Source organism: Tardiphaga robiniae, assembly GCF_001618955.1.
In the GTDB taxonomy this organism is placed as follows: domain Bacteria; phylum Pseudomonadota; class Alphaproteobacteria; order Rhizobiales; family Xanthobacteraceae; genus Tardiphaga; species Tardiphaga robiniae_A.
On sequence record NZ_LVYV01000012.1, the window covers coordinates 285,821 to 511,047 of the forward strand.

At 62.0% G+C, this 225,227-nt stretch carries 217 protein-coding genes, 1 tRNA gene, 2 pseudogenes and 1 riboswitch (2 of these 221 running past the window's edge); of the genes and pseudogenes, 120 read left to right on the plus strand and 100 right to left on the minus strand.

The window, feature by feature from the left end:
* The 3 genes from smc to A4A58_RS14565 form a co-directional block, all read right to left on the minus strand.
* Window positions 1-1,366: the 5' end (the start) of a chromosome segregation protein SMC gene (gene smc, locus A4A58_RS14555; protein WP_068733196.1), read on the minus strand. It extends 2,099 nt beyond the left edge of the window; only the first 1,366 of its 3,465 coding nucleotides appear in the window; its start codon is at window positions 1,364-1,366; the stop codon falls past the left edge of the window.
* 486 nt (window positions 1,367-1,852) lie between these two features.
* Window positions 1,853-2,668, minus strand: a complete 816-nt coding sequence (locus tag A4A58_RS14560) for a hypothetical protein (RefSeq protein WP_139069859.1) — start codon at window positions 2,666-2,668, stop codon at window positions 1,853-1,855.
* Between the two features lie 11 nt (window positions 2,669-2,679).
* Entirely contained in the window at window positions 2,680-3,477 is a 798-nt protein-coding gene (locus tag A4A58_RS14565; RefSeq protein WP_081421869.1) for a class I SAM-dependent methyltransferase, read from the minus strand.
* A 376-nt stretch (window positions 3,478-3,853) separates the two neighbouring features.
* On the opposite strand from A4A58_RS14565, the gene A4A58_RS29670 reads away from it, so the two are divergent.
* The 3 genes from A4A58_RS29670 (at window position 3,854) to A4A58_RS14585 (ending at window position 6,398) form a co-directional block, all read left to right on the plus strand.
* Window positions 3,854-4,615 (plus strand): IS5 family transposase, encoded by a 762-nt coding sequence (locus A4A58_RS29670; protein ID WP_081421890.1) that lies wholly within the window; start codon window positions 3,854-3,856, stop codon window positions 4,613-4,615.
* Between the two features lie 637 nt (window positions 4,616-5,252).
* On the plus strand, window positions 5,253-6,077 hold the full coding sequence (locus A4A58_RS14580; protein ID WP_244499768.1) for a sulfate adenylyltransferase: 825 nt from the start codon (window positions 5,253-5,255) through the stop codon (window positions 6,075-6,077).
* A gap of 126 nt (window positions 6,078-6,203) precedes the next feature.
* Entirely contained in the window at window positions 6,204-6,398 is a 195-nt protein-coding gene (locus tag A4A58_RS14585; protein ID WP_068733200.1) for a hypothetical protein, read from the plus strand.
* Window positions 6,399-6,755: 357 nt separating this feature from the next.
* Here the strand turns inward: A4A58_RS14585 and A4A58_RS14590 are convergent, their stop codons facing one another.
* From A4A58_RS14590 to A4A58_RS14605, 4 genes are all read right to left on the minus strand, one after another.
* Window positions 6,756-7,007: a hypothetical protein gene (locus A4A58_RS14590; RefSeq protein WP_068733202.1), complete on the minus strand. Its 252-nt coding sequence runs from the start codon at window positions 7,005-7,007 to the stop codon at window positions 6,756-6,758.
* Between the two features lie 616 nt (window positions 7,008-7,623).
* Complete coding sequence (locus tag A4A58_RS14595) at window positions 7,624-7,968, minus strand: DMT family transporter (RefSeq protein ID WP_068733204.1); 345 nt, start codon at window positions 7,966-7,968, stop codon at window positions 7,624-7,626.
* Window positions 7,969-8,030: 62 nt separating this feature from the next.
* Window positions 8,031-8,687 carry a DsbA family protein gene (locus A4A58_RS14600; protein ID WP_068733206.1) on the minus strand — a complete coding sequence of 219 codons (657 nt, stop codon included), beginning with the start codon at window positions 8,685-8,687 and terminating at the stop codon, window positions 8,031-8,033.
* A 105-nt stretch (window positions 8,688-8,792) separates the two neighbouring features.
* Window positions 8,793-9,272: a DUF721 domain-containing protein gene (locus A4A58_RS14605; RefSeq protein ID WP_068733742.1), complete on the minus strand. Its 480-nt coding sequence runs from the start codon at window positions 9,270-9,272 to the stop codon at window positions 8,793-8,795.
* A gap of 28 nt (window positions 9,273-9,300) precedes the next feature.
* Here A4A58_RS14605 and mutY point away from each other — a divergent pair, with 28 nt between their 5' ends.
* A complete protein-coding gene (gene mutY / locus A4A58_RS14610; protein ID WP_068733208.1) occupies window positions 9,301-10,413 on the plus strand; it encodes an A/G-specific adenine glycosylase in 1,113 nt (370 codons plus the stop codon).
* A 45-nt stretch (window positions 10,414-10,458) separates the two neighbouring features.
* Here mutY and A4A58_RS14615 read toward each other — a convergent pair whose 3' ends face one another.
* Complete coding sequence (locus A4A58_RS14615) at window positions 10,459-11,748, minus strand: flavin-dependent oxidoreductase (protein ID WP_068733210.1); 1,290 nt, start codon at window positions 11,746-11,748, stop codon at window positions 10,459-10,461.
* A 205-nt stretch (window positions 11,749-11,953) separates the two neighbouring features.
* On the opposite strand from A4A58_RS14615, the gene A4A58_RS14620 reads away from it, so the two are divergent.
* Window positions 11,954-12,490 carry a PAS domain-containing protein gene (locus A4A58_RS14620; protein ID WP_068733744.1) on the plus strand — a complete coding sequence of 179 codons (537 nt, stop codon included), beginning with the start codon at window positions 11,954-11,956 and terminating at the stop codon, window positions 12,488-12,490.
* On the plus strand, window positions 12,453-13,778 hold the full coding sequence (locus tag A4A58_RS14625; RefSeq protein ID WP_068733212.1) for a methyl-accepting chemotaxis protein: 1,326 nt from the start codon (window positions 12,453-12,455) through the stop codon (window positions 13,776-13,778). The genes A4A58_RS14620 and A4A58_RS14625 overlap by 38 nt, the downstream gene beginning before the upstream one ends.
* 78 nt (window positions 13,779-13,856) lie before the next feature.
* Here the strand turns inward: A4A58_RS14625 and A4A58_RS14630 are convergent, their stop codons facing one another.
* Window positions 13,857-14,192: a hypothetical protein gene (locus A4A58_RS14630; RefSeq protein WP_068733214.1), complete on the minus strand. Its 336-nt coding sequence runs from the start codon at window positions 14,190-14,192 to the stop codon at window positions 13,857-13,859.
* A gap of 156 nt (window positions 14,193-14,348) precedes the next feature.
* On the minus strand, window positions 14,349-15,272 hold the full coding sequence (locus A4A58_RS14635; protein ID WP_068733216.1) for a LysR family transcriptional regulator: 924 nt from the start codon (window positions 15,270-15,272) through the stop codon (window positions 14,349-14,351).
* A 91-nt stretch (window positions 15,273-15,363) separates the two neighbouring features.
* On the opposite strand from A4A58_RS14635, the gene A4A58_RS14640 reads away from it, so the two are divergent.
* The gene (locus A4A58_RS14640; RefSeq protein WP_068733218.1) at window positions 15,364-15,792 is read left to right on the plus strand and encodes a nuclear transport factor 2 family protein; all 429 of its coding nucleotides are present in this window, start codon (window positions 15,364-15,366) and stop codon (window positions 15,790-15,792) included.
* Window positions 15,793-15,845: 53 nt separating this feature from the next.
* Here A4A58_RS14640 and A4A58_RS14645 read toward each other — a convergent pair whose 3' ends face one another.
* The gene (locus tag A4A58_RS14645) at window positions 15,846-16,526 is read right to left on the minus strand and encodes a glutathione S-transferase family protein (RefSeq protein ID WP_068733220.1); all 681 of its coding nucleotides are present in this window, start codon (window positions 16,524-16,526) and stop codon (window positions 15,846-15,848) included.
* Window positions 16,527-16,676: 150 nt separating this feature from the next.
* Window positions 16,677-17,810, minus strand: coding sequence for a site-specific DNA-methyltransferase (locus A4A58_RS14650; protein WP_068733222.1), 1,134 nt, complete (start codon window positions 17,808-17,810; stop codon window positions 16,677-16,679).
* Between the two features lie 240 nt (window positions 17,811-18,050).
* Between A4A58_RS14650 and ypfJ the strand changes: the two genes are divergently transcribed.
* Window positions 18,051-18,977, plus strand: a complete 927-nt coding sequence (gene ypfJ / locus A4A58_RS14655) for a KPN_02809 family neutral zinc metallopeptidase (RefSeq protein ID WP_068733224.1) — start codon at window positions 18,051-18,053, stop codon at window positions 18,975-18,977.
* Entirely contained in the window at window positions 18,977-19,540 is a 564-nt protein-coding gene (moaB, locus tag A4A58_RS14660; RefSeq protein WP_068733226.1) for a molybdenum cofactor biosynthesis protein B, read from the plus strand. The genes ypfJ and moaB overlap by 1 nt, the downstream gene beginning before the upstream one ends.
* On the opposite strand, the pseudogene A4A58_RS14665 reads toward moaB, so the two are convergent.
* Window positions 19,537-20,013, minus strand: a pseudogene (locus A4A58_RS14665) (GNAT family N-acetyltransferase); the annotation flags it as partial. The gene moaB and the pseudogene A4A58_RS14665 overlap by 4 nt on opposite strands.
* A 32-nt stretch (window positions 20,014-20,045) precedes the next feature.
* Window positions 20,046-20,615: a glycosyltransferase gene (locus A4A58_RS14670; protein ID WP_068733228.1), complete on the minus strand. Its 570-nt coding sequence runs from the start codon at window positions 20,613-20,615 to the stop codon at window positions 20,046-20,048.
* 202 nt (window positions 20,616-20,817) lie between these two features.
* Here A4A58_RS14670 and A4A58_RS14675 point away from each other — a divergent pair, with 202 nt between their 5' ends.
* The 4 genes from A4A58_RS14675 (at window position 20,818) to A4A58_RS14690 (ending at window position 24,946) form a co-directional block, all read left to right on the plus strand.
* On the plus strand, window positions 20,818-21,981 hold the full coding sequence (locus A4A58_RS14675; protein ID WP_068733746.1) for a PA0069 family radical SAM protein: 1,164 nt from the start codon (window positions 20,818-20,820) through the stop codon (window positions 21,979-21,981).
* A gap of 117 nt (window positions 21,982-22,098) precedes the next feature.
* The gene (locus tag A4A58_RS14680; protein ID WP_068733749.1) at window positions 22,099-22,551 is read left to right on the plus strand and encodes a VOC family protein; all 453 of its coding nucleotides are present in this window, start codon (window positions 22,099-22,101) and stop codon (window positions 22,549-22,551) included.
* A gap of 75 nt (window positions 22,552-22,626) precedes the next feature.
* Window positions 22,627-23,355, plus strand: a complete 729-nt coding sequence (locus A4A58_RS14685) for a ribonuclease HII (protein ID WP_068733230.1) — start codon at window positions 22,627-22,629, stop codon at window positions 23,353-23,355.
* 82 nt (window positions 23,356-23,437) lie between these two features.
* Complete coding sequence (locus tag A4A58_RS14690) at window positions 23,438-24,946, plus strand: glycosyltransferase family 39 protein (RefSeq protein WP_068733235.1); 1,509 nt, start codon at window positions 23,438-23,440, stop codon at window positions 24,944-24,946.
* Here A4A58_RS14690 and A4A58_RS14695 read toward each other — a convergent pair.
* Window positions 24,943-25,776 (minus strand): uracil-DNA glycosylase, encoded by an 834-nt coding sequence (locus tag A4A58_RS14695; RefSeq protein WP_068733237.1) that lies wholly within the window; start codon window positions 25,774-25,776, stop codon window positions 24,943-24,945. The genes A4A58_RS14690 and A4A58_RS14695 overlap by 4 nt on opposite strands.
* A 155-nt stretch (window positions 25,777-25,931) precedes the next feature.
* On the opposite strand from A4A58_RS14695, the gene A4A58_RS14700 reads away from it, so the two are divergent.
* The 3 genes from A4A58_RS14700 (at window position 25,932) to A4A58_RS14710 (ending at window position 30,605) form a co-directional block, all read left to right on the plus strand.
* Window positions 25,932-27,590: an electron transfer flavoprotein-ubiquinone oxidoreductase gene (locus A4A58_RS14700; RefSeq protein ID WP_068733239.1), complete on the plus strand. Its 1,659-nt coding sequence runs from the start codon at window positions 25,932-25,934 to the stop codon at window positions 27,588-27,590.
* 311 nt (window positions 27,591-27,901) lie between these two features.
* Window positions 27,902-29,689, plus strand: a complete 1,788-nt coding sequence (locus A4A58_RS14705) for a tetratricopeptide repeat protein (protein ID WP_068733241.1) — start codon at window positions 27,902-27,904, stop codon at window positions 29,687-29,689.
* Window positions 29,690-29,693: 4 nt separating this feature from the next.
* Complete coding sequence (locus tag A4A58_RS14710; RefSeq protein ID WP_068733243.1) at window positions 29,694-30,605, plus strand: 4-(cytidine 5'-diphospho)-2-C-methyl-D-erythritol kinase; 912 nt, start codon at window positions 29,694-29,696, stop codon at window positions 30,603-30,605.
* A gap of 16 nt (window positions 30,606-30,621) precedes the next feature.
* On the opposite strand, the gene A4A58_RS14715 is transcribed toward A4A58_RS14710, so the two are convergent.
* Window positions 30,622-31,401, minus strand: a complete 780-nt coding sequence (locus A4A58_RS14715) for an SDR family oxidoreductase (protein ID WP_068733246.1) — start codon at window positions 31,399-31,401, stop codon at window positions 30,622-30,624.
* Between the two features lie 145 nt (window positions 31,402-31,546).
* On the opposite strand from A4A58_RS14715, the gene A4A58_RS14720 reads away from it, so the two are divergent.
* Complete coding sequence (locus A4A58_RS14720) at window positions 31,547-32,623, plus strand: tartrate dehydrogenase (RefSeq protein ID WP_081421871.1); 1,077 nt, start codon at window positions 31,547-31,549, stop codon at window positions 32,621-32,623.
* 72 nt (window positions 32,624-32,695) lie between these two features.
* On the opposite strand, the gene A4A58_RS14725 is transcribed toward A4A58_RS14720, so the two are convergent.
* The 3 genes from A4A58_RS14725 to A4A58_RS14735 are packed head-to-tail and all read right to left on the minus strand — an operon-like array spanning window position 32,696 to window position 35,833.
* Window positions 32,696-33,604, minus strand: coding sequence for an NAD(P)-dependent oxidoreductase (locus A4A58_RS14725; RefSeq protein WP_068733248.1), 909 nt, complete (start codon window positions 33,602-33,604; stop codon window positions 32,696-32,698).
* A gap of 22 nt (window positions 33,605-33,626) precedes the next feature.
* Window positions 33,627-34,874: a Zn-dependent hydrolase gene (locus A4A58_RS14730; RefSeq protein ID WP_068733250.1), complete on the minus strand. Its 1,248-nt coding sequence runs from the start codon at window positions 34,872-34,874 to the stop codon at window positions 33,627-33,629.
* Window positions 34,875-34,915: 41 nt separating this feature from the next.
* Entirely contained in the window at window positions 34,916-35,833 is a 918-nt protein-coding gene (locus A4A58_RS14735) for a LysR family transcriptional regulator (protein WP_068733252.1), read from the minus strand.
* Window positions 35,834-35,952: 119 nt separating this feature from the next.
* Between A4A58_RS14735 and A4A58_RS14740 the strand changes: the two genes are divergently transcribed.
* The 6 genes from A4A58_RS14740 to A4A58_RS14765 all read left to right on the plus strand — a co-directional run bounded on the left by A4A58_RS14740 (window position 35,953) and on the right by A4A58_RS14765 (window position 41,597).
* Window positions 35,953-36,771, plus strand: coding sequence for a putative hydro-lyase (locus A4A58_RS14740; RefSeq protein WP_068733254.1), 819 nt, complete (start codon window positions 35,953-35,955; stop codon window positions 36,769-36,771).
* An 81-nt stretch (window positions 36,772-36,852) separates the two neighbouring features.
* Complete coding sequence (locus tag A4A58_RS14745) at window positions 36,853-38,103, plus strand: ABC transporter substrate-binding protein (RefSeq protein WP_068733256.1); 1,251 nt, start codon at window positions 36,853-36,855, stop codon at window positions 38,101-38,103.
* A 258-nt stretch (window positions 38,104-38,361) separates the two neighbouring features.
* Window positions 38,362-39,195: a branched-chain amino acid ABC transporter permease gene (locus tag A4A58_RS14750; protein WP_244499781.1), complete on the plus strand. Its 834-nt coding sequence runs from the start codon at window positions 38,362-38,364 to the stop codon at window positions 39,193-39,195.
* Window positions 39,195-40,178 carry a branched-chain amino acid ABC transporter permease gene (locus tag A4A58_RS14755; protein ID WP_068733261.1) on the plus strand — a complete coding sequence of 328 codons (984 nt, stop codon included), beginning with the start codon at window positions 39,195-39,197 and terminating at the stop codon, window positions 40,176-40,178. Before A4A58_RS14750 ends, A4A58_RS14755 begins: the two co-directional genes overlap by 1 nt.
* Window positions 40,175-40,909, plus strand: coding sequence for an ABC transporter ATP-binding protein (locus A4A58_RS14760; protein WP_068733262.1), 735 nt, complete (start codon window positions 40,175-40,177; stop codon window positions 40,907-40,909). Before A4A58_RS14755 ends, A4A58_RS14760 begins: the two co-directional genes overlap by 4 nt.
* A complete protein-coding gene (locus A4A58_RS14765; RefSeq protein WP_068733264.1) occupies window positions 40,893-41,597 on the plus strand; it encodes an ABC transporter ATP-binding protein in 705 nt (234 codons plus the stop codon). Before A4A58_RS14760 ends, A4A58_RS14765 begins: the two co-directional genes overlap by 17 nt.
* A 21-nt stretch (window positions 41,598-41,618) precedes the next feature.
* Here A4A58_RS14765 and A4A58_RS14770 read toward each other — a convergent pair whose 3' ends face one another.
* On the minus strand, window positions 41,619-42,284 hold the full coding sequence (locus A4A58_RS14770) for an aldolase (protein WP_068733266.1): 666 nt from the start codon (window positions 42,282-42,284) through the stop codon (window positions 41,619-41,621).
* A gap of 133 nt (window positions 42,285-42,417) precedes the next feature.
* Between A4A58_RS14770 and ltnD the strand changes: the two genes are divergently transcribed.
* The 5 genes from ltnD to A4A58_RS14795 all read left to right on the plus strand — a co-directional run bounded on the left by ltnD (window position 42,418) and on the right by A4A58_RS14795 (window position 50,277).
* On the plus strand, window positions 42,418-43,350 hold the full coding sequence (ltnD, locus tag A4A58_RS14775) for an L-threonate dehydrogenase (protein ID WP_068733269.1): 933 nt from the start codon (window positions 42,418-42,420) through the stop codon (window positions 43,348-43,350).
* A gap of 17 nt (window positions 43,351-43,367) precedes the next feature.
* Complete coding sequence (gene otnI / locus A4A58_RS14780) at window positions 43,368-44,150, plus strand: 2-oxo-tetronate isomerase (RefSeq protein ID WP_068733271.1); 783 nt, start codon at window positions 43,368-43,370, stop codon at window positions 44,148-44,150.
* Complete coding sequence (otnK, locus tag A4A58_RS14785) at window positions 44,147-45,424, plus strand: 3-oxo-tetronate kinase (protein WP_068733273.1); 1,278 nt, start codon at window positions 44,147-44,149, stop codon at window positions 45,422-45,424. The genes otnI and otnK overlap by 4 nt, the downstream gene beginning before the upstream one ends.
* 457 nt (window positions 45,425-45,881) lie before the next feature.
* Window positions 45,882-49,079, plus strand: coding sequence for an efflux RND transporter permease subunit (locus A4A58_RS14790; RefSeq protein WP_068733275.1), 3,198 nt, complete (start codon window positions 45,882-45,884; stop codon window positions 49,077-49,079).
* On the plus strand, window positions 49,069-50,277 hold the full coding sequence (locus A4A58_RS14795; protein ID WP_068733277.1) for an efflux RND transporter periplasmic adaptor subunit: 1,209 nt from the start codon (window positions 49,069-49,071) through the stop codon (window positions 50,275-50,277). The genes A4A58_RS14790 and A4A58_RS14795 overlap by 11 nt, the downstream gene beginning before the upstream one ends.
* Window positions 50,278-50,342: 65 nt before the next feature.
* On the opposite strand, the gene A4A58_RS14800 is transcribed toward A4A58_RS14795, so the two are convergent.
* From A4A58_RS14800 to A4A58_RS14810, 3 genes are read right to left on the minus strand one after another with little or no spacing between them, the layout of a single operon-like run.
* Window positions 50,343-50,798: a PaaI family thioesterase gene (locus A4A58_RS14800; RefSeq protein ID WP_068733279.1), complete on the minus strand. Its 456-nt coding sequence runs from the start codon at window positions 50,796-50,798 to the stop codon at window positions 50,343-50,345.
* A gap of 6 nt (window positions 50,799-50,804) precedes the next feature.
* Entirely contained in the window at window positions 50,805-52,322 is a 1,518-nt protein-coding gene (locus tag A4A58_RS14805) for an acetyl-CoA acetyltransferase (RefSeq protein ID WP_068733281.1), read from the minus strand.
* A gap of 17 nt (window positions 52,323-52,339) precedes the next feature.
* Window positions 52,340-53,473 (minus strand): nitronate monooxygenase, encoded by a 1,134-nt coding sequence (locus tag A4A58_RS14810; protein ID WP_068733283.1) that lies wholly within the window; start codon window positions 53,471-53,473, stop codon window positions 52,340-52,342.
* A 211-nt stretch (window positions 53,474-53,684) separates the two neighbouring features.
* On the opposite strand from A4A58_RS14810, the gene A4A58_RS14815 reads away from it, so the two are divergent.
* Entirely contained in the window at window positions 53,685-55,346 is a 1,662-nt protein-coding gene (locus A4A58_RS14815; protein ID WP_068733285.1) for a flavin-containing monooxygenase, read from the plus strand.
* A gap of 165 nt (window positions 55,347-55,511) precedes the next feature.
* On the opposite strand, the gene A4A58_RS14820 is transcribed toward A4A58_RS14815, so the two are convergent.
* Window positions 55,512-56,303 (minus strand): SDR family NAD(P)-dependent oxidoreductase, encoded by a 792-nt coding sequence (locus A4A58_RS14820; RefSeq protein ID WP_068733287.1) that lies wholly within the window; start codon window positions 56,301-56,303, stop codon window positions 55,512-55,514.
* A gap of 218 nt (window positions 56,304-56,521) precedes the next feature.
* Between A4A58_RS14820 and A4A58_RS14825 the strand changes: the two genes are divergently transcribed.
* Genes A4A58_RS14825 through A4A58_RS14835 form a run of 3 tightly spaced genes read left to right on the plus strand, consistent with a single transcriptional unit; the run spans window position 56,522 to window position 58,697 of the window.
* Window positions 56,522-57,316 (plus strand): enoyl-CoA hydratase/isomerase, encoded by a 795-nt coding sequence (locus tag A4A58_RS14825; RefSeq protein ID WP_068733289.1) that lies wholly within the window; start codon window positions 56,522-56,524, stop codon window positions 57,314-57,316.
* A gap of 3 nt (window positions 57,317-57,319) precedes the next feature.
* Complete coding sequence (locus A4A58_RS14830; RefSeq protein ID WP_192855909.1) at window positions 57,320-58,318, plus strand: phosphotransferase family protein; 999 nt, start codon at window positions 57,320-57,322, stop codon at window positions 58,316-58,318.
* Between the two features lie 4 nt (window positions 58,319-58,322).
* Complete coding sequence (locus tag A4A58_RS14835) at window positions 58,323-58,697, plus strand: DUF6285 domain-containing protein (RefSeq protein ID WP_068733292.1); 375 nt, start codon at window positions 58,323-58,325, stop codon at window positions 58,695-58,697.
* A gap of 11 nt (window positions 58,698-58,708) precedes the next feature.
* On the opposite strand, the gene A4A58_RS14840 is transcribed toward A4A58_RS14835, so the two are convergent.
* Window positions 58,709-59,488, minus strand: a complete 780-nt coding sequence (locus A4A58_RS14840) for an enoyl-CoA hydratase-related protein (protein WP_068733293.1) — start codon at window positions 59,486-59,488, stop codon at window positions 58,709-58,711.
* Between the two features lie 132 nt (window positions 59,489-59,620).
* Between A4A58_RS14840 and A4A58_RS14845 the strand changes: the two genes are divergently transcribed.
* The gene (locus tag A4A58_RS14845) at window positions 59,621-60,895 is read left to right on the plus strand and encodes an acyl-CoA dehydrogenase family protein (protein WP_068733295.1); all 1,275 of its coding nucleotides are present in this window, start codon (window positions 59,621-59,623) and stop codon (window positions 60,893-60,895) included.
* Between the two features lie 8 nt (window positions 60,896-60,903).
* Here A4A58_RS14845 and A4A58_RS14850 read toward each other — a convergent pair whose 3' ends face one another.
* The 4 genes from A4A58_RS14850 to A4A58_RS14865 all read right to left on the minus strand — a co-directional run bounded on the left by A4A58_RS14850 (window position 60,904) and on the right by A4A58_RS14865 (window position 62,952).
* Window positions 60,904-61,539: an HAD family hydrolase gene (locus tag A4A58_RS14850; protein WP_068733755.1), complete on the minus strand. Its 636-nt coding sequence runs from the start codon at window positions 61,537-61,539 to the stop codon at window positions 60,904-60,906.
* Between the two features lie 15 nt (window positions 61,540-61,554).
* Window positions 61,555-61,929 (minus strand): TIGR02301 family protein, encoded by a 375-nt coding sequence (locus A4A58_RS14855; RefSeq protein WP_068733757.1) that lies wholly within the window; start codon window positions 61,927-61,929, stop codon window positions 61,555-61,557.
* An 80-nt stretch (window positions 61,930-62,009) separates the two neighbouring features.
* The gene (locus A4A58_RS14860; RefSeq protein WP_068733297.1) at window positions 62,010-62,432 is read right to left on the minus strand and encodes an NUDIX hydrolase; all 423 of its coding nucleotides are present in this window, start codon (window positions 62,430-62,432) and stop codon (window positions 62,010-62,012) included.
* Window positions 62,433-62,436: 4 nt separating this feature from the next.
* On the minus strand, window positions 62,437-62,952 hold the full coding sequence (locus A4A58_RS14865; RefSeq protein WP_068733299.1) for a hypothetical protein: 516 nt from the start codon (window positions 62,950-62,952) through the stop codon (window positions 62,437-62,439).
* Window positions 62,953-63,013: 61 nt separating this feature from the next.
* Here A4A58_RS14865 and A4A58_RS14870 point away from each other — a divergent pair, with 61 nt between their 5' ends.
* A complete protein-coding gene (locus A4A58_RS14870; protein WP_068733301.1) occupies window positions 63,014-63,769 on the plus strand; it encodes an SOS response-associated peptidase in 756 nt (251 codons plus the stop codon).
* Window position 63,770: 1 nt separating this feature from the next.
* Here the strand turns inward: A4A58_RS14870 and A4A58_RS14875 are convergent, their stop codons facing one another.
* From A4A58_RS14875 to A4A58_RS14885, 3 genes are read right to left on the minus strand one after another with little or no spacing between them, the layout of a single operon-like run.
* A complete protein-coding gene (locus A4A58_RS14875) occupies window positions 63,771-64,199 on the minus strand; it encodes a GNAT family acetyltransferase (RefSeq protein ID WP_068733303.1) in 429 nt (142 codons plus the stop codon).
* A complete protein-coding gene (locus tag A4A58_RS14880) occupies window positions 64,196-65,653 on the minus strand; it encodes an FAD-binding oxidoreductase (RefSeq protein WP_068733305.1) in 1,458 nt (485 codons plus the stop codon). Before A4A58_RS14880 ends, A4A58_RS14875 begins: the two co-directional genes overlap by 4 nt.
* 51 nt (window positions 65,654-65,704) lie before the next feature.
* Window positions 65,705-66,700 (minus strand): L-threonylcarbamoyladenylate synthase, encoded by a 996-nt coding sequence (locus A4A58_RS14885; protein WP_068733307.1) that lies wholly within the window; start codon window positions 66,698-66,700, stop codon window positions 65,705-65,707.
* Between the two features lie 93 nt (window positions 66,701-66,793).
* On the opposite strand from A4A58_RS14885, the gene A4A58_RS14890 reads away from it, so the two are divergent.
* Window positions 66,794-66,870, plus strand: a tRNA-Pro gene (locus A4A58_RS14890).
* Between the two features lie 106 nt (window positions 66,871-66,976).
* On the opposite strand, the gene A4A58_RS14895 is transcribed toward A4A58_RS14890, so the two are convergent.
* Window positions 66,977-67,702, minus strand: coding sequence for a FadR/GntR family transcriptional regulator (locus tag A4A58_RS14895; protein ID WP_068733309.1), 726 nt, complete (start codon window positions 67,700-67,702; stop codon window positions 66,977-66,979).
* Window positions 67,703-67,843: 141 nt separating this feature from the next.
* A complete protein-coding gene (locus A4A58_RS14900) occupies window positions 67,844-68,854 on the minus strand; it encodes a Gfo/Idh/MocA family protein (protein WP_068733311.1) in 1,011 nt (336 codons plus the stop codon).
* Between the two features lie 255 nt (window positions 68,855-69,109).
* On the opposite strand from A4A58_RS14900, the gene A4A58_RS14905 reads away from it, so the two are divergent.
* From A4A58_RS14905 to A4A58_RS14930, 6 genes are all read left to right on the plus strand, one after another.
* Window positions 69,110-70,273, plus strand: a complete 1,164-nt coding sequence (locus tag A4A58_RS14905; RefSeq protein ID WP_158005684.1) for an ABC transporter substrate-binding protein — start codon at window positions 69,110-69,112, stop codon at window positions 70,271-70,273.
* Window positions 70,274-70,372: 99 nt separating this feature from the next.
* Window positions 70,373-71,428 (plus strand): ABC transporter ATP-binding protein, encoded by a 1,056-nt coding sequence (locus A4A58_RS14910; protein ID WP_244499769.1) that lies wholly within the window; start codon window positions 70,373-70,375, stop codon window positions 71,426-71,428.
* An 11-nt stretch (window positions 71,429-71,439) separates the two neighbouring features.
* Window positions 71,440-72,324: an ABC transporter permease gene (locus A4A58_RS14915; RefSeq protein WP_068733317.1), complete on the plus strand. Its 885-nt coding sequence runs from the start codon at window positions 71,440-71,442 to the stop codon at window positions 72,322-72,324.
* 9 nt (window positions 72,325-72,333) lie between these two features.
* Complete coding sequence (locus tag A4A58_RS14920) at window positions 72,334-73,146, plus strand: ABC transporter permease (protein WP_068733319.1); 813 nt, start codon at window positions 72,334-72,336, stop codon at window positions 73,144-73,146.
* Between the two features lie 283 nt (window positions 73,147-73,429).
* On the plus strand, window positions 73,430-73,744 hold the full coding sequence (locus A4A58_RS14925) for a hypothetical protein (protein WP_068733321.1): 315 nt from the start codon (window positions 73,430-73,432) through the stop codon (window positions 73,742-73,744).
* 238 nt (window positions 73,745-73,982) lie between these two features.
* The gene (locus tag A4A58_RS14930) at window positions 73,983-74,810 is read left to right on the plus strand and encodes an NAD-dependent protein deacetylase (protein ID WP_068733324.1); all 828 of its coding nucleotides are present in this window, start codon (window positions 73,983-73,985) and stop codon (window positions 74,808-74,810) included.
* A gap of 16 nt (window positions 74,811-74,826) precedes the next feature.
* Here A4A58_RS14930 and A4A58_RS14935 read toward each other — a convergent pair whose 3' ends face one another.
* Window positions 74,827-75,048, minus strand: a complete 222-nt coding sequence (locus tag A4A58_RS14935; RefSeq protein ID WP_092139391.1) for a hypothetical protein — start codon at window positions 75,046-75,048, stop codon at window positions 74,827-74,829.
* Between the two features lie 320 nt (window positions 75,049-75,368).
* Here A4A58_RS14935 and A4A58_RS14940 point away from each other — a divergent pair, with 320 nt between their 5' ends.
* Window positions 75,369-76,247: a UPF0104 family protein gene (locus A4A58_RS14940; RefSeq protein WP_086937055.1), complete on the plus strand. Its 879-nt coding sequence runs from the start codon at window positions 75,369-75,371 to the stop codon at window positions 76,245-76,247.
* Between the two features lies 1 nt (window position 76,248).
* Here the strand turns inward: A4A58_RS14940 and A4A58_RS14945 are convergent, their stop codons facing one another.
* The gene (locus A4A58_RS14945) at window positions 76,249-76,941 is read right to left on the minus strand and encodes a class I SAM-dependent methyltransferase (RefSeq protein WP_068733328.1); all 693 of its coding nucleotides are present in this window, start codon (window positions 76,939-76,941) and stop codon (window positions 76,249-76,251) included.
* A gap of 169 nt (window positions 76,942-77,110) precedes the next feature.
* Between A4A58_RS14945 and A4A58_RS14950 the strand changes: the two genes are divergently transcribed.
* Window positions 77,111-78,319 carry a DUF3419 family protein gene (locus A4A58_RS14950; RefSeq protein WP_068733330.1) on the plus strand — a complete coding sequence of 403 codons (1,209 nt, stop codon included), beginning with the start codon at window positions 77,111-77,113 and terminating at the stop codon, window positions 78,317-78,319.
* A gap of 183 nt (window positions 78,320-78,502) precedes the next feature.
* Here A4A58_RS14950 and A4A58_RS14955 read toward each other — a convergent pair whose 3' ends face one another.
* The 5 genes from A4A58_RS14955 to A4A58_RS14975 all read right to left on the minus strand — a co-directional run bounded on the left by A4A58_RS14955 (window position 78,503) and on the right by A4A58_RS14975 (window position 83,074).
* Window positions 78,503-79,210, minus strand: coding sequence for an ABC transporter ATP-binding protein (locus A4A58_RS14955; protein ID WP_068733332.1), 708 nt, complete (start codon window positions 79,208-79,210; stop codon window positions 78,503-78,505).
* Entirely contained in the window at window positions 79,197-79,940 is a 744-nt protein-coding gene (locus A4A58_RS14960) for an ABC transporter ATP-binding protein (protein ID WP_068733334.1), read from the minus strand. The genes A4A58_RS14955 and A4A58_RS14960 overlap by 14 nt, the downstream gene beginning before the upstream one ends.
* Window positions 79,937-80,866: a branched-chain amino acid ABC transporter permease gene (locus A4A58_RS14965; protein ID WP_068733335.1), complete on the minus strand. Its 930-nt coding sequence runs from the start codon at window positions 80,864-80,866 to the stop codon at window positions 79,937-79,939. The genes A4A58_RS14960 and A4A58_RS14965 overlap by 4 nt, the downstream gene beginning before the upstream one ends.
* 1 nt (window position 80,867) lies before the next feature.
* On the minus strand, window positions 80,868-81,722 hold the full coding sequence (locus A4A58_RS14970; protein WP_068733337.1) for a branched-chain amino acid ABC transporter permease: 855 nt from the start codon (window positions 81,720-81,722) through the stop codon (window positions 80,868-80,870).
* A 128-nt stretch (window positions 81,723-81,850) separates the two neighbouring features.
* Window positions 81,851-83,074 carry an ABC transporter substrate-binding protein gene (locus tag A4A58_RS14975; protein WP_068733339.1) on the minus strand — a complete coding sequence of 408 codons (1,224 nt, stop codon included), beginning with the start codon at window positions 83,072-83,074 and terminating at the stop codon, window positions 81,851-81,853.
* Between the two features lie 266 nt (window positions 83,075-83,340).
* Between A4A58_RS14975 and A4A58_RS14980 the strand changes: the two genes are divergently transcribed.
* The gene (locus A4A58_RS14980; protein WP_068733341.1) at window positions 83,341-83,754 is read left to right on the plus strand and encodes a VOC family protein; all 414 of its coding nucleotides are present in this window, start codon (window positions 83,341-83,343) and stop codon (window positions 83,752-83,754) included.
* A 314-nt stretch (window positions 83,755-84,068) separates the two neighbouring features.
* On the opposite strand, the gene A4A58_RS14985 is transcribed toward A4A58_RS14980, so the two are convergent.
* Window positions 84,069-84,476, minus strand: coding sequence for a DUF6455 family protein (locus tag A4A58_RS14985; protein WP_068733344.1), 408 nt, complete (start codon window positions 84,474-84,476; stop codon window positions 84,069-84,071).
* 230 nt (window positions 84,477-84,706) lie between these two features.
* Between A4A58_RS14985 and A4A58_RS14990 the strand changes: the two genes are divergently transcribed.
* Window positions 84,707-85,096: a hypothetical protein gene (locus A4A58_RS14990; RefSeq protein ID WP_086937056.1), complete on the plus strand. Its 390-nt coding sequence runs from the start codon at window positions 84,707-84,709 to the stop codon at window positions 85,094-85,096.
* A 53-nt stretch (window positions 85,097-85,149) separates the two neighbouring features.
* On the opposite strand, the gene A4A58_RS14995 is transcribed toward A4A58_RS14990, so the two are convergent.
* The 4 genes from A4A58_RS14995 to A4A58_RS15010 are packed head-to-tail and all read right to left on the minus strand — an operon-like array spanning window position 85,150 to window position 89,522.
* Complete coding sequence (locus A4A58_RS14995) at window positions 85,150-86,439, minus strand: ArgE/DapE family deacylase (RefSeq protein ID WP_068733347.1); 1,290 nt, start codon at window positions 86,437-86,439, stop codon at window positions 85,150-85,152.
* 28 nt (window positions 86,440-86,467) lie between these two features.
* A complete protein-coding gene (gene gabT, locus A4A58_RS15000) occupies window positions 86,468-87,745 on the minus strand; it encodes a 4-aminobutyrate--2-oxoglutarate transaminase (RefSeq protein WP_068733349.1) in 1,278 nt (425 codons plus the stop codon).
* A 47-nt stretch (window positions 87,746-87,792) separates the two neighbouring features.
* On the minus strand, window positions 87,793-88,818 hold the full coding sequence (locus A4A58_RS15005) for a histone deacetylase family protein (protein WP_068733351.1): 1,026 nt from the start codon (window positions 88,816-88,818) through the stop codon (window positions 87,793-87,795).
* Window positions 88,815-89,522, minus strand: a complete 708-nt coding sequence (locus A4A58_RS15010) for a GntR family transcriptional regulator (protein ID WP_068733352.1) — start codon at window positions 89,520-89,522, stop codon at window positions 88,815-88,817. The genes A4A58_RS15005 and A4A58_RS15010 overlap by 4 nt, the downstream gene beginning before the upstream one ends.
* 128 nt (window positions 89,523-89,650) lie before the next feature.
* Here A4A58_RS15010 and A4A58_RS15015 point away from each other — a divergent pair, with 128 nt between their 5' ends.
* The 6 genes from A4A58_RS15015 to A4A58_RS15040 all read left to right on the plus strand — a co-directional run bounded on the left by A4A58_RS15015 (window position 89,651) and on the right by A4A58_RS15040 (window position 96,538).
* Entirely contained in the window at window positions 89,651-90,424 is a 774-nt protein-coding gene (locus A4A58_RS15015; RefSeq protein ID WP_068733354.1) for a class II aldolase/adducin family protein, read from the plus strand.
* Window positions 90,425-90,490: 66 nt separating this feature from the next.
* On the plus strand, window positions 90,491-92,056 hold the full coding sequence (locus tag A4A58_RS15020; RefSeq protein WP_068733356.1) for an ABC transporter substrate-binding protein: 1,566 nt from the start codon (window positions 90,491-90,493) through the stop codon (window positions 92,054-92,056).
* Between the two features lie 84 nt (window positions 92,057-92,140).
* Complete coding sequence (locus tag A4A58_RS15025; protein WP_068733358.1) at window positions 92,141-93,112, plus strand: ABC transporter permease; 972 nt, start codon at window positions 92,141-92,143, stop codon at window positions 93,110-93,112.
* Window positions 93,109-93,948 carry an ABC transporter permease gene (locus A4A58_RS15030; RefSeq protein WP_068733360.1) on the plus strand — a complete coding sequence of 280 codons (840 nt, stop codon included), beginning with the start codon at window positions 93,109-93,111 and terminating at the stop codon, window positions 93,946-93,948. The genes A4A58_RS15025 and A4A58_RS15030 overlap by 4 nt, the downstream gene beginning before the upstream one ends.
* Window positions 93,948-95,579 (plus strand): ABC transporter ATP-binding protein, encoded by a 1,632-nt coding sequence (locus A4A58_RS15035; RefSeq protein WP_068733362.1) that lies wholly within the window; start codon window positions 93,948-93,950, stop codon window positions 95,577-95,579. Before A4A58_RS15030 ends, A4A58_RS15035 begins: the two co-directional genes overlap by 1 nt.
* Window positions 95,580-95,599: 20 nt before the next feature.
* Entirely contained in the window at window positions 95,600-96,538 is a 939-nt protein-coding gene (locus A4A58_RS15040) for a 2-hydroxyacid dehydrogenase (RefSeq protein ID WP_068733761.1), read from the plus strand.
* Window position 96,539: 1 nt separating this feature from the next.
* Here A4A58_RS15040 and A4A58_RS15045 read toward each other — a convergent pair whose 3' ends face one another.
* From A4A58_RS15045 to A4A58_RS31660, 5 genes are all read right to left on the minus strand, one after another.
* Window positions 96,540-97,121, minus strand: coding sequence for a sarcosine oxidase subunit gamma (locus A4A58_RS15045; RefSeq protein WP_158005686.1), 582 nt, complete (start codon window positions 97,119-97,121; stop codon window positions 96,540-96,542).
* Complete coding sequence (locus tag A4A58_RS15050; RefSeq protein WP_068733366.1) at window positions 97,114-100,080, minus strand: sarcosine oxidase subunit alpha family protein; 2,967 nt, start codon at window positions 100,078-100,080, stop codon at window positions 97,114-97,116. Before A4A58_RS15050 ends, A4A58_RS15045 begins: the two co-directional genes overlap by 8 nt.
* Window positions 100,077-100,337, minus strand: a complete 261-nt coding sequence (locus A4A58_RS15055; protein ID WP_068733368.1) for a sarcosine oxidase subunit delta — start codon at window positions 100,335-100,337, stop codon at window positions 100,077-100,079. Before A4A58_RS15055 ends, A4A58_RS15050 begins: the two co-directional genes overlap by 4 nt.
* Window positions 100,338-100,343: 6 nt before the next feature.
* Window positions 100,344-101,594, minus strand: coding sequence for a sarcosine oxidase subunit beta family protein (locus A4A58_RS15060; RefSeq protein WP_068733370.1), 1,251 nt, complete (start codon window positions 101,592-101,594; stop codon window positions 100,344-100,346).
* Window positions 101,595-101,703: 109 nt separating this feature from the next.
* On the minus strand, window positions 101,704-101,829 hold the full coding sequence (locus tag A4A58_RS31660; protein ID WP_256461202.1) for a hypothetical protein: 126 nt from the start codon (window positions 101,827-101,829) through the stop codon (window positions 101,704-101,706).
* A gap of 125 nt (window positions 101,830-101,954) precedes the next feature.
* Here A4A58_RS31660 and A4A58_RS15065 point away from each other — a divergent pair, with 125 nt between their 5' ends.
* A complete protein-coding gene (locus A4A58_RS15065; protein WP_068733372.1) occupies window positions 101,955-102,773 on the plus strand; it encodes an aldo/keto reductase in 819 nt (272 codons plus the stop codon).
* 194 nt (window positions 102,774-102,967) lie between these two features.
* On the opposite strand, the gene nikR is transcribed toward A4A58_RS15065, so the two are convergent.
* Window positions 102,968-103,408 carry a nickel-responsive transcriptional regulator NikR gene (gene nikR / locus A4A58_RS15070; RefSeq protein ID WP_068733374.1) on the minus strand — a complete coding sequence of 147 codons (441 nt, stop codon included), beginning with the start codon at window positions 103,406-103,408 and terminating at the stop codon, window positions 102,968-102,970.
* A 96-nt stretch (window positions 103,409-103,504) separates the two neighbouring features.
* Here nikR and A4A58_RS15075 point away from each other — a divergent pair, with 96 nt between their 5' ends.
* Entirely contained in the window at window positions 103,505-105,802 is a 2,298-nt protein-coding gene (locus A4A58_RS15075; RefSeq protein ID WP_068733376.1) for a TonB-dependent receptor, read from the plus strand.
* Between the two features lie 92 nt (window positions 105,803-105,894).
* Window positions 105,895-107,061 (plus strand): lactonase family protein, encoded by a 1,167-nt coding sequence (locus A4A58_RS15080; protein WP_068733378.1) that lies wholly within the window; start codon window positions 105,895-105,897, stop codon window positions 107,059-107,061.
* A gap of 217 nt (window positions 107,062-107,278) precedes the next feature.
* Here the strand turns inward: A4A58_RS15080 and A4A58_RS15085 are convergent, their stop codons facing one another.
* The 4 genes from A4A58_RS15085 to A4A58_RS15100 form a co-directional block, all read right to left on the minus strand.
* On the minus strand, window positions 107,279-108,214 hold the full coding sequence (locus A4A58_RS15085) for an MBL fold metallo-hydrolase (RefSeq protein WP_068733380.1): 936 nt from the start codon (window positions 108,212-108,214) through the stop codon (window positions 107,279-107,281).
* A gap of 316 nt (window positions 108,215-108,530) precedes the next feature.
* A complete protein-coding gene (locus A4A58_RS15090; protein ID WP_068733382.1) occupies window positions 108,531-109,745 on the minus strand; it encodes an acyl-CoA dehydrogenase in 1,215 nt (404 codons plus the stop codon).
* 124 nt (window positions 109,746-109,869) lie between these two features.
* Complete coding sequence (gene ribB, locus A4A58_RS15095) at window positions 109,870-110,961, minus strand: 3,4-dihydroxy-2-butanone-4-phosphate synthase (RefSeq protein ID WP_068733763.1); 1,092 nt, start codon at window positions 110,959-110,961, stop codon at window positions 109,870-109,872.
* A 287-nt stretch (window positions 110,962-111,248) separates the two neighbouring features.
* Complete coding sequence (locus A4A58_RS15100; RefSeq protein WP_068733384.1) at window positions 111,249-112,973, minus strand: cation:proton antiporter; 1,725 nt, start codon at window positions 112,971-112,973, stop codon at window positions 111,249-111,251.
* Window positions 112,974-113,127: 154 nt separating this feature from the next.
* On the opposite strand from A4A58_RS15100, the gene A4A58_RS15105 reads away from it, so the two are divergent.
* Window positions 113,128-114,369: a PLP-dependent aminotransferase family protein gene (locus tag A4A58_RS15105; protein WP_068733386.1), complete on the plus strand. Its 1,242-nt coding sequence runs from the start codon at window positions 113,128-113,130 to the stop codon at window positions 114,367-114,369.
* 85 nt (window positions 114,370-114,454) lie between these two features.
* Here A4A58_RS15105 and A4A58_RS15110 read toward each other — a convergent pair whose 3' ends face one another.
* Window positions 114,455-115,300 carry a DUF1499 domain-containing protein gene (locus A4A58_RS15110; protein WP_068733388.1) on the minus strand — a complete coding sequence of 282 codons (846 nt, stop codon included), beginning with the start codon at window positions 115,298-115,300 and terminating at the stop codon, window positions 114,455-114,457.
* 201 nt (window positions 115,301-115,501) lie between these two features.
* Here A4A58_RS15110 and A4A58_RS15115 point away from each other — a divergent pair, with 201 nt between their 5' ends.
* A complete protein-coding gene (locus A4A58_RS15115) occupies window positions 115,502-117,112 on the plus strand; it encodes an acyl-CoA synthetase (RefSeq protein WP_068733390.1) in 1,611 nt (536 codons plus the stop codon).
* Between the two features lie 230 nt (window positions 117,113-117,342).
* Here the strand turns inward: A4A58_RS15115 and A4A58_RS15120 are convergent, their stop codons facing one another.
* On the minus strand, window positions 117,343-117,861 hold the full coding sequence (locus A4A58_RS15120) for an SRPBCC family protein (RefSeq protein WP_068733765.1): 519 nt from the start codon (window positions 117,859-117,861) through the stop codon (window positions 117,343-117,345).
* Between the two features lie 114 nt (window positions 117,862-117,975).
* Here A4A58_RS15120 and A4A58_RS15125 point away from each other — a divergent pair, with 114 nt between their 5' ends.
* Together A4A58_RS15125 and A4A58_RS15130 are read left to right on the plus strand one after the other, a co-directional pair.
* Entirely contained in the window at window positions 117,976-118,593 is a 618-nt protein-coding gene (locus A4A58_RS15125) for a LysE family translocator (protein WP_068733392.1), read from the plus strand.
* A gap of 69 nt (window positions 118,594-118,662) precedes the next feature.
* Window positions 118,663-119,637 carry a DUF3592 domain-containing protein gene (locus A4A58_RS15130; RefSeq protein ID WP_244499770.1) on the plus strand — a complete coding sequence of 325 codons (975 nt, stop codon included), beginning with the start codon at window positions 118,663-118,665 and terminating at the stop codon, window positions 119,635-119,637.
* 48 nt (window positions 119,638-119,685) lie between these two features.
* Here the strand turns inward: A4A58_RS15130 and A4A58_RS15135 are convergent, their stop codons facing one another.
* The gene (locus tag A4A58_RS15135) at window positions 119,686-120,489 is read right to left on the minus strand and encodes an N-formylglutamate amidohydrolase (protein WP_068733395.1); all 804 of its coding nucleotides are present in this window, start codon (window positions 120,487-120,489) and stop codon (window positions 119,686-119,688) included.
* A gap of 129 nt (window positions 120,490-120,618) precedes the next feature.
* On the opposite strand from A4A58_RS15135, the gene A4A58_RS15140 reads away from it, so the two are divergent.
* Window positions 120,619-121,521: a transglutaminase family protein gene (locus A4A58_RS15140; protein ID WP_068733769.1), complete on the plus strand. Its 903-nt coding sequence runs from the start codon at window positions 120,619-120,621 to the stop codon at window positions 121,519-121,521.
* An 8-nt stretch (window positions 121,522-121,529) separates the two neighbouring features.
* Window positions 121,530-121,925, plus strand: coding sequence for a gamma-glutamylcyclotransferase family protein (locus A4A58_RS15145; protein ID WP_068733397.1), 396 nt, complete (start codon window positions 121,530-121,532; stop codon window positions 121,923-121,925).
* Here the strand turns inward: A4A58_RS15145 and A4A58_RS15150 are convergent.
* The 4 genes from A4A58_RS15150 to A4A58_RS15165 all read right to left on the minus strand — a co-directional run bounded on the left by A4A58_RS15150 (window position 121,922) and on the right by A4A58_RS15165 (window position 124,690).
* A complete protein-coding gene (locus A4A58_RS15150; protein WP_068733770.1) occupies window positions 121,922-123,139 on the minus strand; it encodes an MFS transporter in 1,218 nt (405 codons plus the stop codon). The genes A4A58_RS15145 and A4A58_RS15150 overlap by 4 nt on opposite strands.
* A gap of 305 nt (window positions 123,140-123,444) precedes the next feature.
* Complete coding sequence (locus tag A4A58_RS15155) at window positions 123,445-123,765, minus strand: BrnA antitoxin family protein (protein ID WP_068733399.1); 321 nt, start codon at window positions 123,763-123,765, stop codon at window positions 123,445-123,447.
* Window positions 123,734-124,012 (minus strand): BrnT family toxin, encoded by a 279-nt coding sequence (locus A4A58_RS15160; protein ID WP_158005687.1) that lies wholly within the window; start codon window positions 124,010-124,012, stop codon window positions 123,734-123,736. Before A4A58_RS15160 ends, A4A58_RS15155 begins: the two co-directional genes overlap by 32 nt.
* 123 nt (window positions 124,013-124,135) lie before the next feature.
* A complete protein-coding gene (locus tag A4A58_RS15165) occupies window positions 124,136-124,690 on the minus strand; it encodes a chlorite dismutase family protein (protein ID WP_068733403.1) in 555 nt (184 codons plus the stop codon).
* A gap of 343 nt (window positions 124,691-125,033) precedes the next feature.
* On the opposite strand from A4A58_RS15165, the gene dnaG reads away from it, so the two are divergent.
* The 6 genes from dnaG (at window position 125,034) to A4A58_RS15200 (ending at window position 132,197) form a co-directional block, all read left to right on the plus strand.
* Window positions 125,034-127,064: a DNA primase gene (gene dnaG, locus A4A58_RS15170; RefSeq protein WP_068733405.1), complete on the plus strand. Its 2,031-nt coding sequence runs from the start codon at window positions 125,034-125,036 to the stop codon at window positions 127,062-127,064.
* A 292-nt stretch (window positions 127,065-127,356) separates the two neighbouring features.
* A complete protein-coding gene (gene rpoD / locus A4A58_RS15175) occupies window positions 127,357-129,489 on the plus strand; it encodes an RNA polymerase sigma factor RpoD (RefSeq protein ID WP_068733407.1) in 2,133 nt (710 codons plus the stop codon).
* A 310-nt stretch (window positions 129,490-129,799) separates the two neighbouring features.
* Complete coding sequence (locus tag A4A58_RS15185; protein ID WP_068733411.1) at window positions 129,800-130,075, plus strand: DUF4160 domain-containing protein; 276 nt, start codon at window positions 129,800-129,802, stop codon at window positions 130,073-130,075.
* A complete protein-coding gene (locus A4A58_RS15190) occupies window positions 130,056-130,349 on the plus strand; it encodes a DUF2442 domain-containing protein (RefSeq protein WP_204378180.1) in 294 nt (97 codons plus the stop codon). The genes A4A58_RS15185 and A4A58_RS15190 overlap by 20 nt, the downstream gene beginning before the upstream one ends.
* A gap of 248 nt (window positions 130,350-130,597) precedes the next feature.
* Entirely contained in the window at window positions 130,598-131,008 is a 411-nt protein-coding gene (locus A4A58_RS15195) for a DUF4345 domain-containing protein (protein ID WP_068733415.1), read from the plus strand.
* Window position 131,009: 1 nt separating this feature from the next.
* On the plus strand, window positions 131,010-132,197 hold the full coding sequence (locus tag A4A58_RS15200) for a hypothetical protein (RefSeq protein ID WP_068733417.1): 1,188 nt from the start codon (window positions 131,010-131,012) through the stop codon (window positions 132,195-132,197).
* A gap of 4 nt (window positions 132,198-132,201) precedes the next feature.
* On the opposite strand, the gene A4A58_RS15205 is transcribed toward A4A58_RS15200, so the two are convergent.
* Complete coding sequence (locus A4A58_RS15205; RefSeq protein WP_068733419.1) at window positions 132,202-132,438, minus strand: hypothetical protein; 237 nt, start codon at window positions 132,436-132,438, stop codon at window positions 132,202-132,204.
* A 781-nt stretch (window positions 132,439-133,219) separates the two neighbouring features.
* Between A4A58_RS15205 and A4A58_RS15210 the strand changes: the two genes are divergently transcribed.
* Both A4A58_RS15210 and A4A58_RS15215 read left to right on the plus strand, forming a co-directional pair.
* The gene (locus tag A4A58_RS15210; RefSeq protein WP_068733421.1) at window positions 133,220-134,047 is read left to right on the plus strand and encodes a lytic murein transglycosylase; all 828 of its coding nucleotides are present in this window, start codon (window positions 133,220-133,222) and stop codon (window positions 134,045-134,047) included.
* A 275-nt stretch (window positions 134,048-134,322) separates the two neighbouring features.
* Window positions 134,323-135,552, plus strand: a complete 1,230-nt coding sequence (locus A4A58_RS15215; protein WP_068733423.1) for a GGDEF domain-containing protein — start codon at window positions 134,323-134,325, stop codon at window positions 135,550-135,552.
* Window positions 135,553-135,557: 5 nt separating this feature from the next.
* Here A4A58_RS15215 and A4A58_RS15220 read toward each other — a convergent pair whose 3' ends face one another.
* On the minus strand, window positions 135,558-136,049 hold the full coding sequence (locus A4A58_RS15220; protein WP_204378181.1) for a PAS domain-containing protein: 492 nt from the start codon (window positions 136,047-136,049) through the stop codon (window positions 135,558-135,560).
* Window positions 136,050-136,244: 195 nt separating this feature from the next.
* Here A4A58_RS15220 and A4A58_RS15225 point away from each other — a divergent pair, with 195 nt between their 5' ends.
* Complete coding sequence (locus tag A4A58_RS15225) at window positions 136,245-136,763, plus strand: DUF4112 domain-containing protein (RefSeq protein WP_244499771.1); 519 nt, start codon at window positions 136,245-136,247, stop codon at window positions 136,761-136,763.
* 38 nt (window positions 136,764-136,801) lie between these two features.
* On the opposite strand, the gene A4A58_RS15230 is transcribed toward A4A58_RS15225, so the two are convergent.
* The 6 genes from A4A58_RS15230 to A4A58_RS15255 form a co-directional block, all read right to left on the minus strand.
* The gene (locus A4A58_RS15230; protein WP_068733430.1) at window positions 136,802-137,086 is read right to left on the minus strand and encodes a hypothetical protein; all 285 of its coding nucleotides are present in this window, start codon (window positions 137,084-137,086) and stop codon (window positions 136,802-136,804) included.
* Window positions 137,087-137,332: 246 nt separating this feature from the next.
* Complete coding sequence (locus A4A58_RS15235) at window positions 137,333-137,713, minus strand: hypothetical protein (RefSeq protein WP_139069861.1); 381 nt, start codon at window positions 137,711-137,713, stop codon at window positions 137,333-137,335.
* Between the two features lie 164 nt (window positions 137,714-137,877).
* Window positions 137,878-138,291, minus strand: a complete 414-nt coding sequence (msrB, locus tag A4A58_RS15240; RefSeq protein ID WP_068733433.1) for a peptide-methionine (R)-S-oxide reductase MsrB — start codon at window positions 138,289-138,291, stop codon at window positions 137,878-137,880.
* A 41-nt stretch (window positions 138,292-138,332) separates the two neighbouring features.
* Window positions 138,333-139,049 (minus strand): peptide-methionine (S)-S-oxide reductase MsrA, encoded by a 717-nt coding sequence (gene msrA / locus A4A58_RS15245; RefSeq protein ID WP_068733436.1) that lies wholly within the window; start codon window positions 139,047-139,049, stop codon window positions 138,333-138,335.
* 216 nt (window positions 139,050-139,265) lie between these two features.
* A complete protein-coding gene (locus tag A4A58_RS15250) occupies window positions 139,266-139,655 on the minus strand; it encodes a BA14K family protein (RefSeq protein WP_068733438.1) in 390 nt (129 codons plus the stop codon).
* Window positions 139,656-139,774: 119 nt separating this feature from the next.
* Window positions 139,775-140,884: an ATP-dependent DNA helicase gene (locus A4A58_RS15255; RefSeq protein WP_068733440.1), complete on the minus strand. Its 1,110-nt coding sequence runs from the start codon at window positions 140,882-140,884 to the stop codon at window positions 139,775-139,777.
* 174 nt (window positions 140,885-141,058) lie between these two features.
* Between A4A58_RS15255 and A4A58_RS15260 the strand changes: the two genes are divergently transcribed.
* Window positions 141,059-141,445, plus strand: coding sequence for a DUF4345 domain-containing protein (locus A4A58_RS15260; protein ID WP_068733442.1), 387 nt, complete (start codon window positions 141,059-141,061; stop codon window positions 141,443-141,445).
* Entirely contained in the window at window positions 141,442-141,597 is a 156-nt protein-coding gene (locus tag A4A58_RS31150; RefSeq protein ID WP_192855910.1) for a hypothetical protein, read from the plus strand. The genes A4A58_RS15260 and A4A58_RS31150 overlap by 4 nt, the downstream gene beginning before the upstream one ends.
* A gap of 157 nt (window positions 141,598-141,754) precedes the next feature.
* Here A4A58_RS31150 and flbD read toward each other — a convergent pair whose 3' ends face one another.
* From flbD to A4A58_RS15300, 8 genes are all read right to left on the minus strand, one after another.
* The gene (gene flbD / locus A4A58_RS15265) at window positions 141,755-143,140 is read right to left on the minus strand and encodes a sigma-54-dependent transcriptional regulator FlbD (RefSeq protein ID WP_068733445.1); all 1,386 of its coding nucleotides are present in this window, start codon (window positions 143,138-143,140) and stop codon (window positions 141,755-141,757) included.
* 55 nt (window positions 143,141-143,195) lie between these two features.
* Entirely contained in the window at window positions 143,196-143,540 is a 345-nt protein-coding gene (fliN, locus tag A4A58_RS15270) for a flagellar motor switch protein FliN (RefSeq protein ID WP_068733447.1), read from the minus strand.
* A 21-nt stretch (window positions 143,541-143,561) separates the two neighbouring features.
* Window positions 143,562-144,182, minus strand: a complete 621-nt coding sequence (locus tag A4A58_RS15275; protein ID WP_068733449.1) for a FliH/SctL family protein — start codon at window positions 144,180-144,182, stop codon at window positions 143,562-143,564.
* Window positions 144,182-145,273 carry a flagellar motor switch protein FliG gene (gene fliG / locus A4A58_RS15280; RefSeq protein WP_068733451.1) on the minus strand — a complete coding sequence of 364 codons (1,092 nt, stop codon included), beginning with the start codon at window positions 145,271-145,273 and terminating at the stop codon, window positions 144,182-144,184. Before fliG ends, A4A58_RS15275 begins: the two co-directional genes overlap by 1 nt.
* 5 nt (window positions 145,274-145,278) lie before the next feature.
* Entirely contained in the window at window positions 145,279-146,892 is a 1,614-nt protein-coding gene (gene fliF / locus A4A58_RS15285; protein WP_068733772.1) for a flagellar basal-body MS-ring/collar protein FliF, read from the minus strand.
* A gap of 171 nt (window positions 146,893-147,063) precedes the next feature.
* On the minus strand, window positions 147,064-147,339 hold the full coding sequence (locus A4A58_RS15290) for a DUF1153 domain-containing protein (protein ID WP_002714638.1): 276 nt from the start codon (window positions 147,337-147,339) through the stop codon (window positions 147,064-147,066).
* A gap of 145 nt (window positions 147,340-147,484) precedes the next feature.
* Window positions 147,485-148,201 (minus strand): flagellar hook assembly protein FlgD, encoded by a 717-nt coding sequence (locus A4A58_RS15295; RefSeq protein ID WP_068733453.1) that lies wholly within the window; start codon window positions 148,199-148,201, stop codon window positions 147,485-147,487.
* A 10-nt stretch (window positions 148,202-148,211) separates the two neighbouring features.
* Window positions 148,212-149,735: a flagellar hook-length control protein FliK gene (locus tag A4A58_RS15300; protein ID WP_068733455.1), complete on the minus strand. Its 1,524-nt coding sequence runs from the start codon at window positions 149,733-149,735 to the stop codon at window positions 148,212-148,214.
* A 320-nt stretch (window positions 149,736-150,055) separates the two neighbouring features.
* Here A4A58_RS15300 and mnmA point away from each other — a divergent pair, with 320 nt between their 5' ends.
* From mnmA to A4A58_RS15315, 3 genes are read left to right on the plus strand one after another with little or no spacing between them, the layout of a single operon-like run.
* Window positions 150,056-151,252 carry a tRNA 2-thiouridine(34) synthase MnmA gene (gene mnmA / locus A4A58_RS15305; RefSeq protein WP_068733775.1) on the plus strand — a complete coding sequence of 399 codons (1,197 nt, stop codon included), beginning with the start codon at window positions 150,056-150,058 and terminating at the stop codon, window positions 151,250-151,252.
* 17 nt (window positions 151,253-151,269) lie between these two features.
* Window positions 151,270-151,908, plus strand: a complete 639-nt coding sequence (locus A4A58_RS15310; protein WP_068733457.1) for a class I SAM-dependent methyltransferase — start codon at window positions 151,270-151,272, stop codon at window positions 151,906-151,908.
* A gap of 51 nt (window positions 151,909-151,959) precedes the next feature.
* A complete protein-coding gene (locus tag A4A58_RS15315; protein ID WP_068733460.1) occupies window positions 151,960-152,331 on the plus strand; it encodes a hypothetical protein in 372 nt (123 codons plus the stop codon).
* 15 nt (window positions 152,332-152,346) lie between these two features.
* On the opposite strand, the gene A4A58_RS15320 is transcribed toward A4A58_RS15315, so the two are convergent.
* The 8 genes from A4A58_RS15320 to A4A58_RS15355 form a co-directional block, all read right to left on the minus strand.
* Window positions 152,347-154,206, minus strand: coding sequence for a bifunctional sugar phosphate isomerase/epimerase/4-hydroxyphenylpyruvate dioxygenase family protein (locus tag A4A58_RS15320; RefSeq protein WP_068733462.1), 1,860 nt, complete (start codon window positions 154,204-154,206; stop codon window positions 152,347-152,349).
* Window positions 154,203-154,943: an ABC transporter ATP-binding protein gene (locus tag A4A58_RS15325; protein ID WP_068733464.1), complete on the minus strand. Its 741-nt coding sequence runs from the start codon at window positions 154,941-154,943 to the stop codon at window positions 154,203-154,205. Before A4A58_RS15325 ends, A4A58_RS15320 begins: the two co-directional genes overlap by 4 nt.
* Before the next feature lie 9 nt (window positions 154,944-154,952).
* Window positions 154,953-155,696 carry an ABC transporter ATP-binding protein gene (locus A4A58_RS15330; RefSeq protein ID WP_068733466.1) on the minus strand — a complete coding sequence of 248 codons (744 nt, stop codon included), beginning with the start codon at window positions 155,694-155,696 and terminating at the stop codon, window positions 154,953-154,955.
* Entirely contained in the window at window positions 155,693-156,688 is a 996-nt protein-coding gene (locus A4A58_RS15335; RefSeq protein WP_068733468.1) for a branched-chain amino acid ABC transporter permease, read from the minus strand. Before A4A58_RS15335 ends, A4A58_RS15330 begins: the two co-directional genes overlap by 4 nt.
* A complete protein-coding gene (locus A4A58_RS15340; RefSeq protein WP_068733471.1) occupies window positions 156,685-157,560 on the minus strand; it encodes a branched-chain amino acid ABC transporter permease in 876 nt (291 codons plus the stop codon). The genes A4A58_RS15335 and A4A58_RS15340 overlap by 4 nt, the downstream gene beginning before the upstream one ends.
* Window positions 157,561-157,749: 189 nt before the next feature.
* Entirely contained in the window at window positions 157,750-158,892 is a 1,143-nt protein-coding gene (locus tag A4A58_RS15345; RefSeq protein WP_068733473.1) for an ABC transporter substrate-binding protein, read from the minus strand.
* Window positions 158,893-158,953: 61 nt separating this feature from the next.
* Complete coding sequence (locus tag A4A58_RS15350; protein ID WP_068733776.1) at window positions 158,954-159,844, minus strand: shikimate dehydrogenase; 891 nt, start codon at window positions 159,842-159,844, stop codon at window positions 158,954-158,956.
* 104 nt (window positions 159,845-159,948) lie between these two features.
* Window positions 159,949-160,887 (minus strand): LysR family transcriptional regulator, encoded by a 939-nt coding sequence (locus A4A58_RS15355; protein ID WP_068733475.1) that lies wholly within the window; start codon window positions 160,885-160,887, stop codon window positions 159,949-159,951.
* A 264-nt stretch (window positions 160,888-161,151) separates the two neighbouring features.
* Between A4A58_RS15355 and A4A58_RS15360 the strand changes: the two genes are divergently transcribed.
* Window positions 161,152-162,363, plus strand: a complete 1,212-nt coding sequence (locus A4A58_RS15360) for a glycosyltransferase (protein WP_081421877.1) — start codon at window positions 161,152-161,154, stop codon at window positions 162,361-162,363.
* Between the two features lie 10 nt (window positions 162,364-162,373).
* On the opposite strand, the gene A4A58_RS15365 is transcribed toward A4A58_RS15360, so the two are convergent.
* Entirely contained in the window at window positions 162,374-162,796 is a 423-nt protein-coding gene (locus A4A58_RS15365; RefSeq protein WP_068733477.1) for a hypothetical protein, read from the minus strand.
* Window positions 162,797-162,891: 95 nt separating this feature from the next.
* Window positions 162,892-163,437 (minus strand): TetR/AcrR family transcriptional regulator, encoded by a 546-nt coding sequence (locus tag A4A58_RS15370; RefSeq protein ID WP_244499772.1) that lies wholly within the window; start codon window positions 163,435-163,437, stop codon window positions 162,892-162,894.
* Between the two features lie 331 nt (window positions 163,438-163,768).
* Between A4A58_RS15370 and A4A58_RS15375 the strand changes: the two genes are divergently transcribed.
* The 4 genes from A4A58_RS15375 (at window position 163,769) to ggt (ending at window position 171,128) form a co-directional block, all read left to right on the plus strand.
* The gene (locus A4A58_RS15375) at window positions 163,769-164,980 is read left to right on the plus strand and encodes an efflux RND transporter periplasmic adaptor subunit (protein ID WP_068733479.1); all 1,212 of its coding nucleotides are present in this window, start codon (window positions 163,769-163,771) and stop codon (window positions 164,978-164,980) included.
* 4 nt (window positions 164,981-164,984) lie between these two features.
* Complete coding sequence (locus A4A58_RS15380; protein ID WP_068733481.1) at window positions 164,985-168,137, plus strand: efflux RND transporter permease subunit; 3,153 nt, start codon at window positions 164,985-164,987, stop codon at window positions 168,135-168,137.
* Between the two features lie 123 nt (window positions 168,138-168,260).
* Window positions 168,261-169,283 carry an NAD(P)H-dependent flavin oxidoreductase gene (locus tag A4A58_RS15385; RefSeq protein WP_081421879.1) on the plus strand — a complete coding sequence of 341 codons (1,023 nt, stop codon included), beginning with the start codon at window positions 168,261-168,263 and terminating at the stop codon, window positions 169,281-169,283.
* 267 nt (window positions 169,284-169,550) lie between these two features.
* Window positions 169,551-171,128 (plus strand): gamma-glutamyltransferase, encoded by a 1,578-nt coding sequence (ggt, locus tag A4A58_RS15390; RefSeq protein ID WP_068733483.1) that lies wholly within the window; start codon window positions 169,551-169,553, stop codon window positions 171,126-171,128.
* 29 nt (window positions 171,129-171,157) lie between these two features.
* Here ggt and A4A58_RS31525 read toward each other — a convergent pair whose 3' ends face one another.
* Window positions 171,158-171,256 (minus strand): ATP-binding protein, encoded by a 99-nt coding sequence (locus A4A58_RS31525; RefSeq protein ID WP_244499773.1) that lies wholly within the window; start codon window positions 171,254-171,256, stop codon window positions 171,158-171,160.
* 30 nt (window positions 171,257-171,286) lie between these two features.
* Window positions 171,287-171,433: a hypothetical protein gene (locus A4A58_RS31530; protein ID WP_244499774.1), complete on the minus strand. Its 147-nt coding sequence runs from the start codon at window positions 171,431-171,433 to the stop codon at window positions 171,287-171,289.
* Between the two features lie 200 nt (window positions 171,434-171,633).
* On the opposite strand from A4A58_RS31530, the gene A4A58_RS15395 reads away from it, so the two are divergent.
* The 8 genes and pseudogenes from A4A58_RS15395 to A4A58_RS15430 all read left to right on the plus strand — a co-directional run.
* Window positions 171,634-172,782 (plus strand): GGDEF domain-containing protein, encoded by a 1,149-nt coding sequence (locus tag A4A58_RS15395; protein WP_068733485.1) that lies wholly within the window; start codon window positions 171,634-171,636, stop codon window positions 172,780-172,782.
* A gap of 183 nt (window positions 172,783-172,965) precedes the next feature.
* Window positions 172,966-174,171: a zinc metallochaperone GTPase ZigA gene (gene zigA, locus A4A58_RS15400; RefSeq protein WP_068733487.1), complete on the plus strand. Its 1,206-nt coding sequence runs from the start codon at window positions 172,966-172,968 to the stop codon at window positions 174,169-174,171.
* A gap of 105 nt (window positions 174,172-174,276) precedes the next feature.
* Complete coding sequence (locus A4A58_RS15405; RefSeq protein WP_068733489.1) at window positions 174,277-175,158, plus strand: helix-turn-helix domain-containing protein; 882 nt, start codon at window positions 174,277-174,279, stop codon at window positions 175,156-175,158.
* Between the two features lie 182 nt (window positions 175,159-175,340).
* Window positions 175,341-177,728 (plus strand): TonB-dependent siderophore receptor, encoded by a 2,388-nt coding sequence (locus A4A58_RS15410; protein WP_068733491.1) that lies wholly within the window; start codon window positions 175,341-175,343, stop codon window positions 177,726-177,728.
* Between the two features lie 74 nt (window positions 177,729-177,802).
* A complete protein-coding gene (locus tag A4A58_RS15415; protein ID WP_158005689.1) occupies window positions 177,803-178,672 on the plus strand; it encodes an alpha/beta hydrolase in 870 nt (289 codons plus the stop codon).
* Between the two features lie 23 nt (window positions 178,673-178,695).
* Complete coding sequence (locus tag A4A58_RS15420; protein WP_244499775.1) at window positions 178,696-179,793, plus strand: ABC transporter substrate-binding protein; 1,098 nt, start codon at window positions 178,696-178,698, stop codon at window positions 179,791-179,793.
* Window positions 179,790-180,839, plus strand: coding sequence for a FecCD family ABC transporter permease (locus A4A58_RS15425; protein ID WP_244499776.1), 1,050 nt, complete (start codon window positions 179,790-179,792; stop codon window positions 180,837-180,839). Before A4A58_RS15420 ends, A4A58_RS15425 begins: the two co-directional genes overlap by 4 nt.
* An 86-nt stretch (window positions 180,840-180,925) precedes the next feature.
* A pseudogene (locus tag A4A58_RS15430) lies at window positions 180,926-181,621 on the plus strand (ABC transporter ATP-binding protein); the annotation flags it as partial.
* 5 nt (window positions 181,622-181,626) lie between these two features.
* Here the strand turns inward: A4A58_RS15430 and A4A58_RS15435 are convergent.
* The 3 genes from A4A58_RS15435 to A4A58_RS15445 are packed head-to-tail and all read right to left on the minus strand — an operon-like array spanning window position 181,627 to window position 184,183.
* Window positions 181,627-182,328, minus strand: coding sequence for a DUF1045 domain-containing protein (locus tag A4A58_RS15435; protein WP_068733502.1), 702 nt, complete (start codon window positions 182,326-182,328; stop codon window positions 181,627-181,629).
* A gap of 20 nt (window positions 182,329-182,348) precedes the next feature.
* Entirely contained in the window at window positions 182,349-183,536 is a 1,188-nt protein-coding gene (locus A4A58_RS15440) for an alpha-D-ribose 1-methylphosphonate 5-triphosphate diphosphatase (protein ID WP_068733503.1), read from the minus strand.
* Window positions 183,533-184,183, minus strand: coding sequence for a chloramphenicol acetyltransferase (locus tag A4A58_RS15445; RefSeq protein ID WP_068733506.1), 651 nt, complete (start codon window positions 184,181-184,183; stop codon window positions 183,533-183,535). Before A4A58_RS15445 ends, A4A58_RS15440 begins: the two co-directional genes overlap by 4 nt.
* A gap of 224 nt (window positions 184,184-184,407) precedes the next feature.
* Between A4A58_RS15445 and phnC the strand changes: the two genes are divergently transcribed.
* The 4 genes from phnC to phnE (A4A58_RS15465) all read left to right on the plus strand — a co-directional run bounded on the left by phnC (window position 184,408) and on the right by phnE (A4A58_RS15465) (window position 188,265).
* The gene (gene phnC / locus A4A58_RS15450; RefSeq protein WP_068733508.1) at window positions 184,408-185,217 is read left to right on the plus strand and encodes a phosphonate ABC transporter ATP-binding protein; all 810 of its coding nucleotides are present in this window, start codon (window positions 184,408-184,410) and stop codon (window positions 185,215-185,217) included.
* Window positions 185,218-185,330: 113 nt separating this feature from the next.
* Complete coding sequence (gene phnD / locus A4A58_RS15455; RefSeq protein ID WP_068733510.1) at window positions 185,331-186,269, plus strand: phosphonate ABC transporter substrate-binding protein; 939 nt, start codon at window positions 185,331-185,333, stop codon at window positions 186,267-186,269.
* Between the two features lie 266 nt (window positions 186,270-186,535).
* On the plus strand, window positions 186,536-187,420 hold the full coding sequence (gene phnE / locus A4A58_RS15460; protein ID WP_068733512.1) for a phosphonate ABC transporter, permease protein PhnE: 885 nt from the start codon (window positions 186,536-186,538) through the stop codon (window positions 187,418-187,420).
* Window positions 187,417-188,265, plus strand: coding sequence for a phosphonate ABC transporter, permease protein PhnE (phnE, locus tag A4A58_RS15465; protein ID WP_068733514.1), 849 nt, complete (start codon window positions 187,417-187,419; stop codon window positions 188,263-188,265). Before phnE (A4A58_RS15460) ends, phnE (A4A58_RS15465) begins: the two co-directional genes overlap by 4 nt.
* Here the strand turns inward: phnE (A4A58_RS15465) and A4A58_RS15470 are convergent, their stop codons facing one another.
* Window positions 188,266-188,916, minus strand: a complete 651-nt coding sequence (locus tag A4A58_RS15470) for a glutathione binding-like protein (RefSeq protein ID WP_068733516.1) — start codon at window positions 188,914-188,916, stop codon at window positions 188,266-188,268.
* 99 nt (window positions 188,917-189,015) lie between these two features.
* On the opposite strand from A4A58_RS15470, the gene A4A58_RS15475 reads away from it, so the two are divergent.
* The 7 genes from A4A58_RS15475 to A4A58_RS15505 all read left to right on the plus strand — a co-directional run bounded on the left by A4A58_RS15475 (window position 189,016) and on the right by A4A58_RS15505 (window position 194,337).
* Window positions 189,016-189,675 carry a TetR/AcrR family transcriptional regulator gene (locus A4A58_RS15475; RefSeq protein ID WP_068733518.1) on the plus strand — a complete coding sequence of 220 codons (660 nt, stop codon included), beginning with the start codon at window positions 189,016-189,018 and terminating at the stop codon, window positions 189,673-189,675.
* A gap of 98 nt (window positions 189,676-189,773) precedes the next feature.
* On the plus strand, window positions 189,774-190,139 hold the full coding sequence (locus A4A58_RS15480) for a YciI family protein (protein ID WP_068733520.1): 366 nt from the start codon (window positions 189,774-189,776) through the stop codon (window positions 190,137-190,139).
* Window positions 190,136-191,449: an RNA polymerase sigma factor gene (locus A4A58_RS15485; protein WP_068733522.1), complete on the plus strand. Its 1,314-nt coding sequence runs from the start codon at window positions 190,136-190,138 to the stop codon at window positions 191,447-191,449. The genes A4A58_RS15480 and A4A58_RS15485 overlap by 4 nt, the downstream gene beginning before the upstream one ends.
* A 79-nt stretch (window positions 191,450-191,528) precedes the next feature.
* Window positions 191,529-191,930, plus strand: a complete 402-nt coding sequence (locus tag A4A58_RS15490; protein ID WP_068733524.1) for a DoxX family protein — start codon at window positions 191,529-191,531, stop codon at window positions 191,928-191,930.
* Window positions 191,931-191,945: 15 nt separating this feature from the next.
* On the plus strand, window positions 191,946-192,353 hold the full coding sequence (locus tag A4A58_RS15495; RefSeq protein ID WP_068733526.1) for a VOC family protein: 408 nt from the start codon (window positions 191,946-191,948) through the stop codon (window positions 192,351-192,353).
* 263 nt (window positions 192,354-192,616) lie between these two features.
* Window positions 192,617-193,816 carry a multidrug effflux MFS transporter gene (locus A4A58_RS15500; protein ID WP_068733528.1) on the plus strand — a complete coding sequence of 400 codons (1,200 nt, stop codon included), beginning with the start codon at window positions 192,617-192,619 and terminating at the stop codon, window positions 193,814-193,816.
* A 47-nt stretch (window positions 193,817-193,863) separates the two neighbouring features.
* Window positions 193,864-194,337 carry a DUF1772 domain-containing protein gene (locus A4A58_RS15505; protein WP_349509577.1) on the plus strand — a complete coding sequence of 158 codons (474 nt, stop codon included), beginning with the start codon at window positions 193,864-193,866 and terminating at the stop codon, window positions 194,335-194,337.
* 4 nt (window positions 194,338-194,341) lie between these two features.
* Here the strand turns inward: A4A58_RS15505 and A4A58_RS15510 are convergent, their stop codons facing one another.
* The 3 genes from A4A58_RS15510 to A4A58_RS15520 all read right to left on the minus strand — a co-directional run bounded on the left by A4A58_RS15510 (window position 194,342) and on the right by A4A58_RS15520 (window position 199,851).
* Complete coding sequence (locus A4A58_RS15510) at window positions 194,342-196,588, minus strand: TonB-dependent siderophore receptor (RefSeq protein WP_068733532.1); 2,247 nt, start codon at window positions 196,586-196,588, stop codon at window positions 194,342-194,344.
* 174 nt (window positions 196,589-196,762) lie between these two features.
* On the minus strand, window positions 196,763-197,566 hold the full coding sequence (locus A4A58_RS15515; protein WP_068733534.1) for an SDR family NAD(P)-dependent oxidoreductase: 804 nt from the start codon (window positions 197,564-197,566) through the stop codon (window positions 196,763-196,765).
* Window positions 197,567-197,664: 98 nt separating this feature from the next.
* Window positions 197,665-199,851 (minus strand): TonB-dependent siderophore receptor, encoded by a 2,187-nt coding sequence (locus A4A58_RS15520; RefSeq protein WP_068733536.1) that lies wholly within the window; start codon window positions 199,849-199,851, stop codon window positions 197,665-197,667.
* 331 nt (window positions 199,852-200,182) lie between these two features.
* Here A4A58_RS15520 and A4A58_RS15525 point away from each other — a divergent pair, with 331 nt between their 5' ends.
* The 17 genes from A4A58_RS15525 (at window position 200,183) to A4A58_RS15605 (ending at window position 217,696) form a co-directional block, all read left to right on the plus strand.
* Window positions 200,183-200,830, plus strand: a complete 648-nt coding sequence (locus A4A58_RS15525) for a glutathione S-transferase family protein (RefSeq protein ID WP_068733538.1) — start codon at window positions 200,183-200,185, stop codon at window positions 200,828-200,830.
* A 5-nt stretch (window positions 200,831-200,835) separates the two neighbouring features.
* Complete coding sequence (locus tag A4A58_RS15530) at window positions 200,836-201,201, plus strand: nuclear transport factor 2 family protein (protein WP_068733540.1); 366 nt, start codon at window positions 200,836-200,838, stop codon at window positions 201,199-201,201.
* Window positions 201,202-201,332: 131 nt separating this feature from the next.
* On the plus strand, window positions 201,333-201,749 hold the full coding sequence (locus tag A4A58_RS15535; RefSeq protein WP_068733542.1) for a YciI family protein: 417 nt from the start codon (window positions 201,333-201,335) through the stop codon (window positions 201,747-201,749).
* 27 nt (window positions 201,750-201,776) lie between these two features.
* On the plus strand, window positions 201,777-202,202 hold the full coding sequence (locus tag A4A58_RS15540) for a YciI family protein (protein WP_068733544.1): 426 nt from the start codon (window positions 201,777-201,779) through the stop codon (window positions 202,200-202,202).
* A gap of 163 nt (window positions 202,203-202,365) precedes the next feature.
* Window positions 202,366-203,070: a TetR/AcrR family transcriptional regulator gene (locus A4A58_RS15545; RefSeq protein WP_068733547.1), complete on the plus strand. Its 705-nt coding sequence runs from the start codon at window positions 202,366-202,368 to the stop codon at window positions 203,068-203,070.
* Window positions 203,071-203,177: 107 nt separating this feature from the next.
* Entirely contained in the window at window positions 203,178-203,657 is a 480-nt protein-coding gene (locus A4A58_RS15550; protein ID WP_068733781.1) for a DUF2852 domain-containing protein, read from the plus strand.
* Window positions 203,658-204,044: 387 nt separating this feature from the next.
* Window positions 204,045-204,758, plus strand: coding sequence for a protein TolQ (gene tolQ / locus A4A58_RS15555; protein ID WP_068733549.1), 714 nt, complete (start codon window positions 204,045-204,047; stop codon window positions 204,756-204,758).
* A 37-nt stretch (window positions 204,759-204,795) separates the two neighbouring features.
* Window positions 204,796-205,269, plus strand: coding sequence for a biopolymer transporter ExbD (locus tag A4A58_RS15560; RefSeq protein ID WP_068733551.1), 474 nt, complete (start codon window positions 204,796-204,798; stop codon window positions 205,267-205,269).
* A 52-nt stretch (window positions 205,270-205,321) separates the two neighbouring features.
* Window positions 205,322-206,353: a cell envelope integrity protein TolA gene (gene tolA / locus A4A58_RS15565; protein WP_068733783.1), complete on the plus strand. Its 1,032-nt coding sequence runs from the start codon at window positions 205,322-205,324 to the stop codon at window positions 206,351-206,353.
* A gap of 76 nt (window positions 206,354-206,429) precedes the next feature.
* Complete coding sequence (gene tolB, locus A4A58_RS15570; RefSeq protein WP_068733785.1) at window positions 206,430-207,755, plus strand: Tol-Pal system beta propeller repeat protein TolB; 1,326 nt, start codon at window positions 206,430-206,432, stop codon at window positions 207,753-207,755.
* 186 nt (window positions 207,756-207,941) lie between these two features.
* Window positions 207,942-210,269, plus strand: coding sequence for a putative bifunctional diguanylate cyclase/phosphodiesterase (locus A4A58_RS15575; protein ID WP_068733553.1), 2,328 nt, complete (start codon window positions 207,942-207,944; stop codon window positions 210,267-210,269).
* 164 nt (window positions 210,270-210,433) lie between these two features.
* The gene (locus A4A58_RS15580) at window positions 210,434-211,171 is read left to right on the plus strand and encodes an N-acyl amino acid synthase FeeM domain-containing protein (RefSeq protein ID WP_068733787.1); all 738 of its coding nucleotides are present in this window, start codon (window positions 210,434-210,436) and stop codon (window positions 211,169-211,171) included.
* A gap of 270 nt (window positions 211,172-211,441) precedes the next feature.
* Window positions 211,442-211,936, plus strand: coding sequence for a peptidoglycan-associated lipoprotein Pal (gene pal, locus A4A58_RS15585; protein WP_068733555.1), 495 nt, complete (start codon window positions 211,442-211,444; stop codon window positions 211,934-211,936).
* A gap of 164 nt (window positions 211,937-212,100) precedes the next feature.
* Window positions 212,101-213,114 carry a tol-pal system protein YbgF gene (gene ybgF, locus A4A58_RS15590; protein WP_068733789.1) on the plus strand — a complete coding sequence of 338 codons (1,014 nt, stop codon included), beginning with the start codon at window positions 212,101-212,103 and terminating at the stop codon, window positions 213,112-213,114.
* 47 nt (window positions 213,115-213,161) lie between these two features.
* Window positions 213,162-214,193, plus strand: coding sequence for a tRNA lysidine(34) synthetase TilS (tilS, locus tag A4A58_RS15595; protein ID WP_068733557.1), 1,032 nt, complete (start codon window positions 213,162-213,164; stop codon window positions 214,191-214,193).
* A 233-nt stretch (window positions 214,194-214,426) separates the two neighbouring features.
* On the plus strand, window positions 214,427-216,343 hold the full coding sequence (ftsH, locus tag A4A58_RS15600) for an ATP-dependent zinc metalloprotease FtsH (RefSeq protein ID WP_068733559.1): 1,917 nt from the start codon (window positions 214,427-214,429) through the stop codon (window positions 216,341-216,343).
* A gap of 156 nt (window positions 216,344-216,499) precedes the next feature.
* Window positions 216,500-217,696 carry a glycosyltransferase family 87 protein gene (locus A4A58_RS15605; RefSeq protein WP_192855911.1) on the plus strand — a complete coding sequence of 399 codons (1,197 nt, stop codon included), beginning with the start codon at window positions 216,500-216,502 and terminating at the stop codon, window positions 217,694-217,696.
* Here A4A58_RS15605 and A4A58_RS15610 read toward each other — a convergent pair.
* Entirely contained in the window at window positions 217,668-218,309 is a 642-nt protein-coding gene (locus A4A58_RS15610) for an HD domain-containing protein (protein WP_068733563.1), read from the minus strand. The two genes, A4A58_RS15605 and A4A58_RS15610, sit on opposite strands and share 29 nt — an antisense overlap.
* Before the next feature lie 171 nt (window positions 218,310-218,480).
* Here A4A58_RS15610 and A4A58_RS15615 point away from each other — a divergent pair, with 171 nt between their 5' ends.
* Complete coding sequence (locus A4A58_RS15615; RefSeq protein ID WP_068733565.1) at window positions 218,481-219,440, plus strand: GlxA family transcriptional regulator; 960 nt, start codon at window positions 218,481-218,483, stop codon at window positions 219,438-219,440.
* Window positions 219,441-219,446: 6 nt separating this feature from the next.
* Here the strand turns inward: A4A58_RS15615 and A4A58_RS15620 are convergent, their stop codons facing one another.
* Window positions 219,447-219,644 carry a hypothetical protein gene (locus A4A58_RS15620; RefSeq protein WP_068733567.1) on the minus strand — a complete coding sequence of 66 codons (198 nt, stop codon included), beginning with the start codon at window positions 219,642-219,644 and terminating at the stop codon, window positions 219,447-219,449.
* A 176-nt stretch (window positions 219,645-219,820) separates the two neighbouring features.
* Window positions 219,821-220,036, plus strand: a riboswitch (cobalamin riboswitch).
* 119 nt (window positions 220,037-220,155) lie between these two features.
* Here A4A58_RS15620 and A4A58_RS15625 point away from each other — a divergent pair.
* The 4 genes from A4A58_RS15625 to A4A58_RS15640 form a co-directional block, all read left to right on the plus strand.
* Window positions 220,156-223,089, plus strand: coding sequence for a ribonucleoside-diphosphate reductase subunit alpha (locus A4A58_RS15625; protein ID WP_068733569.1), 2,934 nt, complete (start codon window positions 220,156-220,158; stop codon window positions 223,087-223,089).
* 151 nt (window positions 223,090-223,240) lie between these two features.
* The gene (locus tag A4A58_RS15630) at window positions 223,241-224,365 is read left to right on the plus strand and encodes a ribonucleotide-diphosphate reductase subunit beta (RefSeq protein ID WP_068733571.1); all 1,125 of its coding nucleotides are present in this window, start codon (window positions 223,241-223,243) and stop codon (window positions 224,363-224,365) included.
* A gap of 111 nt (window positions 224,366-224,476) precedes the next feature.
* Window positions 224,477-225,226, plus strand: coding sequence for an AzlC family ABC transporter permease (locus A4A58_RS15635; protein ID WP_068733573.1), 750 nt, complete (start codon window positions 224,477-224,479; stop codon window positions 225,224-225,226).
* Window positions 225,223-225,227: the 5' portion of an AzlD family protein gene (locus A4A58_RS15640; RefSeq protein ID WP_068733575.1), read on the plus strand. 313 nt of this gene lie beyond the right edge of the window; only the first 5 of its 318 coding nucleotides appear in the window; the start codon lies at window positions 225,223-225,225; its stop codon lies off the right edge, out of view. The genes A4A58_RS15635 and A4A58_RS15640 overlap by 4 nt, the downstream gene beginning before the upstream one ends.

Below are 225,227 nucleotides of genomic sequence, written 5' to 3' on the forward strand. Positions count from 1 at the left end.
CCTGCAGCAGGATTTCCTGCGAGGTCTCCATCAGGGCTGCAAGCTCATCGAGATCGCCGAAGCCCGATGTCTGCGCCGTCAGCGCCTCGATCTCGGCCTCGACGCTGGCGATTTCCTGGCCCAGACGCGCCAGGCGATCGGCCTGGCTGCGGACGTTGGACTGCAGCTGGTTGCGCTTGGCCGTCATGTCCGCATGCGCGGTGGTGAGTTCGGTGAAGGTGCGCTCGGCGGCGGCCAGCACGGCCTCGGCTTCCGACACGCGATCGTCGACACCGCCACGCAGCTCGACGCGCTGCATGATCTCTTCCTTGAGCATCGCGTCTTCTTCTTCGAGACGGAGCAGCGCGAATTCAGCGTCTTCCGACTGCTTCATCTCGCGCGCGACATCGCTCTCGAACTGCGTCAGGCGACGGTCGAGCTCGGTGGCGCGCTCCTTGGCGCGCTCTTCCTCGCGGTCGAGCAGGTCGCGGGTATTGGTCAGGCGCTGCAGTCCGGCGGCGGCGAAGGCTTCCGCCTCGCGCAGTGCGGGCAGCTCATTGGCACGGATCGCCTGGATGCGGGCGGCTTCGCCCTGTTCGCGGGTGCGTTCGGCGAGATCGAGCACATATTGGCCGTGCAGCGTTGCGGCTTCGGCATTGTCCTGATGCGCCTGCAGCCAGCGCAGATGGAACAGCATGGCCTCGGCCTTGCGCACCTTGCCGGCGACTTCGCGGTAGCGGATCGCCTGGCGGGCCTGCTTCTTCAGGCCTTCCATCTGGCCCGAGAGCTGACCGATCACGTCCTCGACGCGGGTGAGGTTGGTTTCGGCGGCCTTCAGGCGCAGTTCGGCCTCGTGGCGGCGCGCATGCAGACCGGCGACGCCGGCGGCGTCTTCCAGCACGCGGCGGCGCTGCTCGGGCTTGGCCTGGATGATTTCGCCGATCTTGCCCTGGTGGACGAGGGCGGGCGAACGCGCGCCGGTGGCGGCGTCGGCAAACAGGATCTGCACGTCGCGGGCGCGGACGTCGCGGCCGTTGATGCGGTATTGCGACCCGGCTTCGCGCTCGATGCGGCGGGAGATTTCGAGGATTTCGGCGTCATTGACCATGGCCGGCGCGGTGCGATCGGTATTGTCGATCGTCATCACCACTTCGGCGTGGTTGCGCGAGGCGCGGTTGCCGGAGCCGGCGAAGATCACCGCGTCCATGTCGGCGGCGCGCAGCGACTTGTGCGAGGTTTCGCCCATCGCCCAGCGCAGCGCTTCCACCAGATTGGACTTGCCGCAGCCGTTCGGGCCGACAACGCCGGTCAGACCGGGCTCGATCATGAAGTCGGTCGGTTCGACGAACGACTTGAATCCGTGCAGGCGCAGGCGCGTGAGTTTCATGGATACGGTACTCTAGGTTAGCCGAACAGCCCCGAGAATCGCGAATCCCCCAGCACGAACAATAGCATAAATGCAGCTGCCGCGCGGACGGAGACTCGCTGGTCGCGGCTCTCATTGGCCCGGACAATGGCGAGACGAGGGCAGCTGCGCAACCGCGGAACCCCGCTTTTCCCAAGGGTTTTGCGGGGGATAGGTGGGGAGGGCGTGAAAAAGGGCTTGTTTTAAGGGGGGGGGAGGTCCGCGCCCGCTTTGACCGCGTCGCTAAGCGCGATCTATTGGCCCAACTTCATATGGTTAACCGACCACTTATCTCAGCACGTTGCGCCTTGGGTCTATCGGGCTTGCAGGCGTGAAGGGAGTCGATCTGAAGTCTGTTCGTTGCCGTGACGGATGTCTGAATTGATACGAACAACGGACATCGTCAGACTGACCCGGTTGGTCCGTTTTGTGCCAAAAGCGGGAGTCCGCGCGTTGGCCGAATTCGTATTACGGCTGCGCAACAGGTTCGCTGGTCGTCGTTGTGCTGTGCTGGCGCCCAAGCGCGATATCGATCGGGACCGGATCTCGCCCGGCGTTTCGGTCTCTCAATCGCAGGATCATCGCTTCGGCCTTATCGAGCGCCTCGCAAAGCGAGGGCTGGTCCAGGGAGCAGAAACGCGAAGACGCACCATGCATGCGAAGCAAGCGATCAACGCGATCGACGATGGGAATCGCGGCAAGATTTTTCTCAACATTCGCCTCAAGGATCCGCTCCGCAGGCGACTCGAGACGCAGCCGTTCGCGCAAACGTGCCTCAAGCATTTCCAGAGGTGCATCGAGGCGAATGATCAGATCGGCCTTCGGGACGAGTCCAAGCGCTTGCAGAATGGAAGCGTCGCTGGCGTGCTCATTGTATAAGGCAAGGGCGCAGGTCACCTGAACAAAAGCCTGATCGAATATAACGATCTCAGCCGACTCCCTCGACAGTTCCCAATAGCGACATAAACGCAGGACATACTGGCTGAGCCTGACGAACCAGACCACACTTCTTGGCGGGAGTGCCCGTACCAAATTTAACGTCAGGTCGAATTCGCTCTTGCTGGCGATAGGTCGAGCGGCCATTGAAGCGATTTCAATGATTCCGCGGACGATGCGTCGAAAGGCAGGCATGCCTCCCCCTGGATCGGGCGATGACAACTGAGCTCCCGGTCGGTAGCTGAGCACAACATTCGCATGATGGCCGCGCTCGTTGAGCCGCTTGCACAGCGCGTGGGCGAAGGTGGTCTTTCCTGCGGCTGCCGGGCCAAAGAACTCGATGATCATGCTCCCGAACCTCAAGAGGTTGTTGGTGCCTGCACGATTCGCCGAGGGTCCTGCACCTGAGGAAACAGGCGTTCCCGCTTTCGCGCCGCGACAATAAAACTCTCCGCCAATAATCCCGGCACCTTGAGCCTCCGGCACGCCTTTTCGAATGGCTCGATCAGCGCCTCGCAGAGATGTGGAAACAACCGGCCCGGTCGCGGGAGATAGCCGTAATACGTGCTCTCCACGACCTCAAATCCCTCATCCGACAGCAGGCTTGAAAATTGATACAAAGTCAGGGTGTTTCGAGGTCTGCTCGGATATGCCCAGTTCAGGACACGACTGAACGACCCGATGGGTGACGTTGCATTGAGCTGGATATTGCACACCAATACGCCGTCGTTGCGAAGATGCCGATAGATCGCCCGCAATGCGTCGCGCCTAAGCGTGTCTTCTGCATTCAAGAAGAACCGAAATGCGGTGGCAACGTCAAATGTCTGTTCGAGAGGAACCTTGGTGACGTCGACGCATAGCAGCGTCACGTTGTCTGGCACCGAAGCTGCCGAAAGCATCGCTTCTGACACATCGACCCCGACAACCGAGCCGAACAACCGAGCGGCGACCTTCGCAATGCGTCCGGTTCCGCAGGCGAAGTCGAGGCTTGTTCGCTGTGGCCCTCCGAGCCGGCGCAGAATGCTTTCGAGCAAGGGCTGTTCGACGTCCCGCCACAATGCCGCGCAATGGCCTACCTCGAAGGTGCTGACGTAGTCGGCAACGACATCAACCGACTGGTGGCTCGCGCGATAGCTGAGCGTGTCTCCGTTGAGCATAAGGATATGTCCCTCGAGTCCGCCGACGCTAACCTCGATGTCGGGACGACGTCTTCATGCATTCGCACGATGCCGGAACGGAGCGATGATCGCTCGGGAAGGCCAACGAGGCCTGGCCGTTCGGGATGGGGGTCGGTCAAGGCCATATCGGATCGGTCTTAGCCCGGGTAAAACTGGAACCTGTTCTGTCAGGGCCGAACGCATTCGGCGCTTGTCCCGCACCTGAGATGTCTGTTGTGGGTCAATCGCGTCGATTTTGGCAAGTCGACGGCTTGTCCGGTTCGCGGTTAATCTCGGAAGTGCGGGATGTTCGGGTTTGCCGGTTGAAGGCATCGGTTTGGACGTGATTCAAGCGCCCAAACCGGAGCCTCAAATCATGCGCTACGAACTAACCGATTATGAATGGGCGGCAATCAAGCCGTTCCTGCCGAACAAGCCGCGCGGCATTCCGCGTGTGAACGACCGGCGCGTGCTCAACGGGATCTTTTGGGTCCTCCGTTCGGGTGCGCCATGGCGCGACCTGCCAGAGACGTACGGCCCCCGCACCACTTGTTACAATCGCTTCGTTCGGTGGCGGCGGGCTGGCGTCTGGGATCAGATCATGGACGCGCTGGCCGCCGGTCATGACGCGGCGGTGCAGATGATCGATACCTCCATTGTGCGCGTGCACCAGCACGGAGCCTGTATCGCGGACAACAATCAGCAGGATATGGGGCGGTCGCGAGGCGGCCTGACATGCAAGATTCACGCGGTCGTAGACACCAACGGGCTACCAGTCCATCTCGCCCTCACGCCCGGTGAGGCCCACGACAATCGGCTTTGTTCGGTCCTCCTCAGCGCGATGCTCCCACAAACGATGTTACTCGCGGATCGTGGATATGACGCGGATTGGATCAGGGAGCTTGCCCGCCAGCAAGGAGCATGGGCGAACATCCCGCCGAAACGAAATCGCAAAGACCCGATCTGCTTCAGCCCGTACCTGTATCGCGCACGAAACTTGATCGAAAGGTTCTTCAACAAGATCAAGCAATGTCGGCGTGTCGCGACCCGATACGACAAACTTGCGGCCAACTACCTAGCCTTCATCAAGCTCGCATCAATCCGCATTTGGCTCCGCGCTAATGAGTCCGTGCCCTAATTCAACTCGACAGTTATCCGGGCGACCGCCGCGGCCGCATAGCGCTTCCATGAGGGACTGACGACGCCGGCAACTGCCTGCCCCGCGCCACAGCCTGAGCAATCGGTTACTTTCTCGGACAGCGGCAAACTCACTGCGCACCCCTATAAAGAGCATTTTAATTATTGCTCGCAAATACGAGAAGCCACTGATGTGCGGGCGTTTCTTCACGGCGATAAATCCGATTAATTCCGAATTATGCCGAGGCCAACGCGAGAAGTCGCCTATTTGCAGGCACTTCGCGTCTGAGAAAAGATTGAGAAACTCAGAATAAATTCGAATTTCGGTGGTGTCGGGGAGTCCAATCAAAGCATAGGTCAGATTTCTCTAGCATGCATCCTCATGCCAGATACCAACGAGGGAGGAGCAGGAGGAGCAGGAGCAGGAGCAGGAGCAGGAGCAGGAGCAGGGGGGAAGGAAGGGAAGTGTAAGTAGAGGATAGCCTACCAAGAGCGGCAGGCGTGATCCGACTAGTCGACGGGCGGCAGTCCGCGGATCCGAACAGTCATTCAAATGAACGTTGGTGTGGTTTGTAATCCGGCTAAGCTCTGACCTGCAGGTAAATGACAGCTTGTTCCGAGGCGCTGGGCATTCCACCATGATCATCGAGTTATTTGGGCCGCCTGGTGCAGGCAAGACCACACTTCTTCGCGGCCTCTGCCGGGGGCTGGCGCAAGAAGGCATCAACCTGAAGACAGTGAACGGTTATCGCCTGATTGAATATGCGTCGGCCCAGGATGACGGCCCGGAGACGCGCCATCGCATTGGGCGTATTGGCAGAAAGATTGCCACCTCCGGTCCTGTCTTGCTATCGACCCTGCCGAAGGACGGTGTCGCGGCGCGGCTTCTAGCATCAATCCCGCTACGAAGCCGCACATGGTCATGGCGCATGAAGGTCGACATCGCTCTACTGTGCGAATCTTGGCGTAAAGCGCAGGAATCGGAAGGTTACTTCATTTTTGAAGAAGGCCTGATCCAGGCATTGTGTGCGCTGGTTTTGCTGGCGCGAACTCCAAGCATTGACGTGGTTCGTGACTGCCTAGCGTTCCTGCCGCGACCGGACCTGCTTGTCCAGCTCGATGCGCCGCAGGAAACGTTGCGCCGCCGTCTTACGGATCGGCATGCGCACCAGCCGCTCATCGAAGTCCTCCTGTTCGAACTCGGCGTGGACAGGGGCTTGAAGCAGGCCAATATCTCAAGGGAGATCGGCGAGTGCTTGCGCCGGGACGGATGGTCCTTGATACAAGTCAACGGTGCCGACCCCCTCAATTTCGATAAGGTCATCACGCGAGTCCTGGGAGAGCATATCAATGAGACCGCCTTGGGTGACCAAGGCGATAAAAGCCAAACCACTGGATTAGCTGGCAACTATGAACTTGATGGATCTCAACATTTCGCACGGGGGCCTGGTGGCAGCATCTGACGCTCGCTCACGATTTGAATCATTGCGTGGTCGAGCCCCGGTCCGCCCGGAGCGAGGCATGGATACTTTGGGTCGCCTCGACTAGCGCGGTCCCCTGTCTCGGAGAGCCTTGCGTCCGAAACCGTAATGCAGGACGCAACCGATAACGGGTATCTTCCTCCATTTGTGGTGGGAAAGACGGCCGCTGACGAGAAAGAGTTATATGGCGCAATGAAAAATATTGGAGTTATGTCCCGCAGAAAAGATGGCCGCCTGGATATGCCGGATCTATTTCGCGTTGCAGCTAAGCTTCTGAAGAAAGGCGGCACCACGCCTCTCTAACTTATCGCTATCTCTAAGTCGCAGGAGCTTCAATGGTGGAGCTACTGAGCGGAACTACACGTCCCGCGCATATCCATTCGGACGACGCTGCTGCGGTGCGCCGAGCACGGCGATGCAGAGGCCGAGAAATGCCAGGCCGATGATCTCGCAGATGAAATTTTCAAACATGATATGCCCCTCACGCTAATGGGACGAGAATGCGGAGATGGCGCTTAAACGTTCCTTAACGCGCGTTTACACTTGGAATCAGGGTTAATCCGCAAGCGCGTCATCCGTTAAGATCCGGCAGGCGCGTGGCGCGGCTGCCGCCGGGCTGCTATCGCCGGACTGCTGTCGCAGGTCTGCTGTCGCAGGATGTCAGCGGGCGTGAGTCTGTGCGCTGCGCGGCATCGGGATTTTGGCCTTCAGCGCGGCTTCGCCTTCGGGCGTGATGCAATAACGCACCGGCGAGCCGGCCTGGAGCGCGATCCAGGTCTTTTCGACCATCTTGGACAGGGTCTTCGGCCCGGCAGGCATCAAATGCGGCGCAAGCAGGCCCGGCGTATCGCGCAATTTCTGAAGCGCGGTGCGCTCGACATAATGCGGCAGGTGGCTGGCGCGTGTCGGCATGGGGCAAGTCTCATCGGGTTGGACGAGGGGAACTGAACTATTCTTTTGGGTGAACTACATGAACGCATGAGCGCGGTTTCAGTTGCATCCGGTATCGAAAAAACGTCCGCGGGCACTTGACAGTTTTCCTATAAGATTATAATCAAATCTTATCCGGTTCGCGAGGGGCGCTTCATGAGGCGTCTTGAGGTGGGACAGGATGCGGCGCCTGCGGGTGTGGGGTGACGTACCCCGCACACTCGGGAGGCTTGGGGTCACCGTCCGGGCCCACTACGGGGCTCTGCCACTCATGCTGGCTGGACGTGGTATTGGTGAACGGCGCGAAATCGTCGGGATAAGCGGAGTGCGGAGCTCTGCCCTTTACCCGGAAGAACGGTCCCTCAGCTAAAAAGACGTCGCGGTGGCGCGCCCTCAAGGCGTTGCGCGGTTGCAGCTTGCCGGCGTTCCGGTGGAGCGGATCGCGACACACACCACCCTTTGCGCCTGATGGCGCGCCGCCACCCCTCATGTTTCAGGAGGGGGATTGCTCACACCTCGGACGCGCAAGCGCCGCGAGACTACGAGAGCTTGGCTGTTTGAAGCGAAGAATCGGAGAACACGATGGCGCGGCAGCGCGCTAATGCGACGCGCTGGCGGAGAACGCGTTGACGATGACCACGCCGGTCAGGATGAAGCCGATGCCGATGATGGCGGCGAGATCGAGCGCCTGCCGGAATGCAAAATAGCTCACCGCCGAAATCAACACGATGCCGAGCCCGCTCCAGATCGCATAGGCGATGCCGACCGGCATCACCTTCAGCGCGTGGGACAGGAAATAGAGCGACAGGATGTAGCAGACGGCCATGCCGAACGTCGGCCAGAGCTTCGTGAACTGCTGCGACTGCGCCAGCAGCGCCGTGCCGATGGTCTCCAGCACGATGGCGCAGCCGAGGGCGGCGTAGTTGAGGAAGGTCGGGGTCATGAAAGGGCTCGGGCGTTCAGGAATCCCTCCCCGCGCAAAAACGGGGGAGGGACAAGAAGACCTCAGCTCTTCAGCAGCGGGGTGATCTTCTTGGAGAATTCCTCGAACGACTGCTCGCCCTTCAGCATCTCGCCATTGATGAAGAAGGTCGGTGTCGAGTTCACCTTCAGCACTTCATTGGCGTATTTCTGGTCGGCGGCGATCTTGTCGAGCAGCGCCTTGTCCTTCAGGCATTCTTCCACGGCCTGCTGGCTGAGGCCGGCCTGCTTGCCGATGCGGGTCAGGGTCGCGGCGGTATCCTTCATCACCCAGTCGTTCTGCTGCTTGAACAGCATATCGATGACGGCGAAGTACTTGCCCGAATCTTCCTTGGCAATGCAGCGCGCCAGCATCGAGCCGGCGGCGGCCTTGATGTCGAGCGGGAATTCGCGGAACACGAAGCGGATCTTGTTGGTGTCGATGAAGGCTTCCTTGATCTTCGGGAACACCTGCTCGGTGAAGGCCGCGCAATGCGGGCAGGTCATCGAGGCATATTCGGTGACGGTGACGGCAGCATCCTTCGGGCCGAGCGCCATGTCGGGCAGCGATACCGGCTTGGCGACGTCGACGGCGTTCTGCGCGAATGCCTCGGAGATCAGCTGCAGCGGCGACAGGCCGATGGCTGCTGCGGCGCCGGTGAGGGCAAGGGCGGCGGTGAAGTCACGGCGCGTGATGATCAAAGGAATGCTCCAAAGCGGCGGCGGACGCCGGGACAAGGTTCGCTTCGCTAACTTGAAACCACAAATGTGGCAAGCACGCGCCGGTTCCGGGCGAGCTGGAAAGCCTCAACTTCGCTTGATCGAGGCGCCGAGCCGCGCCAGCGCCTCGCGCAAGGCGTCGTCCTCGACCTCGGGCAGCGTTTCCGCAACCTGGGCGATGGCCTTGGCATCCGGCGGCTTCACGGTGCGGCGAGGCTGCGGCCGTGACAGCGGCGCCTGGCGCAGCGCGATCTTGCCGACCGCATTCCAGCCGAAAAAGCGATTCACCCGCTGCAGGATCGCATCCGACGAATGCTGGATCTCCAGCGCCATCGGCCCCTCGACGCGCAGGATAAGCGTCGCCGGCTCCTGCGGCTGGCCTTCCACAGGGCGTGGCCACTGGATCTTCAGCGGCTCCGAGAAATTCGCCACCTGCTGGCCGGCGATCTCGGCCCAGCGCGTCACCAGCTCGCGCGAGGCAAAGCCCTGTTTGGCATAGGCATCGGCAAACACCCCGCCGAGCAGGACGGAGAGCGGTTTCGCCGAGATATAGCCGGGCTTGTTCATGGTCGGGCGTTTTGGATACATGGTCGGCATGAGTCTATCAGCCGCCGCCACCCGACGAAAGAAACCTTCCGCACGGGATAGCGGGGAAAGCGCCGCCGCCAAGCGGCCGGCCCAATTGCTCGCCTGGTATGACAAGCATCGCCGCAGGTTACCGTGGCGGCCATTGCCGGGCGAGGGTATCGATCCCTATCGGGTCTGGCTGTCGGAAATCATGCTGCAGCAGACCACGGTTCAGGCGGTGGGGCCGTATTTCGCCAAGTTCCTGGCGCGCTGGCCCACCGTGAGCGATCTCGGCAGCGCCTCGCAGGACGATGTGCTGCGGATGTGGGCCGGGCTTGGCTATTACTCCCGCGCGCGCAATCTTCACGCCTGCGCCGTCACCGTGCTGCGCGACCATGGCGGGGTCTTTCCGGATACCGAAGACGGTCTGCGCGCGCTGCCGGGCATCGGGCCCTATACGGCATCGGCCATCGCCGCGATTGCCTTCGGCCGGCAATGCATGCCGGTGGACGGCAATATCGAGCGCGTCACTTCGCGGCTCTATGCGGTGGAAGAACCGCTGCCGAAATCCAAGCCTGTCATCGTGGGGCTGGCCGCGACGCTGCTTGGTCCCTCGCGGGCCGGCGACAGCGCCCAGGCGCTGATGGATCTCGGCTCCACCATCTGCACGCCCAAAAAACCCGCCTGCGCGCTGTGCCCCATCAATGACGATTGCGCCGCCAGGACCCGCGGCGATCAGGAGACGTTTCCGCGCAAACTGCCGAAGAAGGCAGGCACTCTGCGCCGCGGCGCGGCGTTCGTGGTCACGCGCGGCAACGAACTCCTGGTGCGCACCCGCCCGGAAAAGGGATTGCTTGGGAATATGACCGAAGTGCCGTCATCGGAATGGCTCGCCGGTCACGACGACAAGGACGCCTTGAAGCAGGCGCCGACCCTGAAAAATTTGACGGCGTGGCATCGCAAAACGGGCGCGGTCACCCATATCTTCACACACTTCCCGCTGGAGCTTGCCGTCTATACGGCGCATGTCCCGCCCCGCACCCGCCCCCCGGAGGGTATGCGGTGGGTCCCGATCGCAACATTGGATGATGAAGCCTTGCCGAATGTCATGCGCAAGGTCATCGCGCATGGACTGGATTGAAGTTTGAATCCAGGCGCTTGAATGCGCGACAGCGCGCGAGCTGCATCAGCCCGCGCTGGAAAGCTGTGACGATCGCGGCATCAATACGATCGGCGGTTTTGCATTTAGGCCCTCAACCTGAAATCCGGCGACGCGCTTGTAATTGGCGGCGATGTCTTCGAGTTCCTGCTGCGACAGCACGTCGGTGACGACGTTGAAGCCCTCAGGCGCGCGCTCCTCGACGATCTGCATGACCTGTTCCGGTCCGTTGCGGCGGTTCAACATCACAAGGTCAGTGGTCGCGGGGCGTCGCTCGGCCTCATAGGCTTCGAGCGCGGCCGGCACTTCACCAAGCGCAAGAATCTCACGCGTCAGTACGCGCGCATCGAGAATGGCCTGCGAAGCGCCATTGGAGCCGATCGGATACATCGGATGCGCGGCGTCTCCCATCAGCGTCACGCGGCCGAAGGTCCAGCGATCAACCGGGTCGCGGTCGACCAGCGGATATTCGTAAGCGTGCGGGCAGTTGCTGATCAGGCTGGGTACATCGAGCCAGTCGAATCTCCAGTCCTTGAACCAGGGCAGGAATTCCTCGAGCCGCGCCGTGCGGTTGTAGTCCTCGCGGCGCCACTCATAGGTTGGCGGCATGTGCCGTTCGGCCACCCAGTTGATGTCGTACTTGCCGTTGGCATCCGGCTCTTGCGAAATCGGGTAGCAGACGAATTTCAGGATCTCGTGGCCGGCCATGATCATGGTGCGGCCGGTCAGGAACGCATCGCCCTTGGTGATACCGCGCCACAGAATGCGGCCGTTCCAGAGCGGCGCGCCTTCCTGCGGATAGAGCTTCTGCCGGATCGCCGAATGGATACCATCGGCGGCAATCAACAACGTGCCGTCATAGCTGCCGGCGGATTTGCCGGTGACCTTGTCGATGAAATCGGCGCGGACGCCGTCCGGCGTTTCGGTCCAGCCGGTCAGATGATGGCTGGTGAGGATGTTCTCGGCGCCGAGGCGTTCGATGGCGGTGTCGAGCAGGATCTGCTGCAGCCTGCCGCGATGGATCGAGAACTGCGGCCATTTGTAGCCGGCCTCGATGCCGCGCGGTTCGCTCCAGATCGGCTTGCCGTGTTTTGAGAAGAAGGCGAGCTCGCGGGTGCGTACGCCGGATGCGTCGAGCTGGTCATGCAGGCCGAGCTCGATCAGCTCGCGCACCGCATGCGGCAGCACATTGATGCCGACACCAAGCGGCCTGAGCGCCGGCACGCTTTCGAACACGCGGCACGGCACGCCGATCTGGTGCAGGCTGAGCGCGAGCGTCAGTCCGCCAATTCCGCCGCCTGCAATGAGAACGGTCATTTTGTTGCCTCCCCCTCGATTTGATCGAGGTCATGGCACGGGAGAGGCGATGGCGGCAACTGGGACGATCGCCACGGAAAAACGCGTCCGGATCGTCCACTGGCGCCGAATTCATGGTGGATGGAACCTTAACGCAAAATTCAGCCGCGTTCCCTAATACCGGTGGCACTACTTTTTGGGTGAATCGGTCACCGGCAGGTCAATGATGTCCAACCAAATTAAGCCGAGCGGCCGCGAGACTTTCTTTCCGGCATCGGAGCTCATCGTATCCAAGACGGATCTCAAGGGTCGCATGACCTATGTGAACCGCCTGTTCTGCAAGATGGCCGGTTATACCGAAGCCGAGTTGCTCGGCCAGCCGCATAGCCTGATCCGTCATCCCGATATGCCGCGCAGCGTCTTCAAGTTGCTCTGGGACACCGTCGAGGAACGCCGCGAGATTTTCGCCTTTGTGAAGAACATGGCGAGCAATGGCGATCACTACTGGGTCTTCGCCCATGTCACGCCGTCCTATGGTCTAGACGGCAAGGTCGTCGGCTATCATTCCAATCGGCGTGTGCCTGCGCCGGATCTCATCAAGAAGACCATCGCGCCGCTCTATGCCGAAGTCTTGGCCATCGAGAAGCGGCACGTGAACGGCAAGGACTCCCTTGCTGCCGGTTACAAGGCTCTTACCGATTTCGTTACATCCCAGAAGGTCAGCTATGACGAACTTATGTTTTCTCTCAAGAGCGCAGCTTAGCACGCTCGTCGTCATCGCCGGCTCTGCGCTTGCTTTGGTGCTTCAGTTCTTCGGCCTCTCGCTCGCTGCCATGGTCTGTCAGGCCGTTGCGATCGCGGCAGCGATCGTCGCGCTTATCCTGATGGGCAAGACGGCACGCCTGATCGAAAAGGCACGGATCGCCTGCCAGCGCATCGCACAGGGCGACTTCGAGGCGCGTATCCTTGAAATCCCGGTGCGCGGTGTGACCGGCGAGCTGCTGCACAGCGTCAATGACATGATCGACGGCTGCGATGCCTTCGTGCGCGAATCCACCGCGGCGATGGCAGCGCTCAACGACAACAAATATTACCGGCGCATCCTGCCGGGCGGATTGCATGGCGGCCTGCTGCACGGCGCGAAAGCGATGAATGCTGCGACAGACAACATCGCCGACCGCATCCGGAATTTCGAGCGCCAGACCAGCCAGCTCGAATCCACCGTGGGCGGCATCGTGTCCGCACTCGACAGCGGTGCGGTCGAGATGAGCAGCACAGCAGGCAATCTGCGGACCGGTGCATCCTCGACATTGACCCGCGTGACGTCGGTGGCGGCGGCATCCGAACAGGCGTCCGCCAACATGCAGTCAGTGGCTTCGGCCACAGCGCGACTGTCGTCCAGTGCCAGCGAAGTCGGCGCCGACGTCAATCGCTCGGCCGCGATTGCCGGCCGCGCCGTCGAACGCGTCGCCGATGCAGCCAGCAACGTCGACGTGCTTCGCGCTGTCGCCGTACGCATCAGCGAAGTCGTGACGTCGATCAACGTGATCGCCAGCCAGACCAATCTGCTGGCGCTGAACGCGACGATCGAAGCGGCACGCGCAGGCGATGCCGGCCGTGGCTTTGCCGTGGTGGCGCATGAAGTGAAGGCGCTGGCGACGCAGACCGCCAACTTTACCGCCGAGATCGAGAAGGAAATCGGCCAGGTTCAGTCGGCGACCGACAAGGTCTCCTCATCGATCACTGAGATCGGCACCGTGATTGCGGAAGTGAACGAGATCACCGGCAAGGTCGCGAGTGCTTCGGAAGCGCAGTCGGCGGCAACGGCCGATATCGCGCGCAATATTGATGAGGCCTTCGCCGTGGTGCGCGAGATTTCGACCAACATCCAGCAGCTGGCAACGACCGCCAAGGACACCGAGCAGCTCGCGACATCGACCATGGTGGCATCGGGCGATCTGTCGTCGCAGTCGGGATTGCTGACCAAGGAAATCCGCAGCTATCTCGGCGACGCCCGGCAAAATCTGGTACGTCAGGCTGCCGCGCGCTGATCGCGTCCGCTCATTTCGATTGATCCGGAATTGGCGCCGTTGCGGCGCCAATTCCTTTGGCGGTGAAGCGCGCGACTGCTAGGCGCTGATATCGGTGAAGAAACCGCTAGCGCTGCCGCCATTCTCGGTCTTCTTGTTCACGGTTTCCTTGATCTTGTCGGCAATCTTCTGCTCGACCTCCCGGCGTTGCTCCGGCGACATGTTGTTCAATTCTTCTTCCGTTACGCCGATGCTCGACAGCAGCGCGTCGCGCATTTTTTCTGCTGGCGTCTTTTTCGCGTAGTCCAGGAATTTCTCTTCCGGCGATTTTGCTATCGCTGTTGCATTGCCGAGGCCGCTCTCGGCCTTGTCGGATGGCTGCAGTCTGGTCGGAAGCTTGAAGGACTGCATGCTGGAGATAATGGAGTTCGACATCTGAATTTCTCTTGCTGTGAGATGTTTGCGACCCACTACGCAAAAATCAGGCCATTAGAAATATTCAGACATCATAAGCATTTGAGTATTTGTGGTTGCTATCAGGCGTTGCCTCCCGGCAAGCTTTGCCGGCAAAATTGACCTAGGCGCACTGTGTCAGGCCGTGCGGCGCTTCGGTGGATCGAGTTCACGGCCGGTTTCCAGCATGATCTTGCGGAGCCAGATCGATCCGGAATCGAATTGCGCGCGTGTCGGCGTGAACATGAACTGTTCGTCGATGCCGGGATCGAATGGCGGCGCAATTGTCGTGAGCGATAGTGGCTGTGCCAATGCGGCAATCAGGCGTCGCGGCACGAAGGCCACGAGATCGGTCCGTGCCGCAACGTGCAGCGCCTCAATGTAGCTCGGCACGACGAGGGCGATCTGCCGCTCCAGTTTCTTGCTGCGCAGCCAGTCGTCGATCAGATCTTTGCTCTGGCCTCGGAGCACCACGGCGATATGGCGGGCTTTGAGAAATCCCTCGGTCGTCTTCAGGCGCGCCGCTGCCGGATGGCCCTTGCGGACGGCAAGGGCGTCGGAATCGACATAGAGCAACTGGCGATGGAAGCCGTTGAAAGCATTGCCGATGCTGATCACCATGTCGAGGCTGCGGGCGAATTCCGCCGTCATGATTGCCGGACCGCGCCATGGCACGACGTTGATCCTCACGCCTGGCGCAATGTTGTCGAGCTTCTTCATCAGCGGCGGCATCAGCAGTTCGACGGCCAGATCCGGCATCATCAGCCGAAAGTGCCGGTCGCTCAGGCTGGCATCGAAGACATCCGGAATGAACAGTCCACGCACCTGTTCGAGCGTCTGGGCGAGTGGACCGCGCATGGCCTGCGCGCGCGGTGTCAGCTCCATACGGGCGCCGACACGCACCAGCAGCGGATCGCCGAGAATGTCGCGCAGCCGGCGCAACGCATGACTGGTCGCCGGCTGCGACAGGCCAATCCGCATCGCGGCGCGGCCGACATTGCTCTCGCGCAGCAATGCATCGAGCGCGACCAGCAGGTTGAGATCGAGCGCTGCCAAATTCATGGGGTGAATATATATCATACAGACTATCGATTGGGAGAATGGGGATTCTTCCACCGATACTGCGTCATCGTTCAAGCGATGGAGCAGAACAATGAGCACGGCAGACAACAAGAAACTTATCCAGCAGGTCTACAGCGATTCAGCCAACCGCAGCGGCACGACTTTCGCCGATCATCTCGCCGATGACGCGTGCTGGATCGTCGTCGGCCAGTATTCCTGGGGACGTACGTTCAAGGGGAAGGATGCGATCCTCAATGGCCTCATGGGGCATTTCAGGTCGCTATTCGCCATTCGACCGCGCACGGTCGCTTCCAACTTCATTGCGGAAGGCAATCTGGTGGTGGTCGAGGCCAAGGGCGACAACGTCACCAAGACCGGCGATCGTTACGACAACGACTACTGCATGGTGTGGCGCGTCGAGAACGGTAAGATCACCATGATCAAAGAATATTGCGACACTGCATTGGTCGAGCGGGTACTGGGGCCGTTTCCCAAAGAAATGGCACGCGTGCCTGCCTGACACAAAAATGCCGGGCGCAGTGTTGCGCCCGGCATTCGTCGGATGGTTCGTGATCAGGCTGCGCTGGTGGCGAGATGCTTGAACATGGCGGCGCGGGCTTCGTCGTCCATCTCGGCCTTGAACTTGAATTGGTCCTTCAACGCGACAGCCTTCACCGCGGCGGGGCGTGCCGAGATCTCGTCATGCAGGCGCTTCACATTGGGGAACTGGGCGAAGCCCTCGTCGCCCAGGATGAAGTTGGTCATCCTCACCCAGCCCCAGACATCCATGTCCACGATCGTGTAGCTGTCGCCGACCATATATTGCCGTCCCGCCAGGCGGTCATTGAGCACGCCGAGATGGCGTTTGGCCTCGAATTGGTAGCGGTTATGCGCGTAATCGATCTTCTCCGGGGCGAAATGCTTGAAGTGCACGGCCTGGCCGAAAAACGGACCGATGCCGGTGGCAACGAACATCAGCCATGACAACAGCTCGCCGCGCTGCGCGGCCGGCGGCAGGAATTTGCCGGTCTTCTCGGCGAGATAGAGCAGGATGGCGTTGCTGTCGAACACCTTGACGCCGTCATCGTCGATCGCCGGCACCTTGCCGTTCGGATTGACCTTGAGGAAGTCCTGATTGAACTGCGCGCCCGTGCGGGTGTCGATGGCGATGGGCTCATAGGGCAGGCCGGCTTCTTCCAGAAACAGCGCAACCTTGGTCGGGTTCGGCGACCCGTTGAAGTAAAACTTCAGCATCTCAAATCTCCCTGGATTTTATACGTCAAAGCGCGAGGCGAGGACCGCGGGCGCGGACCGTCGTCTCGTGCTTTGAATTCAGGAAGAGTGCAAGCGACGTTTTGGTGAAGGCCGGGCGCGTGCGTCCGGCGGGTAGCATGAGCGGGGCGTCTAGACCGCGCCCATCTCGCTACGAATTTCTGCGCGCAGTTCGTCGATCAGGCGCAGGCCCTTCTTGGTCTCGACGTGCCAGAACGTCCAGCCATTGCAGGAGGCCGAACCCTGAGCCATCGCGCCCATGCGATGGATCGAGCCGACCTTGTCGCCGAACATGATGGCACCGTCGGCGCGCACCAGTGCGCCATGACGCTTCTTGAGATCGACCAGCTTGGTGCCGGGCGAGATCATGCCACGCTCGACCAGTTCGGAGAACGCCACGCGGGGCGCGCTGCGGGCGGTCATGAACGGCGCAAGCGTTGCCTCTGGCAGCGGTTCGATCGCAGCGATGCGCGCTTCGGCAGCGGCAGCGTATTCGCGGTCACGCTCGAAGCCGATGTAATTGCGACCGAGGCGCTTGGCGACGGCGCCGGTGGTGCCGGTGCCGTTGAACGGATCGATGACGAGATCGCCGGGTTTCGACGATGACAGCAGCACGCGGGCCAGCAGGCCTTCCGGCTTCTGCGTGGGGTGAACCTTCTTGCCGTCCGAGCCCTTCAGGCGTTCGTCGCCGGTGCAGAGCGGGATCAGCCAGTCGGAACGCGCCTGCACGTCTTCATTGGCGGCCTTGAGGGCTTCGTAATTGAACGTGTAGCCCTTGGCGTTCTCGTCGCGCGCAGCCCAGATCATGGTCTCATGCGCATTGGTGAAACGACGGCCGCGGAAATTCGGCATCGGGTTGGACTTGCGCCACACGATATCGTTCAGGACCCAGAAGCCGAGGTCCTGCATGATCGCGCCGACGCGGAAAATGTTGTGATACGAGCCGATCACCCACAAGGTCGCCGACGGCTTCATGATACGGCGTGCGGCCAGCAGCCACGCGCGCGTGAAGTCGTCATATGCGGCGAACGACGAGAACTTGTCCCAGTCATTATTCACCGCATCGACATGGGATTCATCGGGGCGCTTGAGATCGCCCTTCAGCTGCAGATTGTACGGCGGATCTGCGAACACCAGATCGACCGACGCTGCGGGGAGTTTTGACATCTCTGCGACGCAATCGCCAATGACGATGCGGCTGCTGGGAGAGGTTTCGAAGTGAGAGCGGGGCGCCCTTGCAGACGCCCCGCGACGCGAAACAACCATGACTCAATTACTCTGACTCAGGCGACGCTGTCGGCGACGCGGGACTAAACAACCGACAGCCAGACATTGACCGCGCAAAGTAAAAATCGACTTAATTGATAACGAGTTCGAACTAGGCAAGTTTTGCCGGGCAGGGTAATGCTTAATGCAATGGAAATTTTGCGCCGCAACTGCGTTATGTGTGCGGGATCGTCTGTAACTCGTCTAAAATGCTGCGAATTGAAATGAAGGAATTGCCCCATGCGTTACGATGACTTCCGTCGCAGCGACAATATCGATGACCGTCGTGACGACAGTGGTGGCGGGGGCGGCGGTTTCGGTATTCCCGGTGGCGGCGGCGGTCTCGGCATAGGCACGGTGATCGTGCTTGGCCTCGTTGGCTGGGCGTTCGGTATCGATCCGCGCATCCTGATCGGCGGTGCAGAAATTCTCACGGGCGGGCAGCAGGCACCGACCTATCAGACCGATCGGCGCTCGACGCCGACGAAATCAGGCGCACCCTCTGACGAGATGGGCAGCATGATCTCCGGCGTGCTCGGCGAGATCGACGATCGCTGGGACGAGATCTTCAAGGAGAGCGGGCAGAAATATACCGGGCCGCAGATCGTGCTGTTTCGCAATGCCACCAATGGCGGCCGCTGCGGCAATGCGCAGTCGGCGATGGGGCCGTTCTACTGTCCGCCCGACAAGAAGATCTATCTCGACACCGGCTTCTTCCGTCAGGTCGAAACCAAATTTCGCGGTTGCTCGGGCAATGCCTGCAAATTTACCGCGGCCTATATCATCGCGCATGAAGCGGGCCATCACATCCAGAACCTGCTCGGCATCATTCCGCGCGTGACACGGCTGCAGCAGCAGGCGGGCAGCAAGGCTGAGGCCAATCTGCTGCAGGTTCGCGTCGAACTGCAGGCCGATTGTCTGTCCGGTGTTTGGGTCAATCGCGAATCGAAGAAGCGGCCCGGTTTCCTCGAAGCCGGTGACATCGATGCCGCGTTGCAGACCGCGTCCGCCATCGGCGACGACACGCTGCAACGTCAGGCACAGGGCCGCGTGGTGCCGGATTCTTTCACCCACGGCTCTGCCGAACAGCGCAAGCGCTGGTTCATGACCGGCTATCAGCAGGGCACCGTGCAGGCCTGCAACACATTTGCGACGGATCGGCTGTGATGACATCGACCGATGTGACGAAAGACTTCGTGCCGCTCAACATCGCGGTGTTGACGATTTCCGACACGCGGTCGCTCGATGACGACAAGTCCGGCGCGACACTGGCCGATCGGCTGACATCGGCCGGTCACACGCTGGCGAAGCGCGAGATCGTCACGGACGATGTCGAAGCGATCCGTAAGATCGTGCGCGCATGGATTGCCGATCCCGGCGTCGACGCGATCATCACGACCGGCGGCACGGGGTTCACCGGCCGCGATGTCACGCCGGAAGCCATCGAGCCTTTGTTCGAGAAGCGGATGGATGGTTTCTCGATTGCGTTTCACATGCTGAGCCACGCCAAGATCGGTACCTCGACGATTCAGAGCCGCGCGACAGCTGGCACCGCCGGCGCGACATTTATCTTCTGCCTGCCGGGTTCGCCCGGCGCTTGCCGCGATGGCTGGGACGGCATCCTTGCCGCGCAACTGGATTACCGCACCCGGCCCTGCAATTTCGTGGAGATCATGCCGCGGCTGGATGAGCATCTGCGGCGCCCGAAGGCGAAGGGCGCGTCGGTCTAGATCACGAGCTCCCAGGTCTCTCCGATCAAATCCTGCCCGAAACTGCGATGCGGCTCGGTGGCGACCAGCGCGAAGCCGGCATCCTGATAGATTTTTCGCGCAGCGCCAAGATTGCTCTGGGTCCACAGCGTGATCCTGCGATAGCCGCATTGCCGCGCAAAGGCGATGGATTCCATCACCATGCGTTGGCCGAGCTTTTGTCCGCGCGCCTTGGGATCGATCAGCAAGAGCCGAAACTTGGCGACCTCGTCGGATGCCTTCACGAGAAACAGCGAGCCGACGGGCGCGCCATCCATATCAGCGATCCAGCAGCGTTCGCGCGTGGCATCGCATGATGTGACGAATTCTGCGGCGATGTCGGCTACCAGCGCTTTGAAGGACACGTCGAACCCGTATTCACTCGCATAGAGCTCGCCGTGACTGCGGATGACCCAGTCGATATCGCCGGGCTGGAGATCGCGTAGCACTGCAGGCTGAACGGCATTGGGGGCTTGGGCGGCCATGATCAGGCGACGATGATCCGGCTGCGCAGCAATGTGCGTGAGGAGCGGCCGAGCTGGCGCAGCAGCCGCGCTTCGGAGCGCCGGGCATCGGGTGCGTAGCCGCCGAGGCGGTCGTAATGATCGCGTGCGATCAAGAGGCCCTGATCGGCCTTGGGGCCAGTGATCAGGCGGATCATGTGTTTCAGGCCATCGCCAAATCCGGACTCGTCATAGGGCGAGCGCGCATAGCGGAAAATGCCGGCGCGGGGGCGATTGCTGGTCGAGACACGCTGGATGAATTGTTGGGTCTCCTCAATCCAGCCCGCATCGAGCACGGCGCCGGCATGCAGAAACATTAGCCAGGGCGAACGCGCCTGCTTGGCGCCGGCGGCCATCGCTGCGGCGCGCGATCCTTGCGAGGTCAGGAAGCCACAGCCGGCGACATCGGCAACGCGTTCGATGACGTCTGTGCCGGCGCGATCGACCAGCAGCACTTCGCGGATCACTCCGGCAGCCGCGCCCGGCACCAGCGCTGCCAGTGTGGCAACAGCGGGCTGCTCGACGCCTTCGGTGGGGATGATCACGCTCAGCATGGGTGTCGGATAATACCTCTCAACAACGGGGTGGCCGCGTTATCATTTCGTCATAGTCTATGCGGCGCTGGCGGCTGCTGCAATTTCGGGCGGTTCGACTTTCGGCCGCCCTGCAAGGCGGCGGGAGAATGCACAGTGCCCCGGCCGTGTGCCACTCTATTTATGTTCTTGCTTTGTTCCATGTGTGCGCTATCGTGGCTTCATGAGTCGCCAGATCGCTGCCCTCAAGCACCCGCCGGTCCCGGCGCCCTCCGATAAGCCGGCGGGTGCGCTTTCCCCTTTTCCCGAGATCGCGGTGGCGATCGACAAGCAGCGGCGGCGCGGCCGCGGCGCACAGTCGAACGACAGCGGTCGCTATGAAGCCGAGGCCCGGGTCGCCTTTGATGACGGCTGGCAGAGCCTCGATGAATTGCCGCCGTTCAAGACCACGGTTGCGACCGACACCGCGCGAAAGGTCATCACGCGCAACGAGTCGCCGGATATCGGCTTCGACCGTTCGATCAATCCCTATCGTGGCTGCGAGCATGGCTGCGTCTATTGTTTCGCGCGGCCGACCCACGCTTATCTAGGTCTCTCGCCCGGGCTCGATTTCGAATCCAAACTGTTCGTGAAGCCCGATGCGCCGGCGCTGCTCGAGAAGGAGCTGGCCGCCGCCGAATACGAGCCAAAGATGATCGCGATCGGCACCAATACCGATCCGTATCAGCCGATCGAGCGGGAGCGTCAGGTGATGCGCGGCATTCTCGAAGTGCTGGAGAAGACCGGTCATCCCGTCGGCATCGTCACCAAGTCGGCTTTGGTGACGCGCGATATCGATATCCTGGCGCGGATGGCGAAGCGCAATCTGGTCAAGGTCGCGTTGTCGGTGACGTCACTCGATCCGAAGCTCGCGCGCACCATGGAGCCGCGCGCCTCGACGCCGTCGAAGCGGCTAGAAGCTTTGCGGCAGCTATCCGAGGCTGGCATTCCGACCACGGTGATGGTGGCGCCGGTGATCCCCGCGCTGAACGACAGCGAGATCGAGCGCATTCTTGATGCCGCCGCTCATGCCGGCGTCAAGGAAGCCAGCTACGTTTTGCTGCGGCTGCCGATGGAAGTGCGCGATCTGTTTCGCGAGTGGCTGATCGCGAATTATCCGGACCGCTATCGCCACGTTTTCACGCTGATCCGCGAAATGCGCGGTGGCCGCGATTACGACTCGCAATGGGGCACGCGCATGAAGGGCACGGGGCCGATGGCCTGGATGATCGGTCGCCGCTTCGAGATCGCCTGCACGAAGCTCGGTCTCAACAAACGTCGTTCGAAGCTCACCCTCGATCATTTCGAGAAGCCGGCCGGTGCCGGTCAGCAACTGAATCTGTTCTAACTCCGCAGGTCTCGCAGCGTACGGAGTGGTGGAGAGGGGACGTTGGCAGGAAACCAGAGCCTGCCAACGTCCCTCTTTTCGATCTATAGAGTGAGTACAGGAGTGACACGCATGACGATGACGAAACCACCGGCGCCGATCGCGCGCATGACGGTAATCACGCTGGGCGTCGCGGATATGCGCAGGAGCATTGCGTTCTACGAAGCGCTGGGCTTTACGCGAAAGGCCCGTGCCTCGGGCGATGCCATCGCCTTTTTCGACACCGGCGCCAGCGTCCTCGCGCTGTTTCCGTGGGATCAACTGGCGCAGGATGCGACGTTGCCTGACCATCCAAGGCCACAGGCGTTTCGCGGCAGCACGCTGGCGTGGAATTGTCGCTCGGAGGACGAGGTCGATGCGGTCCTCGCTTTCGCCGTCGATTGCGGCGGATCGCTTCTGAAACCAGCGCGCAAGACCGATTACGGTGGCTATTCCGGCTACTTTGCCGATCCGGATGGCCATGCATGGGACGTGGTTGTGGCTCCGGGCATTGAAGTCGGCGACGACCGACGGGTGCATCTGGACGATTAATGGTCCGGCCTGAATAGCGGGCACGGTCTGGAGTTCCCGGTTGCGCCTGCCGGTCTGCTTCAGCACGATCCCCCAATGATTCGGGATGTGAAGAAGAAAGCGCCGGCCAAGCCGCGCAAGATCGTGGTGGCACCGAGCTTCACGCGCGAGCACGCGCTGTTGAAGCAGGGCATCTGGCCGGTAGCGGGCTGCGATGAGGCCGGGCGAGGTCCTTTGGCGGGTCCGGTCGTGGCTGCGGCGGTCGTTCTGGACCCGAACAACATTCCCAGGGGTCTCGACGATTCCAAGAAACTGACGGAGAGCAAGCGCGAGGCGCTGTTCGAGGAAATTTGCGCTACGGCGTCATTCGGCGTCGCCTATGCATCACCCGCCCGGATCGACCGCGACAATATCCTGCGGGCATCGCTCTGGGCACTGGCCCGCGCGGTCGCGTCGCTCCCGGACGCGCCGAAACATGTGTTTGTCGACGGCCGCGACAAAATCGATACGACGGCCGATTGCGAGGCGGTCATTGGCGGGGACGCGCTGGTGTTGTCCATCGCAGCAGCCTCGATCGTCGCAAAAGTCTCGCGCGATCGGCTGATGTGCCGGCTCGCTGAGGATTGCCCGGGTTACGGCTTCGAGGTGCACAAGGGTTATGGCGTGCCCCAGCATATGGCCGCGCTGAATGAACTGGGGCCCAGCATTCATCATCGCAGCCTGTTCGCGCCGGTGGCGGCGGCTCGTGCGCGGCACCAGGCGGTCGCTCGGGCGGCAGGCCTGATCGAGACCCAGTCTATCCTCGACATCGAGATTTCCGCCTGAGCCCTCAGGCGGTTGCCTCTCCCGGCTCCCCGCCGTATCACCTGAGCAAGCTTCATTCCCTGCTGGCCGGTTCAGACGTTCAATGCGTTTCACCTCCCTGATCGTCGAACTGATCCGCGCCCGGCCACGGCTGGTGTTCTGGATCGTCGTGCTGTGTCAGGCCGCGATCTGGCTGATTGTCCCACTGCTGCTGTATCGCGGGCCGCCGGGCGATCTCGCCACCGTGCTGGCCTATGGCCGGGAATATCAGGTCGGCACCCATATGGGTCCGCCGCTGGCGTTCTGGCTCGCCGACATCGCTTTCCGGGCCGCCGGCAATCACGTCTTCGGTGTCTATCTGCTGGCGCAGATCTGCGCTGTCCTGACCTTCCGTGCGGTCTATCAGCTGGGCAGCGCCATCGTCGGCGGACCGCAGGCGGTGATCGCCGTGCTGCTGACGATGACGGTCACGGCCTTCAGTGCGCCCGGCGTCGAATTCGGCCCGCTGATCCTGGCGCGTCCGCTCTGGGCGATGTTTCTGCTGCATGCCTGGCTGGCGATCGGGCAGGGCCGTCGCAATGCCTGGTTCGCGCTGTCGATCGAGGCCGGCCTGCTGCTGCTGACGACGCCCCATGCGATGTGGCTGCTGCCGCTGCCGCTCGTCTTCGGTCTCGCGACATCGCGCGGTCGGCGTAACCTTGCTTCGTTCGATCCGCTCTATGCGCTGCTGGTGATCGCCGTGCTGACATTGCCGTGGGCGATGTGGGTGATCCGGGCCGGCGCGCCGGTCTTGCCGGTGCTGCCGCAACTTGACGATCTCGCCGGAAAGGCGCGGCAGTGGGGTGTCCTGATCGCCTGGCTCCTTGCGGCCATCGCGGGTGTGATCGTGCTCGCGGTGATGAACTGGGGCCGCATCGTTCCGAAGACCGAGGAAGCTCCGATCATCTTCCGTCCGCCGGTCGATCCGCTGGCGCGGGACTATGTGTTTTTCTTCGCGCTTGTGCCGGGGCTGCTCGGCAGCCTGTTCGCTGCGCTCTACGGCCTTGAGCGCGTGGTCGGCAGTGCCGGTATCGCTCTGGTCATGTCGGGTCTCGCCGTCGTCGTGGCGTCGGGCGACCTGATTGCACTGCGGCGCCAGCGCGTGCTGCGCAAGGTCTGGGCCTTCGCCATCATCGCGCCTGCACTCGCAGCCTTCGCCAGTCTTGTGATTCTGCCTTGGGTCGATGGTCCCGAGGATGTCACAGCGCTTCCCGCGCGCGAGATCGGGCGCTTCTTCGGTGAGAGTTTCGAACGTCGCACCAATCGTCCACTGTCGGCGGTCGCAGGCGATGCGCAACTCGCCGCATTGGTCGGCATGAGTGCGTCACGGCCGCATCTGCTGAACGATGCTGTGCCTTCGCGCACGCCATGGATCACGCCAGCGAAGTTCGCCGAGACCGGCGGCGTCGTCGTGTGGCGCGCAGCGGATACAGTCGGCACGCCGCCTGCAGACATTGCGCAGCGTTTCCCCAACCTCGTGCCGGAAGTCCCGCGCGCCTTTGAGCGTCTGGTGAATGGCCGGCAGCCCTTGCTGCGGATCGGCTGGGCGATCGTGCGGCCAAAGGCGCCCTAGCTGGTCCTGCCCGACGGTGCTTCCAGCGCCTTTGCGATCGCGCGCAGATCCATCCAGGTCATCCGCTTGTAGGACGGCGAGCGCAGCAGATAGGCCGGGTGAAACGTCGCCAGCGCTTTGATCTTGCGCGTCCCGGTGTCGTAGTCGACCCAGCGTCCTCTGGACTTCATGATGCCATCGCGGGTCTGCAGCAGCGTCTGCGTCGAGGGATTACCGAGCGTGACGAGGATGTCCGGATTCACCAGTTCGATCTGACGCTGGATGAATGGCAGGCAGATCTGGGTCTCCTGCGGCGTCGGCGTGCGGTTGCCCGGCGGCCGCCACGGAATCACGTTGGCGATATAGACCTCGGTGCGCTTCAGCCCGATGGCCGACATCATCAGATCAAGCAGTTTGCCGGAGCGACCTACAAAAGGCAGGCCTTCGATGTCCTCGTCGCGGCCGGGTGCCTCGCCGACGAACATGATCCGCGCCTGTGGATTGCCGTCGGCAAACACCAGTTGGGTCGCGGTCGATTTCAGGGCGCAGCCGTCGAATGTATCCAGCATGCCACGCAGCACCTCGAGCGAGGGCGCGGTGCGCGCGGCGTCGCGGGCGGCGGCAATCGCCACGTCCGGGGCGACCTCGACACGGGCGGGTGGGCGTGCAGGGGGCGGCGGCATGCCATTCAGCGGTGGTCGCTTCGGCGCGCTGTCGGACAGCTCCCGGGCAGGCGGCGGGAGGTCGTCCGACAGCCGGTTCACCGGCTCATCCATCAATGCGCAATCGACCCCGGCCTCCAGATAAAAGGCGAGCAGTTGCGCAACGCTGGGGTGGGGTTCAGGCGTCATGGCTGGAGGTCACAGGCATGCCAGCAATCTAGGCCGGATCGACGCCCAGTGAAACGCCCCCTGTGCATTTAGGTGGTTGTTCTTCCGTCAAAAATCGGAAACAACAGCCCTTAGAAGCGTTCTGAACGGGTTGGAAACGGGTCTGAGACGAGATTATGAGCACTGAAGAACTTCCGCCGCGCGAGTCCATGGAATTCGACGTCGTCATCGTCGGTGCCGGGCCCTCCGGTCTGTCGGCCGCGATCCGGCTGAAACAGCTCAATGCGGACCTGTCCATTGTCGTGGTGGAAAAGGGTTCCGAAGTCGGTGCGCACATCTTGTCCGGCGCGGTGATCGATCCCGTCAATCTCGACAAGCTGATCCCGGATTGGCGCGAAGATGCGGACTGCCCGCTCAAGACCCAGGTCAAGGACGACCAGTTCTATTTCATGACCAAGACCGGTGGCTTCAAGCTGCCGAACTTCCTGATGCCGCCGCTGATGAACAATCATCACTGCTACATCACCTCGCTCGGCATGGTGTGCCGCTGGCTGGGCGCCAAGGCGGAAGCGCTTGGCGTCGAAATCTATCCCGGCTTCGCGGCCGCCGAGACGCTGTATGGCGACAATGGCGCCGTGCGCGGCATCGCCACTGGCGACATGGGCGTCGGCCGCGACGGCAAGCCGAAGGATTCGTTCACGCGCGGCATGGAACTGCTCGGCAAATACACGCTGTTCGCCGAAGGCGCGCGTGGCTCGCTGACCAAGCAGATCATCGCCAAATTCGCCCTCGACAAGGATTGCGAGCCCAGCAAGTTCGGTATCGGCATCAAGGAAGTCTGGCAGATCGATCCGGCCAAGCACAAAAAGGGCACGGTAAAGCACTCGTTCGGCTGGCCGCTCGACAACGACATCGGCGGCGGCACGTTCCTGTATCACTACGATGATAACCTCGTCGCGGTCGGCTTCGTGCTGCATCTGAACTACGAAAACCCCTACCTCTACCCGTTCGAGGAGTTCCAGCGCTTCAAGACCCATCCGCTGATCCGCGACACGTTCGAAGGCGGCAAGCGCCTGGCCTACGGTTCGCGTGCGATCACCGAGGGCGGCTACCAGTCGGTGCCGAAGCTGGTATTCCCGGGCGGCGCGCTGGTCGGCTGCGCCGCAGGCTTCGTCAACGTGCCGCGCATCAAGGGTGTTCACAACGCCATGGCGTCAGGCATGCAGGCCGCTGAACACGTCTCCGCCGCGCTGGCTGCAGGCCGCGCCAATGACGAGTTGATGGAATACGAGACCGGCTGGCGGTCGTCCTCGATCGGCAAGGATCTCTATCCGGTCCGTAACGCCAAGCCGCTGTGGTCCAAGTTCGGGACCCTCCTCGGCAACGCGCTCGGTGGCTTCGACATGTGGTGCAACACGTTCGGCTTCTCGCTGTTCGGCACCCAGAAGCATGAAAAGCCGGATCGCAAGGCGCTTAAGCCCGCCAAGCAGTATCAGCCGATCGTCTATCCGAAGCCGGACGGCAAGATCACCTTCGATCGCCTGTCCTCGGTGTTTCTGTCGAACACCAATCACGAGGAAGACCAGCCGATCCATCTCAAGGTTGCCGACATGGCGCTGCAGAAGTCGTCGGAGCACGACGTCTTTGCCGGCCCGTCGAATCGCTATTGCCCGGCAGGCGTCTATGAGTGGGTTGAAGAGTCGAGCGGTGCGCGATTCCAGATCAATGCGCAGAATTGCGTCCACTGCAAAACCTGCGACGTGAAGGATCCGAACGGCAACATCACCTGGGTTCCGCCGGAGGGTGGCGGCGGCCCGAACTACGAGGCGATGTAACCGGTTCACTGATTACGATTGTGTGAGCGGCGGCGCCTGTCGGCGGGCCGCTACACCGGCCGTAGGTCACGATAACGCCACAGTGCGAGCGTTTTCAGGGGCAGTGGCGCAATTCGGCGGCCCAATTGCTGACAGGCTTCAAGGTGCCACTGGTGCGATCGCGCCCCCGATCCTTGCGATTGACCGCCAAACGCGGCATTGTCGGCATGCGCTACGTTGCCGGGTCGGCTGCGCATCCGAGCCTGTCTTGCAGTCCTGCTCGCGTTCTTGCTCGATATCCTGCCCATAAATCCTGGAGCTAGGCGAACCCTATGTTGTCCATCCGTTTCAATCGTTTGACGCTCGCTGCCGCCACGGTCGCCGTCCTCGCGATGCCCGGTCAGCTGCTGGCGCAAACCCCGGATCATACCGGCGATAGCTCCGCCGCCCAGTTTCCCACGTCCCGCGATCTGAAGTCGCTCACCACCGCCGGCAGTTATCTGGCCGCCCGCCATGCCAGCGTCGAGCGCGACGCCACCTCGGCTGCGGCGTTTTACCGCTCCGCTCTGCGCACCGATCCGAAGAACAACGAGCTGCTCGATCGCGCTTTCATCTCCTCGCTCGCTGACGGCGATATCGAAGAGGCCGTCAAGCTCGCCGATCGCATCCTGACCATCGACAAGTCGAACCGCGTCGCCCGTCTCGTTGTGGGTGTGCGCGATCTCAAGCTGAAGAAATACGCTGCCGCGCAGACCAATATCAACCAGTCGGTGCGCGGCCCGATCACCGACCTCGTTGCGACGCTGCTGTCGGCCTGGGCCGGCTACGGCGCCGGTGAGAGCAAGACGGCGATTGCCAATATCGACAAGCTGGCCGGTCCGGAATGGTATCCGATCTTCAAGGATCTGCATGCCGGCCTGATCCTCGATCTTGCCAATAAGCAGAAGGATGCGGGCGCCCGTTTTGAGCGCGCCTACAAGCTCGATGATTCCGCGCTGCGCGTGGTCGACGCCTATGGCCGCTGGACGTCGCGTAACAAGGACGATGCTGCGGCGCTCGGCATCTACGAGACCTTCAACAAGAAGCTCGCCCGTCACCCGCTGGTGCTGGAAGGTATCCGCGAGACCAAGGCCGGCAAGAAGTTGGCACCGCTGGTCGACAGCCCGCAGGCCGGCGCTGCTGAAGCACTTTATGGCATTGGCGCGTCGCTGACCCGCCGCGGCGGCGAAGACCTCGCGCTGGTCTATCTGCAGCTCTCGCTTTATCTCAAGCCGGACCACTCGCTGGCGCTGCTGTCGCTCGCCGATCTCTACGAGTCGGTGAAGAAGCCGCAGATGGCCATCAAGATCTATGAGCGCGTGCCGGCCAATTCGGCTCTGAAGCGCAATGCGCAGATCCAGCAGGCCACCGATCTCGATGCGGCTGATCGCAGCGATGAAGGCATCAAGATTCTCAAGGCTGTTGTCGCCGACGATCCCCGGGATCTCGAAGCCATTATGGCGCTCGGCAATATCGAGCGTGGCCGCAAGAAGTTTGCTGACTGCGGCGAGACCTACACCAAGGGTATCGACGTCATCGCCGCCAACCAGGACAAGCCGAACTGGGTGTATTTCTACTTCCGCGGCATCTGCCTGGAGCGTTCCAAGCAGTGGGCCAAGGCTGAAGTCGACATGCGCAAGGCGCTGGAATTGCAGCCCGAGCAGCCGCATGTGCTGAACTATCTCGGCTATTCCTGGATCGATCAGGGCATCAATCTCGACGATGCCATGAAGATGATCAAGCGCGCCGTCGATCAGCGACCGGACGATGGCTACATCGTCGACTCGCTCGGCTGGGCCTATTACCGCATCGGCAATTTCGACGATGCCGTGAAGCAGCTCGAACGTGCGATCGACCTGAAGCCGGAAGATCCGACCATCAACGACCATCTCGGCGATGCCTACTGGCGCGTGGGCCGCAAGCTGGAAGCCAAATTCCAGTGGCAGCACGCCAAGGATCTGAAGCCGGAAGCTGAAGAGATTCCGAAGATCGAGGCGAAAATGGAAAACGGTCTGTCGGATGAACCTTCGTCCTCGGCTGCATCCAACGACAAGAAAAAAGAAGACGGCAAAGGCGGCTAATTCCATGGTTGGGGGCACGACCGGCTCAACGAGCCCGGTTCTCGAAGAAGATGCGCGCGCCAAGGTCAATCTGACCCTGCGCGTCATCGGCCGTCGGGCTGACGGCTATCATGATCTCGAAAGCGTCGTGGCCTTTGCCGATTGCGCCGACAGATTGACGCTCGATTCGGGGGCTGACCTGTCGCTGACCGCAACTGGTCCGCGCGCGCAGGAATGCGGCGACACCGCCGACAATCTCGTCATCAAGGCCGCGCGCTTGCTCGGTGAGCGCGTCGAAGGCCTGACCTTTGGGCGCTTTGCGCTCGACAAGCACTTGCCTGTTGCCGCCGGCATTGGCGGTGGCTCGGCGGATGCTGCCGCTGCACTGCGCCTCCTGGTGCGCGCCAACAATCTCGAAATGGACGATCCCCGGGTGCTCGAAGTGGCCCGTCTGACCGGCGCGGATGTGCCGGTCTGCGTGCAGTCGCGCGCCTGCGTGATGACGGGCGTGGGCGAAAATCTGCTGCCGCTCAGCCTGCCGCGTTTGCCCTGCGTGATGGTCAATCCGCGCGTGCCGGTGGCGACCAAGGATGTGTTCAAGGAGCTCGGCCTGAAAAACGGCGAGCTGCGCGTCGGCGTCAAAGACGTGTTGAAGCGGGCCACCTGGCCTGACGAAGGCGGCTCGATCGATGCGTGGATCGTCGCTCTGAACGCCGGCACCAATGATCTTGAAGCGCCCGCACTGAAGGTCGAGCCTGTGATCGACACGGTGCTGTCGGCCTTGCGCGATGCTGAAGGCGTTCGGCTGGCCCGGATGTCGGGGTCGGGCGCGACCTGTTTTGCGCTGTTCGGCAACGACACCGACGCGCAGCGCGCGGCCGGTGCCATTCAACTCGCCCACCCGCTGTGGTGGGTGCATGCCGGCGCGCTGAGCTAACGCGCCGATCGCGGCGCTAGCTGCCCCAGCCTGCGCTGTGGCCACCGTCCACCGTATAGATCACGCCGGTCGTATAGCCCGCGCGATCGGACGCCAGAAACGTCATCATGTCGGCGATCTCGCGCGGCTTCGCGGCACGCCCGAGCGGCAGACCCTGCTGCAGCTCCCGGAAGCGGTTCTCGTCGCCCAATTGGGTCTTGGCGCGGGTCTTCATCAGCGTGACGTGACGCTCGGTCTCGACCGGGCCGGGATTGATGCCGACGACGCGGATATTGTCCTTCAGGCTCTTGCCGCCCAGCGCCCGGGTGAACGCCATCAGCGCGGCATTGCCGGCGCTGCCGCAAATGTAATTGGCGTCGAACTTCTCGCCGGCCGCGCCGATGTCGTTGACGATCACGCCATGGCCGCGCGCCTTCATCTGCGCATAGACGAGACGCGTCAGATTGATGAAGCCGAACACTTTGAGATCCCAGGCATGGCGCCAGGTCGGCTCGTCGATCTTGTCGAGCGATCCGCCGGGGATATCGCCGGCATTGTTGACGAGGATGTCGATATCGCCGGCGGCAGCCGCCAGCGCGGCGAGCTCGTCCGGCTTGCGCAGATCGACGCCATGCACGGCGACGTCGATCTGGTGGCTGGATCGCAATCGGTCCGCCAGCGCCTGCATCTGCTCGACATTGCGGGCGGCAAGGCGGAGATCGCAGCCTTCTTCGGCAAACGCTTCCGCGGCCGCCGCGCCGATACCCTTGGATGCGCCCGTGATCAGGACGCGCTTGCCGCGCAAATGAAGATCCATGGAATGCCTCTGGATTGCAGAAGGGAGTGTCTGCGACAGAGTTAGGCCCCTGCGGCAAAACCGGTCAACATTGCAGTGCAGCGTTGATCGCAGGCCGGCTTTGGTCCACATCTGCAGGCAGAATTACTGGCGAAGGAAACCCCACGTGAGCGCACAAAAAGAATATCGGATCGCGGTCATCCCCGGCGACGGCATCGGCAAGGAAGTCATGCCGGAAGGCCTGCGCGTCCTTGAAGCGGCAGCGAAAAAGCATCGTGTGAAGGTGCATTTCGATCATTACGACTTCTCGTCTTACGACTATTACGAGAAGCACGGCCAGATGATGCCGGACGACTGGAAGGCGCAGATCGGCAAGCACGATGCGATCTATTTCGGCGCCGTCGGCCTACCGGCAAAGATTCCGGATCACATTTCGTTGTGGGGCTCGCTGATCAAGTTCCGCCGTGAGTTCGATCAATACGTCAATCTGCGCCCGGTGCGCCTGATGCCCGGCGTGCCCTGTCCACTGGTCGGCCGCAAGCCCGGCGACATCGACTTCTGGGTGGTGCGCGAGAATACCGAAGGTGAATATTCATCCGTCGGCGGTCGCATGTTCCCGGACACCGACCGTGAATTCGTTACCCAGCAGACGGTGATGACCCGCACCGGTGTCGACCGCATCCTGAAGTTCGCGTTCGACCTCGCGCAGTCGCGGCCGAAGAAGCACCTGACCTCGGCGACCAAGTCCAACGGCATCGCGATTACGATGCCCTATTGGGACGAGCGTGTGAAGGCGATGGGCGAGAACTATCCCGACGTGAAGTGGGACCAGTATCACATCGACATTCTCACCGCGAATTTCGTGATGCATCCGGACTGGTTCGACGTCGTGGTTGCATCCAACTTGTTTGGCGACATCCTGTCCGATTTGGGCCCGGCCTGCACCGGCACCATCGGTATCGCGCCATCCGGCAACATCAACCCGACCGGCGATTTCCCGTCGGTGTTCGAGCCGGTGCATGGCTCGGCGCCGGATATTGCAGGGCAGGGCATCGCGAATCCGATCGGCATGATCTGGTCCGGCGCGATGATGCTGGAACATCTCGGCGAGAAGGCTGCTGCGGATTCGATCGTCAAGGCGATCGAACGCACGCTCGGTGAACGCACGCTGCGGACGCGTGACCTTGGCGGTCAGGCCGATACGGGTGCTTGCGGCAAAGCTGTCGCGGAAATGCTGGAGTAATTCTGCTTCTTGCGCATCTACAAAAATGCCCGGCTTTGAGCCGGGCATTTTCATTTTGGGAGTTCGCAGCGCTTAAGCTGCAATCCGCCGGCAATGCTTCCACGCCGCCGCGATCAAATTCACGCTCGCCTCCGGCGTCCGGAACGCCGAATGCGCCGACAGCGTCACGTTCGGCAATGTCGTCAGCACATGGCCTGCCGGCAGCGGCTCGATGTCGAACACGTCGAGGCCGGCATGACGCAAGTGACGGGACCTTAGCGCATCGATCATCGCCGCTTCATCGACGACAGCGCCGCGGGCAGTGTTGACGAGGATCGCGCCCTTCTTCATCTGCGCGATGCGGTCGCGTGTGATCATGCCGCGCGTCTCGTCATTCAGCAGCAGATGGATCGAGACCACGTCGCTGGTCGAGAGCACCGTATCGAGATCGGTGAAGGTCACGCCTGCATGGGTCTTCGGCGAGCGGTTCCACGCCAACACCTTCATGCCCGAGCCGAGCGCAATACGCGCGACTTCCGCAGCGATGCCGCCGAAGCCGATCAGACCAACCGTTTTGCCGGTCAGCTCCATGCCTTCATCGCGCAGCCAGTTGCCGGCCCGCATTTCACGGTCTTGCTGGGCAAGGCCGCGTGCGGCAGCCCACATATGTGCAATGGCGCATTCGGCGACGGCGGTGTCGCCGTAGCCGCGGATCAGATGCACCTCGATCCCGAGTTCGGCGAGCTCCTCGATGTGCATGTAGCTGCGCGCGCCGGTGCCGAGAAACACGACATGCTTCAGGCCGGCGCACTGCTTGGCCACATCGGTTGGAAGATAAGTGTGATCGACGATCGCGATCTCGGCGCCGTCCAGCACCTCAGGCAAATCGGCCGACTTGATGTCCTCATCGCGATTGATCTTTACCGCGATGTCGCCCGGCTGCGTCAGCCGTTCCAGAATCTTTGCCAGTTCTTCGCTGGCATCGACGAATACACCCCGCATCACTATCCCCTGTCTGTCTTCGTTACTTCGATGCGACGCCGGCAAGCGCCAGCACCGTATGCATCAATACATTGGCGCCGGCGGCGCAATCTTCCTGCGTCGAGCTTTCGAGCTCGTTGTGGCTGATGCCATCCTTGCTCGGAATGAACACCATCGCAGTCGGCATGATGTTGTTGAGGTTGCAGGCGTCGTGGCCGGCGCCTGAGGTGATACGGCGATGCGAGTAGCCGAGCGACGTCGCGGCCGTCTCAACCGCATTGACGAAGTCCTTGTTGAAGTGCGTCGGCGGCTTGTGCCAGACCTTGTCGAAGGCGACGTCAACCTTGCGATGCGCGGCGATCTCCTTGATGGCATCGCGCACGCCTTTCTCGATGGCGTCCAGCTTGCCGGCGTCGGCGCTGCGCAGATCCATGGTGAAGGCGATCTCGCCGGGGATCACGTTGCGCGACGGATTTGCGATCACGGCTTCGCCGATAGTGCCGAGCGCGCCGATATTGCCGACGACACGCTCGGTGGCCAGCACGATCTCGGACAGTGTCGCCAGCGCATCCTTGCGCAAGGGCATCGGGGTCGAGCCGGCATGGCTCTCGAAGCCGGTGATCTTGCCGTCGAACCACAGCACGCCCTGGCCGGAATCGACCACGCCGATGGTCTTGCTTTCGGCCTCCAGGATCGGGCCTTGCTCGATATGCAGTTCGACGAAGCCCGAGAATTTCTGCGTGCCGACCGCAACGTCGCCGCGATAGCCAATCTCGTCGAGCGCTTCGCCGACGGTGACACCTGCAATGTCCTTGCGCGACAGAATGTCGTCGGTGGTGAAGTCGCCGACATAGGCGGCGGAGGCCATCATTGCCGGCGCAAAGCGCGAGCCTTCCTCGTTGGTCCAGTTGGCGATGCAGATCGGCATCTCGGTTTCGATGCCGGCATCATTCAGCGTGCGGACGACTTCGAGCGCGCCGAGTACGCCGAGAATGCCGTCGAACTTGCCTCCAGTCGGCTGGGTGTCGAGATGCGAGCCGACGCCGATCGGGGCCTTCGACATGTCGCGGCCCTTACGCAGCGCGAACATCGAGCCGAGGGCATCGACATGCACCTCCAGGCCGGCATCTTCGCACGCCTTGCGGAACCAATTGCGCACCAATTTATCTTCAGGCCCGAGCGTCAAACGCCGCACACCGCCTTTTGGCGTGCCGCCGAATTTCGCCGTCTCGTTGATGGTGTCCCAGAGCCGCGCAGAATCGATTTTGAGGTTGTCGCCAAGCTTGGTCATGCGGTCTGTCCCGAGAAGTTTGTGTTGAAGAGGCCTGCTTTTCAATGACCCGGCGATGCCGGCTCGTCAACCAATGGGCTGTTCTGCGCCAGTTGCGCAGCAATGCCTGCGACGAGTTCGATCGCGGCCGTGTCGGGTGACGCGAGCCAGCTTGCCGAAAATGTCAGCGGCTGGAGCTGCAGGTTGGTATTGAGCAATTGCAGGCGTCCGTCCGCGAGTTCGTTCTCGATGATGGCTGTCGGGATCAGTGCGATGCCTAAGCCGTCGATCGCCATGTGCATCACGGTAGACAGCGACGCGCTGGCGTGCAGCCGGATCGGTGGCAGGTCGGGCCGGTTGAACAGCGAGCGCGCGATCTCGTAGGGCCGGGTCTTGCGCGAGAAGGTGATGATGGGAAATTTCGCGAGGTCATGGATCGAGAGCAGATCATTGCCGAGCCCGAGTGAGGGGCTGGCGAGAAAGCCGACGGGGTAGTCGCACAGCACACGGTTGCGAATGTTGGATGTTGAAAGCGGCCCGAGCACGAAAGCGAGATCGATCTCCTGCGCCTGCAGTCGCGCGTTCAGGTTCGGCGTGATATCGACCTCGATTTCGAGCGACAGGTTCGGATACGAGATGTTGACGTGCTTGATCAGCCGCGTCAGCAAAGTGTGGACGATGGTTTCGGCGACGCCGAGCCGCAGCACGCCGCGCATCGCCGAGCGATCGCCAACCGCCGCCATCATCTCGGAGCGCAGGCCGATCAGCTTTTCGGCATAGACCAGCATCTGCCGTCCGGCCGGCGTCGGGGAGGCGATACGGCGGTCACGCTGCAGGAGCCGCACGCCCATCTCGTGCTCCAGTTGCGCGATACGCTGGGAGATTGCTGGCTGGGTGGTGTTGAGCTTCTGGGCCGCACCGCGGAAGCTGCCGAGATTGACCACCCAGAGAAAAGTCTCCAGCGCCTTGAAGTCCGCCATGGATGCGATCCGGCTTTCGATAAGTAGAATTTATGTATGTTGATTAAAAACAACGATTAGACATTATACTAGCCCTGAGTTTCAGTACGTGTCGAGGCAGAATTAGGCAGGACACCAAGATGGCTATTTCTTCGGCAGCGCAGCAAGGCGATGATCGATACTCGGATTTGCCGAGTGCTGTGGCCCGCCGCGAATATCGCGCCGGCAAATATGGCAGCACCGCCGGCGTCGCGCCCGGATACGTCCAGGGAAATCTGGTCATCTTGCCGGAAGCTCAGGCGAGCGCCTTCCATCGCTTCTGCCAGCTCAATCCGAAGCCGTGCCCGATCATCGGCATGTCGGATGTGGGCAATCCCAGCATTCCCGCGCTCGGTCTCGATCTCGATATCCGGACTGACATTCCGCAATATGTCGTCTGGAAGGATGGCGAGGCGATCGATCGACCTTACGAGGTGGCGAAGTACTGGCGTGACGATCTCGTGTCTTTCGTCATCGGATGCTCGTATTCGTTCGAGGAAGCCATGATGGCCGACGACCTGCCGATCCGTCATATCGAGCAGGATGTGCTGGTGCCGATGTATCGCACCAACATCGCCTGCAAATCCGCAGGCCCGTTCGCCGGGCCGATGGTGGTGTCGATGCGACCGCTGAAGCCGGCTGATGCGATCCGCGCCGTCCAGATCACCTCGCGTTTTCCCGCAGTGCATGGTGCGCCGGTACATCTGGGTCTGCCGCAGTCGATCGGCATCAAGGACATCAACAAGCCTGATTACGGCGATGCGGTGCACATCAACGACGATGAAATCCCGGTGTTCTGGGCATGTGGCGTGACGCCGCAAGCCGTCATTGCTGCAGCGCGCGTGCCGTTTGCCATCACGCATGCACCGGGCGTCATGCTCGTTACTGACCTCAAGAATAAGCATTTGGCTGTTTTATAAGAAGCAGCTTGCCGATCTTTCGGGCTTTACCGTAACCTTGATTAGTTTCATCGATAGCCGCCGGTCACAAAGGACAAAGACATGACGATTTCTCGCCGAAACGTGTTGCTCGGAGGCGCCGCTTCCGCAGCGCTGCTGCCTCTCGCCAAGCCTGCGCGCGCACAGGTCAAGGAAGTTGTGATTGGCGTGATTTATCCGCTATCCGGCGCCAGCGCGCAAATTGGCGTCGACGCGCAGAAGGCTTTCGAAACGGCTGCCGACATCATCAACAAGGATTACGATTTCGCGTTGCCGATGGCGAAGGGTGAAGGCTTCACCGGTCTCGGCGGCGCCAAGGTGCGTCTCGTATTTGCCGACCACCAGGCCGATCCGCAGAAGGGCCGCGCTGAAGCCGAACGCCTCATCACCCAGGAGAAGGTCTCGGCCATTGTCGGCACCTATCAGAGCGCCGTCGCCGTCACTGTCAGCCAGATCTGCGAACGCTACCAGATCCCGTTCCTGTCGGCCGACAACTCGTCGCCAAGCCTGCATCGCCGCGGTTTGAAATATTACTTCCGCGCCGCTCCGCATGACGAAATGTTCTCGACGGCGATGTTCGATTTCTTCGATGCGCTGAAGAAAAAAGGCCAGAAGATCGAGACGCTGGCGCTGTTCCATGAAGACACCATCTTCGGCACGGACTCGGCGAATGCGCAGCTCAAGCTCGCTGCCGACCGCGGTTACAAGATCGTCGCCGACATCAAGTATCGCGCCAATTCGCCGTCACTCACTGCCGAAGTGCAGCAGCTCAAGGCTGCCAATGCCGACGTGCTAATGCCGTCGAGCTACACCACCGATGGCATCCTGCTCATCAAGACCATGGGCGAACTCGGCTACAAGGCCAAGAACATCGTCGCACAGGACGCCGGCTTCTCCGAGAAGGCGCTGTATGACGCCGTCGGTGACAAGATTCCGGGCGTCATCTCGCGCGGTTCTTTCTCACTCGATCTCGCCGCCAAGCGTCCGATGGTCGGCAAGATCAACGACATGTTCAAGGAGAAGTCCGGTAAGGACTTCAACGACTACTCCTCGCGCCAGTTCATGGGCCTGATCGTGATGGCCGACGCCATCAATCGCGCCAAGTCTACCGACGGCGAGAAAATCCGCGAGGCGCTGGTCGCCACCGACATGCCGGGCGAGAGCACGATCATGCCGTGGGCCAAGGTCAAGTTCGACGAGTTGGGCCAGAACAACAACGCTGACCCGGTGCTGCTGCAGTATAATGGTGGCAAGTTCGTCACCATCTTCCCGCCGCAGGCCGCCGTGGCGGATGCGATCTGGCCGATGCCGTAAGGCAGTCTCATACTCGGTGTCGTCCCCGCGAAAGCGGGGACCCATACGCTCCGAAGAATTGGTCTGGACATAGCCTCTCCGCCGTCGCTCATCGTGATGACGGAGGTTATGGATCCCCGCTCCTCCCACGCCTCCGGCGTGCTAGGCGGGGATGACATCTGAGAGTGTTGGCGTCTTATCGCGACGCTCTGACGACTTGAGAAGGGGAAGCCTTTGACCGCCGCGACCATTATCCAGAGCCTTGCCAGCGGATTGCTGATGGGGCTGCTCTACGGCCTGCTCGCGGTCGGCCTCGCGCTGATCTTCGGGTTGATGGACGTCACCAACTTCGCCCATGGCGAATTCCTGATGTTGGCGATGTACCTCACCTTCTTCCTGTTCATGTTCTGGGCGGTCGACCCACTGCTGTCGATCCCGCTGGTGGCGGCCGGCATGTTCGTGTTTGGCGCGGTGATCTATCTCGTGATCATACGCTTCGCGATGCGGGCCAAGGCCAATATCGGCATGGTGCAGATCTTCGCGACCTTCGGCCTCGCCATTCTGATGCGCGGTCTCGCGCAGTTCTTTTTCACTCCGGATTATCGCAGCATCCCGGCCTCGATGCTCGGCGGCAAGACCATCTCGATCTTCGGTGTGTTTCTGCCGGTGGCGCAGCTGGTCGGTGCGCTGATCTCGATCGCCGCCTTCGGCGCACTCTACTTCTTCATGAAGAAGACCGATTTCGGTCGCGCGCTGGAAGCGACCCGTGAGGATGCCGGTGCCGTGGCGCTGGTCGGCATCGATAAGAACAAGGTGTTTGCCCTCGGCTGGGGCCTCGGCTCGGCGCTGATCGGTCTCGCCGGCGGCGTGATGGCGATCTTCTTCTATATCTACCCTGATGTGGGCGCGTCCTTTGCGCTGATCGCTTATGTCACCGTGGCGCTCGGCGGCTTCGGTAGCGTGTTCGGCGCTTTTGCTGGCGGCATCATCGTTGGTCTGGTCGAGGCGACCACCGCGATGATCCTGCCGCCGTCGCTCAAATCGGTCGGCATCTATGCCGTCTATCTCCTCGTTGTCTTTGTCCGGCCGCGCGGCCTGTTCGGATCGATCTGATGGACAGCTTCACCCAACGTCGCCGCCGCGACCTCATCCTCGCCGCCGCGCTTGCGGCCATCGCCGCCTGCGTGCCGCTCTTCGTCAAGGACGTCTATGTCCAGAACATCATGGTGCTAACCCTGATGTATGCGGCGCTGTCGCAGGCCTGGAATATCCTCGGCGGCTATTGCGGTCAGATTTCGCTCGGCCATGCGCTCTATTTCGGCCTCGGCGCCTATACGACGGCGCTGCTGTTCACCAAATTCGGCGTGCTGCCGTGGTTCGGCATGCTCGGCGGTGGCATCATCTCCGCGCTGATCGCGCTCGCCTTGGGCTATCCGACCTTCCGCCTGCGCGGCCATTATTTCGTCATCGCCACCATCGTCATCGCCGAAATTGGCTTCCTGCTGTTCCACAATTGGGACTATGCCGGTGCGGCGCTCGGCATCGACATTCCCGTGCGCGGCGATAGCTGGGCCAAGTTCCAGTTCACGCGCAGCAAGCTGCCGTTCTATTACTTCGCCCTCGTGTTCTGCTGCGTCGCCTGGTTCATCACCTGGTGGCTGGAAGACTCCAAATGGGGCTTCTGGTGGCGCGCGGTGAAGGATAATCCCGATGCGGCCGAAAGCCTCGGCGTCGTGGTGTTCAATTCCAAGATGGGCGCCGCTGCCGTCTCCGCTTTCCTCACCGCGATCGGCGGCGCTTTCTATGCGCAGTTCGTCTCCTATATCGATCCTGAAAGCGTCATGACCTTCCAGTTCTCGCTGCTGATGGCACTGCCGGCGGTGCTGGGCGGTATCGGTACGCTATGGGGACCCGTGCTCGGCGCGGTCATCCTGATCCCGATGACCGAACTGACGCGCTCCTTCATAGGCGGCTCCGGCCGCGGCGTCGATCTCATCCTCTATGGCGCAGTGATCGTCGTGATCTCGCTGGCGCGGCCCGATGGTTTGATCGGCCTGTTCTCGCGACGTCCGGCTTCGAAAGGAGTGCCGCAATGACGACACCTCTTCTCGAAACCCGTGGCGTCTGGCAGCGCTTCGGCGGCCTGATCGCCAATAGCGACGTCTCGATCTCCGTCGGCGCTGGCGAAATCGTCGGCCTGATCGGGCCGAACGGCGCCGGCAAGTCGACACTGTTCAATCTGATCGCTGGCGTGCTGCCGCCGACGCAGGGCACGATCTGGTTCAACGGCGAGAACGTCACGCAGATGCCGGCGGCGGAACGCTGCCAGCGCGGTATCGCGCGCACCTTCCAGGTGGTGAAGAGCTTCGAGACCATGACCGTGATCGACAACGTCATCGTCGGCGCGCTGATCCGCAACGAAAAGATGCGCGATGCGCGGCGCAAGGCACATGAGGTGCTTGAGTTCTGCGGTCTTGCCCCACGCGCCGACAAGCTTGCTAGGGATCTCATTCCGTCGGAGAAGCGCCGCCTCGAAGTGGCGCGTGCGCTGGCCACCGAACCGAAGCTCCTGATGCTCGACGAATGTCTCACCGGCCTGACGCCGCTCGAGGCGCAGTCGGGCGTGGCCCTGGTCCGCAAGGTCCGCGAGACCGGCGTCACCGTGCTGATGGTCGAACACGTCATGGAAATCGTCATGCCGCTGGTCGACCGCGCCATCGTGCTCAATCTCGGCAAGAAGCTCGTCGAGGGCAAACCCGCGGATGTCGTGCGGCATCCTGAAGTCATCAGTGCATATCTCGGGGATCGCCATGCTGTCGGTGCGTGAGGCCACCACTGCCTATCAGGGGCTGGTCGCCATTTCGGACGTCACCATCGACGTCGCCAAGGGCGAGATCGTCGCCGTCTGCGGCTCCAACGGCGCCGGCAAGTCGACGCTGATCAAGACCATCGCCGGCGCCGAGCGCCCGCGTTCGGGCACCGTCACCTTCGATGGCGAGCAGATCAACGGCGTGCCGCAGCATCTCATCACCGCGCGCGGCATCGCCTATGTGCCGGAAAACCGCCGGCTGTTTCCGCGGTTGTCGGTGGAAGACAACCTCCGCCTCGGCAGCTACATGTATCGCGGCAAGCCCGATCGCGACGAGCCGTTGAAGCTGGTGTTCGACCTGTTCCCGCGTTTGTCGGAGCGGCTCGAGCAGCGCGCCGAGACGCTGTCCGGCGGTGAGCAGCAGATGCTGGCCATCAGCCGCGCACTGATGACCCGTCCGCGCCTGTTGATGCTCGACGAGCCGTCGCAGGGCATCATGCCGAAGCTGGTGGACGAGATCTTTCAGGCGGTCATCAAGATCCGCGACGCGGGCATGACCGTGCTGATCGTCGAGCAGCGCATGGCCGAAGTGCTGGAGATCGCCGACCGCGCCTACATCCTGCAGACCGGCCGCGTCCAGATGCAGGGCAAGGCGTCGGAGATCGCGACCAATCCGGATGTGCGCAAGGCGTATCTGGGGCTGTAAGCTGTCGAAGGACGTGGGCGACTAGTGCCCATGCGCGTCATGATCCGGCAGAACCAGCCCGAACGTCGCCACCAGATCCTTCACTTGCGCCGGCGTCAGGTGCCGCGGGTTGAGCCCGCGCAGCAGCAGATAGAGTTTCGCGGTTTCTTCGAGTTCCTCGATGGCGTGGACCGCTGCTTCCAGCGTGTCGCCGGACACCACCGGGCCGTGATTGGCCAGCAGCACCGATGAATATTTGCCGGCGAGGCCCTTAATGGCGTCGGCCACGGCCGGATCGCCCGGCCGATAATACGGCACCAGGGCCGTCGCGCCGCATTTCATCAGGTAATACGGCGTCATCGGTGGCAGCGCGGCGCGCGGATCGATCTCCGGCAGCATCGACACCGCCACCGAATGGGTCGAATGCAGATGCACCACGGCGCGGGCGGCGCTGCGGGTCTCATACAGTGCCGTATGCAGCGGAACCTCTTTGGTCGGCGCATCGCCAGACATGAGGCGGCCGTTGCTGTCGAGGCGCGACAGCCGGGCCGGATCGAGTGAACCCAGTGACGCATTGGTCGGGCTCACAAGCCAGCCGCCATCATCGCAGCGCACACTGATATTGCCGGATGAGCCCGGCGTCAGCCCGCGGTCGAACAGCGAGCGGCCGAGCCGGCAGATCTCTTCACGCAGCTTTGTGTCAGTCACCGGATGTCCTCGGTCTTTTCTCGGCATTTCCTCGTGACGCTTTTTCCCACGCTTTGGCAGGATGGCCAAGCCGTGTTACCGAGAGGCAAGGCCGCCTCAAGCTGGCCATCGAGGACCCCTAGGGAATTGCTGCATGTCACCTGCATCTGAAAAACCAAGTTCTGAGAAACCTCGCGTCGCCGTTATTGGTCTGGGGTCGATGGGCTATGGCATGGCCTTGTCGCTCAAGAAGGCCGGCTTCATGGTGACCGGCTGTGACGTCTCGGCGGATGCGGTGAAGCGCTTCGTGGCCGATGGCGGGCAGGGCGCGGATACCCCCGCCGGCGCTGCGCAGGGCGCGGATATCGTCGTCAGCGTCGTCGTCAATGCCGCGCAGACGGCGACCATCCTGTTCGGGACGGATGGCGTTGCCGAAACGCTGCCGAAAGGCGCGGTATTCGTATCGTCCGCGACGATGGATCCCGATGTCGCCCGCCGCCTTGCCGGGGATCTCGAAGCCACCGGCCGGCATTACCTCGATGCCCCGATCTCCGGCGGTGCACAGCGCGCGGCGCAGGGCGAGCTCACCATTCTCGCCTCCGGCAGCGAGGCTGCCTTTGCCAAGGCGCGGCCGGCGCTCGATGCGATGGCCGCCAAGCTCTACGAACTCGGTGATGCCGCCGGGCAGGGCGCCGCTTTTAAGATGATCAACCAGCTCCTCGCAGGCGTACATATCGCCGCCGCCTCGGAAGCCATCGCGTTTGCCGCCAAGCAGGGTCTCGATATCCGCAAGGTCTACGAGGTGATCACCGCCTCCGCCGGTAACTCCTGGATGTTCGAGAACCGCATGCCGCATGTGCTCGATGGTGATTACACGCCGCGCAGCGCGGTCGATATTTTCGTCAAGGATCTTGGTATCATTCAAGACATGGCGCGTACGGCGAAATTCCCGGTGCCGGTCTCTGCCGCGGCGCTGCAGATGTTCCTGATGACTTCGGCCTCGGGCATGGGCCGCGACGACGATGCGTCGGTGGCGCGGATGTATGCCAAGGTCACCGGTACCAAGCTGCCGGGCGAGCCGAATTAAGAACACGAGGACGATCGATGCCCCGCTTCGCCGCCAATCTCAGCATGATGTTCAACGAACACGCGTTCCTCGATCGCTTCGATGCCGCGGCCAAGGCAGGCTTTACTGCGGTGGAGTTCCTGTTCCCCTACGAGCATCCGCCGGAGGCGATTGCCGAACGGCTGGAGCGCAACGGCTTGAAGCAGGTGCTGTTCAATCTGCCGCCCGGCGACTGGAATGCCGGCGAAAAGGGTTTTGCCGCGCGTCCCGACAAATTCGATGAGCTTAGGCAGAGCATTCACACGGCACTGCCTTATGCTCTGGCCACCAATGTCCGCCGCCTGCACATGATGGCAGGTCTCGCCGATCGTCGCGATCCGAAGGCCGTGGCGGCTTTCCGCAAATCCATTGAATGGGCCGCGAATTTTCTCGGCGAACATGGCGTCGACGTGGTGATTGAGCCCATCAACCCGCGCGACGTGCCCGGCTATTTTCTCAACGACTTCATGTTCGCGCGTGACATCATCGCTGACATGAAGATTCCGAATCTCGGGCTGCAGTTCGATATCTATCACTGCCAGATCATGCACGGTGACGTCACCATGCGGCTGCGCGAGATGCTGCCGTGGATCGGGCATATCCAGATCGCCAGCGTGCCGTCGCGCAACGAGCCGTCCGGCGAGGAACTGAACTATCCGTTCCTGTTCGATGAACTCGACCGGATCGGCTACGACAATTATGTCGGCTGCGAATATCGCCCGGCCGGCGACACGGTCGCAGGACTTGGCTGGTTCAAGCCCTATGCCGGAGTGCAAGCATGACGCTGGCGCTGGGCTGTATCGCTGACGACTATACTGGTGCGTCCGACCTGGCCAACACGCTGACCCGCTGCGGTCTGCGCACGGTGCAGACCATCGGCATTCCTGCTGATGATCTGCAGCTGCCGGAGGTCGATGCCGTTGTCGTGTCGCTGAAAAGCCGCTCGATCGCGGCCAGCAAGGCGGTGGAGAAATCGCGCGCCGCCGAAAAATGGATGCGCAGCCGCGGCGCGGATCATGTGCTGTTCAAGATCTGCTCGACATTCGACTCCACCGATGCCGGCAATATCGGCCCGGTGATGGATGCGTTGCGGATCGATTCCGGTGACAGTATCGTGCTGGTGACGCCGGCATTCCCCGAGACCGGCCGGACGGTCTATCAGGGCAATCTGTTCGTTGGCGCCGTGCCGCTGAACGAGAGCCCGCTGAAGGATCACCCGCTCAATCCGATGCATGACTCCAATCTCGTCCGTGTGCTGGCACGGCAGAGTGTGACCAATATCGGGCTGGTCGATCTCGGGGTTGTAGCCTGCGGCGCCGACGTGGTGCGGACGCATCTCGATGGACTGTCGGAGAATGGTTTTGGCGCGGCGATCATCGACGCCGTGTTTGCCAGCGATCTGGAAACCATCGGTGCGGTCGCCCTGGGTCATCGCGTCTCTGTCGGTGCTTCCGGCATGGGGCTTGGTCTGGCGCGTGCACTGGTCGCGTCCGGGCGCGTCAAGGCGAATGCAGCGACCTCGATCAAGGATACGCCTGTGGGTGGCGCTGCAGCCTGTCTGGCTGGGAGTTGTTCGCAGGCGACGCTGCAGCAGATCGCGCGCGCCGAACAGGTGATGCCGGTGCTGCATCTCGATCCCGAACAGGTGATTGCCGGCGGCGCGGAAGTTCAGCGCGCGCTCGGCTGGGCGAAGGAGCGGTTGGGCAAGGGTCCAGTCCTGATCGCCAGCAGTTCGACGCCGGATCAGGTGACGGCCCTGCAAAAGCGCCATGGCCGCGATGCTGCGGGCCATGCCATCGAGCAGGCGATGGCCGATCTCGCTGAAGGTCTCGTCCGCGCCGGCGTACAACGGCTCGTCGTGGCTGGCGGCGAAACATCCGGCGCTGTCGTGGATCGTTTGGGCATTCCGGGTTTTCTGGTCGGTGCGGAAATCGCCGCCGGTGTGCCGGTGTTGCGCGCAGTCGGCGCGGCGGAACGCCAGATGCTGCTGGCGCTGAAGTCCGGCAATTTCGGTGGACCGGCTTTTTTTGAAGATGCGCTTGGCCTGATGACCTGATGGATGTCGCCCAATCCCGGGGCGACAGGCTGCCCGAATAGGCAGGGCGCTGCTTGCGTCGCGCGCATTACAGATAGTTCATCTTGACCGGCCCATGACACCTTGCATGTCGCGAGCCGCAACCGCGTCTTTTTAAGCCTAAAACTGTGGTGCGGACGCCACGGCGGCTCGGAAACGATTAACAATACCGCTGAAGTGAATTGCCGTGAGGCTTCGCGCGTTAGCTATTTTGTCGCAGGTCGGGTAAATCTGCTGGCGTGGACAGGCGCGGAAACCGCTCGTTCGCAGCCCTTCATGCAAGAGGATTGCCCGTTCATTCATGAACCGAGCCGATAGGCTTATGCCGGCCCGGCTCACTAATCGGATGCGGACGATCTCTCTAAACAGGTGAATTCGATCGTGGGCAGGCGGGCTTCCGCAGTGCCCCTCTCGTCAATGTATCGAGGACTACCCGTTCATGATCTCGTTGGTGCGCATCGCCCTGACCCGGCCTTACACCTTTGTGGTGCTGGCCCTGCTGCTGCTGATTGTCGGGCCGCTGGCCGCGCTTCGCACACCTACCGATATTTTCCCTGACATCCGCATCCCGGTCATCGGCGTGGTCTGGCAGTATACCGGCCTCCCTCCGGATCAAATGTCCGGCCGTATCACCACGCCGTTCCAGCGCGCACTGACCACCACGGTCAATGACATCGAGCATATCACTGCCAATTCCTATGCTGGCTTCGGCATCATCAAGATCTTCTTCCAGCCCAATGTCGACATCCGCACCGCCAATGCGCAGGTCACCGCGATCTCGCAGACGCTGATCAAGCAGTTGCCGCCCGGCGCCACGCCGCCGCTGATCCTGAACTATTCGGCCTCGACGGTGCCGATCATCAACGTCGCATTGTCGGGTGACGGTCTTACCGAACAGAACCTCGCCGATATCGGCATCAACCAGCTTCGTACCCCGCTGGTCACCGTGCCCGGTGCCGCGATTCCGTATCCGTTCGGCGGCAAGCAGCGCCAGATCCAGATCGATCTCAATCCCGGCGCGCTGCAGGCCCGCGGTCTGTCCGGTCAGGACGTCGCCAACGCACTGGCGGCGCAGAACTTGATCACGCCGGTCGGCACGCAGAAGATCGGCGAGTTCGAATACACGATCAACCTCAACAATTCGCCGCTGAAAATCGAAGAACTCGGCCGGTTGCCGATCAAGAGCGTCAACGGCGCCATGGTCTATGTGGATGACGTCGCCACCGTGCGTGACGGCAATCCGCCGCAAACCAATATCGTGCATGTGGATGGCAATCGCTCGGTGCTGATGCAGGTGCTCAAGGCGGGCTCGGTTTCCACGCTCGATATCATCTCCGGCATCAAGCAGAAGGTGATCGACTATCGCGCGGCGCTGCCGGACGCGTTGAAGATCAGCTATATCGGCGACCAATCCGGCTTCGTGCGCGGCGCCATCGAGGGCGTGGCCGTGGAAGGCGTCATCGCGGCCTTGCTGACGTCGGTGATGATCCTGCTGTTCCTCGGCAGTTGGCGTTCCACCGTCATCATCGCGGTGTCGATCCCGCTCGCGGTGCTCGGCGCCATCATTATGCTGTCGATGATCGGCGAAACGCTGAACATCATGACGCTGGGTGGTCTGGCGCTCGCAGTCGGCATCCTCGTCGATGACGCGACGGTGACCATCGAGAACATCAATTACCATCTGGAGCAGGGCAAGGACGTCGAGACCTCGATCATGGACGGTGCGGCGCAGATCGTGACGCCTGCTTTCGTATCGCTTCTCTGTATCTGTATCGTCTTCGTGCCGATGTTCTTCCTCAACGGTATTGCGCGCTTCCTGTTCGTGCCGATGGCCGAAGCGGTGATGTTCGCGATGGTCTGGTCGTTCCTGCTGTCGCGCACGCTGGTGCCGACCATGGCCAAGTATCTGCTGCAGCCGCATGTCCATCATGACGGCGAGAAGCCGCCGACCCGCAATCCGCTGGTGCGCTTCCAGCGTGGCTTCGAGGCCGGTTTCGAGCGTATCCGCGGCAGCTATCACGGCCTGCTGGATATGGCGCTGGCACGTCGCCCGGTCTTTGTGATCGGCTTCCTCGGCGTCGTCGCCGTGTCGTTCCTGCTGGTGCCGTTCCTTGGCCGCAACTTCTTCCCGTCGGTCGACGGCGGCGCGATCCTGATGCATGTCCGTGCCCAGGTCGGTACCCGCATCGAGGAAACCGCTAACCAGTTCGCCGATATCACCAAGGCGGTGCGCAAGATCATTCCGCCGGATCAGATCGAGACCATGACCGACAATATCGGCATGCCCGTCTCCGGCATCAATCTGACCTATAACAACACCGGCGTGATCGGCCCGCAGGATGGCGACTTCCAGATCAAGCTGAAGGAAGGCCACAGACCGACCGAGGAATATGTGCGGCAATTGCGCGAGCAACTGCCGCGGCAGTTCCCCGGCGTGAGCTTTGCCTTCCTGCCTGCGGACATCGTCAGCCAGATCCTGAACTTCGGCGCCCCGGCCCCGATCGACCTGCAGATCCGCGGCGCGAATCTCGCGGCGAATTTCGAATATGCCAACAAGCTGCTCGGCAAGATCCGTCGCATTCCCGGCATTGCCGATGCGCGCATCCAGCAGTCGCCGAACAATCCCGGCTTCAACATCGATGTCGACCGCACCCGTGCGCAGTATGTCGGCCTGACCGAGCGCGATGTCACCAACAGCCTCGTGGTCAACCTCGCAGGTTCATCGCAGGTCGCGCCGACCTATTATCTCAGTCCTGATAACGGCGTGTCCTATTCCATCGTGATGCAGACGCCGCAATACAAACTGGATTCGCTGGGTGCGCTGGAGACGCTGCCGATCACGGCCGTGAATGCCAGCAACAACTCCCCGATGCTCGGCGGCATTGCCAGCATCAATCGCTCGACCTCGAATGCCGTGGTGTCGCAATATGACATCCAGTCGATGGTGCAGATCTATGCCACCACGCAGGGTCGCGATCTCGGCTCCGTGTCCAACGATATCTACAAGGTGCTGGAAGAAACCAAGGCGGATGTGCCGAAGGGCAGCAATGTGGCGCTGCTCGGTCAGGTGCAGACCATGAACAGCGCCTTTGCCGGCCTGTTGTTCGGCCTGCTCGGCGCTATCGTGCTGATCTATCTCTTGATCGTCGTGAACTTCCAGTCCTGGTCCGATCCGTTCGTGATCATCACCGCTCTGCCGGCGGCACTGGCCGGTATCGTCTGGATGCTGTTCACGACGCAGACCACGCTGTCGGTTCCGGCATTGACCGGCGCCATCATGTGTATGGGTGTCGCAACGGCCAACTCGGTGCTGGTGATTTCCTTTGCCCGCGAACGCTACGCGATCCTCGGCGACCCCATCAAGGCCGCGTCCGAAGCCGGTTTCGTCCGCTTCCGCCCGGTATTGATGACGGCCCTGGCCATGATCATCGGCATGGCGCCGATGGCGCTCGGGCTGGGCGAAGGCGGCGAGCAGAATGCGCCACTTGGCCGCGCTGTCATCGGCGGCCTGATTTTTGCTACCATCGCCACGTTGATGTTCGTGCCGGTGGTGTTCAGCATGGTTCACAAGAAACAGCAGCCCGAAAATCAGCCTGCGGCTGACGTGGCTACCTCGGAGACTTTGCATGCCCACTGAGCAGACCCCCCCGGTGTCACGCCGCAAGCTCGGCCTGGTCGGAGTGATTGGCCTGTGCGCCGCCGGTGCCATCGTCGTGACCGGTATCATGGCCCGCGCCAAGACCGAGACCGACCTGAAGGCCTGGACCGACGATCAGGCGATCCCGACGGTCGCTGTGGCTCCGCCGGATGCCCGCGTCCTCAACGCGTCGCTCGATCTGCCCGGCCGGCTCGAAGCCTATTACCGCGCGCCGATTTTTGCCCGCGTCTCGGGCTATCTGAAGAGCTGGAGCGCCGATATCGGTGCACAGGTCAAATCCGGCCAGGTGATCGCCGAGATCGAAGCCCCGGACCTCGATCAGCAGTTGCTGCAGGCCCGTGCCGATCTTGTCAGCCAGCAGTCCAGCGCCAAACTGTCGGAAGCGACGCTGAACCGCCGCAAGACGCTGGTGGCATCGAATTTCGTCTCGGCGCAGGAAATCGACGAACGCACCGCCGATCTGAACAACAAGCGCGCCGCCGTGAATTCCGGTCAGGCCAATGTTGAGCGGCTGGAAGCGCTGGCCGGTTACAAGAAGATCACCGCGCCGTTCGACGGCGTCGTCACCCAGCGCAACACCGACGTCGGCGCGCTGATCTCGGGTGGCACCGGAACCGGCGCCGCGATGTTCGTGGTATCTGATATCAAGAAGCTGCGCGTTTATGTTGACGTGCCGCAGAGCTATGTGCCGGCGATCAGGTTAGGCGCCAAGGCGATCATTAGCGTGCCCGATCATCCGAACAAGACATTCCCGGCCACGGTGGAGGCCTCGTCGCAATCGGTCGATGTGGCGTCGGGCACCACGCGCATGCAGCTTGTGCTCGACAACCCCAACGGCGAATTGCTGCCGGGTGGTTATGCCAATGTGAAGATGAGCCTCGCGCGCGATTCTGCACCGCTGCATGTACCGGCCTCGGCACTGATCTTCAACAAGAGCGGCCTGCGCGTCGCAACCGTTGGACCGGACGACAAGATCCTGTTCAAGACCGTGACCATCGCCAGGGATCTCGGCCGAGACATTGAACTCGCGTCCGGCGTCACCGCCGACGACCGCATCGTTATCGCACCGCCGGATGGCCTCAACGACGGCGACAAGGTCCGTATCACCGGCGGTAGCAATGCTCCGAAGGGCGGCAAGCCGACGGCGGAGACGGAGAAGAAGGAAGTAAAGGGGTAGGGCGTCGACGCCTCGCTATGCCGGGCTCATATGTCTGGCATAGCGCTCCCTGCGTTTGCGATCGTCTAGTGCGTGATGCCCTCGCGATCGAACAGCGCCATCAAGGTGCAGCTCATTGCTGCGATCAGCTTCTCTTCGCCTCGCTCCACCGCAAAGGCCTGGCCCTCACAAACAGTTATGGTTCGGCCGGGCTTGAGCACGTGGGCCCGGAACAGGAAATGTTCGCCGCGGGCCGGGGCCAGAAAATTGGTCTTGAATTCGACGGTTAGCACCGCGGCATCGTCCGGCATCAGCGAGAAGGCGGCATACCCGCAGGCTGTATCCAGCGCTGTCGTGATGATGCCGGCATGAATGAACCCATGCTGTTGCGTATAGGCGGTGTTGTACGGCATTTTGAGTTCGACTTCACCGGCTGCCTGGCGAGCAACTTCAATGCCCAGTGTCGCCATCGCCGTTTGGCGGGCGAAGCTCGCCTGCACACGGGCCTCGAAGTTTGCATCTTTTGGAATGAATTTGGTCATCTCGCTTTACGGCGCCTTTCGCCACTCCAGCACGCCATCACCCGCCGTGCTGATCGCGCCTGAAGATCCCACGGGCGTCTTGTCCGGATCCATCAAAAACGCCAGCGTCGCCTGGTCTTGCACCGGCACACGCGCCAGCGTGCGTTCATTGGCAGCAGTGCGCAGGATCACCACGCCGTGTTCGATCTCGCCACCGCGGCCATAGATCACCGTGAAGCTTTCGACAGTGCCGTTGCCCGAGGCCTCGGTGACATATGTCGGAACGGGCTTGCGGTTGCGGTCGGCGTCAGCCTGCACATTGGTATCTTGCGCGAGCGGCTGTTTCGGCGCGTCCTTCGACACCACCAGTGCGTGGTGCTTGGTGACGAAGCCGCCTTGCGCGTAAAGCAATCCCGTCTTGGTACCGGCGCGAATCTTGCGCACCATCGCGCAGGCGGCATGCGCCATGTAGTCGTTGAGTGGCGCGCCAAAGAACGTCAGACCGCCGGTCACAGTCGGCTGCACGTCACTGCCAAGGCCGAGGGTGCGGCGGGCCATCTTCGGCACGCAGGGGAAGCAGCTATAGAGCTCGATGGCGCCGAAATTCCTGCCGGAGCCTCCGACCAGATCCATCGCGACTTTCAGCACGGCATTCTGCGCGTGGCTTTCGACATACTGATCGCGGTCAAGATAGTCACGCGGCTCTTCGGCCGAGGCACCGCCCCAGATATGCACGATGCGATCCTCGGGCACGCCCGCAGCGCGCGCCTTCGCGAGGCTGGTGACGAGGATCGCCGCCGACTGGTTCACCATTGGATTGGCGACCATCAGCTTGGTATAGGGCCAGGCGATCAGCCGGTTGTCCGGTGTCGGTGTGGTGATCTCGTCGGGCGTATAAGCCTTCTTGATCCACGCCTCCGGATTGGTCGCGGCAACGCCTGCATAACGCGACCACAACTCGCCGGATTCGCGATGCGCCTCCCGCGGCGTCTGGCCCCAATGCGCGGCAGAGGCGGCTTCATAGAACGGATAGACCGTGACCGGTTTGGCCACGCCGAGCTTGGTGGCCATCGGCTTCTGATAGTTGGCGCCGCGCAGCGGCTCCGGCGCATCCTTGGCGAAGGGTGTCCAGGGCAGGTCAACCTTCGCGCGTTCGACTTTGGTCGCGGTGCCCTGCGATTCAGCGCCGGTGATCGCCGCGACCTGCGATTCGCCGCGCGCGATACGCTTGGCTGCTTCATGAATGTAGCGGATCGGGCTTTCGCCGCCGACCGGGCCGTAATAGGCGTGCTTCGGATTGATGCCGAGCTTCTCGCTGAGCTGCTTCTCCGGTGCGGTGTAACGCCAGCTCAGGAAGTTCACGATGTCGAGGGAGTCGATATCCTTGAGAAGTTTTGCGCCTGAATCCTGTTCCGCGCGCTTCAGCGCCTCGATCATCAGTGCGAGCGGCTCAAGCCCCGCAGTGAGCTCTTTCGGATGATCCGAAAATTCGCCGACGCCGACGATGACGGGGATGCGGTCTTCAGGTGGGTTCGACACTACCATTGTTCTTGCTCTTGCCTCTATTCCGAAACCAGCATGGTAAGGTGCTCCGCCGCTTCGGCGAAGTCCTCCTTGAACTCCTGCACAACTGCGCCCGCCGACTTGACGCTGTCAATCAGGCCGACGCCTTGCCCGACGAAATAGCTGACCAGATCCCGTGCCTGTGCATTGCCCGCTGCGGCTGACCGATCGATGGAGGCGAAAGCGTCGCGGCTGATCAGGCTCTGCAGTGGCATCGGCAGTGCGCCGGGACTGTCTTCGCCGCGATCCCAGGCATCGGTCCAGACCGAGCGCAACTGCCGCGCGGGCTTGCCTGTGCGTCCCCTGGAGCGGATTGCATCGCGCGACGAGGCGGCAATCATCTTCTCGCGAAAGATTTCGGAGGTTTCGGATTCCGTGGTCGCGAGCCATACCGAACCGGTCCAGACGCCGGCCGCGCCCATCGCCATACAGCCGGCCATCTGCCGCCCGGTCATGATGCCGCCGGCGGCCAGCACCGGCACCTCGCGCATCGGTTTGATGGCCTTGATCACCTCCGGTACCAGCACCATGGTCGAGACTTCGCCGCAATGGCCGCCGGCCTCGGTGCCCTGCGCCACGAGAATATCGACGCCGGCCGCAACCTGCCGGATCGCATGTTCCTTGGCGCCGACGAGCGCCGCCACCGGGACGTCATGGGCTTTGCCCATCTCGATCATCGCCTTCGGCGGCACGCCGAGTGCATTGGCGATCAGCCGGATCGGATGGTTGAAGGAGACGTCGAGCAGCCGCAGCGCAGTCTCGCCATCGAATGGCTGCGGCTGATCGGAGGAGACTTCGGTGATTTTGAGATCGACGCCGTATTTCTTCAGCAGGCTCCTGGTGAAGTCGCGATGTTCCGGTGTGATGCGGCGCTCGAGCGACTTCCAGGTGACGTCCTTCTCGCCTGCGGTGGAGATGTTTTCGGGGATCAGAACGTCTATGCCATAGGGCTTGCCGTCGACGTGATCGTCGATCCACCTCAGTTCCTGCTCCAGCGTGTCCGGCGAATGCGCGGTGGCGCCGAGCACACCGAAGCCGCCGGCGCGGCTGACGGCGGCGACCACGTCGCGGCAATGGCTGAAAGCGAGTAGCGGAAACTCGATGCCCAGCATCTCGCAGATCGGCGACTTCATCGGCGTGTCTCCCTGAATCTCTTGTGACCCGCTTCATGTGGCGAGTTCGTGATGAACGCTAGCGTATGGGGAAGGGCGATGCCAAGCGGACGAGGGGCATTCCGCCTGGCAAAATACCGGGGCAACGACGCCCGATTTCCTGCTTGCGCTTTCGCGTCATGCGGGAAATGCTGCCCATAACAAGCAAAGCAAAAAATCCGGGAGTGAATGCATGGCCGCTGCTCAGCCGCAACCTGTCTCACATCAGAACGCGCGTATCGATGTCGTGGTCGTCGGCGCCGGGTTCGCGGGGCTTTATTTGTTGTACAAATTGCGTGGCCTCGGTCTTGCCGTGAAGGTGTTCGAACAGGGCGGCGATGTCGGCGGCACCTGGTACTGGAACCGCTATCCCGGCGCGCGCTGCGACGTCGAGAGCATGCAGTATTCGTTCTCGTTCGATGACAAATTGCAGCAGGAATGGGACTGGAGCGAGCGCTATGCGCCGCAACCGGAAATCCTGCGCTATGCCGGCCATGTCGCCGATCGCTACGATCTGCGGAAGGACATCCAGTTCAACACGACGGTCAAATCTGCAGTTTTCGATGAGCGCGCCAATCGATGGACGGTGACGACTTCCGATGGTCAGGCCACCATCGCGCAGCATGTCGTGCTCGCGACGGGTTGCCTGTCGAATGCGCGTACGCCCGAATTCAGGGGCATGAAGGATTTCAAGGGCAAGGTCTATCACACCGGAAACTGGCCGCATGAGCCAGTCGATTTCACCGGCCTGCGCGTTGGCGTCATCGGTACCGGCTCGTCGGCGATCCAGTCGATCCCGCTGATCGCCGAACAGGCGAGCCAGCTCACTGTGTTCCAGCGCACCGCGAATTTCAGCGTGCCGGCGCGCAACGCGCCACTCACCGATGATGAGCGCAAATCGTTTCGCGACAACTATCCGGAGATTCGCCGGCAGGCGCGCGAGGATTTCAAGAACGGCATCGTGCAGCCGATTCCGGATCGCGGCGCGCTCGACGATCCGGAGCATGAAAGGCGTGAGAAGTATCATGCGCGATGGACATCGGGCGGGCTTACCTTCATGGGCGTCTACAATAACCTGGTCCTGGATCAGCGCTCCAACGATACCGCGGCCGATTTTATCCGCGAGAGAATTTCAGAGATCGTCAGCGATCCCGAAACGGCAAGGCTGCTGCAGCCGATCGATCATCCGGTTGGCTCCAAACGTATCTGCGTCGACACAGATTACTATGCGACCTTCAATCGCCCGCATGTGACGCTGGTCGATATAAAGGCCCATCCGATCGAGCAGATTCTGCCGTATGCCTTGCGCACCGGCGGCAAGGATTACGAGGTCGACGCATTGGTGCTCGCCACCGGCTTCGACGCGATGACCGGCTCGGTCGCCAAGATCGACATTCGCGGCCGCGGTGGCCAGACGCTGAATGACAAATGGTCCGAAGGCCCGCGAACCTATCTCGGCTTGATGAGCGCCGGCTTCCCGAACCTCTTTATAGTCACCGGCCCTGGCTCGCCATCTGTACTGTCGAACATGATCGTGTCCATCGAGCAGCATGTCGACTGGATCACCGACTGCGTCGCTTACATGCGTGACCGTGGCGCAGAGGTGATCGAGGCAACGCGTTCCGCGGAGGACAAATGGGTCGCTCATGTCAACGAGGTGGCGGCTGGCACGCTCTATCCGCAGGCTAATTCCTGGTATATGGGCGCGAATATTCCCGGCAAGCCGCAGATATTCATGCCCTATATTGGCGGCGTCGGCGTCTACCGGCAGATTTGCAACGATATCGCCGCGAAGGACTATGAGGGATTCGCGATGACGGTGGGGGCGCGGCCAAAGGAGGCGGTGGCGTCGTAGCAGAAGCACTTTCTTTCCCCTCCCCTCTTGCAGGGGAGGATGGATCGAACACGCGAAGCGGGTTCGAGACGGGAGAGGGGCCCGCGGAGTCCGCGCGTCGCTGCACCCCTCTCCCGCCTTCGCTTCGCTCAGGCACCCTCTCCCGCAAGGGGAGAGGGAAGAAAGCTAAAACGCCGTATACCCGCCATCGATCACGAACGTATCCGCCGTATGATACGATGACGCCTTGCTCATCAGATAGACAGCGATGCCGCCGAAGTCCGACGGTTCGCCGAAACGGCGCAACGGAATGCGCGGCATCACATTGGCGACGAATTTCTCGTTGCCCATGATTCCTGCGGTCATGTCGCTCTTGATCCAGCCCGGCAGGATCGCATTCGCTGTCACGCCCTGACGCGCCAGCTCGACCGCGAGCGCGCGGACCAGCGCATTGATCGCCGCCTTGGTCGCCGCATAGTGCTCGTTGCGCGCGGTGCCGAAGATCGAGGCGAGGCTTGACGTCGCGACCAGACGGCCGAACTTGTCGCCGGCCTCGGCGCGTTCCGTCATATGTCGTGCGGCGACCTGGAAGGCATGGAAGACACCGTCGAGATTGGTGGCGAACATGGTGCGCCACTGCTCTTCGGTGCGGTCGATGAAATTATGCCGGCCGCCGCCACCGATGCCGGCATTGGCGAAGCAGCCGTCGACACGGCCGAATTTTTTGAGCGTGGCATCCATCGCCGCCTTCACCGAGGCGGTGTCGGTGACGTCGCAAACCAGCGTGTCGACCTTGCCGGTACAGTTCGCCATGCTGGCAGCCGCCGCCTTGTTCTTCTCGGCGTTGCGGCCCCAGATCGAGACATTGCAACCGGCGGTGGCCAGCGCCTGCGCGATGCCGAGGCCGATACCGCCATTACCGCCGGTGATGACGGCCACGCGGCCGCTGAGGTCGAATATCTGTGTAGACGTTGCCATGTCAGCGTTTCCATGTTTGGCGCGCGTTATGCCGTGCGTCCGTTGGTGGGCTGGTGTTCCCCGGGAAGCATGGACAAGCGCGTCCGAAAAATCAAATATGCCGCCTGACATACAATCGCATGATCCCGAAAAGTGGATGCCGGTTTTCGGATCAGATCATGCCCAGACAAAGCTTCCACACCGCGGAATAAACACGCGGATCATCTCGCGAGGAAACCATGCAGTTCAAACACGTCACGCTCGATTTCGACGGCAATGTCGCCATCCTGAAGCTCGATCATCAGGAGGTGATGAACGCGGTGTCGGTCGACATGCTCGGCGGCCTCGGCGAGGCGCTGGACGAGATCGATGATCGCAAGGCGGACGTGCGCTGCGTGGTGCTCACCGGTGCCGGCCGTGCCTTCTGCACGGGCGCCAATCTTCAGGGGCGCAACAATCAGCTCACAAAGGCGCGCAGCAACGCCGGCGCCACGCTGGAGACCGCCTTCCATCCGTTCCTGCGCCGGCTGCAGAACCTGCATTGCCCGATCGTCACCGCGGTGAATGGCCCCGCCGCCGGCGCCGGCATGAGCTTCGCGCTGATGGGCGATCTCATTTTGTGCGCGCGCTCGTCCTATTTCCTGCAGGCGTTCCGCCGTATCGGCCTGGTGCCGGATTGCGGCTCGACCTGGATCCTGCCCCGCCTGATCGGCAAGGCGCGTTCGGTCGAACTGTCGTTGCTTGGCGAAAAGCTGCCGGCCGAGAAGGCGCTGGAATGGGGCCTCGTCAACCGCGTCTATGACGATGCGGCGCTGATGGATGAAGCCATGAAGCTCGCCCATGAACTCGCCAACGGCCCGACCATCGCACTGTCGCTGATCCGCAAGCTCTACTGGGAAAGCCCGGAGAATTCCTTCGAGGACCAGATCAATCTCGAGGTCAAATCGCAGCGCGCCGCCGGTGCTTCGCCGGACTTCAAGGAAGGCGTCGCGGCGTTCCTGGAAAAACGTCCGGCCAAGTTCACGGGCCAGTAAGCCTTGAGCACGGCGTCCGTCGCGGAGCTTTTGGCGCGCAGTGCGGCGGCGTGGTGTCCCGGCGCGGCAGGCGTGACATCCGCAGTGCGGCTGTCCGGCGGCGCCAGTCAGGAGACGTGGTCGTTCGACATCATGCATCCCGATGGTGCCATCGGCGCGATCCTGCGCCGCGCACCGTCGGGGTATGGCGCTGCGCCCGGCCGTGCTGCGGGCCTCGATGCGGAAGCGGTACTCATGCAACTCGCGCATGATGCCGGTGTGCCGTCGCCGAAGGTGCTGCATGTTCTCAAACCGGATGACGATCTGGGAACAGGCTTCATCATGCAGCGAGTCGCTGGCGAAACCATCCCGCGCAAAATTTTGCGCGACGATGAATTCGCCGGAGCGCGGCCCAAACTCGCCCGGCAATGCGGCGAGATCCTAGCCGGCATTCACGGGCTGTCCGCTGCAAGCCTGCCGCAACTGCGCCGCATGAATGCCGCAGCAGAAATCGCCGAATTGCAGCGTGAGATCGACGGTTTTGGCTGGCCGCGCCCGGTGTTCCAGCTGGCGCTACGCTGGTTGCGCGGCAACGATCCCGGCCCATCAGAACGCGTCACTTTGGTGCATGGCGATTTCCGCCATGGCAATCTGATAGTCGGGCCCGATGGCGTCCGCGCCGTGCTGGATTGGGAACTGGCCCATCTCGGTGATCCCATGGAGGATCTCGGCTGGATCTGCGTCAATTCCTGGCGCTTCGGTGTCATCGACAAGCCGGTTGGCGGGTTTGGTACTTATGAAGAGTTGTTCGCTGGTTACGAAGCGGCTAGCGGGATCGCTGTCGATGCACAGCGGGTGAAATTCTGGGAAGTGATGGGCACGCTGCGCTGGGGCGTGATGTGCGTTGGCATGATGCAGCGGTTTCGTCTCGGGCCGGATCATTCGATGGAGCGCGCGATGATCGGGCGGCGGTCGTCGGAAACCGAGATTGATCTGCTCAGGCTGTTGGCACCGCGAGGTTAAAGACATGCAGGATGAACCGAGGCCGGACGAACTGGTGAAGGCCGTCGCGGAGTTTCTCCGCAACGACATTGCACCTCAAATCTCGGGCCATGCCGCCTTCAAGCTGCGTGTCGCGATCAACGCGCTTGATCTGGTGACCCGGCAACTGACGCTCGCCGGCGACAGCGACGCCGCCGAGCTGCATGGGCTCACGATGCTGCTCGGCGTGCATGGCACGCTCGACGGGTTGAACCAGGATCTCGCCGACCGTATCGCGCAAGGTGATGTCGATCTCACTACACCCGGTGTGAAGGAGCATCTGTGGCAGACGACACTGGCGAAGCTCGCCGTCGATCAGCCGAACTATGGTTCCTACAAGCGCGAGCTGGAACCGAAGTAAGCGCCGAAGCGCTACTTCCCCTTCCAGTTCGGCTTGCGCTTTTCGGAGAATGCCTTCGGTCCTTCGACGTAATCCTCCGATGCCGCCATCGCCTTCACCGCCGGATATTCGCGCTGCTCGGTGATCGCCTGTTCCAGCGACACCGCCATGCCCTTCTGGATCGCCTGCTTGGAGGCGCGGATGGACATCGGTGAGTTCTGGCAGATGGTCTCGGCCCAGCGCAGCGCGGCGTTCAGAGCTTCGCCCTGCGGCACCACCTCGTTGACGAAGCCAAGCTCATAGCCTTCCTGTGGCTTCACATGGCGCGCGGCGAGGATCATCCCCATGGCGCGCTTCATGCCGATCTGGCGCGGCAGCCGCTGTAGGCCGCCAGCGAGTGCGGCAAGGCCGACGCGTGGCTCGGGTAGTGCGAAGGTCGCATTTTCCGCAGCGATGATGAGGTCGCAGGCCAGCGCAATCTCGAAGCCGCCGCCCATGGCAACGCCGTTCACCGCAGCAATGATCGGTTTGTCGCAATCGAAGCGCGCGGTGAGGCCGGCGAAGCCCGACGTGTTCCAGCCGCGCTTGCCGCCGGCGGCTTGCCACTTCAGATCGTTGCCGGCGCAGAACGCCTTGTCGCCGGCGCCGGTGACGATCGCCACCCACTGTTCGGGATCACTAGCGAAGTCGTTGAATACCTCGTGCAGCTCGTTATGCGCGTCGGTGTGCAGCGCGTTGTAAACTTCCGGGCGTGACAGTGTCACGATGGTGATCGGTCCCTTGCGGGTCACAGTTGAGAATTGCAGAGCCATCGCGGCCTCCCTTTTGTTTTTCGTTAGGCAGAATTTACGCCGCGCGGGCGCGCTTGACTTGATCGGACGATGCCATCTTAATCGCTCGATTAACAAGAGCAACAAAGCTCGGAAAACAATCGGGAGAGTGCCTTGGATTTTTCCCTGCCGGCCGATCTGGTCGCCTATCTCGCCGAACTCGATTCATTCATCCTGCGCGAGATCAAGCCGCTCGAAGAGCGGGATGACAATATCCGCTTCTTCGATCATCGCCGCGAATGGGCGCGCACCGATTTCGACAATGGCGGGCTGCCGCGGCATGAATGGGAGCAGCTGCTGCGTCAGGCGAAGAATCTCGCCGACAATGCCGGCCATTTGCGCTTTGCAATCCCGAAGCGCTATGGCGGCAAGGACGGCAGCAATCTCTGGATGGCCGTGATCCGCGAGCATTTCGCCGCCAAGGGTCTTGGCCTGCACAACGATCTGCAGAACGAACACTCCATTGTCGGCAATCTGCCGCTGGTGACGATGCTGGACCGCTATGGCCGCGACGACCAGAAGGAGATGATCGAGGGCTCGATCACCGGCAAATATCGCATCACCTTCGGCCTCACCGAACCCGAACACGGCTCCGACGCCACGCATATGGAGACGACGGCCGTCGAGGCGACGCGTGATGGCGTCAAGGGCTGGGTCATCAACGGCGAGAAGATGTGGACCACGGGCATGCATGTGGCGACGCATTGCGCGCTGTTCGCGCGCACATCGGGGAATGACGGCGATGCCCGCGGCATCACCTGTTTTCTGGTGCCGGCCAAGGCCGCAGGTGTGAAGATCGAAGAATATATGTGGACCTTCAACATGCCCACGGACCATCCGCGCGTGTCGTTCACCGATGTATTCGTGCCGGATGATGCGCTGTTCGGCGAGATCGGTCGTGGTCTGTCACTGGCGCAGTGCTTCGTGCATGAGAACCGCATCCGCCAAGCCGCGAGTTCGCTCGGCGCCGCTGTCTATTGCATCAATGAGAGCGTGAAATACGCGCGCGAGCGGAAACCGTTCGGCGAGGAACTGGCGCGCAATCAGGGTATCCAGTTTCCGTTGGTCGAACTCGCCACGCAGGCGGAGATGCTGCGCCTTCTGATCCGCAAGACGGCGTGGGAGATGGATCAGCTCACCCAGGCGCAGGTCGAACACACGCTGTCGGACAAGGTGTCGATGTGTAACTACTGGGCCAACCGGCTGTGCTGCGAATCTGCCGACCGTGCGATGCAGGTGCATGGCGGCATGGGCTATTCACGCCACAAGCCGTTCGAGCACATCTATCGCCATCACCGCCGCTACCGTATCACCGAAGGCAGCGAAGAAATCCAGAAACGCAAGGTCGCGGGATTCCTGTTTGGCTATATGGGCGCGGGGAAGCACTAAGTGGTGCGTTAGTCGATGTAACCTGGAATCTCTGCAGGCGAGGCAACCAGATGCCGAGCGCCCGCGGAGGTCAGCTCCTCGCGGCCGCCATAGCCATAGAGCACGCCGATCGCCGGAATGCCGTTATTCGCGGCGCCGATAATGTCGTGCTTGCGGTCGCCGATCATGATCGCACGTGCGGGATCGGTCGAGGTTTCATCAAGCGCGTAGCGCAGCAGATCGCTCTTGTCGACGCGAGTACCGTCGAGCTCCGAGCCGAATACGCGCGTGAAATACTTGCGCAGGCCGAAGTGGTCGACGATACGGTCCGCAAAGACATGCGGCTTGCTGGTGGCGACAAACAGCCGGCGGCCTGTTGCGTGCAACGTATCGAGTGTCGCGATGATGCCATCATAAAGCGTGTTCTCGAACAGGCCGATCGTGCCGAACCGCTCGCGATAGAGTTCGACGCCGCGGTCGGCATCTTTCTCGCCGCCGAGCAGCGCCACGAAGCTGGCGCGCAGCGGTGGGCCGATGCACCAGGTCAGTTCATCCTGTGTCGGGACGGGAAGCCCGAGCTTGCCGAGCGCATACTGGATCGAGCCCGTGATGCCGATCTTGGGATCGGTCAGCGTCCCGTCGAGATCGAAGAAGACAGTGTCGATCGCATGTGGCTTCATCTAGTTCGCATACCTTGCGGTGAGATCGCGCGAGATCCGCGAGCCTTCGTCGATATAGCGGCGGATCGCGATACTGGCGGCAGGCGTGCAGGTCCGGTAGGTCTGCTGGAAGCCGTTATAGCCACGGTTGAAGCCAGCGATCATGCGGGTGCGGCGCTCGCCCGACGGCGTTTCGGCATCGACCAGCGCCTGCATCTCGTTGCGCCACTTGTTGCCTTCGTTATTGCCGCAGATGCCGCGCAAGTAATGCAGCGCGCCGAGAATTTCTGACATCCGCTGCAGGTCATTGTCGAACGGCGCAGCCGCGTCCTGTGCCCGGGCAGAGCCAGCGCAGAACGTCACAATCGTCAGAATGATGAGCAGATGCTTCAATATGAATGGTCCCGGAACCCGGCTGATATGCCTTTTCAAGGCGTCTGAAGCAAGGCAGCGCTGCCGGTGCGGCAAGGAGCTATTTATGGTCCGACCAGATCTTCCGCCATGGCAAGGATCGGACCGAGGCCTTCGGTGGTCTTGAAGGCGCCGAGATCGTCCGGCGCGACCCACTGGAAATCGTCAAGTTCGTCATTTAGCTCGGGCTCGCCAGCCACCCAGCGAGCGGCAAAGGACATGATCAGGTAATGCCCCGCGACCTTGTCGTTGGGCAGCACTTCGCGGAAGCCGGACAGGCCGACAATATCGATGGTCAGCCCGGTTTCCTCCATCACCTCGCGTGCGAGCGCGACGGCGAGGGATTCGCCAAATTCCACGCGTCCGCCGGGGAGCGAATAGAAGCCCTTGCCGGGCGAGCGGGCGCGGCGGACCAGCAGCACCTTGCCGTCGCGGAAGATGGCGGCGCTGGTGGCGAGTTGCGGATGGGCGGGAGGCGTGTCGGTCACGAGGTCATTGCGCCATGATGCTATCGACGTCAGATTCCTGATCGCGGCCGTTGATGATGCCGCCGGCAGTCCCGACCATGGGTTTCACCCAGCCGGCAGCCTGTTCGGCCAGCATGGCGCGGGTCCGGTCCTGCTGCACGGTTCGCATGGCTTCGCCGACAGTCGTCAGGATTTGCGTCATGTTCGCGACCAGCGCATCGAATTCTGCACGGATGGCCGGGCGTGCAGCCTCATAGGATGCGATGGCGAGATCGCGTGCCTTGAAGTTGGATTTGATGAAGTGCTCGGCATAGCTAAGCGGCTGCCATTCCAGGAACAGCTCATAGCAGTCCGGCATGTCCGGGATCAGCTCGAGCAACATGATGGCTTCATTGAAGTGATTGAGATAGTCGGTCGCCAGACCCGTGCGCGGATTAATATTGGCGGCCATCAGCTCGGCAGCTGACGCGACGGGGCCGGCACCGGCACTGGCCAGATCGTGATGGTCATGCTGCGCCGGTTGTATGGCCGTCAGGGTCATATGTCGCACTGTTGGTGTTTTGGGTTAAAACCGCCTGAAGAGGCAGGATTGCGGATCGAGAATGTGCGGGCGGTTTGTCATTACATCAGCGCCGGAAGCGTTACGGCAGGTATTCAGTTATATCGAGCAACCGAATTTTCCTGCGAGGTACAATATTGCGCCGACGCAGCCGGTTCCTGTTGTCATCGTTGAAAACGGATCCCGGCATTTCCGTCTAATGCGATGGGGCCTTTTGCCCTCCTGGGTCAAGGACCCGCGGAAGTTTACGCTTCTGATTAATGCACGCGCCGAGACGGTGCAAGAAAAGCCGGCCTTCAAAAACGCGATTCGCCGCCGCCGCTGTCTGATTCCGGCCGATGGCTATTACGAATGGCAAAACCGCGGTGAACGAAAACAACCGTATTTTATCCACCCACGTGCAGGTGGGCCGATGGGGTTCGCGGGTCTTGCCGAGACCTGGATGGGACCGAACGGCGAAGAAGTCGACACGGTTGCGCTTATCACCGCAGAAGCCAGCACCGGGATGTCGGTACTGCACCATCGCGTGCCGGTGACGATCGCACCCGATCATTTCGGCCAGTGGCTCGATTGCAGTTCGGATAGTGCGTCCGACGTGATGACGATGCTCGCTGCGCCCGCAGACGGCACCTTCGCCTGGCATCCGGTGGCGATGGCCGTCAACAAGGTGGCCAATGACGATGCGCAACTGATCCTGCCGATCTCGGCGGAAGAAGCCGCTGTAGAGCAGGTGAAGCCGACGAGGGCGCCGCGCAGGGTCGTGGTGAGCGAGGACGACGGCCAGGGCTCGTTGTTCTAGCTCACGGCGTCAGCGGCCGCCCGTCGAGCCACTTGGCATAGATCACGCGCTTCTGTTCGCCATAGCCAAGCGACTCGTAGAACGCCCGCACCTTGGTATTATCCGAACGCACCATGAGCTGCATTTTCTCGATGCCGCGCTCGCGCAACCAGTCTTCGGCTGCGCTCATGATGCCGCGGCCGAAATCCTGGCGCTGCTGGTCCGGATCGACCGAGACGTAATAGACCCAGCCGCGATGGCCATCATGGCCGACGAGCACGGAGGCGACGATGGCCTTTCCCTTGCGACCAACCAGGACATCGGCATTGGTGCCGGCGCGCGCCAGCCTGATATCGGCCTCCGGATCGTTCCAGGGCCGCACCAGTCCGCAGCGCAGCCAGAGCTGGATGACCGCCTGAATATCGGTGTCGACGAGCCGGGCAACTTTCAATGTTGCACCGGCAGCAGCACCTTGCCCGGATTGAGGATGTTCAGTGGATCCAGCATCGCCTTCAGGCTGCGCATCAGTTCGATGGCGACGGGATCCTTCACCGAGGGCAGCTCAGCCGCCTTCATCTGGCCGATGCCATGTTCGGCGGAGATCGAGCCGCCCATGCGCAGTACGACGTCGAAGACGACTTCGTTGACGTCGTGCCAGCGCGCCAGGAATTTCTCGCGGCCGTCGCTGTCGCCGAGCGTCTCCTTGGGCTGCGTGACATTGTAGTGGATGTTGCCGTCGCCGAGATGGCCGAACGGCACCGGACGTGCGCCGGGCATCAGCTTCACGACCGCAGCATTGGCTTCGGCGATGAATGCGGGCACGGAAGCGACCGGCACTGAGATATCGTGCTTGATCGATCCGCCTTCCGGCTTCTGCGCCGGCGAGATTTCCTCGCGCAATTTCCAGAACGCCTGACGGTGGGCGATGTTCTCGGCGATCACGGCGTCATCCACGATGCCGTCTTCAAAGCCGCGTTCGAGGATCGCTTCCAGTGTCGCGCGCGCGTCGTCGCGTCCCGACGACAATTCCATCAGTACATACCAGACGTGCTTGCTGGAGAGCGGGTCGCGAATGCCGATACCGTGGCGGACGCTGAAATCCACCGCGATATCGGCGATCAGTTCGAAACTGGTGAGATTGCCGCCGGCCTCAGAGCGGGAGATGCCGAGCAGCTTCAGCGCATCGTCCGGCGACTTCAGGCCGACAAAGGCGGTCTCGACCGCGCGCGGCTTCGGAAACAGCTTCAGCGTTGCGGCGGTAATGATGCCGAGCGAGCCTTCGGCGCCAATGAAGATGTTGCGCAGGTCGTAACCGGTATTGTCCTTCTTCAGCTTCGACAGGCCATTGAGAATGCGGCCATCGGCCAGCACGACTTCGAGGCCGAGTGCCATTTCGCGCGCCACGCCATAGGCCAGGGCGGTCGTACCGCCGGCATTGCTGGAGAGATTGCCGCCGATGGTGCAGCTGCCCTCCGAGCCCAGCGACAACGGAAACAGCCGGTCGGCTTCCGCGGCGCGCTGCTGCGCGACCTGCAGCACGAGGCCGGCTTCCACCGTCATCGTATTGGACGAAGTGTCCAGATCGCGCACCTTGTCCATCCGGCGCATCGACAGCACGACTTCACCGCCATAAGGCGTCTGGCCGCCGACGAGGCCGGTATTGCCACCCTGCGGCACCAGTGCGGTGCGGGTCTCGGTGGCGAGTTTGCAGATCGCGGCGACTTCGGCGGTCGAGCCCGGGCGCAGCACCAGCGGCGAAGTGCCGAAAAACAGGTTGCGATCCTCGGTGACGTATTGATGCACGTCGGCCTGATCGGTGATGGCGTATTTGTCGCCGACGATGGCCCGGAAGCGCGCAATGGTTTCGGGGGAGAGCGTGGGCGGCTTCGGCTGGACGATATTCATAACTATTCCCTTGGATATTTTCTTGGCGCGTTTCTTGGTCTTGCGTTCGAGTTACACGGCGGCGCGGCGCAGCCGGTCATTGATGGCTTCGCCGAGCCCATGGTTAGGCACCGGCATCACCGCGATGCCGCTCGCGCCCGAAGCCATGGCAGCGGCGTCGAGCGCGCGAAGATAGCCGAAAAGATTGGTGGCGGCTTCCCCGAGATCGCCCTGTTCGGACAAATTCAGGACAGCGGCGGCGGCCTCGATGCCGGGCAGCGGGGCCGATCCGAAGGCCAGTAGCGCCTCGCCGGGATTCACCGCCTCGGCCAGCAGCCGCACCCGTGTCCGCGGCGCATAATGCGAGGCCAGCATGCCCGGCGCCAGCGGCTGGTTGGTCTCGCTTGCGGGTTCGTCCGGCGGGCTCGCCAGCGGCTGGCCCAACACCCGTTCGATCGCCTCGCGCGGGAGGCCACCGGGACGGAGCAGCATCGGCGTGTCGAAACAACCGACGATGGTGGATTCAACGCCCACTTCAACCGGCCCGCCATCGAGAATCATGTCGATCCGGCCATCCAGATCGCTTAGCACATGGGCTGCGGTGGTCGGCGAGACATGCCCGGAGATATTGGCCGATGGCGCCACCACGGCACCGCCAAAGGCCTGCAGGAGCGCGTGGGCCACGGGATGCGCCGGCACGCGAATGGCGACCGTATCGAGGCCGGCGGTGGCCAGATCGGCCACCGGGCAGTCCGCCGTCCTGGGTAGCACCAGTGTCAGCGGCCCCGGCCAGAACGCCTCGGCAAGCGCCAGCGCGCGCGCATCGAATTGGGCGATGCCCCGGGCAGCGGCGAGGTCCGCCACATGGGCGATCAGCGGATTGAATGACGGCCGGCCCTTGGCCTCATAGATCCCCGCCACGGCCCGCGGATTGGCCGCATCGGAGCCGAGCCCGTAGACCGTCTCGGTCGGAAACGCCAGCAGCCCGCCGGCGCGCAGGCAGCGCGCCGCCTCCGCGATATGGGCGGCGTCGGCGGGGCTCATCCGGGTCGTCAGGCCTACGGCCATGCAGGGCAGATCCTTGTCTTCAAAATTGGTCAGGCTTCTTTACCGGGGTTCTTGCAGGATGCGAAACCCAAGGCTATAAGCCGCGCTCTTAGTCGGAGTGTGGCTCAGCCCGGTAGAGCACTGCGTTCGGGACGCAGGGGTCGCAGGTTCGAATCCTGCCACTCCGACCATGATTTCAATGACTTGGCGTCCTTTTGCGGCGCCGCCGTCTGTCAAGAATCTCCTGAATTTCATCTGAGTACAACCACCCGGGCGCGCGAGCCACGCTGCGCGCAGCTATCCGCCTTCAAAAACGCGCTTGCGGGCATTCTCGATATGCGACCGCATGGCTTCGCGAGCTCGGGCTTCGTCTCTGGAGGCGATCGCATCGAACACGGCCCGGTGCTCCTCTTGCCCACGCAGAAGTCGGTCGCGCGGCTGGATCAATGAGAGATTTCGATTGAGTGTGATACCCACGCTCACCTGAGACTGGATCGCGGCGAGGGTCGCGGCGAAGAAGCGATTGCCGGTGGCCTCTGCGACTGAGCGGTGGAACGCAATGTCTTCCTCTACGCCCAGCGCGGCATCTGCGATCACTTGATCCAGTGCCGCGATAGCGTCGCGGATCCGGCGCAGACCTTCCGGGTCGTGATCGCGCGCGGCAAGCGCGGCGGCTTCTCCTTCGATGCCGATGCGAAATACGAAACAGCGCTGTATATCGGCAATGCTTCCCACGGGAGCGTAGTTGTAAACGTCTGCCGCGGGACGTCGCATCACGAATGAGCCGGCGCCCTGCCGCGATGCGACGACGCCGTCATCACGCAGCCGCATCAGCGCTTCACGGACGACCGGGCGCGAAACGCCAAGTTGATCTGCCAGGCGTGTCTCGGGAGGAAGCCGCGAATTGACCGGGTAGATTCCGACCGTGATCTGGCTGAGGACATGATCGTAGACGCGGTCGCTGAGCTTTCCCGTCACAGCCGGGCGCTCCGGAATGTCGTCCCGTTTGACCGTTGAGCCCATGTTCACCCCGTCCTTGCTCCGAACATGCTCCAGTCTTTGGCAACATTACATCTTTTTGACAAGTCGGCGCACTGCCGCTGACAATCCGGGATTGCAGCGCTGGCCAAACGGCTTAGGCGCGAGCGGCCGTGAGGGCGACGGTCAAGCGCGGGCGGCGGCGTCTGACAGCCAGGCTTCGATCAGCCGTTGTACGTGAAGGGCGGAGCGCACGCTGTTGGACGGCTCGCGTCGTTGTTCGATTGCATCCAGCATTTCGGTGATCACTCCCCGATGCGGGCCGTGATCGAATGCCATCGGATCGGCACCTCCGCCGCCCGATTGCGCGGTCCCGACCGTCTCTGGCGGGCCTTCGTGGCGATGGATGGCCAACTGGAACGTCTCGAGATAGGCCGAGCCGCGCGTGCCAGCGATTTCGATACGCTCCGGATAGCCGGGCCGCGCAACACTGGTGGCATCGAGCACGCCGATGGCACCGCTTTGGAAACGGACCGCCGCCGCGGTCACGTCTTCAGTATCGATCGTTCGGAGCGGTGAGGTCGATACAAAACCGGCGACATCCTTGTGCGGCCCCACGAAATGCAGAAGCAGATCGAGAGTATGGATGGCCTGCGTGAGCAATACGCCTCCGCCGTCGCGAGCCTTCATGCCGCGGCCTGGTTGACGGAAATAGGCATCGTCGCGCCACCATCGGATCGATGCGCTCGCCGACAGGATATCGCCCAAATCTCCCTGATCCAGCACCGCCTTCAGGCGTAGTGCTGCGGGACGAAAGCGATGTTGCAGGCACACGCCGCACCGCACGCCAGTAGCCTCCGTGACGGCCGCGAGTTCTTCACCCCTGGCAACCGATATCTCGACGGGCTTCTCGACCAGAATGTGCTTCCCTGCTGCGGCTGCAGCCTGCACGGTCGCCAGATGCGTTCCGGGGGGCGTCAGTATCAGGACGAGATCGAGATCGGAGCGCGATAGTAAATCCTTTTGGCTATCGAAAACCGGAACGCCCCACTGCTGTGAGAACGCTGACCGCCGGTCCGCTGACGGCGCAAATCCGCCGACGATTGTAATCCGTCCCTGCGCCTGCAATTCAAGCAACGAAAGAATATGCGGCTTCACCGCCATCCCCAGCCCAATCAGGCCGACTCCAATTGGCATGCGTCTCTCCCGATGGCCGACCTTCTCAAGGCGCCGACTTGTCGGCTCTTAGGGTCGGTTATGAAGTCACAGATTGATATGCGAACGAGCAAGACGGGCAAGGTGCGACATCGCGACATCAGCAAGTCCTGCTCACGATCGGCCGATTGCGATCTCCCAATGCTTGACAGATGTCGCCCAACTCGTCGATGCTGTGTTTACAAATAAATGACAACCGCGCGCGACGCGGGTGCATATGCCAGGGAGGAATCGGAAATGCGGATCTGTCCGAATGCATTATTGCGCCCGTTTGCCGGCGCCGTGGCTGTCCTCGCCGTGACGGCTTTCGTTGGTGAACCTCTGAGGGCCGCCGAGCCGATCGTTCTCTCGATCATCGATACTGGTGGCGATCTCGCATCTACCCAGGTCATCATCGAAAACTACAAGAAGGCCAATCCCGACAAGATCAAGGAGATCAGGATTCAACGCGCGCCGGCGCCGGAGTTGCCGGCCAAGATCAAGGCTCAGCAGGATGCCGGACGACTGGACATCAACCTTGTGCTGACCGGGCAGGACGGTGGCGCGTTTCTCGCGGCCAACAACCAATTGATCAAGATTCCTGACTTCGAGAAACAGTTTCCGCGCGATGAGATGACGCCTGCCGGCAAGGCGCTGTACGACGAGGGCCGCGACTACATGGTGCCGTCGGTGGGCAACGCCGGCGGGCCGGTGTTCGTCTACAATCCCAGCAAGGTCCCCAACCCGCCGAAAACCGCCGAAGAATTGCTGGCCTGGGCGAAGGCAAATCCGGGCCGGCTGATGTATGCGCGGCCGGCGAATAGCGGACCGGGCCGGTCGATCGTGCTGGGCATGGCGCACATTCTGAATGACTCAAAGCCGCTTGATCCCGACAAGGGGTGGGACAAGACCTGGGCCTATCTGAAGGAGCTTGGGCAGTACGTCGAATACTATCCGACGGGCACCGCGATCACATTGAAGGAATTCGCCCAGGGGCAACGCTGGATCATCGCCGGCATCATGGAATGGGACATGAAGCCCCGTGCCCAGAGTGTCATTCCGCCGGACTCAAAGATCACCATCCTTCAGAACACGACCTTCGTGGTCGACGGACATTACTGGTGCATCCCCGCAGGCGTGCCGAAAGAGCAGGTCGACGTCATTCTCGATCTCATGAAGTTCATGCGCCGGCCCGAGCAGCAGGTCCTTTCCTGGCCGGGCTTCATTGGGCCGACGATCACTGCGGCCACCATGGAAAAGGCACCCAAGGAGATCCAGGAACTGGTGAAGGAGTTTTGGCGGCCCGAATACGACGAGGTCGGAACCAAATGGAAAGTATCCCCGCCGCTCGGCGTGAAGGAATTGAGCTACGCGATGGATCGTTGGGACCGGGAAGTGGGCGCAAACCAGGTCAAGAAGTAATCCATTCGATGAGCGTGCGGGTCCGCATGTACGGACCCGCCGGTGGCTTTGTTGCTTCTTATTCAGAAACGGGACGACATGAACGGGCCGGGAGATAGGTTGGACTCGCTGAAGCTTGGAATCACCAAGCGCTATGGCAACAAGACCGTGCTGGACAACCTTGAACTCGATATCCGAAAGGGCGAGTTCGTCACCTTCCTCGGACCGAGTGGATGCGGAAAGTCGACGGCCTTGTCGATCGTCGCTGGCCTGATTGCGGCCACCGAGGGCGAGATCAGGCTCAATGGAGCGCGGGTCGATCATCTGCCGCCCGAGAAGCGCGCGTTCGGAATGGTGTTCCAGAATTACGCGCTGTTTCCTCACATGACGGTCTTCGACAACGTCTCGTTCGGGCTCACCTTGAAGCCATTGTCCAAGGAGGAGATCAAGAAGCGCACCGATGCGATGCTCAAACTGGTGCAGTTGACGGGCTATGAGGAGCGCTATCCCGGTCAACTCTCCGGCGGTCAGCAGCAACGCGTTGCGATTGCGCGGGCCCTCGTGTTGCATCCGCGCCTGATGCTGTTCGACGAGCCGCTATCAAATCTCGATGCCAAGCTGAGGGTCGAGATGCGGGCGGAGATCAAGCAGATTCACGCCGCGCTGGGGTTGACGTCGATCTACGTGACTCACGACCAGGCCGAAGCACTGTCGCTGTCGGACAGGATTGTGTTGTTGCGCAATGGCGTCCTGATGCAGTCGGGTACCCCACAGGAAATTCACGACCGGCCGAAGAATGTCTTCGTGGCGGACTTCATGGGTTTCCGGAATTTCTTCAAGGTCAGGATCGCGTCAGTGTCCAACGGAATCGCCGAAGGTGTCGGCGACGGAATCCGTATTCGGGCACGGGCCGGGGCTGATGTGCGCGTGGATACCGATATGGTGATGGCGATACGCCCGGACGATATCCGGGCGGGCGGTGAGGTGGTTTCCGGTGCCGAAGATGTTAGTGGCCGTGTCGAAGTGGTCGAGTATCTCGGTCGGGAACAGGAAGCCGCCATACGGATCAATGATAACACGCGGGTCTGGTTGCGCACCGCCGAAGCAATACGAACGGCCGATACGATCGGTCTTCAGTTTCCGATCGACAAGGTCGTCTTGCTTCCCGCGGAATAGGTGAGAAAATAATGCGCGCCGTAGCCAACGATGAGAAGAGCGAATTCGACGCGCTGGCATTCTTCTGTTTGCTGCCGTCCTTGCTCTACGTTCTCTGCATGTTCGTCTATCCGTTTCTGTATGGTGTCTATCTCAGCCTTCAGCCGCAAAAGGTTAGCGGCTTCAGCTTTGCGAACTATCTCACCTTCTTCAGCGATCCCTATCAGTATGGTACGATCTGGATCACCTTCAGTCTGGCGATCCCCACCACGATTGTTGTTCTTCTGCTTGCACTCTGGCTGGCTTACGGCATGCGTCGCGGTATTTTCATGGAGCGCACCGTGACCACGATCCTGATCATGCCTATTTCGCTTGGCGTGATCCTGCTGTCGGAAGGTATCTTGGGTTTCTATGGTTCGCAGGGTTGGTTCAATCAGGTCCTTCTCGGATTAGGGCTTATCAAAGAGCCGTTCATTCTGACCCATAACTACGCTGGCGTTATGCTGGCGTTGTTCATGCAGCAGTTTCCGTTCTGCTTCCTGATGCTGCTGGGATACATATCCGGCATCGATCCCAGCCTTGAACGCTCGGCGCGGATGCTTGGTGCGACACCTTCGATTGTCTTCCGGCGCGTGATGCTGCCGCTCATCGCGCCCGGTCTTGCCATCGCATTCGCGCTGGTGTTCGTCATGAGCTTCGCGGTCTTTCCCTCGGCCATCATGCTCGGGCAGCCGGCGGGCACCACGCGCACGATCTCTATTGCGGCCTATCAGAAGGCCTTCGAACAATATGACATGTCGGCTGCGTCCGCGATTGCGGTGGTTATGGGCCTGTGTCAGCTGGCAGCGCTGCTGGTCATCATCCTGTTCCGTCGACGGTTGTCGCCAGCTGCGACGATGGGCGTCGGAAAGAGATAGGGCTGCACAATGCGAACCAGAATGTGGAAGCTCTCGCTCTATCTGTTCATTGTGGGTTTCATCCTCAACATGCTTGGGATCGTGTCGCATGTCGTGGTGAGTTCGTTCGCCAAGCGATGGTTCGGTGGCCTGCTGCCGCCGGCCTATACAACTGACTGGTTCGCTTACGCGTGGAAGAATTTCGATCTGGGGCAGGTGTTGGGTGTCACGCTGCTGATCGTGGTCGTTGTCGTCTTCCTTGCATTGGCCATTGGATTTCCGGCCGCTTACATTCTTGCGCGACGAAATTTTCGATTCAAATCGGTCATTCTGCTGCTGTATTTTTTGCCGCTGGTCATCCCACAGATGACTTACGGGATTCCGCTGGCAACCACTCTCTACCGATACGGGGTCGGCGGATCCGTTGTCGGCGTGATTCTGGCGGTCCTGGTGCCGATGGTCCCGTTGGCCGTCTTCGTGTTGATGCCATTTTTCGAGCAGATCAGCGTCAATCTGGAATGGAGCGGGTCAATGCTTGGCGCAAGCCGGGCCCAGATTTTCAGGCGGATTCTGTTTCCCCTGATGGTACCGGGAATACTGACCGCCGGCGTCCTTGTGCTGGTCAATACAATATCGAATTTCGAGCTCGCATTTCTCCTCGGCGGCGGTGGATCGCAGACGCTTGTCGTCGCGTTATTCTACAACATGTTCGCCGGTGGTGTTCGCCCCGTCTATTCCATCGATGCCATGGCTGTGATCTACATGGTGATGGTCATGACGCTGCTTCTGATCGCATTGCGGTTCGTGCGCCCGACACAGATGGTGTTCAAGCTCGACAAGTAAATTCATATTTGAGGCTGCGCGTGTTTGGGTCCGGGTTGGGTCATGACGCAAGGCGGACAGGGACCACCTGCCGAAGCATGGAGTCGGACCTAGTAACTGGCATCGACTTTTGTCGCGATCTTGAACCTGCCGTTCGGGGCGCGCAGATGTATGGAACGTTGAGCAGTCCGATGACGAGCAGCCGGTTGGGCTCTCGTTGGCATATTGGTTCATGTGCATCAGCTCGGTCCTGCGGGCGCCTGTTTCCAAATTGAATTTCGTGACTTTGCGGATACGTTGTACTTTGCGCTACACCGGCTTGGAACTTAATCCACCAACCGACGGGGTAACGGTGCAGATCATCTTCGCGCCGATCACTTTGACAACTGATGCGCCTGGCCAGACTCCGACTGGTGATCGGAAGCTGCTGTCGATCGTTTCGGCGCTGAGATGGATTCAGCGCTACGTCGGATCTGAAACCCGCGCGTCCCCTCAATGGATTGATGTCGTCAGCAGGCTAACCGCTGCGAGCGAAGATCCGGTCAGCACCGTTGACGCTAGGAATGCACTTCACGATGCAATGGTCGCCTATGGTTGGGCCAAGCGGAGCATTCATTGATTTCGTTCTGGCAAGGGACCGCGCGTGTCAGCCACCGACATAGATATGCCAATATGACGGTTAAGCACCTTGTCTCCACTCATGAACAAACCGGTTCATCCCCTCGCCAGCGATGTTCGACGCCGAGGCGTGATCTCGCGTGGTGGACTCGCCGAATTCCGTCCCCACATATGCAGTGCCAGGTTCCGCGTCCGTGGCGGTTTGGCCTGGTTTGCCGCCGAGAGATAAACGTCCCCACATGACCCCACCCAATGCCCTTCGCGACTTCGTCGATCGCCATCAACGTCTGTTTGTCCTGACCGGCGCCGGCTGCAGCACCAATTCGGGCATTCCCGATTATCGCGACACCGACGGCAACTGGAAACGCACGCAGCCTGTGACCTTTCAGGCCTTCATGGGCGAGGAACTGACGCGGCAACGTTATTGGGCGCGAAGCCTGATCGGCTGGCGTCGGTTTGGCCAGGCGCGGCCGAACGATGCGCATCACGCATTGGCGTGTCTTGAACAGATCGGCAAATGCGAAGTTCTGCTCACGCAAAATGTGGACCGGTTGCATCAGGCCGCTGGCAGCAAGAAGGTCATCGACCTTCACGGCCGGCTCGATCTCGTGCGCTGCATGGGATGTGAACGCCGGATCCAGCGCGATGAATTCCAGCACGAGATGGGTCACCTGAACCCTGGCTGGCTGGAGCTCGACGCGGCCGTTGCGCCCGATGGCGATGCCGATCTGGAGGGCGTCGATTTCGCGTCCTTTGTCGTTCCGGCCTGCGAGATCTGCGGCGGCATCCTCAAACCGGATGTCGTGTTCTTCGGTGAGAACGTGCCGCGCGAATTCGTCGATGCCGCGCTCGGCCACCTGCAGAAGGCCGACGCCATGCTGATCGCCGGTTCGTCTTTGATGGTCTATTCCGGCTTTCGCTTCGTGCAAGCGGCGGTGCGCGCGGAGATTCCGATTGCCGCGGTCAATCTCGGCCGCACGCGCGCCGACGAGTTTCTCAGCTTCAAAGTCGAAGACCGTTGCGAGGACGCGCTCGCATTTCTGCTTCAGCGGGCGGATGCGCCCTAACGGCGCAAGCGTCGGTTCAGGCCGCCAGATCCCACAGTCGCGGACAGCCGCGCAGAACCACGGCGCGGCCCGTGGGTGTCAGCGCCGGATCAGTGTCCGATAGCGCAACCAGTCCCATCGCAACCAGCTGATCGAGAACGTAACGGTTCAGCTTGGCCGGTGGCAGGATCGCGGGGCGAAGCATCCGCAGTGTGTCCCACTGGTTTTCGGTGAGCTGATATTCGGTCTCGGTCGACATGGTGTCCTGCTTGGATGAATCAGTGCATTCAGTGCGCATGGCTTACGGAACCCGCATGACCTTGATGCGACATGGCGGGGGCGAAATCTGGAAATCACCGGATTGTTGGATGACGCCAAAACGCTGCTTTTGCGCAGCTGTCACATGGACGTGCAACAGAACGCGCGAACACATGCGCGAATCACGGCGTGCTCAGACCTAATGAAAAGTAGAACAATGTGCCACCCGCATTGAAAAATATCATGCAGCTGATGCGTACGCGCCTCAGCTGGAGGTGGCTTGGCGCGCTCCTTAGCATAGCAATTGCTACGATTGCGTTTATGGCGCTGTCCAAGGCGCTCAAGGGCGTGGATTTTGCCCACGTGCTGTCTGCCATGCACATGGTACCGCCAGGCAGCATCGCGCTGGCGCTGGCGCTGGTGGCGATCTCCTATGGCAGCCTGACGCTGTATGACTGGCTGGCGCTGCAGATGATCGGGCGGCGGGACATTCCCTTCAGGATTGCAGCGCTGGCCAATTTCACCAGTTATCCCATTTCGCACGGAACCGGCGCCGTGCTGCTGGTGTCATCGGCAGTGCGCTACCGGATCTATGCGCCGCATGGCATCGGCCCTGCCGGCGTCGCGCGCATCTGCTTCCTGACCGGGCTCACCTTCTGGCTCGGCAATCTCACCGCACTGGCGCTCAGCACCTTGCACGAGCCAGGCGCCATCAGCCGGATCGATCAGCTCTCGCCCGAGATCAACCGCTTCATCGCGGTCGCAATTCTCATGGGTATCATCGCCTATGTGGGCTGGACGTGGAACGGCATTCGGACACTCGGTGGTCGCAACTGGTCGGTGCCGGTGCCGAGCGGGCGCAACGTATTCTTCCAGATCGGTATCGGGCTCGTCGATCTCGGAGCGGCGGCGCTGGCGATGTATGTGCTGATCCCCGAGACGATGGATGTTGGCGTCGCGCAGGTGATCGTCGTCTTCATCGCCGCGACGCTGTTGGGATTCGCCAGCCATGCACCCGCGGGCATTGGCGTGTTCGATGCGACGATTCTGGTCGGGCTCGGCGGCGAACATACCGAGCAGCTACTGGCTGTGCTGCTGCTGTTCCGGCTGTTCTATCACCTGATCCCGTTCGTGCTGTCGCTCACGCTGTTCGGTGCTGTGGAAGCCTATCGGAATGTGAACAGGCGCAAGCTCGCCTGAATTACGTCGGCAGCGTCAGCACCGCCGATTGCGCATAGCCGCGGAACGGGCGATTGAAATCGAGATTGGCGTGGTGGCGCTCGGCGAGTGTCTTCAGCACATCGAGAAGCTCGCGGCGTGGCATCACGTCGAACAGCGTCAGCCAGCGCAACAGCAGCTTGCTTGCGATCTTGGGCAGCCGCTCCTGATGGCCGAAATCGACGATGTGTAGTCGCCCACCAGGCTTGAGCTGGGATACGGCGTGGTCGAGCACATCCTGCCAGCCCGGGATCATCGAGAGGCTGTAGGAAATCATGACGTGGTCGAACGACGGAACAGCAAAGATGCGTGCCGGATCGAAATTCGTCGCATCGCCATGGGCGACGCGAACGGTATCCGTGAGCTCGTTGCGTGCAATTGATGCGATGGCCGTGGTCAGCATCTCGGTCGAAATATCGATGCCGTAGAATACCGCTTGTGGATATCTGCGGGCAGCCTGAACCAGATTGCGGCCGGTGCCGCAGCCGACCTCCAGCACTGTCGCGCCCGGCGCGGGTGCCAGTTCGGCGATAAGCTGATCGCGACCGAGCAGATAGTACCGGCGCGTCGCGTCATAGATGAAGCGCTGCCAGCGATACATCCGGTTCATGCGATGCGTGGCTTCGTTCGACCACGCGGGCTGACCGCCGTCTTCGTATTCGGAGACAATCGTCATGGCGCACCTCGTCGCATCCGGATGGGCGATCCATTTCATCGCAACACGACAGCGGTGTGACAGTAGTTTCGTCGCGGGTATCGGCCGAAATTTAGAACGACTGTCGCAAAACCGCAGTCTGCGCTTGATAAAAATTTCAGATTGTCGATTCGAAGGGTCCAAGAAGCCGATGAATACGCATCTGATCGCCGACGCCGTTCGCAATAGCCGTGGTCGCGAGGAAACGACGATCTGGGACAGGCTGTTCGCCTTCTGGTTCCGCCGGCTGGTCTATACCCAGATATGGGAAGATCCCGAAGCCGACATGGCGGCGCTGAAGCTGGCGCCCGGTTCGACGATTGTCACCATCTCCAGCGGCGGCTGCAACGCGCTGTCCTATCTGTCGGCGAAGCCCGAACATGTCTATGCGATCGATCTGAATGAAGCGCATTTGTCGCTGCTCAAGCTCAAGCTTGCCGGCCTGCGCGCACTGCCGAACTATCAGGACTTCTGGAAATTCTTCGGCGAAGGCGCATCCGATACCAATGTAGGCCTCTATCGCGAGCGGCTGCGTCCGCTGCTCGACGTCGAGGCGCGCGGCTATTGGGACGAGCGCGATATCCAGGGCCGCCCGCGCTACGGTTACTTCAGTGACGGCTTCTATCGTCATGGCGCGCTCGGCCGTTTCATCGGCTTCGCGCATACGCTGGCGAAGCTCGCCCGCATCGATCTCAAGGCGTTGTTGCACGAGGACAAGCAGTCCCCGGCGCGCAAGCGTGCGCTGGAACGACTGCACTGGCTGTTCCACTCCCGGCTCGCTCGTATGATGACGAAGACCCCGGCGCTGTTGTTCAGCCTCGGCATCCCGCCGCAGCAGCGCACGCTGCTGGGCGGCAATCAGCCGCTCAACGAAGTGCTGCATCAGCGTCTGCTCGCTCTGATCGACGTGCATCCGAACGCCAACAACTATTTTGCCTGGCAGGCGCTGAGCCGCAGCTATGTCGGCCCCGGCGATAAATGCCTGCCGCTCTATCTGCAGCAGAGCCGTTACGCGGACACCGCCAGCCGCGCCGCTCTGGTCACGCCGGTGCATGCCAATCTGCGCGTGTTCCTGGAGAGCCTTCCAGCCCGCCAGATCGACGCGGTCGTGCTGCTGGATTCGCAGGACTGGATGGCGCCGGATGAAATCCGTGCGCTGTGGGACGCGATCGACCGCGCCGGCAAGGATGGCATCCGGGTGATCTTCCGCACGGCCGGTGCGGAATCACCGCTGGACGATCCGGAACATGCATCGCTGCGCGAGACGTGGCAGCGCGATGAGACGCGTAGTGCCGAAGGTCTGGCTGCGGATCGTTCGGGCATCTATGGCGGATTTCATCTGTACACGCGGAAAGCGTAAGGCAGCATTTCTAACCTCGCCCCGCTCTGCGCGGGGAGAGGTCGACCTGCGAAGCCGGTCGGGTGAGGCGCATGGCACGGCGCTCGTCACAGCGACGAAGCCTGCGGATCGAAAGAGCCCCTCACCCCAGCCCTCTCCCCGCAAGGGCGGGGCGAGGGAGCTCAAGGCCGGTGCGCAGCTCCGTCACACCCCCAGATAAATCTGCTGGATATACTTGTCGCCAGCAATCTCCGCTGACGTTCCCTCACGGATCGTCCGCCCATGTTCCAGCACATAAACGCGATCCGCAATCCGCAGCGTCGATGTCGCGTCCTGCTCGACGATCAGGATCGCGGTGCCGTCTTTCCTGATCTGCTGGATCGAATCGAAGATCAGTCCCTTCAGCCGCGGCGCGATGCCGACGGACGGCTCATCCAAAAGCAATAGCTCCGGCCGGCCCATCAGCGCGCGGCCGATGGCCACCATCTGCTGTTCGCCGCCGGACAATGTGCTGGACTGCTGCCATTGCCGTTCGCGCAGCACCGGGAATAGCGTGAAGACGCGCTCCAGGTCATTCTGGACGTCGGCGTTGTTCTTGCGCAGGTAAGCGCCGAGCTGCAAGTTCTTCAGCACCGACAATTCCGAGAACAGTTTTCGCCCCTCGGGACAGTGGCAGATGCCCTTGGCGACGACGTTATATGGCTCGATCGGGTGCAGCGACGCATCCTTGAAGTTCAGTGTGCCTTGGGATGCGATCGAGCGCGAGATCGCCTTCAGCAGTGTGGTCTTGCCGGCGCCGTTGGGGCCGAGCACGCCGATGAGCTCGCCTTTCTCGACCCTGATCGAGACGGATTCGATGGCCAGCGCCTTGCCATAGCTGACCTTGAGATCGGCGACTTCAAGCAGAGGCATGGGCTTCCTCCGTCTTGCCGATATAGGCTTCGATCACCTTCTCGTTCTTCACGATCTCTTCCGGTGGGCCGACGGCGATGATCTCGCCGAAATTCATCGCGATCACGCGCGATACGAGTGCCATGAACTCGCGCAGCTTGTGTTCGATCAGTAAAATAGTGAGGTTCTCCTCGCGATGCAGCCTGCGGATCAGCTGTGCCAGTTGTTCGATCTCGCTGCTGCCAAGCCCAGCGAAGGGCTCGTCGAGCAGCAACAGGTCCGGCCGGGTCGCCAGCGCGCGGGCGATTTCGAGCCGCCGGAGGTCGCCGTAAGGCAGCGTCTCCACTGGCTCCTTGTCGCGTCCGCCGAGACCGACCTGGGCGAGCAGATAGCTGGCGCGTGCTTCCTTGTCCTTGTCCTCGCTGGCGCGCGGCGACATGCAGGCGACCAGCACGTTCTCCAGCAGGTTCATGCCGACAAAGGGACGCGTGAGCTGGAAGGTGCGCGCCATGCCGCGATTGACCACTTTGTAGGGGGCAAGTTCGCGCACCAATTCGCCGTTGAAGTGAATAGTGCCGGTGGTCGGCTGCATGAAGCCGGTGAGGATGTTGAACAGCGTGGTCTTGCCGGCGCCGTTGGGTCCAAGAATCCCGGTGAACTCGCCCTTCTTCAGCGTAAAACTCGCGTTCTTCACGGCGGTGAGACCTCCGAAGCGCTTGGTCACGCCGTTGACTTCGAGCAGGTCGGTCATCGCAGGCGCTCCGTCAGCCGGCGCCAGAGCGGCGCGATCAGTCCATTGGGCAGGAAGAATAGGATCAGCATCAAAGTCAGCGTGTAGATCCACAGCCGGTATTCGCCGAAGCCGCGCAGCATCTCGGTGAGCAGCGTCAACAGGATTGCGGCCACTGCAGCCCCGTAGATCGAGCCGATACCGCCGACATAGACCATGATGATCACCGTGATCGAGACCACGACCGAGAACAGCGGCGGTGACACCTGCAGCTGGTAATGCGCATAGAGCGCGCCGCCAAGCCCGGCGAAGCCGGCCGAGATCATCAGCGACACGATCTTGTAGAACGTGACATTGATGCCGGCAGCCTGACAGGTCGCCTCGTCGCCGCGGATCGCGCGCAGCAGGAGTCCCCAATGCGATTGCGCCAGCAGCGTCAGCGCGATCACGGTGACCGCGAGAATCGCCAGCACGAACCAGTAGTAATGCAGCGGGTTCTTCATGAGGGGATCGAGGCCGTAGATGCCTTCCTCACCGCCGGTATATTCCCAGAAGATCAGACACAGCCGCTGCAGGATCGCCGAAGCGGACAGCATCGCCAGCGCGAAATAAGGCCCACGCAACCGCAATGTCGGGAAGCCGACCAGCAGGCTGAAGGCGATAGCGATTACGACGCCGAGCGGCAGGCTGATCCACGGATTGGCCGACCAGATCGAGGACAGGAAGCCGGCGGTATAGGCACCGGCGCCGATGAACAGCGAGTGGCCGAAGTTCTCGCGCCCGGTGAGGCCGGACATGAAGTCCCAGCTCGAAGCCCAGATGCCGTAGATCACGCAGACGGTGAGCACGCCGGTGAGATAGTTGCTGGCGGCGAACATGGGCAGCAAAGCGAGAAAGGCGACGACGAGGATGCCGCCTGCGATGTCGATGGGGGCGATGCGTTTCATGTCAGAATGCCGCCCGTCGCCCGAGGAGTCCCGACGGGCGTATCATCAGCGTGACGACGACTGCGACCAGCGACACCAGCTCGGTCCATGATGTTGAAATCAGATAGGCGACGATGGTCTCGGAATAGCCGAGAATCAGCGACGCGATAATGCTGCCGGGGATCGAGCCGAGCCCGCCGACGATGACGATGGCGAAGGCCTTCACCATCGGCAGCAGGCCCATGGTGGGCTGCACCGTGAGGAATGGCGACACCAGCACGCCGGCAAGCGCCGCGGTGCCGGCGGAAATCGCCATCACGATGGAGAAAATGCGGTTGGTCGGGATGCCCATATATTGCGCGGCTTCCGGATCCTGCGATACCGCGAGGATCGCCGCGCCGAGGCGCGTGCGCTGGATGAACAGCCAGAGGCCGAGCAGCACGAGGACACCGGCGACAAGGGCGAGCAGGCGCTGGCCGGAGATATCGACGCCGCCGATCGAGAGCTTGTCAGCCACGAAGGAAGGCACGTTGCGATATTCGGAGCCGAAGGTGATGAACAGCGCCTGTTCGACAGCCAGCGAGACGGCGAGGGTAATCATCAGCACGGCGAGTTGAGACGAGCGCAGCGGACGCACCAGAAAACGTTCCATCACCACGCCGAAGCCCGCGACGATCAATACCGCCAGCGGGGCTGCGATGAAGAGCGGAACGCCGAGCAGCGAGGTGAGGACATAGGCCGCATAGGCGCCGAGTGCGTAGAACGAGCCATGGGCGAGATTGAGGATGCGAGCGACGCCGAAGATCAGGGTGAAACCAACGGCCAGCATCGCATAGATGGCGCTGGAGACCGCGCCGTAGATCAGAATCTGAAGCATGAGAACCCGCTGTTGAAGACCGGACGGCGGAGGGCGAACTTCTTCGGGCTCGCTTCTCCCGTTTTCCGGCCGGCGAGGGATCGCCGGCCGCGCGGTTACGCTGCGGTCAGATGACCGCCATCAACAAATCAGTTGCTCATCCAAGGCGGTGCGATCATCGGGCCGGTAGCGGCTTCCTTCGGCCAGACCACGACGCGGGCGCCGTCCTTCTGCCACTGCACGAACAGCAGGTTCTGCAGTCCCGGGCCGGTCTTCACATCGTGTACTTCGTCGAACACCAGCTTGCCGGCGATGCCGACATGGTCGGTCTTTTCCAGCTCCTTGATGACAGCGTCGGGTTCGATGGAATTGGCGCGCTTCACGGCATCGGCATAGACATAGACCGCGTCATAGGCGCCGATGCCGGTATAGACGGGCGCGGTGCCGAAACGCTTCACGAATTCATCCCAGAATGGAATGGTCTTCGGGGTAAGCGGCGCGCGGATGGCGAACATGCCGACGGTTTCGGCATTGGCCTTGCCGCTGACGCGGGTGAAGAAGTCGGCGTCCTGGCTCTTGACGTCGATGCCGCCGATCGGGATCGGCACCTGCGCGTCATGCCACTGCTTGACGAAGATGTCCGATGAGGCATGCGAGAGCACGACGATCAGATACTGCGCGCCGGAATTCTTCACCTTGGCGAACAGCGGCGAGAAATCAGAAGTCGAAGTGTCGAAGAATTCGGCCAGCGTCACGTCGGTGCCGCCGTCGGTCGCGCCCTTTTTCAGGATCGGAACGAGATCCTGCACCCATTTCGCGTTCTCGCCGACGATGGCGATCTTCTTCAGGCCCATCTCGCCTTTCAGCTTGCCGTTGATGAAGTCGACCAGCGCGCGCGCCTGATGCGCCGCGTTGATGGGGAAGGCGCGGAAGATATATTTGTAGTTCTCATAGTCTGTTTTCACCTTTGCGGTGATGGCCGGGGAGGCCGCGCCGACGCCGATATAGATCGTCTTGGCGTTGGAAATATGCGGCAGCTGGGCCAGTGTGACGCCTGACGTATAGCCGCCGATCAGCACGTTGACCTTGTCATCGGCGGTGAGTTTCTTGATTGCAGCGATGCCCTGTTCGGGATTCTCGGTCTCGTCGGCGACAACCATTTCGAGCTTGCGGCCGAGCAATCCGCCCTTGGCGTTGATCTCTTCGATAGCCAGCTTAGCGGCGTTCTGCGTATCGCGGCCGACCTGCAGCTGGACCGAAGTCGGAATGCCGATCTTGATCGGCGCTTGCTGGGCAGATGCTGGAGCAGTGGAAGCAAGGGCGCCAGCAACAATCATACTCGCAGCCGCAAGCGGCCTCAGAAATGAGTCCATGGTGTCTCTCCCTAGAGGCATCTGGGTCGTTGCCCGATGCTTTTTTGTGTGATCACAGACTGCCAAGTGCGGCGAGAGCAAGTCAAGGAAGATTGCGCGCAGCAACACTGTGTCGCGGATTAAATTGCGAGCATTCACAACGTGTACTTCTGTTGCGTTGCGATGACGCGCAGGCGCAATGTGCCTTGCAGTTGTAGGCGCGCAACCGGCCGTGCGAGGCTTGACGCTGATGGATCATCTCGCGGGATGAACATGGAGAGGCCGGAATGGATGAACAGGGTGCAGGCACCAAGTCAGCCTTTCAAGCCATTCGCGCCATCGACTACACGGTGATCTTCGTCCGCGACATGGACGCGATGCGTCGCTTCTACGAGACGGTGCTCGGCTTTTCGCTGCAGCGCGTGCTGTCGTCCGACTGGATAGAATTTCGCATCGGCGGCAACACGTTAGCTCTGGCCATACCAAGCCGCACCGCGTCGGATCGTCCGGTCCCGGTTGGCAGCGCAGCACTTCAACTCGCCTTCAAGGTTTCCGTTACGGAGGTCGATGCGTGTGCCGAGGAATTGCTGAAGCAAGGCATCAATATCGTGTCACCGCCGACCGATCAGTCCTTTGGACATCGCACGCTGTTCTTTCGCGATCCCGACGGGAATTTGCTGGAGGTGTTCGCTGATATCTAGGCGCTACCGATGCTCTACACGTGATCGGACGCACGCAATCGCAGCATGACGCAGGTCGCGTGATGGGTAACGGCTGCGTGTTTGGGTGGTCAGGATTGTCGGCCAAGGGGTGGGACCGCCGACGCAGGTAATAACGGCGGTCCCGTGCCGTGCATTGAAATTCGGGGTTGGAAAGCGACTTCCGCACCCCACTGCGCGACGCGATCGACGCTATCCCAGCCGGGTTTTGTCGCAACTTAAACCAAATCTTAACCTAACCGATTAGGCTTACCTGGCCGGCTTTTCGAGCATTTTTAGTAAAGGTGGAGAATAATCTACTCCACAGCCCGGGCCAGCAGCGTGATGTCGTTGGCATTGGCGCAATAGTTCTCGTAATTCGCCGCCGCCGTTTTGGCTGCGAGATCGGCGCCGCAGGCCCGTTTGTGTGCGCAACCGGCGCAGGCGTGGCGCATCTCCATCATGTCAGGCGGCCGGATCTTCGCAATGGCGGCCTCGTCAAAACCGAGCGCGCGGAGCATCTGCGGCAATTCCTCCGCACCGTTCACGCCTCTGCGCACGATCGTATCGAGATCGCTTGGCGCAAGGCCAAGCTCATGAGCCATGCGTTTGAACTCGCCGCTGTCGAGCGCACTGAGTTCGTTAAGCTGGCGGCGCTGGATCAACCAGTCGCCAATGCGTTCAATGAGATTACTGACGACGGGATAGGGCTGGACGGATGTCATGGCGGTCTCCGCTGCTGAAAGTGATTGAGCGGAGGGTCGGCGCAGCGGGGCGGAGTCGCATTGCGCTGGATCAATCGGGCAGGCCCGCCATGGACGGTTAGTCTTACCGCCAGAAATGCCTGTGCCACAGGCACTTTCAGAGGAAACTCGGGGCTGGATTCAACGTTATCCGTGCTTAACTTAGAGACATTGTTAGTCCAGAAGCCGGGAACCGGCCTCAGGAGGCGTAAATGAGTTTGAGACATCTGATTGCGGCCTCGGTCAGTATTGCGCTGCTGGCGAGTTTTGGTGCTGCGCAAGCCGACACTTACAAGCCCGGCGATTATCTGCTGCTCGACCTGCAGAAGGCCGTGCTGTCGCCGAAATTACTGGGCCCGCCTGCGTCATTCGAACACGTGCAGATCCAGGCCAAGGCTGATGCGAAGGCGAATGTGAAAGCCGATCCGGCCAAGGCAGCGCCGCGCGTTGCGCGCGCACAGGCCGCGAAGCCGGTGGCGCAGCGCGCTGCTGCGCAGAAGAAGGTTACCCATCGCGGCAATCCGCTGAACGCCAATGCGGCGGACACGCGCGTGCAAGTCTGGCCGTGCCGCACAGGCGGCATCTGCAGCTGGCAGAAATGAAAAAGGCGGTGGATTGCTCCGCCGCCTCCATCTTCAGGCCGAGGCCTGATTGATTACGCCTTGATCTCTTCCACGCCGCACCATTCAGCGATGAATAGCGCCAGTGCCGTCGTCGTCTTCTTCAGCGAGGGCAGGTTGACGCCTTCGTCGAAGCCGTGGACGCCGCGCGAGATGCAGCCGTAGTTCAACGTCGGCACATTGTCGAACAGCGCATAGACACGGCTGTCGAGATAGGCGAGCGAGATTTCCGGCTTCGGCTTCTGGCCGAACACCGCTTCATGCGCGGCAGCGAGCGTGGCTTCTGCGTCCGAACCGGGCTTGAGCTCGTAACCTTCGGCCTGGAAGCCGTTGAAGGTCACGGTCGGCGGGATGTTCGAGAGGAACGGATCCTGATGCGCGAAAGCGGCGACGCAGTCGGTGATCTCTTTCTTAGCGGCTTCGGCCGTCTTGCCGGGCAGCAGCGAGATGCGGAAATCTACCTTGCACCAGGCCGGGACCGATGACGCCCAGTCGCCGCCGGCGATCTTGCCGATGTTCAGGTTGACCGGCTTTTCGATGTTCTTGAAGTGCTCGTGCTGGTCCTTGGTCGCATTCCACTTGGCTTCCAGCTTGCGCAGTTCGCCGATGATCCGATAGGCGCCGTCGATGGCATTGGCGCCGGTGCCCATGCGCTGCACATGCACCGGCACGCCGCGGACTTCGACCTGGAACCAGACCACGCCGATATTGGCGCGGGTGATCGTCTCGTGCGATGGCTCCGACACCACCACGGCATCGGCCTTGTAGCCGCGCAGATGCGTCATCAGCGCGCCGTCACCTGTGGACTCTTCTTCGACGACCGACTGCAGATAGACCGTCGCCGCGGGCTGAAGGCCGAGGCTCTTCAATGCGTCGAGGGCGAAGATGTTGGAGGCGCAGCCGGCTTTCATATCGCCGGCGCCGCGGCCCTGCATCCAGTCGCCCTGGATCACGGGGTCGTAGGGCGGGGTGGCCCACATGTCGAGCGGGCCTTCCGGCACCACGTCCACATGGCCCTGCATGATCAGCGAGCGGCCTTTTTCCTCGCGCGGATAATGCGTGCCGACCACGATCGGCGCGGTCGAGTGCAGGTCGTCCCAGGCGCCGGCGCCGGGATGGTGCCCAAGCGCTGCGCGGTCCATCTCGAAGCGCTCCATCTTGTAGCCGCGCGTTTTCATGGCGCGGAACATGAAGTCCTGCATCGTGTGTTCGTTGCCGCGGGTCGAGACGTGGCGCACCATGTCCTGGGTGAACTTGACCTGGGCGTCGAAGCCCTTGTCGACGGCGGCGATGATCTTGTCGCGGAGTGCGGGATTGAGAGCCATGTTGTTTTTCCTTTTCTTGTGAGTGGGCTCAGGCGGTCAGCGCGCGTTCGAGCTTTTCCATGCCTTCGTCGAGGATTTCGTCCTGGGCGGTCAGCGGCACGAGGACGCGGATGGTGTTGAAATTGACGCCGCAGGACAGCAGGATCAGCCCTTCTTCGGTGGCCTTCTGCGTCACCTTCTTGGTCAGTTCCGCGTCCGGCGTGTCCGAGCCGCGCTCCTTGACGATGTCGAAGGCGATCATGGCGCCGACATTGCGGATCGAGGCGATCGGCACGAGATCGTTACGCTGCTGCATCTTCTTCAGACGCGTGGTGATGCGCTCGCCGATATGGTTGGCGCGCTCCACCAGCTTCTCCTTCTCGAACACATCGAGCACGGCCAGGGCTGCGGCCACGGCCAGCGGATTGCCGGCATAGGTGCCGCCGAGGCCGCCCGGATCGGCGGCGTCCATGATCTTCGCCTTGCCGATTACGCCCGACAGCGGGAAGCCGCCGGCGAGGCTCTTCGCCACGGTGATGAGGTCGGGCTTCACGTCATAATGTTCCATCGCGAACATCTTGCCGGTGCGGCCGTAACCGGTTTGCACCTCGTCGGCGATGAAGACGATTCCGTTCTCGTCACAGATCTTGCGCAGCGCGCGCATCAGTTCCGGTGGCGCCTGGTGGAAGCCGCCTTCGCCCTGGACGGGCTCGATGATGATGGCGGCAACGCGGGCCGGATCGATATCGGCCTTGAACAAGAAGCTGAGATACTTCAGCGATTCCTCAACCGTGACGTCGAGTGGCGCGGCCGGGAACGGTACGTGCCAGACTTCCGGCATGGCTCCGCCGAAACCCTTCTTGTAGGGGAACACCTTCCCGGTCATGGTCATGGTCATATGAGTGCGGCCATGGAAGCCGCCCGTGAAGGCGATCACGCCGGCGCGGCCTGTCGAGGCACGCGCGATCTTGATGGCGTTCTCGGTCGCTTCCGCGCCGGTGGTGAAGAAAGCGGTCTTGGCGGCGCCGTCGATCGGGGCCAGCTTGTTGAGGCGTTCGGCCAGCGTCACATAGGGCTCATACAGCAGCACCTGGAAACAGGTGTGCGTGAAACGCTCCATCTGCTCGCGCACGGCAGCCATGATGGTCGGATGGCAGTGGCCGGTGTTGAGCACGGCGATGCCGCCGGCGAAGTCGACATAACGCTTGCCTTCGACGTCCCAGACTTCGGCATTCAGCGCGCGCTGCGCCGAGATCGGGGTGGAGTGGCCGATGCCGCGGGGAACGGCGGCTTCGCGGCGTGCGAAGATTTCTGCATTGGTCGACATAACGTGTCCTTCGAGTTTGATCGCGTTTCGTATTGTTGGTGGTTTGGTCAGCGCACGGCTTCGAAACCGGCGAGGGTCGAGGTGAGGTTGGCGCTCAGAATGTCGGAGAGATATCCGCCTTCCTGAACGAGCACCGTGGGCAGGCCCATGCGCGCCACGGCTTCGCCGATGCGCTTGAAGCCTGGGGTGGTGACCTTGAGTGCGGCCAGCGGATCGTGCTCGGATGCATCAAGGCCGAGCGCGAGAACAAGGGCGGTCGGCGCGAACGACTTGATGGTCTTCTCGGCAACGGCGAGCGCGTCGATGAAGCCGTCATCGCCGGTTCCGAGCGTAAGCGGGAGATTGAGATTGGTGCCAAGGCCATTGCCTTCGCCCTTCTCATGGGCATAGCCCCAGACGAAGGGGTAATAGCCGACGGGATCGGCATGGATCGACACCGTCAGCACGTCCGGACGCGCATAGAAGATGCCCTGGGTGCCGTTGCCATGATGCACGTCGACATCGAGGATCGCGACGCGCTCATGCTTCGTGCGCAGATGCTCGGCGGCGATGGCCGAATTGTTCATGAAGCAGAAGCCGCCGGCCATGTCGCGATAGGCGTGATGGCCGGGCGGGCGGCAGAGTGCATAGACGGCATCCTCGCCGTCCATCACCATCTGTGCGGCGGTGACAGCGACGTCGGTGGAGGCGCATGCGCCGGCCCAGGTGCCCGGGCCGATCGGCGCTGCGGTATCGGCGGTGTGCCAGCCGAGCTTGCCGGTGATGTGGGTCGGATAGCTGCCCGCCACGCGGTTCGGGTGGATATTGGCGATCATTTCCGGGCCGTAGTCCGGAAGCTTGATCCATTCTTCCCAGGCGCCTTCGAGGAAGCGCAGATATTCCGGCGAGTGCACGCGGGCGCGTGGACCCTGGCCGAATTCGGTCGGCGCGATGATCGTGTGTTTTCCGTCGGCGAGGCCCTTCAGCAGGCGCTCGGCGCGCTCCGGCTGTTCGGTGGTTTTACGGACCTGACCGCGCACAAGGAAGAACTGCGGATCATGGCTCTTGTGCTTGTCGGAATACACTGCCTTCACGGGGCGGCTCCATTCGTTGAGGAGGGAAGTTCGCGGACGAGTTTGCCGACTTCGCGCCAGGCGGCGCCGATGTGATAGTCGATCCGCGCGGTGATGATATCGGGATGGCCTTGTTCGAGCACTTCGAGCAGCGCTTCATGGGTCTGCGCAATACGATGCGGATCGTCATAGAGCCGGCCGATCAGCCCGATCGTCATCCGCAGCTCCGAAGCGAGATCGTCGAACAATCGCAACAGGCGCTTGCTGCCGGCGATTTCGCAGATCATGCGGTGAAATTTGTAGTCTTCCTCGATCTGTCGCGCATGATCGTCGATCGCCGCCGTCTCATGCATGACGTCGATCTGCCGGCGCAGCATGTCGCGATTGGCAGGCGTCATGTTCTTGGAGGCGAGCACGCCGGCATGACATTCGACGCAAATGCGCAGGTCGTAGATCTCGTCGATATCCGTCGCTTCGAGCTTGCGGACGAAGAAGCCGCGGCGCGGATGCGAGACCAGCAGGCCTTGCTGCTCGAGCAACCGTGCAGCTTCACGGACAGGGGCGCGGCTGACGCCGAGTTCGCGGGCGATGCCGGCTTCGACGACTTTGGCGCCGGGCAGCAGCTGCCCCTTGATGATGGCCTGGGTCAGGATGCGTGCGACCTGCCCGACAAGATCGGTGTCGGCGAGGGCGGTCAGACCAACTGGAGGAGTAATCAAACGCATGCGGGGACCCGTTTCTTCCCCTGTACAAGAATTAATCGTCGATTGTCGACAGTTTAATCTTGCGAGCTGCCATGCGATTGTGTTTCCTGCCCGCACCTTAAAAAAAGCCGGGAACCGCGCCTGTGAATATGCATGCAAACATTACGCCGACCCTCGATGCCGCCAAGCAGGTCCGTGTTGACCTCGCCGCGGCCTATCGCCTGATCCATCGCCTCGGCCTCGATGACAGCATTTACACGCATATTTCGGTGCGCGTCCCCGGTACGCAGGACCGCTTCCTGATCAATCCCTATGGCATGCGCTTCGAGGAAGTGACGGCAGGCAACCTCGTCACCGTCGACGTCGACGGTAAAGTTGTCGACGATCCGCTCGGTCTCGGCATCAATCCGGCCGGCTTCACCATTCACAGTGCCGTTCACGCTGCCCGCCACGATGCGCAGTGCGTGCTGCATACACATACCGTTGCCGGCGTCGCCGTGTCGTGCCTGAAGGATGGTCTTCAGCCGCTGAACCAGTGGTCGATGCAGTTCACCGACCGTATCGCCTATCATGACTTCGAAGGCATCGCGCTGGACCTGTCCGAGCGTGAGCGTCTGGTGGCCGATCTCGGTGACAAGATGGTGCTGATCCTGCGCAATCACGGCCTGCTCACCTGCGGCCGCTCGGTTGGCGAGGCCTTCAAGCTGATGTTCAACATGGAGCGCTCCTGCCGCGCGCAGCTCGCGATTCTTTCAACCGGCGCAGAAGTCATTCGCCCGTCCCACGCCATTGCCGCACACACCGCCGGCCAGTATGACCGCGGTTACGACAAGGTGCACGGCACCGAAGGCGGCAAGCCGGACAGCGAGTGGGAGGCCTTCAAGCGCATGCTCGAGCGCACGGACGCCGATTACAAGAATTGATCCGACTTCCGCTACACATCGTCAACTGATCTGGGTTACGTGCCAGCCGGCACTAAGGGGAAAGATATGTTGAAGAAATTTGTATTGGCTTTGGCACTGGCCAGCGTGAGCCCGCTCGTCTTCACGAGCACGATGGCGCTCGCGCAGGAGCCGAAGATGGGCGGCACCATCAATGCGGTGATCCAGCCAGAGCCGCCGGGCCTGATGCTGGCGCTCGTCCAGAACGGCCCGACCCAGATGGTCTCGGGCAACATCTATGAAGGCCTGCTGCGCTACAGCAAGACACTGGAGCCGCAGCCGGGTCTCGCCGAGAGCTGGACCATCAGCCCGGATGCCAAGACCTACACGTTCAAGCTCAAACAGGGTGTGACCTGGCACGACGGCAAGCCGTTCACGGCGGCTGACGTGCTGTTCTCCATCGAGACGCTCAAGATCACTCACGCGCGTGCGCGCAACAACCTCGTGCAGCTCGACAAGGTCGAAGCGCCCGACGATTACACCGTCGTCTTCACGCTGAAGCAGCCCTTTGGCCCCTTCATCGGCATCTTCGAAGTCGGCTCGATGCCGATCATCCCGAAGCACATCTATGAGGGCAGCGACGTCAAGACCAATCCGGCGAACAACACGCCGATCGGTACTGGCCCGTTCATGTTCAAGGAATGGAAGAAGGGCTCGTTCATCCAGCTGGTGAAGAACCCGAACTACCACGTCAAGGGCAAGCCCTATATCGACGGCATTTACTGGCAGATCATTCCGGACGCCGCTGCGCGTTCGGTGGCCTACGAGACCGGCAAGGTCGATGTGCTGCCCGGCGGTTCGATCGAGAACTTCGACGTGCCGCGCGTCAGCAAGCTGCCGAATACCTGCGTCACAGGCGATGGCTGGGAGTTCTTCTCGCCGATGGCCTGGATGTGGCTCAACAACCGCACCCCCGTGCTCGCCAACAAGAAGGTGCGTCAGGCGATCATGTACGCGGTGGATCGCGAATTCGCGCGCGACGTGATCTGGAACGGTCTCGGAAAAGTCGCTACCGGCCCGTCCTCGTCGGCGATCAAGTTCTACACCGACAACGTGCAGAAGTACCCGTACGATCCGGCTAAGGCCAAGGCCTTGCTGAAGGAAGCCGGCTACAAGGGCGAGAAGGTCCGCCTGATGCCGCTGCCTTACGGCGAAACCTGGTCGCGCTGGGGTGAAGCTGTGAAGCAGAACCTCGTCGACGTCGGCATGAATATCGAGACCATCGCCACCGACGTGCCCGGCTCCAACCAGAAGAACAGCGAATGGGATTACGATATCTCGTTCACCTATCTGTATCAGTATGGTGATCCGGCTCTCGGTGTCGGCCGCAACTACGTGACGAGCGCAATCGCCAAGGGCCAGCTCTTCAACAACCTCGAGGGATACTCCAATCCTGAGGTAGACAAGCTGTTCGAAGAAGGCGCTGTCGCGACGCCGGATTCGAAGCGCCAGGAAATCTACGAGAAGGTCCAGAAGATTCTCGTCGAGGATGTGCCTGTCGCCTGGCAGCTTGAACTGCAGTTCCCGACCATCACGAACTGCAAGATCAAGAACCTGATCACGACCGGTATCGGCGTCAATGACGGCTTCCGCGACGCCTGGATCGACAAGTAAGCTTTCAGCCTGATGCCCGTGACGATCCCTGCGATCGTCACGGGTTTTCTTTGTGTACTCTGACCTGAATGCGATGGACCTCTGATGCTGTCATTCGTTGCCCAGAGGATCGTGAAGGGCGTGTTCGTCCTGCTTGCGATCATCGTGATGAACTTCTTCCTGATCCGCCTTGCGCCCGGCGATCCCGCATCGGTGATGGCCGGCGAGGCCGGCGCCAGCGATGCGCAATTTGTCCAGCAGCTGCGCGAAAAGTTCTCACTGGACAAGCCGCTGCCGGAGCAGCTGTTCATTTACGTGAAGGGTGTCGTCACCCTCGATCTCGGTTTCTCGTTCCGCCAGCAGATGCCGGTCGCGAAGCTGATCGCCGAGCGTCTGCCGGCAACGCTGCTGCTGACGCTGACGGCGTTCGGGATATCGCTGTTACTCGGCATCACCTTCGGCACGCTGGCGGCAAGATTTGCGGGGACATGGGCGGACACTGCTATCACTGTCTCGGCGCTGCTGTTCTATGCCACGCCGATCTTCTGGGTCGCGCTGATGTCGATCCTGCTGTTCTCGGTCTATCTCGGCTGGCTGCCGAGCTTCGGCTACGAGACTATCGGCGCGAACTACACCGGGTTTGCGCATGTCAAGGACGTCGCCCTGCATCTGGTGATGCCGGCCATGACCATCGGCCTGTTCTTCATGGCGACCTATACGCGCATGACGCGCGCCTCGATGCTCGAGGTCAAGCGGCTCGATTTCGTCAAGACGGCCCGCGCCAAGGGCCTGCGCGACAGTATCATCCAGCGCCGTCACGTGCTGCGCAACGCGCTGCTGCCGGTGGTCACGCTGGCCGGCGTCCACTCCGGTACGCTGGTTGGGGGCGCCGTGCTCACCGAGACGGTGTTTGCATGGCCCGGCATCGGCCGGTTGCTCTATGAGGCACTCTTGCAACGCGATTATAACCTTCTGCTCGGCGTCTTCGTGGTCTGCTCGGCGATGGTCCTGATCTTCAACCTCGTCACCGACCTCGTTTATCGGCTGGTCGATCCACGCATCGAGTTTGCATCATGAAGAAGTTCTGGAAATTGATGCTGCGCAATCCCGGCGGCCTTATCGGTCTGATCATCATCACGATTGCGATCTTCATCGCGCTGTTCGGGCAGATGATCTTTCCGACCTCGCCCTGGCGGATGGTGCAGCGGCCGTTCCTGCCGCCCTTCACCAATCCCATGGTGACCCTCGGCACCGATGCGCTGGGCCGCGACGTTTTCGCCGGCCTGATCTACGGCGCACGCGTTTCGTTGCTCGTCGGTCTCGTCTCGACCACGGTGGCGCTGACCATTGGTGTGCCGCTCGGCGCCATCGCCGGCTATTTCGGCGGCAAGGTCGATGACGCCCTGATGCGCTTCACCGAGTTCTTCCAGACCATTCCGAGCTTCCCGCTGGCCATTGTGCTGGTGGCGATCCTGCAGCCGTCGATCTATTCCATCGTCGGTTCCATCGCCATCGTCTCGTGGCCGCCGGTGGCGCGTCTGGTGCGCGGCGAGGTGCTGTCGCTGCGTACACGCGAATATGTTCAGGCCGCCATCGTGACCGGCCAGAGCAATACCTGGATCATCTCGCGCGAGATTCTGCCAAACGCACTGTCGCCGGTGATCGTGCTGGCGTCGCTGATGGTGGCCAATGCGATCCTGCTGGAGTCCTCGCTGTCGTTCCTCGGCCTTGGCGATCCCAACCTGATGTCCTGGGGCTATATGGTCGGCGCGGGCCGGACGGTGATCCGTCAGGCCTGGTGGATCACGGTCTTCCCCGGCGTCGCCATCCTGATCTCGGTGCTCGGCATGAACCTGATCGGTGAAGGCCTCAACGACGCGCTCAATCCGCGCCTGGCGAAGGATAGCCGCTGATGACCCAAGTGCTGTCTAAAGCGCCCGCCGTTTCCATCAAGAATCTCAGGATCGCCCTGCCGAAGAGCGCCGAACGCCCTTATGCGGTGGATGGCGTGTCCATCGATCTCATTCCCGGAGAGATTGTCTGCGTCGTCGGCGAATCCGGTTCCGGCAAGTCCATGTGCGCGCATGCGCTGATGGGTCTGCTGCCGGACACCGTGAAGACCGAGACCGGCGAGGTTCTGTTCGAGGGCCAGAATCTCCTGAAGCTCGACGAAAGCGGCTGGCGCGAAGTGCGTGGTCGCGGCATCGCCATGGTGTTCCAGGAGCCGATGACGGCGCTTAATCCGCTGATGCGGATTGGCGAGCAGATGATGGAAATGTTCGAGGCGCATAATCTTTTGACGCCGAAGGAGCGCCGCGCCAAGGCCCTCAGCCTCGCCAAGGAAGTCGGTCTGCCCGATCCCGAGCGCATCATCCGCGCCTATCCGCACCAGCTCTCCGGTGGTCAGCGCCAGCGTGCGATGATCGCCATGGCGCTTGCGCTGGAGCCTTCGGTGCTCGTGGCGGACGAGCCGACCACCGCGCTCGACGTGACGACGCAGGCGCAGATCCTCAAGCTGATCCGCAATCTGCAGCGTAGCCGCAACATGGCCGTGATGTTCATCACCCATGACTTCGGCGTCGTCGCCGATATCGCCGACCGTGTCGTGGTGTTGCGCCATGGCAAGATCGTCGAGGAAGGCTCCATCGACGCCGTCTTCAGGAATCCGCAGCACGATTACACCAAAGCGCTTCTGGCTGCCGTGCCGTCGATGCACCCGCCGGTGCGCGCACCGCTGGATGAAAATGCTCGGGCCGTCGAGGTCATAGGCCTCGACAAGACCTATGTGACCTCGGGCGGCTGGTTCAAGCCGGATCGCCGCGTGCAGGCCGCCAACGAAGTCACGTTCTCGATCATGCAGGGCGAGACCGTCGGTCTGGTCGGCGAGTCCGGTTCGGGCAAGTCGTCAGTGGCGCGTCTGGTGATGCGGCTCATCGAGGCTGACCGCGGCACGGTGCGCATCGGCGACGTCGATCTTACGGCGCTCGAAGGCAGGGCGCTGCGCGCGCAGCGCCACCGCATCCAGATGATTTTTCAGGATCCGTTTGCCTCGCTCAATCCGCGGCGCCGGGTTGGCCAGATCATCACCGATGGCCCGATCGCCCGCGGCACCGATCCGAAACTCGCGATGCAGCGCGCGCGTGATCTGCTCGGGATGGTCGGTCTCGATGCCGGCTCGCTCGACCGTTATCCGCACGAGTTCTCCGGCGGCCAGCGCCAGCGCCTCGGCATCGCCCGCGCGCTCGCGATGGATCCGGAAATCATCGTCGCCGACGAAGCCGTCTCCGCGCTCGACGTCTCGGTGCAGGCGCAGGTGCTGAAGCTGCTCGAAGACCTCAAGGCGCGCCTTGGGCTGTCGATGCTGTTCATCACCCACGATCTGCGCGTCGCCGCGCAGATCTGCGATCGCATCGCCGTGATGCAGCGCGGCGTGATCGTCGAGCTGAAGCCCACGGCGCAACTGTTTGCGTCGCCGGAACATCCCTACACCCGCGAATTGCTCGGTGCCGTCCCCGGCCAGAGTTCGCCATCCCAGGCCGCCTGACCCTTATGCCGACGTCTCCCGTGACTTGCGTTTTCCTGAGCAGGACCATCAACCTGCGCAAATACCTGACCAACGAAATCGCCCGACTCGACGGCAAGGTGAATTTTGTCGATCATCTCGATGGCAGCAATCCCGCCGCAGTCAGCATGGCCGTCGGCTGGCATCCGCATGCGGATGCGTTCGATCACTATCCGAACCTCAAGGCCGCATGTTCGATCGGCGCCGGCGCCGACAGCATCCTGAATTGCCCGAGCCTGCGCGACGGCATCGACGTGGTGCGCGTGGTCGAGCCGGCACAGGCGCAGATGATGTCGGGCTTCGTGATCTGGAACGTGATCTATCACCAGCGCCAGTTCGGGACCTATCTGCAGAACCAGCGCGATCACGTCTGGAAGCGCCTCGGGGGCGGACGCCGCCCGTCCGAGGTTCCGATCGGCATTCTCGGCTATGGCGCCATCGGCGCGCGCGTCGCGTCCGATCTGGCGATGCTCGGCTTTCCCGTCCGGGTCTGGAGCCGCTCGGCCAAGCCGCCGACGCCGGGTGTGACGGGTTTCAATGGCAGTGACGGGCTCGACGCGATGCTCGCCGGCTCCGAGGTGCTGGTGAATCTGCTGCCGCTCACCGAGGAAACCCGCGGCATTCTCAATGCAAACCTGTTTGCGAAGATGCCGCGCGGCAGCTATCTCATTCAGGTCGGCCGCGGCGAGCATTCGGTCGACGAGGATATTCTCGATGCGCTCGCCAGCGGGCAGCTCTCCGGCGCGACCCTCGATGTATTCCACACCGAGCCGCTGACCAAGGACCATCCGTTCTGGTCGCATCCGCAGATCGTGCTGACACCGCATGACGCCTGCGAAGTCACCATGACCGCCATCGGCGACACCATCCTCGCCACGGCCGAGGCGGTGCAGGCGGGTGTGCAGCCGAAGGATTCGGTGGATCGCAGCCGCGGCTACTGAGCTAGCTGTCCACCACCAATCCTGCCACCGCCGCCGACGCCTCCAGCCAGTGCAGGAAGCTGCCGGCCATGCTGCGCGCGACGGCGATGTGAATCGTCGGCGCCTCGTCGACCTTCCACAGCGTCACGCCCATATGCGCGATCTGCGTGACGGCAACGCTGCCGGCGGGAAATGCGGTGGCGCTAAGATCGATGGCGACGCCCTTCGCCAGCACCTCAAGCAGGGCTGGCCCGGACAGTCGTAGCAAGCCCACACCATCAGACTGTTCGACCACGGAGGCGAGGCTGTCGAGCTGCTGCGCGAGACTATCCACGAAACGCGGCGTGCCCGCATCATGCGTCACCAGCCAGCGACCGGGACCGGTGCCGAGAAATGACATGGCATCGCTGCCGGAACCGTGCGGTCCTAGTGGCAGGTTGATATCGAACTGCTCTTTCACGGCAGCAGCGAGCGCGGCACTCTGGCCCTTGCGCGCCATCACGGTGGCGACGGCGATGCCGCGCCGTTCGCGTGCGATGACACCGCGGCCATCGCCCATGGAGCGCAGGTTTGCGAAGGCCGGGATATGGGCGAGATCAAGCACGCAGCCGTGCTCCTTCTGCATCGACAAAGACGGGATCGACGACCTCAAGTTCGAGATCGCCGGAGCGTACGGGGTCCCAGGCGCGGATGATCTCGCCGTGCCGTTCCAGTCCGCACGCCAGCAGGCCAAGGCCGATCCAGTGATTATTGCCCGGGCTGAACGCCGTCGAGGTGATGAAGCCGGCATTGTTGTCCGGCGCAGGCGTCATGCCGCGCGCGAACAGCAATGCGCCATTACGCAAACGCTGGCTGCGATCGACGGGGCGCAGGCCGACCAATGTCGGGCGGTCGGGATCGATCAGCGCTTCACGCGCCGCCATGGTGCGGCCGATATAGTCCTTCTTCACCGACATCATGCGTCCAAGCCCGAGATCGCGCGCCACGGTCTGGCCGTTGAGTTCGGAGCCGGCGACATGGCCCTTTTCGATGCGCATCACCGAGAGCGCCTCGGTGCCATAGGGCGTAACGCCGAGTGCCTTGCCGGCCTGCATCAGCGCGTTGAACAGCGCCTCGCCATAGCCCGCGGGCGCGGCAATCTCATAAGCGAGTTCGCCGGAGAACGAGACGCGGAACAGCCGCAGCGGAATGTTGCCGACGTGAAACTCGGCGCAGGCCAGATACGGGAAGGCTTCGTTGGAGACATCGCAGGCGCCGCCAAGCAGGGCCTGCAGCAGGGCGCGCGACTTCGGCCCCGCGACCGCATATTGCGCCCATTGTTCGGTCACCGAGACCATCTGAACGTCGAGTTCGGGCCACAGCACCTGATGGCAGTATTCCAGATGCTGCATCACCTTGCCGGCATTCACGGTCGTGGTGGTCATCACATAGTGATCGGCGGAGAGACGCCCGGTTGTTCCGTCATCCATCACGAAGCCGTCTTCGCGCAGCATCACGCCATAGCGCACCTTGCCGACGGGCAGCGTCGAGAAGGTGTTGATATAGACGCGGTCGAGGAACGTTCCGACATCCGATCCGCACAGCGCGATCTTGCCGAGGGTCGAGACGTCGCAGATGCCGACGCTGGAACGCACAGCCTTCACCTCGCGGGTGACGCTCTGCAGCCAGTCATTCTCGCCGGGCGCATTGAACCATTGCGCGCGCATCCATTGGCCGGCTTCGACGAAGGTGGCGCCCGCTGCTGCGGAGGCGGCGTGGCTGGCCGTCAACCGCGTCGGTTTGAAATGCTTGCCGCTGTGCAGACCCGCAAAGGCGCCGATGGCGACCGGCACATACGGAGGGCGCGCCCGCGTGGCGCCGGTCTCCGCGATGGTCTTTTTGATTTCGCCGGCGAGGATCGCAAGGCCGTTGACGTTGGACGTCTTGCCCTGATCGGTCGCCATGCCCAAAGTGGTGTAGCGCTTGAGCTGCTCGACCGAGCGGAAGCCCTCCTGCGCAGCGAGGGCAACGTCTGTCGCCGTGACGTCGTTCTGCAGATCCACGAAGGCCTTGCGGCGCGATCCCTTAAACAGCCAGACCGGGTTGTTACCGGAGGCTTCATCGCCGGCGAGGATCGGCTTCTGCGCCTGCAGGCCGAGGCCGACATGTGAGGCCGCCTTCGCGCCGGCCAATGCGCCGTTCTCCAATGCCTGCGTCAGCGTCCATTGCGCCGCTGCGGCTCCCGCGAGTTGCATGCCTGGGGGCAGATCATTGCAGAGGAATGCCGACTTTTCCTCCGACCAGCTCCCCTTGCCACCGAGATGCGTGGCGATGCCGATGCTCGGCGACCAGCCGCCGGAGACGCCGAGCGTGTCGACGGCCACGCTGCGCGTCTGGCCAGCACTGTCGGTGATTGTGATGTTCGTCAGCCGGCGATAACCCGAGGTGTCCGAGACATGCGCACCAAGGAACTGCGGAGCATTGCCGGCGAGCTTGCGGACATCCGGTGCGACCTCCGTCCGTGCATCGACCACGACGGCGATCTCGGCGCCGGCCTTCTGCAATTCGAATGCGCTGCGCCAGCCGTCATCCGACGTCGTGAAGATGGCGATGCGCTGGCCCGGCGTCACGCCAAAGCGATTGGCATAAGTGCGCAAAGCCGAGGCCAGCATGATGCCGGGCCTGTCATTGCCGGGAAACACCAGCGGTCGTTCCTGCGCGCCAGCGGCGAGCACGCACTGCTGCGCGACGATTTTCCACAGCCGCTGGCGTGGCGCGAAGGGTGGCGGCACCGACAGGTGATCGCTGACGCGTTCGATGGCGCCATATTCGCCGTCATAGACGCCGAACACGGCGGTGCGCTTGAGGATGCGGACATTCGGCAGTGTGCCAAGTTCGGCTTCGGCCAGTGCCGCCCATGAGGCCGCTGAGACGCCATCGATCTGCGCGCTGTCGCTGAGCAGGCGGCCGCCAAGCACAAAATCTTCTTCTGCCACGATCACGCGCGCGCCGGCACGGCCCGCGGCGAGCGCTGCGGCAAGGCCCGCCGGGCCGGCGCCAATCACCAGCAGATCGCAGAAAGCGTGCGACCTCTCATAAGTGTCGGGATCGTCGAGACCGCTGAGTGCGCCCAGTCCCGCCGAACGGCGGATTGCCGGCTCGTAGAATTTCTCCCAGAACGCCGCCGGCCACATGAAGGTCTTGTAGTAGAAGCCGGCATTCAGCAGCGGCCCGGCGAGCTGATGCACGGCGCGCAGGTCGAAATTCGGCGACGGCCAGCAATTCTGGCTCGATGCGACGAGGCCATCAAACAGCTCGACGGTGGTGGCCTTGGTGTTCGGCTCGCCGCGCGCGCCCGTGCGCAGCGTCACCAGCGCATTCGGCTCCTCCGGCCCGGCCGAAAAGATGCCGCGCGGGCGATGATATTTGAACGAGCGGCCGACCAGCATTGTGTCATTGGCGAGCAGCGCGGACGCCAGTGTGTCGCCGGCATAGCCGCCATAGGTCTTGCCGTCGAAGGTGAAATTGATCGGCTTCGATCGGTCGATCAGTCCACCGGATGCGAGACGACGCGAGATGCTCATGATGCAGCCTCATCATGGGCCAGCACGGCGTCGATCACCTCATGCGTCGAGACGTTGCGTGTCACCGTCAGCCAGGCATGACAGCCGGCGTCGTGATACCAATATTCCCTGTGCACGCCGACGGGATTGTCGCGCAGATAGACATAATCGAACATCGCATCGGCATTGTCGGGCGCGGGCCGCGTCAGCGTGGCGTCGCCGGAATAGGAAAATTCCGACGCGTCACGGGATCCGCAGTAAGGGCAGGGGATGCGCATGGGGCCTCAATGCAGGTTCGGTTGGGCGCCCTGGCCCTTTTCATCTACGATATGGCCTGAGAGAAACCGGTCCAGCAGCAGGCGATTGGCGGCAGGATGCGGTTCGTCCTTCGCCAGCAGATGCGCGAAGACGAAGCCGGAGCCGGGTGTCGCCTTGAAGCCGCCATAGCACCAGCCGGCATTGAGATAGAGCCCTTTGACGTGGGTGCGGTCGATGATCGGCGAGCCGTCCATCGACATGTCGACGAGGCCGCCCCAGTTGCGCAGCATCCGCGCGCGTCCGATCGCCGGCATCAGGGCCATGCCGCCTTCGCAGACATCCTCGACCACAGGCAGGTTGCCGCGCTGGGCATAGGAGTTGTAACCGTCGATATCGCCGCCGAACACGAGGCCGCCCTTGTCGGACTGGCTGATATAGAAATGCCCGGCGCCGAAGGTGATGACGCCGGGGATGACCGGCTTCAGCCCTTCGGAGACAAAGGCCTGCAGCACGTGGCTCTCGATCGGCAGCCGCATCCCGGCCATCGCCGCGACGCGCGACGACGAGCCGGCAACGGCAAGGCCGATCTTCTTCGCTCTGATCGCGCCGCGCGAGGTCTGCACGCCCACTGCGCGACCATCGACGATGTCGATCCCTGTCACTTCGCAATTCTGGATCACGTCAACGCCGCGATCGCTGGCGCCGCGGGCATAGCCCCAGGCGACGGCATCGTGCCGCACGGTGCCGCCGCGTTTCTGCAGCAGCCCGCCCTGGATCGGAAAGCGCGCCGCATCGAAATTCAGGAACGGATAGAGTTTGCGGACACCCTCGCGATCCAGCAATTCGCTGTCGGCCCCGTTCAGCCGCATCATGTTGCCGCGCCGCGCATAGGCGTCACGCTGGCCGTCGGAATGGTAGAGGTTCAGCACGCCGCGCTGGCTGACCATGGCGTTGTAGTTGAAGTCCTGCTCGAGGCCTTCCCACAATTTCAGCGACAGCTCGTAGAGCGAGATATTCTCGGAGAGCAGATAGTTGGAGCGGATGATGGTGGTGTTGCGGCCGATATTGCCTGACCCGATCCAGCTCTTCTCGAGGACGGCGATATTCCTGAGGCCGTATTCCTTCGCCAAATAATAGGCCGTCGCCAGCCCGTGCCCGCCGCCGCCGACGATGATGATGTCGTACTCGGCCTTGGGCGCCGCGTCGCGCCATTGCGGCGTCCAGCCCTTATGGCCGGTGAGGGTCTGCTTGAGCAGTGACGTCAGCGAATAGCGCATGGAAAATCCGGGTGGCGATCAGGCCCGGAGTGTCGCGTATTTCGGGAAGCGATACCAGTCCATGGGCGACATTCAGAAGCCCATCAGCGACATCGTGAGATGAAGCCGTTTAGCGCGCCAGCCAGAAGCCGCCCACCACCAGGATCATGGCCAGCAGGCTGATGACCCCGAGCACGGCCGCAGTGATGGCCAGCAGGCCGTGGGAGTCGAGCCATCCGCGTAATGCCTTTTCCATGGTGCTGAAACTCTCCCGGTGATTTGAGTTTATCGTTGCAGGCTGGCACCGTATCAAACACTTCAGGCGCCGTCGTCTCGGACGGTTTCGCCATATTGATGAATTGACATGCTTGAGGAAGGGACATGGACAATCTGAATACCCAGGGCATCAAGGTGCCGAAACTCGGCCTCGGCACATTCAAGCTCACGGGCGACGGCTGCGTCGCCGGCGTGGAAAGCGCCATCGGGCTCGGTTATCGGCACATCGACACCGCCGAGATGTATGGCAACGAGGCCGAAGTCGGCGCCGGTATCAAGGCCTCGGGCATTGCCCGCAAGGATCTCCATGTCACCACCAAGGTCTGGCATGAGAATCTCGCGCCCGACGCCATCAAGCGCGCTTTCGACGCCAGCATGAAGAAGCTCGGTCTGGACGTCATCGATCTCTATCTGGTGCACTGGCCCTCGAAGGGCATGAACCTGCCGGCGATCTTCGAGACGCTGCTGAAGCTGAAGGACGAAGGCCGCGTCCGCGCCATCGGCGTGGCGAATTTTCCGGTCAAGCTGATGAAGCAGGCGGTGGAGGAGATCGGCGCGCCGGTCGCCTGCAACCAGGTCGAATATCATGCGCTGCTCGACCAGACGAAGCTCCTGACCTATCTGCGGTCGAAGTCGATCCCGCTGGTGGCCTATTGCCCGCTCGGTCAGGGCCGGCTTGCGGACAACGATGTGATGAAAAAGATCGCCGCCAAGCACGGCGTGTCAGCGGCACAGGTGGCGCTGAAGTGGCTGCTCGATCAGGACGGCGTGGCAGCGATCCCCAAGGCATCGCGCAAGGAGAGCCAGCAGGCCAATCTCGATGCGCTCAAGGTGACGCTGGACGACGACGACCGCAAGGCGATCGCAGCACTGCCGAAGACGCAGCGGCTGGTCAATCCGGGTTTCGCGCCGGATTGGGATTGATCTTTCTTATCCCTCCCCCTTGCGGGGAGGGTGGCCGCGCGCAGCGCGGTCGGGTGGGGGTGCCACAAACTCCAGCCTGAGTGCGGGGCTACCCCCACCCCGGCCTCCACTTCGTCGATGCTTGCGCATCGCCTCGCTCGGCCGACCCTCCCCGCAAGGGGGAGGGAGGCCATCGGCAATGGCGCGCTCCACATTCACCCGTGCGAATGCCCCTTCTTCTTCCCATCCACCTTCTTCCCCGTCGGCATCATCACCACCCGGCCATATTTCACACCGCGCTCCGCAATGATGTGATCGGCAAAATGTTGCACCTCGCTGCCTGAGCCGCGCAGCGCCGTGACTTCCATGCAGTTGTCGCCATCGAGATGGACATGCAGCGTCGCCAGCGAGAGATCGTGGTGATGGTGATAGGTATCGACCAGGCGTCGTGAGAGATCGCGCTGGGCGTGATCATAGACATAGACCAGGGCGGCGACGCATTCGCCGGCCTTGCCCTTCTCCTGTGCGGCCTGCTGCATGCCGGCCCTGGCAAAATCGCGGATCGCTTCGGAGCGGTTCTGATAGCCGTGTTCGGCGATCATCGCATCCAGCTCTTCCATCAGGTCGTCATCGAGCGTGATCGTAATGCGCTGCATCGGTCCTCTCAAATAGTATGACGAATCTTTGACTTTGTCATACTTGGCATGTCAGTGTGTTCCGGTTGAACCCAGCATAGCCCGGCCGACTGACTGATGCATCGCTCTCTCTTTTCATCGGCTGGAATCTTGCTGGCCTCGTCGCTCGCAGCCGTCACGCCGTCACCTGCGCAGCCGGCGACGGTGTTGTCCCCGGTCGAAGTCGAGGCCCCGCCGCGGCATGCAGCCAAGCCGCGTGTGCCGCGCAATGGGACCGAGGCGAGTCGTCCGGCGGCACGCCATGTTGCCGCACCGACGTTGGGGGCCGGCGGCATGAGTGTCACGCCCGGCGCCAGTGCGGCGCAGGCGCCGGTCGCCTCGGCCAGCGAGAAGACTGTCAGCGGCACCGAGGTCAATGCACGGCCTCTGTCGCGTCCGGCCGAGGCTCTGGAGGTGGCGCCGGGTCTGATCATCACCCAGCATTCCGGTGACGGCAAAGCCAACCAGTATTTCCTGCGCGGTGTGAATCTCGATCACGGCACGGATCTCGCGATCTCCATCGACGGCATGCCGGTGAACATGCGCACCCATGGTCACGGCCAGGGCTATGCCGATACCAACTTCCTCATCCCCGAACTGATCAGTTCGGTGAATGTCCGCAAGGGACCGTATTTCGCCGATGAAGGCGACTTCTCATCGGTGGGTGCGATCCATGTCAGCCTGATCGACAGTGTCGCGCGCACCATGGCGTCGATCACATCGGGCAGTTTCGGCTATAACCGCGCCTTCGGCGTGACGTCGGGCAAAGTCGGCGAAGGCACGCTGCTGGTGGCAGCCGAGGCCAATATCTATAACGGCCCGTGGGACAATCCCGACAAGCTCCAGAAGCTCAATGGCGTGATCCGCTACAGCCAGGGTACTGCCGACAATGGTTTGTCGCTGACCGGCATGGCCTATGGCAACAAGTGGAATTCCACCGATCAGGTACCGCTGCGGGCGATTACCTCGGGCGAGATCGGCCGCTATGGCGCGCTCGATCCGAGCGATGGGGGCAATTCGGAGCGTTTTTCGCTGTCCGGCCGTCTCCGGCAAACCGATCTCGACAGCGCAACCAAACTCGATTTCTACGTCATCAAGAGCAAGCTCAATCTGTGGAACAACTTCACGTTCTTTCTCAGCGATCCCGTCAATGGCGACCAGTTTCATCAATATGACGACCGCGTGCTCGGCGGCATCAATGCCTCGCATACATTCAAGTACAATATCGCAGGCTTCCGCAACGAAACCGAGGTCGGCATCCAGAGCCGCTACGACGATATCAATGTCAGCCTCGGCAACACCATCAAGCGGCAATATCTCTCCACCACGCGCAGCGATGGCGTGAAGGAAGGCAGCGTCGGTGTGTTCGTGCAGAACACCACGTTCTGGACTGACTGGCTGCGCACCAATATCGGCTGGCGCGGCGACTATTACGACACCACGGTCAATTCGTTCTTCAATCCCGCCAATTCCGGCAGTGCCACGGCGACCATCGGCAGCCCCAAGGCAGGTCTGGTGATTGGTCCCTTTGCGAAGACCGAGCTGTTCCTCAATGCCGGCGAGGGTTTTCACAGCAACGATGCGCGCGGTGTGACCATCAAGGAATCGCCGAGCGACGGTTCGCCGGTCGATAGCTCGCCGTTCCTGGTGAAGACCAAGGGTGCCGAAATCGGACTGCGTACCAAACTCATTCCAGGGCTGACCAGCTCGATCGCGCTCTTCATGCTGGATTCCGCGTCCGAAATCCTGTTTGTCGGCGACGCTGGCGATACCGAACCGAGCCGCCCCAGCCGCCGCGTAGGCTTCGAATGGACCAATGACTACAAGCCGACCTCATGGCTGAGCTTTGAGGCTGATCTGGCAATGACGCGCGCACGCTTCCGCGGCAGCAACGCCGATCAGGCGGCGGCCTATGCGGAGCTCGACGGCTATCCGGCGTTGCAGATTGGTAATGCACCTGGCAATCTCATTCCAGGTGCGCCCAACATGATTGCCTCCGCGGGCATTCGTCTGGGCGAAGCCACCGGCTGGTTCGGCGCGCTGCGCTATCGCTATTTCGGCTCGCGGCCGCTGACCGAAGACGGCGCCTTCATCTCGCCGGCGACGGGACTGCTGAACGGCCAGGTTGGTTACCGCTTCGATAATGGCTGGCGCATTCAGCTCGACGCCTTCAACATGCTCGACAGCAAGTCCGACCAGATCACCTATGCTTACGGCTCGCTGCTGAAGTCGGATTCGCTATTCGCCATGTGCTTCCCCGGTGGCGGCGGGGCACCGACGGCACCTGCCGCAGTGTGCCAGACCGGCATCATGGATCGCGTGCTGCATCCGGTCGAACCGCTGGCCTTGCGGGTGACGGTGGCCGGCCGGTTCTGATCTCCCGGTTCTGACTTTGCCGCAGCGCAGCTTGCCTATTCGAAAAGGCGGTAGCATCATCCCTCCCAATGAAAAGAGGCAGGGAGGTGTTGATGCTCGCACGGGTTCGTTCCGTTTCGCGCCGTTGGCCGTTCACGCGTGCCAGCGCCGGTTTGAAGGCGCTGCTGGCGATCGTGTCGCTCCCGTTAGCAACAGGGCTCATCATGTCATCGGCCAGTGCCGCCACCTATGTCTATGTCGGCAATGCCGACAGCCAGAACATCAGCGTTCTCGAATTGAAGGCGAATGGCAGTCTCGCTGCGATCGACACCGTGGCGGTGCCGGGGCCGGCAAAGCCCGGCGGCTCGCTGCCGCTGGCCATCAGTCCCGAGAAGCACCGGCTCTATGCCGGTTTGCGCAACGAGCCCTACACGGCGGTGACCTTCGATATCGATGCCAAAACTGGAAAACTGAAACTTGTCGGCCCCGGGCCACTGGCCGATTCCATGGCCTATATCGCCGTCGATCGCACCGGGCGGTTTCTGCTCAGCGCGTCCTATGGCGGCAACAAGGTGACGGTGAACGCGATCGGGCCGAATGGCGTGATCGCGCCGGCACAGCAGGTCGTCGCCACCGAACCGAACGCGCATTGCATCATCGTCGATCCCACCAATCGCTATGTGCTGCATACGAGCCTCGGCGGCGATGTCGTCTATCAGCAGAAATTCGATGCCAAGGCCGGAAAGCTGACGCCGAACGATCCGCCGACCGTGAGCGTGAAGGCGAAAGGTGGCCCGCGCCATCTGGTGTTCTCGCCTGACAAGAAGTTCGTCTATCTGCTCAACGAGCTCGACGCGGCGATCTATGTGTTTCCGTGGGACGCTGCCACCGGCACGCTGAAGAAGGAGACGCAGGTCGCCTCCGCGCTGCCGAAGGGCTTCGACGGCAAGCCATTTGAGGGAAAGCCCTGGGCGGCGGATATCCATCTGACGCCGGACGGCAAGTTTCTCTATGCGTCGGAGCGCACCAGCAACACGATTGCGGCGTTCCGTGTCGACCCCAAGACCGGCGCGCTGACTTCGCTCGGCTCGAGCGCCACCGAGAAACAGCCGCGCGGATTCAATATCGATCCGTCGGGCCGCTATCTGCTGGCGGTCGGGCAATTGTCGAACAGCATGACGGCCTATGCCATCGATAAGGCGACAGGGGCGCTGACCAAGTTGGGCGAAACACCCGTGGGCAAGAATCCGAACTGGGTCGAGATCGTGAATCTGCCGTAGCGGCTATGTTCTGGCGCAGGCCTCTCGCTCCCTCTCCCCGCTCCCGCGCACAGCGAAGCTGTGCTAGGTGGGGTGAGGGGCGTGGCACGTCGATATCGTAGAGTTTTTCTCTCGGGTCGGTGCGATCCGACAGTCGCTTGATCGTTGTGAGTGCGTGCACTACCCCTCACCCGCCGCGAAGACGCGGCGACCTCTCCCCGCGCAGGGCGGGGAGAGGTTAGGCGGCCACTCGATACTTTCCACCAATGACCGGATCGCCGTCTGTCAGCACCATGCCGCGGGCGACGAGATCTTCCAGATGCGCCAGCACGGAATAGCCGGCGGCATTGGTCAGGCGCGGATCGAGGCCGATATAGATCGCGCGCACGATGGTCGGGATATCCGCTTCGCCCTTGCCGAGACGATGCAGGATCGAGGCTTCGCGGGCACGGCGGTGGCGAATGAGAAAGCGCACATAGCGCTGCGCATCTGGAATGTCCGGGCCGTGGCCGGAGAAATACAGGTCCTCATCGCGCGCGGCGAGTTTATCGAGCGAGGCCATGTAGTCGATCATCGAGCCATCGGGCGGCGCGACGATGGAGGTCGACCAGCCCATCACATGATCGGCGACAAAGAGATACTTTTTCTCGCGCCAGGCAAAGGCCATGTGGTTGGCGGTATGGCCCGGCGTGGCCACGCCTTCGAGCGCCCAGCCGTCGCCCTCGATCACGTCGCCATCGGCGACCAGCACGTCCGGCTTGAAGTCCCGGTCGGCGCCTGACTCCGGCGAATGTTTTTCACTCTCGAAGCGGGGCCGCGAGGCGCGGTGCGAACCTTCGGCATAGACCGTGGCTGATGTGGCGGCCTTGAGCGCCGCAGTGTTCGGCGAATGGTCGCTATGGGTGTGGGTGACGAAAATATGCGTCACGGTCTCGCCCTTTACGGCATCGAGCAGCGCCTGCAGATGCGCATCATTGGCCGGGCCCGGATCGATGATCGCGACCTTGCCGATGCCGACGATATAGCTGTTGGTGCCACTGAAGGTGAAAGGCGAGGGGTTATTGCAGAGAACCCGGCGCACGCCCGGGCGGACCTGATCGACGACGCCGGGCTTCAGCGGATAATCGCGATTGAACGGAACGTCGTCGTTGGCGCCGTTATCCTTGTCGCTCATGGTCGGTCCTTCCCAGCATGTTCTTGGCCTGTGATGACTAGCAAGGGGAGCGGGGAAAGCAAACGGCGGCGGGTCGCGGCTGATATGCGCTCAGATATTCGGCGGTGCTCTCCTTTTCCCTCCCCCTTGCGGGGAGGGTGGCCGCGCGAAGCGCGGTCGGGTGGGGGTGCCCCCCACTCCGACGTCACATGGGGCACCCCCACCCCGGCCTATCGGCCGACCCTCCCCGCAAGGGGGAGGGAGTCCATGACCGTCTGAGCAAAACAAAAATGCCCGGCGCGAGGCCGGGCATTTCGAAACGCTGAAAGCGTAACGGTTAGCCGAACGCCTGGATGCCCGTGATGGCGCGGCCGAGGATCAGCGCGTGGACGTCATGCGTGCCCTCATAGGTGTTCACGGTTTCCAGGTTCTGCGCATGGCGCATCACATGGTATTCGGCCTGGATGCCGTTGCCGCCGTGCATGTCGCGCGCCATGCGGGCGATGTCCAGCGACTTGCCGCAATTGTTGCGCTTCACCACCGAGATCATGTCCGGATGGAAATTGCCTTCGTCCATCAGACGGCCGACGCGCAGCGAGCCCTGCAAGCCCAACGAGATTTCGGTCAGCATGTCGGCGAGCTTCTTCTGCACCAGCTGGGTGGCCGCGAGCGGGCGATTGAACTGCTTGCGGTCCAGCGTGTACTGGCGGGCGCGGGCCATACAGTCCTCGGCAGCGCCGAGCACGCCCCAGGAGATGCCGTAGCGGGCGCGGTTGAGACAGCCGAACGGACCCTTGAGGCCGGAGACGTTGGGCAACAGGTTCTCTTCCGGCACGATCACGCCGTCCATGACGATTTCGCCGGTGATCGAGGCGCGCAAGCTGAGCTTGCCGCCGATCTTCGGCGCCGACAGACCCTTCATGCCCTTCTCGAGGATGAAGCCACGGATCTGATTGTCATGCGCGGCGGACTTCGCCCACACCACGAACACGTCGGCGATCGGGGCGTTGGAGATCCACATCTTGGAGCCCGAGAGCTTGTAGCCGTCCGACACCTTCTCGGCGCGCGTCTTCATGCCGCCGGGATCGGAGCCGGCATCGGGCTCGGTGAGGCCGAAGCAGCCGACCCACTCGCCGGTGGCGAGCTTGGGCAGGTACTTCTTGCGCTGGTTCTCGTCGCCGTAAGCGTAGATCGGATACATCACCAGCGACGACTGCACCGAGTTCATCGAACGATAGCCGGAATCGACGCGCTCGATCTCGCGGGCCACGAGGCCGTAGGCGACATAGCTGGCATTGGCGCAGCCATAGTCTTCCGGCAGCGTGATGCCGATCAGGCCGAGCTCGCCCATCTCGTTGAAGATTTCGCGGTCGGTGTGCTCATTGAGATAGGCATCGTTGACGCGCGGCAGCAGCTTGTCCTGGGCGTAAGCGCGCGCGGTGTCGCGGATCATGCGCTCGTCTTCGGTGAGCTGGCTATCGAGCAGGAACGCATCGTCCCACTGGAAACTTGCAGCGGCCGGCTTGTCCTTTGCCTTGGGGGCAACGCTCATCGAAATCCCTTTCACATCATGGCTGAATAATGCGCATTGGCTGCGCGTGTTCTGGTCGCAAGCGCTGTTTCGCTCAACAGGGTGCCGTCTCAGGCGGCACCCGCGCATTGCGTGCTACGGCATTTTAGGTCTTTGAACTATCGCCATCAAGCTGTTCGTTGCAGGCGATCTCGATGCCGAAACCCGACAGGCCCTTGTAGTCATGGGTCGACGAGGTCAGGTGGCGGATCGAGGTGACGCCGAGATCGCGCAGGATCTGTGCACCCACGCCGATTTCACGCCACTGCCGGTTGCGGTCGGCTTCCGCCGATTTCGGTGCATCGAACGGCTCGACGGGCACGCCCGCAGCGCCGTCGCGCAGATAGACCAGCACGCCGCTGCCGTTGTTCCTGAAGCGCTCCAGGATGACATTCATCTTGGCCGGCCCCGTGAACACGTCGCGCACGATGTTCGGCTTGTGGAAGCGCGTCAGAACGTTCTTGCCGTCGCCGACACTGCCGTAAACGAAGGCAACATGGTGGATCGGATCGAACGGCGAGCGATAGGAATAGCCCTGCAGTGGGCCGATCGGGCTGTCTGTGGTGAAGGTCGAGACGCGCTCGATCAGCTTCTCGCGGGCCTGCCGATAGGCGATCATGTCAGCGATCGTGACATGCTTGAGCTTGTGCTTCGCCGCGAAGTCGACGACCTGCTGGCCCTTCATCACCGAGCCATCGTCGTTCATCAATTCGCTGATGACGCCGACGGGGGCGAGATTGGCCAGCTTGCAGAGATCGACGGCGGCTTCGGTATGGCCGGAGCGCATCAGCACGCCGCCCTCGCGGGCGATCAGCGGGAAGATGTGGCCGGGGCGGGCGAAGTCATTGGCGCCGGCATTCGAATTGGCCAGTGCGCGGCAGCACGAGGCGCGCTCATCGGCCGAAATGCCAGTACCGCCATCGGGCTTGTAGTCGATGGAGACGGTAAAGGCGGTGGTGTGGTTGCTATCGTTGTTGACCACCATCGGATCCAGCCGCAACCGGCGCGCATCCTCGGTGGTGATCGGCGCGCAGACGATGCCGGAGGTGTGCCGGATGATGAAGGCCATCTTTTCGGCGGTACAGAACGAGGCGGCGACGATGAGGTCGCCTTCGCCCTCGCGGTCGTCATCATCGGTCACCACGACCATTTCGCCGGCGGCAAAGGCTTGCAGAACGTCTGAAATTGGGTCGGCCATGAATGCACTCTTGCTCTGTGTGAGGTCCATATGGCGCAGAGCGGGGGGCGGTGCAACCCGCGGAAATGGGGGGCGGTATGCGGGTTCGCAGTGCGGAATGGGGGAATTTGACATGAAGCGCCGGCCGCGCGCTCCCTCGCCCCGCCCTTGCGGGGAGAGGGCTGGGGTGAGGGGCTCTTCGATCCGCAAATTTCGTCGCAGTGGTGAGCGCTGTGCTATGCCCCTCACCCGCCGCGAAAGACGCGGCGACCTCTCCCCGCAAAGGGCGGGGAGAGGTGAAGAAAGGACTACGGCAGCACCTCTCGCCGTTCGGCCAGTTGCGCGTCCATTTCGGCGCGTTTGGCGTCCAGCAGGCCCTGATCGGCGGCCTCGATCACCTCATACAGCGCGTGGGCATCGCTGAGCCGGGGCACGGTGACGTAGTCGGCGCCGGCGGCGTAAATATCGTTAACATCGCCGAGCACGTCCGCCGTCGAGATGATCTTGGCGTTCGGGTTGATCGAGCGGACATGGCGGACCAGCTTCTCGTTGTTCGCACCCTTCAGCAGCGAGTCCGGCACGCTGAGGATGATGATCTCGGCATTGCCGACGCCGGCATGGACCAGCGTGTCGACATTGCTGATGTCGCCATAGATCACGTGCTGGCCGCGCCCGACCAAAGTGCGGAAGACGTTGGGATTGAAATCGACGACGCTGATCTGGTCGAGCAGCGACGTGTTCTGGCGTTCGATCTCGGCGAGCAGGGCGGAGGCTGTGCGGAAGAAGCCGAGAATGACGATGCGGCGTGCGTCCCCGTGGCCCTCTGCATGGTCGCTCTCGCCCTGGCGGTGGTCGAGGTCGCGCAGCCCGATACGCTTCATCGGGCCGATCAAGAGGCGCGTGATCTGGTCGCTGCGCATCATTGCGAAGGTGGAGAGTACGGCCAGGATCACGAAGGCGAAGGACGCCGCGCTGGAGGTCTGCGTGGTGATATGGCCGGCGGCAATTCCCGTTTGCAGCACCACCAGCGAGAATTCGCTGATCTGCGCCAGATTGAGCGCCGGCAGCAGGCTGGCGCGCAGCCCCTGCTTCATCAGATACAGCGGCGTGAAGGTCGTGAGCATGCGGCTGATCACGGTGAACAGGGCGATGATCAGGGCGAGGCCGATAGTGGCGCCGTTCGGGATCGGGATCGTCATGCCGACGGCGACGAAGAACAGCGTGATGAAGAAGTCCCGCAGCGTCGTCACCTTGGCGGTGACGTCCAGCGCATAGGGAAAGGTCGATAGCGATACGCCGGCGACCAGCGAGCCCATCTCGCGGGATAGATGCAGCCGCTCGGCAATCTCGCCGATCAGGAAGCACCAGGCCAGCGCGCCCAGCAACACCAGTTCCGGGCGCCGCGCGATCTGGTGGAACAGCGCCGGCAGCACGTAGCGGCTCAGGATCAGCGCGGTGGCGACCAGCACGCCGACGCGGGCAATCGACAAAGCGACAACGCTGACCTGCAGATCGGCGAGGCTCGGCTGCACCGCCAGAAACAGGATCGCAAAAATGTCCTGCAGCACCAGGATGCCGAGCGTGATACGGCCGGGCAGTGTGTCCAGCTCGCGCTTCTCGTAGAGCACCTTGACGATGACCACCGTCGAGGACAATGCGCAGGCGACGCTGAGATACAGCGCATCGAACCCGCCGCCGCCGAGCTTGAGCCCGAGCGCCATGAAGAAGGCCGCGCCGAGTACGCAGCCTGCGATCAACTGGCCGCCCGCGGCGAACAGGATGACCTTGCCGGCGCGGATGATCTTCTTCAGGTCGATCTCGAGCCCGATCATGAACAGCATGAAGATCAGGCCGAGTTCGGAGATCGTGCTGATGGATTCGTCCGACTTGACCAAGCCGATGCCGAATGGCCCAATGATGAAGCCGGCAATCAGATAAGCAAGAATCAACGGCTGCCGGGTGAAATGCGCAATAAGCCCGATGCCCCACGCAAACAGGATGCACAGCGTGATATCGCGGATTAAGTCGTGCATGCCCCTGCCGGAAAAGCCTTACATTTCGGCGGCATTCTAATGGTGCGCCGCGCGAGGGCAAAGGGGTAATATCCGGCATTCGGCGCGCGATACACGCAGGGGGCGGTCCAACGAGGCAGCCTTCATCATAAAAAGCTTCAGGGAGACGACGTTCATGACCACTGCACGGTTCGACTACGCGCCATTGCTGCCTCCGGGCCTGCCCGCGGCTGCGGCAAAATGGACCGGTCTCGCCAAATACAGCTTCGTCGGCGGGAACAACGATATGGACCAGGTACCGGTGGAGGGCCTGACTGCTGCCGCCAATGCCGCCATGCTGCGCGAGGGACGCACGCTGGCAACCTACGGTCTGGCGAGCGGTCCGCAGGGCTATCTGCCGCTGCGCACTTTCATCGTCGGCAAGCTCAAGCGCGACGCAAGCATCGATTGTACGGCCGATGATATCCTGGTTGTCTCCGGCTCGCTGCAGGCGCTCGACCTCGTCAATCACAGCCTGCTGGCCAAGGGCGACACCGTCATCATCGAGCGCGACTGCTATCAAGGCTCCATCAACCGGCTCACCCGTCTCGGCGTCAATATCGTCGGCATCCCTTTGGATGACGACGGCATGCGGATGGACGCGCTGGCCACAGCATTGGAAGATCTGAAGGCGAAGGGCATCCGCCCGAAATACATCTATACGATCCCGACGGTGCAGAACCCCACCGGCACCATCATGCCGGAAAGCCGTCGCTGCGAGCTGCTGGCGCTGTCGGCCAGATATGGCGTCCCCATATTCGAGGACGATTGCTATGCCGATCTGATCTGGAACGGCGAGCGTCCGCCGGCGCTCCACGCGATGGATAAGACCGGCAGCGTGATCCATATCGGCTCGTTCTCCAAGTCGATCGCGCCTGCTCTCCGCGTCGGCTACATCGTCGCGCCCTGGGAAATCATGTCACGCATGCTGGCGCTGAAGATCGATGCCGGCTCTGGCGCATTGGAGCAGATGGTCCTCGCCGAATATTGCGTGCCGCATTTCGCCACCCATGTGCCGAAGGCGACGCGCGGGTTGCGCGCCAAGCTGGAGACGCTGATGGATGCGCTCAACGAGCAGTTCGGCACGGCGGCGGAATTCGACGAACCCAAAGGCGGCATCTTCCTGTGGGTGAAACTGCCCGCCAATGTTGATGCGATGAAGCTCTATCAGGCCGCGCTCAAGGCTGGCGTGTCGATCAATCCCGGCCCGGAATGGTCCGTCGACAAGGCCTATGCCGGCAGCCACATCCGGATCTGTTTTGCCAGCCCCACCCATGACGAAATCCGCGAAGGGATCGCGGTACTCGCTGATGTCTGCCGGCAGGAATTCGGCGTGCCGGAGCGGATTGCGAATGTGGAGAAGCGGGCGAGAGGGTGAGCGGCCAGCGAGCTTGAAGTGGAGCGTGACGACTCGATTCCACGCAGGCGGATCAGCCTTTAGTGCGGAGAGATTGGCGCGGAGCCTACTTCTTCGCGCCTTTCACCGCTGCCTTCGCCGGCGTCGCCGCCTTCTTCGGCACCGGCGCGCTGTCGACGGCGGTGTTGATATCGTCGATCAGCTTGGTGATGCGCGCGGCGTTGCTGCCGAGGTCGCCCTCGAAATAGCGCGACGACGAGCGGATATCGACGCGCGAACCTTCGCCGTCCGGTGTTACCCGGATCGAGACGTCTTCGCGGAAACCCATGATCGGTGTGCGCGCCACGGCCTCGATGCGGCCGATGCGGCGCGGCGGCTGCGGCGGGCGTTCGTCGATGATCGTCCACTTGCGCTTGTCGACCAGCGCGCGTGCTACGTCATAGGCACGCTGCACCGGCACTTCGAGTTCGACCGGTTCGATATCCGGATAGGCGGCGCGCTGCTGTTCGGCGGAATAGAGCCCGGCATAGACGGCGGAGTTGGTATCGTCGCCGGTGCGCAGCCGCGCCAGTGCTTCGAAGCGCGGCGGGTCGATCGGGTCCGTGGTGATGTCGTGGATCGGCGGCAGCTTGCGGTATTGGTACGCAAGGTAGCCGGGATAGGCCAGGATCACCGCGTCGAGCATGAGTGCCAGCAGGATCACGCTCATGCCCCGCGAGCCGTTCTGCCAGATCGCGGCAAAGCCGGCGAGCGCCACCAGGATCGAGAGGCCGGCGAATCCCAACGCGCCGAAGAAGGTCATCAGCGCCGGTTTTACTTCAAGGAACCCGAAGCGGACGATGATGATCGAGGTGAGGGCTGCAATGGCGGCAAAAACCGCGAGGCGCCGCGCCCACAGCGCCAGGCTGGATACTGGCTCCGACTGGTAGGCGGCCGAAAACCTGCGTGCCATGGGGAATTTCTGCCGGATTGAGCTTGCGAAGGCGCTGATAGCGCCGGGTTCCGAATAGGGTGCTTGAGACCATGCCGGGCCGGGAATTTCAAGGCACTTTGGCAGACAGGACTCCTCGTTTAAGAATGGGGCCGCGGCCGTTCAGACTTCTCCCTTGGAATAACGAGAAGAAGCAAGCAAGGCCGCAGGGAGACGCCTGCCATGCTGGTCGAAACCACGGATTATGAGACGCTCGCCCGCAATTTCCGCTGGGATGTGCCGGAGCGATTCAACATCGCGACGGTGGCCTGCGACCGTCATGCCGACGGTAGCGGGCGGCTGGCGCTGATCTATGTGGACGAGGACCGCGGCACGCATCGTTTCTCCTTCGACGAGATGCAGGCATTCTCGCGCAGCTTCGCCAATGTGCTGAAGGTTGATGGCCTGCAGCGCGGCGACCGCATTGCGGTGTTTTTGTCGCAATCGGTGGAATTGCCGGTGGCGCATCTCGCGGCGTTCCGGTCCGGGCTGGTGTCGGTGCCGCTGTTCACGCTGTTCGGCGAGGACGCGTTGGAATTCCGCCTTGCCAATTCTGGGGCCAAGGCCATCGTCACCGACGCGAGTGGCTGGGACAAGTTGTCGAAAATTCGCGAGCGGCTGCCTCATTTACAAGATATCTACGTCACGGACAGTGCACCGCATGCCGGTGCCAAATCGTTCTGGTCGGCGATCGAGGCGGCGTCCGAAGACTTCACCACGGTCGATACGTCCTGCGACGATCCCGCGATCATCATCTACACCTCGGGCACCACGGGAAATCCCAAGGGCGCGCTGCATGCGCATCGCGTGCTGCTCGGCCATCTGCCCAATGTGGAGATGGTGCACGGCTTCTTTCCGAAGCCGGGCGACGTCTACTGGACGCCGGCGGACTGGGCGTGGATCGGCGGGCTGTTCGATGCGCTGTTTCCGGCCTGGTATCACGGCGTGCCGATCGTCGGCTATCGCGCCAGGAAATTCGAGCCAGCGGCAGCGATGCAGTTGATGGCCGACCACAAGATACGCAATGTGTTCCTGCCGCCGACGGCGCTGAAGCTGATGCGGCAGGCAAACGTCAAACATGATGGCGTGAAGCTGCGCAGCATGCTCACTGGCGGCGAGTCGCTCGGTTCGGAATTGCTCGACTGGGTGCGCAATACCTTCGGCATCGACGCGCATGAGATCTACGGCCAGACCGAATGCAATCTCGTGGTTGGCAACAATGCCGATCTGTTTCCGATCAAACCGGGCTCTATGGGCAAGCCGACGCCGGGTTTCGATGTGCGTATCGTCAATGAGCAGGGCGAGGAACTGCCGCGCGGCGAGCATGGCATCGTTGGTATCAGACAGCCCAATCCCTGTACCATGCTCGGCTACTGGCAGAATCCGGAAGGCACCGCGAAGAAATTCGCTGGCGAATTCCTGCTCACCGGCGATCTCGGCATTCAGGATGATGACGGTTACTTCTGGTATGTCTCGCGTGAAGACGATGTCATTACCTCGGCCGGCTATCGCATCGGCCCTTCCGAGATCGAACACACGCTGCTGAAACATCCGGCGGTGGCACTCTCGGCAGTGGTCGGCATTCCCGATCCGATCCGCACCGAAGCGGTGAAAGCCTGGATCGTGCTGCGCCCGGGCTTCGTGCCCAGCGATGCACTGGCGCGCGAGCTGCAGGACTTTGTGAAGTCGCAACTCGCTGCGCATGAATATCCGCGCCACGTGCAGTTCGCGGAGAGCCTGCCGATGACGGCAACGGGCAAGGTGCTGCGGCGAGAGTTGCGGGCGCTGGGGTAGGGCGAGAAGATAGCAGCGGCACTCCGCTAACCTCTCCCCGTCCTTTACGGGGAGAGGTCGCCGCGTCTTCGCGGCGGGTGAGGGGCAGGGCACGCATTCACAACAATCGAGAAACTACCGGATCGCACCGACCCGATAGAAGAAAACTGCTGCATCGACGTGCCCTTGCCCCTCACCCCACCCCTCTCCCCGCAATGCGGGGAGAGGGAGCGCACGGCCGGCGCTTCGCCTCACATCCCCGGCACCTTGATTCCCATCTCCTTCAGCGCCGCCAGCAGCTTCAGTGGCGGCTCCATCTGGATCGCGGGGACCTTGCCGGTTTCCAGCAGACTCTTCAGGCTCGACAGGATCGCCGGCCAGCCTGCGCGTCCGCCGGACAGGACGTCGTCGCTCAACGCGCGGTCATGCGCCTGCGTCATCGTCAGCTTCACCGTCTCGGCCGACGGCATGAGATCATAGGTGACGAGCGTCGAGCCGAGCGCTTCGACAAGTCCGGGCCAGTTCACATCCCATGTGATGGTGAGCTTGCGCGGCGGGTCGTGTTCGATCACCTCGCCCGAAACATGCAGCGATCCATCCGGCGCGAGCACCTTGAACGCGCCGCCGACGTTTCCCTCAAGCTGCACCGCGAAGCCGGAGAAATACTGCCGGCTGAACTCCGCCGAGGTCAGTGCCTGCCACACTTTTTCGGGCGTGGCTGCGATATAGATCGTGTAGACGATCGCAGGTTTGAACTTCGTGATGTCCATGCGCATACCCTCAGGGATTGCTGCGTTGGCCTGACGACAGGGCAGGATTATACTTTGCGGACGTCCGCAATTAAAGTCCGTCGCAAACCAGTAATAATACGTGGGAACAACACCATGTCGCTTCAAGTCTATCTCGCTTTCGTCGTCGCCTGCATTGCGCTGGCGCTGCTCCCCGGCCCGAACGTCACGCTGGTGATCGCCAACGGGCTGCGTTACGGCACGCGTGCGGCGATGATCAGCATTGCCGGCACGCAAGCAGGGCTTGCCGTGGTGATCGGCATCGTCGCGTTGGGGCTTGCGACGCTGATGGCGACCATGGGCTATTGGTTCGACTGGGTGCGCTTCGCGGGCGCTGCTTACCTGGTGTGGCTCGGCATCAAGATGGTCCGCGCGCCGGTCGAGGGCATCGATGCGGATACGCCGCCGGCGCCGCCGCGTGGCGGTTTCTTCCTGCAGGGCATGATGGTGCTGCTCAGCAATCCGAAAGTGCTGGTGTTCTTCGGCGCCTTCATTCCGCAATTCGTCGACATGGAGAAGAACCATATCGTTCAGGTCGCGATCCTCGGCGCGACGTTCATGGTCACGGCGGCGCTGACGGACATGGTTTATGCCGTGGCGGCGGGCCGCGCGCGACAATTCTTCTCAGCGCGGCGCACGCGACTGCTGTCGCGCATCTCCGGCGGCTTCATGATCGGCGGCGGCGTCTGGCTGGCGCTGACGCGAGCCCGCTGAACCTTACGCCGCGTCCGCACGTCCAACGATCTGAGGGCGCCGCCGGCGTTCGCGCCGCAAGGATTCGCCGTGCCTGATATTCCCTGGTTCGTCTATGCGATGTTGCTGGCGCCATTCGCCCTGATCCTGGTCGCTGCCGGCTATAAATATCTGCAGGTCCGCGCTGCCAGCGACTGGCCCTCGACCTTCGGCAAGGTGATTGTCTCGACGTCCGATGTGCGCGACGTCAAGGTGCTCGACGATACGCGGGAAGATCGCAAACGCACCGAAAAGCGCAATTTTGCGAATATCGTCTACGAATACACCGTCAGCGGACAGAAGCTCACCAACAACCGCGTCAGCATCGGGGAGGACCGCGGCAATTTCGAAGTCGCGGAAACTATCGCGCGCTATCCGGTCGGCACCGCGGTGATGGTCTATTACAACCCGCGGCACCCGCGCGACGCGGTGCTCGATCGCGAGATGCCGAAGGGCATTGGCGGCTGCCTGGGCATCGCCGCCGTCATCGTGCTGGCGATCGTGGTCGGCGGCATCTTTGGTGCCGCCCGCATCAACGAGTTTATCGCCGCACATCTTGTCGATCCAAAGGTGTCCCCGATTGTGACGGCGCTTTGCGGATTCGGTTTCCTCGTTGCCTTGTTCGGGTTGGCGCTACACCGGCAGGGGTCTCTGGCCAAGAAGTGGCCGGTGGTGCCCGGCATCGTCAAGTTGGGCGCACCCGAGACTTATGTGAGCCGTGACAGCGACACCGGTCGCAGCGGGCCGGTGATGCAGACCCGGAACGTGCAATACAACTATCATTTCAACCACGTCGCCTATATCGGATCCGCCGGGAGCTTGAGCACGAGCAACCCGAACCCGCCGCCATGGCAGTTGCGGCTGTTCGGGATGGACTACAAAAACGGTGACGCTGTGAAGGTCTTCGTCAATCCGGACAACCCGTCTGACTCGACGCTGAGCCCCGGTGGTCGCGCGGCCTATTTCCTGTGGGCGGTCGCGGCGGGATTTGTGGTGGTGGCTTATTTCATCGCGACGCACGGCTAGGCACCTCATGCCGCGCAGGTGCATTGGCAGCTACGCCGGCGTCAGAGCCTAGAGATGCGATGCGCGCGGCGTGATCAGCGTTGCCTCGATCTCCGTGAAGATGCGCGTGAGCCGCTCCGCCCATTCGGTCTGGCCACTTGGGTCGGTGATCAGATCCTGCCGGATCTCGATGCCGGTGTTCATCAGGCCGCGTTTTTCGCCATGCACGGGGATCGTGTAGTCGGTGGCATCGGAGACCGCATAAGGCTCGTTATCGCCCACCACCAGATCGGCCTCGGCGCGCAGATGATGCAGCAGCAACGGCGGCAGTCTGGTGTCTTGCTGATACAGCGTACCAATGTGCCAGGGGCGGGGAATGCCGGCATAGACAGGCGTGAAACTGTGCAGCGACACCAGCACCGTCGGCTGGCGGCTCGCCAGCCTGGTATCGATCACCTCGCCGATGCGCCGGTGATACGGATCGAAGATCAGCTCGCGCCGGCGCGCTTTGAGTTCCTGCGTGAGGCCGTCATTCCCCGGCACCGTCGTGGCTTCGCTGATCAGTGGAATCGCGCTCACGGCCTCCGGCGGCCGGTTGCAGTCGATGACGAGCCGCGAATAGCGCTGGGCTACCAGATGCGCGTTGAGCGCCTTGGCCATCTGCTCGGCGACGCCGGCGATGCCGACATCCCAGGCGATGTGGCGGACGAGCTCGCTCTCGGGCAGGCCGAGATCGCCCAGCATCTCGGGAATCAGCCGGCCGTAATGATCGCAGGTCAGGAGAAAAGGGGACGTTCCCCGGATATTGAGCTCCAGAACGGGAGGAACCTCCCCGGGCCCGAGACGTAGTGGTGTGTCCTGATCGCTATCCAAGGCTCTGTCCAACGTTTTTTCCCGATATTGCCTAACGATGCGGCATCCCGGCCTGTGATTCCCGGGCCTTCCGTAAAAACTTCTTCCGTATAAATTACACGGGACAAATCACGCATGAACGAACCATTGATGCCCCTGCTCACGATTCATCACAAGACCGAATATCGCTACGCGCATCCCGTCGCATTCGGCGAACACCGGGTCATGTTGCGGCCGCGCGATGGCCACGATCTGCGCATGCTCAACGGCAGACTGGACATTACGCCCGAGCCTGCATCGCTGCGCTGGATCCACGATGTGTTCGGCAATTCGGTAGCCATCGCCACCTTCGACGAGCGCGCGCGAAAGCTCACTTTCGTATCCACCGCGACCATCGAGCATCTGCCGTCGGACGAGTTCGCGCTGACCGCCGACGACAAGGCCTATTTCTATCCGTTCCTCTATGATGCCGAGGAATTGCCCGATCTGCAGGAATTCATCCGCCCGCAATATGGCGATCCCGACGGCGAACTCGCGGCCTGGGCGCGCGGCTTTCTCGATCCGCAGGGCCGCACGCCGACCTTCAACATTCTCTCCGGCATGACGCTCGGCATTCGCAAACAGTTCGCCTATCGCAAGCGCTATGAACACGGTACCCAGCATCCGCTCGATACGCTGCAGACCAAATCCGGCACCTGCCGCGATTTCGCGCTGTTCATGATCGAGGCGCTGCGCCGGCTCGGCATCGCTGCGCGTTTCGTGTCGGGCTATCTGTTCATCCATGGCGACCGCGAGCACAATTATGTCGGCGGCGGTTCGACCCATGCCTGGGTACAGGTCTATCTGCCGGCCGCGGGCTGGATCGAATTCGATCCGACCAATGGCATCATCGGCAGCAAGGATCTCATTCGCGTCGCCGTCGCGCGCGATCCGCGTCAGGCGGTGCCGCTGCACGGCACCTATATGGGCTCGGCGGATGCGTTTCTCGGCATGGATGTGAGTATCAATGTGGTCTCAGCCGGCGACGATGCCGCACTTGCCGAGAAAGTCTAACCGCCGTCATGCCCGATCGCGTTTTCGTCTACGGCACATTGATGCGCGGTTTCGATCATCCAATGTCGAAACTGCTCTCGTCCGGTGCGGATTTTCTCGGCGAGGCCTCGTGCCGTGGCAGGCTCTATATGATCGCGCATTATCCGGGCTTGCTGCATTCCGATGACGCGAATGACATCGTGTTCGGCGAGTTGTTTCGGCTGCGCAAGCCGGATGAATTGATGGTGGCGCTCGACGACTATGAGAGTGTGGGGCCGGGCCATCCGCAGCCGACGCTATATCTGCGTGAACGGATCGCTGTGACGCTCGCCGATGGCAGCGTGGGCGAAGCCTGGACCTATATCTACAACAAGCCGGTCGATGAAACGAAGCGCATCATGTCCGGGCGCTTTCTCGCGCGTTAGGCCGCCTTTTTCCGGCTCGCGACTTCCAGCCCGAATAGTGCCAGCGCCACCAGCGACGCGCCGATGCCGATCAGCGCGATCATCGAGGTGCCGCCCGATGCCACCGCAAATCCGCTGAAGCCCGAACCGATCGCGCCGCCGAAAAAGGCGCAGGCGAGAAACAGCGCGTTGAGCCGGCTGCGGATATGGCCGGCGAGCGCATAGATCGCGCGTTGTCCGGCCACGACATTACCCTGTGTGCCGGCATCGATCAGGATGCCCGCGATCACGAACAGCGTCACCGCCGTCGCGCCGCCGGTGTGGCCGCCGATCCAGGTCAGGACGAAACTCACCAGCACTAGCAGCATCGCGGTGACGGTCACGAGATCGCCGCGGCCGCGATCGGCGAGGCGTCCCGCAAGCGGCGCCACCAATGCGCCGCCGGCGCCCGACAGCAGGAAGGCCGACATGGCGATATGGCCGAACGAAAATGGCGGCTGCTCCAGCACCAGCGGCATCGCCGTCCAGAACAGGCTGAACGAGCCGTAAAGCAGACATTGATAGGCCGAGCGTTGCTGCAGCACCCGCGTGGTCAGCATCAGATCCCACAGCGAGTGGATCAGCGTCGCATAGGTTAACTCATGCTTCGGTTGCCGCCGCGGCAGCGCGATCGTCATCAGCGCGAATACGCCGCACATCAGCACCGCCGACATCATGAACACGGCGCGCCAGCCGAACGAGCCGGCCACCATGGTGGCCAGCGGCCGCGACAGCAGGATGCCGAACAGCAGCCCGCTCATCACGGTGCCGACGATCTGCCCGCGCCGTTGCTCCGGCGCCAGATGCGCCACCACCGGCATGATCATCTGGGTGCCGACGGCGGTGACGCCGAGCAGCAGCGATGAGGCGAGGAAGATCGATGCCGTTGGTGCCGCCGCGGCGATCAGCAGGCTCACGATCAGGCAGCCGAGCGTGATCAGGATCAGCCGCTTGTTCTCGACGAGATCGCCGAGCGGCACCAGGAACAGGAGCCCCAGCACATAGCCGAACAGCACCATGGTGAGCATGACGCCAGCCGACGACAGGTCGAGCCCGAAGCTCTCGCTGATCGGCCCCACCAGCGGCTGCGCGTAATAGACATTGGCGACGGTGACGCCGCAGGCGACGGCAAAGGAAAAAATCAGCCAGCCGCCGGGACCGGAGTCGCGGGCGGGATGTTCGGGCGATGAGGACATGGAGGCTTTCAGGCGGGCGGGGCGGTGGGAGAGATATGGCGCATGTGATGCCATGCCAGAAGTGCGGCGTCTTGAATGGGAGCCATGCAGGTTGGATGTTCGGGCCTCGCCGGGCGGTTGACGTGGCGAATAACCCGCCGTCATTCCGGGGCGTATGCGCGTCAGCGCATGCGACCCCGGAATCCTGAAGTGGCTTGGCGTTGCCGGAGACTCCCATGTCGAGATTCCGGGCTCGGCCCCGCCGCCTTCGGCGCCGGTCCCGCCCTCAGCCGCTCCTGTGGAGTGGCGGGGAATGACGGGGAGAACTATGCCCGTTTCTTGGTCTTCGGCTTGGCCTTCTGCAGCATGTAAGACCGTAGCACCGCATTCATCCGGCCCTGATAGCCGTCGCCGCCGCTTTTGAAGAAGTCGAGCACGTCTTCGTCGATGCGGATGGAGATCGCTCTCTTCCTGGCGGGCATGACGACGACGCCATCCGACCAGTCGATATCGAGAGGCACCGCGTCGGGATCATTGCGAACCGCTTCTTCGATCTGTTCGTCGGTCAGTGCGTCGAGTGCGGCCCAATCGGTCCTGCCTCGAATAGGTTCGTATCTAGAGACGATCGTAATATTTTCTTCGCTCATCTTTTCGCGCGCGGCGCGCGGAGATGATGTGGCAGAATGTGCCGCGGATCGTGCACGCGACGGCGACTTCTCGCCCTTCGAGATAGCCGAAGATTTGGTACCTGATTTCGCCATGACGGTCCGATCTCCGGACGAAAATGTAGCCATCAAAGATTTGTCGAACGTGAGCAAAGTCGATCTTGTGATCGATCAGATTGCTTTCGCGCTTGGGCGGATTCCAGCCGAACTCGGAAATGCCGGCGAACAAATGCGTAAGGCTCTCTGTCATCGCAAAGCCCCCGACTTACGTCAGCAACTATAGGGTGCTGAATTGGGAGTTTGCTACGCAAGAGTTAGCTATCGTCGTATATACGATTGTATATGCGGCTGGTCAAGCCACCTTCACCACCCGCACATCCACCTCGCGCTCCACATAGCTCCACTCTTCCGTCTCGCGCAGGCCGCCAACCAGATCCTCGAAGCTCTGCGCATGTTCCGGCGCATATTCGAACCAGGTGAGGAAATCGAAGGGCTCACCGAGGTCGCGCGAATGATAAAGTTGCCGCGCGATGGCGGGCAGGTATTTGAGGCTGTCGGCAATGTGGCGGGATTTGTCCTCGAAAATCCTTCGCCGTTCGTTCTGGGTCATGTCCCACCACGCCGCGTTCTTCCGGATCGGGATCAGCGCGCCATGGGTTGCCTCTGGTCGGCCGAGGCCGGCCTGTGCCGCAACCAGCGCGATTTTCTCGGTACGCTCGACATAGCGGACGTGGCTGGCGACGCCGGCGAGGCGCCAGGATGTCTGCGAGGGCAGCAGCGGCAGTGAGATGGCGTCGGCATGGGTGATGGATAGCGCCGCAACGGGTTTCAGCGCCTCACCCTTCACGGGTGAGATCGAGATCACCTGCCATGCACCGCTATTGCCGCCGCGGAATGTCGTGAACATGGGGCAAGGAGAGCGTGGAACCCGGCGGAGTTCAAGCTAATTGACACAAGCTTGCCACACCCACGTCATTCCGGGGCGCGAGCGGCGGCAGCCGCGCGCCAACCTCAGCCATTCCAATTGGAATGGCGGGGAATCCCATCATGTTCATCGCCTCTCGCCTGCCGGTGTCCAGACGTGATGAACACATCGGGATTCCGGGTCTGCACTCCGACCGGCTTCGCCAGTCTCCGCGCATCCCGGAATGACGATGGGTGGCTCTAAGTCCCGGCCGCCCTGTGTATAATGGGGCCGAACCGGCGATTTCTGGCCTTTGCCGCCGCGCGCCCTATATGCAGTACACCCCATGCGCTTCACGCCCCAATTCCTCGACGATCTGCGCGCCCGGCTTCCGGTTTCGGAAGTCGTGAGCAAGCGCGTCAAGTTGAAGAAGGCGGGACGGGAGTGGAAGGGGCTGTCGCCGTTCCAGCAGGAGAAGTCGCCGTCGTTTTTCGTCAATGACGAGAAGGGATTTTATCACGACTTCTCGTCAGGCAAGCACGGCGACATCATCAATTTCGTGATGGAGACCGATGGCGCCAGTTTCGTCGAGGCCGTCGAGCGGCTGGCGCAGATGGCGGGCGTCGCGCTGCCGGCGGCGACGCCGGATGCGGCGCGCCATGAGCAGCGCCGCAAGACGCTCTATGACGTGATGGATCTCGCCGCGAAATTCTTCGCGGAGACGCTGGTGGGGCGGGAGGGCGCGCGCGCGCGCGGCTATCTCGCCGATCGCGGCATCACGCCCGCGGTGCAGCTGCAGTTCCGCATGGGCTTTGCATCCGAAGATCGCTTCGCGCTGAAGGAGTATCTCGGCGCTGCCGGCGTGCCGGTGCCCGACATGGTCGAGGCCGGATTGCTGATCGGGGGCGAGGATATCCCGGTGCCCTATGATCGCTTCCGCGATCGCGTGATGTTTCCGATTTCCGACGTGCGCGGACGCATCATCGCCTTTGGTGGCCGTGCGCTGAAGAAGGATGCGCCGGCGAAATATCTGAACTCGCCGGAAACGCCGCTGTTTCACAAGGGCGACAATCTCTACAACCTGCCGATGGCGCGGAAGGCCGCGCATGACGGCGCGTCGCTGGTGGTGGTCGAAGGCTATGTCGACGTCATCGCCATGGTCGGCGTCGGCTTTCCCGGGGCAGTAGCCCCACTCGGCACCGCGCTGACTGAAAACCAGCTTCAACTGCTCTGGAAGATGGCCGACGAGCCGATCCTCTGTTTCGACGGCGACAAGGCCGGCCAGAAGGCAGCATGGCGCGCGGCCGAACTGGCGCTGCCGCATCTCAAGCCCGGCAAGAGTTTGCGCTTTGCGCTGCTGCCCGAAGGTCAGGACCCCGACGACCTCGCGCGTTCCGGCGGCCGCGCGGCGATCGAGGACGTGATGGCGGCGGCAGGCACGCTGTCGGACCTGATCTGGGCGCGCGAGATCGCCGGCGGCAGTTTCGCGACGCCGGAGCGCCGTGCGGCGCTGGAGGCGCGCATCAACGAATTGTCGAACGGCATCCGCGATGATGTCGTGAAGAAATACTACCGCCAGGATATGACCGAGCGGCTGCAGCGCGCCTTCGGCACCGGCCCAAAAAACTACGGCGGTAACTACGGCGGTAACAACGGTGGCCGCGGCGGCTTCCAGCCGGGCGGCGGAGGCGGCGGTTTTGCCCGTTCTCCGCGTCCGTTTACCCCCGGTCCAGCCGGGCGAATCAGTGGCGGCGGGCGGTTTGGGGCCAATGCCGGGCCGCAAACCATCCAGCGCGGGCCCTATCAGGTCGTCAGTCCACAGCTTGCGACGTCGTCGATCATGCGCGGCCAGCGCAGCGCCATTTCCCGGCGCGAAGCGCTGATCGTGCAGTCGCTGATCAACCATCCCTGGCTGCTGCATGACCGGCTGGAGGAGGTGGCGGCGCTGGAACTTGCCCATCCCGAGATGCACCGGCTGCGTGCGGCGATCATCGCGGCCTTTGCCCATGAGCATCATCACGGCGATGAGGCCGAGCAAAGTGAACAAATGCGTTCAGATCTGGTTAAAGCCGGATATTCTGAGCAATTACAACATGTTGAGCAGGCGGTAACGACCCAGGCGGTGTGGGCGGCGCGGCCCGGCGCGGCCCGCGAGGACGTTCTTTCCACCTGGACGCAGCTCGTTGCCTTGCATCGCCAGTGGCACTCATTACTTAGGGAGCTTAAAGACGCGGAGCTTGCTCTGGGCGCAGAAGCGAGCGAAACGAACTACGGCTGGCTGCGCGATGTGAAGGCCCGGTTGGCTGAGGTCGACGGGATCGAGGCGCTGATCGAGGGATTCGGAGAATCCTCGGGGCGGTTCCAGCGCAGTTCGTGATGTCGGCCGAAGGCAACTTTGCTGCGGATGGTGCCCGGGCAAACCGCGAAAAGACTCGCCAAACCCATGGTTTGGCTGCAAAAACAGGGTTAATCCGGGCTTAAGGCTCTCCACGTTAAGGGTCTGGGGCTTAAGTAGTGAAAACCGCGAAGACGACGTCGGGGGTGGCGATGGATATGCGCCGCCCTTTGTGCGTCAAGCGGTGACGATGATTGGATCGGGGCGCGTGCGCCCCCTGGATTGATAGCGGGGCGGTGACGCCCCCGGCGTGAGCGCGTTTCAGGAGCATTGAATGGCCACCAAGGCAAAGACGCTGCAGACCAAGGACAAGGAAAAAGACGACAAGGCAGCTGACACGCCGGAGAAGGACTCCGCAGACGCGCCGTCACCTTTGCTCGACCTGTCCGACGCTGCCGTCAAGAAGATGATCAAGCAGGCCAAGAAGCGCGGCTTCGTGACCTTCGATCAGCTCAACGACGTCTTGCCGTCTGATACCACCTCTCCTGAACAGATCGAAGACATCATGTCGATGCTCTCCGACATGGGCATCAACGTCTCCGAAAACGAAGACAGTGACGGCGAGGAAGAGAGCAAGGACGACGACGACGATACCGACAACGAACTCGTCGAAGTCACCCAGAAGGCCGTCACCGAAGTCAAGAAGTCGGAGCCCGGCGAGCGCACCGACGATCCCGTCCGCATGTATCTGCGCGAGATGGGCACCGTCGAACTGCTGTCGCGCGAAGGCGAAATCGCCATTGCGAAGCGCATCGAGGCCGGCCGCGAGGCGATGATCGCAGGTCTCTGCGAAAGCCCGCTGACTTTCCAGGCCATCATCATCTGGCGCGATGAACTCAACGAAGGAAAGATCTTCCTTCGCGACATCATCGATCTCGAAGCGACCTATGCCGGTCCCGACGCCAAGAACAACATGAACCCGGCGCTGATCGCACCGCCCACCGGCGATGGCGAAGCTGTGGCCGAGGGTGGCGCTGAAGCCGTCGCCGCGCCGCCGGCTGCGCCGCCGTCCGCCACGCCGTTCCGTCCGGCTCCGCCGCGCGGCCAGCCTGCGGCCCAGCCCGCCGGCGAGAGCACGTCGGAAAGCGCTGCCGACGGCGACATGGACGACGACGAGTTCGAAAACCAGATGTCGCTCGCCGCCATCGAGGCCGAGCTGAAGCCGAAGGTCGTGGAGACCTTCGACAAGATCGCCGACTCTTACAAGAAGCTGCGCAAGCTGCAGGAACAGGACATCGCGAACCAGCTCGAGAGCGCCTCGCAGGGCCCCTCGCTGTCGCCGTCGCAGGAGCGCAAGTACAAGAAGCTCAAGGACGAGATCATCGTCGAGGTGAAGTCGCTGCGCCTCAACCAGGCGCGTATCGATTCACTCGTCGAGCAGCTCTACGACATCAACAAGCGCCTCGTGTCGTTCGAAGGCCGCCTGCTGCGTCTCGGCGACAGCCACGGCGTCGCGCGCGAGGACTTCCTGCGCAACTATCAGGGCTCGGAGCTAGATCCGCGCTGGCTCAACCGCGTCTCGAAACTCTCGGCCAAGGGCTGGAAGAACTTCGTCGCCATCGAGAAGGACCGCATCAAGGAACTGCGCGGGGAAATCCAGCAGCTCGCGGCCCTCACGGGCCTCGAGATCGGCGAATTCCGCAAGATCGTGCACGGCGTGCAGAAGGGCGAGCGCGAAGCCCGCCAGGCCAAGAAGGAGATGGTGGAAGCCAACCTCCGTCTCGTGATCTCGATCGCCAAGAAATACACCAATCGCGGCCTGCAGTTCCTGGATCTCATTCAGGAAGGCAATATCGGTCTGATGAAGGCCGTCGATAAATTCGAATATCGCCGCGGCTACAAGTTCTCGACCTATGCGACCTGGTGGATCCGGCAGGCGATCACGCGTTCGATCGCCGACCAGGCCCGCACCATCCGCATTCCCGTGCACATGATCGAGACGATCAACAAGATCGTGCGCACGAGCCGCCAGATGCTCAACGAGATCGGCCGCGAGCCGACCCCGGAAGAGCTCGCCGAAAAGCTCGGCATGCCGCTGGAGAAAGTTCGAAAAGTTCTCAAGATCGCCAAGGAGCCGCTGTCGCTCGAAACCCCGGTGGGTGACGAGGAAGACTCGCATCTCGGCGATTTCATCGAGGACAAGAACGCGATCCTGCCGATCGACGCGGCGATCCAGTCCAACCTGCGCGAAACCACCACGCGCGTGCTGGCCTCGCTCACCCCGCGCGAAGAGCGCGTGCTGCGCATGCGCTTCGGCATCGGCATGAACACCGACCACACGCTGGAAGAAGTCGGCCAGCAGTTCTCGGTGACCCGCGAACGTATCCGCCAGATCGAAGCCAAGGCGCTGCGCAAGCTGAAGCACCCGAGCCGCAGCCGCAAGCTGCGGAGCTTCCTGGATAACTGAGGCCTCTCAGTCGTCATTGCCGGGCAGCGCGAAGCGAGCTTCGCTAGATGACCCGGCAATCCATCTGACTTTGACGATGCCCGGCCTCGCGCCGGGCATTTTCGTTTGGGATGCGTCGAGCCACGCGCACCGGCCGGAGTGCTCCCTCTCCCCCTCTAGCGAAGCATCGCTTCGCGCGACGAAGCGAAGCTTCGCTAGGCGGGAGAGGGCCGGGGAGAGGGGGCGCCACACACGCTGCTCTCGCCGATCTTGACGCCGTCCCATTCCCGCACTTTGATACCACTCATCGTCGCGGGAGCGGGGGCTGCCCATGCCGACCATCGCGCATTTCTACGGCATCCTGATTCAGATGTATTACAACGACCATGAGCCGCCGCATTTCCACGCGCGCTATGGCCGGTCGAGGGCTATCGTCCGTCTCGCCGATGGCGTGGTGATCTCGGGCGAATTGCCTCCGACGGCCGTGCGGATACTGCGGCGCTGGGCTCTGGCGCGAAGCGCCGAATTGCACGATAATTGGCAACGCGCCCGTGCGCATCAGCCGCTTGAGAAGGTCGCTGGACCCGATGACGACACCACAACATGACTGGCCGATGGTCGATGTCCTGCGCCTGCGCGCACTCGATGGTCATCGCCTGTGGCTGCGTTTCTCGGACGGCAACGAAGGCGTTCGCGATTGCGCGGATTTCCTCACCGAGACTGGCCCGATGATCGAGCCGCTGCGCGATCCCGCCTTCTTTCAGCGCGTGTTCGTTGAAGATGGCGCGCCGACATGGCCGAACGGCTTCGATCTCGATCCCATCAATCTCTATATGCAACTGCGCGATGCCGGGGCTCTAACGCGGGTCGCGGCGGAGTAAGGTGGCATAGCGCATCTGCTTGTGAGCGTAGGGCGGGTTAGCGCAGCGTAACCTACCCTTCCAGCACACCGGCCGTCATGCTCCCTCTCTCCCTCTAGCGAAGCATCGCTAGGCGGGAGAGGGTCAGGGAGAGGGGCACCGCACACGACGCGGCCTACGTTGATAACTCCGTCACACCCTTTGATTGCACCCGTTCCCGCGCTAGCGTCACGTATTGCCGTTGCACATTTTCACCCGAGGACATTGCCATGACGTCGCTCGCCCCGATGCTGCTCAGTCAGCGCGTTGCCCAGGTGTGCCTGTTTCTGGTCGGCGCCATCGCCATCTTCGGCGGCGCGCTGCAGATGTATCTGGGCCAGCCCGAGACCGCGCCGCGGCTCGACAACGTGCATCGCTTCATGGGCGGCATCTATCTGATGTCGGGCGTCATGGGCCTGTGGGCGGCATCGACCATTCGCGAGCACAACACGCTGGTCTTCCTGATGGCGGCGACGGTGTTCGTCGGCGGCCTCGGCCGTGTGCTGTCGATCTCGAAAGTCGGCCTACCCGAACCGCATGCGCTGTGGATCACCTATCTGGTGCCGGAGCTGGTGCTCCCGTGGATCATCATCGCGGCGCAGGTGATGACGAACAGGCAGATGGCGGGTGCGGCGGGGTGATATGCTCTCTAGCTTCTTAGCTAGCGGTGAAATGCCGGATTCGCTTTCCGATTTTACTGTAGATATCAAGGTAGCGAACGGCGCGGGCTCGATTAAGATTATGCGAGCTGGGACTGCTCCTGAAGGAGACTACTGGAGATCTCTTTCTAGGATTAGTTGGTACGATATTCTCTACGGTGACAAGCCGATAGGTGTGCCTTTCTTCTTGGAATTAAAGGAGCGCATTCAATCGACTTTCGCTCCGGATTTCCTCCTTATAGACGCTAGGACAGGTATTACTGAGATGGGTGGTATAATTCAAAGTGCCGTTAGTCGTTTGCTGGATGATCCGGAGGGGGCTCAAAGTGACTTAGAAGCGCTTACAACGTATTGCGCAGATCAAGAGGCATATCGAGCGCTCTTAAAGCTTTACAAGGTTCGAAAGGTGGGGATCGATAAGCTGTTAGCTACGGCGAGCCTTATGTGGCAGCTAGCTGGGTCGAAATCCGGTGTTGATGATCTTCATATAGACATCGTAACTCAAGCTTATGCCGAGCAGCAGCGCGCTGTTGATAGTCAAAGGAAATTTGCGGAGTTCGCTGAAGCCGTATGGCGTTCGACAGGAATGAGCGACATTCGGATCGGCCTGTCGATAGTGAATTCCTTTCTTCCAGAAAGAAAGCCTCAAGCGCTTCAGCTATTGATGGACTATGTTAGTTCGGCGAGCACTCCAAGTTACTTGGCTGTCGTTCGGCTCATTGAGCTTCTTGCTGCGAGCCGGGATTTTGCTGCGGCCACATCGATCGTTGATCGCTTCAAGGGGACCTTGAACGCGCCTCAGTTTGATCTTGCTTGGGCAAAGCTTGTACTTGATCAGAAAGATCTAGAAGCTGGGTTTGAGTTGCTAAACGACGTCGCGTTTGCATTTGAAGCTGTACGATTGATGGAGCCGACAGTCGCGTACCGACTCTTAAAGCTTGTGGGGGATGAAGATGCGGCAGATGTTCTGAATGAATCGTTGGAACTGTCGTTGTCTGATGATGATCTCTCTCAAATTCGGAAGATAGGCGAAGTATACCAGGACGAGGGACGGTGGCTCGAATTCGAAAAGAGGTTGCAGGGGCGCTTGAGTGGGAGTGCGATCGCCGAGATCAATGACTTCGTAAAACGGCGCATTCGTAGACCGCGGCCCGCGTTGCTCCGCGCCTAGATCCCTACTTCTTCTTCGCGCCCACGCGTTCGACGCTCTTGATTTCCAGCGCCGGACGGCCGGACTTTTCGGCGATCTCGCGGTCCTGCTCGGCGATGGCGGCCTTGGCCGGCTCATCGCCGTCGAGTCCCCCCAGCAATTCGGAGGGCACGCGGCGGTTGGAGCGCTGCGAGCCGTCTTCATAGAAGACGTTGAAGAAGGCGAATTCGCCTTTGGGATTGGTACCGGGTTTCTTGGCCATGGCGGTTAAGTGGGGGATGGCGCAGGCGAAGTCAAAGCCTTAGCGCGCAAAGCGTGCATGCATCTGTGGGCAAAAGCGGGCAGTGGTTACCGGCGGGACGCGCCGCCCAGCCTGCGACCAAAAGTTCATGATTTGTTCTTGACGATTTCGGAATAAGGACTATTATCCCCTTCGTCCGGCCCCGATGAGAGGGGCGAGCGCGATCGTCACGTTCGCGGGGCTGGATGCGGTGGACGCCGGAGATGCGGCGTTACGCGGTTTGGGGGTGACGTCTGTCTTCGGGCAGGACGGATCTGCGCCAGCACTGCCACTGGCAAGGAGACGGCCGACCTTGGGATGGAAAGAGCCCTGGACAGCGCGACGGACGACCAAATCGAAACGCGTTCGGCTTACTCGCTTGAGGCACCCTGTCCCTCCGCCCTGGGACTGTAATTTTGGTGATGGGATCGTCGCCATGGCGAAGCGCAAGCAACCGAAAAAACACCGCATGCGGAACGTCGGGCACTTGCTCGGCGCCTCCGAAAGTCCTGATGCATTATCCTTGCGGAAGACCGCATCGCATCAGGCCCAAGGGTGCAACGGGCACCTGGCGTTCCGCACGCCCTCTCACAGGAGGGTGGGAATGCAAGAGACGACGGCGCCCCCGCGCCGCAAACAATGGGGGCGATGACGCATGTCTGGCGATATGTCCGCTGCGGATGTCCGGCGCAGGAGCGGGGCGCCGTTGTTCGGACACACCGGTCATGCCACACTCCGGTATCGCCAACCCAGCAGGTTTTTCATGACCAATCGTATCACCGCCATTGCCTTTGCCGCTGTGTCCTTTGCCTCGGTTGCGCTGGCGGCCACATCCTCGCAGGCCGCCAAATGCGGCGGCGATTTTCAGACTTTCATCGCGGCCATGTCGCAGGAGGCGGCCGCCGCCGGCGTGTCGCAGGGCGTGATCTCGCAGGCCTTTGCCGGCGTGACGCAGGACCCCGCGGTGCTGTCGTTCGATCGCCGCCAGCGCGGCACCTTCAACAAGAGTTTCGAGCAATATGTCTCGACCCGCGTCGGCCAGGGCCGCATCTCCATGGGCCTGCAGATGATGCAGCGTCACGCCTCGCTGCTGTCGCGCATCGAGCAACGCTTCGGCGTGCCGCCTGAAATCGTGGTGGCGATCTGGGGCCTCGAGTCGGATTTCGGCAAGGGCGATATCGGCAAGATGCCGGTGATCCGCACGCTCACCACCATGGCGCATGACTGCCGCCGCACCGAGCTGTTCCAGGGCGAACTGATCGCGGCGCTGAAGATCCTGCAGCGCGGCGACCTGCCGCAGCGCGACCTGATCGGGGCCTATGCCGGCGAACTCGGCCAGACGCAATTCCTGCCGTCGAGCTACATCAAATATGGCGTCGATTTCGACGGCAACGGCCATGTGGATCTGCGCCACTCGGTGCCGGACGTGCTGGCCTCGACCGCGAACCTGCTCAAAACCGCAGGCTTCAAGGGCGGCCAGCCTTACGGCGAGGGCACGGCGAATTTCGAGGCGATGCGCGAGTGGAACAGGGCCACGATCTATCGCAAGACCATCGGCTATTTCGCCGATCGCCTCGCGGCCGGCCGATAGGCCACAGGGCGATACGGGGAGGGCGCGCGCGGCGTTAAGCTTTCGTTAGGCCGCGCGGCCGCCGGGCGAACTTGGGGAACCTCGATGGTGAAAGTCGGATTAACTCATTCCCTTTCACTCTTTCAAAACCACACTGGGGATTATCCGCCGCGAGTCAGATTCCGTTAAGGCTCAAAGCTGCATTTTACCACCCGCTGGGAACGAGTGGTGAGAGTGATGGCGGGGAACGACAGCAGCGCGCAGAGGCGCGACGCACAACGCGGCGGTAACAGCCGATGTTGAACGTCGGCACGCTGTTCACGGTGTTCACCGTCAATTTCCTCGCCCTCGGCGTGGTCTGGGCCTATGTGGCGACCAGCTATCCCAACCTGCACGCGGCGCGTTACTGGACCGCAGCCGCGCTCACCGCAGCATTTGGCACCGCCGTCTCGGTGCTGCGCGGCACCGATGTCGATCCGCTGATCCCGATCGTGCTCGGCGGCGGTCTTTTGCTATTTGCCACCAGTCTCGCCACCATCGGCATGAATCAGTTCTATGGCCGCCCGGCCGGATGGCGCCCGCAAGTGGCGATCGTCGGCGCCAGCATGGCCGGACTGCTGCTGTTCACGCTGTGGCACGACAACATGGCGGTGCGCGTGCTGATCTATTCCGGCGGCCAGTCGATCACCGTTGCCATGACCGTGCCGCTGCTGTTGTCGCGCAAGGATGGCGGCGGCAATGCCGGCGCCCGTCTCGCCGGCTGGCTCGCCATCGCGCTTGTCGTGGTGCATGCCGTGCGCTCGGCGGCCGCTCTGACGCAGATCGGCGGCGGCATGACCTTCGCCAATTTCAACAATGTTCAGGCCATGATGGTGCTGGTGCTGGTGTTCCTGGCGATGTCGTGGAATTTCGGATTCCTCCTGATGGCCATCGACCGCCTGCGCGGCGAAGTCGCCGAGCTTGCGCTGGTCGACGATCTCACCGGCGTCGCCAATCGTCGTCATCTGGTACAGCGCCTCACCGAGGAATGCGCGCTCGCGCGCCGCACGCAAAAGCCGTTCGCGCTGCTGGCGATCGATCTCGACGGCTTCAAGGAAATCAATGACGGCCACGGCCATGCCGCCGGCGACGACTGCCTGCGGCATTTCACGCTGATGACCCAGAGCAAACTCCGCCCCGGCGATCTGCTCGCGCGTTCCGGCGGCGACGAGTTCAGCATCATCCTGCCGGCGACGACGCTGCATGAAGCGGCAAACATCGCGCGCCGCATCCTCGAGACCTGCCGCCTCGATGCGGCGGCCTGCGCGCCGGGCGAGATTTCAGTCGCGGCGTCCATCGGCGTTGCGCAGTGGCAGCCGCAGGTCGGGCAGTATCCGGAGCGACTGATCGCGGCTGCGGACCAGGCGCTCTATGCCGCCAAGAACGACGGCAAGAACCGCTTCGCCCTATGCGATCTCGAAGCGCCGTCGATGGTGCCGGCTCTCAACATGGACGAAGCCATCGACCGCGCCCGCAAGCTGGCCTGATCGCCTCAGTTCATCGTCTTGTCGTGGGTGATGTCGATGATCGCGCCGGGCAGGCGGACGGGGCGGCCATGTCCGTCCAGCGTGCAACTGCCGCGCGCGAGGACCCAGCTGATCCGGTCGTTCTTGATCAGCCGACACTCGCACTCAAAGATGCCGCCCGATCGCATCGCGGCCGCGACCGCCGCGCGCACCTGGTCAACGTCATCGGGATGGACCGCCGCGAGATAGGCCATGTTCGGCAGACCGCGCGCGGCCGTTTCGGGATCGACATTGAAGAAGCTGGCAGCTCCGGCATCAAGATAGTTGCGGTCGTTGCTGATGTCCCAGTCCCAGAAACCGGCGATCAGTTCACGGGCGGCGAGCCGGCGCGGCATCGGCATTTCGAACGCGTCGTCCTCGGCCGTGGTCTTGTAGGCCTCTGCTGCCGCGAGCCGCAGGATGTAGGAGAGAAATTCGTGCTTCCGCTCCCGGGCGAAGCTTGCAATATCGAGGCACACGTCACCCAAGGGTCGTCGCATCGTCCATCCCCCCGTCCGTTCCCGGCGGGGGAGAATATAGCGGGTTCCCTGCAATTCAACCGGGGGTTGGAGAGTTTCTGCGCAGCAAATATGGGGATCGCGGTGGACAGCCCGACGAGGCGTGACGCGATGCCGCTTGCAGAGTCTGCGCGTGTCCCCCATGTCATGGCGATGATGAGCACAGGTCAATCAACCACTTACGACGCCAGCCGCCCGCGCAAGGCGGCGTCCGCGCATGGCCCGATCATCGATCAGGATGGTTTTGAGGTTCGGCCCGAGCAACTTCGGCCGGATGCGAAGGGCTTTCGGTTCGACTTCGGAGCGGGCGCCAATCCGTTTGCCAATCTCACGCGCGAACAACGGCTGGCGCGGCTGGATGCGCTGGCGCAACTGCTCGACGTCGCCTTCATCGTGCCGGGCACGAAGATCCGCTACGGCATCGATGGCCTGATCGGCTTGATTCCGATCGTGGGCGACATCATCACCACGGCGATCTCGCTATGGGTGGTGCGAGAGGCGCGGGCGCTCGGTGCGCCATGGCATCTGACGGCGCGCATGCTGGGCAATGTTGCGGTGGACGGTGCTGTCGGCATCGTGCCGTTTGTCGGCGATGCGTTCGACGTGATGTTCCGGGCCAATGTCCGCAACGTCAGAATGCTGCGCAAGTGGCTCGAAAAACAGCCCAGACTCTAGTTCAGAGTCCGGGCTGCGATCGTCTCAATCCGTAAAGCTCAAGCCGCGTCGGCGTCGTCCGTCGCAGGCTCTTCGGCGCGCACGCGGCGCTCGAGCGGGAAGTCCTGGCTCTCATAAAGCGAGCGAATGCCGCTCTGGTCGAAACGGGCTTCCTCGACCTGCAGATACGCGCCGTTCAGCGAGTCAGCCGGCAACTCCTCGATCGCGAACTGGACGGCGGCGGCGGCCGTATCGAAACGACGATAGGCGAAACCGGCACGCTTTTTCTTGCGGATCGCGGCGGGGAAGAGTTCGGCTGCGGTGTTGTAGCTGAAAGCTGCCATGGTCGGGGACCTCATCTGAATACGCAACGAAACGACGCTTCATTCGCAATGCAGCCGATCCGGCGGCGCGCGGAACATCATTTCAGGACAGACCCCAATATAAGCACGTTTTGGCCGATTGCGACACCTGCGATACAGCATGATGAATCGCCGTGCGCAGACGGTATTGCCGTAATAGCTTTGTGATTTAAAGAGCTTAGCGCTCGCTCAAGGCATGGGCAGTGGCGCGCGCGGCCCAATATTTGCCTATTGTCCGGTCACATCCGGCAGCGGCACGATTTTCAGCGGGGTGGTATAGGGCTCGACCCGCAGGGACTCAGTCGACATAAGCCCCACCTGCCGCAAAGGCGCCTGCTCCAGCGCCCCGGCTTCAGCCTTGCGCACGGCGTATTGCCAGGCCGTCAGCGTGCCCTTCTGGACCAAATGCTTGGCGACGCCGCCGGCGTTCTTGGCTTCGAAAGTGGAGAGCTGGTCATCGTTAATGCCGATGATGATCTCGTCCTTGGCCGTGATCACCTTGAACAGCGACACCTTGTCGGTCGCCAGTGCGGGGTGGGACACCAAGCTTTCGAGAATGAGACCCGCAAGGGCAATGCCGAGCAACAAACGGTTTGAACGGGTAGACATCTTGGTACTTTCTTATTCTTCTTCGCAAACGTGCATGCCGCTGAGGCATGTTCAAGTAACAGGCAATGGGCGAAGCGCTTACGGACAAGTATTGGACAGAAATGCCCCGCGAGACTTCGATGAGTCGCACGGGGCATGGAAACAGTTCGATACGGGATACGTATTTATTTAGGCTGAAGTTTCAAGGCCGCAGAGTTGATACAATAGCGCAATCCCGTGGGTCCCGGACCGTCGTCGAACACATGTCCGAGATGACCATTGCACTTAGAGCACAGCACTTCCGTGCGGATCATGCTGTGGGTCACATCGCGTTCTTCGTCGATATGACTTTCTCGTGAAGGCTGCGTGAAGCTCGGCCAGCCGCAGCCGGAATCGAACTTGGCGTCGGACTCGAACAGCGTCTGGCCGCAGCCGGCGCAGACGAAGGTGCCCGGCGTATGATCATGTTCGTATTCGCCGGTGAACGGACGCTCCGTCGCCTTTTCGCGCAGCACCGCATACTGCATCGGGGTCAGTTCGCGGCGCCATTCGGCTTCGCTCTTTTCGACCTTGCCGGGTGTGGTCTTGGTATCGGTCATTCTTTCTCCTTCCCGATTGGCCGTGGCTGCGAGCGCTCAGGTCAATTTGTAACCTTCGACGCGCTCACCAGCGTCGGCTTTTCGATATAGTTCTGGGCAAAGATCTTCTTCAGGTTCTCGACCTTCGGAATATCATTATAGGCAATATAGGGCTGGTTCGGGTGCAGCGTCAGGTAGTCCTGATGATAAGCCTCCGCTGGATAGAAGGCTTCGAGCATGCCAAGCTTGGTGACGATCGGCTTCTTGTAGACCTTCGCGGCGTTGAGCTGGGCGATATAGGCTTCCGCTACTTTCTTCTGCTCCGGCGTCGTCGCGAAAATTTCCGACCGATATTGCGTACCCGAATCCGGGCCCTGGCGATTCAGCTGGGTCGGGTCGTGTGCCACCGAGAAATAGATCTGCAGGATCTTGCCGTAGCTGATTTTCGCCGGGTCGTATTTGATCTCGACCGCTTCGGCGTGTCCGGTCGAACCGGTGCTCACCGCGGTGTAGTTGGCAGAGCTCTTGGAGCCGCCCGCATAACCCGACACGGCGTTGACCACGCCTGCGGTGTGCTGGAAGACGCCCTGCACGCCCCAGAAGCACCCACCCGCGATGACAGCAGTCTGAATGCCGGTCGTAGCCGATGCGTCTGCCGTCGGCGCGGGAATGATGACAGCCTCTTCGGCGGCGAAAGTGGGAGCGACGAGGGCGGTCGAAATCGCCAATGCGCCGGCAAAGGCGCAGAGCGAGAGGCGGCTGAACAGGGAGCGGCGCATAGCAGGTCCTCTTGGATGATCGATGGCCGGATGTCGGCAGTCTAGACCGGAGCCCGTGGTTCGCAATCGGCATTTCCAGTCGGCACATCCGAGATACGGAAGAGGGTGCCGGTTGTTACGCGATACCGCACACGAGTTCGTGAGGATCTGACGAAGGCACGAAAAAGCCGCGGGACGTGAGTCTCGCGGCTTTTGTTTGGAGATGGCGCTGTCCGCCTATGGGCAGGGATAACGATTGCCATCGTTGTTCAGATAAGTGCCTGACGCCGGATCGTAGGAGCGATAGCGCTGCGAGCAATAGGCTGCGTTCTGCTGGGCTGCCGCGTTGGCCTGGCTGGCCGCAATCGCGCCGCCGATGATGGCCCCCGCTGCGAGGCCGCCGACGACGGCGCCAGCGCTGGGTCCGCGGCGATAGTAGCCAGGACCGTAGCCGTAGCGTGGGCCATAACCGTAGCGGCGATAATACTGCACGTTCTCGGTGGCCGACGGTACGGCACTGGCGAGGCTGGGCTGACTAAGTAATGGCGCTGATGTTGCCGGCGCCGAAAACGCCAGTGCACTCGCACCGATCATCGTGGCCATCGTCAGGATTTTTGCGGGATGCATATCGAGCTCCTTATTATGCGTAAGTGGCCCAAACGGTCGGGCGGGCATCTTGTTCCACGAGGCCTAGTGAGCCGAGACGCGTCAGATCAGCGCATGCGATTGAGAGCAAAATACGCGCGCTAAACCACGATGCTCAAGCGCTTCGCGGCGCGGGTGATGCCGGTGTAGAGCCAGCGGGCGCGGCTCTCCTGAAATGCAAAGCTCTCGTCGAACAGAACGACGTCGTCCCATTGTGAGCCCTGGCTCTTGTGCACGGTCAGCACGTAGCCGTAGTCGAATTCGTCGTAAGGCTTGCGCTGTTCCCATGGCAACGTCTCAACACCGCCCGAGAAACAGTCTGCGCGCACAGAGACCTTGGTGACCTTGCCGCCAAAATCCTCATCCGGGGAAATTCGCATGGTGATGATCTGCGACTTCGAGGCGGCGCGCGCCTTCACACGCCACAGACCGCCGTTGAACAGCACCTTCTTGCGGTTGTTGCGCAGGCAGACGAGCTTGTCATTGGCCACCGGCAACAGGTCCTCGATGCCGAGTTTCTGACGCACGCGCATATTGTACGCGCGCCGCGTGTTGTTGCGGCCGACCAGTACCTGATCGGCGGACATCACGCGGTCCGGATCGAGTGCCTTGCGCGACACGATCTCGCTGAGGCCGTATTGCCCAGGCTGCAGCGATCGACCCTCGCGGACATCCATCGACATGCGCACGATCGGATCGTGTTCGGCCTGACGATGCACTTCGGTCAGCATCACGTCGGGCTCGGTCTCGGTGAAGAAGCCACCGCCCTGGATCGGCGGCAACTGCGCGGGATCGCCGAGTACCAGCAGAGGGCAGTCGAATGACAGGAGATCGCGGCCGAGTTCGGCGTCCACCATGGAGCATTCGTCAATGACGATCAGCTTGGCCTTCGAGGCCGGTGCATCGTCCCACAGTTCGAAATTCGGCTGTTCCTCGCCGCTCTCACGGGCGCGATAGATCAGCGAGTGAATCGTGGAGGCGCCGTCGCAGCCCTTGTTGCGCATCACCAGTGCCGCCTTGCCGGTGAAGGCTGCAAATTTCACCTCGCCATCGACATTGTCGGCGACGTGCCGCGCCAGTGTCGTCTTGCCGGTGCCGGCAAAGCCGAACAGCCGGAACACCTGCGGTGTGCCGTTGCGGCCTGGCTTCGCCTTCAGCCAGTCGTCGACGGCTTTCAGCGCGGCATCCTGATGCGGGGTAAATGTGGGCATTGCGTCTCTGGAAAGCGGTGCGCAGCCATTTTGCCGCGACTCAGCGAGGAAAGCTAACCATTCAAGCGTCTGACGCAAGCCGGAGACCCCCAAGTCGTGTGCGCCAACGTGGCCGGTTGCTCATTGTCGTTCCATGACGCAGTTATTAGGCTGCTTGAGCCTAGGGAGCCCATTTTGGAACGCAGACTGCTTCAGATCGCACTGGCGATTGTCGGCCTCGTGGCCATCCTGTTCGGCCTGACCGGCGTGCTGTTCGGCACCAGCCTGTCGGGCGTCAGGCTCGGTGTGACGATGGAAGGCTATGTGCGCTTCATCAAAGGCGTGCTGGTGGCGGTCGGGCTGATCTACTGGTCGGCGATCCCGCAGATCGAAAAGCGCGGCGAACGAATTTCGATCGTGACCTTCATCCTCGTGTTCGGTGCCGCTGCACGTTTGCTGGCGGTGCTCAGTCATGGCTTTCCGACCGTGGGATTGCTGATCAGCCTGATCGGCGAACTCGTGGTCGTGCCGCTGATCTGGCTGTGGCATCGCCATCTGGTCCGACGAGGCGCCTCGGCATGAAGCGGATTGGCACCTGGATCGTCTATGTCATCGGCGCGATTTCAATCGGTTATCTCGCGCTCTACGCCTATGCAATGTTCACCCGGCAGGAGTTGACGCCGGGTGATCCGATCAAGATTTTTCGCAAGCAGGATGCGCCGAGCTATTCGTGATTTTGTCGTCGTTCCGGGGCGTTCGCGCATTCATGCGCGGACGAACCCGGAACCTCGCAGTGGTGAGTCTCATATCGGGATTCCCCCGCCACTCCAAGTGGAGTGGCTGAGGTTCGCGCGCAGCTAACGCTGCGCTCGCCCCGGAATGACAGTGTGCCTACATCGCGCCCATGGCCGCGCGATAGTCGCCGGCGCCTGCTCCGGCCGGTGTGATCGGCAGCCCGCCATCGGCATATTCGTTCAGCTTGTTGCGCAGCGTGCGGATCGAGATGCCAAGAATGTTGGCCGCATGGGTGCGATTGCCGAGGCAATGCTTCAGCGTCTCCAGAATCAGATCGCGCTCGACATCGGCTACGGTGCGGCCGACCAGTGCGCGGGTCACGGTTTCTGCCGCCATGGTGGCGTGGGCGACGGCAGGCGGCGTCTTGGCGAGATCGAGACGATCTCCGTCCGGGGTGAGGATGGCATCCGCGCCGATCTCGTCGCCGTTGGCCATCAGCACCGAACGGTGGATCGTGTTTTCGAGTTCACGGACGTTGCCCTGCCAGCGATTGGCGGTGAGCACGCGCCGTGCTTCGGCGGAGATCGGACGCACCGGCACGCCATTGGCGTCGGCATATTTCTTGGCGAAATGTTGCGCCAGTTCGAGAATATCGGCCGGGCGATCGCGCAACGGCGGGATCTTCAGGTTCACGACGTTCAGACGAAATAGCAGATCCTCGCGAAACGTACCTTCGCGCACGGCGTCGGACAGATTGCGGTTCGACGTCGCGATGATGCGAATGTCCACCGGCACCGGCTTGGTGCCGCCGACACGGTCGATGACGCGCTCCTGAATGGCGCGCAGCAGCTTCGACTGCAGCCGCACGTCCATTTCCGAGATTTCGTCCAACAAGAGCGTACCGCCGGTGGCTTCCTCGAATTTGCCGATACGGCGTGCGATGGCACCGGTGAAGGCGCCCTTCTCGTGGCCGAACAGTTCGGACTCCAGGAGATGCTCGGGGATTGCAGCGCAGTTGATGCTGATGAACGGCTTCTTGGCGCGGTTCGAACGGGTGTGGACGTAGCGCGCTAGCACTTCCTTGCCGGTGCCCGATTCGCCCGTGATCATCACCGACGCATCGGAGCCGGCGATCTGCTGCGCCAGCTTGACCACCTTGCCCATCATTTCGTCGCGATAGATCAAGTCGCGGCTGTCATTGGCAACGGCGGCGAGAACGGCGGCGATCAGTTCCGGATCCGGCGGCAGGGGGATGTATTCTTTGGCGCCGGCATGGATCGCCGCGACCGCGGCGCGGGCATCGGTGGTGATGCCGCAGGCGACGATCGGCACATGGATGTGTTCGGCTTCCAGCCGCATCACGAGGTCGCGGATGTCGAGGGCGACATCGACCAGCAGCAGGTCCGCGCCCTTGCCGCCGCGCAACACGCCCATCGCCTGATCATGGCCTTCGGCATGAACCACGGAGGCGCCGTTATCCATGGCGATCTTGGTGGCGGTGGTAAGCTGACCCTTCAAGGTGCCAACGATGAGAAGCCGCATGGTGATCTCCTGTTATATCCTGGTCGCGCGCCGTTGAGGCGCCGTTTATCCGGTACTAGCCGCGTTCGGCCTTGATGATTTCGGTCATGGTGACACCGAGCTTTTCCTCAACCAGCACGACTTCGCCGCGTGCCACGAGACGGTTGTTCACGTAGATGTCGATCGCTTCGCCAACGCGGCGGTCGAGTTCGAGCACGGTGCCGGGTCCGAGTTTCAGCAATTCGCCCACACCCATCTTGGAGCGGCCAAGCACGGCCGATACCTGAACCGGAACGTCGAAGACCGCTTCGAGATCTGCGGCAATACGCGTGACCTGTTCCTCGTCAGCATAGCCAACGTCCCCCATTGCGCCGGGATCGGTGGCATTGAGATCGGGAAGCGGCACCTGGGGATCGCTCATGTTCTAGTCCTCACAGCCCTGTCAGGCCTGATTGCGCGACGCCATGTAGCGTCCGACGAGTTCGTTGATCTTGGCGTCGATGGCCGCGCGCTCCAGCACGACGCCGCCATCCGCCCATTCGATTTTGCAGTCGCCGTTCTCGATATCCGGCTCGGCAAGGATGACGAGGCGGCCGGCGAAGCCGCTTTGTTTGGCCTGTTTCTCGATGCGCTCGCGTGCTTCGTCGTAGAGCTGGTCGTTGATGCGCACCACGAGATGCGGCGTCGACACCAGATTTTTGAAACAGTCATGGACCAGAGCCATGACCTCGGTGAGCGGCTCGACGGCGATCAATTCATTGCAGAGTTTGCGTGCCACCGAAACCGCGACATCGACAGCTTCGGTTTCCATCTTTTCTTCGATGGTCCCGAAGCGCGACGAGATCGAGGAGATCGCAACACCGATCTGTTCCAGCGCTAATGCGGCGCGACGGTCGCTTTCGGCCTTGGCTTCGCGCTGGGCAGCATCGAAGCCGGCGCGATAGGCCTGGGCTTCGGCGTTGGCGACTTTCTCCGCGATCTCCGCGGGCGTGATCGCCGGCGCACGCGTCTTGTCGGGCGCTGCGAAGTCCATATCGAACAGAAATTTTGCGGGGGCGGCCATCAATACACCAGCTCGTCGTCGGCGCGGTTCTTCGTCAGCACGATTTCGCCCTTGGCCGCGAGATCCTTGGCGAGATTAACGAGCAGCGCCTGTGCCTCGTCGACGTCGCGCAGGCGGACCGGGCCCAGCGCGTCCATATCGTCGGTCAGCATCTTGGCGGCGCGGGATGACATGTTGCCCATGAAGAAGGCGCGGACTTCCTCGTTGGCGCTCTTCAATGCGATGCCCAGCTTGTCCTTGTCGATGCTGCGCATCAGGGTCTGTGCCGAGCCGGCATCCAGCTTGATGAGGTCGTCGAAGGTAAACATCAGCGCCTTGATGCGCTCGGCCGCCTCGCGGTTGTCTTCTTCCAGCGAGGTGATGAATCGCGTTTCGGTCTGGCGGTCGAAGTTATTGAAGATTTCCGCCATGACTTCGTGCGCGTCGCGACGACGGGTTTGCGAGAGGTTCGACATGAACTCGACGCGCAGCGTCTGTTCGACGCGCTCGATGACTTCTTTCTGCACCGCTTCCATCTTGAGCATACGGTTGATGACGTCGAGCGCGAGATCCTCGGGCAGGATGCCGAGGACGCGGGCGGCATGCTCCGGCTTCAACTTTGACAGCACCACGGCGATGGTCTGCGGATATTCATTCTTCAGGTAGTTGGCGAGAACCTCTTCCTGCACGTTCGAGAGCTTTTCCCACATGTTGCGGCCTGCTGGGCCGCGGATTTCTTCCATGATACCGCTGACGCGCTCGGACGGCAGATACTGGGTCAGCAGACGCTCGGTGGCATCGAAAGTCCCCATCAGGGCGCCGGAGGCGGACATCCGTGACACGAATTCGAGCAGCAGATCTTCGACCGTCTCCGGCTCGATGGTGCCGAGCGACGACATGTGAACTGAAAGCTCGCGCACTTCGTCGTCGTCGAGCTGCGCCCAGACCTTGCCGCCATACTGTTCGCCCAGCGCCAGCATCAGGATGGCGGCCCGCTTCGGGCCGCTCAGCGGCTTCGCCGGCGCGCGGCCACCCTGGCGCTGTGCGAGCGATGCTACGACGCTGGCGATGTCGCTGCTGTTGTCGCCAGTGGTTTGCGGAACGGATGCCATTCAGATCACGCCGGTTCCTGCAGCCATGCGCGAACAATGGCTGCGGTTTCGTTGGGGTTACGATCGGCCAGTTCGCCCACGCGATGCACGGATTGCGCGTGGACCTGACCCTGGATGGTGGCGACGTCGATCATGTTGGGGCCGCCGGCGGGAATGACGGTCTGTCCGTCAGCGCTGAGGGCGACACCGTCGGGAAGAACGAGGGCGTTGGCTGCAGGGAGCGCCGGCACAGGCTCGGAGGCGAGGACGCGGCGGACCAGCGGGCGGATGACCATGAACATCACCACGAGGCCGAGCAGCATCATGACCGCGAGTTCGATGACGCGCATCACGTCATCCTTGGTGAACTGCATCATGCTGAGCAGACCTGTCGGCTCCGGTGTCGGAACGACAGTTGGGCCCTCGGCGAATTTCAGGTTGACGACCTCGACCTGATCGCCGCGCTTCTGGTCGAAGCCGATGGCCGAACGTACCAGCGCTGCGATGCGATCGAGTTCTTCCTTGGGGCGTTGGGCGTAGACCTGCTCGCCCTTCTCGTTCTTGCTGTAGCTGCCATCGACCAGTACCGCGACCGAGATGCGATTGACACGGCCCGCTTCGGTAACTTCGGTCTTGGTGATGCGGGAGATTTCGTAATTGTTGGTTTCTTCCGACTTCTTGCTTTGATCCTTCGCCGTCCCCGTGTTGCCGGCCGCCTGATTGCCTGGCAGTTCGTTGTTGACGGTGACCTGGCCATCCCGCTCGCCGACTGCAGAGGATTCTTCGCGGCTCTGGCTGGAGCGCAATACCCGGCCTTCCGGGTCGAATTTGTCGGAGGTCTGCGTGACCTTGTTGTAATCGAAGTCGGCTGTGAGCTGGACCCGGGCCCGGCCTGCGCCCACCACCGAGGAAACGATCGCTTCGACCTGGCTGCGCATCCGCTTCTCGAAGCCGGCGCGGCGCTCGTCACCGGTGGCGCCTTCCATGGTCGCGTCAGCGGCGCCGTCGGCGAGCAGCTGTCCGGCTTCGTCGACGATCGAAACCCGGGCCGGCTTCAGGCCGTTGACGGCCGAGGCGACGACATGGCGGATCGCCCGGACCTGCTGCGGGTCGAGGGCGCCGCGGACGCGGACCACGATCGAGGCCGAAGGCTCGGGTGCTTCGCGGGAGAACAGAGGGCGTTCCGGCAGGACGAGGTGGACGCGGGCAAACTGCACCCGGTCGATCGCCCGGATGGTTCGCGCCAGTTCACCTTCGAGAGCGCGCAAGTGATTGATGTTTTGGACAAAACTTGTTGTTCCGAGAGCGTCCGACTTGTCGAAGATCTCGTAGCCGACGCCGCCACCCTTGGGCAGGCCGCCTTCGGCCAGCTTCATGCGCAGGCGAGTCACCTTGTCCTTCGGCACCATGATGGCGGCACCGTCGTTCTTCAGCTCATAAGGGATAGCCTGACGTTCCAGGTCCTTGATGATCGCCGAGGAGTCCTCGACGCTCAGATCCGTGAACAGGGTGGTCATCTGCGGCGTGGTGACCCGCATGATGACGAAAGCAAAGAAGCCGATGAGCGCGGCCGTCACCGCAACCATCGCCATGAGGCGCGCCGCGCCGAGACCTTTAAGGAAACTTAGAAGACTCTGCACGAACCAGCCCCTGAGATTCGGCCTCAAAGACCGACTGGGCAAATTTTGCCGGGGTATGGTTTCGATATGGTTAACGACGGTTAACGGGTGGCAAAAATACGGCAAAATGGCGAAAGCCGGCTTCCCGCGAGGGAGCCGGTTTTCATCGAATTGGAAATATTAACGATTCGTTTACTGACGATACTGCTGGATGCGGGTGGTCCGCAGTCCTGCCAGACCGTGCTGGTCGATCGAGAACTGCCAGGAGAGGAATTCGTCGACTGTCAGCGTATAACGGCTGCAGGCTTCCTCCAGGGACAGAAGGCCACCGCGGACGGCGGCCACAACTTCGGCTTTGCGGCGGATGACCCACCGTTTGGTTCCGGGCGCGGGCAGATCCGCAATTGTTAACGGACTGCCGTCAGGCCCGATGACGTATTTGACCCTCGGGCGATGGGGTTCTGTCATGGCGTACTCACAAACTCTCAACCACTGAACTCACTTCAACAATCTACGCCCAGCGACTTAAAATTTGCCTAAGCCTACAACTCCAATGCGAATAGAACTGGATTTGGTTCGAAATATCGTCCCGAGGAGATGATGCGGCGCAGCGTCACGTTGTCGGTGTGGTCGGCGTCGTCGGCGTTGTCGTCGGACGCACCACGCGCTTGATTTTGTCGACGGTATAGTTGCTGCCGTTGATCGAGAGCAGAGCGGGGCTCGCTGACAGATCGACGGAATCGACAACGCCCTGGACTTCCGTGGAGATGGCGACATCGCGGCCGTTGTCGTCCTTGCCCGTTGCAGTCAGCGTATAGGCCCCTTCGGGATACTGAACGCCGTCATTGCCTTTGCCATCCCATACGAAAGTGCCGTTGCCCGACTGCAACGTGTACTTTCCGGTGTAGACAACGTTACCAGCTGAATTCGTAATGTTGACGGTGGCTGTAGAGTCCTTGTCGGCGAGCAGATTCCATGTCGCCGACGTCTTGAATTGCGCCGTGCTGCCATCGACGGCGACGTTGTTGCCGACATAGATGAGCGCCTGCGTCGCTTCCGTAGCTTTGCCAAGATCGACCAAGGCTTTCAGCTGATCGTTCGACTTGAGCTGCTGTTCGACGCCCGCGAACTGCACGAGCTGCTGCGTGAACTGGTTGGTATCGAGCGGATCGAGCGGGTTCTGATTCTGCAACTGCGTCGTCAGCAGTGTCAGGAACGTCTGGAAATTATCCGCAATGCCGGTGGTCGTCGTGCCGGAGCTGCTGCTCGAGTTCGATACCGGCGTGGTGCCGGATACGACAGGGCTTGGAGTCGTTGCGTCAACTGCCATGGTTCACTCCTCAGATACTGATGTCGACGCCGCTGCTGGATCCCAGCATGCGGCCGTAACCGCGACCCGCAGCAATCGCAGGCACGGACTCGTCTTCGTGGATCACAAGGCGCTGGGCGTTGCGGCCCGAATTCTCGCCATTGTTCTGTTGCTGGCCTTGCGATTGATCGCGCAGGCTGAATTGTAATCCGCTGTCATTGGTCTTGAAGCCGGCCTGTTCGAGCGCGCGCTGCAGTTGCGGTGCATCCTGGCGCAGCATGGTCAGGGTTTCCGGCTTCTCGACGGTGAGGTGCGAGGTGACGTTGCCATGCTTGTCGACTTCGAGCCGGACATCGATACGGCCGAGTTCGGCAGGGTCGAGCCTGATATCGAAGCTGCTCTTTCCGGATTTGGCATTCTGCGCGATCTCGACGGCGACGCCGTTCAAAGGCACTGGCGCATTGGTCGCGACCGTGGCGGTCAATTGCGGGGTCGCAGCTGCAATCGGCGTCGGTGCGGTCTGCAACGGCTGCTGCTGCAAGCTATTGGTGGTCGGCGCAGTCACATCCGGTAATGCAGCCTGGGCGGTATGTTCGGTGCGACGCTCATGGGCAGCGCCAGCCGCAGGCTTTGCAGCTTCCGGTGCAACGGCGGTCGCGTCAGTTGCTACGCCATCGACGGGTTTGTCGCCCGGCTTGGCATCCTTGCCGACGGTCGGCACTGCGGCCGCGTCGGCTGGCTGCGCGGACGTCGTCTCGGTGGTTTTGGTCTTGTCTTCTGATTTGACCTCGGCCGTCGATGCCGTTGTGGCATCGGCTGCGCTGGTCTTCTTCGCGCCGGCTTTGCCGCCCGCGGGCGTCGCGGATGCGATAAGTGCCGCGAAATTTTCTTCGGCTTCCGGAGGCGTCGTTGCGGGCGCCGCTTCGGCGTCAGCCGTTGCAGCTTCAGTCACTGCCGTCTGGGCTTTCAAAACGGCTGCAGCGATGGCGAGAGGCTGTGCAACGCCGGTGGTTTCGGGCGCTGTCGGAGCTACTGCAACATCGGTCGTGGCCGCAGGCACGGGGATCGCGACGGCGACGGCGGCGACCGCAACGGGCTTCTCGGTTGAGGCCGTTGCATCGACATCGGTCGTTGCGGTCTTGTCGGTATCCTTGGACGAGGCGCCCTTGGTGTCAGTCTTGTCGCCCGTTTTCGCGTCGGCCTTGGAATCGGCCTTCGTGTCGCTCGGGTCGCTCTTCTTCGCCTTGCGGGAGTCCTGCGCGGCATCGGCTGCCTGGGTGTCGCGGTCACGTGCATTGACGGCCGCGTTGTCGGCGCGATCGTCGGACTGCCGTGTGCGGTCATTGCTCGAGGAGCGCGTGTCGTCGCGCCGTGCGGGTGCTGGCAGATCAGGCTGGGCGGCTGCGGCGCGATCGGTCACGACGCTGGCGGCAGTGTTGCTGTCGACCAGCGAGCCGAAGCTGTCGGCGTCCGACCGCTGATCGTCGCGGGACGAATTCGATCGCGCGTTCTGAAACGAGATGTTTGAGATGATATCGGACGTGACGCTAACCACGGGCGGCCTTTCCAGAAGAGTTCTATCCTCCTTTCAGCAAGGACCGGGCCATGTCTCCTTTCATAGAAATATCCATATAAATCAGTGCGTTATTGTTCTGAGAGAAACTCCTTGAGGACTCTCACGGCCGCTTCTTTTCTGCCCGGCGGCAAGAATTGCCGTTTCCGGCGAGGCGCCGTGATTGATTGAGCGCAAGGCGGCCTATATTAAAGTGCCATATCCCAACCATTGTCGGACCGACCTTTAAGTTCCGGGATTTGGCTCCGTTTTCCTGATCGCGACGGTTTGCAGCCAGCGCGGTCGCATCAGTGACCGAAACCATGCTCAACAGTCTCGATCTCGAAGGCCGCCCGGAGGACACCAGGGTCGTGGTCGCCATGTCCGGCGGCGTCGACTCCTCGGCGACGGCTGCGCTGCTGAAGTCGCAGGGCTATGATGTCGTCGGTATTACGCTACAACTCTACGATCACGGCGCCGCCACCCATCGTAAGGGCGCTTGCTGTGCCGGCCGTGACATCCATGATGCCCGCGACGTCGCCGAGCGGATCGGGATCCCGCATTACGTGCTGGATTATGAAAGCCGGTTCCGCGAGTCCGTGATCGACAATTTCGCCGCGAGCTATGCATCCGGCGAAACGCCGGTGCCGTGCATCGAATGCAATCGTTCGGTCAAGTTCCGCGACCTGCTGGCGACCGCGCGCGATCTCGGCGCGCAGGCGCTGGCGACCGGGCATTACGTGGCCTCACGCCGCCTTGCTGACGGCTCGCGTGCCATGGTCTGCGCTGCCGATGCCGATCGCGACCAGAGCTATTTCCTGTTCGCCACCACGCAGGAACAGCTCGATTATCTCCGCTTTCCGCTCGGCGACATGAGCAAGCCGCAGACCCGCGAACTAGCCCGGCAGTTCGATCTGTCGGTCGCCGACAAGCAGGACAGTCAGGACATCTGCTTCGTGCCGTCCGGCCGCTACACCGACGTGATCGAGCGTCTGAAGCCGAATGCGCTTGAACCGGGCGAGATCGTCGATATGGATGGCCATGTCATCGGCCGCCACGACGGCATTATCCATTTCACCATCGGTCAGCGCCGCGGCCTCGGTATTGCAGCGAGCGCGCCGCTCTACGTGATCAAGCTCGACGCCGTCACCCGGCGCGTGGTCGTCGGCACGCGCGAGGCCTTGCGGATGCACCGCATTGTGCTGCGCGACGTCAACTGGATCGGCGGCGGGACGCTCGATCGCGCCGTTGGCAACGGTCTCGAACTGTTCGTCAAGGTGCGCTCGACCCGTGGACCACAGCCGGCCTGGCTGCGTGCTGTGAATGGCGGCTACGAGATCGAACTGGTCGGCGGCGAAGAGGGCGTGTCGCCCGGTCAGGCCTGTGTGTTCTACGACGCGCCGGACGGGCAGGCCCGCGTGCTCGGCGGCGGCTTCATCAAGAGCGCTGCGGCGAAAAGCCCTGTCAGCACATCCCCACGCGATGCTAATGTCCCTGCTGTCGCAGCGATGCGTGTGTAAGAGTTCAGGGTAGGGGCATGGCTGGCGATATCGACCGCGCAGGGGTCGCGAAGGCTTACGGGCGCTGGGCGCCGATTTACGATCTCGTTTTTGGCAAGGTGTTCGATAGCGGTCGGCAATCGACAATCATCGAGGCCGATCGGATCGGCGGCCACATCCTGGATGTCGGTGTCGGCACCGGACTGTCGCTCGTCGATTACGCCCGCACCACGAAGATTTGCGGCGTCGATATTTCCGAGCCGATGCTGCGCAAGGCGCATGAGCGCGTCCGCACCCACAACCTCACCAATGTCGAAACGCTGGCGGTCATGGATGCGAAGAACCTCGCATTCCCCGACAATCATTTCGATGCCGTCGTGGCGCAGTATGTCATCACCGCTGTTCCCGACCCGGAAGCCACGCTCGACGATTTCGTCCGTGTGCTGAAGCCAGGTGGCGAGCTCATTCTGGTCAACCACATCGGCGCTGAAAGCGGTCCGCGCAAGATTTTCGAACTGGCCTTTGCACCCTTGGCGCGTCGCCTTGGCTGGCGACCGGAATTCCCGTGGAAGCGGCTGGTGGATTGGGCCGCGGTGCATGGCGGGATCACGCTGGCCGAGCGCCGGTCGATGCCGCCGATGGGGCATTTTTCGCTGATCCGCTACATTAAATCCTGACTGTTGCAGCGCGGGACCGGAACCTCCGTTCGCGCCCGCGGTTTGCTCCGGATGCAGATCAAACAGTTGCTCGTCATCGCAGGTCTTGTCATCGCCGGTTCCAGCGCTGCACTCGCGCAGGCGCCGCCGACGCCTGCTCCGCCACCCGCTCAGACCGCACCGCCGGCGGCTGAGCGTGCAAATGCCAATTGTGCGCCGACACAAATGACCCCGCAGGGGACGATTGCTCCCAGCGGTACGACGACCGGGCAGAGCTCTGAGCCGTTGGGCGACAAGCTCGCGAAATCGGATGGCGTTTTGTGTCCGCCGAGCAATGTCGATTCCGCGATGCGGGCGCCGGCGCCGAATTCGGACAGCAGCAACACGCCGGTGATTCCGCCGCCCGGCAGTCCCGGTGGCGATCCAAGCGTTAGGCCGAAGTAAATCTTCGCTCAGGCATTAGACGCGCGGGACAGATACTGGCCGCGCGTCACGCGTTTGTGCCGCAAGCCTGATGCCTGCATTGGCCGCACCAAATCCCTGATAGTTGCGGCGCTCCACGATCTCGAAGAAGAAGCGCTCGTCGAAGCTCGGCGTGTAGATCTGGAAGAATTCACCGTCGCCTTCGCGATCATAGAGGATCTGGTTGTCGCGTAGCGCGGACATCAGTTCGGCATCGAGCCCGTATTTGGCTTCCACGTCATCGTAATAATTGTCGGGAATGCGCAGGAATTTGGCGCCGCGTTTGCGCATATCGGCCACAGCAGCAAAGATATTGTCGCACAAGAACGCGATATGTTGCACGCCGGAACCGAAGAACTCCGAGATGAAGCGGTTCGACAGCGTACGCGTTGCCGATGATCCATTCAGGATGACGCGGAGTGATTGATTTGCGCTGATCAGCGCCTGGCTTTGCACGAGGCCGACCGGGTCCGGAATTTCCATCTGCGGCAGGCGCTGCAGGTCGAGAATGCCGGTGTAAAACAGAAGCCACGACAACATCTCGTCATAGGGCATCGATTGCGAAATGTGATCGACGACGGAGAGATGATCTGTACCAGCATCGCTCTTGAGCGGCTCGAAATCTACGTCCCAATTCTTGCTGGCCGCTTCCAGGAAGTAGAGCAGACTGCCACCAACGCCGTGGATCGCCGGAATTTCCAGTTCGCCCGGTCCGACTGGCTGATAGAAAGTCCGCGCCTGCAAAGCTTCCGCGCGCGCCATGGCCTGCTTGGTATTGCCGACGTCCAGTGCGATGGCGCACACGCCGGGGCCATGCGTCACGTAATGCGAATGCGCGAAACCGTCCGGCTCAGAATTGATCACGAGTTCGATAGTGCCCTGCGACCAGCGTTCGACGTCCTTGCTGCGATGGACGCCTGTCTTGCGAAAGCCGAGCTGGCTGAGCAGCGTCGCAAGGTCTGTCGCCTTGGCCTCGTTGACGGCAAACTCGATAAAGCCAACACCGCGGGTGGATGTCTTCGGCTGCAGGGCGTCGGCTGGCGTCTTGGCCAGTTGATCCTGCAGCAGGATCAGTGAGCGCAACCCGTCAGTGGCAGTGCGAACGGCGGAGCCTGCGCGGAACTGGTCGTTGAAAATCTCGAGCGACCACGCGCCGCTATAGCCGGTGGCCTGCACGGCTTCCATGAACTTGGCCACAGGCAGGTCGCCCTGACCGGGGAAGCAGCGGAAATGCCGGCTCCAGGACAGGACATCGAGGCCCAGCTTCGGCGCGTCGGCGAGCTGCACTAGAAAGATCTTGTCGGCCGGGATGGATGCAATGGCGCTGACGGGAAATGCCGGGGCCAGCGCATGGAAGCTATCGAGGATCACGCCGATGGACGGGTGATTGGTGCGGCGCACGATCTCCCAGGCATCGCGATAGTCGTTGACATGAGCGCCCCATGCGAGCGCTTCGAAGCCGACACGCATGCCATGCTTCGCGGCGAGGTCCCCAAGCTCACGAAAATCCGCCGCTGCGCGGTCGATGCCGCCGAGCGAGGCCGGCGAGATGTTGCTGCAGATCAGCATCAGATCCGTCTGCAACTCTTTCATCAGATCGAACTTGCGCGCCGCGCGCGCGAAGTTGCGGCTGCGCTGCGGCTCCGGCATGCCCTCGAAATCGCGGAACGGCTGGAAGGCGCAGATGGTCAGGCCGAGGTCGCGACACATCTGGCCGACGTCGCGCGGACTGCCATTGAAGGACAGAAGATCTGCCTCGAAAATCTCGACCTCGTCAAAGCCGGCGGCAGCAATGGCGCGGAGCTTCTCATCCAGCGCGCCTGACAGCGAGACGGTGGCGATCGAGAGCTTGTTCATGCCGCGGTCTCCGTCATGGCGCCGCCGAGGAACAACTGTCCGATGCGCGGATCGTTGAGCACACGGTCGGCCTTGTCCATCAAGCGGGTCTGGCCGAGTTCGAGCACGATACCGAAATCGGAAATCTCGAGTGCCGAGCGTGCATTCTGCTCGATCATCAGGATCGAGACGCCGTGGTCACGCAGCTCCTTCAGGATGTTGAACGTTTGCAGCACCATCAGCGGCGACAACCCGATGGACGGTTCGTCGATCAGCACCAGTTGCGGATTGAGCAGCAGGCCGCGGGCGATTTCGAGCTGCTTCTGCTCGCCGCCCGACAGGGTGGATGCCTGTTGCTTGGCTTTGGTGCGCAGCACCGGGAATTTGTCGAGCGCGGCCTCGATACGGGCCGGCAGATCAGTGATGTCGCGGCCGGCGGCGACGGCTCCGAGTTCGATATTGTGGCGGACCGTGAGTTCCGGGAAGATGTTGCGGCCCTGCGGGACGTAGCAGATGCCGGCGGTGAGCAGAGCACGCTGGCCGAGCCCCGTGACGTCCTTGCCTTTGAACGTAACCTTGCCTTCGCGCAACTTCAGCAGGCCGAAAATTGCCTTGAAGACGGTGGACTTGCCGGCGCCATTTGGCCCGATCACGGTGGTGATTGACCCAGCCGGCACCGAGAAGGTGGTGCCGTTGAGGATCGTCATCTTGCCGTAGCCGCCGACCAGGTTCTGAACGTCCAGGATTGCATCGCTCATGGCGTATCCTCAATGTCCCAGATAGGCTTCGATCACGGCGGGATTGGCGCGGACTTCGTCAGGCCGTCCCATCGCCAGAACCTTGCCTTCGGCCATCACCATCACGCGCGTGCAGAGCGACATCACGAATTCCATATTGTGCTCGATCACCACAAAGGTGGCGCGCTTCTCCTGATTGATGGCGCGCAGGCGATCCTTGAGATCCGCGAGCATGGTCAGGTTGACGCCGCCGGCCGGTTCGTCGAGCAGCACCAGCCGCGGTCCACCCATGAAGGCCATCGCGGCATCGAGCAGCTTCTGCTGGCCATAAGAGAGGCCGCCTGCAGGTTCGTTGGCGAGATGGTCGAGCTTGAAGAAGCCGATCATCTGGTTTGCCGCCTCAGTGAGACCGGCGTCGGACGGGCCGAGCAGCCGCGACAACATGTTGCCCTGGTGCTCCTGGCCCGCAAGGATCAGGTTCTCGCGCACCGACAATTTTGGAAACACCTGCAGGAGCTGAAATGTGCGGCTGACGCCGAGGCCGTTTAGCTCTGACGGGCGCATACCGGTGACCACCTTGCCGTCGACCTTCACCTCACCGGCGCTCGGGCTGAGCTGGCCGAGGATACAGTTGAACAGTGTGGACTTGCCGCAACCGTTCGGTCCGATCAGGCCGAGAATTTCGCCTTCCTGCACGTCGAAGGAGACGCCATTGACGGCCGCGATGCCGCCAAAGCTCTTGCGGATGTTGGTGACTTCGAGGACCGCGGTCATGGCGTCACCTCCAGCTTGGCCTTCGCGACTGCACGCTGGGCGGAAGCGGCCTTGGTGCGGCGTTCGGAGATGAAGCGATCGAGGATGCCGAGAATCCCGGTCGGCGAGTAGATCAGCAGTCCGATCACCGCGATCGCATAGAGCATCAGGTAATAGCCCTGGGTGAAGCGCAGCCATTCCGGCAGCAGCACGGCAATCATCGCGCCGAGGAACGGTCCGAAGAAGAAACCGGAGCCGCCGACGATCACCATCATCAAGAGATCAAGCGACAGCGACAGGTGGAACGGGACGGGATCGACATATTGCGTCAATGGCGCATAGAGCGTCCCGGCGACGCCGCCGAGTGCGGAGCCGATCGCAAAGGCCATCAGCGTATAGCGCCGCGTGTCGATGCCCAGCGAGAGCGCACGAACGGGATTTTCGCGCAGTGCAATGAAAGCGCGGCCCCAGGGCGAACGGATCAGCCACCAGACGGCCAGCGAGACGAGCGCGAGCGATCCCAGACAGACATAATAGAATGGCAACGGTCGTCGCGTCGGATAGCCGAAGATTTCCGGGCGAGGGATGTTGCTGATGCCGTAGATGCCCTTGGTCAGCCAATCCTCGTTCCGAAACACGAGAAAAGCGAGCGTCGAAAAGGCGAGGGTGACAAAAGCCAGATAGTGGTGCTGTACGCGCAGGGCGGGATAACCGAGGATCCAGCCGATAGCGAAACACAGCACGATGGCGACGCCGAGCGCGCCGATGAGCGGCAGGCCGTTCGATGTCATGATCGCAGCAGTGTATGCGCCGATGCCGACAAAGGCGCCCTGCGCGAGCGAGACCTGTCCGGCATAGCCCAACGTCAGATTGAGCCCCATGGCGGCGATGGTCATCACAGCCCACTGGCTCAGGATGAACAGACCGTAGCGGTTGAAATTCATCGGAACGATGATCAGCGCGGCAATGACAACGATGCCCAAGCCGATCTTGAGGGTCTTCGCCGCGGTCATACGGTGCGCTCCTCAGGCCGGCCAAGCATGCCCTGCGGCCGAAACAGAATGATCGCGATCAGCAGAACCAATGGCACAGCGGCGCGATACTGGGTGGAGACATAGGCGGCCGACAGATTGTCGACGACGCCGATCAGCAAGCCGCCGGCGATGGCGCCGCGGACCTGGTTGAAGCCGCCCACAATGGCGGCGATGAACGCGGCCTGGCCCAGAACCTCGCCATTGGAGAACTTGGCGAGATAGATCGGTGTGATTAGCAGTGAGGCCAGCGCCACGAGAAAGGCATTGATCAGGAATGTCAGCAGGATCATGCGTTCGACGGGCACGCCGATGATGCGCGCGACGGTCGGGTTCTGCGCGGCGGCCTGCATCTGATGACCGATGGAGGTGCGGTTCAGCAGTGTGGTCAGGCCGAGCACGGCAAGGATCGCCAGCACGAGCACGCCGATGCTCTGCAGCGCAACGACGCGGCCGAAAATCGTGATGTCGCCGCCCGGGATGATCGAGGGAAACGGCGAGGCTTCGGCACTCCAGAATTGCTTGGCGGCCTCCTTGATGCCGATGGCCAGTGCCATGGTCGCAATCGCCAGCGGCAGCACGCCATGGCGCAGCATCGGATCGACCAGCAGCATCTTGAAGCCGAGGCCCAGTAGCAGCAGCGACAGCGCGATGCCAATCAGGATCGCCAGCCAGAACGGTGCGCCGGCATGCATCACCGCCAGCATCAGGAAGGCCGGCAGCATGACGAATTCGCCCTGCGCAAAATTGATGGTCTGCGAGGTCTGCCACAGCAGCGTGAAGCCGACTGCGACGATCGCATAGATCGCGCCGGTGGCGAGGCCTGCGATGAGGAGGTCGAGCAAATTGGACATGTGGTTCTCCAAATAGCCGGCGCTTCAACACACCGGCTGTGCGCTCCCTCGTCCCGCCGTTGCGGGGGAGAGGGTCGGGTGAGGGCTGTTGCGAGGGAAGCACTGGCTCCCCCTCACCCGACTTGCACGCGCTTCACGCATTACAGTCGACCTCTCCCCTCAAGCGGGGAGAGGTAAGCAAGGGCAGCCTCAGTTGCCCAGCTTCGGCAGCACTTGCTTGACGACCTGCTTGCCTTCGACGATCTCGACGAGGAAACCCTGGCGATCGATATCGCCATTGGCGTCGAAGGTCGCGTCCATCAGAATGCCCGGCTCCTTGGCGGCGGTGATGGTGAAGCCGTGCAGGGCGTCGGCGAAGCCCTTGGAATCGACCTTGCCCATCTTCTCGGTGGTGGCCTTGATCATGTAGATCGCGAGCCAGCCCTTGAGGCCGTTATGGTCCGGGACGTAGTTGTACTTCTTGACGAACTTGTCACGGAACGCCTTGATCAGCTCAACCGGCGCGTCGGTGGTGAGGCCGACATGGCCGCGGGCACCGTTGGCTGCGTCGCCAGCGAGTTCGACGACCTTCTGTCCGACCAGCGTGGTTTCGCCGACCAGCGGCACGGTGACGCCCTGGCGCTTCAGCTCCTTGAGTATGCGCGCGCTCTCTTCTTCGTTGACGTAAACGAAGACTGCGTCCGGCGCCGCTGCCTTGATCTTGCTGACATCGGCCGCGAAATCGGCCTGGCCGGCTTCGGTTGAGAGATCGGCCGCGACCTTGATATTGTACTTGGCGAATTCCTTGCTGATGGAATCGCGCCCGCCTTTGCCGAAGTCGTTATTGACCCAGACGATGGCGACGGATTTCGCTTTCAGTTCGTCGTTGATGTATTTGGCGACCTTCGGCATCGACGACTGCTGGCCGAACGACGTTCTAAACAGAAACTTGTTGCCGGCTGTGGTGAGTTCGGCGGCCTCGCCGCCCATGATCTGTGCGATGCCGGCTTCCGCGGCGAGCGGCGCGGTGACCTTCACCGAACCGGAATAGCCGGGCCCGAGCAGGACGTAAGGCTCGGCATCGAGTGCCTTCTGAACCTGTGCGCGGGCGACACCGGGGTTCGACTGCGAGTCTGCGTGGGTCACTTCCAGCTTGCGGCCGAGCACGCCGCCCTTGGAGTTGATCTCCTCGATCGCGAGATCGATGCCGTTTTTCCAATTGGTGCCGACGGTGGCGCCGCCACCGGACAATTCGGCAACATTTGCGAGTTTAATAGGCGCTCCGGCCTGCGCGATGGCAGCACCGGTCAATACAGTCGCGAGCAGGGCGCTCGCCAAGAACACTGGCTTCATGGAATCCTCCTGTTGCTAATTGTTGTCTTTATCGATGCGGCCTTATGAGCGGCCGCTTCATTCAAGCTGCGTTTGGTGTCGGGTACCTTTTGACCATGACGGCGTCGAAAGCAATTCCCATTTCGGTCGTGGACGGCGCAAATCCTGTAAACAACTCAAAGGCATCCGCGGCCTGGTAGATCGCCAGATCGCGGCCGGTCATGACCGGCGCGCCCTTGGCCTTGGCGGCGTTGAGCAGCGGCGTCCACAGCGGGGAGTACACCGCATCCGCAACCCACGCTTCCGCATGCAGCAGCGCATCGGGCACAGGGGTGCCGCGGTTGGGCAGCATGCCGATCGGTGTCCCGTTGACGATGCCGACTGCACCGCGGACGGCGTCATCGACGCTGTCCGCCACGCGGATGCTTTGCTTGTTGTGAAGCAGGGAAACGAGATGCCGGGCCTTGGCCGTGTCCGTATCGAAAATCCGGATCTCCGAAACGCCGAGATCAGCCAATGCAAAGGCGATGGCCTTGCCGACGCCGCCGGTGCCGATGACCGCGACCGGGCCGTGGTTGGAATTGGTGACGAGTTGCCTGGCGGCCCTTGCAAAGCCCGTGGTGTCGGTGTTGTGGCCAGTCAGCTTGCCGTCGCGGACCACGACGGTGTTGACGGCGCCGATGGCCTTGGCCCCGGGCGAGAGCTCGTCGAGCAGATCGACCACGGCTTCCTTGTAGGGGAAGGTGACATTGATGCCGGCAAAGCCGAGCCGGCGGACGCCATCCAGAATGCTTTTCAGCTCGTCGCGACCGGCACCGGCGATTTCGATCAGCTGATAGTGGCAGTGGGCGCCCATGGCTTCGGCGGCCCGCTCATGCATCGCCGGCGACGCCGAATGCGCGATCGGCGCACCGAGCAGGCCGGTGAGGAAGCGTTGGCCCGTCGCCGGGGTATGGGGCGTCGAAGAGGTCATGAACGGATGGCCAGTACTGTCAATCATCATCAGAAACGGGACAGAAGATAGCGCGGCAGCGATCTAACACAATTACCCTGTTATACGACAAACATAACATGATGTTATTTTTTACGGACGCGCGAGGCCGGCTTTGCAGCGGCAATTTTGTGAGAGCCGACTGCGCGCATCTCGGTGCGCAGGCAGTCGATGAAATGCTCGATATGCAGTGACAGCGGCGCGCCGCGTTTCACGGCGACGTAAGTATCGAACCGGGTGGGTTCGACGATGCGGATCACCTCGACGCCTGGATAGCCGCCATGGGCCACCGTGAACTGGTCGATGACCGCGATGCCCAATCCTGCCTTCACCAGGGCACAGACCGTGGTGCCAAATCTCGCCCGGATGGTGATGTCGTATTTGAGTTTATTGCGGGCGAAGATCTCCGCCATGATCCGACCGTAGGGATCGTTGGGATCGATGCCGATGAGGGGATACCGGATGATCTCCTTGGCCGACACCTGCTTGCGACCTGCGAGTTCGTGCCCCTCCGGCACGATGCAGAACAATTCGCCGGATGCCAGCGGCATGAAGTCGAGCCCGGGATGTTCGAGCCGATAGCTCATGGCGACGCAGTCGCCGCGACCGAGCAGCAGATAGTCGATCGCCTCCTCAAGCTTGAGAATGTTGATGTCGATCCGCAGGCCGGGATAACGACGCCGCACCTGCTCGATGGCGCGTGGCACCATCACCTGCGAGATACTGGGAACCGACCCGATGCGCAATTCCGACAGTGTTCCGTGGCCGATTTTGGAGATGATCTCGGTGAGATCGTCGACTTTCTTGTAGACACCGTTGATCTGCTCGAAAATATTCTGCGCTTCAGGCGTCGGGAAGTAGCGTCCGTTCTGGCGCTGGAAGAAGCGGATGCCGAGCGACTTCTCGGTGTATTTGACCAGGCGGCTGATGCCGGGCGCGGACACATTCAGGAGTTTGGCCGCGCCGCCAATGGTGCCCGTCACCATGACGGCGCGGATCACTTCAACCTGGCGTAACGTCATCATGCGCAAAAACTCTCGTTATGCTGAACGGCGCGGATGGTGCGCCAGAATGCGCGCTCTTCTGCCCTGGATGGATATGGTGCCGACCGCGTCCTGCGAACCGGGTAGCATCTTCCCCAGAGATTATCAGAACACATCTGAATTGATTCAATTTTTACCGACAGTTCGCAATCGAATTAACGCAAGTTGTAGGAGTGGATTGTAGAAGGGGCGCATTGGTCTATTTTCAGGTCAGCCCACATTCGTCGTTTCCGCCGTTGAGGTCCTATGCGCGTCGCTGTCGTCCACGATTGGCTCTACACGCTGGGCGGTGCCGAGCAGGTGCTGCGCGAGATATTGCAGTGCTATCCGGAAGCGGATGTGTTCACGCTGTTCGATGTGCTGACGCCGGAAGATCGCGCCAAGATTGGCTTCAAGAAGGCGCGTACCAGCTTCCTGCAGAAGATGCCGTTCATCCGCAAACGTCATCGGTCATATTTGCCACTCATGCCGATCGCGATCGAGCAGTTCGATCTGTCGGGCTACGACCTGGTTATTTCCAGCAGTTATGCGGTGGCCAAGGGCGTGATCACCGGCCCGAACCAGCTTCACGTGTCCTATGTGCATTCGCCGATGCGTTATGCATGGGATCTGCAGCACGCTTATCTGAATGAAAGCGGTTACACCGCTGGCATCAAGAGCGCGTTGGCGCGGGCACTGCTGCACCGCATCCGGATCTGGGACGTGCGCACGGCCCATGGGCCAGACGCCATGCTGGCGAACTCCAATTTCGTCGCCAAGCGGATCAAGAAGGTCTATGGCCGCGACGCCAAGGTCATCTATCCGCCGGTGACCATGTCGAAGCTGCCGCCCGATCTGCCCACCGGGGACCACTTCCTCGCGGCAAGTCGTCTGGTGCCCTACAAGAAGATCGAAGCCGTGATCCAGGCCTTTGCCGAACTGCCGGATCAGAAGCTGATCGTCGCAGGCGACGGCCCGGATGCGGAACGGTTGAAGGCAATCGCTAGCCCGAACGTGACATTTGTCGGCTTCGTCAGTGATGAGAAGCTGCGCGAATTGATGGCGACGGCGCGTGCCTTTGTCTTTGCCGCCGAGGAAGACTTCGGGATCATCGTTGTCGAAGCGGAATCCGAGGGGGCGCCGGTTCTGGCGTTCGGCCGCGGCGGCGCGCGCGAGACGGTCTCGGCCTCTCCGGAATTACGCACCGGCATGTTTTTCGATTCCAACGAGCCGAAAGCAATTGCGGAATGCGTCCGTGCCTTCGTGGCGAATGAAAGCTCATTTTCGCGTGCCGACTGCCGGATGCAAGCCGAGAAATTCTCGGCTGAGCGTTTCCGCAACGAACTGATGTCGTTCGTGAACGATCACATGCGGACGTTCAGCGGTGAGCGGCGGCGCAATCGCGATGGCAGTTCACCGGATGCGGCAGGCTTCAAGCGGCGCTGGAGCGATGCCAGGGATTCCGCCCGAAGCGAATAGGCATCTGCCGTTACAATGACGCCCGCGACCCGGGGCCTTTGTAATCCGGAAACCGTGACAGCATGGCGGTCTTCAGGAACTTGAAGTGCGAGATGCTGACAGCAAGGTCGCGCAACCGGCGCTGACCGTTTGAAATTTCGGTCTCGAACAGGTCCAGGTGATCGCTGTCGAGCTTCTCCCGGGTCAGGTACTCATCGTCCCCATTGCCGAAGGTTACAGCCGCGCGCGCCAGCACATCGTCGACGCGCCGGGTGAGGCCGGCCTGTTCGGCTTCGGCATTGCTGAGCGCGCTATCGAGGGCCGAAAGGACATAATCCAGCCGCTCGCGATCAGTTTCGGCATCGCGTTCAGCCGAACGCGCCCTGAACTCACGCTCGCCGACAAGGCTGCGAAGATAGTTCTGGGCACGAGCCCGCAGGAACATCTGGAACATGCCGTATCCGGTCCAAGCGCGCGCAGCGGCATGCCGCGCAATGGCGCAGCTTGGCCGATTATGGTGATCAATCGGTTAAGAAATCGGATGCGTGATCAGGCAGGCTTGCAGAACATCGCGATCGCCAATTCGATCCGCGTGTTGAGCATGCGCCGGTTGAGGCGATAGCTGTTATCCGCCATCAGCCTGAAATGATCATTGGCGAACACCATTCCGAGCAGCATCTCGGACACCTGTTTGATGGGCTGGTCACGGAGCTCGGGGCGGATCGTCACCTGTTTCAGCGCTTCCACCACGTCCTTGGCGCCCAGTTCGAAGATGACCTCGGCGAAGATGCCAGCGATATCCGGGGACAACAGGCGCTCGCTGATGATCAGCCGATGCAGTGCTATTTCGTCGGGTGCCAGCGCGATATCGACGATGTGCTTCAGGGATAACCTTAACCGGTCGATCGGCGTGCCCTTGGTTTCTACGTGACTGAAACGAACCTGCGGCAGGCTGCGCAGCAGCATCGCGCGGAACAGCTCGCTCTTGCTGGCGAACATCTTGTAGAGCGTTTTCTTCGACATGCCGGTGGCGCCAGCGATGTCATCCATGGTGGTCGCCGCGAAGCCCTTCAACGTAAAGGTGGCTTTGGCCACCGTGAGCAGATGCTCGGTGCGTTCGTCGGATGGCGGAGCCGAAGCGGTTGATGCGGCAGGGTTCGCTATAGGCGGACGCGTTGCCTGCGACAAAGTGCCATCGCGATTCTTACTCGCACTTGCTGGTGCAACCATTGGGCATCGATCCCGTTAATGAAGGTCGCCTCACAAACGCTTGAGCAGCGACTTCCCGCGCAGTGTAGCGCTTGACTTCCCGAAAGGAAACTACCAAGTTTCCTGCACGGAAACCGAAGAGTTTCCACATATTTCCAACGGCGACGTCGTCCGCGATTTGCGCGGATGTCGGGCGCCGTTTTGCATTGGTGAACTGATGATGAGCCTTGGATTTGCGCGCCCTTTCGCCTTGGTTGGCCTGCTGGCGCTTGCGGGATGTGGTGAGGCGAAGAAGGAAGCTGCGGCGCCGCAGGCGCCTGAAGTTGGTGTTCTGGTTCTGAAGACACGGGAGGCGCCGGTCTCCACGGTGCTGCCGGGTCGCGTCAACGCCTATCAGGTTTCGGAAGTGCGACCGCAGGTCACCGGAATCCTGCAGAAGCGAAACTTCGTCGAAGGCTCGGAAGTGAAGGCCGGCGATCTTCTTTATGAGATCGACCCGGTTCAATATCAGGCTGCGCTCGAAAGCGCGGAGGCTGCGGTTCTGAAGGCGCAGGCCAATCTCGTGAGCGTGCGGCTCAAGGCCGAGCGCAAGACGCAGCTGCTCAAGACCAATGCCGCCAGTCAGCAGGATGTCGACGATGCCGTCGCCACCTTCAAGCAGGGCGAAGCCGATCTGAAGGCTGCCGAGGCCAATCGCGATACCGCAGCGATCGCGCTTGACCGCACCAAGGTGACTGCCTCGATCTCCGGCCGCATCGGAAAGTCGTCGATCACGCCGGGTGCCCTGGTGACCGCGAGCCAGGCCAGCGCCCTGACCACGATCCAGCAACTCAATCCGATCTATGTGGATCTCGATCAATCGACCTCGGAAATGGAACGCCTGCGCTCGCAACTTCAGAGCGGCCGGTTGAAGCAGCCGGACGGCCACGTCCAGATCGAGCTGTTGCTGGAGAACGGCAAGACCTACGACCAGAAGGGCAAATACAGTTTCACCGATTCCAGCGTCAACGAAAACACCGGTTCCGTCAGCACGCGCGCGATCTTTGCAAATCCGAGCCGCGCGCTGTTGCCGGGCATGTATGTGCGTGCGCGCGTCGTAGCCGGTGTCGATCTCACGGCGATTATGATCCCGCAGCGTGCGGTGTCGCGTAATCCGCTCGGGCAGGCGACCGCCATGTTCGTCGACAAGGACGGCAAGGTCGAGCAGCGCATCATCGAAGTCGCTCAGGCGATCGGCAATAATTGGCTCGTCGAGCGCGGTGTTGCCTCGGGCGATCGCGTGATCATCGACGGATTGCAGAAGGTCAAACCTGGCGCCAATGCCAAGACCGTTGAAGTGACGGTCGATCCCGCCACCGGCCTGACCCTTAATCCCGGCAAGCAGGCTGATGCGGGTGCCGACGCTGCGTCCGCAGCCCGCAAGGAATAATGGTATGTCGCATTTCTTCATCAAGCGGCCGATCTTCGCCTGGGTCCTTGCGATCCTGATCATGTTCGGCGGCCTGCTGGCGATTCTGGGGCTGCCCATCGCCCAGTATCCGCAGATCGCACCGACGGTGATCACGATCTCCGCGACCTATCCGGGCGCCAATGCGCAGACGGCGGAGAATTCGGTGACCAAGGTCATCGAGCAGAACATGACCGGCGTCGACTATCTGCAATATATGTCGTCTTATTCGACCTCGACCGGCACCGTGCAGATCTCGATCACCTTCAGCAACGAGGCCAATCCCGACATCGCTCAGGTGCAGGTGCAGAACAAGCTGCAGCTCGCGATGCCGTTGTTGCCGCAGGTGGTGCAGCAACAGGGCCTGCGCGTGGTGAAGTCGTCGTCGAGCTTCCTGATGGTGCTCGGTTTTGTCTCCGAGAACGGCAGCATGACCGCAAGCGACATCGCCGACTATGTGGCGAGCTCGATCAACGAGCCGATCAGCCGCGTCTCCGGTGTGGGTCAGGTGCAGTTGTTCGGCGCCGAGTATGCGATGCGGATCTGGCTCGATGCCGACAAGCTCGCGAAATACAACCTGATGCCGAGTGATGTCACGGCGGCGATCACGGCCCAGAATACCCAAGTCACCGCCGGCCAGCTCGGCGGTCTCCCAGCGGTGGATGGCCAGCAGCTCAATGCGACGATCACGTCGCAGAGCCGGTTGCAGACCATCGAGCAGTTCAACGACGTCATCCTGCGCACCAGCACGTCCGGCCAGACGGTCCGTATCAAGGACGTTGCCCGGGTCGAGTTGGGGTCCAAGAGCTATGACGCCGTGGCGCGCTACAATGGCAAGCCGGCGGCCGGCATGGGCATCAGTCTGGCGACCGGCGCCAATGCGGTGGCCACATCGGAAGGCGTGAAGGTGCGCATCAATCAGCTCACGGCGAATATGCCGGCGGGGCTGAAGGTGATCTATCCCTATGACACGACGCCATTCGTGAAACTGTCGATCGAGAAGGTCGTGCACACGCTGTTCGAGGCGATCGTGCTGGTCTTCATCGTGATGTTCGTGTTTCTGCAGAGCTGGCGCGCGACCATCATCCCGACCATTGCCGTGCCGGTGGTGCTGCTTGGCACATTCGGTGTGCTGTCGATTGCGGGTTATTCCATCAATACGCTGACCATGTTCGCGATGGTTCTCGCGATCGGCCTTCTCGTCGACGACGCTATCGTCGTGGTGGAGAACGTCGAACGTGTGATGGAGGAAGAAGGGTTGTCGCCGCGCGAGGCGACCGAGAAGTCGATGCATGAGATCACCGGCGCCCTGGTCGGCATCGGCGTCGTGCTGTCGGCCGTGTTCATTCCGATGGCCTTCTTTTCCGGTTCGGTCGGCATCATCTATCGGCAGTTCGCGCTCACCATCGTGTCGGCCATGGTGCTGTCGGTGCTGGTGGCGCTGATCCTGACGCCGGCGCTATGCGCCACGATTCTGAAGAAGCCCGAGAAGGGCCACGGCCAGAAGCGCGGTTTCTTCGGCTGGTTCAACCGCAATTTCGATCGCACGGCCAATGGCTATGAGAAGACCACGGGCGCTGTGGTGCGGCGGCCGGCCGCGGCCTTGATCGCTTTCGTTGCTGTTGTCGCAGGTATGGTTCTTCTGTTCGTGCGTTTGCCGAGCTCGTTCCTTCCCGACGAAGACCAGGGCACGCTCATCTCACTGATTCAGCTGCCGGTTGGCGCCACCGCCGGCCGCACGCTCGATGTGATCAAGCAGGTCGAGCATCAGTTCATGGAGAATGAGAAGGACACTGTGCAGGGCGTGTTCGCGGTGCGTGGCTTCAGCTTCGCCGGGCAGGGTCAGAATGTGGGCCTTGCTTTCGTCAGCCTGAAACCGTTTGCCGAACGTGCTGATCATGCCAAGTCGGCGCAGGCCATTGCCGGGCGTGCAATGGCAGTGTTCTCGAAGATTCGTGACGCGATGGCCTTCACCGTGTTGCCGCCGTCGCTGCCGGGCTTCGGTAATGCCAGCGGCTTCGACTTTTATTTGCAGGACTCCGGCGGCGCCGGCCACGAGGAGCTGCTGAAAACCCGCAATCAACTGCTTGGACAGCTCGCAGGCGACAAACGTATCGCGCAGTCGCGGCCGAACGGACAGGACGATACGCCGCAATTCAATCTCGATATCGATCAGCCGAAAGCCACGGCGCTCGGCATCAACCTGACCGACCTCAACACGACGCTGTCGGCGGCGTGGGGCGGCTCCTATGTCAACGACTTCATCGACCGCGGCCGCGTGAAACAGGTCTATGTCCAGGGCGACGCGCCATTCCGGATGGGCACGACCGATATCGGCAGATGGTATGTGCGCAACAATTCGGGATCGATGGTGCCATTCACGGCTTTCGCGAGCGAGCGCTGGAGCTACGGCTCGCCGCGTCTCGAGCGCTACAACGGCGTGGCGGCGGTGCAAATCCAGGGACAGGCGTCACCTGGCACCAGTTCGGGCACCGCGATGGCTGCGGTCGACGAGCAGGTGAAGAAACTGCCGGCCGGCTATACGCATGAATGGACCGGACTGTCGTTTCAGGAGCGGCTGACCGGCAGCCAGACACTGTATCTCTATGCGATCTCGGTTCTGATCGTGTTCCTCTGCCTCGCTGCCCTCTATGAGAGCTGGTCGATTCCCTTCGCCGTAATGCTGTCCGTGCCGATCGGCATTCTCGGAGCGCTGGCGGCGGCCACGATGTTCGGGCAGGCCAACGACGTCTATTTCCAGGTCGGCCTGCTCACGACGATAGGCTTGTCTGCGAAAAACGCGATTCTGATCGTGGAGTTTGCCATCGAGCAACAAGCGGCGGGCAAGTCGCTGGTCGAGGCGACGCTGCACGCTGCACGGCAGCGTTTGCGCCCGATCCTGATGACTTCACTGGCCTTTGTTCTCGGCGTGCTGCCGCTCGCTATGGCGACTGGCGCAGGTTCGGCCAGCCAGAATGCCATCGGCATCGGCGTCGCGGGCGGTATGGTCACCGCGACGGTGCTCGGCATCTTCTTTGTGCCGGTGCTTTATGTGTTGGTGCAGCGCCTGTTTCCGGGCCGCAAGAAGGACGAGAAGCCTCAGGCGAATGAGCATCCGATTGCATCGCCTGCGGAGTAGTCGCGTCGCTCTCGACCTGAAGAGATGGCCGCCCGCAGCGAGGGGGTGACCATCTCCTCAGCTTATAGCGGTCACTCGGCTTTTCCGGCTATCCTCCCGACAAAATCACAGGGATGGAAAGAAATGCCTCTGTCTTCGGACGACCGCTACCCAATCAACGACCTTAGCGGCAAAGCGAGTACAGCCCGTTTTGCGAAAATAATTCGACCGCGCCTGTCGGTGCCTTTGGTCGCGGCGCCGATGTTTCGCGTGTCGGGTCCGGCTCTCGTTATTGCGGCGTGCAAGGCTGGCGTGATCGGTTCGTTTCCAACAGCCAATTGCCGAACCGACGATGAACTCGATAGCTGGATAGCGCGCATTCTCGGTGCGCTCGGGCCGGACGACGCGCCGTTTTGTCCGAATCTCATCATCCGCCGCGAGAGCTTGCAGGATGATCTTGCCACGGTGATCCGGCATGGCTGCGAGATGGTGATCACCAGCGTCGGACCGCCGGATGCGGTCGTCGGTCCGCTGCATGAGATAGGTTGTATGGTGTTTGCCGATGTCGCTTCGATCCGGCATGCGAAGAAAGCCATTGCGGCCGGTGTCGATGGTCTCGTCTTGCTGACGGCGGGTGCTGGTGGGCAGACCGGCTGGGTCAACGGCTTTTCCTTCGTTCGGGCGGTTCGCTCCTTCTATGAAGGGCCGATCGTGCTGGCCGGCGGCGTGTCGGATGGGCAGGCGGTGTTTGCCGCCGAGGTGCTCGGCTGTGATCTCAGCTATATGGGCACCAAGTTCATTGCCACCGAGGAGAGCATGGCGGTGGACGAGTACAAGCAGATGCTCGTCACGTCCGAACTCGATGATGTTCTGCTGTCGCGGGCTTTCACCGGGCTGGAAACCAACACGCTGGTTCCCTCGATTGTCGCCGCGGGGCTTGATCCGAAAGATTTGCCGACGGACATGACCAGGGAGCGAGCCGATGCGCTCTATGGCCGGCAAGCGACGTCCGGGGTCAAACGATGGCGCGACGTCTGGAGCGCAGGTCACTCTGTCTCAGGTGTTGCTGCAGTCGAGTCCGTAGCGACGCTGGTCGCCCGCACGCGCGATGAATATGAGACTGCGCGTTTAACGACACGTCGTTCACCTGCGGGGCTGACGCGCTAGGAGTGAAGCATCCGCGCCCGACGCAAGGTTTCGGACGGGGGGCATTGCGTTCAGATCTGCACGGCTGGGTTGCGGCGCGATATCGCGTTCGCGGTGGCGACTGCCGGTATCATTATTGCGGTGACGGCTACCACGCTGTCGATTCACACGCTAAACCACACGCCATCCCCGCGCGCCTGGGGGCCGATCTGCTCGGCGCTCGACCGCATCTCTCCCGCCTCATCGCGCGATCCGCGGATGGCGGCTTCGTACCGATAGAGGACCCTCATGCGTGATTTCATGGCCGTTGCCCGTTCCGTTGCCGTCGCCGAGCACGGGATGGCCGCAACCTCGCATCCGTTGGCGACGCTGGCTGCTGTGGAGATGCTGAAGTCGGGCGGCAATGCCATCGATGCGGCGCTGGCGGCGGTCGCCGTGCAATGCGTGGCCGATCCGGCGATGACCGGCATCGGCGGCGACTGTTTTGCCCTTTATTCGCCGAAGGGCGGCGCGCCGATCGCGCTGAACGGCTCCGGCCGTACCCCCGCCAAGATCGATTCCGAGAAATATGCGGCGTCCGGCGCCCGCGACATTCCCGAGACCTGTGTCGAGACCGTCACCGTGCCCGGCGCCATCGATGCCTGGTGCAAGCTCAGCAAGGATCATGGCTCGAAGCCGCTGGCCGATGTGTTTGCCGCCGCCATCGACGCTGCCGAGAATGGCTTCCTTATCACGCCGCGCGTGTCCGCCGACTGGGCCAAATGGCGCCGCAAGCTGGAACTGCATCCCGACGCGACCGCGCAATACCTGCCGGGTGGTCATGCGCCCGCGGTCGGCGACAAGCGCGTCCAGCCGGCGCTCGCTGCCACGCTGCGCCGGGTCGCGCGCGAGGGCCGCAACGGCTTCTACCAGGGCCAGGTAGCTGACGACATCATCACCACACTGCGTGCCATCGGCGGCGCGCACGAGGCCGATGATTTCAATGAGCAGCGCTCCGACTATGTGACGCCGATTTCGGCCAATCATCACGGCTATGACGTCGCCGAATGTCCGCCGAATGGCCAGGGCCTCGCCGCGCTGATGATCCTGCGCGTGCTGGCCGGCTACGACATGGCCAATCTGAGCGAAGCCGACCGCATCCATGTGCTCGCCGAGGCGACCAAGGCGGCCTATCGCACGCGCGATGCCTATTTCTGCGATCCGGCTTACGGGCAGGTCGATGTCGAGCGCTTCCTGTCGGACAAATTCATCGGCGACCTTCGCGCCAAGATCGACATGAAGCAGGCTTCGCCGGAAGAGCACTGGGACTCGGTCATCCACAAGGACACGGTCTATCTGACCGTGGTCGATCGCGATCTCAACGCCGTGTCGCTGATCAATTCGCTGTTCGGTCCGTTCGGCAGCGGCATCTATGCGAAGAAGTCCGGCGTGCTGCTGCACCATCGCGGCTGGAGTTTCCGCGCCAAGCCCGGCCATGTGAATTCGCTTGGCCCGCGCAAGCGCCCGATGCACACGATCATTCCGGGCATGCTGATGAAAGACGGCCGCGCGGTCATGCCGTTCGGCGTGATGGGCGGCCATTATCAGGCCACCGGCCATGCCCAGTTCATATCCGATGTGATCGATCGCAAGATGGACATCCAGGCTGCTGCCGAGGCGCCGCGCTCGTTCGCGACCAATAACCTGCTGCAGCTTGAAAAGACCATCCCGGAAGCGGTGCGCAACGATCTGGCCGCCCGCGGCCATACGCTGCAGATGATGGATACCGGCATCGGCGGCTGCCAGGCCATCCAGATCGATTATCAGCGCGGCGTGCTGCTCGGCGCCTCGGACCACCGCAAGGACGGCCTCGCACTCGGCTTCTGATCGATCAGGACAAGGCGCGATGGCGAGCTTCAGGTCCCGTCGCGCCGTGTCTTGAAAAACGGATCGAAAACTTTCGGCAGATCGTCCGGCGGAATGCCGTCGCCATTGTCGGCCACGACCACGCGCATGTTGCCATCGTCGCGAGACGGCAAGCTCGATCACGCCGGCGCGGCCATCGGGACGCCATGAACTGCTGTATTCAGCGCGAGATTTCGAACAACCTGCGCGAGCGCACCGGGATAAGTGTCGGCCACGATGCCGTCCTTGCATATCACGCGAACCGTATGGCCTCTGCGGTCGAGCAAGGGGGATCCTTGGCGCCGTCAGTGTGGAAACGGCGAACGGGTGCATTGTTGGTCGTTTCTCTGACTCGCAGGTTCGGCGAATATGACGGAGCAAGCGGCGCGGTGTCGGTAACTATCGATTAACTCCATTAGAATTTGAGCCAGTTCGCCGGTGAAACTTTCAGACTTTGGCGGTATCGGGTGCTTCGGGGAGAGGCGACGTGATCAGATTCTGGAAATCAATTTTCGTCGGCGTTCCGGACCATGTCCGGATCGAACTCATTGACATGCTTTTCCAGACGCGTGTGCCGCTCTCGATCGCCGGCTTCACACTGGCCATCGTCTCGTGTCACGTCGCCATTAGTTCTGCAAATCCATGGTTCTACGGGTTGAGTGCAGCCGGAGTGATCGTCACGATCTTCCGCGTGGCCACCGAGGGCGTCTATCATCGCAGTAAAGGTCAACGCAGTTTCACAATCGTCGCGGCCGAGCGATGGGAGCGGCTTTACGCGTGGAGCAGCTACGTCTTTGCAGGATTGATCGGTTTGCTTGGCGCGGCGACTTTCTGGGCGAAGAATCCTGCGCATCAACTCCTCGCAACGGCGCTGGTCTTCGGCTATGCGGCTGGCATCGTCTGCCGGATTTCCGTCCGCCCGGGGATCGCGCTGCCGGCCTTGATGCTGGTTGCCTTGCCGACGGCATTCTCTGCGCTGGCTCGCGCCGACGGCAACCTGGCCTTCTATGCCGTGATCCTGATCGCGTTCCTGCTTGGTAGCTTCGAGACCGTCCGCTTCATCTATCGGCAGAACATCGAGCAGATTTCGCTCAAGCACGAATTTTCGACCCTTGCGCGGCACGATGCGCTCACGGGTCTCGCCAATCGGCTTGGCTTCCAGGAGCGCTTGGCGATCATCGCGGCGCGCGCGCGGGCAACAGGCTGCCTCATCGCCGTTCACAGCATCGATCTCGACCGGTTCAAGGAGGTCAATGACGTGCATGGTCATCCCGTAGGCGACGCGCTGCTGCAGGCCGTTGCGAGCCGGCTCAGCGGAATTTTGCGCGACGGCGATTTCGCGGTGCGCATGGGCGGCGACGAATTCGTCGTGGTGCAATCCGTTGTCGGCAATCGCGAGGAGGCCATGTTGCTGGGCCGCCGCATCATTCGGACGGTCTCGGAGCCGTTCATCATCGATGGTCTCGAGCTCACTGTTGGCGCAAGCGTCGGGATCGCGGTTGGTCGCGACGGCGATGATCCCTCCGATCTCACTCCGGCTGCCGACCGGGCGCTCTATGCATCGAAGGCCAGCGGTCGAAACCGAGTGACGTTTGCCAAGCCCGTCGATGCCGAGACGATGGCGCGTGCGGGCTAGCGGTTCGGCGCAGCGAGCGTAGGCTGACCCGTGCAGGCAAGATTTCCTTCAGATCAAAAAAGCTGACAGTGAATCGATGGCATCAATGGGGAGCGGGTTGACAGGCACTGATTATGTTATGTTATAACATAACAAATAAGATGAGCCCAATGTCCCGCACCCTCAAAAGACTGTTCGATCTCGATGCAAAAACTCCCCGTCACGGTCTTGTCCGGCTTCCTCGGGGCTGGAAAGACAACTTTGCTGAACCATGTGCTGAACAACCGTCACGGCCTGAAAGTGGCGGTGATTGTGAACGACATGAGCGAGGTGAACATCGATGCGGACCTGGTTCGCGATGGCGGTGCCAATCTGTCGCGGACGGATGAGAAGCTGGTCGAAATGACCAATGGCTGCATCTGCTGCACTTTGCGCGACGATCTGCTCAAAGAAGTACGTGCGCTCGCCGAGAGCAGGCGGTTCGATTACCTGCTGATCGAATCCACCGGAATTGCAGAGCCGCTGCCGGTGGCCGCGACCTTCGACTTCCGCGACGAGAACGGCGACAGTCTCTCCGACGTGGCACAGCTCGACACCATGGTGACCGTCGTCGATGCGGTGAACCTGTTGAAGGATTATTCCTCGACCGACTTTCTGCAGGACCGCGGTGAGGCACTCGACGGCGACAAGCGGACGCTGGTCGATCTGCTGGTGGAGCAGATCGAATTCGCTGATGTCGTCGTGCTCAACAAGGTCAATGACGCCACGCTCGAGCAATGCAACAGCGCGCGCAAGATCATCTGCGCGCTCAATCCCGACGCCGATATCATCGAGGCGAGCTTTGCCGATGTGCCGTTCGACCGCGTGCTCGATACCGGACGCTTCGATTTTGAGAAGGCGCAGCAGCATCCGCTCTGGCACAAGGAGCTGTATGGTTTTGCCGACCACGTGCCGGAGACCGAAGAATACGGCGTGACGAATTTCGTCTATCGCGCGCGGCGGCCGTTCGATCCCGTGAAGTTTCAGGCCTTCCTGCGCGAGAGCTGGGCCGGCGTGATCCGCAGCAAAGGCCACTTCTGGCTCGCGACGCGGCCGCAATGGGTCGGCGAACTCAGCCAGGCCGGCGCCATCGTGCGCACCGAAGGCATGGGCTTCTGGTGGGCCAATGTGCCTGCCGATCGCTGGCCGGACGATCCGTATTGGCGGCAGTCGCTGAAGAAGAACTGGAACGAGATCTATGGCGACCGGCGGCAGGAGATCGTGTTCATCGGTTCCGACATGGACGAGAGCGACATCCGCCGCCGGCTTGATGCCTGCCTTGTTCCGGGAAAGCCCGGCATGGATATCGCCGGCTGGGCGAGGCTCGCCGATCCGTTTCCGGCCTGGAAACGGGCCGACGAGGTGGCGTAAGCTTCTTTGACCAATTATAAATTGGCGATGGGCCCGGCGGGTTGCGATCAGCGCTGGCGGCCATAGGGTGCGTCCTCTGGGCACCTGCCCGTATGGACCATATCGGTGGATCGCCAACTCTCGCCAGTCACAACGCCAAGCGAAAACGAGAAGCTGCTCCTGCTGTCGGGAACGCTGATCCTGTCCGCCGGTATTACCCGCTTCGACAAACCTAAACGCGTCAATGCGACGCTGCCGGCCGGCGTGAAGACCGTCGTGCTGCTGAGCGGACGCGTGCAGATCCGGATCGGCGAGGGCACCGCACGGGAGATCTGCGGTCCCGCGGTGCTGGTCATCCGTACCATCAACGGCGCCGAGCGCGATCAGGTCTTCGCCGCCGATGTTCCCGTGCGTTACGTCATCGTGCAGATGAACGAGAACCTCATGGGCGCTGATATGTCGGCGGCGCTGGACCGGTCGTTCACGAGCGGAAACATCTCGCGCGACGATGGTGCATTGCTGATGTCAGGCCCGGCGGGCCACGCGCTGCAGGCCCTGACCAGCCAGATCATGAACTGCCCGATCCGCGGCGCGGAGCGCGAGCTCTATCTCGGCGGCAAGGCGTTGCAGCTTGCGGCATTGGCGATCTCGTCCTGCATCTCTCAGGCGAATTCCGAAGAGGCGCTGCAGCTCTCCTCGAAAGAGATCGAGCGCATCCGTCAGGCGCGTGAATTGCTGATCGCCTCCATGCAGAAGCCGCCGAACCTGGAAGGGCTGGCGCAGCAGGTGGGCCTCAATGTCCGCAAATTCAGCGACGGCTTTCGCCGCGTCTACGGGTCGACGGTGTTCGGCTTTCTGCAGGAATACCGTCTGGAACAGGCTTACAAGCTGATCTCATCCGGCGAGATGAGCGTGTCGGAGGCGGCTTATCACGTCGGCTACGGCGCGGCGCATTTCGCCACCGTCTTCCGCAAGCGCTTCGGCATTTCGCCGAGCAGCCTGCGCTAGATCCCCGCCGTCGCGGCAAAGCGCTGCGACAGTTTATAGGTCTCCTAACCTCCGACAAAAGCGAGAGTCCGGCAAACGAAAGTCCGCGCCTATGTCTCCCTTGTGCTGCGTGCCACTAGAGGAGCGCGCTGGCTCGGGGAATTTGCCCGGCGCAGAAATGACTCTCGGGGATCATCAGACACATGACGACACGTATGCGCTGGGGCAGGCTGCTTCATATTTCACCACTCGCTTTGGCGCTTCCGTTCGTCGATTCCACGTCCGTGCTCGCTCAACAGTCGTCTGGCTCGACGCTGCCGCCGGTGACCATCGAAGGTGGTGCACCGCGCGCGCCGCGCGCCGCGCCGAAGCAGCGCTCGTCGTCCCGAGCTGCGACAACCGCGCGCCGTGCACCCGTCGCTTCGCCGCCGGCTGCCGAGGTGGCGCCGCGCGAGACCGCGCGTGGCCCGGTGCAGGGCATCGTCGCCAGGCGCTCGGCCACCGGCACCAAGACCGATGCGTCGATCCTGGAAACGCCGCAGTCGATCACGGTCGTGACCAAGGATCAGATCGCGCAGCAAGGCGCGCGTTCGGTTGCCGAAGCGCTGCGCTACGAGCCCGGCGTCATCTCCGAAAGCCGCGTCGGCGATCGCTTCGACAACGTCTTCATCCGTGGTTTCGGCGGTTTCGGTGCCAACGCCAACTACCTGCATTTCTGGGACAGCCTGCGCCTGCCACGCGGCGTGTCCTATGCGATGCCGTCGGTCGATCCCTATCTGCTCGAACGTGTCGAGATTCTGCGTGGTCCAGCCTCGGTGTTGTATGGCCAGAACAATCTCGGCGGCATGGTCAACCTGATCAGCAAGAACCCGACCATGACGGCGCAAGGCGAGATCTTCACCCGTTTCGGCGATCATAACCGCATCGAAGGCGGCTTCGACATCAGTGGTCCGCTGACCAAGGACGGCGATCTGCTGTATCGTTTGGTCGGTCTCGGTCGCAAGGCGGACACCGAGGTTAATTACACCACCACCGAACGACAGATGATTGCGCCGACCATCACTTGGCGTCCATCGACCGATACCACGCTGACGGTGCGGGCCAGCTACACCAAGGACCCGTCGAGCTATCAGCCGAACTGGCTGCCGGCCCTCGGCACGCTGCTTCCGAATGCCAACGGCCAGATTCCGAAGAACTTCTTCTCTGGCCATCCCAACGTGAATACGTATTCGCGCGAGCAGACCTCGGTCGGCTACGAGTTCGAACATCACTTCAACGACACCTGGGCTGTTCGCCAGAATTTCCGCTACATGGAAGTGACCAGCGACTTCAAGGCGCTGTCGGTGACTGGCTTCGGCGCGGGTTCGACCTGCGGCGCGGGCACCACGGCGAATCTCTGTCTCGCGCGTTCAACCACCAACTATCTGGAGCAGCTGAAGGCTGCGGCGATCGACACGCAGGCCGAAGCGAAATTCGCGACCGGCTGGCTGGATCACACCGTTCTGATGGGCGTCGATTATCAGAATGTGTCCTCGAATGCCCGGTTCGGCACCGGCACTTCGACCAATATCAATTATCTCAACCCGAATTACGGCACGCTATCCGCGCCGGCGCTGACCAGCCAGACGATCATCGATCGTGAGCAGTCCGGCATCTACCTGCAGGACCAAGTCCGGGTCGGAAAGCTCGCTGTCGTTGCCGGCGTGCGTAACGACTGGGCCAATGCCACGAGCCAGACCAGCACCATCGCGAGCGGTGCCGTCACGAGCCTGATTCGGCCGTCGGACACCGCAACGACATGGCGCGTCGGTACGACCTATCAGTTCGATAATGGCTTCGCGCCCTATGCGAGCTATTCGACGTCGTTCGAGCCGAGCGTGAGCATCGGCACCGATTACACCGGCAAGGCCTTCGTCCCGACTACGGGCGAGCAGTACGAGGTCGGCGTGAAGTATCAGCCGGTGGGTCTCAACGGCTTCTTCATGCTGTCCTATTTCGACATCACGCAGAACAACGTCCTCACGACCGATACGGCGCACACGACGGGCTGCACCGTCTCGGGTGGCTTCTGTCAGGTCCAGCAGGGCGAGGTACGTTCCAAGGGCATCGAGCTTTCGGGCAAAGTGACGCTGCAGCCCGGCCTCGACGTGATCGCCGCCTATTCGCACACCGATATAGACATCACCAGGAGCTCGCAGACGGCGACGATCTACGGCACCTCCACCGTCGTCTCCGTGCAGGGGAAGAAGCCGGTGGGCGCTGCCGCCGATACCGCGTCGCTGTGGATGGATTACACCTTCCAGAGCGGTGCACTCGCAGGCTTCGGCTTTGGCGGTGGGGTACGCTATGTCGGCGCGTCGAATGGCGATGCCGCCAATTCGGCTGCGATGGTCGTCCCGGCCTATACGCTTGGCGATGCGCAGATTCATTATGATCTGGCCGGCATGTCGCCGCAGCTCAGGGGTTGGAAAGTGGCGGTCAACATGACCAACATCTTCGACAAGACCTATGTTTCGGCCTGCGCCTCGTCGAACCAGTGCTTCTACGGCAATGGCCGGACTACCTTGGGCACGATCCGGTATCAGTGGTAAATGAGTTCGGTCCGGCATCGTCCAATGGACGGTGCCGGACCATGCGAGCGAAGAGCCAGCAAAGCGATCCCTGTATGTCGAGTGTAATGCTGCCCGGCGCCAGTGTGCGTGACGTCACCTCGAAGACGGGGCGCGACTACCGCATCTTTGTCTGGCAGCCCACTACGGGCCAACTGCAGGGCAAAATGCCCGTCGTCTATCTGCTTGACGGCAACGGAACCTTTCCCATCGCGGCAGCGGCAACTGCGCTGCAGTCGCGCCGGCCGGAGCGAACGGGTGTGCGGCCCGCGATCATCGTCGGCATCGGCTATCCCACGACGTTGTGGCTTGATGCCGAACGTCGCACCTATGACTACACGCCCCCTGTACCATCCGATGCGCTGCCCCAGCGCCCCGATCAGGGTGGATGGACCAGGACGGGCGGCGCCGATGAATTTCTCGATTTCATCGAGCACGAATTGCAACCGCTGATCGAAGGCGAGTTCGATATCGATCGCGACCAGAGCGCGCTGTTCGGACATTCCTTCGGCGGACTGTTCGCGCTGCATACGTTGTTCACGCGGCCCGACCTGTTTCGCAATTATGCGGCCGCCAGTCCGTCGATCTGGTTCGGCGGCGATCAGTTGCAGCAGGCCAAGGAAAAATTTAAGGCGCGCTTCACGGCTGGTGGCGCGTTGAAGCTGCCGCGGCGCTTGCTCGTCACCGTCGGCAGTCTGGAACAGGCTGAGGCCCAGTCCGCCGATGGCTCGCCCGTCGGCTATGACTCCTGGATTCGCCGCAACAGAATGGTAGAGAATGCCCGCAGCCTCGCGGCGGATCTCGCGACGATGGATCGGGCGGCGCTGGAAGTGACGTTCAAGGAATTCGAGGACGAGAACCACGCATCCGTGTTACCGGCGGCAATCAGCCGGGCGCTGCGGTTCTCTCTGGCATCGGGCACGTGATGGCTTCCATTGATTTTCGATCCGTGACTTCAGCGCTCATCGCGTGCGTCCTGGGCCTGTATCTGGCCATCGCGCCTGCTGCGGCTAACCCCGTCACCATCACTGACATCACCGGCCGTACCGTCACGCTCGCGCAGCCGGCCAAGCGGATAATCCTCGCCGAAGGGCGTCAGATCCTTGGCCTGTCGCTGTTGTACCCGGATCCCGTGAGCTTGATTGCCGGATGGCTCGGCGATTTCCGCCGCAATGACAGCGAGAGCTATGCGCTCTATCGCCAGAAGTTTCCTGCAATCGATGACATTCCCGTGCTCGGCATGGGCAATGACGGCTCGTTCTCGGTCGAGAAGGCGATTGCCATCAAGCCCGACGTCGCCGTGCTCGGGACCAGCTTTGCGCCTGGCGGTCGGGGCAATGACGTCGCGCGGCAATTGGAGGCGGCAGGCATTCCCGTGGTGTTCACGGATTTCTTCGTCAATCCGTTCGACAACACCATTCCCAGCATGCGTGTGCTGGGTCGCGTCAGTGGTCGCGAGCAGCAGGCCGAGGACTACATCGCCTTCTACGAAGCGCATATGAAGCGGATTGCGGAGCGGATGCCGAAGGACACCAAGCGTCCCAGCATCCTGTTCGAGACCCATGCAAACACCAGCGATTGCTGCCACGCGCCCGGTAGCGGCAATATTGGCCGCTTCATTGCCTTTGCCGGTGGCGACAGCATCTCTGCGCCTGTGTCGAAAGGCCCGACGGCGCAGCTCGGCCTCGAATATGTGATCTCGCAAAATCCGGATATCTATGTTGGCACCGGTGGCGCGCATCTGCGCGCCACCGGCGGTCTGGTGGTCGGCCCGGGCTTCGATGCGGACATGATCCAGCAGCGGCTTGCAGCGGTCGTGGCTCGGCCTGGCTTTTCTGAGCTCCGTGCGGTCAAGGGAAAGCGCGTCCACGGCCTGTTCCACAACATCATGTCGACACCCTTGAACCTTCTGGCGACGGAAGCTCTGGCTTGCTGGCTGCATCCACAGGCGATGAAGGATATAGACCCCGATGCGACCATGGCCGAGATCAATGCCAGGTTTCTCGCGGTGCCGATGAAGGGCATTTATTGGGCCGATCTCAAGTGAGCGCCGATTCGCAAGCGATTGCTGAGGCCTATCAGCGCGTCATTCGCAGGCGCGTGGCTTTTCTCATCCTGCTGGCGCTGATCAGCGTCGTGTCCTTCGCGGTCGATCTTGGGACCGGGCCTTCGAGCCTTGGCCTGATGGATGCCGTGCGCGGCGTGCTGAATATCGGCAAGCTGTCCGGCCCGCAAAGCGCGATCCTGTGGGAGGTACGATTGCCGCAGGCATTGCTCGCGATATTGGTCGGCCTCGCGCTGGCCACGGCCGGTGCGGAGATGCAGACGATCCTTGGCAACCCACTCGCCAGCCCATTCACGCTCGGTGTGTCGTCGGCGGCCTCCTTCGGTGCCGCGTTGGCCATCGTGCTCGGCATCGGCATTCCCGGCGTGCCGCAGAACTGGATCATTTCGGCCAATGCCTTCGTGTTCTCCTTCATCGCCGTCATCGTGCTGCAATCGGTGGTGCGGCTGCGCGGCTCAGGCACCGATATCCTCGTATTGTGCGGCATCGCGTTGTTCTTCACTTTCAACGCGCTAGTGGCACTGACGCAATTTCTCGCCAGCCAGCAGGCGCTGCAGCAGCTTGTGTTCTGGATCATGGGCAGCCTCTCCCGCGCGAGCTGGGAGAAGGTGCGGCTGCTGGCGGTGGTCGTGGTCATCGCCTTGCCGTTTGCACAGCGCGCGGCCTGGCCGATGATGGCGTTACGTTTGGGCGAGGATCGTGCCCGCAGCCTCGGGATCAACATCGCGCAATTGCGTTTCATGTCCCTGCTGCGGATCAGCATCCTTACGGCAACGGCCATGGCCTTTGTCGGCACCATCGGCTTCGTTGGATTGGCCGGGCCGCATATCGCGCGGCTGCTGATCGGCGAGGATCACCGCTTCTTCCTGCCGGCCAGCGCATTGACCGGCGCGATCATCATGTCGCTGGCCTCGGTGGCCAGCAAGAGCATCATCCCCGGCGTGCTGATTCCGATCGGCATCGTCACGGCGCTGATCGGCCTGCCGGTGTTCTTCTCGCTGATCTTCAGCCGGCGAGGCACCGTATGAGCGCCTCGGACCTCACCATCCGGTCTCTCTCTGCCGGCTATGGCGCGCGCAAGGTGCTGCGCGATCTATCAATGCCGCCGATACCGGGCGGCAAGATCACCGCGCTGGTCGGACCGAACGGCGCCGGCAAGACGACGCTGCTGCGCGCGGTGGCGGGGCTTGTGCCGGCAAGCGGCGACATTCGCTTTGGGGCTCTGGACATGCTGACCGCATCGGCCAGCGAGCGGTCGCGTGCGATGGCCTTCATGCCACAATTTCTGCCGCAGCGGATGGCGTTGAGCGTACTGGAATCCGTGATCAGCGCATTGCGTGCGTCGCCGCCGCAGATTGAGCGGATGGACGCGGCGGCTTTTCGCGATGTTGCGCTCGAGACGCTCAGTGGTCTCGGGATCGTCGATTTGGCGCTGCAGCCATTCGACAAACTCTCCGGTGGTCAGCGCCAGCTTGCCAGTCTCGCGCAGGCGCTGGTACGCAAGCCGCGGCTGTTGTTGCTGGACGAGCCGACCAGTGCACTCGATCTGCGGCATCAGCTTCAGGTCATGAATATCGTGAAAACCGCCGCGCGCGGCGGAACGGCCGTCATCGCGGTGCTGCATGACCTGCAGGCCGCAGCGCGGTGGGCGGATTCCATCGTGGTGATGAAAAGCGGCGCGCTCTATACGAGCGGCGCGCCAGCTGATGCCATCAGCGCAACCATGCTGTCGGATGTCTATGGTATCGACGGCAGTGTCGAGACCACGTCCTCCGGCGACATTCATATTCACGCCGGGCGGCTGGCCTGAATGAATCAGGCTGCCGTCAGCGGCGCGTGACGCAGCACCTGGAAGCGCGACGTCGCAGATGTCTGGCGGAACAGGCCGATGCGGTCGATCCGCAGCGAGGCGAGATCGAGTGTCGCGAACCGCTGCTGCAGCATCGCCAGCACCGCCGGGCTGCGCTCGGGAGGAAGCCGTCCGGTCAGTGTCATGTGAAAGCGAAAATCGTCGCGCACATAGGGATAGCCGAAACGATCCAGCTGCTCGACCTGCCGCGGCGTCAGGTTCTCCGGTTTGCGACGTGCGCGGTCTTCCGACGTCATCGGTGCGCGGAACACCTCGAATCCCTCAACGCAGGCCTGAGCCAGTGTGGAAAGTTCAGCAGAGGGGGCATCCGGCACCACAGCCGTGAAGCCGCTGATGATACGAACCACAGGCGAGATTTCCGGGATGGCGCGGGGCATTCGCGCGAAGTCATCGAAGGCTGCGATCAGGTCGGCTTCAGTGGCCTGCGGCGTCAGCGAGAACGGCGCCTTCAGCGTGGCGTGAAAGCCGTATTTGCGCGGGTCCTTGATCAGCGCCGGCCAGTCCAGCGCCTGTATGATGAGATCACCGGGAACCAGCACGTCATCGCCGGTGAAGGGATCGTAGCCGAGGATTTCGGCGCCGAAGCGGGAGAGGGCACTGTCGGCGTCGGGGGCGTAATAGATCGCGTAGCGCGGGAATTCAGTCATGGCCGCACCATAAAGCCGCGTTATGCCGCGGCAATAGCTTTACGGGACATGGCACGTGCCGGCTGCAGGCGCGCGGCATCGGTGAGATGCACGAGCTTGCCCTGCACGATCACGGCGACGATGCGCGGCCGCAGCGCGATGCTGTCATCGACCAGCAGAAGATCCGCGCGGCGTCCGTCGGCGATCTCGCCACGGTCCGTGAGCCCTGCGGCCTTGGCTGGTGCGGACGAGATCAGCGCCCAGGCCTGCGGCAGCGACAGGATGCCGTCCTGAACCAGCCGGAATGCGGCCAGCAATTGTGCGGGATAGTAATAGTCCGAGGCCAGCACCGAGCAGAGGCCCTTGGCGATCATGTCCGACGCCTTGGTCCAGCCGGTGTGGCTGCCGCCGCGCACCACATTGGGCGCGCCGAATACGATGAAGTCGCCGGCCGCGGCCGCAGCCTTGGCGGTCTCTTCGTTGATCGGGAATTCGGCGATATTGACGCCGAGCTTGCGGAAATCGTCGCGCATCGCAGGCGAAGCATCATCGTGAGAGAGCGTCGGCACGCCGGCAGCGTTCGCTACCTTGGCCAGCCGCGCGATCGAGGCCGGCACCTCGTCGGTGCGCGACAGCACGCGTTCGACCAGCTGATCGAAGGCCTCGCTGGTGAGGCCAGTGCGTTCGACCATCCGCGCGCGCTTCGCCGGCCTCGAAATGCCGGCGATATCCATGTGATCGTTGAAGGCGAGGAGATCGATGCGGCCGGCCTTCAGCCAGCCCAGGATCTCGTCCTCCGCCTCGAGATTGAACGTCTCTTGCCGCAGATGGAAGCGCGTGTCGGAGGCGAGCTTCGGCCGCAGCGTCTCGATGGCATCCAGCAGCTTGCGGGCGTTCTCCGCGCCGCGCAGGCCCGGCTCCCAGGACCATGTGGCGCCGTGGAACACCGTGGTGATGCCATTGGCGATGGCCTGACGGTCGCTGTCGATCAAGGCGACGTCGACCGGGAAGTCGACGCCTGGGCGCGGCATCAGCTGTCGCTCGAAGGCATCGCCATGCAGGTCGACGATCCCCGGCAGCGCCAGCAGATCGGAGGCATCGAGGCCGAGCGCGCCATGGGGCGCATCCGATCCGATGTCCGCAATCACGCCATCTGCGATCTGCAGTGAGGTCTCGGCGATGTCGCGGCCGAGCAAAGTGCGTCCACCGTCGATGAAAAGTTCAGTCATGTCACTGCCATCTGCTTGGGCGCCTTGACGCCTTTATACTTGCCTAGAAAATCCTCGACCGGGAGCTTGCGGAAATCCGGCAGCCCCTGTCTTAGCATCTCATGGTCCCAATCCCACCAGGCGAGATCCATTAGTCCGTATTCCACAGTTTCCGAAAATCGCCGCCGCACCGGTCGCGCCGGATTGCCGGCGACAATCGTATAGGGGGCGACGTCCTTGGTCACGATGGCGCCGGCGGCAATCACTGCGCCGGTGCCGATCTGCCGACCGGGCAGAACGATCGCGCCGTGGCCCATCCAGACGTCATGGCCGATTGTGACATGATGTTCGCGCCGCCATGTAAAGAAGTCGACGTCGTCGGCCTCGCCGGGGAAATAGGAAGAGGCGCGATAGGTGAAATGCGCCTGCGTCGCCCGATGCATCGGGTGGTTGCCCGGATTGATCCGGATCATCGCCGCGATCGAGCAGAACTTGCCGATGGTCGTGTAGGTGATCTGGCCGTCATTCACGACATATGAATAGTCGTCCATCGTCACTTCTTGCAGGATCGTCCGCGCGCCCACTTCGGTATAAGCGCCGAGCTTGCTGTCGACGAGTTTCGCGCTCGGATCGACCGATGGCGTGAGGGAGAGCTGCTTTCCGGCCATGTGACACCCGTGCGACGGAAGAGGAATCAGGATGTGATGAAGAGAGTGCGCGCTGGGCGCGCGTGGGTCTCTTCGGTCGGTTTCGTGACAGTGTCGTGACGTCAGCATGAATTCGGGCGTGCTTTTCCCGCAAGGAGGATAACCCGTATGCGCAGGGCACATGTCACATCACTGTTAAACGCGGGCGTTACCGGTGGCGATGTCTATTGTCATTGGAGTGCCTCATGCTGGTGGTGGATAGGTTGACGTGCCGTTTCGGCGCCAAGGCCGCCGTCGATAACGCGTCATTCGAGATCAAGCCCGGCGCATTCGTCGGTGTGATCGGTCGTTCAGGCGCGGGCAAGTCGACCATGCTGCGCATGATCAACCGTCTCGCCGAGCCGTCCGATGGGCGCATCACGTTCGATGGCATGGATGTCACCGCGCTCAAGGGCCGCGAGTTGCGCAAGTGGCGCGCGCGCTCCGCCATGATCTTCCAGCAGTTCAATCTCGTCGGCCGTCTCGATGTGCTGACCAATGTGTTGATGGGTCGCCTTGCCGAGATGCCGCAGTGGCGCTCGCTGACCCAGATGTGGCCCGAGGATGATCGCGCACTGGCGATGTCGGCGCTGGAACAGTTCGACATGGCGCAATACGCCTCGCAGCGCGCCGATCAGCTCTCCGGCGGTCAGCAGCAGCGCGTCGCCATCGCCCGCGCATTGGTACAGCAGCCCGACATCATTCTTGCCGATGAGCCGATCGCATCATTGGATCCGCGCAATACCCGCATCGTCATGGATGCGCTGCTGCGCATCAACAAGCACTTCGGCATCACCGTGATGTGCAACCTGCATTCGCTCGATCTGGCGCGGACCTATTGTGATCGCCTGATCGGCATGTCCGCCGGCCGCGTCGTGTTCGACGGCGCGCCCTCCGCGCTCACCGAACATATCGCCCGCGAACTCTACGATCTCGAAGCCGACGAGGTGATGGGATCGGCGCATATGCCGACGCCTGTCCACGTTCCCGAATACGGTGTGGCTGCCGTCGCGTGATTGCAGTGCGTTGAAATTATCGCGGTGCCGTCATCGTAACGATGGCATCGTCGCGATAGACGCGCCTTCTACCAAGAAAAAACGTTTCACCTCAGATCAAAACAGGGACTGTCATGATCAACCGTCGCTCCATTCTGCTCAGCGCCGCGGCGCTGGCTTTCGCCGCCACCTCGGCCTCGGCCCAGGATTACAAGGCCAAGTATCCGGAACTGACCTTCGCCATCATCCCGGCAGAAAACGCGTCGGGCGTCACCGAGCGCTGGGCGCCCTTCGTCGCCTATCTGTCGAAAGAACTCGGCGTGAAGGTCAATTTGCGCATCGCCAATGACTACGCAGCCGTCATCGAAGGCCAGCGCTCCGGCAACATCCACATCGCCAGCTATGGTTCGGCCTCGTTCGCCCGTGCGCGCCTCACCGGCGTGAAGACCGATGCCTTTGCCAACGACATCAACATCGATGGCTCGACGGGCTACTACTCGGTGTTCTTCGTCAAGGCGAACAGCGCTTACAAGACCATCGATAATCTGAAGGGCAAGAACCTCGGTCTGGTCGATCCGAATTCAACCTCCGGCAACAACGTGCCGCGCTTCGAGCTGGACAAGATGGGCATCTCCGATGCCGACACCTATTTCAGCAAGGTCGTGTTCACCGGCAGCCACGAAAATGCGCTGCTGGCGCTGTCGCAGGGCACCGTCGATGTCGCCGCCAACCAGTGGACCAACGACAACGACTCGACGCTGCAGCAGATGCTGACCAAGGGCATGCTGAAGAATGCAGACGGTTCGGCGATGAAGAAGGAAGACTTCCGCATCGTCCACAAGTCCGCTCCGATCATCAACGGCCCCTATGCTTATAACTCCGACCTGCCGGAAGATCTGAAGGTCGCCATCGCCAAGGCTTTCGTCGATGCACCGACCAAGGACAAGGCGGCATTTGATCGCCTGTCGGACGGCCAGAAGAAGGGCTTCCACGCTGCGACCACCAAGGATTGGGACGCGACCATCGACCTGATCAAGTTCGTCGACGCGCTGCGCAAGAAGAAGGCGTCGTAAGTATCTGCAATTGACAGGAGCCGGATCAGCAATGGTCCGGCTCCTTTTCTGTGTGGAACGCTGCGGTCTCTTCCCTCGCCCCGCTTGCGGGGAGAGGGTGGCTTCGCGAAGCGAAGACGGGTGAGGGGAGCCAGCGAGTGAAACACTGGCTCCCCCTCACCCGAAGCCTCGCTAACGCTCGGCTCCGACCTCTCCCCGCTTGCGGGGAGAGGTTATCCTGAGCGCAGCGATCTGACGGTATGTTACTTTCATAGGCACAACCTTTCATGTCCGCCGCCGTTTCCATCCTTCCGGCTCCGCAGCTCGCTGCGCTGAACGATGCCTACCGCAAGGCGGTGGCACGCCGGCGGTTGCGCACGCTGTTCGTCGTGGTGGCCTGTTTTGCAGCGCTGTTCGTCGCGGCGCTCGGTGCCGAGGTTAATCTCAGGACCTTCATCGAGAAGATCGGAAACTTCGGCAGCTACTTCGATCGTATCTTCACGCTCGAGGCTGGCACCCGGGTCTGGACCGACGTCAATGAATGGTTCTGGGGCTGGAAGAAGTGGCTGTCGCTCCTCGGCGAGACCGTGCTGATCAGCTATGTCGGCACACTAATCGGTGCCGTCCTGGCCTTCGGGCTGAATTTTCTCGCGGCCGAGAACACCGCTCCATCCGCGCCGCTGCGCTTTGCTGTCAGGCGTTTCATGGAATTCTGCCGGACCGTGCCGGATATCGTGTTTGCGCTGATCTTCGTCATCGCCTTCGGCCTCGGCCCGATGGCCGGCGTGCTAGCCATCGCGATCCACTGCGTTGGCGCGCTCGGCAAGCTCTATGGCGAGATCGTCGAGAATATCGACATGAAGCCCGTGGAAGGCATCCGCTCGACCGGTGCGGGCTGGGTCGACTGCATGCGCTTTGCGGTGCTGCCGCAGGTCGCGGCGGGCTTTGCCAGCTACACGCTGCTGCGCTTCGAGATCAATGTGCGCGGCGCGTCCGTGATGGGCTTCGTCGGCGCTGGCGGCATCGGTCAGGAACTCGTCGTTGCTGTCAGAAAGTTCTATTATTCCGATGTCAGTGCGATCCTGCTGATGATCATCGTCGCCGTATTCATCATCGACATCGGCACCGGCTGGCTGCGCGGTCGTCTGTTCGGCAAGGAAGCCAGATCATGAGCAGGCAGCCTGACACCAACACCCAGGAGCTGCGCGGGCGCTATCCTGATGTCTTCAACCGCCCGATGGCCTCGCGCGCCGGTGTGCCGGCCATCTTGGTCGCGGCGCTGGCATTGTTTATTTTTGGGCTCAATGAACTCGATTTCTCGCCGGCGCGGATGTGGACCGGCCTGCGCGAACTCGGCTGGATCACCATGATGATGATCCCGCCGAATCCCGGTTCGTCACTGCCTGCCTATCTGCATGCGATGGGCGAGACGCTGTCGATCGCGCTGCTTGGCACGACCCTCGCTGCAGTGTTCGCGCTGCCGGTCAGTCTGCTCGCGGCACGCAACGTCATTCCGTCCGCATGGCTTCGCTTTCCGGTCCGGCGTTTTCTGGATTCGATTCGCGGCGTCGATACGCTGATCTGGGCGCTGGTCTGGATCAATGTGGTCGGTCTCGGCCCGTTCGCCGGCGTGCTGGCGATCGCGATTTCGGATTTCGGCGCCTTTGGCAAATTGTTTTCGGAAGCCATTGAAGCCGCCGACAAGAAGCAGGTCGAAGGCATTCGCGCCTCCGGCGGCAGCGCGATGCACGAGATCCGCTTCGGTCTGATGCCGCAGGTCCTGCCGGTCATCGCTGGGCAGGTGCTGTATTTCATTGAGTCCAATACGCGCTCCGCCACCATCATCGGCATCGTCGGCGCAGGCGGTATCGGTCTCCAGCTCGCGGAGCAGATCCGCGTGCTGGAATGGCAGAAGGTCTCGTTCCTGATCCTGATGATCCTGGTCGCGGTGGCGGCAATCGACTGGATTTCCAGCCGACTGCGCTTTGCCATCATCGGCCGCCGTGCGGTGGCGTAATTACGCCGCCGCTTTGTGGCGTTCCTGTTCGGCCTTGAACAGTTTGAACTCTTCGGTCACCGCGCGCACAATGCTCGGCCGTTCGCGCAGACGCTTGTGGTAGGCCTTGATCGCTGGCCAGTTGTTCAGATCGATCTCCGGCAACACCATCGTCCAGTTTAGCACCGTGACAAGATAGGCGTCGGCGACGCTGAATTTGTCGAGCAGGAAGTTGCGTCCCGCGAGATGGTTTTCCAGATAGGTCAGCCGCGACAATCCGCCTTGTAGTGCATAGGCCTTCATCTCCGGGGGCGCCTTCTTGGCCAGCAGCGGCACGAACAGGCCCTTGTGCAGCTCGGTGCCGATGAAACACAGCCACTGCTGCAGCCGGCTGCGGTCGATGCCCGAACCCGCGGCGATGGGGGAGTGCGGAAACCAGTCGGCGACATGCTGCAGGATCGCAGCATTCTCGGTGAGGATGACGCCATCGTCGGTGCGCAGCGTCGGCACCAGGCCGAGCGGATTCACGTCGCGGAAATCCGAACCGTCGTTGCGTACTTGCTTGTTCAGTGGATCGACCTCGAAGAACCGCGCGTCGGCGCCGGCTTCGGCCTCATACAGCGCGATGCGGGTAGCCATCGAACAGGCCATCGGGGAGAAATACAGATCCATGGAAGCCTCCTTGAGCTGACGGATCGTTGCGGCCGATCCGTTGGTTGATTTTCGTACCGTCTCGCATAATATAAATCGGGTCAAGGAATTTAATGCGAAATGGTACAAAAAAAGAAAAAGCTCGTCGCCGTGGCGAAGCCGGAGGTAGCCACCGAGCCGAAGCGCCGCGGCCGGCCACGCGCCTATGAGCCCGATGTGGCGATCGAGCAGGCGCTGGCGCTGTTTCGCAAAGGCGGTTTTGCGGCGACGTCGCTCGACGATCTCAGCGAAGTGACCGGCATGAACCGGCCGTCGCTCTATGGCGCCTTCGGCGACAAGCGCGCGCTGTATCTCAAGACCTATCAACGCTACCGCGATGACTACACGGTTCCGATGGTCGCCATCTTCAAGGCCGATATCGACATCCGCGAGCGCCTGCGCCGCTTCTTCGATGCCGCGCTCGACATCTATCTCACCGGTGAGGAGCCGCGCGGTTGCTTCACGGTGATGACCGTGGCTTCGGATGCGATTGCCGATCCTGACATCCGTGAGCTCGTCTATCGCGGCTTTGCCGATGTCGACGATGCATTCGGCTGGTGCTTTCGCACCGCAATCAAGCGCGGCGAGATGCCTGACACCGTGGACGTTGCGGCGCTATCGCAGATGGCGTCGGCGACATTGTTTTCGCTGTCGATCCGCGCTCGAGCCGGTGTTCCCCGCACTGAGCTGGATGTGATCGTGAAAGGTGCAATTGCCTTGCTCTGCGGCCCGGCGCGCTAGCCGGTTCCCTCGGCGCGAAATCCGATCGGCTTCACAATAATTTCCGCTAACCTGTCGGCATCGCACGATGCCGACCGTCTTTCATCCAAGGAGATCCCATGCTTTACGCCATTCTCTGCTACCATGATGAAGCCGTTGTCGGCGGCTGGTCGAAGGACGAAGACGACGCTGTGATGGCGAAGCTCGCCGTCGTGCACGCCAAGCTCGCGCAGCAGGGCCGGCTCGGCCCCGTGGCGCGCCTGCTGCCGACCACCGCGGCGACCACGCTGCGCAAGGACGAGCCGCCGGTGGTGCTGGACGGCCCGTTCGCCGAAACGAAGGAGCAGTTGCTCGGTTTCTATGTGGTCGAGGCCGAGAATCTCGATGGCGCGCTGGAGATCGCCGGGGAACTCGGCCGCGCCAATCCCGGCGGCGCCTATGAAATCAGACCGATCGGCGTCTTCCACGGAGCGTTTCAGCCATGACCGATGTCGCCTGGATCGATGCGGCGCTGACTACCGCGCGTCCCCAGGCGCTCGGCGCGCTGCTGCGCTATTTCCGCAATCTCGACACTGCAGAGGAGGCGTTCCAGAACGCCTGCCTGCGCGCGCTGAAGACCTGGCCGCAAAATGGGCCGCCGCGCGATGCCGCGGCGTGGCTGATCATGGTCGGTCGCAACGTCGCTATCGACGATATCCGCCGCGGCGCGAAGCAGCAGCCGTTGCCGGAGGACGACCAAGCGATATCTGATCTGGACGATGCCGAGAGCGAACTGGCCGAGCGTCTCGATGGATCGCATTATCGCGACGATATCCTGCGGCTGCTGTTCATCTGCTGCCATCCGCAGCTCCCGGCGACGCAGCAGATCGCGATCGCGCTGCGCATCGTCTCGGGCCTGACGGTGAAGCAGATCGCCCGTGCGTTCCTCGTCTCGGACGCCGCGATGGAACAGCGCATCACCCGCGCCAAATCTGCCGTTGCCAAGGCCAATGTGCCGTTCGAGACGCCGGGCGCGCCGGAGCGCAGCGAGCGTCTCGCTGCCGTGGCCGCCATGCTCTATCTGATCTTCAACGAGGGCTATTCGGCCTCAGGCGAAAGTATCGATCTGCGCTCACCCTTGTGCGAGGAGGCGATCCGCCTGGGACGGCTGCTGCTCAAGCTGTTTCCGGCCGAGCCAGAAATCATGGGCCTCGCAGCGCTCATGCTGCTGCAATATGCCCGCTCGGCGGCGCGTTTCGATGCCAATGGTGCGCTGGTGCTGCTCGACGATCAGGACCGCACGTTGTGGAACGGCAAGATGATCGCCGAAGGTCTGGCATTGATCGACAAGGCGATGCGCCATCGCCGCACCGGCGCCTATCAGATCCAGGCTGCCATTGCCGCGCTCCATGCCCGCGCGGCGAAACCGGAAGACACCGACTGGGCACAGATCGAGCTGCTTTATGGCTCGCTGGAAATCCTGCAACCATCGCCGGTGATCACGCTCAACCGCTCGGTGGCGGTCTCGAAAGTGCGTGGTCCTGAAGCCGCGCTGGAGATGATCGCGCCATTGGCCGCAAAGCTCTCGAACTATTTCCACTTCTTCGGCGTGCAGGGTGCCTATCTGATGCAGCTCGGCCGCAACGATGAAGCCCGCGAAAGCTTCAACCGCGCCATCGCGCTGGCCAATACCTCGGCGGAGGCGGATCACATCCGGATGCATCTTGATCGGCTGATGCTGGAGAGCAAGCCGCGGCCAAAGGCCGCGAACAAGGTCAAGAATCAGGCGAAGAACAAGGCGGCTACTCCAGAATAATTTTCATGGCGGTGTCGGATTGCGCCGATCTCGCTCGTCCTTGAGACGACACCATCTATTCGAACCACAGGACAACTCTATGCCCATCTCCCGTACCGCGCTCTGGATCGGCCGCATTCTCAGCGGCCTCGTCATTCTCTTTCTGGTGATGGATGGCGGCATCAAGCTCGTGCCGATCAAGGAGGTCACCGAGACCATGCAGCAGCTTGGCTATAGCGGCAGTATGGCGCAGGCGCGGGGCCTTGGCGTCCTCACGCTGCTCTGCGCATTGCTTTACGCGATCCCGCGCACGTCCGTTTTCGGCGCCATTTTGCTCACGGGTCTGCTCGGCGGCGCGATGGCGACGCATCTGCGTATCGACAGCCCGCTGTTCACGCATCTGTTGTTTGGCTTTTACATCGGCGTGATGGCATGGGGTGGGCTGTACCTGCGCGATCCCGCGATGCGCGCGATGATCCCGATCCGAAACCAGGATTTTTAACCGGAGGAGACGACGATGCAGGTCAATCCCTATCTTCACTACAACGGCAATTGCGAAGAGGCGCTCAATTTCTATGTGAAGGCGATCGGCGCCAAGATCGACGTCATTATGCATGTGGAAGGCTCGCCCGCGGCGGAACAGATGCCACCGTCGATGGCCAAGAAGGTGCTGCATGGCCAGATCTCGGTCGATGGCGAGGTCATCATGGCTTCGGACGCGCCGCCGGATTATTTCGAGAAGATGCAGGGCATGTCGGTCTGTCTGCAGATCCAGGATCCTGCAGATGGCGCCAAGGTCTTCGCGGCATTGTCCGAGGGAGGCACCATCAAGATGCCGTTCGGCGCCACGTTCTGGTCAAAGGGATTTGGCATGTGTGTCGATAAATTCGGCGCGCCCTGGATGATCAATTGCGCGATGGAGTGATGTGAGACGCGCGCTTGCCCAACCTCTCCCCTCCCTGCGTGGGGAGAGGTCGCCGCATCTTTGCGGCGGGTGAGGGGCGGGGCACTAAGCTGATCGCAGACACTGCAGACAACGGTCGCGTCTCACAGCGCGATCCAATAGACCATCGTTGTGGATGCGCCATGCCCGGCCCCTCATCCCGACCTTCTCCCCGCGCAGTGCGGGGAGAAGGAGCGCGCGGTCCGCGCGTCACTGCATCGATTCTGAAAGAAAAAGATTTTCTCATGTCCGCCTTTACCCGCAACGCCATCGTGCTCGGCCTGCTCTCTGCCGTCGGCCCCTTTGCCATTGACATGTATCTGCCGGCGCTGCCGGCGATCACCGCCGATCTGCACACCACGACCTCGGCGACGCAGATGACGCTGATTGCGTTCTTCATCGCCTTCGGCCTGTGCCAGATCGCCTATGGCCCGCTATCCGATGTCTATGGCCGCAAGGCGCCGCTTTATGCAGGCCTGACACTGTTTATCGCCGGCTCGATCGGCTGTGCGCTGGCGCCGAGCGTGGCGTGGCTGATCGCGTTCCGCTTCGTCCAGGGCCTCGGCGCCGCCGCCATGGGCGTGATTCCGCGCGCCATCATTCGCGATCTGCACACCGGCGTCGAAGCAACGAAACTGATGGCGCTGGTGATGCTGGTATTCTCGGTGTCGCCGATCCTCGCACCGCTCGGCGGCAGTGCGTTGATCGTGCCGTTCGGCTGGCGCGCGGTGTTCGTTGCCGTGACCATCGCCGCCGTGCTCGCTCTCGTCCTTGTGGCAGCGCTGCTGCCGGAGACGCGCCCTGCGCATGAGCGCATCTCGGGCAGTGTGCGCAATGTGCTCGGCAGCTTCGGCGAGCTGCTGCGCGACTGGCACTTTCTCGGGCTCACCTTCATCGGTGGCCTCGGCATGGCGAGCTTCTTCGCGTTTCTCGCGACGTCGTCCTTCGTCTATATCGGTCACTACGGCCTGACGCCGACGCAATACAGCCTGGCCTTCTCGGTCAACGCGATCGGCTTCATCGGCGCCTCGCAATTCGCGGGTTTCCTCGGTGGCCGCTTCGGCATGGGGCGTGTGGTGATGGCGGCGGTGTCGGCCTATGCGTTTTTCGCAGTCGTGCTGCTGGCGCTCACGCTGGCCGGCTTCACCAGCCTGGCCGTGCTGATTCCGCTGCTGTTCGTCTCCTTCGCCTTCCTTGGTCTCGTGATCCCGTCGACCATGGTGCTGTCGCTGGAGAATCATGGCCCCATCGCCGGCATCGCTTCCGCCTTGGGCGGTACGCTGCAGATGGTCACCGGTGGTCTGATGATCGGCGTGTCCGGACTGTTCTTCGACGGCACCTCGCTGCCGATGGTGGCGACCATCGCCTGCACGGCGTTTGGCGCGCTTGCCGTCAGTATCGCCACGCTGCGTCCGCGCGAACTTTCGCCGCAGCTCGCCGAGTAGGCGAGGCTGCTAGTCTGTCTCCCGTGCAGAGGTGAGGGATGAGGCGGATGTGGTTCAGTCTGACATTTCTGGCGGCAATCGGATCGGGCCTGATGGCCGGACTGTTCTTCGTGTTTTCGGTCACGATCATGAACGCGTTCGGCAAATTGCCGGCGCCATCAGGCATCGCGGCGATGCAGTCGATCAACACCACCATCCTCAATCCCATCTTCATGACAGCCTTCATGGGTACGGCGCTACTCTGCGTCGTGCTGGCGATCTTCGGCGTAGTCCGATGGTCACAGCCTGGCGCGGCCTGGCTGATCGCGGGCGCTGTGCTCTATGTGGTCGGCACGATGCTGGTGACCATGGTGTTCAACGTGCCGCTGAACGACACGCTTGCCGCGGTCTCGCCGGACAGTGCCGAAGGCGCTAGCTTGTGGCGCAACTACCTTGAGGTCTGGACCCGCTGGAACCACGTGCGCACGGTGGCATCCACCGGCGCGCTGGCGTGTTTCATGCTGGCCCTGCGCGCGCAGTAGTACCTCAGAACCGATACGTCGCGGTGCTCAGCAGCGTGCGGCCCATGCCGTAGAAGCAGTCGCCGAACGACAGACAGGTGGCGATGTTGCGGGTGTCGGCAATATTGGTCGCATTGAACTGCAGCCGCCACGGGCCATTGTCCCAGCGCACCATGGCATCGAACAGCGTGTAGTCGGGCGTGCGGAGCACGTCGATGCCGTCCCAGGATTCGCCGATATAGCGCACGCCGGCGCCGACGGTGACGTCAGGCAGGCCGAGCGATGCCAGGCGATATTTTCCCCACAATGATGCTTGCTGCTGCGGCACGCTGGCGACGCGCTTGCCGGCATTGTCGCCGGATTCGATCCGCGCATCCGTATAGGCATAGGCGCCGATCAGGTCGAGATTGGGCGTGACGCTGGTCAGCACTTCCAGTTCGGCGCCCTTGATCCGCACCTGGCCGGTCTGGATCGAGAAGACGCCGGGTCCGGAGGACAGCCGGTTGCGCTCGGTGGTGTCGTAGATAGCCGCATTGATCGCGGTGCCGGCAAACGGATTGTACTTGAAGCCGACCTCGAACTGCTCGCCGCGCACCGGCTTGCAGAACCCGTTTTCGCAGGTGCCGGCGCCGAATACCGGGTTGAACGACTGCGCGTAGGAGAAATACGGTGTCATACCGAACGGCAGCTCATACATCAGTGCGCCGCGGCCTGTGGTGGCCTTGTCGTTCTGGGTCGGCAGTCCTTCGATGCTGTAGTTGACATAGTCCTGCCGCACGCCGAGCAGCGCCAGCCACGGGCCGAGCCGCATCTGGTCCTGCGCGTAGAAGCCGGTCTGGCCCTGTCGGGCCGCGGGATCGTCGGTCAGCGACGCGGAGAAACTACTATAGACCGGCGCATACAGATCGAACGGCCGCGGATCGAGGCCGCTGCCGCTGCGGGTTTTCTCGTGCAGGCCGAGATAGTCGATGCCCACCAGCACCTTGTGCGACACCGCTCCGGTCTGCAGCTTGATTTCGGCATTGCTGTCGGAGGTGAAGGCGTCCTTCGCGGCCTGACGGGCGTAGTAGATCCGCTGTACGGTCCGCCGGCCGGCGTCGAGGAATGGGTTGGTCGGGTTGGAATACAGGTCCGGATACATGATGGCGTAATCGCCGTCGGTGTGGCTGTAGCGGAAGCTCTGCTTGATCTTCAGCACATCGCCGAAGCTCTGCTCGTAGAGGCTGGTGACGCCGCCGGTGGTGATGTTGTAGCGATCGTAATTCGGTTCGCCGGCGAAGCGATTGACGGGGATATAGCCGTTGGGGCCGGGCTTCAGCACGCCCTCGATGGGCAGGAAGGCGCTGAACGAGCTGGACTTGTCCTTCTGGTAATTGCCGAGCACGGTCCAGGAGATGTCGTTGGTCGGCCGCCAGGTCAGCGACGGCGCCAGCAGGATGCGGTCGTTCGGCACGTAATCGACCTGCGAATCGGAATCGCGCAGTACGCCGACGAAGCGGTACAGCCACTCGCCATCCTTGGTCAGCTTGCCGGTGGAGTCCATCTGCAACTGCTTGCGGTCGAAGGAGCCATACTGCACGCCGATCTCGTTACGGGATTCGGCCTGCGGGCGCTTCGACACTTCGTTGAGCACGCCTCCGGTGGACGAGCCGCCATAGAGCACCGACGATGGCCCGCGCAGCACTTCGATGCGCTCCAGCGCGTAGGGATCGCGGCGCCATTCCAGCACCTGGCTGAGCCGCGAGCCCTGCATGCCGTCGAGATAGCGGCTCGGCTCCTGGCCGCGGATCAATGTGTAGTCGCCGCGGGCATCGCCGCCGAACGGATCGGCGGTCACGCCGGGCACATAGCGCAGGGTTTCCTGGACAGACAGGCCGCCCTGGTCGGTGATGCGATCGGCTGTCACCACCGAAATCGACTGCGGAGTCTCGCGGAGTGGCGTGTCGGTCTTGGTGCCGCCCATACCGCGATTGGCGAGATAGCCCTCCACCGGGCCGGTGGCGGTTTCCGCGCGAACACCGGCAGCTGCGGTGGCAGCAGCAACCGGCGCATTGTTGCGCGCCGCGGCCTGGCGTGTTGCACGCGCGCGTGCTGTCGATGGGCGGGTCGCGCGCGCACGCGCGGCCGGTCGAACGGGCTGATCTACCACGACGGCTGGCAATGCGGTGCTGCCTTGCGGCGATTGCGCCTGCGATGGCGTCGTGACCAGCGCCAGCATCGGCAGCGCCGTCCCGACAAGCCATCCCAGATGTGTGGAAGATTTGAATTTCATTTGCCCGCACCCCATTACCAAGTGATGCAGGCGACTTATCACGCAGCGACGCAGCCGAAAGACGTCCGGGGCGTCATACAATTAGTCTGGAATTAGTATCTCTCTAAGGTGGCGGAGGTGCGCGATGGAATCGGCAGTCGCGCAATGCTGAATGTCATCCGGGCGCGACTTTCGCTAGCCGTTGATACCCTCGCGCCGCAGCGTCGGCAGGCCGATGCCCGTGGCGTCGAAACCGCCGTCGACCGCCAGCATCTGGCCGGTGATGTAGCTCGACCGGTCGCTGCACAGGAAGAAGATCGCGTCGGCGAGCTCGTCCTCGCCGCCGTAACGATTCAGCGGAATCGCATCGTGATAATCGGCGCGGATCGCCGGCGTGTGCACGGCCTTGGCCATCGCGGTCTCGACAGGACCGGGCGCCACCGCATTGACTCGGATGCCGAGCAGCGCGAGCTCGACAGCGGACTGCTTGGTGAAGTGAATGATGCCGGCCTTGCTGGTGCCGTAGGCGACGCGCAGCGTGGACGCGCGTAGCGCCGAGATCGAGGCGATGTTGACGATGGCGCCGCCGCCATGCTCGCGCATCAGCGGTGCGGCCGCCTTGGTGCACAGGAACGGGCCGGTGAGGTTCACGGCCATGATGCGTTCCCATTCCTCCAGCGTCGTCTCGAGCAGAGGCTTGAAGTTCGCGATGCCGGCATTGTTGACCAGCGCATCGAGCCGGCCGAAGCGGGCCTGCGTGGCGGCAAAGGCTTTATCGACAGCCGCGGCGTCGGAGACATCCGTATGCAGCGCCAGCGTGTTGTCGGGATCGTTCAGCGCCTTGACGCTGGCGTCGAGCAAATCGCGCTCGATATCCAGCAGTGCGACACGATAGCCTTCGCCAAGAAAGCGTTTGGCGACCGCAAGGCCAATGCCGCGTGCGGCGCCGGTGACGAGTGCAACCTTGCGAATCTGTTCCTTGCCGTCAGCCTTGGTCATGTCCTGCCCTGTCGTCTTGATCGTTGCAGGGCTGTTTAGAGAACGACAACGGCCGGGACAAGCCCGGCCGCTGCGTAATCCTGACGGAAGGTTCGGCGTCAGAACCGGTAGGTCGCGGTTCCCAGCACCGTGCGCCCGAGGCCGTAATAACAGTCGCCGCGGGCGTAGCACGCCGCCACATATCGCTCGTCGGAGATGTTGTTGGCGTTGATCTGCAGCCGGAAGGGGCCGGGATCATAGGCGATCATCATGTCGAACAGCGTATAGTCGGGAATCTTGACGAGATTGCTCTCGTCATAGGATACGCCGATATAACGTACGCCGGCACCGACCGTGACATCGCGCAGGCCGAGCGCCGCCAGGCGATACTTGCCCCACAGCGAAGCCTGGTTCTGGGGCACGCCTTCGACGCTGTTGCCGATATTGTCGCCGCTTTCCACCTTGGCATTGATGTAGGAGTAGCTGCCGATCAGGTCGAAATCGGGCGTGACCTTGCCGATGACTTCCAGCTCGGCGCCGCGGATGCGGACCTGTCCGATCTGGCTCGATTTGGTGATATCGGCGGATGCGGCCAGCCGGTTTCTCTCTACCGTGTCGTAGATCGCAGCGTTGATCGCCAGGACAGAGTTCGGGTTGTACTTGAAGCCCACCTCATAGGTTTCGCCACGCTGGTCCTTGCAGGGACCGTCGGCGCAGGAGCTGCCGCCATACGCCGCGCTGAAGTACACCGGATTGAACGACTGCGCCCACACCACATAGGGATTGAAGCCGAACGCGGTTTCATACATCAGGCTCGCGCGCCCGGTCGTCGCCGACCTGTCGCTGTCCTCCCCGATCCGACGCGTGCTGGCATAATCCTGACGAATGCCGAGTGTGGCGAGCCAGGGACCGAGACGCATCTGGTCCTGCCCGTAAATGCCGGTCTGGCTTTGCCGCGTGTCCGGAGCGGCAATCAAGTCGGGCACGGGCAGGCTGGTATAGACAGGCGCGTAAAGGTCGAACGGCGTCGCGTCGAAACCACCCCCGGCAGACGCGCGCGTCTTGACGTCGCGGTAATCGACGCCGAACAGGAATTTGTGCGACAGCGCGCCGGTCAGCGCCTTCACCTGGATGTTATTGTCCATGGTGAAGTTGTCCTTCGACGCCTCCTGGTTCGACGTGTAGCGGTTCACCGTGCGCTGTGCGGGATCGAGGAACGGGTCCGTCGAGAACACGTTCGCATAGACGCTGCGATAGACGCCTTCGACATGCGCGTAGCGCAGGTTCTGCGTGAACTTCACCGCATCATTGAACTGATGTTCGAAAAGGCTGCTGAGGGCGCCGGTTTCGGTCTGGTAGATATCAGTGTTGGGATCGCCGACGAAACGATCGCGCGAGATATAGCCGCTGGCGCTCGGCACCAGCGTGCCGACGCGTGGCAGGAAACCGTTGGTGGTGCCGGTCTTGTCCTTTTGATAGGTGCCGAGCACGGTCCAGCTCGTATTGGTGGTCGGGCGCCAGGTCAGCGAGGGCGACAGCACGATGCGGTTGTCGGGCACGAAATCGACCTGGGTGCCGCTGTCGCGGAATAGGCCAACGAAGCGATACAGCCACTCGCCGTCCTTGGTCAGCTTGCCGGTCGTGTCCATCTGGACCTGCTTACGGCCGAAATTGTCGAACGACACGCCGACTTCATTTTTGGATTCCGCTTGCGGGCGCTTCGAGATCAGGTTGACGAGGCCTGCGGTCGATGTGTCGCCATACAGCACGGAGGCGGGGCCGCGAAACACCTCGATGCGCTCGAGCATGTAGGGATCGACGCGCCACTCGTTGAACTCGTTGCGGTTGTTGACGCGTGTGCCGTCGAGATAGACGTTCGGGTCCTGGCCGCGGACCTTGAAGTAATCGTTGCGCGAATCGACGCCGCCGGGCTCGGCGAATACGCCGGGCACATAGCGTAGGGTTTCCTGGATGCTGCTGACGCCCTGATCCCTGACGCGGTCGGCGGTGACGACGCTGATCGACTGTGCCGTCTGATTCAAGGGCGTGTCGGTCTTGGTGCCGGTTCCGCTGACCGTGGCGGAATAGCCCTGTACTGGACTCGTGCCGGTTTCAGCGCGGGAGGTGGGGGCTGTTGCTATTGCTGCGGGTGCCGCGGTGCTGCGCGCCGCCGTTCGACGACTTGTAGAGCGCGCCGCCTGCGACCGCTGCGGACGTGCCGGCGTGGCACGCGGTTTGGCCTGCTCGACAACGACGGGCGGGAGCTGGCTCTGCGCCTGCGCCGGAGCTTCGATCGCGAAGGTCATAAGAACTGCGATAGACGCTCCGAAGAGTCGCTGTGAGGTTTGGGAAGTGGCCACGCTTACGCTCCTTAGCTAATTTTCAGCTAAGTCGGTAACGCGCGCGTGAAGCGGTGTGAACGGCAAATGGCCATTTCCACAGGTTGCCAGTTTAGTATCGTTCTACTTTTCGATCTCTGAACATGCCCAAGGCCTGTATGGATGGATTTTGGCTCCTCTGTAGCGAAAATGGGCCAGTAGTTGTCGGGATACGTAGAGCCCATTCGTCCTTGGTTGACGTCATTCGCCAGGCTCATGTAGCGGCGATGTATTTCATCCATCCCGACAGGAGGTTCCCTTGTCCCTCACCCTGCATTTCCATCCGCTGTCGTCCTATTGCTGGAAGGCGCTGGTCGCGCTCTACGAGAACGACACGCCGTTCACGCCGCATATGGTCAATCTCGGCGACGAGACCGAGCGCGCGGCGCTGTTGAAACTGTGGCCGATCGGAAAATTCCCGGTGCTGCAGGACGATGCGCGCGGCGCGATCGTGCCGGAGTCCTCCATCGTCATCGAATACCTCGACCGGCATTTTCCGGACCACACGCGCTTTATCCCCGATGGCGATCTCGGACTGCAGACGCGGTTGCGCGATCGCTTTTACGATCTCTATGTGCACACGCCGACCCAGAAGATCGTCGGCGACAGGCTGGTGCCGGCCGACAAGAAGGATGCGCATGGTGTGGCCATGGCGCGGGCTCAGCTCACCACGTCCTACGGTATGATCGACAGGCAGATGGTGACGAACGCGTGGGCGATGGGCGCAGCGTTCACGCTCGCCGACTGTGCAGCTGCGCCAGCGCTCTACTACGCGAACAAGGTGCATCCGTTCGGAGATGCGCATCGCAACGTCTCGGCCTATCTTGGCCGGCTGCTGGCGCGTCCATCATTCGCGCGGGTGGTGAAGGAGGCGGAGCCGTACGCACATATGTTCCCGCAGGAGTGAGCATCATGAGTGCCGACAAGGCCGGGGTTATCCGAGACCTGTTTGCGGCCTATCTGCGCAACGACCGCAAGGCCGTCGAAGATGCGTTCACGGCCGACTTCACCTTTACGAGCCCGTTCGATGACGGGATCGACAAGGCAACCTATTTCGCCCTCTGCTGGCGTGTCGCCGACTGGATCGCGCAGCATGATCTCGAGCGTATCGCGGTCGATGGCGATGTGGCTTTCGTGACCTATCGTTGCGTGGCGAAGGACGGCAAGAGTTTTCGCAACACCGAAGTCTTCGGCTTCGAGGGTGATCTCATCCGGTCGATCGACGTGTATTTCGGCGCGACGTACAAGGATGGGGTGTTTCAGAAGCAAGCGTCGTAAAGTCGCATGACCTCGGAAATAATGTCGAAAGAGATGTCGGTCTGCCAAAAGCTCATTCGTCATTCTGGCAGAGCTGGGTTGTGGCGGGCAATGAATCCCAGTCCGGTCGATGACGTAAACGGGAGAGACAAATGCGTTTCATGGTGATTGTGCATGCGAACAAGGACACCGAAGCCGGCGTGATGCCGACGACGGAACGGCTGACCGCGATGGGCAAGTTCAATGAGGAGATGTGCAATGCCGGCGTGATGCAGGCCGGCGAGGGGCTGCATCCAACATCGAAAGGCGCGCGGATCACCTTTACCGGCAGTGAGCCGACGGTGAAGCAAGGGCCGTTCGATGTGACGCGCGATCTGATAGCGGGCTTCTGGCTGATCGACGTCGCCTCGAAGGACGAGGCGATCGCGTGGATGAAGCGCGCGCCATTTGCGGCCGGCGACGAGATCGAGATCCGTCAGGTGTTTGCGGCCGAGGATTTCGGCGACGCCCTCACACCCGAATTGCGCGAGAAGGAAGAGCACCTGCGCGCGCAAGCCGCCAAGAAATAAGCCACGAGATCAACGAGGATAGTGACCATGCGATTCATGATGCTGATGATTCCCGGCGGCTATGAGACTGCGGCGCCGGGTACCGTGCCGGAGGATGTCGACCGCGTCGCGTCGATGATGGCCTACAACAAGGCGCTACTGGATGCCGGCGTGCTGATCACTTGCGACGGACTGCACCCGCCATCGATGGGCGCGCGGGTGTCCTTTCCATCCGGCAAGCCGGTGGTGACCGACGGGCCGTTCGCGGAATCCAAGGAAGTGCTCGGCGGCTACTGGATGATCGACGTCGCCTCGCGCGATGAGGCCATCACCTGGGCCAGTCGCTGCCCGGCGACGCCCAACGAAGTGATCGAGATCCGCCAGGTGCAGGAAATGGCTGATTATCCGGAGGACGTGCAGGCCGTCGCCTCGGGATTCGAGGAGATGCAGACCACCGCGAAGCGGCTCGGCTGAGGCAAAATCACTGTGACGGGCATGAAACGGTCGTGTCGAAACACGGCCGCATGCCTGCCGCAGGATTTCCGCATGCGGCGGGCGTTGATTTGTTGAGGGAATTTGCGCCGGTCACACCGTTTTGGTGTGACCTTTTGGCCCGGCTCATGTTAAAGCCATTCACATGAGCTGGCGCAAAGACAGCCGCGGCGAGCGCGGTTATCACCACGGAAATCTGAAAGAGGCCCTGCTGCAGGCGGCGCTGGGGCTGATTGCGGAGAAGGGGCCTGCGGGCTTCACCTTCGCCGATGCCGCGCGCACGGCTGGCGTCAGCGCGGCCGCGCCCTATCGCCATTTCCGCGATCGCGACGACCTCCTCGCCAGCATCGCGCAGCGTGGCTTCGAGCAGTTCGAGCTGGTGCTGACGGCGGCGTGGGACGATGGCCGGCCGAATACGGTCACGGCCTTCGAGCGGATCGGCAAGGCGTATCTCGCTTTCGCCCGCACTGAACCGGCCTTCTATTCGGCGATGTTCGAATCTGGAATCCCCGTAGATTCCAGTCCTGAACTGGCCGCGGCGGGAGAACGTGCCTTCGGTGTGATCCGTGCGGCGGCAGAACGTTTGGCCGCCTTAACGCCGCCCGGTGTGACGCGTCCGCCGGCGATGATGATGGCGCTGCATATCTGGTCGCTGGCGCACGGCGTGGCCTCCCTGTTCGGCCGCGGCGATGCCGCGCGGCGCAAGCTGCCGATGTCGCCGGAAGATCTGCTCGAAGCCGGCGCGCTGATTTATTTGCGCGGACTGGGCTTTCCAACCGACCAAAACGTCCACAAGTCCGACACAACTACAGCGCCCAAATCGGGTCCTTGGGGAACCGCCCCAAAATAATTCGCGGCGCTCCCCTTGCGGTCGTCTTGACAAAATCCGGCCGTGAGCTACGTATGTAAATGTTATTTACATTCACAAGCGGCATGGTGCCGCTGATGGAGAGGAAAATGGCCAACGCTGCAGATTACAATCGATGGGGTCCGCCCGCCGATGATCGGGTGTCCTACCAGATGCGCTCACCATGGCACATCATACTGATCGTGCTCGGTTTTATCGTCTGGTGGCCGGTTGGCCTCGCACTTCTCTTTTTCACACTCGGGAGCAGAAAAATGGGTTGTTGGGATCGTAACGGCCGTTTTGAGAACAAGATGGAGCGGATGCAGTACAAGATGGAGCGCATGCGCAACCGCATGGAGCGCTCAGGCTTCGGATCGGGCTTCGGCTTCGGCCCGCCGACCTCCGGCAACCGCGCCTTCGACGAATATCGCGTCGAAACCCTGCGCCGCCTTGAGGAGGAACAGCACGAATTCAAGAACTTCCTCGATCGCCTGCGTCACGCCAAGGACAAGGAAGAGTTCGACCAGTTCATGGCGCAGCACCGCCCAAAGCCGACTCCGCCATCGGATAACAATCAGCCGCAGGGCTAACAGCCCGGAACTAATTGGCGTCAGGCGTAGCGCCCCCTTCGCCCGATGCCGACATCGCCGCCCGTCTGATCATTCAGGCGGGCGGTTTTGCTTTGTCACGGGCCCTTCACGAACAAGCGAATACCGCTTCATTTCTCGGCCAAAACACGCTTTGGTAACTCCGCATTAACCATGACTGGCGTCTGGTAAAAGCCGCAGAAACGCGTGCAAGCCCTTGTTTTGACATGTTGGCAGGGAATTTAGGGCTCGGCTTCGGACAAGCCCTCCATGCGACACAACAAGAACATTGCACTGGCGTTCCGCGCCGCGCGCGATGCGTGGCCGCGGCACCAGCGATGAGCAAGTCGCTGGCAAATTGAGGATTTTTGCGTTGAGAGGATACCGTTCATGAATCCGGCCGATGTCGCGCAGTCAGCCCTGCCGCTGGCTTCATCCGACGTTTCGCTGATCGCGCTGTTCCTGCAGGCCCACTGGATCGTGAAAGCGGTCATGCTGGGACTGCTGGGCTGTTCGGTGTGGGTCTGGGCGATCGCGATCGACAAGATGTTCCTGTATTCGCGCACACGGCGCGCCATGGACCGGTTCGAGCAGGCGTTCTGGTCCGGCGAGTCCATCGAGGATCTGTACCGCGCGCTGTCCGCCAAACCGACGCAGTCGATGGCGGCGTGTTTCGTCGCGGCGATGCGCGAGTGGAAGCGGTCTTTCGAAAGCCAGGCGCGCTCCTTCACCGGCTTGCAGATGCGCATCGACAAGGTGATGAACGTCTCCATCGCCCGTGAGGTCGAGCGCCTCGAGCGCCGGCTTCTGGTGCTGGCGACGGTCGGTTCGGCCGGTCCTTTCGTCGGCCTGTTCGGCACCGTCTGGGGCATCATGTCGAGCTTCCAGGCGATTGCCGCCTCGAAGAACACGTCGCTCGCCGTGGTCGCACCTGGTATCGCCGAAGCGCTGTTCGCCACGGCCATCGGCCTTATCGCCGCCATCCCGGCGACTATTTTCTACAACAAATTCACGTCAGAAGTGAACAAACAGGCCCAGCGCCTGGAGGGGTTTGCCGACGAGTTTTCAGCGATCCTGTCGCGCCAGATCGACGAGCGCGTCTGATGGGTGACGAATTGAACCTTGAAGTGAGCACCCTCTCATGGGGATGAATGTGGGCTCGGGCGGTGGTGGCGGAAGTCGGCGCGGGCGCCGGCGCGCTGCCGTCATGGCCGAGATCAACGTCACCCCGATGGTCGACGTCATGCTGGTGTTGATGATCATCTTCATGGTGTCGGCGCCGCTGATGACCTCGACCATCGATATCGACCTGCCGATCGCGAGCGGCGGCAAGTCGATATCGCAGAATGCTCCGCCGCTCACCGTGTCGGTGAAGCGCACCGGCGGTGGCTGTAATTCGGCGGTCGAAATGTATGTCGGCGACGCCCTGGTGCCGGTGAGTGAGCTCGACGCCAAGATCAAGGCGATCCGAGCGACGCGTTCGGAGACAGACAACACCGTGTTTCTCCGTGGTGACAAGGACGTCTGTTACACGGACATGATGAAATTGCTCGGCACCGTTCGCTCTGCCGGATTCAAGGCCAATATCGTGATCCTGCCGGAGCAGGGGACGTAAGCTCGTGGAACAGCCGGTTGATCTGGGCAGGAGCAAGATTGGAAATCTGATCGTGAAGGTCGACAAGACACTCATCGCATCGGTAGCCCTGCACGTCATCGTGATAGGGTGGGGACTTCTCACGTTCTCTTCCAAGGCATTGGAAGTGATGCCGGAGGATTCCGTCGGGGTCGACATCAGCGTCGAAAGCCAGTCCATGGTCGGTCAAAAGACCGGCAAGAAGGAAAATCCGAAGCCGAAGGTGGAGAAGGTCGCCGAGGCCAAGCCGCCGGTCGAGGATACCGTCGGCAAGATCGACGACAAGAAGCCGCCGGTGATCACCGAGACGGCGCCGAAGGAACAGCCGAAGACTGACGAGAAAGCGGCGGCCGAAGCAGCGAAGGCAGAGGCTGCGGCAAAAGCCGAGGCTGCAGCGAAAGCCGCGGCCGATGCCAAGGCAAAGGCAGAAGCCAAAGCGGCGGCGGTGGCCGACGCCAAGGCAGAGGCTGAAGCGAAGGCCGAGGCTGACGCCAAGGCGCAAACAGAAGCCAAGGCGAAGGCCGAAGCGCAAGCCAAGGCTAAAGCAGAAGCCAAAGCGAAGGTTGAGGCCAAAGCCAAGGCTGACGCCGACGCGAAAGCCAAGGCCGAAGCACAGGCCAAGGCAGCAGAGGCCAAGAAGGCCGAGCGCGTGTTCGATCAGTCGAAGATCGCGGCGCTGATCGACAAGCGGGATCCAACCCGGAATTCGGTGACGGGGTCCGACCTCAATCCGAACGAGGCTCTGGGTTTGGCGAAAGGCAATGCGAGCAACAACGTCGCCACCTGGGGCGCAATGTTCAAGTCGCAGGTCGAGCGCTGCTGGAAGAAGCCCTATGGCGGCATCGAAGCGCAGATGACCGAGTCGATTTTCAGCGTCAAGCTGAGGCGTGACGGGTCGTTGGAAACGACGCCGGTTGCCATCAGCAATCCATCGACGCCGTATTTCCGCGTCTATCAGGAGAGCGCACTGCGTGCGATCATCGAATGCGCGCCGTATAAACTGCCTACGGCGTTTTTTGACGAGTGGAAGTTTTTCGAACCCGTTTTCACCGAACGACGGTCATGAGCACGTCACTCCTGGTGACGATCACGAATACCGAGCAAAGCCCGCAATAATGACCGACAAGAATGGATTGCCCCCGATGTTGTTTCGCCCAAGCCGCCGACAGATCATCACAGGAATGGCGGCGACCGGTCTGCTGATGGGCACCAGTGCGCGAACCGCCTTCGGGCAGGCGCGCGTGCAGATCACGGAAGGCAATGTCGCGCCGCTGCCCATCGCAATCCCCAATTTCTCCGCTGGCACTGGCGCGGACAATGAGGTGAGCGTCGGCGTCTCGCAGGTCATCACCAACAATCTCAAGCGCAGCGGTCTGTTCGCGCCGATCGATCCGGCCGCCTTCGTCGAGAAGGCGATCAATATCGACGCGCCGCCGAACTTCGTGAACTGGAAGACCGTTAATGCGCAGGCGCTGGTCACTGGCCGCATGACCCGACAGGGCGATGGTCGCCTGAAGGCCGAATTCCGGCTGTGGGACGTCGCCACCGGTCAGCAATTGGCTGGCCAGCAATATTTCACCTCGCCGGAATACTGGCGTCGTATCGCCCACATCATTTCCGACCAGATCTATGAGCGCCTGACCGGCGAGAAAGGCTATTTCGATAGCCGCGTGGTCTTCGTTGACGAAACCGGCTCCAAGGAGCGCCGCGTCAAGCGACTGGCGCTGATGGATCAGGACGGCGCCAATGTGCGTTACCTGACGCGCGGGGCGGATCTGGTGCTGACGCCGCGGTTCTCGCCGTCGACGCAAGAGATCACCTATATGGAATTCGGTCAGGGTGATCCCAAGGTCTATCTCTTCAATATCGAGACAGGCCAGCGCGAGGTCGTCGGCAACTTTCCGGGCATGTCGTTCTCGCCGCGTTTCTCACCCGATGGCCAGCGCGTCATCATGAGCCTGCAGCAGGGCGGCAATTCCAACCTGTTCGTCATGGATCTGCGGTCGAAGTCGACGACGCGCCTGACCGATACGCCGGCGATCGATACCTCGCCGTCATATTCTCCGGATGGCTCGAAGATCTGCTTCGAATCGGATCGCGGCGGTAAGCCGCAGATCTATACGATGGCGGCAACCGGCGGCGGTGCCCAGCGCATCTCGTTCGGCGAAGGCAGCTATTCGACCCCGGTCTGGTCGCCGCGCGGCGACTATATCGCCTTTACCAAGCAGGGCGGCGGGCAGTTCTCGATCGGCATCATGAAGCCGGATGGATCCGGCGAGCGGTTGCTGACGTCGGGCTATCACAACGAAGGTCCGACCTTCGCGCCGAACGGTCGCGTGATCATGTTCTTCCGCGATACGGGCGGGGGCCCGTCCCTGTTTACGGTCGACGTTTCGGGCCGTAACGAACTCAAGGTTCCGACCCCCGGCTTCGCGTCAGATCCGGCGTGGTCGCCATTGCTATCGTAAACAAATGATTGGCGGCGGCGGGCGGATTACCGGCTATTCCCGGCAAACTTTGCCCACCGCACTGAAATCGCGAGCAGATTTGCTGTTTATGCGAATGCGTAAACAGTTCGCTAACGATGTTCCCTCAGAAAGACTTCATCAGGACCCGGTACCAATGTGCGCCTGAACAGGACGCATTTACGCCCGATGCAGCTCGCCGATCACAACCGGACGAATAGCAAATCGATGTCGCCGTCGATCTACACGGCGCTCGTCGATTCATTGTTCGAGAACCCGATTCCGATGCTGGCCGGTGCGGTCTGTGCCGGGACCGGCGCAGTCATGACTGCGGTGAAGACCGGCAATCCTTTGCTGTGGCCATGCGCGGCCCTGATCATCGTTATCGGCGCTTTGCGGGCCCTTCAGCTTAGCCGCTATGAAAAGCGCGAGACCGCGCTGACGCCTGACGAGGCGATCCGCTGGGAATTCAATTACATGGTTGGCGGCTCGCTCTATGCAGCCGCGTTGGGCCTGTGGTGTTGGGTCGTTCTGCTCGGCAGTGATGATCCGGTCGCGCATATGCTTGGTACGGCAGTGACCGTCGCTTATATCGCGGCCGGTGCCGGCCGAACCTATGGCCGTCCGAAGATCGCGCAGCTGCAGGTGCTGCTGGCGTGCGGTCCGATGGCGCTGGCACTGATTATCCACGGTGACTTCTACTATATCGGCTTTGCGTTTCTGAACGTCCTGTTCTTTGTCGGCCTGCGCCGGATCACGCTTCGTCTGCATGACGTCTACGTCAAGGCGCTGCTGGCCACCGAGCGGGTCGGCTCCATCGCCGGCCAGTTCGATACGGCGCTGAACAACATGCCCAACGGCCTGTGCATGTTCGGCGCCGATGGTCGGTTGGCGGTGCTCAACAATCGCTTCACCGCAATGATGGAGATTTCAGAGGATCTCGTGCAGCGCGGCGTGACTGCTCGCGAAGTCGTCTCGCTCTGCGTCAACGCGGGGACAGTGTCATCGGTCAGCGCGATGACCATCATCACCGAGATTGAAAGCTCGAAGGCAGCCGAAATCACGACCCTTGATCATGCCCACGAGAGCGAACGCGCATTGTCGTGGAAGTTTCAGCCGATGGTCGGCGGCGGCACGGTCGTTCTGCTTGAAGACATTACCGAGCGCCGCAATTCCGAAGCGCGTATCAGCCACATGGCGCGTTTCGACGAATTGACGGGGTTGCCGAACCGGGTCAGTTTCCGGAACGAAATCGGCCGCATGCTGAAGAGCTCGGACCAATCCACGCTGTCGGCCCTGCTGTTCGTCGATCTCGATCAGTTCAAGCAGGTCAACGATACGCTTGGTCATCCATGCGGTGATCAGCTGTTGTGCATGGTCGCCGACCGGCTGCGCGAAATGTTGCGCGCGGATGACTTCGTGGCTCGTTTTGGCGGTGACGAATTTGTCGTATTCCAACGTGCCATCAAGACAAATCATGATGCAGCCGATCTGGCGCGTCGCATCGTCGAACGGCTCAGTGAGCGCTACGAGGTCGACAATCATCAGGTCGAGATCGGCGCCAGCGTCGGCATCGCCTTGACGGAACCCGATGTCAGCGCTGACAACCTTTTGAAGAACGCCGATATGGCGTTGTATCGTGCGAAGGCCTCCGGCCGTGGCACCTTCTGCTTCTTCCGCGACGAGATGGCCCAGACGGTCGAGGCGCGCCGCGTGCTCGAACTGGATCTGCGCCAGGCGCTCGCCAATGAAGAATTCGAGATTTACTACCAGCCGCTGGTCAATCTGAAGTCGGGACGCATCTCGACCTGCGAAGCGCTGCTGCGCTGGAATCATCCTGTCCGCGGCACTGTTTCGCCGGTCGATATCATTCCCGTCGCAGAAGACATGGGCCTGATCGTCGATCTTGGCCGCTGGATTTTGCGCAAGGCCTGTATCGAATGCATGAAGTGGCCGGACGCGGTCAGCGTCGCCGTCAACTTCTCGTCGCAGCAGTTTCATCAGCGCGATGTGTTGAGCGAGGTACGCTACGCCCTCGATGTGTCCGGGCTGCCGGCGCGTCGTCTCGAGATCGAGATCACCGAATCGTCGCTGCTGCGTAATACGCAGTGGACCCACGATGCCCTCGCGCAGCTTCACGCGGCAGGTTGCCGGATTTCGCTCGACGATTTCGGTACCGGCTATTCGAGCCTGAGCTATCTGCACAATTTCCCGCTGCAGAAGGTGAAGATCGATCGCTCATTCCTCGAAGGGATCGATACGGACCGTCCGTTGACGCTGCTGCGCGGCGTCGCGCGCCTCAGTGCCGATCTGGGAATGACGGTTGTCGTCGAAGGCATCGAGACCAATGAGCAGCTCGAGCTGATCAGTGCCGACGGCACGATTAGCGAGGCCCAGGGTTATTTGTTCAGCCGCCCGGTGCCTGCGACCCGGATCAGGCAGCTCCTGGACGCGTCCCACGGACGTCGCGTGATCGAGCCCGGCGCCAATGTCGAGGCCACGCGCGCGCCGGCCTGACCAGCCGCGGGCCACACTCTCGAATTTCCATTTCCATTCGTTTCGCGCGCCGAATAGGCCAAAAGGGTTAACCACATTGTGGCAGAACCTTTGACAACTTTTAAGAAAGCTTTAACCTTTCCTTACTCGCGTAGTCATGGCGTTGGTGCGTAGGAGACGGAATGATGGCTTCGGCCGATCAAGCGACTGAAGCTTCGAAGCGCAGCGATATTCTCGACCGGGTTGACTACCGTCTTGCCGAAACCGAAGCTGAGAAAGAGGCGATCTATAGCCTGCGCTATAGAGCCTATCTCCATGAGGGGGCCATCGAGCCTCGGGCGGATCGCCGTCTCGCCGACCGTTTCGATGATTTGCCGAATTCATGGACTTTCGGGATATTCGTTGATGGCGAGCTCGCCAGTTCGCTGCGCGTCAGCGTAGCGACGCCGGACAATCCGGAGACGCCCGCCGTCGATGCATTCGGGGACCTGTTGCGTCCCGAGCTGGACAAAGGGAAGATCATCGTCGACCCGAACCGCTTCGTGGCCGACCCGAACAACCGCACCAAGTTTCCTGAACTGCCCTACATGACGGTTCGGCTGGGCTATGTCGCCTGCGGCTATTTCAAAGCCGATATCGGGACGGCGACCGTGCGCGCCGAGCATCGTGCGTTTTATCGCAAGGTTTTCCTGCAGACGCCGATGTGCGAGCCGCGGCCTTATCCGACGCTGACCAAGCCGCTATGCCTGATGGCGGCCGACTACGCCTCGGTGCGCGAACGTATTTTTATGCGCTACCCGCATTTCCGCTCCAGTCTCTTCGAGCAGCGGGCTCTGTTCGAGCGCAAGAGCGAGCCCCTGGCGCCGGATCTTCATTCATCCGAGTTCCATATCGCTCAGGCCGCGGTGTTGCCCCGCAGTTGAGGGTGGAGGATGGCGACGGTCCCATCGCCGGTCGTTGCTGATTATTCCAGCAGTCCCGCAGCGGGATTCCGCCTAAAACCAGCTGCTTTCTCAGAACCTTCACCGTCGCGCCACATTTGCCAACCATTAACCACGTCGTTGCTTTTTCGCGGCCTGTGGCTTTTGATCGGTTTTGGCAACACCTCATCAAGGTTGACGGAACGTTCGCTTAACCAACGCCCTGTAGACCGAATGACAGTTGGGTAAAGCGTGAGCGTGGAGGCTCCGGGAATGAAGCATCAGATGCGAATCCTCCAGGGATTAAAACTGGCTGCAGTGCTGGCCGTGGCGCTGTCGATGGGCGCCTGCGCCAACAAGAACGGTTTGGGTGCCGATGGCGCGATGGCCAATGCCGCCACGCCGGGCAGCCAGCAGGACTTCGTCGTCAATGTCGGCGATCGCGTGTTCTTCGAGAGCGATCAGACCGAACTGTCGCCGCAGGCGATCGCGACCCTGGACAAGCAGGCGCAGTGGCTGCAGCAGTACAACCGCTACTCCTTCACCATCGAAGGTCATGCGGACGAGCGCGGCACCCGCGAATACAACATTGCGCTCGGCGCCCGCCGTGCCCAGTCGGTTCGCACCTTCCTGGCCTCGCGCGGTATCGATGCCAGCCGGATGCGCACCATCTCCTACGGCAAGGAACGTCCGGTCGCGGTGTGTAACGACATCTCGTGCTGGTCGCAGAACCGCCGTGCGGTTACCGTGCTGAACGCTGGCGCGTAAGCGACGTCTGATATCAAACAAAATGGCGTCTGCCCCCGGGGCAGGCGCCATTTTTGTTTGGGGCAGGCGCCTTTGTCGCTGTCGAAAGTCACATTTTTGGCGTAGTGAAATCCTCATCGTGATGCGCGCCGATGGGGCGCGAAACCGGTCATTTTCAGGCTCAAATGTCATCCAGATCTCATTCGCTCGCCGGCGCTGCACTCGTCTCCATGCTGCTCGTCACGGCTTCGCCGGTTTGGGCGCAGTTGTTTGGTCAACCGGCTCCCCGTCAGCAGGGCTACGGCCAGCAGTCGGGCGACGACGATGCCGACCAGGGCTTGCAGATCGAGCGGTTGCAGAACCAGCTGCGGCAGCTCACCGGCCAGAATGAAGAACTGCAGTTCCGCAATCGGCAGCTTGAGGATCAGCTCCGGCAGTTGCAGGCCGGCGGCGCCCCAGCGGGCGCAGGAGGCCGTCCCAATGTCGCTGCCGCCCCGGTCCAGCAGCCGCCGATGCAGCAGGCTCCCGTGCAGCAGCCGGGCTACAACCAGCAACAGCCGCAGATCGCGGCACCTGCACCAATTGCTCAGGATCCCGCACCGGCTCCTCGCGCTGGCCGTCGCAACGATGCGTTCGATCCCAATGCGAACCCCAATGCGCCGGGCGTGCCGCGCGCGCTGGGTGGCGGGCAGCAGCCGATGCCCGCAAACGCACCGGTCGGTGCACAGGGCGGCCGTGGGGCCGGCGAGCCGCTCCCGCTGGGCAATGCCGCCCCGGGCGGAGCAGCGCCAGCACTGACGACCTTACCGCCGGGCGCGACCCCGAAGGACGAGTTCGATCTCGGCATCGGCTATATGCAGCGTCGTGATTACGCGCTGGCCGAAGAGACCATGCGCAACTTCGCCCAGAAATATCCCGGTGATCCAATGATTGCGGATTCGCAGTATTGGCTCGGCGAAAGCTTCTTCCAGCGTCAGAAATATCGCGATGCCGCCGAGATATTCCTGGGCGTGACCACGAAATACGACACTTCCGCCAAGGCGCCTGATGCGTTGCTGCGGCTTGGCCAGTCGCTGGCCGCGCTGAAGGAGAAGGAAGCGGCCTGTGCCGCCTTCGGTGAAGTGACACGGAAATATCCCCGTGCCTCGGCCGGCGTGAAACAGGGCGTGGACCGCGAGCAAAAACGCGTTAAGTGCTAGGTGATCGACCCGGACAATCAGCCGGGTCGCAACCGGTTCTGACGCGCATGTCCGACGACGACCAGTCGCCGATTTCGGCCCAGATGGCGAAACAGTTATTCGCTGACTGGGCGTCCGCGCCAGGATTAGTCCTTGCCGTGTCCGGCGGTCCTGATTCCGTCGCCCTGATGTGGCTCGCCGCGCGTTGGCGGCATGCGCTCAAACGCGGCCCTGACCTCACCGCCGTGACGGTCGATCATGGTTTGCGCCCCGAAGCGGCCCGCGAGGCGCGCGACGTCAAGCGCCTAGCGACCGCCCTCGGCATTCCTCATCGCACCATGCGCTGGACCGGCGCCAAGCCGAAAACCGGATTGCCCGCTGCGGCTCGCGATGCGCGCTATCTGCTGTTGGCCAAGGCCGCGCGCAGCGTCGGAGCATTCCATGTACTGACTGCCCATACCCGCGACGATCAGGCCGAGACCCTGCTGATGCGGATGGCGCGCGGCAGCGGCATCGCCGGCCTCGCGGGCATGGCGCGGCTGACCGAGCGCGACGGCATCCAGCTCGCGCGTCCCTTTTTACACATCGCGAAAGTGCAACTTGTTGCTACGCTGACCAAAGCGAAAATCGGCTTCGCGACCGATCCCAGTAACTCCAACCCAAGCTACACCCGCCCGCGGCTGCGGGCGCTGATGCCGGCGCTGGCGTCCGAGGGCTTCGATTCGCGAAATCTCGCCCGGCTGGCGACGCGGCTCCGGCGTGCCGACGCCGCGCTGGAACTGATGGTCGACGGGGCAGAGCGTTTTCTGGCACTGCACAGCCCGGGCAGGGTGCCCGAAGCCATCGATGCGGGAGCATTTGCGGGGCTGGCGGAGGAAATTCGCGTCCGGTTGTTGCTGCGGATGATCGATCAGGTCGGGCACGAAGGGCCGGCCGAGCTCGGCAAGGTCGAAACGCTCGTATTCGCCATGGTTCAGGCCGGGCGATCGGGCGGAAAAGGTATTCTGCTGAAGCAGACGCTCGCCGGTGCCATGATCACGCTGACTCAGGACCGCCTGAGAATCGTTCCAGCGCCGCCCAGGCGTCGCCGCGCTGATTGAGTGCAAAGACGTACCTGTTGCCCCACGGTACCTTAACCACCGTGGGAAAACCCTGTCAGCACTGCCATTATTTGAACCGGAAATGCGCGTAGATGCGTTAAATAGTCCATCCCAGTTCCCTTGGCAGCGCCCTCGGTCGCACCTAGATTGTATCCGACCGACCCAGGGTGAACCCTTGTGGCGACTCACAAGGGAATAAGGCCGCGATTTCGCGCGGCGACGAAGGAAGATCGATGAACGCGAACCTGCGCAATTTTGCCCTCTGGGTCATTATCGTTTTGTTGCTGCTGGCGCTGTTCACGCTTTTCCAGAATCCCGGTCAGCGCACCGCCTCGCAGGACATTTCGTTCTCGCAGCTCCTCACCGAAGTTGATCAAAATCACGTCCGTGACGTCGTGATCCAGGGGCCTGAAATTCACGGCACCTTCACCAACGGCTCGAGCTTCCAGACCTATGCGCCAAGCGATCCGACCCTGATCAAGCGTCTGTATGACGCCAAGGTCTCGATCACTGCCAAGGCGCCGGGCGACAACGTGCCGTGGTTCGTGTCGCTGCTCGTGTCATGGCTGCCATTCATCGCGCTGATCGGCGTGTGGATCTTCCTGTCGCGTCAGATGCAGGGCGGCGCCGGCAAGGCGATGGGCTTCGGCAAGTCGCGCGCCAAGATGCTGACGGAAGCGCATGGCCGCGTCACCTTCGAGGACGTCGCCGGCGTCGACGAAGCCAAGCAGGATCTGCAGGAAATTGTCGAATTCCTGCGCGACCCCGGCAAGTATCAGCGCCTCGGCGGACGTATCCCGCGCGGCGTGCTGCTGGTTGGCCCCCCCGGCACCGGTAAGACGCTGATTGCGCGTGCTGTCGCGGGCGAAGCCAATGTGCCGTTCTTCACCATTTCGGGTTCGGACTTCGTCGAAATGTTCGTCGGCGTCGGCGCCAGTCGCGTCCGCGACATGTTCGAGCAGGCCAAGAAGAACGCGCCTTGCATTATCTTCATCGACGAAATCGACGCCGTCGGTCGTCATCGTGGCGCTGGTCTCGGCGGCGGTAATGACGAGCGCGAACAGACTCTCAACCAGTTGCTGGTCGAGATGGACGGCTTCGAAGCCAATGAAGGCGTGATCCTGATCGCCGCTACCAACCGTCCGGATGTGCTGGATCCCGCGCTGCTGCGTCCAGGCCGCTTCGACCGTCAGGTCGTGGTGCCGAATCCGGACGTCGTCGGTCGCGAGCAGATCCTCAAGGTCCATGTCCGCAAGGTGCCACTGGCGCCGGATATCAACCTCAAGACCATCGCACGCGGCACTCCGGGTTTCTCCGGCGCTGACCTGATGAACCTCGTCAACGAAGCTGCCCTGACCGCCGCGCGCCGCAACAAGCGTATGGTGACGCAGAGCGAGTTCGAAGAGGCCAAGGACAAGGTGATGATGGGCGCCGAGCGCAAGTCGCTGGTGATGTCCGAGGAAGAGAAGATGCTGACGGCCTATCACGAAGGCGGTCACGCCATCGTCGGCCTGAACGTCGTCGCCACCGATCCGATCCACAAGGCAACGATCATTCCGCGCGGCCGTGCCCTCGGCATGGTCATGCAGTTGCCTGAGCGCGACAAGATGTCGATGTCGCTGGAGCAGATGACCTCACGTCTCGCGATCATGATGGGCGGCCGTGTCGCTGAAGAACTGATCTTCGGACGCAACAAGGTCACTTCTGGTGCATCGTCGGACATCGAGCAGGCAACGCGTCTGGCTCGCATGATGGTCACGCGTTGGGGCCTGTCGGAAGAACTCGGCACGGTCGCCTATGGCGATAACAATGACGAGGTGTTCCTGGGCATGCAGGTCAATCGCCAGCAGAACGTCTCGGAATCGACCGCGCAGAAGATCGACTCCGAAGTGAAGCGCCTGGTCGCGGAAGGATATGACGAGGCGACCAAAATCCTTACCGAGCGCCGCGAAGATCTGGAAACGCTGGCCAAGGGTCTGCTGGAATTCGAAACCCTGTCGGGCGACGAGATCGGCGACTTGTTGAATGGCAAGAAGCCGAACCGCGAGTCGGTGCTTGAGCCTTCGGGTCCGCGCACCTCGGCCGTGCCGCCCGCCGGCAAGCCGCGCCCGCGTCCGGACGGTGGCCTGGAGCCGCAGCCGCAGGCGTAAAGTCGTCACATGCAAACATGCAAAACGCGGCCGAAAGGCCGCGTTTTTTTGTTATCTGTAGCTCGAATGGAGCGAGGTACGATCCGGGCACTTAAACCTTCCTCAAACTTCCCTCGGCACTGTCGCCCGGCGCCCTTGATGCGCATTGGGGACTCTATGCCAGCGCCGCTCACGATGACTTCGACACCCGAGCGTGGCCCAATTCCGCCGGCGCTGCTGCTCGTCTGCACGATCCTGACGATGCTGCATCTCGCCTTCTTTCCGACCTTCTACGGTCGCGGCTGGATCTATGAAGACGGCCTCGGCTCGCCCACCGATTTCGTCAATGTGTGGTCTGCGGGGCGATTGGTGCTCGATGGTCATCCGGCCTGGGCCTATGACTGGGACATCCAGAAAAAGGTCCAGATCGCCGTCCTCGGTCAGAGCTATCCCGGCAATTTCGCCTGGCATTATCCGCCGCCGTTCCTGTTCATCGCGGCACTGCTCGCGAAGCTGCCTTATGCCGTGGCCTTTGCCGGCTGGGCTGCGGTCAGCTTCGTGCCGTATCTGGCGGCGATGCGTGCGATCGTCGGTCGTCCCTTCGGCCTTTTATTGGCTGCGGCTTTTCCGGTGGTGATGACCAACGGCCTTGTCGGGCAGAACGGATTTCTGACAGCGGCACTGATCGGCGGCATGCTGGTGCTGCTGCCGACGCGGCCGATCCTGTCGGGCATCTGTCTGGGCCTGCTCAGCTACAAGCCGCAATACGGATTTCTGTTTCCGCTGATGCTGATCGCGGCGTCACAATGGAAGGCCTTCGTCAGCGCGGGCATCACGACCGTGCTGCTGGCCGCGGTGTCGTGGCTCGCTTTCGGCACGGAGAGCTGGCAAGCCTTTATCCACTGGATGCCGATGTTCTCGCAGGCCTTCCTCACCGAAGGCCGCGCGCCATGGGGCAAGATGCAGAGCATCTTCGCACTGGTGCGCTATTTCGACGGCAGCGAGCCGCTGGCCTGGACGTTTCAGTGGATCATGATTGGTGCCGTCGTATCGGTGCTGGTCCCGTTGTGGCGCAGCAGTGTGCGCTACGAGCTGAAAGCCGCAGCGCTGGCAGTCGGCGCCTTGCTCACAACGCCCTACCTTTTCCTGTACGATGTGATGGTGCTTGCGATTGCCATCGGCTTCATCGCCCGTATCGGTCTCGCCGAAGGCTTTCGCTGTCATGAACTGCCGGTTCTCGGCCTCGCAGCTGTGCTGCTGATCGCCTATCCGTTCATCGGCGCTCCCACGGGCTTTGGCGCAACGCTGCTGGTGGCAGCGTTGATCGCCATGCGCGCGCGGGAGGCTATTCGCTCCACGCCGAGTTCAGGATGATGCTGCAGAAATTCCCGCGCTTGTAGGTGGGGTCGCGGAGGTCGAGCACGTCAGCCTTGACGTTGCCGAAGGTGGTCTCCGGCTTGTGGATCGTCCCTGCAGCGAACGCATCGATGATCCCGTTCTTGAAGTCATGGCCACGCGGATGACACGTGCACACTTCGTGGCGCTGATGTTCGGTGAAGGCATCGTACTCCAGACCCAAGACGTCCATCTCGACGCCTGCGGTCACCAGCGCCACCACGGGCCGCTTGTGCTTGGGAATGCCCGGTGTCGTGTGAAGCGCGATGGCGTCCCAGACATCGTCGATATCGCGCTCATCGATCCTGTGGCTGCGCAGAAATTCCGCGGCAGCATTTGCGCCATCGACTTCGAAACGTTCATCCTTGCTCGCATAGGACGCCTGCAGGCCCATGTCGTGAAACATCGCGCCAACATAAAGTAACTCGGAATCGACCTTGAGGCCCTTGCGCTGCCCGGCGAGCGCGCCGAACAGGAAAACCCGATTGGAATGATGATACAGAAGATCGCTTTCGGTATCGCGCACCAGCTGATCGATCTGGCGGGCGAGGGCGCTGTCAGGGACTTTGATGCCGGCGATGGTCTTGCTCATGGGATGCTCCTTGCACTGTGCTATGATGCATTCGTTGTCGTCCGGGGGCTGTGTCCTCGCAATCGCGCCGCGCCCTGCAAAGCTGCCATTCGCCCGTGATTTCCTGCCGGCAGGCGACTATCTGTTCCGTAACGCTTGGGTTCACTGCCATCGATGGAATGAAGCATCACCATGAAGACCGTTGCTCTTGCGATCTTTCCGGGCGTCCAGTCGCTGGACGTAGCCGGTCCGCTTGATGTGTTCATGGAGGCCAATAGCTTCGTCGCGCCGGGCGACGGCTACGACATCACACTTGTCGCTGCAGACTGCGCGCCGCTGCGTGCATCGAACGGCCTGAGAATATCCGCCGATCTGGCGTTCAACGATGCAAGGAAGCCCTGGGATCTGGTTCTGGTGGCCGGCGGGCCAGGGCTGCCGACGGCGGAAGCCGACCCGCAGCTTACAGAATGGCTGGCCAATGCGGCGCTCCAGGCGGGGCGTTATGGCTCGGTCTGCACCGGGGCATTCGCGCTCGGCCATGCAGGCTTGCTTGACGACAAGACTGTGACGACGCACTGGCAGAATGCGCCGCTATTGGCGCTGCGTTTCCCCAAGGCGCATGTCGAGTTCGATCGCATCTATAGCCGTGACGGCGCGCTGGTGACGTCGGCCGGCGTCACCGCAGGGATCGATCTCGGTCTCGCACTGGTCCAGGAAGATCATGGCGCGGACGTTGCGCTGGCCGTGGCCAAGCGTCTGGTTGTGGTGGCGCAGCGCCAGGGTGGCCAGTCGCAATTCAGTCCCTATCTGGTGCCGCCGGCCGAGCCGGACTCGCCGATCGCGCGAGTCCATGCCCATGTGATGGCTCATCTGCGCGATGCGCACAGCGTCGATGAACTGGCCGATGTGGCGGGCATGAGCGCGCGCACCTTCGCGCGGGTGTTCAAGCACGAAACAAAGATGACGCCGGCAGATTTTGTCGAGGGCGCCCGGATCGACACGGCGCGTAACCGTCTCGAAGGCAGCGATCTGCCGCTCAAGGTCGTGGCCTATGAATCCGGTTTCACCACCGCCGAACATATGCGTCAGGTCTTCGTGCGACGACTGGGTCTGACGCCCAGCCAGTATCGGGCCAGCTTTCGTGCGGTCTGACCCTGCTCAGGCGAACTGCAAGGAAGAGACCGGATCGCTGGCTGGGAAACTGTCCATCAGCGCTTCGTTCAGCATCACGTCGAGGCGGCGCCGGGCGATCTGCTCCGTCGTCTCGAACGCCGTGAGCGCGCTTGCGGTCTCCACGAAAGCGTTGAACTTGGTTCTCTCAGTGCTCGTTGCAAGGTTCCGCATGGCATCCTCCATCGATTGATGACGATGTTCTGCGCCTCACGGTGCTTTCGGACAACGAATCGCATCGTTCAGAAACCGCCAACGATCCCGCGGTTCCGCCACGCAAGCGGTTGTCCACTGAACCAACAGCCACGCCCAATTTGTTGCGTCCGGCCGCCATGGTCGCTTGACACTTCACCGCGGATCGCACCAAATGTAGATGTCACGGTCCGCCATGTCGCAAGATTTGGTGGCTAAGAGGGAAGTCGGTGAAGACGCTGTTTTGCGTCATATTCCGGCGCTGCCCCCGCAACTGTAAGCGGTGAGTCTGTTTCAATTGAAGTCACTGATGCCGCAAGCGTCGGGAAGGCTGAAACAGACGACGACCTGCGAGCCAGGAGACCTGCCGCGACACCAGAACGTCCATGGGCGGGGTGTCCCAGCGGTCGCTTGCAGGCAATGCCGGCGGATTTCCGCCGTGTATTTTGCAGCGTCCTTTCGGCCCCAGCCCCCATTGCTTGATGCATCACACGGGGTCTTGCCGATGCCTACTTCATCTTCTGTTTTGTCTAACGGACGCGATGCGGCTCATGCGCCGCTGATTCAACTCTCGCCGGAAACGCTCGCTGCGCCTGCGCGCGAACCCTCGATGCAGATCATCCGGCGCAACGGCACGGTGTCGCCGTTCGATGCCGGCAAGATTTCCGTGGCCATGACCAAGGCTTTCCTCGCGGTCGAGGGCCACACGGCAGCGGCGTCGCGCCGCGTCCATGAGGCGGTGGAACAACTGACCGGCGACGTCGTGGCGGCGCTGACGCGCCGCGTCGGTGAAGGCCGCACCTTCCATATCGAGGACGTCCAGGATCAGGTCGAACTGGCGCTGATGCGTAGCGAGCACCACAAGGTGGCGCGCGCTTATGTGCTGTATCGCGAGGAGCGCGCTCGCACCCGCGCCGAAGAGCTGGCCGCGAAGCCCGCGCCGGTTTCCACCGCACCGGTGCTGCATGTCATGCTCGCCAACGGCACCCGCGCCCCGCTCGATTCGGCGCGTCTCGCGCTGATCGTCAACGAGGCCTGCGCCGGCCTTGACGGCGTCGATGCCGCCCCGGTGCTCGAGGAAACCCGTCGCAATCTCTATGACGGCATCACGCTGGATGAGCTGGCGCTGGCCGGCATCATGGCCGCGCGCACGCTGGTGGAGCAGGAGCCGAACTACACCTTTGTCAGCGCCCGCCTTCTGCTTGACAAGCTGCGCACCGAAGTCCTGTCCTTTGTCGGGGGCACGCCGACCCACGCGTCGCAGGCCGACATGACCACGCGCTACGCCGAATATTTCGGCGCCTATATCAAGACCGGCATTCCGGCCGAGCTGCTCGATCCCGAACTCGCGCGCTTCGATCTCAAGCGAATCGCTGCCGCGCTGAAGCCGGAAGGAGACCTTCAGTTCCAGTTCCTGGGATTGCAGACGCTCTATGACCGCTACTTCCTGCATGTGCAGGGCAATCGCATCGAACTGCCGCAGGCCTTCTTCATGCGCGTAGCCATGGGCCTCGCGCTGCGCGAGATCGACCGCGAAGCCCGCGCCATCGAATTCTACAATCTGCTGTCGTCGTTCGACTTCATGGCCTCGACGCCGACGCTGTTCAATTCCGGCACGCAGCGCCCGCAACTGTCGTCCTGCTTCCTCACCACCGTGGCCGACGATCTCGACGGCATCTTCAAGTCGGTGAAGGACAATGCCCTGCTGGCGAAATATTCCGGCGGTCTCGGCAATGACTGGACGCGCGTGCGCGGTCTCGGCGCGCATATCAAGGGCACCAATGGCGAGAGCCAGGGCGTGGTGCCGTTCCTGAAGGTCGCCAACGATACGGCCATCGCCGTCAACCAGGGCGGCAAGCGCAAGGGTGCGGTCTGCGCCTACCTGGAAACCTGGCATATCGACATCGAGGAGTTTCTCGATCTCCGCAAGAACACCGGCGACGACCGCCGTCGCACCCACGACATGAACACGGCCAACTGGGTGCCGGATCTTTTCATGCAGCGCGTCGAAGCCGACGGCGAATGGACGCTGTTCTCGCCGGACGAAACGCCTGAGCTGCACGATCTCTATGGCAAGCCGTTTGCCGAGCGCTATGCGGCCTATGAGGAGAAGGCTGCGCGCGGCGAGATCCGCGTGTTCAAGAAAGTGCGCGCGACCGACCTGTGGCGCCGCATGCTGACCATGGTGTTCGAGACCGGCCATCCCTGGATCACCTTCAAGGATCCCTGCAACCTGCGCTCGCCGCAGCAGCATGCCGGCGTCATCCACTCGTCGAATCTCTGCACGGAAATCACGCTGAATACGTCGGACGACGAAGTCGCGGTCTGCAATCTCGGCTCGGTCAATCTGCTCAACCACATCGGTCAGAACGGTCTTGATCACGCACAGCTCAAACGCACCGTGACCACGGCGATGCGGATGCTCGACAATGTCATCGACATCAATTTCTACACCATCCCGGAAGCGCGCCGCTCGAACCTCAAGCACCGTCCGGTGGGTTTGGGTCTGATGGGCTTCCAGGATGCGCTGCAGGTGCAGAGCATCGCGACGGCGTCCGATGCGGCAGTGAACTTCGCCGACACCAGCATGGAGGCGATTGCCTTCCATTCCATCTCGGCGTCGGTCGATCTCGCCGCCGAGCGCGGCCGCTATCCGTCCTTCGAGGGATCGCTGTGGAGCCGCGGCATCCTGCCAATCGACTCCATCGAGATCCTTGCGGAGGCCCGCGGTGGCGTGCAGATGGATCGCTCGACCACGCTCGACTGGAACGGCCTGCGTGACCGCGTGAAGTCCACCGGCATGCGCAATTCCAACGTGATGGCGATCGCGCCGACGGCGACGATTTCCAACATTTGCGGCGTCGCGCAGTCGATCGAGCCGGCCTATCAGAACCTCTATGTGAAATCGAACATGTCGGGCGATTTCACGGTGGTGAACGCCTTCCTCGTGCGCGATCTGAAAAAGAGGGGCCTGTGGGACGAGGTGATGGTCTCCGACCTCAAATATTTCGACGGCAGCGTCGGATCGATCGATCGCGTGCCCGACGATCTCAAGGCGCTCTATGCGACTTCATTCGAGATCGACAGCGCATGGTTGATCGAGGCGGCGTCGCGCCGGCAGAAGTGGATCGATCAGGCGCAGTCGCTCAATCTCTACATCGCCAATCCATCCGGCAAGAAGCTCGATCAGCTTTACCGTCTGGCCTGGACGCTGGGATTGAAGACGACCTACTACCTGCGCTCGCGCAGCGCGACGCATGTGGAGAAGTCGACGCTGAAGGGCACCGACGGGAAGCTCAACGCGGTGTCGGCGACAGGCGCAGCAGCGAAGACAGCAGGTGCGCCGATCCTCGTTCAGTCCTCCGCCGTCACTGCACCGGATCTGTCCGGAGCGATGGCCTGTTCGATCGACAATCCCGAATGCGAGGCGTGCCAATAAGGCACATCAGTTACTCAATCTCATCCTGAGGAGCGCGTGATCTTCGCGCGCGTCTCGAAGGATGTGTGATGACACACTCATGGTTCGAGACGCCCGCTGCAGAAGCGGGCTCCTCACCATGAGGGCCGACACAGAATTCAAAGGAACTCCTATGCTCGACTGGTCCGACACGTCATCCGCGGCCAAGGCGCCCGCCTTCATCCCCCTCCCGGAAACACCCACCGACGCCACCGGCCTTGGTACCATCGATCGCTCCGGCGGCCGCGTCTCGGTGGACGAGAAGCGGATGATCAACTGCCGCGCCGACGTCAATCAGCTGCTGCCGCTGAAATACAAGTGGGCGTGGGAGAAATATCTCGCCGGCTGCAACAATCACTGGATGCCGACCGAAGTCTCGATGCAGGCTGATATCGCACTGTGGAAGTCGCGCGACGGCCTGACCGAAGACGAGCGCCGTGCGATCAAGCGCAATCTCGGCTTCTTCGCTGCGTCAGAGAGCCTTGTCGCCAATAACATCGTGCTGGCGATCTATCGTCATCTGACCAATCCGGAATGCCGCCAGTATCTGTTGCGGCAGTCCTTCGAGGAAGCCGTGCACACCCACACCTTCCAATACATCGTCGAGAGTCTCGGCCTCGATGAGGGCGAACTGTTCAACATGTATCGCGAGGTGCCGTCGATCACCGAGAAGGCGGCCTGGGCGCTCAAGCACACCCAGCATCTCGACGATCCCGATTTCAAGACCGGCAAGCCTGAGACCGATCAGGCCTTCATGCGCGATCTCGTCGCCTTCTACGTGATCTTCGAGGGCATGTGGTTCTACACGGGTTTCGCGCAGATCCTGTCGCTCGGCCGCCGCAACAAGATGGTCGGGATCGCCGAACAGTATCAGTACATCCTGCGCGATGAATCGATCCATCTGAACTTCGGCATCGACGTCATCAACCAGATCAAGATCGAAAATCCGCATCTCTGGACCAAAGCGTTCCAGGAAGAAATCCGCGACATGATCCGCACGGCGGCCGAGCTCGAGGCGGCCTATGGGCGGGACACCATGCCGCGCGGCTTCCTCGGGCTGAATGCGGCGCTGTGCGAGACCTATATGCACTTCATCGCCAACCGCCGCTGCGCCCAGATCGGCCTCGCGCCGGTGTTCGTTGAGACGGAAAATCCGTTCCCGTGGATGTCGGAAGCCATGGACCTGAAGAAGGAGAAAAACTTCTTCGAGACCCGGGTGATTGAATACCAGAACGGCGGCGCGCTGAACTGGGAGTAGTCTTTGGTCTCATATCCGCCGCTGCATGACGCATATGAATCCGCATCACTTGACCTGATCGCGTGGGACCCGCAGGCATGATTGGCCTGCGGGCGTCACGCGGATCAGTCGATGCATTCCAGCCACATCCCGAAAGCGCCAGCCTATTGGTCGAAGGCCGCTATCGTGCCCGGCATCATTGCCATCGGCCCGATGCTGCCCGGCACGCTGGCTTTCGGCATGGCATTCGGTGCGCTGTGTGCGCAGAAGAACCTCACGCTTGCCGAAGTCGAAGTGATGATGGCGACGGTCTATGGCGGGCTTTCGCAATTTGTTGCGGTGCAGTCGTGGCCTGATGTTTTGACGCCGGGCGCGATCGCGACGCTGGCGCTACTGACGCTCACGGTGAACATCCGCTTCTTCCTGATGAGCGCGACACTACGCCCGTGGTTCGGCACGTTGCCGGCCTGGCAAGCCTACCCGTCGATGCTGCTGGTCACCGATGGCGGCTGGCTCGCCGCGATGCGCTATCGCGATCATGGCGGCGCCGATGCGTCGTTCTATCTCGGCGGCGGCATCGTGCTGTATTTCACCTGGCTGTTTTCGGCCATCCCGGGCTTCCTACTGGCCGAACAACTCACTGACCCGAGAAAGTACGGCGTCGATCTGGTGATGCCGGCCTTCTATGCCGCGATGCTGGTGCCCGCATGGAAGGGCCCCCGCCGTGCCATTCCTTGGGTCGTGTCGGGCGTCGTTGCCCTCGCGGTGCATTGGTTGGTGCCGGGCTGGTGGTTCATCATCGCCGGCGCGCTATCGGGAGCGATCAGTGCCGGGCTCATGGACGAACCCGAACCGCAGCATCCGGCGGGCGTGTCCGTATGAC

What these genes read in the sequence shown, in the direction of transcription:
- A4A58_RS14560 (WP_139069859.1), bottom strand. Translation starts at nt 2,668, where the DNA reads ATGATCATCGAGTTCTTTGGCCCGGCAGCCGCAGGAAAGACCACCTTC.
- A4A58_RS14565 (WP_081421869.1), bottom strand. Translation starts at nt 3,477, where the DNA reads ATGCTCAACGGAGACACGCTCAGCTATCGCGCGAGCCACCAGTCGGTT.
- A4A58_RS29670 (WP_081421890.1), top strand. Translation starts at nt 3,854, where the DNA reads ATGCGCTACGAACTAACCGATTATGAATGGGCGGCAATCAAGCCGTTC.
- A4A58_RS14580 (WP_244499768.1), top strand. Translation starts at nt 5,253, where the DNA reads ATGATCATCGAGTTATTTGGGCCGCCTGGTGCAGGCAAGACCACACTT.
- A4A58_RS14585 (WP_068733200.1), top strand. Translation starts at nt 6,204, where the DNA reads ATGCAGGACGCAACCGATAACGGGTATCTTCCTCCATTTGTGGTGGGA.
- A4A58_RS14590 (WP_068733202.1), bottom strand. Translation starts at nt 7,007, where the DNA reads ATGCCGACACGCGCCAGCCACCTGCCGCATTATGTCGAGCGCACCGCG.
- A4A58_RS14595 (WP_068733204.1), bottom strand. Translation starts at nt 7,968, where the DNA reads ATGACCCCGACCTTCCTCAACTACGCCGCCCTCGGCTGCGCCATCGTG.
- A4A58_RS14605 (WP_068733742.1), bottom strand. Translation starts at nt 9,272, where the DNA reads ATGAACAAGCCCGGCTATATCTCGGCGAAACCGCTCTCCGTCCTGCTC.
- mutY (WP_068733208.1), top strand. Translation starts at nt 9,301, where the DNA reads ATGAGTCTATCAGCCGCCGCCACCCGACGAAAGAAACCTTCCGCACGG.
- A4A58_RS14615 (WP_068733210.1), bottom strand. Translation starts at nt 11,748, where the DNA reads ATGACCGTTCTCATTGCAGGCGGCGGAATTGGCGGACTGACGCTCGCG.
- A4A58_RS14620 (WP_068733744.1), top strand. Translation starts at nt 11,954, where the DNA reads ATGTCCAACCAAATTAAGCCGAGCGGCCGCGAGACTTTCTTTCCGGCA.
- A4A58_RS14625 (WP_068733212.1), top strand. Translation starts at nt 12,453, where the DNA reads ATGACGAACTTATGTTTTCTCTCAAGAGCGCAGCTTAGCACGCTCGTC.
- A4A58_RS14630 (WP_068733214.1), bottom strand. Translation starts at nt 14,192, where the DNA reads ATGTCGAACTCCATTATCTCCAGCATGCAGTCCTTCAAGCTTCCGACC.
- A4A58_RS14635 (WP_068733216.1), bottom strand. Translation starts at nt 15,272, where the DNA reads ATGAATTTGGCAGCGCTCGATCTCAACCTGCTGGTCGCGCTCGATGCA.
- A4A58_RS14640 (WP_068733218.1), top strand. Translation starts at nt 15,364, where the DNA reads ATGAGCACGGCAGACAACAAGAAACTTATCCAGCAGGTCTACAGCGAT.
- A4A58_RS14645 (WP_068733220.1), bottom strand. Translation starts at nt 16,526, where the DNA reads ATGCTGAAGTTTTACTTCAACGGGTCGCCGAACCCGACCAAGGTTGCG.
- A4A58_RS14650 (WP_068733222.1), bottom strand. Translation starts at nt 17,810, where the DNA reads ATGGTTGTTTCGCGTCGCGGGGCGTCTGCAAGGGCGCCCCGCTCTCAC.
- ypfJ (WP_068733224.1), top strand. Translation starts at nt 18,051, where the DNA reads ATGCGTTACGATGACTTCCGTCGCAGCGACAATATCGATGACCGTCGT.
- moaB (WP_068733226.1), top strand. Translation starts at nt 18,977, where the DNA reads ATGACATCGACCGATGTGACGAAAGACTTCGTGCCGCTCAACATCGCG.
- A4A58_RS14670 (WP_068733228.1), bottom strand. Translation starts at nt 20,615, where the DNA reads ATGCTGAGCGTGATCATCCCCACCGAAGGCGTCGAGCAGCCCGCTGTT.
- A4A58_RS14675 (WP_068733746.1), top strand. Translation starts at nt 20,818, where the DNA reads ATGAGTCGCCAGATCGCTGCCCTCAAGCACCCGCCGGTCCCGGCGCCC.
- A4A58_RS14680 (WP_068733749.1), top strand. Translation starts at nt 22,099, where the DNA reads ATGACGAAACCACCGGCGCCGATCGCGCGCATGACGGTAATCACGCTG.
- A4A58_RS14685 (WP_068733230.1), top strand. Translation starts at nt 22,627, where the DNA reads ATGATTCGGGATGTGAAGAAGAAAGCGCCGGCCAAGCCGCGCAAGATC.
- A4A58_RS14690 (WP_068733235.1), top strand. Translation starts at nt 23,438, where the DNA reads ATGCGTTTCACCTCCCTGATCGTCGAACTGATCCGCGCCCGGCCACGG.
- A4A58_RS14695 (WP_068733237.1), bottom strand. Translation starts at nt 25,776, where the DNA reads ATGACGCCTGAACCCCACCCCAGCGTTGCGCAACTGCTCGCCTTTTAT.
- A4A58_RS14700 (WP_068733239.1), top strand. Translation starts at nt 25,932, where the DNA reads ATGAGCACTGAAGAACTTCCGCCGCGCGAGTCCATGGAATTCGACGTC.
- A4A58_RS14705 (WP_068733241.1), top strand. Translation starts at nt 27,902, where the DNA reads ATGTTGTCCATCCGTTTCAATCGTTTGACGCTCGCTGCCGCCACGGTC.
- A4A58_RS14710 (WP_068733243.1), top strand. Translation starts at nt 29,694, where the DNA reads ATGGTTGGGGGCACGACCGGCTCAACGAGCCCGGTTCTCGAAGAAGAT.
- A4A58_RS14715 (WP_068733246.1), bottom strand. Translation starts at nt 31,401, where the DNA reads ATGGATCTTCATTTGCGCGGCAAGCGCGTCCTGATCACGGGCGCATCC.
- A4A58_RS14725 (WP_068733248.1), bottom strand. Translation starts at nt 33,604, where the DNA reads ATGCGGGGTGTATTCGTCGATGCCAGCGAAGAACTGGCAAAGATTCTG.
- A4A58_RS14730 (WP_068733250.1), bottom strand. Translation starts at nt 34,874, where the DNA reads ATGACCAAGCTTGGCGACAACCTCAAAATCGATTCTGCGCGGCTCTGG.
- A4A58_RS14735 (WP_068733252.1), bottom strand. Translation starts at nt 35,833, where the DNA reads ATGGCGGACTTCAAGGCGCTGGAGACTTTTCTCTGGGTGGTCAATCTC.
- A4A58_RS14740 (WP_068733254.1), top strand. Translation starts at nt 35,953, where the DNA reads ATGGCTATTTCTTCGGCAGCGCAGCAAGGCGATGATCGATACTCGGAT.
- A4A58_RS14745 (WP_068733256.1), top strand. Translation starts at nt 36,853, where the DNA reads ATGACGATTTCTCGCCGAAACGTGTTGCTCGGAGGCGCCGCTTCCGCA.
- A4A58_RS14750 (WP_244499781.1), top strand. Translation starts at nt 38,362, where the DNA reads ATGGGGCTGCTCTACGGCCTGCTCGCGGTCGGCCTCGCGCTGATCTTC.
- A4A58_RS14755 (WP_068733261.1), top strand. Translation starts at nt 39,195, where the DNA reads ATGGACAGCTTCACCCAACGTCGCCGCCGCGACCTCATCCTCGCCGCC.
- A4A58_RS14760 (WP_068733262.1), top strand. Translation starts at nt 40,175, where the DNA reads ATGACGACACCTCTTCTCGAAACCCGTGGCGTCTGGCAGCGCTTCGGC.
- A4A58_RS14765 (WP_068733264.1), top strand. Translation starts at nt 40,893, where the DNA reads ATGCTGTCGGTGCGTGAGGCCACCACTGCCTATCAGGGGCTGGTCGCC.
- ltnD (WP_068733269.1), top strand. Translation starts at nt 42,418, where the DNA reads ATGTCACCTGCATCTGAAAAACCAAGTTCTGAGAAACCTCGCGTCGCC.
- otnI (WP_068733271.1), top strand. Translation starts at nt 43,368, where the DNA reads ATGCCCCGCTTCGCCGCCAATCTCAGCATGATGTTCAACGAACACGCG.
- otnK (WP_068733273.1), top strand. Translation starts at nt 44,147, where the DNA reads ATGACGCTGGCGCTGGGCTGTATCGCTGACGACTATACTGGTGCGTCC.
- A4A58_RS14790 (WP_068733275.1), top strand. Translation starts at nt 45,882, where the DNA reads ATGATCTCGTTGGTGCGCATCGCCCTGACCCGGCCTTACACCTTTGTG.
- A4A58_RS14795 (WP_068733277.1), top strand. Translation starts at nt 49,069, where the DNA reads ATGCCCACTGAGCAGACCCCCCCGGTGTCACGCCGCAAGCTCGGCCTG.
- A4A58_RS14800 (WP_068733279.1), bottom strand. Translation starts at nt 50,798, where the DNA reads ATGACCAAATTCATTCCAAAAGATGCAAACTTCGAGGCCCGTGTGCAG.
- A4A58_RS14805 (WP_068733281.1), bottom strand. Translation starts at nt 52,322, where the DNA reads ATGGTAGTGTCGAACCCACCTGAAGACCGCATCCCCGTCATCGTCGGC.
- A4A58_RS14810 (WP_068733283.1), bottom strand. Translation starts at nt 53,473, where the DNA reads ATGAAGTCGCCGATCTGCGAGATGCTGGGCATCGAGTTTCCGCTACTC.
- A4A58_RS14815 (WP_068733285.1), top strand. Translation starts at nt 53,685, where the DNA reads ATGGCCGCTGCTCAGCCGCAACCTGTCTCACATCAGAACGCGCGTATC.
- A4A58_RS14820 (WP_068733287.1), bottom strand. Translation starts at nt 56,303, where the DNA reads ATGGCAACGTCTACACAGATATTCGACCTCAGCGGCCGCGTGGCCGTC.
- A4A58_RS14825 (WP_068733289.1), top strand. Translation starts at nt 56,522, where the DNA reads ATGCAGTTCAAACACGTCACGCTCGATTTCGACGGCAATGTCGCCATC.
- A4A58_RS14835 (WP_068733292.1), top strand. Translation starts at nt 58,323, where the DNA reads ATGCAGGATGAACCGAGGCCGGACGAACTGGTGAAGGCCGTCGCGGAG.
- A4A58_RS14840 (WP_068733293.1), bottom strand. Translation starts at nt 59,488, where the DNA reads ATGGCTCTGCAATTCTCAACTGTGACCCGCAAGGGACCGATCACCATC.
- A4A58_RS14865 (WP_068733299.1), bottom strand. Translation starts at nt 62,952, where the DNA reads ATGACCCTGACGGCCATACAACCGGCGCAGCATGACCATCACGATCTG.
- A4A58_RS14870 (WP_068733301.1), top strand. Translation starts at nt 63,014, where the DNA reads ATGTGCGGGCGGTTTGTCATTACATCAGCGCCGGAAGCGTTACGGCAG.
- A4A58_RS14880 (WP_068733305.1), bottom strand. Translation starts at nt 65,653, where the DNA reads ATGAATATCGTCCAGCCGAAGCCGCCCACGCTCTCCCCCGAAACCATT.
- A4A58_RS14885 (WP_068733307.1), bottom strand. Translation starts at nt 66,700, where the DNA reads ATGGCCGTAGGCCTGACGACCCGGATGAGCCCCGCCGACGCCGCCCAT.
- A4A58_RS14895 (WP_068733309.1), bottom strand. Translation starts at nt 67,702, where the DNA reads ATGGGCTCAACGGTCAAACGGGACGACATTCCGGAGCGCCCGGCTGTG.
- A4A58_RS14900 (WP_068733311.1), bottom strand. Translation starts at nt 68,854, where the DNA reads ATGCCAATTGGAGTCGGCCTGATTGGGCTGGGGATGGCGGTGAAGCCG.
- A4A58_RS14905 (WP_158005684.1), top strand. Translation starts at nt 69,110, where the DNA reads ATGCGGATCTGTCCGAATGCATTATTGCGCCCGTTTGCCGGCGCCGTG.
- A4A58_RS14915 (WP_068733317.1), top strand. Translation starts at nt 71,440, where the DNA reads ATGCGCGCCGTAGCCAACGATGAGAAGAGCGAATTCGACGCGCTGGCA.
- A4A58_RS14920 (WP_068733319.1), top strand. Translation starts at nt 72,334, where the DNA reads ATGCGAACCAGAATGTGGAAGCTCTCGCTCTATCTGTTCATTGTGGGT.
- A4A58_RS14930 (WP_068733324.1), top strand. Translation starts at nt 73,983, where the DNA reads ATGACCCCACCCAATGCCCTTCGCGACTTCGTCGATCGCCATCAACGT.
- A4A58_RS14935 (WP_092139391.1), bottom strand. Translation starts at nt 75,048, where the DNA reads ATGTCGACCGAGACCGAATATCAGCTCACCGAAAACCAGTGGGACACA.
- A4A58_RS14940 (WP_086937055.1), top strand. Translation starts at nt 75,369, where the DNA reads ATGGCGCTGTCCAAGGCGCTCAAGGGCGTGGATTTTGCCCACGTGCTG.
- A4A58_RS14945 (WP_068733328.1), bottom strand. Translation starts at nt 76,941, where the DNA reads ATGACGATTGTCTCCGAATACGAAGACGGCGGTCAGCCCGCGTGGTCG.
- A4A58_RS14950 (WP_068733330.1), top strand. Translation starts at nt 77,111, where the DNA reads ATGAATACGCATCTGATCGCCGACGCCGTTCGCAATAGCCGTGGTCGC.
- A4A58_RS14955 (WP_068733332.1), bottom strand. Translation starts at nt 79,210, where the DNA reads ATGCCTCTGCTTGAAGTCGCCGATCTCAAGGTCAGCTATGGCAAGGCG.
- A4A58_RS14960 (WP_068733334.1), bottom strand. Translation starts at nt 79,940, where the DNA reads ATGACCGACCTGCTCGAAGTCAACGGCGTGACCAAGCGCTTCGGAGGT.
- A4A58_RS14965 (WP_068733335.1), bottom strand. Translation starts at nt 80,866, where the DNA reads ATGAAACGCATCGCCCCCATCGACATCGCAGGCGGCATCCTCGTCGTC.
- A4A58_RS14970 (WP_068733337.1), bottom strand. Translation starts at nt 81,722, where the DNA reads ATGCTTCAGATTCTGATCTACGGCGCGGTCTCCAGCGCCATCTATGCG.
- A4A58_RS14975 (WP_068733339.1), bottom strand. Translation starts at nt 83,074, where the DNA reads ATGGACTCATTTCTGAGGCCGCTTGCGGCTGCGAGTATGATTGTTGCT.
- A4A58_RS14980 (WP_068733341.1), top strand. Translation starts at nt 83,341, where the DNA reads ATGGATGAACAGGGTGCAGGCACCAAGTCAGCCTTTCAAGCCATTCGC.
- A4A58_RS14985 (WP_068733344.1), bottom strand. Translation starts at nt 84,476, where the DNA reads ATGACATCCGTCCAGCCCTATCCCGTCGTCAGTAATCTCATTGAACGC.
- A4A58_RS14990 (WP_086937056.1), top strand. Translation starts at nt 84,707, where the DNA reads ATGAGTTTGAGACATCTGATTGCGGCCTCGGTCAGTATTGCGCTGCTG.
- A4A58_RS14995 (WP_068733347.1), bottom strand. Translation starts at nt 86,439, where the DNA reads ATGGCTCTCAATCCCGCACTCCGCGACAAGATCATCGCCGCCGTCGAC.
- gabT (WP_068733349.1), bottom strand. Translation starts at nt 87,745, where the DNA reads ATGTCGACCAATGCAGAAATCTTCGCACGCCGCGAAGCCGCCGTTCCC.
- A4A58_RS15010 (WP_068733352.1), bottom strand. Translation starts at nt 89,522, where the DNA reads ATGCGTTTGATTACTCCTCCAGTTGGTCTGACCGCCCTCGCCGACACC.
- A4A58_RS15015 (WP_068733354.1), top strand. Translation starts at nt 89,651, where the DNA reads ATGCATGCAAACATTACGCCGACCCTCGATGCCGCCAAGCAGGTCCGT.
- A4A58_RS15020 (WP_068733356.1), top strand. Translation starts at nt 90,491, where the DNA reads ATGTTGAAGAAATTTGTATTGGCTTTGGCACTGGCCAGCGTGAGCCCG.
- A4A58_RS15025 (WP_068733358.1), top strand. Translation starts at nt 92,141, where the DNA reads ATGCTGTCATTCGTTGCCCAGAGGATCGTGAAGGGCGTGTTCGTCCTG.
- A4A58_RS15030 (WP_068733360.1), top strand. Translation starts at nt 93,109, where the DNA reads ATGAAGAAGTTCTGGAAATTGATGCTGCGCAATCCCGGCGGCCTTATC.
- A4A58_RS15035 (WP_068733362.1), top strand. Translation starts at nt 93,948, where the DNA reads ATGACCCAAGTGCTGTCTAAAGCGCCCGCCGTTTCCATCAAGAATCTC.
- A4A58_RS15050 (WP_068733366.1), bottom strand. Translation starts at nt 100,080, where the DNA reads ATGAGCATCTCGCGTCGTCTCGCATCCGGTGGACTGATCGACCGATCG.
- A4A58_RS15055 (WP_068733368.1), bottom strand. Translation starts at nt 100,337, where the DNA reads ATGCGCATCCCCTGCCCTTACTGCGGATCCCGTGACGCGTCGGAATTT.
- A4A58_RS15060 (WP_068733370.1), bottom strand. Translation starts at nt 101,594, where the DNA reads ATGCGCTATTCGCTGACGTCACTGCTCAAGCAGACCCTCACCGGCCAT.
- A4A58_RS31660 (WP_256461202.1), bottom strand. Translation starts at nt 101,829, where the DNA reads ATGGAAAAGGCATTACGCGGATGGCTCGACTCCCACGGCCTGCTGGCC.
- A4A58_RS15065 (WP_068733372.1), top strand. Translation starts at nt 101,955, where the DNA reads ATGGACAATCTGAATACCCAGGGCATCAAGGTGCCGAAACTCGGCCTC.
- nikR (WP_068733374.1), bottom strand. Translation starts at nt 103,408, where the DNA reads ATGCAGCGCATTACGATCACGCTCGATGACGACCTGATGGAAGAGCTG.
- A4A58_RS15075 (WP_068733376.1), top strand. Translation starts at nt 103,505, where the DNA reads ATGCATCGCTCTCTCTTTTCATCGGCTGGAATCTTGCTGGCCTCGTCG.
- A4A58_RS15080 (WP_068733378.1), top strand. Translation starts at nt 105,895, where the DNA reads ATGCTCGCACGGGTTCGTTCCGTTTCGCGCCGTTGGCCGTTCACGCGT.
- A4A58_RS15085 (WP_068733380.1), bottom strand. Translation starts at nt 108,214, where the DNA reads ATGAGCGACAAGGATAACGGCGCCAACGACGACGTTCCGTTCAATCGC.
- A4A58_RS15090 (WP_068733382.1), bottom strand. Translation starts at nt 109,745, where the DNA reads ATGAGCGTTGCCCCCAAGGCAAAGGACAAGCCGGCCGCTGCAAGTTTC.
- ribB (WP_068733763.1), bottom strand. Translation starts at nt 110,961, where the DNA reads ATGGCCGACCCAATTTCAGACGTTCTGCAAGCCTTTGCCGCCGGCGAA.
- A4A58_RS15100 (WP_068733384.1), bottom strand. Translation starts at nt 112,973, where the DNA reads ATGCACGACTTAATCCGCGATATCACGCTGTGCATCCTGTTTGCGTGG.
- A4A58_RS15105 (WP_068733386.1), top strand. Translation starts at nt 113,128, where the DNA reads ATGACCACTGCACGGTTCGACTACGCGCCATTGCTGCCTCCGGGCCTG.
- A4A58_RS15110 (WP_068733388.1), bottom strand. Translation starts at nt 115,300, where the DNA reads ATGGCACGCAGGTTTTCGGCCGCCTACCAGTCGGAGCCAGTATCCAGC.
- A4A58_RS15115 (WP_068733390.1), top strand. Translation starts at nt 115,502, where the DNA reads ATGCTGGTCGAAACCACGGATTATGAGACGCTCGCCCGCAATTTCCGC.
- A4A58_RS15120 (WP_068733765.1), bottom strand. Translation starts at nt 117,861, where the DNA reads ATGGACATCACGAAGTTCAAACCTGCGATCGTCTACACGATCTATATC.
- A4A58_RS15125 (WP_068733392.1), top strand. Translation starts at nt 117,976, where the DNA reads ATGTCGCTTCAAGTCTATCTCGCTTTCGTCGTCGCCTGCATTGCGCTG.
- A4A58_RS15140 (WP_068733769.1), top strand. Translation starts at nt 120,619, where the DNA reads ATGCCCCTGCTCACGATTCATCACAAGACCGAATATCGCTACGCGCAT.
- A4A58_RS15145 (WP_068733397.1), top strand. Translation starts at nt 121,530, where the DNA reads ATGCCCGATCGCGTTTTCGTCTACGGCACATTGATGCGCGGTTTCGAT.
- A4A58_RS15150 (WP_068733770.1), bottom strand. Translation starts at nt 123,139, where the DNA reads ATGTCCTCATCGCCCGAACATCCCGCCCGCGACTCCGGTCCCGGCGGC.
- A4A58_RS15155 (WP_068733399.1), bottom strand. Translation starts at nt 123,765, where the DNA reads ATGAGCGAAGAAAATATTACGATCGTCTCTAGATACGAACCTATTCGA.
- A4A58_RS15165 (WP_068733403.1), bottom strand. Translation starts at nt 124,690, where the DNA reads ATGTTCACGACATTCCGCGGCGGCAATAGCGGTGCATGGCAGGTGATC.
- dnaG (WP_068733405.1), top strand. Translation starts at nt 125,034, where the DNA reads ATGCGCTTCACGCCCCAATTCCTCGACGATCTGCGCGCCCGGCTTCCG.
- rpoD (WP_068733407.1), top strand. Translation starts at nt 127,357, where the DNA reads ATGGCCACCAAGGCAAAGACGCTGCAGACCAAGGACAAGGAAAAAGAC.
- A4A58_RS15185 (WP_068733411.1), top strand. Translation starts at nt 129,800, where the DNA reads ATGCCGACCATCGCGCATTTCTACGGCATCCTGATTCAGATGTATTAC.
- A4A58_RS15190 (WP_204378180.1), top strand. Translation starts at nt 130,056, where the DNA reads ATGACGACACCACAACATGACTGGCCGATGGTCGATGTCCTGCGCCTG.
- A4A58_RS15195 (WP_068733415.1), top strand. Translation starts at nt 130,598, where the DNA reads ATGACGTCGCTCGCCCCGATGCTGCTCAGTCAGCGCGTTGCCCAGGTG.
- A4A58_RS15200 (WP_068733417.1), top strand. Translation starts at nt 131,010, where the DNA reads ATGCTCTCTAGCTTCTTAGCTAGCGGTGAAATGCCGGATTCGCTTTCC.
- A4A58_RS15205 (WP_068733419.1), bottom strand. Translation starts at nt 132,438, where the DNA reads ATGGCCAAGAAACCCGGTACCAATCCCAAAGGCGAATTCGCCTTCTTC.
- A4A58_RS15210 (WP_068733421.1), top strand. Translation starts at nt 133,220, where the DNA reads ATGACCAATCGTATCACCGCCATTGCCTTTGCCGCTGTGTCCTTTGCC.
- A4A58_RS15215 (WP_068733423.1), top strand. Translation starts at nt 134,323, where the DNA reads ATGTTGAACGTCGGCACGCTGTTCACGGTGTTCACCGTCAATTTCCTC.
- A4A58_RS15225 (WP_244499771.1), top strand. Translation starts at nt 136,245, where the DNA reads ATGAGCACAGGTCAATCAACCACTTACGACGCCAGCCGCCCGCGCAAG.
- A4A58_RS15230 (WP_068733430.1), bottom strand. Translation starts at nt 137,086, where the DNA reads ATGGCAGCTTTCAGCTACAACACCGCAGCCGAACTCTTCCCCGCCGCG.
- A4A58_RS15235 (WP_139069861.1), bottom strand. Translation starts at nt 137,713, where the DNA reads ATGTCTACCCGTTCAAACCGTTTGTTGCTCGGCATTGCCCTTGCGGGT.
- msrB (WP_068733433.1), bottom strand. Translation starts at nt 138,291, where the DNA reads ATGACCGATACCAAGACCACACCCGGCAAGGTCGAAAAGAGCGAAGCC.
- msrA (WP_068733436.1), bottom strand. Translation starts at nt 139,049, where the DNA reads ATGCGCCGCTCCCTGTTCAGCCGCCTCTCGCTCTGCGCCTTTGCCGGC.
- A4A58_RS15250 (WP_068733438.1), bottom strand. Translation starts at nt 139,655, where the DNA reads ATGCATCCCGCAAAAATCCTGACGATGGCCACGATGATCGGTGCGAGT.
- A4A58_RS15255 (WP_068733440.1), bottom strand. Translation starts at nt 140,884, where the DNA reads ATGCCCACATTTACCCCGCATCAGGATGCCGCGCTGAAAGCCGTCGAC.
- A4A58_RS31150 (WP_192855910.1), top strand. Translation starts at nt 141,442, where the DNA reads ATGAAGCGGATTGGCACCTGGATCGTCTATGTCATCGGCGCGATTTCA.
- flbD (WP_068733445.1), bottom strand. Translation starts at nt 143,140, where the DNA reads ATGCGGCTTCTCATCGTTGGCACCTTGAAGGGTCAGCTTACCACCGCC.
- fliN (WP_068733447.1), bottom strand. Translation starts at nt 143,540, where the DNA reads ATGAGCGATCCCCAGGTGCCGCTTCCCGATCTCAATGCCACCGATCCC.
- A4A58_RS15275 (WP_068733449.1), bottom strand. Translation starts at nt 144,182, where the DNA reads ATGGCCGCCCCCGCAAAATTTCTGTTCGATATGGACTTCGCAGCGCCC.
- fliG (WP_068733451.1), bottom strand. Translation starts at nt 145,273, where the DNA reads ATGGCATCCGTTCCGCAAACCACTGGCGACAACAGCAGCGACATCGCC.
- A4A58_RS15290 (WP_002714638.1), bottom strand. Translation starts at nt 147,339, where the DNA reads ATGACAGAACCCCATCGCCCGAGGGTCAAATACGTCATCGGGCCTGAC.
- A4A58_RS15295 (WP_068733453.1), bottom strand. Translation starts at nt 148,201, where the DNA reads ATGGCAGTTGACGCAACGACTCCAAGCCCTGTCGTATCCGGCACCACG.
- mnmA (WP_068733775.1), top strand. Translation starts at nt 150,056, where the DNA reads ATGCTCAACAGTCTCGATCTCGAAGGCCGCCCGGAGGACACCAGGGTC.
- A4A58_RS15310 (WP_068733457.1), top strand. Translation starts at nt 151,270, where the DNA reads ATGGCTGGCGATATCGACCGCGCAGGGGTCGCGAAGGCTTACGGGCGC.
- A4A58_RS15315 (WP_068733460.1), top strand. Translation starts at nt 151,960, where the DNA reads ATGCAGATCAAACAGTTGCTCGTCATCGCAGGTCTTGTCATCGCCGGT.
- A4A58_RS15320 (WP_068733462.1), bottom strand. Translation starts at nt 154,206, where the DNA reads ATGAACAAGCTCTCGATCGCCACCGTCTCGCTGTCAGGCGCGCTGGAT.
- A4A58_RS15325 (WP_068733464.1), bottom strand. Translation starts at nt 154,943, where the DNA reads ATGAGCGATGCAATCCTGGACGTTCAGAACCTGGTCGGCGGCTACGGC.
- A4A58_RS15330 (WP_068733466.1), bottom strand. Translation starts at nt 155,696, where the DNA reads ATGACCGCGGTCCTCGAAGTCACCAACATCCGCAAGAGCTTTGGCGGC.
- A4A58_RS15335 (WP_068733468.1), bottom strand. Translation starts at nt 156,688, where the DNA reads ATGACCGCGGCGAAGACCCTCAAGATCGGCTTGGGCATCGTTGTCATT.
- A4A58_RS15340 (WP_068733471.1), bottom strand. Translation starts at nt 157,560, where the DNA reads ATGTCCAATTTGCTCGACCTCCTCATCGCAGGCCTCGCCACCGGCGCG.
- A4A58_RS15345 (WP_068733473.1), bottom strand. Translation starts at nt 158,892, where the DNA reads ATGAAGCCAGTGTTCTTGGCGAGCGCCCTGCTCGCGACTGTATTGACC.
- A4A58_RS15350 (WP_068733776.1), bottom strand. Translation starts at nt 159,844, where the DNA reads ATGACCTCTTCGACGCCCCATACCCCGGCGACGGGCCAACGCTTCCTC.
- A4A58_RS15355 (WP_068733475.1), bottom strand. Translation starts at nt 160,887, where the DNA reads ATGATGACGTTACGCCAGGTTGAAGTGATCCGCGCCGTCATGGTGACG.
- A4A58_RS15360 (WP_081421877.1), top strand. Translation starts at nt 161,152, where the DNA reads ATGCGCGTCGCTGTCGTCCACGATTGGCTCTACACGCTGGGCGGTGCC.
- A4A58_RS15365 (WP_068733477.1), bottom strand. Translation starts at nt 162,796, where the DNA reads ATGTTCCAGATGTTCCTGCGGGCTCGTGCCCAGAACTATCTTCGCAGC.
- A4A58_RS15375 (WP_068733479.1), top strand. Translation starts at nt 163,769, where the DNA reads ATGATGAGCCTTGGATTTGCGCGCCCTTTCGCCTTGGTTGGCCTGCTG.
- A4A58_RS15380 (WP_068733481.1), top strand. Translation starts at nt 164,985, where the DNA reads ATGTCGCATTTCTTCATCAAGCGGCCGATCTTCGCCTGGGTCCTTGCG.
- A4A58_RS15385 (WP_081421879.1), top strand. Translation starts at nt 168,261, where the DNA reads ATGCCTCTGTCTTCGGACGACCGCTACCCAATCAACGACCTTAGCGGC.
- ggt (WP_068733483.1), top strand. Translation starts at nt 169,551, where the DNA reads ATGCGTGATTTCATGGCCGTTGCCCGTTCCGTTGCCGTCGCCGAGCAC.
- A4A58_RS31525 (WP_244499773.1), bottom strand. Translation starts at nt 171,256, where the DNA reads ATGCGCGTGGTCGTGGCCGACAATGGCGACGGCATTCCGCCGGACGAT.
- zigA (WP_068733487.1), top strand. Translation starts at nt 172,966, where the DNA reads ATGCAAAAACTCCCCGTCACGGTCTTGTCCGGCTTCCTCGGGGCTGGA.
- A4A58_RS15410 (WP_068733491.1), top strand. Translation starts at nt 175,341, where the DNA reads ATGACGACACGTATGCGCTGGGGCAGGCTGCTTCATATTTCACCACTC.
- A4A58_RS15415 (WP_158005689.1), top strand. Translation starts at nt 177,803, where the DNA reads ATGTCGAGTGTAATGCTGCCCGGCGCCAGTGTGCGTGACGTCACCTCG.
- A4A58_RS15435 (WP_068733502.1), bottom strand. Translation starts at nt 182,328, where the DNA reads ATGACTGAATTCCCGCGCTACGCGATCTATTACGCCCCCGACGCCGAC.
- A4A58_RS15440 (WP_068733503.1), bottom strand. Translation starts at nt 183,536, where the DNA reads ATGACTGAACTTTTCATCGACGGTGGACGCACTTTGCTCGGCCGCGAC.
- A4A58_RS15445 (WP_068733506.1), bottom strand. Translation starts at nt 184,183, where the DNA reads ATGGCCGGAAAGCAGCTCTCCCTCACGCCATCGGTCGATCCGAGCGCG.
- phnC (WP_068733508.1), top strand. Translation starts at nt 184,408, where the DNA reads ATGCTGGTGGTGGATAGGTTGACGTGCCGTTTCGGCGCCAAGGCCGCC.
- phnD (WP_068733510.1), top strand. Translation starts at nt 185,331, where the DNA reads ATGATCAACCGTCGCTCCATTCTGCTCAGCGCCGCGGCGCTGGCTTTC.
- phnE (WP_068733512.1), top strand. Translation starts at nt 186,536, where the DNA reads ATGTCCGCCGCCGTTTCCATCCTTCCGGCTCCGCAGCTCGCTGCGCTG.
- phnE (WP_068733514.1), top strand. Translation starts at nt 187,417, where the DNA reads ATGAGCAGGCAGCCTGACACCAACACCCAGGAGCTGCGCGGGCGCTAT.
- A4A58_RS15470 (WP_068733516.1), bottom strand. Translation starts at nt 188,916, where the DNA reads ATGGATCTGTATTTCTCCCCGATGGCCTGTTCGATGGCTACCCGCATC.
- A4A58_RS15475 (WP_068733518.1), top strand. Translation starts at nt 189,016, where the DNA reads ATGGTACAAAAAAAGAAAAAGCTCGTCGCCGTGGCGAAGCCGGAGGTA.
- A4A58_RS15480 (WP_068733520.1), top strand. Translation starts at nt 189,774, where the DNA reads ATGCTTTACGCCATTCTCTGCTACCATGATGAAGCCGTTGTCGGCGGC.
- A4A58_RS15485 (WP_068733522.1), top strand. Translation starts at nt 190,136, where the DNA reads ATGACCGATGTCGCCTGGATCGATGCGGCGCTGACTACCGCGCGTCCC.
- A4A58_RS15490 (WP_068733524.1), top strand. Translation starts at nt 191,529, where the DNA reads ATGCCCATCTCCCGTACCGCGCTCTGGATCGGCCGCATTCTCAGCGGC.
- A4A58_RS15495 (WP_068733526.1), top strand. Translation starts at nt 191,946, where the DNA reads ATGCAGGTCAATCCCTATCTTCACTACAACGGCAATTGCGAAGAGGCG.
- A4A58_RS15500 (WP_068733528.1), top strand. Translation starts at nt 192,617, where the DNA reads ATGTCCGCCTTTACCCGCAACGCCATCGTGCTCGGCCTGCTCTCTGCC.
- A4A58_RS15505 (WP_349509577.1), top strand. Translation starts at nt 193,864, where the DNA reads ATGTGGTTCAGTCTGACATTTCTGGCGGCAATCGGATCGGGCCTGATG.
- A4A58_RS15510 (WP_068733532.1), bottom strand. Translation starts at nt 196,588, where the DNA reads ATGAAATTCAAATCTTCCACACATCTGGGATGGCTTGTCGGGACGGCG.
- A4A58_RS15515 (WP_068733534.1), bottom strand. Translation starts at nt 197,566, where the DNA reads ATGACCAAGGCTGACGGCAAGGAACAGATTCGCAAGGTTGCACTCGTC.
- A4A58_RS15520 (WP_068733536.1), bottom strand. Translation starts at nt 199,851, where the DNA reads ATGACCTTCGCGATCGAAGCTCCGGCGCAGGCGCAGAGCCAGCTCCCG.
- A4A58_RS15530 (WP_068733540.1), top strand. Translation starts at nt 200,836, where the DNA reads ATGAGTGCCGACAAGGCCGGGGTTATCCGAGACCTGTTTGCGGCCTAT.
- A4A58_RS15535 (WP_068733542.1), top strand. Translation starts at nt 201,333, where the DNA reads ATGCGTTTCATGGTGATTGTGCATGCGAACAAGGACACCGAAGCCGGC.
- A4A58_RS15540 (WP_068733544.1), top strand. Translation starts at nt 201,777, where the DNA reads ATGCGATTCATGATGCTGATGATTCCCGGCGGCTATGAGACTGCGGCG.
- A4A58_RS15545 (WP_068733547.1), top strand. Translation starts at nt 202,366, where the DNA reads ATGAGCTGGCGCAAAGACAGCCGCGGCGAGCGCGGTTATCACCACGGA.
- A4A58_RS15550 (WP_068733781.1), top strand. Translation starts at nt 203,178, where the DNA reads ATGGCCAACGCTGCAGATTACAATCGATGGGGTCCGCCCGCCGATGAT.
- tolQ (WP_068733549.1), top strand. Translation starts at nt 204,045, where the DNA reads ATGAATCCGGCCGATGTCGCGCAGTCAGCCCTGCCGCTGGCTTCATCC.
- A4A58_RS15560 (WP_068733551.1), top strand. Translation starts at nt 204,796, where the DNA reads ATGGGGATGAATGTGGGCTCGGGCGGTGGTGGCGGAAGTCGGCGCGGG.
- tolB (WP_068733785.1), top strand. Translation starts at nt 206,430, where the DNA reads ATGTTGTTTCGCCCAAGCCGCCGACAGATCATCACAGGAATGGCGGCG.
- A4A58_RS15575 (WP_068733553.1), top strand. Translation starts at nt 207,942, where the DNA reads ATGCAGCTCGCCGATCACAACCGGACGAATAGCAAATCGATGTCGCCG.
- A4A58_RS15580 (WP_068733787.1), top strand. Translation starts at nt 210,434, where the DNA reads ATGGCTTCGGCCGATCAAGCGACTGAAGCTTCGAAGCGCAGCGATATT.
- pal (WP_068733555.1), top strand. Translation starts at nt 211,442, where the DNA reads ATGAAGCATCAGATGCGAATCCTCCAGGGATTAAAACTGGCTGCAGTG.
- ybgF (WP_068733789.1), top strand. Translation starts at nt 212,101, where the DNA reads ATGTCATCCAGATCTCATTCGCTCGCCGGCGCTGCACTCGTCTCCATG.
- tilS (WP_068733557.1), top strand. Translation starts at nt 213,162, where the DNA reads ATGTCCGACGACGACCAGTCGCCGATTTCGGCCCAGATGGCGAAACAG.
- ftsH (WP_068733559.1), top strand. Translation starts at nt 214,427, where the DNA reads ATGAACGCGAACCTGCGCAATTTTGCCCTCTGGGTCATTATCGTTTTG.
- A4A58_RS15605 (WP_192855911.1), top strand. Translation starts at nt 216,500, where the DNA reads ATGCCAGCGCCGCTCACGATGACTTCGACACCCGAGCGTGGCCCAATT.
- A4A58_RS15610 (WP_068733563.1), bottom strand. Translation starts at nt 218,309, where the DNA reads ATGAGCAAGACCATCGCCGGCATCAAAGTCCCTGACAGCGCCCTCGCC.
- A4A58_RS15615 (WP_068733565.1), top strand. Translation starts at nt 218,481, where the DNA reads ATGAAGACCGTTGCTCTTGCGATCTTTCCGGGCGTCCAGTCGCTGGAC.
- A4A58_RS15620 (WP_068733567.1), bottom strand. Translation starts at nt 219,644, where the DNA reads ATGGAGGATGCCATGCGGAACCTTGCAACGAGCACTGAGAGAACCAAG.
- A4A58_RS15625 (WP_068733569.1), top strand. Translation starts at nt 220,156, where the DNA reads ATGCCTACTTCATCTTCTGTTTTGTCTAACGGACGCGATGCGGCTCAT.
- A4A58_RS15630 (WP_068733571.1), top strand. Translation starts at nt 223,241, where the DNA reads ATGCTCGACTGGTCCGACACGTCATCCGCGGCCAAGGCGCCCGCCTTC.
- A4A58_RS15635 (WP_068733573.1), top strand. Translation starts at nt 224,477, where the DNA reads ATGCATTCCAGCCACATCCCGAAAGCGCCAGCCTATTGGTCGAAGGCC.